186 protein-coding genes and 1 pseudogene (2 of these 187 cut by a window edge) are annotated in these 230,686 nt (G+C 69.5%); 95 read left to right on the top strand and 92 right to left on the bottom strand.

From position 1 onward, the window contains the following. A protein-coding gene (locus POL67_RS13920; RefSeq protein WP_271917807.1) for a hypothetical protein crosses the window boundary here: on the top strand, positions 1-1,083 show its 3' portion. It extends 579 nt beyond the left edge of the window; 1,083 of the gene's 1,662 nt are visible here — the last part of the coding sequence; the start codon falls outside the window, past its left edge; it ends in the stop codon at positions 1,081-1,083. Here POL67_RS13920 and POL67_RS13915 read toward each other — a convergent pair. From POL67_RS13915 to POL67_RS13900, 4 genes are read right to left on the bottom strand one after another with little or no spacing between them, the layout of a single operon-like run. Further along, entirely contained in the window at positions 1,075-2,142 is a 1,068-nt protein-coding gene (locus POL67_RS13915) for a hypothetical protein (protein WP_271917805.1), read from the bottom strand. The two genes, POL67_RS13920 and POL67_RS13915, sit on opposite strands and share 9 nt — an antisense overlap. Continuing rightward, positions 2,142-2,975, bottom strand: a complete 834-nt coding sequence (locus tag POL67_RS13910) for an ABC transporter permease subunit (protein ID WP_271917804.1) — start codon at positions 2,973-2,975, stop codon at positions 2,142-2,144. Before POL67_RS13910 ends, POL67_RS13915 begins: the two co-directional genes overlap by 1 nt. Beyond that, a complete protein-coding gene (locus POL67_RS13905; RefSeq protein WP_271917803.1) occupies positions 2,972-3,901 on the bottom strand; it encodes an ABC transporter ATP-binding protein in 930 nt (309 codons plus the stop codon). The genes POL67_RS13910 and POL67_RS13905 overlap by 4 nt, the downstream gene beginning before the upstream one ends. Positions 3,902-3,914: 13 nt before the next feature. Next, positions 3,915-7,391 (bottom strand): CHAT domain-containing protein, encoded by a 3,477-nt coding sequence (locus POL67_RS13900; RefSeq protein ID WP_271917801.1) that lies wholly within the window; start codon positions 7,389-7,391, stop codon positions 3,915-3,917. Between POL67_RS13900 and POL67_RS13895 the strand changes: the two genes are divergently transcribed. Further along, entirely contained in the window at positions 7,390-8,334 is a 945-nt protein-coding gene (locus POL67_RS13895) for a CE1 family esterase (protein WP_271917800.1), read from the top strand. The two genes, POL67_RS13900 and POL67_RS13895, sit on opposite strands and share 2 nt — an antisense overlap. 72 nt (positions 8,335-8,406) lie before the next feature. On the opposite strand, the gene POL67_RS13890 is transcribed toward POL67_RS13895, so the two are convergent. Beyond that, positions 8,407-9,114, bottom strand: coding sequence for a hypothetical protein (locus tag POL67_RS13890; RefSeq protein WP_271917798.1), 708 nt, complete (start codon positions 9,112-9,114; stop codon positions 8,407-8,409). Between the two features lie 261 nt (positions 9,115-9,375). Here POL67_RS13890 and POL67_RS13885 point away from each other — a divergent pair, with 261 nt between their 5' ends. Continuing rightward, a complete protein-coding gene (locus tag POL67_RS13885; RefSeq protein ID WP_271917797.1) occupies positions 9,376-10,179 on the top strand; it encodes a GNAT family N-acetyltransferase in 804 nt (267 codons plus the stop codon). A 19-nt stretch (positions 10,180-10,198) separates the two neighbouring features. Then, positions 10,199-10,891 carry an iron-containing redox enzyme family protein gene (locus tag POL67_RS13880; protein WP_271917796.1) on the top strand — a complete coding sequence of 231 codons (693 nt, stop codon included), beginning with the start codon at positions 10,199-10,201 and terminating at the stop codon, positions 10,889-10,891. Here the strand turns inward: POL67_RS13880 and POL67_RS13875 are convergent. From POL67_RS13875 to POL67_RS13845, 7 genes are all read right to left on the bottom strand, one after another. Continuing rightward, positions 10,863-11,930, bottom strand: a complete 1,068-nt coding sequence (locus POL67_RS13875; RefSeq protein WP_271917795.1) for a LuxR C-terminal-related transcriptional regulator — start codon at positions 11,928-11,930, stop codon at positions 10,863-10,865. The genes POL67_RS13880 and POL67_RS13875 overlap by 29 nt on opposite strands. Positions 11,931-11,961: 31 nt before the next feature. Then, positions 11,962-13,524, bottom strand: a complete 1,563-nt coding sequence (locus POL67_RS13870; RefSeq protein ID WP_271917792.1) for a sigma 54-interacting transcriptional regulator — start codon at positions 13,522-13,524, stop codon at positions 11,962-11,964. A 316-nt stretch (positions 13,525-13,840) separates the two neighbouring features. After that, a complete protein-coding gene (locus POL67_RS13865) occupies positions 13,841-15,274 on the bottom strand; it encodes a peptidoglycan-binding domain-containing protein (RefSeq protein ID WP_271917791.1) in 1,434 nt (477 codons plus the stop codon). A 76-nt stretch (positions 15,275-15,350) separates the two neighbouring features. Beyond that, positions 15,351-17,960, bottom strand: a complete 2,610-nt coding sequence (locus tag POL67_RS13860) for a polynucleotide kinase-phosphatase (protein WP_271917789.1) — start codon at positions 17,958-17,960, stop codon at positions 15,351-15,353. Continuing rightward, positions 17,957-19,354 carry a 3' terminal RNA ribose 2'-O-methyltransferase Hen1 gene (locus POL67_RS13855; RefSeq protein ID WP_271917788.1) on the bottom strand — a complete coding sequence of 466 codons (1,398 nt, stop codon included), beginning with the start codon at positions 19,352-19,354 and terminating at the stop codon, positions 17,957-17,959. Before POL67_RS13855 ends, POL67_RS13860 begins: the two co-directional genes overlap by 4 nt. A gap of 43 nt (positions 19,355-19,397) precedes the next feature. Next, positions 19,398-21,701, bottom strand: a complete 2,304-nt coding sequence (locus POL67_RS13850; RefSeq protein WP_271917786.1) for a MopE-related protein — start codon at positions 21,699-21,701, stop codon at positions 19,398-19,400. Between the two features lie 49 nt (positions 21,702-21,750). Continuing rightward, positions 21,751-22,575, bottom strand: coding sequence for a TIGR02452 family protein (locus tag POL67_RS13845; RefSeq protein WP_271917785.1), 825 nt, complete (start codon positions 22,573-22,575; stop codon positions 21,751-21,753). A 109-nt stretch (positions 22,576-22,684) separates the two neighbouring features. Between POL67_RS13845 and POL67_RS13840 the strand changes: the two genes are divergently transcribed. Then, positions 22,685-25,969 (top strand): DUF2135 domain-containing protein, encoded by a 3,285-nt coding sequence (locus tag POL67_RS13840; protein WP_271917784.1) that lies wholly within the window; start codon positions 22,685-22,687, stop codon positions 25,967-25,969. An 81-nt stretch (positions 25,970-26,050) separates the two neighbouring features. Here POL67_RS13840 and POL67_RS13835 read toward each other — a convergent pair whose 3' ends face one another. Next, the gene (locus tag POL67_RS13835; protein ID WP_271917783.1) at positions 26,051-29,338 is read right to left on the bottom strand and encodes a beta-propeller domain-containing protein; all 3,288 of its coding nucleotides are present in this window, start codon (positions 29,336-29,338) and stop codon (positions 26,051-26,053) included. Positions 29,339-29,452: 114 nt separating this feature from the next. Beyond that, entirely contained in the window at positions 29,453-31,057 is a 1,605-nt protein-coding gene (locus tag POL67_RS13830) for a L,D-transpeptidase (protein WP_271917781.1), read from the bottom strand. Positions 31,058-31,167: 110 nt separating this feature from the next. Between POL67_RS13830 and POL67_RS13825 the strand changes: the two genes are divergently transcribed. Both POL67_RS13825 and POL67_RS13820 read left to right on the top strand, forming a co-directional pair. Then, positions 31,168-32,034 carry a PDDEXK family nuclease gene (locus POL67_RS13825; protein ID WP_271917780.1) on the top strand — a complete coding sequence of 289 codons (867 nt, stop codon included), beginning with the start codon at positions 31,168-31,170 and terminating at the stop codon, positions 32,032-32,034. Positions 32,035-32,098: 64 nt separating this feature from the next. Continuing rightward, positions 32,099-33,256, top strand: coding sequence for a beta propeller repeat protein (locus tag POL67_RS13820; protein ID WP_271917779.1), 1,158 nt, complete (start codon positions 32,099-32,101; stop codon positions 33,254-33,256). 7 nt (positions 33,257-33,263) lie between these two features. Here POL67_RS13820 and POL67_RS13815 read toward each other — a convergent pair whose 3' ends face one another. Genes POL67_RS13815 through POL67_RS13805 form a run of 3 tightly spaced genes read right to left on the bottom strand, consistent with a single transcriptional unit; the run spans position 33,264 to position 35,061 of the window. After that, the gene (locus POL67_RS13815) at positions 33,264-33,674 is read right to left on the bottom strand and encodes a CBS domain-containing protein (protein ID WP_271917778.1); all 411 of its coding nucleotides are present in this window, start codon (positions 33,672-33,674) and stop codon (positions 33,264-33,266) included. 52 nt (positions 33,675-33,726) lie between these two features. Further along, on the bottom strand, positions 33,727-34,278 hold the full coding sequence (locus POL67_RS13810) for a hypothetical protein (protein WP_271917777.1): 552 nt from the start codon (positions 34,276-34,278) through the stop codon (positions 33,727-33,729). Positions 34,279-34,287: 9 nt separating this feature from the next. After that, entirely contained in the window at positions 34,288-35,061 is a 774-nt protein-coding gene (locus POL67_RS13805) for an SDR family NAD(P)-dependent oxidoreductase (protein ID WP_271917776.1), read from the bottom strand. A 146-nt stretch (positions 35,062-35,207) separates the two neighbouring features. On the opposite strand from POL67_RS13805, the gene POL67_RS13800 reads away from it, so the two are divergent. Beyond that, positions 35,208-35,651 carry a hypothetical protein gene (locus tag POL67_RS13800; protein WP_271917775.1) on the top strand — a complete coding sequence of 148 codons (444 nt, stop codon included), beginning with the start codon at positions 35,208-35,210 and terminating at the stop codon, positions 35,649-35,651. A 10-nt stretch (positions 35,652-35,661) separates the two neighbouring features. On the opposite strand, the gene POL67_RS13795 is transcribed toward POL67_RS13800, so the two are convergent. From POL67_RS13795 to POL67_RS13755, 9 genes are all read right to left on the bottom strand, one after another. Then, positions 35,662-38,145: a CehA/McbA family metallohydrolase gene (locus POL67_RS13795; protein WP_271917774.1), complete on the bottom strand. Its 2,484-nt coding sequence runs from the start codon at positions 38,143-38,145 to the stop codon at positions 35,662-35,664. A gap of 28 nt (positions 38,146-38,173) precedes the next feature. After that, positions 38,174-41,557, bottom strand: a complete 3,384-nt coding sequence (locus tag POL67_RS53590; protein WP_271917773.1) for a Zn-binding domain-containing protein — start codon at positions 41,555-41,557, stop codon at positions 38,174-38,176. Further along, positions 41,554-43,914 carry a hypothetical protein gene (locus POL67_RS13785; RefSeq protein WP_271917772.1) on the bottom strand — a complete coding sequence of 787 codons (2,361 nt, stop codon included), beginning with the start codon at positions 43,912-43,914 and terminating at the stop codon, positions 41,554-41,556. Before POL67_RS13785 ends, POL67_RS53590 begins: the two co-directional genes overlap by 4 nt. Positions 43,915-43,929: 15 nt before the next feature. Beyond that, positions 43,930-47,148, bottom strand: coding sequence for a tubulin-like doman-containing protein (locus tag POL67_RS13780; RefSeq protein WP_271917771.1), 3,219 nt, complete (start codon positions 47,146-47,148; stop codon positions 43,930-43,932). Positions 47,149-47,394: 246 nt separating this feature from the next. Then, entirely contained in the window at positions 47,395-47,913 is a 519-nt protein-coding gene (locus POL67_RS13775) for a tellurite resistance TerB family protein (RefSeq protein ID WP_271917770.1), read from the bottom strand. 777 nt (positions 47,914-48,690) lie between these two features. Continuing rightward, entirely contained in the window at positions 48,691-49,134 is a 444-nt protein-coding gene (locus tag POL67_RS13770; RefSeq protein WP_271917769.1) for a hypothetical protein, read from the bottom strand. 59 nt (positions 49,135-49,193) lie between these two features. Further along, positions 49,194-51,314, bottom strand: a complete 2,121-nt coding sequence (locus tag POL67_RS13765; RefSeq protein ID WP_271917768.1) for a vWA domain-containing protein — start codon at positions 51,312-51,314, stop codon at positions 49,194-49,196. 19 nt (positions 51,315-51,333) lie between these two features. Further along, a complete protein-coding gene (locus tag POL67_RS13760) occupies positions 51,334-53,469 on the bottom strand; it encodes an SLC26A/SulP transporter family protein (RefSeq protein ID WP_271917766.1) in 2,136 nt (711 codons plus the stop codon). Positions 53,470-53,696: 227 nt separating this feature from the next. Next, positions 53,697-56,792: a tetratricopeptide repeat protein gene (locus POL67_RS13755; protein ID WP_271917765.1), complete on the bottom strand. Its 3,096-nt coding sequence runs from the start codon at positions 56,790-56,792 to the stop codon at positions 53,697-53,699. 390 nt (positions 56,793-57,182) lie between these two features. On the opposite strand from POL67_RS13755, the gene POL67_RS13750 reads away from it, so the two are divergent. Both POL67_RS13750 and POL67_RS13745 read left to right on the top strand, forming a co-directional pair. After that, complete coding sequence (locus POL67_RS13750; protein WP_271917764.1) at positions 57,183-57,776, top strand: hypothetical protein; 594 nt, start codon at positions 57,183-57,185, stop codon at positions 57,774-57,776. 127 nt (positions 57,777-57,903) lie between these two features. Then, entirely contained in the window at positions 57,904-58,629 is a 726-nt protein-coding gene (locus POL67_RS13745; protein ID WP_271917763.1) for a mechanosensitive ion channel family protein, read from the top strand. A 155-nt stretch (positions 58,630-58,784) separates the two neighbouring features. Here POL67_RS13745 and POL67_RS13740 read toward each other — a convergent pair whose 3' ends face one another. After that, positions 58,785-59,711 (bottom strand): hypothetical protein, encoded by a 927-nt coding sequence (locus POL67_RS13740; RefSeq protein ID WP_271917762.1) that lies wholly within the window; start codon positions 59,709-59,711, stop codon positions 58,785-58,787. Between the two features lie 123 nt (positions 59,712-59,834). Here POL67_RS13740 and POL67_RS13735 point away from each other — a divergent pair, with 123 nt between their 5' ends. From POL67_RS13735 to POL67_RS13725, 3 genes are read left to right on the top strand one after another with little or no spacing between them, the layout of a single operon-like run. Further along, a complete protein-coding gene (locus POL67_RS13735; protein WP_271917760.1) occupies positions 59,835-60,371 on the top strand; it encodes a VOC family protein in 537 nt (178 codons plus the stop codon). 7 nt (positions 60,372-60,378) lie between these two features. Next, positions 60,379-61,035: a polysaccharide deacetylase family protein gene (locus POL67_RS13730; protein ID WP_271917759.1), complete on the top strand. Its 657-nt coding sequence runs from the start codon at positions 60,379-60,381 to the stop codon at positions 61,033-61,035. Between the two features lie 37 nt (positions 61,036-61,072). Next, complete coding sequence (locus POL67_RS13725; protein WP_271917758.1) at positions 61,073-61,939, top strand: fumarylacetoacetate hydrolase family protein; 867 nt, start codon at positions 61,073-61,075, stop codon at positions 61,937-61,939. 30 nt (positions 61,940-61,969) lie between these two features. On the opposite strand, the gene POL67_RS13720 is transcribed toward POL67_RS13725, so the two are convergent. After that, positions 61,970-62,548: a hypothetical protein gene (locus POL67_RS13720; RefSeq protein ID WP_271917757.1), complete on the bottom strand. Its 579-nt coding sequence runs from the start codon at positions 62,546-62,548 to the stop codon at positions 61,970-61,972. A gap of 440 nt (positions 62,549-62,988) precedes the next feature. Then, positions 62,989-63,597, bottom strand: a complete 609-nt coding sequence (locus tag POL67_RS13715; RefSeq protein ID WP_271917756.1) for a hypothetical protein — start codon at positions 63,595-63,597, stop codon at positions 62,989-62,991. 519 nt (positions 63,598-64,116) lie between these two features. Here POL67_RS13715 and POL67_RS13710 point away from each other — a divergent pair. From POL67_RS13710 to POL67_RS13695, 4 genes are read left to right on the top strand one after another with little or no spacing between them, the layout of a single operon-like run. Beyond that, a complete protein-coding gene (locus POL67_RS13710) occupies positions 64,117-65,004 on the top strand; it encodes a hypothetical protein (protein WP_271917755.1) in 888 nt (295 codons plus the stop codon). A 37-nt stretch (positions 65,005-65,041) separates the two neighbouring features. Then, positions 65,042-65,962: a hypothetical protein gene (locus tag POL67_RS13705; RefSeq protein ID WP_271917754.1), complete on the top strand. Its 921-nt coding sequence runs from the start codon at positions 65,042-65,044 to the stop codon at positions 65,960-65,962. Then, entirely contained in the window at positions 65,959-67,119 is a 1,161-nt protein-coding gene (locus tag POL67_RS13700; protein WP_271917753.1) for a hypothetical protein, read from the top strand. Before POL67_RS13705 ends, POL67_RS13700 begins: the two co-directional genes overlap by 4 nt. 37 nt (positions 67,120-67,156) lie before the next feature. Next, positions 67,157-67,777, top strand: coding sequence for a TetR/AcrR family transcriptional regulator (locus tag POL67_RS13695; RefSeq protein WP_271917751.1), 621 nt, complete (start codon positions 67,157-67,159; stop codon positions 67,775-67,777). A 16-nt stretch (positions 67,778-67,793) separates the two neighbouring features. Here the strand turns inward: POL67_RS13695 and POL67_RS13690 are convergent, their stop codons facing one another. Continuing rightward, positions 67,794-68,309, bottom strand: coding sequence for a hypothetical protein (locus POL67_RS13690; protein WP_271917750.1), 516 nt, complete (start codon positions 68,307-68,309; stop codon positions 67,794-67,796). Positions 68,310-68,484: 175 nt separating this feature from the next. On the opposite strand from POL67_RS13690, the gene POL67_RS13685 reads away from it, so the two are divergent. After that, entirely contained in the window at positions 68,485-68,988 is a 504-nt protein-coding gene (locus tag POL67_RS13685) for a GFA family protein (protein WP_271917749.1), read from the top strand. Here POL67_RS13685 and POL67_RS13680 read toward each other — a convergent pair. Both POL67_RS13680 and POL67_RS13675 read right to left on the bottom strand, forming a co-directional pair. Next, entirely contained in the window at positions 68,945-69,976 is a 1,032-nt protein-coding gene (locus tag POL67_RS13680) for an ABC transporter ATP-binding protein (protein WP_271917748.1), read from the bottom strand. The genes POL67_RS13685 and POL67_RS13680 overlap by 44 nt on opposite strands. After that, positions 69,973-71,364: a sigma-54-dependent transcriptional regulator gene (locus tag POL67_RS13675; protein ID WP_271917747.1), complete on the bottom strand. Its 1,392-nt coding sequence runs from the start codon at positions 71,362-71,364 to the stop codon at positions 69,973-69,975. The genes POL67_RS13680 and POL67_RS13675 overlap by 4 nt, the downstream gene beginning before the upstream one ends. 170 nt (positions 71,365-71,534) lie before the next feature. On the opposite strand from POL67_RS13675, the gene POL67_RS13670 reads away from it, so the two are divergent. From POL67_RS13670 to POL67_RS13655, 4 genes are all read left to right on the top strand, one after another. Then, entirely contained in the window at positions 71,535-74,234 is a 2,700-nt protein-coding gene (locus POL67_RS13670; protein WP_271917746.1) for an OmpA family protein, read from the top strand. A gap of 100 nt (positions 74,235-74,334) precedes the next feature. Then, positions 74,335-74,952 carry a hypothetical protein gene (locus POL67_RS13665; RefSeq protein ID WP_271917745.1) on the top strand — a complete coding sequence of 206 codons (618 nt, stop codon included), beginning with the start codon at positions 74,335-74,337 and terminating at the stop codon, positions 74,950-74,952. 85 nt (positions 74,953-75,037) lie between these two features. Continuing rightward, positions 75,038-75,436, top strand: a complete 399-nt coding sequence (locus POL67_RS13660; protein WP_271917744.1) for an STAS/SEC14 domain-containing protein — start codon at positions 75,038-75,040, stop codon at positions 75,434-75,436. Between the two features lie 12 nt (positions 75,437-75,448). Next, positions 75,449-76,453, top strand: coding sequence for a glycosyltransferase (locus POL67_RS13655; protein WP_271917743.1), 1,005 nt, complete (start codon positions 75,449-75,451; stop codon positions 76,451-76,453). A 4-nt stretch (positions 76,454-76,457) separates the two neighbouring features. Here POL67_RS13655 and POL67_RS13650 read toward each other — a convergent pair whose 3' ends face one another. Next, positions 76,458-77,555: a DUF2786 domain-containing protein gene (locus POL67_RS13650; protein ID WP_271917742.1), complete on the bottom strand. Its 1,098-nt coding sequence runs from the start codon at positions 77,553-77,555 to the stop codon at positions 76,458-76,460. A gap of 195 nt (positions 77,556-77,750) precedes the next feature. Here POL67_RS13650 and POL67_RS13645 point away from each other — a divergent pair, with 195 nt between their 5' ends. The 4 genes from POL67_RS13645 (at position 77,751) to POL67_RS13630 (ending at position 84,215) form a co-directional block, all read left to right on the top strand. Continuing rightward, on the top strand, positions 77,751-79,712 hold the full coding sequence (locus POL67_RS13645; RefSeq protein ID WP_271917740.1) for a sulfatase-like hydrolase/transferase: 1,962 nt from the start codon (positions 77,751-77,753) through the stop codon (positions 79,710-79,712). A 22-nt stretch (positions 79,713-79,734) separates the two neighbouring features. Next, entirely contained in the window at positions 79,735-81,744 is a 2,010-nt protein-coding gene (locus tag POL67_RS13640) for an LTA synthase family protein (RefSeq protein ID WP_271917739.1), read from the top strand. Next, positions 81,745-82,914 (top strand): formimidoylglutamate deiminase, encoded by a 1,170-nt coding sequence (locus POL67_RS13635; RefSeq protein WP_271930805.1) that lies wholly within the window; start codon positions 81,745-81,747, stop codon positions 82,912-82,914. 371 nt (positions 82,915-83,285) lie between these two features. Further along, a complete protein-coding gene (locus tag POL67_RS13630; RefSeq protein ID WP_271917738.1) occupies positions 83,286-84,215 on the top strand; it encodes a zinc metalloprotease in 930 nt (309 codons plus the stop codon). A gap of 85 nt (positions 84,216-84,300) precedes the next feature. Here the strand turns inward: POL67_RS13630 and POL67_RS13625 are convergent, their stop codons facing one another. Next, positions 84,301-86,502 (bottom strand): tetratricopeptide repeat protein, encoded by a 2,202-nt coding sequence (locus POL67_RS13625; RefSeq protein WP_271917736.1) that lies wholly within the window; start codon positions 86,500-86,502, stop codon positions 84,301-84,303. 58 nt (positions 86,503-86,560) lie between these two features. Next, positions 86,561-87,361, bottom strand: a complete 801-nt coding sequence (locus tag POL67_RS13620; protein ID WP_271917735.1) for an SDR family oxidoreductase — start codon at positions 87,359-87,361, stop codon at positions 86,561-86,563. A 126-nt stretch (positions 87,362-87,487) separates the two neighbouring features. Here POL67_RS13620 and POL67_RS13615 point away from each other — a divergent pair, with 126 nt between their 5' ends. The 3 genes from POL67_RS13615 to POL67_RS13605 are packed head-to-tail and all read left to right on the top strand — an operon-like array spanning position 87,488 to position 91,159. Continuing rightward, entirely contained in the window at positions 87,488-88,246 is a 759-nt protein-coding gene (locus POL67_RS13615) for a ribonuclease HI (protein ID WP_271917734.1), read from the top strand. 9 nt (positions 88,247-88,255) lie between these two features. Next, positions 88,256-89,809 carry an alkaline phosphatase family protein gene (locus tag POL67_RS13610; RefSeq protein ID WP_271917733.1) on the top strand — a complete coding sequence of 518 codons (1,554 nt, stop codon included), beginning with the start codon at positions 88,256-88,258 and terminating at the stop codon, positions 89,807-89,809. 9 nt (positions 89,810-89,818) lie between these two features. Further along, a complete protein-coding gene (locus POL67_RS13605; protein ID WP_271917732.1) occupies positions 89,819-91,159 on the top strand; it encodes a serine/threonine-protein kinase in 1,341 nt (446 codons plus the stop codon). Here the strand turns inward: POL67_RS13605 and POL67_RS13600 are convergent. The 5 genes from POL67_RS13600 to POL67_RS13580 all read right to left on the bottom strand — a co-directional run bounded on the left by POL67_RS13600 (position 91,156) and on the right by POL67_RS13580 (position 95,705). After that, positions 91,156-91,515, bottom strand: a complete 360-nt coding sequence (locus POL67_RS13600; RefSeq protein WP_271917731.1) for a YkgJ family cysteine cluster protein — start codon at positions 91,513-91,515, stop codon at positions 91,156-91,158. The genes POL67_RS13605 and POL67_RS13600 overlap by 4 nt on opposite strands. A 12-nt stretch (positions 91,516-91,527) precedes the next feature. Next, the gene (locus POL67_RS13595) at positions 91,528-92,394 is read right to left on the bottom strand and encodes a hypothetical protein (protein WP_271917730.1); all 867 of its coding nucleotides are present in this window, start codon (positions 92,392-92,394) and stop codon (positions 91,528-91,530) included. Positions 92,395-92,492: 98 nt separating this feature from the next. Beyond that, a complete protein-coding gene (locus POL67_RS13590; RefSeq protein WP_271917729.1) occupies positions 92,493-93,455 on the bottom strand; it encodes a hypothetical protein in 963 nt (320 codons plus the stop codon). A gap of 217 nt (positions 93,456-93,672) precedes the next feature. Next, entirely contained in the window at positions 93,673-94,707 is a 1,035-nt protein-coding gene (locus POL67_RS13585; RefSeq protein WP_271917728.1) for a hypothetical protein, read from the bottom strand. Between the two features lie 107 nt (positions 94,708-94,814). Then, complete coding sequence (locus POL67_RS13580) at positions 94,815-95,705, bottom strand: hypothetical protein (protein ID WP_271917727.1); 891 nt, start codon at positions 95,703-95,705, stop codon at positions 94,815-94,817. A 273-nt stretch (positions 95,706-95,978) separates the two neighbouring features. Between POL67_RS13580 and POL67_RS13575 the strand changes: the two genes are divergently transcribed. From POL67_RS13575 to POL67_RS13555, 5 genes are all read left to right on the top strand, one after another. After that, on the top strand, positions 95,979-97,112 hold the full coding sequence (locus tag POL67_RS13575) for an ATP-binding protein (protein WP_271917725.1): 1,134 nt from the start codon (positions 95,979-95,981) through the stop codon (positions 97,110-97,112). After that, positions 97,109-99,556 carry a DUF5682 family protein gene (locus POL67_RS13570; protein ID WP_271917724.1) on the top strand — a complete coding sequence of 816 codons (2,448 nt, stop codon included), beginning with the start codon at positions 97,109-97,111 and terminating at the stop codon, positions 99,554-99,556. The genes POL67_RS13575 and POL67_RS13570 overlap by 4 nt, the downstream gene beginning before the upstream one ends. A gap of 75 nt (positions 99,557-99,631) precedes the next feature. After that, positions 99,632-100,120: a hypothetical protein gene (locus tag POL67_RS13565; RefSeq protein WP_271917723.1), complete on the top strand. Its 489-nt coding sequence runs from the start codon at positions 99,632-99,634 to the stop codon at positions 100,118-100,120. Further along, a complete protein-coding gene (locus tag POL67_RS13560; RefSeq protein ID WP_271917722.1) occupies positions 100,117-100,398 on the top strand; it encodes a hypothetical protein in 282 nt (93 codons plus the stop codon). Before POL67_RS13565 ends, POL67_RS13560 begins: the two co-directional genes overlap by 4 nt. 70 nt (positions 100,399-100,468) lie before the next feature. Beyond that, entirely contained in the window at positions 100,469-100,939 is a 471-nt protein-coding gene (locus tag POL67_RS13555) for a peroxiredoxin (RefSeq protein WP_271917721.1), read from the top strand. Positions 100,940-100,952: 13 nt separating this feature from the next. Here the strand turns inward: POL67_RS13555 and POL67_RS13550 are convergent, their stop codons facing one another. Then, positions 100,953-101,945: a metallophosphoesterase gene (locus tag POL67_RS13550; RefSeq protein ID WP_271917720.1), complete on the bottom strand. Its 993-nt coding sequence runs from the start codon at positions 101,943-101,945 to the stop codon at positions 100,953-100,955. 230 nt (positions 101,946-102,175) lie between these two features. Here POL67_RS13550 and POL67_RS13545 point away from each other — a divergent pair, with 230 nt between their 5' ends. From POL67_RS13545 to POL67_RS13500, 10 genes are all read left to right on the top strand, one after another. Then, positions 102,176-104,149, top strand: a complete 1,974-nt coding sequence (locus tag POL67_RS13545) for a glycosyltransferase family 39 protein (protein WP_271917719.1) — start codon at positions 102,176-102,178, stop codon at positions 104,147-104,149. Further along, positions 104,146-105,300 (top strand): VWA domain-containing protein, encoded by a 1,155-nt coding sequence (locus tag POL67_RS13540; protein WP_271917718.1) that lies wholly within the window; start codon positions 104,146-104,148, stop codon positions 105,298-105,300. Before POL67_RS13545 ends, POL67_RS13540 begins: the two co-directional genes overlap by 4 nt. Next, the gene (locus tag POL67_RS13535; RefSeq protein WP_271917717.1) at positions 105,297-106,706 is read left to right on the top strand and encodes a YehQ C-terminal OB-fold domain-containing protein; all 1,410 of its coding nucleotides are present in this window, start codon (positions 105,297-105,299) and stop codon (positions 106,704-106,706) included. The genes POL67_RS13540 and POL67_RS13535 overlap by 4 nt, the downstream gene beginning before the upstream one ends. Then, complete coding sequence (locus POL67_RS13530; protein ID WP_271917716.1) at positions 106,703-107,035, top strand: hypothetical protein; 333 nt, start codon at positions 106,703-106,705, stop codon at positions 107,033-107,035. Before POL67_RS13535 ends, POL67_RS13530 begins: the two co-directional genes overlap by 4 nt. Next, positions 107,032-110,070: a DUF4132 domain-containing protein gene (locus POL67_RS13525; RefSeq protein WP_271917715.1), complete on the top strand. Its 3,039-nt coding sequence runs from the start codon at positions 107,032-107,034 to the stop codon at positions 110,068-110,070. The genes POL67_RS13530 and POL67_RS13525 overlap by 4 nt, the downstream gene beginning before the upstream one ends. Before the next feature lie 8 nt (positions 110,071-110,078). Continuing rightward, positions 110,079-113,108 carry a PAS domain S-box protein gene (locus tag POL67_RS13520; protein ID WP_271917714.1) on the top strand — a complete coding sequence of 1,010 codons (3,030 nt, stop codon included), beginning with the start codon at positions 110,079-110,081 and terminating at the stop codon, positions 113,106-113,108. 101 nt (positions 113,109-113,209) lie between these two features. Next, positions 113,210-115,180: an ATP-binding protein gene (locus tag POL67_RS13515; RefSeq protein WP_271917713.1), complete on the top strand. Its 1,971-nt coding sequence runs from the start codon at positions 113,210-113,212 to the stop codon at positions 115,178-115,180. 40 nt (positions 115,181-115,220) lie between these two features. After that, the gene (locus POL67_RS13510) at positions 115,221-116,174 is read left to right on the top strand and encodes a lysylphosphatidylglycerol synthase domain-containing protein (RefSeq protein ID WP_271917712.1); all 954 of its coding nucleotides are present in this window, start codon (positions 115,221-115,223) and stop codon (positions 116,172-116,174) included. Positions 116,175-116,310: 136 nt separating this feature from the next. Beyond that, positions 116,311-117,258, top strand: coding sequence for a phosphotransferase family protein (locus tag POL67_RS13505; protein WP_271917711.1), 948 nt, complete (start codon positions 116,311-116,313; stop codon positions 117,256-117,258). Then, positions 117,255-119,198 carry a hypothetical protein gene (locus tag POL67_RS13500; RefSeq protein ID WP_271917710.1) on the top strand — a complete coding sequence of 648 codons (1,944 nt, stop codon included), beginning with the start codon at positions 117,255-117,257 and terminating at the stop codon, positions 119,196-119,198. The genes POL67_RS13505 and POL67_RS13500 overlap by 4 nt, the downstream gene beginning before the upstream one ends. Here the strand turns inward: POL67_RS13500 and POL67_RS13495 are convergent, their stop codons facing one another. Genes POL67_RS13495 through POL67_RS13480 form a run of 4 tightly spaced genes read right to left on the bottom strand, consistent with a single transcriptional unit; the run spans position 119,199 to position 124,632 of the window. Next, the gene (locus tag POL67_RS13495) at positions 119,199-120,587 is read right to left on the bottom strand and encodes a DUF362 domain-containing protein (protein WP_271917709.1); all 1,389 of its coding nucleotides are present in this window, start codon (positions 120,585-120,587) and stop codon (positions 119,199-119,201) included. After that, the gene (locus tag POL67_RS13490) at positions 120,584-122,827 is read right to left on the bottom strand and encodes a glycosyltransferase (RefSeq protein ID WP_271917708.1); all 2,244 of its coding nucleotides are present in this window, start codon (positions 122,825-122,827) and stop codon (positions 120,584-120,586) included. The genes POL67_RS13495 and POL67_RS13490 overlap by 4 nt, the downstream gene beginning before the upstream one ends. Before the next feature lie 47 nt (positions 122,828-122,874). Next, complete coding sequence (locus tag POL67_RS13485; RefSeq protein ID WP_271917707.1) at positions 122,875-123,924, bottom strand: NAD-dependent epimerase/dehydratase family protein; 1,050 nt, start codon at positions 123,922-123,924, stop codon at positions 122,875-122,877. A gap of 45 nt (positions 123,925-123,969) precedes the next feature. Beyond that, positions 123,970-124,632: a hypothetical protein gene (locus POL67_RS13480; RefSeq protein ID WP_271917706.1), complete on the bottom strand. Its 663-nt coding sequence runs from the start codon at positions 124,630-124,632 to the stop codon at positions 123,970-123,972. A gap of 284 nt (positions 124,633-124,916) precedes the next feature. Between POL67_RS13480 and POL67_RS13475 the strand changes: the two genes are divergently transcribed. Then, entirely contained in the window at positions 124,917-125,537 is a 621-nt protein-coding gene (locus POL67_RS13475; RefSeq protein ID WP_271917705.1) for a hypothetical protein, read from the top strand. A gap of 21 nt (positions 125,538-125,558) precedes the next feature. Here POL67_RS13475 and POL67_RS13470 read toward each other — a convergent pair whose 3' ends face one another. After that, positions 125,559-125,915 (bottom strand): hypothetical protein, encoded by a 357-nt coding sequence (locus tag POL67_RS13470; protein WP_271917704.1) that lies wholly within the window; start codon positions 125,913-125,915, stop codon positions 125,559-125,561. 28 nt (positions 125,916-125,943) lie between these two features. Here POL67_RS13470 and POL67_RS13465 point away from each other — a divergent pair, with 28 nt between their 5' ends. From POL67_RS13465 to POL67_RS13450, 4 genes are read left to right on the top strand one after another with little or no spacing between them, the layout of a single operon-like run. Beyond that, positions 125,944-126,261: a hypothetical protein gene (locus POL67_RS13465; protein WP_271917703.1), complete on the top strand. Its 318-nt coding sequence runs from the start codon at positions 125,944-125,946 to the stop codon at positions 126,259-126,261. A 44-nt stretch (positions 126,262-126,305) separates the two neighbouring features. Continuing rightward, a complete protein-coding gene (locus tag POL67_RS13460) occupies positions 126,306-126,947 on the top strand; it encodes an O-methyltransferase (RefSeq protein ID WP_271917702.1) in 642 nt (213 codons plus the stop codon). 29 nt (positions 126,948-126,976) lie between these two features. Then, the gene (locus tag POL67_RS13455) at positions 126,977-127,777 is read left to right on the top strand and encodes a type III pantothenate kinase (RefSeq protein WP_271917701.1); all 801 of its coding nucleotides are present in this window, start codon (positions 126,977-126,979) and stop codon (positions 127,775-127,777) included. Then, entirely contained in the window at positions 127,774-128,757 is a 984-nt protein-coding gene (locus POL67_RS13450; RefSeq protein WP_271917700.1) for a FecCD family ABC transporter permease, read from the top strand. Before POL67_RS13455 ends, POL67_RS13450 begins: the two co-directional genes overlap by 4 nt. On the opposite strand, the gene POL67_RS13445 is transcribed toward POL67_RS13450, so the two are convergent. The 7 genes from POL67_RS13445 to POL67_RS13415 form a co-directional block, all read right to left on the bottom strand. Continuing rightward, positions 128,754-129,371, bottom strand: a complete 618-nt coding sequence (locus POL67_RS13445) for a glutathione S-transferase family protein (RefSeq protein ID WP_271917699.1) — start codon at positions 129,369-129,371, stop codon at positions 128,754-128,756. The two genes, POL67_RS13450 and POL67_RS13445, sit on opposite strands and share 4 nt — an antisense overlap. A gap of 117 nt (positions 129,372-129,488) precedes the next feature. Further along, positions 129,489-130,415 carry a hypothetical protein gene (locus POL67_RS13440; protein WP_271917697.1) on the bottom strand — a complete coding sequence of 309 codons (927 nt, stop codon included), beginning with the start codon at positions 130,413-130,415 and terminating at the stop codon, positions 129,489-129,491. Beyond that, positions 130,415-132,385, bottom strand: a complete 1,971-nt coding sequence (locus POL67_RS13435) for a c-type cytochrome (RefSeq protein ID WP_271917696.1) — start codon at positions 132,383-132,385, stop codon at positions 130,415-130,417. Before POL67_RS13435 ends, POL67_RS13440 begins: the two co-directional genes overlap by 1 nt. 138 nt (positions 132,386-132,523) lie before the next feature. Continuing rightward, on the bottom strand, positions 132,524-132,922 hold the full coding sequence (locus POL67_RS13430) for a (deoxy)nucleoside triphosphate pyrophosphohydrolase (protein WP_136930180.1): 399 nt from the start codon (positions 132,920-132,922) through the stop codon (positions 132,524-132,526). A gap of 62 nt (positions 132,923-132,984) precedes the next feature. Beyond that, on the bottom strand, positions 132,985-134,019 hold the full coding sequence (locus tag POL67_RS53585) for an FHA domain-containing protein (RefSeq protein WP_271917694.1): 1,035 nt from the start codon (positions 134,017-134,019) through the stop codon (positions 132,985-132,987). 144 nt (positions 134,020-134,163) lie between these two features. Next, on the bottom strand, positions 134,164-134,775 hold the full coding sequence (ruvA, locus tag POL67_RS13420) for a Holliday junction branch migration protein RuvA (protein ID WP_271917693.1): 612 nt from the start codon (positions 134,773-134,775) through the stop codon (positions 134,164-134,166). Beyond that, positions 134,772-135,317 (bottom strand): hypothetical protein, encoded by a 546-nt coding sequence (locus tag POL67_RS13415; protein ID WP_271917692.1) that lies wholly within the window; start codon positions 135,315-135,317, stop codon positions 134,772-134,774. Before POL67_RS13415 ends, ruvA begins: the two co-directional genes overlap by 4 nt. 106 nt (positions 135,318-135,423) lie before the next feature. Here POL67_RS13415 and POL67_RS13410 point away from each other — a divergent pair, with 106 nt between their 5' ends. Further along, positions 135,424-135,903, top strand: a complete 480-nt coding sequence (locus POL67_RS13410) for a hypothetical protein (RefSeq protein WP_271917690.1) — start codon at positions 135,424-135,426, stop codon at positions 135,901-135,903. After that, complete coding sequence (locus POL67_RS13405; protein WP_271917689.1) at positions 135,900-137,210, top strand: LysM peptidoglycan-binding domain-containing protein; 1,311 nt, start codon at positions 135,900-135,902, stop codon at positions 137,208-137,210. Before POL67_RS13410 ends, POL67_RS13405 begins: the two co-directional genes overlap by 4 nt. A 1-nt stretch (position 137,211) precedes the next feature. On the opposite strand, the gene POL67_RS13400 is transcribed toward POL67_RS13405, so the two are convergent. Continuing rightward, on the bottom strand, positions 137,212-137,622 hold the full coding sequence (locus POL67_RS13400) for a hypothetical protein (RefSeq protein ID WP_271917688.1): 411 nt from the start codon (positions 137,620-137,622) through the stop codon (positions 137,212-137,214). A gap of 69 nt (positions 137,623-137,691) precedes the next feature. On the opposite strand from POL67_RS13400, the gene POL67_RS13395 reads away from it, so the two are divergent. After that, entirely contained in the window at positions 137,692-138,120 is a 429-nt protein-coding gene (locus POL67_RS13395) for a hypothetical protein (RefSeq protein WP_271917687.1), read from the top strand. A 6-nt stretch (positions 138,121-138,126) separates the two neighbouring features. On the opposite strand, the gene POL67_RS13390 is transcribed toward POL67_RS13395, so the two are convergent. The 5 genes from POL67_RS13390 to POL67_RS13370 all read right to left on the bottom strand — a co-directional run bounded on the left by POL67_RS13390 (position 138,127) and on the right by POL67_RS13370 (position 149,514). Continuing rightward, positions 138,127-138,531 carry a hypothetical protein gene (locus tag POL67_RS13390; RefSeq protein ID WP_271917686.1) on the bottom strand — a complete coding sequence of 135 codons (405 nt, stop codon included), beginning with the start codon at positions 138,529-138,531 and terminating at the stop codon, positions 138,127-138,129. Beyond that, positions 138,528-139,031, bottom strand: coding sequence for a hypothetical protein (locus tag POL67_RS13385; protein WP_271917685.1), 504 nt, complete (start codon positions 139,029-139,031; stop codon positions 138,528-138,530). The genes POL67_RS13390 and POL67_RS13385 overlap by 4 nt, the downstream gene beginning before the upstream one ends. Then, positions 139,028-140,143 (bottom strand): radical SAM protein, encoded by a 1,116-nt coding sequence (locus tag POL67_RS13380; protein WP_271917683.1) that lies wholly within the window; start codon positions 140,141-140,143, stop codon positions 139,028-139,030. The genes POL67_RS13385 and POL67_RS13380 overlap by 4 nt, the downstream gene beginning before the upstream one ends. 764 nt (positions 140,144-140,907) lie before the next feature. Next, positions 140,908-147,945 (bottom strand): RHS repeat-associated core domain-containing protein, encoded by a 7,038-nt coding sequence (locus POL67_RS13375; protein WP_271917682.1) that lies wholly within the window; start codon positions 147,943-147,945, stop codon positions 140,908-140,910. A gap of 393 nt (positions 147,946-148,338) precedes the next feature. Beyond that, the gene (locus POL67_RS13370; RefSeq protein ID WP_271917681.1) at positions 148,339-149,514 is read right to left on the bottom strand and encodes a urate hydroxylase PuuD; all 1,176 of its coding nucleotides are present in this window, start codon (positions 149,512-149,514) and stop codon (positions 148,339-148,341) included. Positions 149,515-149,631: 117 nt separating this feature from the next. On the opposite strand from POL67_RS13370, the gene POL67_RS53580 reads away from it, so the two are divergent. Then, positions 149,632-152,139 carry a transglycosylase SLT domain-containing protein gene (locus POL67_RS53580; RefSeq protein WP_271917680.1) on the top strand — a complete coding sequence of 836 codons (2,508 nt, stop codon included), beginning with the start codon at positions 149,632-149,634 and terminating at the stop codon, positions 152,137-152,139. Between the two features lie 39 nt (positions 152,140-152,178). Here POL67_RS53580 and POL67_RS13360 read toward each other — a convergent pair whose 3' ends face one another. Then, complete coding sequence (locus tag POL67_RS13360; protein ID WP_271917679.1) at positions 152,179-152,922, bottom strand: hypothetical protein; 744 nt, start codon at positions 152,920-152,922, stop codon at positions 152,179-152,181. 114 nt (positions 152,923-153,036) lie between these two features. Between POL67_RS13360 and POL67_RS13355 the strand changes: the two genes are divergently transcribed. From POL67_RS13355 to uraH, 7 genes are read left to right on the top strand one after another with little or no spacing between them, the layout of a single operon-like run. Continuing rightward, complete coding sequence (locus POL67_RS13355) at positions 153,037-154,344, top strand: serine/threonine-protein kinase (RefSeq protein WP_271917678.1); 1,308 nt, start codon at positions 153,037-153,039, stop codon at positions 154,342-154,344. A gap of 1 nt (position 154,345) precedes the next feature. Then, positions 154,346-155,419, top strand: coding sequence for a dipeptidase (locus tag POL67_RS13350; protein ID WP_271917677.1), 1,074 nt, complete (start codon positions 154,346-154,348; stop codon positions 155,417-155,419). Between the two features lie 22 nt (positions 155,420-155,441). After that, complete coding sequence (locus tag POL67_RS13345; RefSeq protein ID WP_271917676.1) at positions 155,442-155,990, top strand: DUF1232 domain-containing protein; 549 nt, start codon at positions 155,442-155,444, stop codon at positions 155,988-155,990. Beyond that, on the top strand, positions 155,990-157,354 hold the full coding sequence (allB, locus tag POL67_RS13340; protein WP_271917675.1) for an allantoinase AllB: 1,365 nt from the start codon (positions 155,990-155,992) through the stop codon (positions 157,352-157,354). Before POL67_RS13345 ends, allB begins: the two co-directional genes overlap by 1 nt. Before the next feature lie 13 nt (positions 157,355-157,367). Beyond that, on the top strand, positions 157,368-158,363 hold the full coding sequence (alc, locus tag POL67_RS13335) for an allantoicase (protein WP_271917673.1): 996 nt from the start codon (positions 157,368-157,370) through the stop codon (positions 158,361-158,363). 10 nt (positions 158,364-158,373) lie between these two features. Beyond that, positions 158,374-158,874 carry a 2-oxo-4-hydroxy-4-carboxy-5-ureidoimidazoline decarboxylase gene (gene uraD, locus POL67_RS13330; protein ID WP_271917670.1) on the top strand — a complete coding sequence of 167 codons (501 nt, stop codon included), beginning with the start codon at positions 158,374-158,376 and terminating at the stop codon, positions 158,872-158,874. Then, a complete protein-coding gene (gene uraH / locus POL67_RS13325; protein ID WP_271917669.1) occupies positions 158,871-159,221 on the top strand; it encodes a hydroxyisourate hydrolase in 351 nt (116 codons plus the stop codon). The genes uraD and uraH overlap by 4 nt, the downstream gene beginning before the upstream one ends. A gap of 54 nt (positions 159,222-159,275) precedes the next feature. Here the strand turns inward: uraH and POL67_RS13320 are convergent, their stop codons facing one another. Continuing rightward, complete coding sequence (locus POL67_RS13320) at positions 159,276-160,694, bottom strand: DUF6986 family protein (protein ID WP_271917668.1); 1,419 nt, start codon at positions 160,692-160,694, stop codon at positions 159,276-159,278. Between the two features lies 1 nt (position 160,695). Further along, a complete protein-coding gene (locus POL67_RS13315) occupies positions 160,696-163,236 on the bottom strand; it encodes a DUF3516 domain-containing protein (protein WP_308789525.1) in 2,541 nt (846 codons plus the stop codon). A gap of 253 nt (positions 163,237-163,489) precedes the next feature. On the opposite strand from POL67_RS13315, the gene POL67_RS13310 reads away from it, so the two are divergent. From POL67_RS13310 to POL67_RS13300, 3 genes are all read left to right on the top strand, one after another. Then, the gene (locus POL67_RS13310) at positions 163,490-164,383 is read left to right on the top strand and encodes a hypothetical protein (RefSeq protein WP_271917666.1); all 894 of its coding nucleotides are present in this window, start codon (positions 163,490-163,492) and stop codon (positions 164,381-164,383) included. A 17-nt stretch (positions 164,384-164,400) separates the two neighbouring features. Next, on the top strand, positions 164,401-165,360 hold the full coding sequence (locus POL67_RS13305; protein ID WP_271917665.1) for a PEGA domain-containing protein: 960 nt from the start codon (positions 164,401-164,403) through the stop codon (positions 165,358-165,360). A gap of 80 nt (positions 165,361-165,440) precedes the next feature. Beyond that, positions 165,441-166,976: a hypothetical protein gene (locus POL67_RS13300; protein WP_271917664.1), complete on the top strand. Its 1,536-nt coding sequence runs from the start codon at positions 165,441-165,443 to the stop codon at positions 166,974-166,976. 66 nt (positions 166,977-167,042) lie between these two features. On the opposite strand, the gene POL67_RS13295 is transcribed toward POL67_RS13300, so the two are convergent. The 3 genes from POL67_RS13295 to POL67_RS13285 form a co-directional block, all read right to left on the bottom strand. Then, complete coding sequence (locus POL67_RS13295; protein ID WP_271917663.1) at positions 167,043-168,593, bottom strand: hypothetical protein; 1,551 nt, start codon at positions 168,591-168,593, stop codon at positions 167,043-167,045. A gap of 67 nt (positions 168,594-168,660) precedes the next feature. Continuing rightward, complete coding sequence (locus POL67_RS13290) at positions 168,661-169,668, bottom strand: hypothetical protein (RefSeq protein ID WP_271917662.1); 1,008 nt, start codon at positions 169,666-169,668, stop codon at positions 168,661-168,663. Positions 169,669-169,726: 58 nt separating this feature from the next. Continuing rightward, entirely contained in the window at positions 169,727-171,208 is a 1,482-nt protein-coding gene (locus tag POL67_RS13285; RefSeq protein ID WP_271917661.1) for a serine/threonine-protein kinase, read from the bottom strand. 313 nt (positions 171,209-171,521) lie between these two features. Here POL67_RS13285 and POL67_RS13280 point away from each other — a divergent pair, with 313 nt between their 5' ends. From POL67_RS13280 to POL67_RS13265, 4 genes are read left to right on the top strand one after another with little or no spacing between them, the layout of a single operon-like run. Next, positions 171,522-172,025, top strand: coding sequence for a hypothetical protein (locus POL67_RS13280; RefSeq protein ID WP_271917660.1), 504 nt, complete (start codon positions 171,522-171,524; stop codon positions 172,023-172,025). Between the two features lie 12 nt (positions 172,026-172,037). Further along, positions 172,038-172,340 carry an antibiotic biosynthesis monooxygenase gene (locus tag POL67_RS13275; RefSeq protein ID WP_232379613.1) on the top strand — a complete coding sequence of 101 codons (303 nt, stop codon included), beginning with the start codon at positions 172,038-172,040 and terminating at the stop codon, positions 172,338-172,340. Positions 172,341-172,358: 18 nt separating this feature from the next. Then, positions 172,359-173,543, top strand: coding sequence for an iron-containing alcohol dehydrogenase (locus POL67_RS13270; protein WP_271917659.1), 1,185 nt, complete (start codon positions 172,359-172,361; stop codon positions 173,541-173,543). Between the two features lie 54 nt (positions 173,544-173,597). After that, the gene (locus POL67_RS13265) at positions 173,598-174,344 is read left to right on the top strand and encodes a hypothetical protein (protein ID WP_271917657.1); all 747 of its coding nucleotides are present in this window, start codon (positions 173,598-173,600) and stop codon (positions 174,342-174,344) included. 6 nt (positions 174,345-174,350) lie between these two features. On the opposite strand, the gene POL67_RS13260 is transcribed toward POL67_RS13265, so the two are convergent. From POL67_RS13260 to POL67_RS13245, 4 genes are read right to left on the bottom strand one after another with little or no spacing between them, the layout of a single operon-like run. Beyond that, positions 174,351-175,397 (bottom strand): arginase family protein, encoded by a 1,047-nt coding sequence (locus POL67_RS13260; protein WP_271917656.1) that lies wholly within the window; start codon positions 175,395-175,397, stop codon positions 174,351-174,353. Between the two features lie 51 nt (positions 175,398-175,448). Further along, positions 175,449-176,009, bottom strand: a complete 561-nt coding sequence (locus POL67_RS13255) for a hypothetical protein (protein WP_271917655.1) — start codon at positions 176,007-176,009, stop codon at positions 175,449-175,451. A 23-nt stretch (positions 176,010-176,032) separates the two neighbouring features. After that, the gene (locus POL67_RS13250; protein ID WP_271917654.1) at positions 176,033-176,776 is read right to left on the bottom strand and encodes an SDR family NAD(P)-dependent oxidoreductase; all 744 of its coding nucleotides are present in this window, start codon (positions 176,774-176,776) and stop codon (positions 176,033-176,035) included. Next, a complete protein-coding gene (locus POL67_RS13245; protein WP_271917653.1) occupies positions 176,773-178,494 on the bottom strand; it encodes a radical SAM protein in 1,722 nt (573 codons plus the stop codon). Before POL67_RS13245 ends, POL67_RS13250 begins: the two co-directional genes overlap by 4 nt. An 88-nt stretch (positions 178,495-178,582) precedes the next feature. Between POL67_RS13245 and fabZ the strand changes: the two genes are divergently transcribed. The 7 genes from fabZ to POL67_RS13210 are packed head-to-tail and all read left to right on the top strand — an operon-like array spanning position 178,583 to position 185,182. Continuing rightward, on the top strand, positions 178,583-179,050 hold the full coding sequence (gene fabZ / locus POL67_RS13240) for a 3-hydroxyacyl-ACP dehydratase FabZ (RefSeq protein ID WP_271917652.1): 468 nt from the start codon (positions 178,583-178,585) through the stop codon (positions 179,048-179,050). Continuing rightward, the gene (locus POL67_RS13235) at positions 179,047-180,249 is read left to right on the top strand and encodes a beta-ketoacyl-[acyl-carrier-protein] synthase family protein (protein WP_271917651.1); all 1,203 of its coding nucleotides are present in this window, start codon (positions 179,047-179,049) and stop codon (positions 180,247-180,249) included. The genes fabZ and POL67_RS13235 overlap by 4 nt, the downstream gene beginning before the upstream one ends. Then, positions 180,240-181,304: a beta-ketoacyl synthase N-terminal-like domain-containing protein gene (locus tag POL67_RS13230; RefSeq protein WP_271917650.1), complete on the top strand. Its 1,065-nt coding sequence runs from the start codon at positions 180,240-180,242 to the stop codon at positions 181,302-181,304. Before POL67_RS13235 ends, POL67_RS13230 begins: the two co-directional genes overlap by 10 nt. Further along, positions 181,304-182,581: a beta-ketoacyl-[acyl-carrier-protein] synthase family protein gene (locus tag POL67_RS13225; protein ID WP_271917649.1), complete on the top strand. Its 1,278-nt coding sequence runs from the start codon at positions 181,304-181,306 to the stop codon at positions 182,579-182,581. The genes POL67_RS13230 and POL67_RS13225 overlap by 1 nt, the downstream gene beginning before the upstream one ends. Next, complete coding sequence (locus tag POL67_RS13220; protein ID WP_271917648.1) at positions 182,578-183,768, top strand: beta-ketoacyl synthase N-terminal-like domain-containing protein; 1,191 nt, start codon at positions 182,578-182,580, stop codon at positions 183,766-183,768. Before POL67_RS13225 ends, POL67_RS13220 begins: the two co-directional genes overlap by 4 nt. Continuing rightward, entirely contained in the window at positions 183,765-184,520 is a 756-nt protein-coding gene (locus tag POL67_RS13215) for an SDR family NAD(P)-dependent oxidoreductase (protein ID WP_271917647.1), read from the top strand. The genes POL67_RS13220 and POL67_RS13215 overlap by 4 nt, the downstream gene beginning before the upstream one ends. Positions 184,521-184,549: 29 nt before the next feature. Beyond that, the gene (locus POL67_RS13210; RefSeq protein ID WP_271917646.1) at positions 184,550-185,182 is read left to right on the top strand and encodes a nitroreductase family protein; all 633 of its coding nucleotides are present in this window, start codon (positions 184,550-184,552) and stop codon (positions 185,180-185,182) included. Between the two features lie 6 nt (positions 185,183-185,188). Here the strand turns inward: POL67_RS13210 and POL67_RS13205 are convergent, their stop codons facing one another. Beyond that, positions 185,189-186,037 (bottom strand): response regulator, encoded by an 849-nt coding sequence (locus POL67_RS13205; RefSeq protein ID WP_271917645.1) that lies wholly within the window; start codon positions 186,035-186,037, stop codon positions 185,189-185,191. Between the two features lie 58 nt (positions 186,038-186,095). Beyond that, positions 186,096-186,473, bottom strand: coding sequence for a hypothetical protein (locus POL67_RS13200; RefSeq protein WP_271917644.1), 378 nt, complete (start codon positions 186,471-186,473; stop codon positions 186,096-186,098). Between the two features lie 286 nt (positions 186,474-186,759). Between POL67_RS13200 and POL67_RS13195 the strand changes: the two genes are divergently transcribed. Next, positions 186,760-188,901 carry an ATP-binding protein gene (locus POL67_RS13195; protein WP_271917643.1) on the top strand — a complete coding sequence of 714 codons (2,142 nt, stop codon included), beginning with the start codon at positions 186,760-186,762 and terminating at the stop codon, positions 188,899-188,901. A gap of 13 nt (positions 188,902-188,914) precedes the next feature. On the opposite strand, the gene POL67_RS13190 is transcribed toward POL67_RS13195, so the two are convergent. From POL67_RS13190 to POL67_RS13165, 6 genes are read right to left on the bottom strand one after another with little or no spacing between them, the layout of a single operon-like run. After that, entirely contained in the window at positions 188,915-189,829 is a 915-nt protein-coding gene (locus POL67_RS13190; protein WP_271917641.1) for an STAS domain-containing protein, read from the bottom strand. A 10-nt stretch (positions 189,830-189,839) separates the two neighbouring features. Beyond that, positions 189,840-190,232 carry a hypothetical protein gene (locus POL67_RS13185; protein ID WP_271917640.1) on the bottom strand — a complete coding sequence of 131 codons (393 nt, stop codon included), beginning with the start codon at positions 190,230-190,232 and terminating at the stop codon, positions 189,840-189,842. Next, entirely contained in the window at positions 190,229-190,882 is a 654-nt protein-coding gene (locus POL67_RS13180) for a V4R domain-containing protein (protein WP_271917639.1), read from the bottom strand. The genes POL67_RS13185 and POL67_RS13180 overlap by 4 nt, the downstream gene beginning before the upstream one ends. Beyond that, positions 190,882-191,400: a 4-vinyl reductase gene (locus tag POL67_RS13175; RefSeq protein ID WP_271917637.1), complete on the bottom strand. Its 519-nt coding sequence runs from the start codon at positions 191,398-191,400 to the stop codon at positions 190,882-190,884. Before POL67_RS13175 ends, POL67_RS13180 begins: the two co-directional genes overlap by 1 nt. Further along, positions 191,397-191,603: a hypothetical protein gene (locus POL67_RS13170; RefSeq protein WP_170229192.1), complete on the bottom strand. Its 207-nt coding sequence runs from the start codon at positions 191,601-191,603 to the stop codon at positions 191,397-191,399. Before POL67_RS13170 ends, POL67_RS13175 begins: the two co-directional genes overlap by 4 nt. Positions 191,604-191,623: 20 nt before the next feature. Continuing rightward, the gene (locus tag POL67_RS13165; protein ID WP_271917636.1) at positions 191,624-192,193 is read right to left on the bottom strand and encodes a carboxypeptidase regulatory-like domain-containing protein; all 570 of its coding nucleotides are present in this window, start codon (positions 192,191-192,193) and stop codon (positions 191,624-191,626) included. Positions 192,194-192,304: 111 nt separating this feature from the next. Between POL67_RS13165 and POL67_RS13160 the strand changes: the two genes are divergently transcribed. From POL67_RS13160 to POL67_RS13135, 6 genes are all read left to right on the top strand, one after another. Further along, positions 192,305-193,669: a M20/M25/M40 family metallo-hydrolase gene (locus POL67_RS13160; RefSeq protein ID WP_271917635.1), complete on the top strand. Its 1,365-nt coding sequence runs from the start codon at positions 192,305-192,307 to the stop codon at positions 193,667-193,669. A gap of 162 nt (positions 193,670-193,831) precedes the next feature. Next, entirely contained in the window at positions 193,832-194,830 is a 999-nt protein-coding gene (locus tag POL67_RS13155; protein ID WP_271917634.1) for an aldo/keto reductase, read from the top strand. A 2-nt stretch (positions 194,831-194,832) separates the two neighbouring features. Continuing rightward, positions 194,833-195,699: a hypothetical protein gene (locus POL67_RS13150; RefSeq protein ID WP_271917633.1), complete on the top strand. Its 867-nt coding sequence runs from the start codon at positions 194,833-194,835 to the stop codon at positions 195,697-195,699. A gap of 3 nt (positions 195,700-195,702) precedes the next feature. Beyond that, positions 195,703-196,074: a divalent-cation tolerance protein CutA gene (gene cutA / locus POL67_RS13145; protein ID WP_271917632.1), complete on the top strand. Its 372-nt coding sequence runs from the start codon at positions 195,703-195,705 to the stop codon at positions 196,072-196,074. Further along, entirely contained in the window at positions 196,040-196,996 is a 957-nt protein-coding gene (locus tag POL67_RS13140) for an aldo/keto reductase (protein WP_271917631.1), read from the top strand. The genes cutA and POL67_RS13140 overlap by 35 nt, the downstream gene beginning before the upstream one ends. 19 nt (positions 196,997-197,015) lie before the next feature. Further along, complete coding sequence (locus POL67_RS13135; protein ID WP_271917630.1) at positions 197,016-197,435, top strand: phosphopantetheine-binding protein; 420 nt, start codon at positions 197,016-197,018, stop codon at positions 197,433-197,435. A gap of 13 nt (positions 197,436-197,448) precedes the next feature. On the opposite strand, the pseudogene POL67_RS13130 reads toward POL67_RS13135, so the two are convergent. The 8 genes and pseudogenes from POL67_RS13130 to POL67_RS13095 form a co-directional block, all read right to left on the bottom strand. Continuing rightward, positions 197,449-198,021: pseudogene (locus tag POL67_RS13130) on the bottom strand (SDR family NAD(P)-dependent oxidoreductase); the annotation flags it as partial. 13 nt (positions 198,022-198,034) lie between these two features. After that, positions 198,035-199,333 (bottom strand): radical SAM protein, encoded by a 1,299-nt coding sequence (locus POL67_RS13125; RefSeq protein WP_271917629.1) that lies wholly within the window; start codon positions 199,331-199,333, stop codon positions 198,035-198,037. Continuing rightward, positions 199,306-199,866: a hypothetical protein gene (locus POL67_RS13120; RefSeq protein WP_271917628.1), complete on the bottom strand. Its 561-nt coding sequence runs from the start codon at positions 199,864-199,866 to the stop codon at positions 199,306-199,308. Before POL67_RS13120 ends, POL67_RS13125 begins: the two co-directional genes overlap by 28 nt. Beyond that, positions 199,863-200,576, bottom strand: coding sequence for an SDR family NAD(P)-dependent oxidoreductase (locus POL67_RS13115; RefSeq protein ID WP_271917627.1), 714 nt, complete (start codon positions 200,574-200,576; stop codon positions 199,863-199,865). The genes POL67_RS13120 and POL67_RS13115 overlap by 4 nt, the downstream gene beginning before the upstream one ends. After that, entirely contained in the window at positions 200,573-201,724 is a 1,152-nt protein-coding gene (locus tag POL67_RS13110; RefSeq protein ID WP_271917626.1) for a hypothetical protein, read from the bottom strand. The genes POL67_RS13115 and POL67_RS13110 overlap by 4 nt, the downstream gene beginning before the upstream one ends. Continuing rightward, the gene (locus POL67_RS13105; protein ID WP_271917625.1) at positions 201,721-202,401 is read right to left on the bottom strand and encodes an ABC transporter ATP-binding protein; all 681 of its coding nucleotides are present in this window, start codon (positions 202,399-202,401) and stop codon (positions 201,721-201,723) included. The genes POL67_RS13110 and POL67_RS13105 overlap by 4 nt, the downstream gene beginning before the upstream one ends. A gap of 2 nt (positions 202,402-202,403) precedes the next feature. Next, on the bottom strand, positions 202,404-203,582 hold the full coding sequence (locus POL67_RS53575; protein WP_271917624.1) for an ABC transporter permease: 1,179 nt from the start codon (positions 203,580-203,582) through the stop codon (positions 202,404-202,406). Beyond that, on the bottom strand, positions 203,579-203,932 hold the full coding sequence (locus POL67_RS13095; RefSeq protein ID WP_271917623.1) for a hypothetical protein: 354 nt from the start codon (positions 203,930-203,932) through the stop codon (positions 203,579-203,581). Before POL67_RS13095 ends, POL67_RS53575 begins: the two co-directional genes overlap by 4 nt. Positions 203,933-204,138: 206 nt before the next feature. On the opposite strand from POL67_RS13095, the gene POL67_RS13090 reads away from it, so the two are divergent. Next, a complete protein-coding gene (locus POL67_RS13090) occupies positions 204,139-204,315 on the top strand; it encodes a hypothetical protein (RefSeq protein ID WP_271917622.1) in 177 nt (58 codons plus the stop codon). Between the two features lie 572 nt (positions 204,316-204,887). Here the strand turns inward: POL67_RS13090 and POL67_RS13085 are convergent. Next, positions 204,888-205,232, bottom strand: a complete 345-nt coding sequence (locus tag POL67_RS13085) for a hypothetical protein (protein ID WP_271917621.1) — start codon at positions 205,230-205,232, stop codon at positions 204,888-204,890. Between the two features lie 109 nt (positions 205,233-205,341). On the opposite strand from POL67_RS13085, the gene POL67_RS13080 reads away from it, so the two are divergent. From POL67_RS13080 to POL67_RS13065, 4 genes are all read left to right on the top strand, one after another. Then, positions 205,342-206,466 carry a glycosyltransferase gene (locus tag POL67_RS13080; RefSeq protein WP_271917620.1) on the top strand — a complete coding sequence of 375 codons (1,125 nt, stop codon included), beginning with the start codon at positions 205,342-205,344 and terminating at the stop codon, positions 206,464-206,466. A 48-nt stretch (positions 206,467-206,514) separates the two neighbouring features. Next, entirely contained in the window at positions 206,515-209,223 is a 2,709-nt protein-coding gene (locus POL67_RS13075) for an MYXO-CTERM sorting domain-containing protein (protein WP_271917619.1), read from the top strand. A gap of 87 nt (positions 209,224-209,310) precedes the next feature. Further along, positions 209,311-209,934: a LemA family protein gene (locus tag POL67_RS13070; protein WP_271917617.1), complete on the top strand. Its 624-nt coding sequence runs from the start codon at positions 209,311-209,313 to the stop codon at positions 209,932-209,934. 9 nt (positions 209,935-209,943) lie between these two features. Then, complete coding sequence (locus POL67_RS13065; RefSeq protein WP_271917616.1) at positions 209,944-210,681, top strand: TPM domain-containing protein; 738 nt, start codon at positions 209,944-209,946, stop codon at positions 210,679-210,681. A 15-nt stretch (positions 210,682-210,696) separates the two neighbouring features. Here POL67_RS13065 and POL67_RS13060 read toward each other — a convergent pair whose 3' ends face one another. Next, positions 210,697-211,545: a metallophosphoesterase gene (locus tag POL67_RS13060; protein ID WP_271917615.1), complete on the bottom strand. Its 849-nt coding sequence runs from the start codon at positions 211,543-211,545 to the stop codon at positions 210,697-210,699. 128 nt (positions 211,546-211,673) lie between these two features. Between POL67_RS13060 and POL67_RS13055 the strand changes: the two genes are divergently transcribed. Continuing rightward, entirely contained in the window at positions 211,674-212,444 is a 771-nt protein-coding gene (locus tag POL67_RS13055; protein WP_271917614.1) for a hypothetical protein, read from the top strand. Positions 212,445-212,447: 3 nt separating this feature from the next. On the opposite strand, the gene POL67_RS13050 is transcribed toward POL67_RS13055, so the two are convergent. The 3 genes from POL67_RS13050 to POL67_RS13040 are packed head-to-tail and all read right to left on the bottom strand — an operon-like array spanning position 212,448 to position 216,008. Next, positions 212,448-213,341, bottom strand: coding sequence for a formylglycine-generating enzyme family protein (locus tag POL67_RS13050; protein WP_271917613.1), 894 nt, complete (start codon positions 213,339-213,341; stop codon positions 212,448-212,450). Between the two features lie 50 nt (positions 213,342-213,391). Next, positions 213,392-214,936 (bottom strand): benzoate-CoA ligase family protein, encoded by a 1,545-nt coding sequence (locus POL67_RS13045; protein WP_271917612.1) that lies wholly within the window; start codon positions 214,934-214,936, stop codon positions 213,392-213,394. A 52-nt stretch (positions 214,937-214,988) separates the two neighbouring features. Further along, positions 214,989-216,008, bottom strand: coding sequence for an MBL fold metallo-hydrolase (locus POL67_RS13040; protein ID WP_271917611.1), 1,020 nt, complete (start codon positions 216,006-216,008; stop codon positions 214,989-214,991). Positions 216,009-216,245: 237 nt separating this feature from the next. Between POL67_RS13040 and POL67_RS13035 the strand changes: the two genes are divergently transcribed. From POL67_RS13035 to POL67_RS13000, 8 genes are all read left to right on the top strand, one after another. Next, entirely contained in the window at positions 216,246-216,731 is a 486-nt protein-coding gene (locus POL67_RS13035) for a hypothetical protein (RefSeq protein WP_271917610.1), read from the top strand. Between the two features lie 64 nt (positions 216,732-216,795). Beyond that, on the top strand, positions 216,796-217,974 hold the full coding sequence (locus POL67_RS13030) for a hypothetical protein (protein ID WP_271917609.1): 1,179 nt from the start codon (positions 216,796-216,798) through the stop codon (positions 217,972-217,974). After that, positions 217,971-221,363 (top strand): hypothetical protein, encoded by a 3,393-nt coding sequence (locus tag POL67_RS13025; RefSeq protein ID WP_271917608.1) that lies wholly within the window; start codon positions 217,971-217,973, stop codon positions 221,361-221,363. Before POL67_RS13030 ends, POL67_RS13025 begins: the two co-directional genes overlap by 4 nt. A gap of 207 nt (positions 221,364-221,570) precedes the next feature. After that, positions 221,571-223,337, top strand: coding sequence for a fatty acyl-AMP ligase (locus tag POL67_RS13020; RefSeq protein ID WP_271917607.1), 1,767 nt, complete (start codon positions 221,571-221,573; stop codon positions 223,335-223,337). Further along, positions 223,337-224,221 (top strand): class I SAM-dependent methyltransferase, encoded by an 885-nt coding sequence (locus POL67_RS13015; RefSeq protein ID WP_271917606.1) that lies wholly within the window; start codon positions 223,337-223,339, stop codon positions 224,219-224,221. The genes POL67_RS13020 and POL67_RS13015 overlap by 1 nt, the downstream gene beginning before the upstream one ends. Before the next feature lie 4 nt (positions 224,222-224,225). Continuing rightward, positions 224,226-224,477, top strand: a complete 252-nt coding sequence (locus POL67_RS13010) for an acyl carrier protein (RefSeq protein ID WP_271917605.1) — start codon at positions 224,226-224,228, stop codon at positions 224,475-224,477. Positions 224,478-224,487: 10 nt separating this feature from the next. Beyond that, positions 224,488-225,729, top strand: a complete 1,242-nt coding sequence (locus POL67_RS13005; RefSeq protein ID WP_271917604.1) for a beta-ketoacyl-[acyl-carrier-protein] synthase family protein — start codon at positions 224,488-224,490, stop codon at positions 225,727-225,729. Between the two features lie 68 nt (positions 225,730-225,797). Beyond that, a complete protein-coding gene (locus POL67_RS13000) occupies positions 225,798-227,882 on the top strand; it encodes a thioredoxin domain-containing protein (protein WP_271917603.1) in 2,085 nt (694 codons plus the stop codon). A 3-nt stretch (positions 227,883-227,885) separates the two neighbouring features. Here POL67_RS13000 and POL67_RS12995 read toward each other — a convergent pair whose 3' ends face one another. Continuing rightward, on the bottom strand, positions 227,886-228,539 hold the full coding sequence (locus tag POL67_RS12995) for a PEGA domain-containing protein (RefSeq protein WP_271917602.1): 654 nt from the start codon (positions 228,537-228,539) through the stop codon (positions 227,886-227,888). A 341-nt stretch (positions 228,540-228,880) separates the two neighbouring features. After that, positions 228,881-230,686: the 3' portion of an OmpA family protein gene (locus POL67_RS12990; protein WP_271917601.1), read on the bottom strand. The gene runs 12 nt beyond the window's last position; the window shows 1,806 of its 1,818 coding nt (coding positions 13-1,818); its start codon lies beyond the right edge, outside the window — the gene reads right to left on this strand; its stop codon occupies positions 228,881-228,883.

Genomic DNA, 230,686 nt, shown 5'->3' with positions numbered 1-230,686 from the left:
GTGCTCGCCGCGTACCGGCGCGCCGGTCCCCGGGACGCCGAGCTTTTCGAGGACATTCGCCGCTTGCCGGATCTCGCGGATCTCCTCGGCGACGAAGTCCGCGCCGAAGCGGCCGCGGCCCTCGTCCTCCCGCGACGGGACCTTTTGCGATTCTCGAGCGCCGCGGCGATCCGCAAGGCCGCACGAAAAGCCGTCCTCGACCATAACTTCGCCCTCCGCTGCCCTATCGAAAAACCGCGGGTCCATCACCGCTATCGTGGAGCCCTCGCTTTCCTGGAAGAGGACGACGAGGGCCCCGCGCTCGCGGCCGACCTGCTCGCCCGCGCGCGCCTCCACGAAACGATACGCGCCGACCTCGGCCTCGTCCTTCATCGACGAAAGAGGCTTGTCTCCGTCGCGTATCTCGAACGACGCGGCGCCGCCCCCGAAAACCTCGACCTCGCCCGCGTGCTCCTCCGCGATATCGCGAAAAACCCCGACACGCGCGACAGGTCCGCGCTCCTCGCTGCGCTCCATTTCCCGGACCCCGAGGCCCGCTTCCTCGCCCTCGACGTGCTCGACGCCGTCGCCGAGGACGGCCCCACCTTCCACGCCGCGCTCGAAAGCCTCACCGCGGATCCCGATCCCTTTGTTCGCCTCCGCGTGATCGGCGCGCGCGCGCGCCGCGGCCACGCCCCGCAGGTACAAGCCCTCGTCGAGGCCGCGCAATCCTCCGCCGACGTCAAACTCCGCGCTGAAGCGCTCCAGCTCCTCGGAAGAATCGACGAGGCCCGGGAGCATGGTGCCCTTTTCGAGCGAGCGCTCCTCGAAGATCACGCCGAGGAAGAGCTCGACCACACGCCGGCTGCCGAGCAAGCCGCCATCGCCCTCGGCTGCGTCTTCGGCCCGAATGCCGCCACGGCCCTCCTTCGCGGCCACCTGCTCGCCCCGAGCGATGCCGCGCGGGGCGCCGTCGAGGCTGCGCTCTCCGTGGCGCTCACCGAAATGGAAGGCGCGCCCCTGACGGCCTCCGCGCGACGCCAGGAAATCACCATCCGTGGTGGCAGATGGTGCACCTCCTGGTCGCCCTTCCCTTCACTGTGAAGGTGACGGCGCCGCGTCCCGCTTTCGGCACGGCCCCATTTGCTTGAGCACGTCGAGCGGCAGCGCCACGTCCACCGTGAATCGCCCGTCCCGCGGCTTGATCGTCGCGTAATCGAGCAGCTCTCGCAGCCGGCCGTCGCCCTGGTCCTCGGCCCCCGCGCGGGCCAGGCTCAGGGCCGCGCCCATCGACTTCGCCAGGTCCGTCACATCGTCCACGTTCGAACCATTCACGTCCGCCACGATGGCCACGTCCTCCGACGTATCCACGTGCAGATCCACGCGATCGATCGCGGCCCGGATCCGCGCCGCGATCTCGCCCTGCTCCTCCGGCAACATGTCCGCGAGCTCCTCGGGCGAGAGCACCCCGTAAATGTCGCCGTAGGCCGACCAATCCGGGATCGGCGGCGCTTGCGGCGGCGACTTCGATTCGAGCCGCGCGATCGCCGCCTCGATCTCCTTCACGTCCACCCCGGCGAGGACGAGCTCGTCCCCCCACGTCGCGAACACCGAGCGGCCCTCCGTGTCCTCCCATATCGCGCCTTTTTCGCCGACCGTACGCTTCGGCCAGCCGGATTTGTCGAACCGCCCGGCGCCCTGCGTGACCGACAGGACCGCCACCTTGTTCGACGACATCGCGATTCGCTCGACGTCCTGCAAGATGTCGATCCCGAATCGCTCCTTGAAGTCGTCCCGCCCTCGCCCGCGGCGCTTGTTCTCGGCTTGCTCCTCCAGCATGCAATCGAGCCAGATCTGCCCGATCGGCGACTCCTTCAGCGCCGAGACCTCGAACACCACCGCGCTCTTTCCCTTCTCGACCGGCAGCGCCACGAGCAGCGGATCTCGCTTTCGCTGGATGCCCTCATCCTCCCCCGGGCGCGGGGCCGCCGGCGGCAAGGTCCTTCGTTTCCGGTTGCGCTCGTCCTCCCAGTCCCTCGGGTGCCGCGGGAACTCGGCCTTGAGCACACGCTCGGGCTTTTTGGGTTTGTCCCCCCGCGACATCAAGAACGCCGAGAGCCCGAGGAGGGCAGCGAACGCGACGAGCCAGGCCACCCGTCTCATCAGAAATCCTTCCGTTCGAAGAGGTGAATGCCGAGCGAGAGCGCCGCGAGACCAAAGACCACGAGCCCCAGGAGCAAGCTCGTCAGCGCAGCGGGATCCACGGGCTCGGACCCCGCGATCTCCCCGGCCGAACGCGCGAGCGACGAGACCCGCGGGAGGAACAGGGTCAACCCCCGAAAGATCGTGCGCGAGATCCCCGGATCAAAAAACTCCGCAATCCGCTCCCGCTCCCCGGCCACGATCCCGAGTAGCACGAGCGCGCCCCCGGACGCCGCCGAGAGCGCCGCGCTGCGGGCCGCGATCGCGACCGTCAGCATCGCGCCATAAATCGCGGAAAACGTCACGCTCGCGAGCAACGCCGAGACGATGAGCCGCCCCGAAAACACGCCCGTCTTCACCCCGAAGATCAAGACGAGCCCGCCCGCGCCATAAAGCGCCCCGACCAGCGCGAGCGCGAGCACGCCGAGGAACGTGCCCACGACGAGCTCGAAGCGCCGCACCGGCAACGAGAGGAGGTGCTCGATCCGCCCCGGCGCGAGCAGGCTCGGGCCGAAATCGGCGCACGCGACCACGCCGAAAAGGAGGCCTCCGTAAAAAATCAGGTACGACGACGCCACGAACGCCGGCCGGAGCGCCAGGTCCGTCGCGCGGATCTGCGTGTTCATCGATTTGCCGAAGAGCCGCGTCGCCGCGAGCGCCCCGTCGACGACGTCCATCCGCAAGGACAAACCCATCACCACGAGCATCAGGGTGATCCCGAGGCCGAGCGCGAGGAACCAACGCCGCGACGCCGCCTCGCGCAGGAGATCCCTGGCCACGACAAACGATTTCACGCGTGTCCCCGCTCTCCTCCCTGGCCGAGCGCCTCCGCCAGCACGTCCTCGAGATCTCGCACGTCGTGCGTGAGCCCCACGAGCCGCGCCCCCGTGCGCCGGGCTTGATCCAAGAAATCATTCAACGCCGTAGGATCCGCCGCATCCACGACGAACACGCCCTCGCCGTCCCCGGCCCGAAAGCCAAGCGCCGCGAGCGCCTCGATATCGACGGGGGGGGCAAACCGCACGCGATACCGCGTCTCGCTCCCGCAGAGCGCCTCGATCGGCCCTTCCCGGAGGAGCCGCCCGCCCGAGAGAATGCCGATCCGATCGCAGACGCGCTCCGTCTCCGAAAGAAGATGCGAATTCAGAAACAGCGTCGCGCCCCGCGCCCGCTCCTCCGCGAGGATCCGCCGGATCTCCGCCCGGCCGAGCGGATCGACGCCGTCCGTCGGCTCGTCGAGCACAAGGAGCATCGGCCCACCGAGCAGCGCCGCCGCGAGCCCGAGCCGCTGTCGCATTCCCTTGGAAAAACCCCCGATGCGCCGCCCCTCTTCCCCCGACAAACCCACCCGCCCGATCTGCCGCCGCACCTCGTCGTCGGCCCGCGGGAGCCCTTTCAGCCGCGCCACACTCGCCAAAAATTGCACGGGCGTAAACGCATGCGGCAAGAAGAGGCGCTCGGGCAGATACCCGACCTTCGCGCGCGCCGTCGGATCCTCCGGATCCTTGCCGAGGACACGCACGACGCCCGCGCTCGGCCGCACGACGCCGAGCAGCGACTTGATGAACGTGGTTTTTCCCGCGCCATTGAGCCCGATCAGCCCAAACGCCGCCCCCTCGTCCACCGCGAGATCAAGCCCCGCGAGCGCCTCCCGTCCCGCGCCCCGAGGCCATCCCCCGCCATATGTCTTGCGCAGCCCCCGGGCCTCGATGGCCAGCATGGCCGAGACCCTATCACCGATTCCGGCGCCGCGCGACGAGCGCGAGGAGCCCGAACATACCCACGAGCCCGAGCGGCCCCTCCCCCGTCGATGCGGGGATCGTGCACGCACACCCGCGCGGACTGGGCCGAACGGGCATGACCCGCGGCCCTTCGTGCGGCGTTCGCCGGTCGCCCACGACATCGACGCCCATCGGCGACGGATCGCCGAACACGCCGAAGCTCGCCCAAAAGTAGGGATGCGACGTGGGCGCGTCGGCGAGCATCGCGAGTTGCACGTCCCGGAGCGCGGGGCTCCGACCGCTGCCCTTCGTGACGCGCTGGTAATAGGCCACCATGAGCCGCTGCGTCTCCTCGTCCGCGACCTTCCACAAGCTCGCGACGAGCGACTCGGCGCCGGCCACGAAAAGCGCGCGCCGCAGGCCGTACACGCCCTCGCCGCGCTGCACGTCGCCGAGGCCCGTCTCGCACGCCGAGAGCACGACAAGCTTGGTGCCCCAAAGATCGAGCGAGCTCGCCTCGAGCGCCGTGAGGATCCCGTCCTCGCCGCCTCCGCCCTTCTTCGCGTTCGCCCCCGCGAGCGCGAGCCCCGATCGCAGCAACGGATCGTCCGGCAGCCAGTCCGGCGCCGCTTCGAGCTCGAGCCCACGCTCGCCTTGCTCCGGCGCCCGCGCCGCCGCGCCCTTCGCGGCCAGGAAAAACCCGTGCGTCGCCACGTGCACGATCCGCGGCGCCTGCGCCTTCTTCAGCGTCGACTCCGTCGCCTCCAGGTCCACGTGCACCATGGCGCCGGGCAGGATCGGGGCGAGCGCGCGCGCCTCGGCCGCCGTCGCCGGCAGCGGCTCGAAAAACGCTTTGTCGAGGCCCCGCGACTTCGCGTCGGGTTTGTCCTCCAGCGCTGCGAGCGCGCTCTCCCCTTGCTCGCGCCGCCCGAACGCCGGGTTCGCCACCACGAGCGCGCTCTGCCGCGACGGCGCCGTGCGCGCGAGCCGCAGGAGATCCCGCCCGCTCGTGAGGTACGAGATCTCGTACCGCTCGACCAGGTACCGCCCGTCCTCGTCGACGAGCGCCGCAAACGGCACGAGCGACAGCGCGCCATCGGCCGCGATCATAAGCTTGGTTTTTCCCCCGAGGAGCGGCCGGATCTTGCGCATGACGAGCTCGTCGAGCGCCCGCGCGGGCGGCTTCGGATCCTGGTCGAGCGACGACGTGAGCGTCTCGCGCAGCGCCTTCGTCGCCGCCTCGATCGGCGCGCTCTCGCCGAGATCGACGAACGTCACCTTCCCCGCGGCGTCGAGCACGTATGCCGCGACGCGCGGCGGCCCCTCGCGGCTCGGCAGGTCGACGTCGGCCGAGCGCCGCGGCACGTACACCGAAAGCTCCACGAGCGCCGTCCCCGCAGGCAAAAGGGCCTGCACGCGCTCGATCGTGACGGGCGTCTCCTCGGCGCGGAACACGTCGCTCCGCCCGCCCATCTTCTCCTCGATCGACCGCGCCTTCTCCTCGCGCTGCGCGAGCTCGGCTTTGAACTCGTCGAGCGGCGCGCCCGCGGGCCCTCGCATGGCGAGCCGCGCGACCTCGCTGCGCGCCGCCGCGAGCTCGTCCGCGAGCTTCGCCTCCTCGGGCCCGAGCTTGCGGCGCAGCGCCGCGAGCGAGCTCGCCATGACGTCGAGCACGCGCCCCTTGCGCTGGAAGATCGTGGTCAGCGCGAGCTTCCTCGCGTCCGCATCCGCGGGCATCGTCCGCGCATGCAGGCTCGTCAGAAAATCGGTCCCTACGCGCATCGTCGCCACGAACGCGCGCTTTTGCGCCTCGGATCCGCCGGCGATCACGAGCGCCGCCTGCCGCTCGCGGATCTCGGCCGCCCGTGTCGCGGCGCGCAGGGCCAGATCGAACTTGCCCAATTCCACGTACAACGCGGCGAGCCCTTCGAGCCCCGAGGCGACCTTTTCGTGCTCGGCGCCGAACGTCTTCTCGAAAATCCCGATCGCCCTTTTGTAAAACCCCTCGGCCTCGCCCGCGTTCTTCTGCCTCCGCGCGAGATCCGCGAGATCGAGCAACGACGATGCGACGAACGGGTGCTCCTTGCCGAACGTCTTTTCCCGCGCCGCGAGCGCCTCTTCGTGGAGCTTCTTCGCGCTCGCCGCGTCGCCGCGCATCTCGCGGATGCGCCCGAGGATCGCCCGCGACTCGGCGCGATCCGGGTGCATGGGCGGGAGCTGCTCGTCGTGGATCCCTAGCGCCCGCGCCGCGTGGACCTCGGCCTTGTCGAGTTTCTGCGCGCGCCGGTAGAGATCGGCGAGGTTCGCCGCCACTTCGGCCACGGACTTGTCCTTCGGCCCGAGTGTCTTCTCGTAATGGGTGAGCGTGCGCGAGAGCAGCCCTTCGGCGCGGGTAAAATCTCCCTTCTGCGTCGCGATGCGCCCGAAGATCCACTGCAAGACGACCCGCAGGTCCGGCGCGTCCTTCCCCTTTTCGGCGTTCTTGTCGAGGATCGCCTGCGCGCGCGAGAGCCTCGGCTCGGCCTGGTCATACGCCCCCGTCTCCACGTCGAGCACGGCGCGCATCATGAGCGCGCTCGCATACGCGAGGCTCGCTTCCCCCTCGTGCTCGTGCATGATGGCCACGATCTCGTCGAGCACGATCTGCGCGCCCGGATAGTCCTGCAGCGCCATCCGCGTCTGCGCGAGGTGGCCCATCTCATCCGTGGCGTTGGAGCGAAATCCCCCCACGTCCGCCACGCGCTCGACGGCTTGCGCGCGCACCGGCTCGGCCCGCGTGTACCGGCCGGTCTCGTGGTACAAACGGCCGAGGTTCACGAGTAGGTACGGATAAGGTTTTCGATCCCGCGTGACGTTCTCGCAGATCTTGATCGCGCGGAGCAGCGCGGCTTCGGCCTCGTCGTACCGCCGGAGTGCCTTCAGCGGCTCCGCCATCGCCGCGATCGGCCCGATCGCGCTCTCCCCCTCCACGCCGCGGCTGGCCTTCACGGCGAGGGCGATCTCGCGCTCGAACAGCGTGATGGCGCGCGCGTGCTCGCCCGCGGCGTGCAACGTCACCGCGAGCTCGTGGATGCGAAAGCGGATATCCGCCTCGTTGCTCGGATTCTTCTCGACGAGCGTGAGGGCGCGCTCCCGGTAAGGCACGGCGCGCGTGTACTGCTTCTTCCCCTCGTGAATCTCCGCCATCTGGCGCACGCTCATCTTCGTCAAGACGCTTTCGGGCTCGATCTTCTCCCGGATCCCGAGGGCCTTCTGCGCCGACGCGAGCGCCGCGTCGTATTGCTTTCTTTCCAGCAACTGCTGCGCCTGAACAGCGAGATCCTGCGCTTCTTTCAGCGCCGCGAGGTCCGCGCTCGAGGGCGGGCCTTTTGCCGGCGCCGCCTTGGGCGCCGCCTGCGGCACGCCCAGGGCCGGCGCCGCGGCGAGCGTCACCCCTGCGAGGAGGAACACCGAGGAGATCCGACGGAACGTGCGGTAAGCTCGCGCCATGACGCGCTTCTACCGCTCCCTCGTCTTCGCATCCATACCGTTCACATTCGCCCTGGCTTGCTCCTCGAATCCCCCGGCATCGAGCGGCGGCGCAGGCTCGGGAGGCACCGGCGGATCCGGGGGCATCGGCGGCGAGGATCCCGGCGAGCTCGTGGTCGGCGGCGATCGCCCCGTCACCGTCCATGTCCCGCCCAGCATCGACCCCGGCAAACCCTCCCCGCTCGTGATCCTGCTGCACGGCTACGGCGCCTCCGGCCTCGTCCAGGAGCTCCTGTTTCAATTGAAACCCCAGGCCGACAAACACGGCTTTTTGTATGCGCACCCGGACGGCACATCCGACACGAGCTCGAAGCGCTTCTGGAACGCGACCGACGCCTGTTGCGATTTCGGCGGCGTGGGCGTCGACGACGTCGCCTACCTCTCGGGCCTCGTCACCGAGATCGGCCAGCATTACAAGGTCGACCCGAAGCGCGTGTATTTCGTGGGCCATTCCAATGGCGGCTTCATGTCGCACCGGATGGCCTGCGACCGCTCGGACCTCGTCGCCGGCATCGCGAGCCTCGCGGGCGCGACGTGGAGCGATCCTGCGAAATGTGCGGCCGAAAAACCCGTCGCGGTCCTGCAGATCCACGGCACCGCGGACGACACCGTCCCCTACGACGGCGAGGCGATCATGGGCGTGAGTGTTCCGGGCGCCGTGGCGACGGCCGAGCAATGGGCCCAGAAAAACGGCTGCGCGCTCACGCCGTCCGCAGGCGAAGCTCTCGACCTCGACGCCACGATTGACGGCGCCGAGACCAGCGTCTCGCAATACACGACGGGCTGCAAGGCAGGCGGCGCGGCGGAGCTCTGGACGATCGACGGAGGGACACACGTCCCGGGCCTCGGAGCGAATTTCGCGCCGGCGGTGGTGGAGTGGCTCCTTGCGCACCCGAAGCCGTGAGGAGTGATTCCGCAGCCGGCGCGGATGGACACGGTCGACGAATCGGTGCCGGCGCGCTCCCTCCGAGGAGGGTCACTTGAATCCGACGTGCGTGATGTACTTGTAGGGTACCGGCGTGATGAAGGTCAGCTCCACGCCTCCGCGGGGTGTGATCGCGATGAGCATCGACTGCCCGATATTCACGGCATCGAGGTACACTTTCCAGCCGTTGACGAGCCCAGGAATCTTGGCCGCAATGCGGAACCGCGCAGCAGCTTCCTGGATGGAATATTCGTACAACAGGCCGCCCATCCTGTATTGATGGCCGGCATAGGTTTCGTCACTCCGGAAGGCGGTCGAGATATACCCGCTCTTGTTGAACATCACGTGGGCTTGCAAATTGATGGGCTTCTCCATGATCTTGAGAAACTCATTGCGCCCTCCGCGGAACAAATCTGCCTCCGTGGTGCCCGGACAATTGCAGCCAAGCTTGCCCGCGGTCTTGTTCGTGCACTTGATGAACTCATCGAATCCACCGTTATGCTGCTCCAGCAAGAACTTCGGGGCGAAGCCACCGTGATCCCGCACGGTCGCGTCGTCACGCGTGTCTCCCCGGTAGCTGTACATCGCCTTCTGAGCCATCACTTCCTCCTGTCCGGCAGCCAAGAAGCCGCGGGGCACAGAAGCATGTTCTGCCCCTTCCCGTAACGAAGCAAGCTCGATCCCGTGCGCGCTTTCCCGGGTGCCTTCCCGACCGGCTCCCGCAGCCGCTTCCGTCCGTCCGCGCGTTACCAGCATCACGCAATTCCTTGCGCGATCCGCGCAGCGCCGCATGCACAAGTCGGGCGGACGAAGTGATGGCTGGCCCCCCCAGGGTGCTGCATGCGCCCGGATCCACCCCCTCCACATTTCTCGACGCTCCCTGCATCCATCCGGATCCACCGCGCGCGTCTTCCCCGCGGTTCGGCCGGAGAATCGGCCCACCGCCGTCGGGCACGTCGCCTGCAATCAAGGCCCTCTCGACGACCGAGCCGACATTCGCTCGCGCCGCCGGAGGACATCATGCCAGACATCCGTTGCATCATCGCCGAAACCCAAAGACACCTCGACGACGCCGTCCGCGTTCGTTTCGACGTTTTCGCCCGTGAGCTCGGGTACCTCGACACGAAAGACCACGCAGTCCCCCGCGAGCTCGATCCGTTCGATACCCTCCCCACGACCCTTCACCTCATCACCTACGACGGCGACCTCGCCGTCGGCACCCTCCGCCTCCTCCTGCCGAACCCCGAGATCGCCGCCACGAACGGCACCTCGTTTGGCCTCTCCGTCGAGTCGCAATTCGACCTCGCCCCCCTCGTTGCCGCCGGGCTCCGCCTCGCCGAGACCTCGCGTTATTGCGTCCTCGCCACCCACAGACACTCCATGGCCGTCGCCGAGCTCCACGCCGCCGCCGTCCACCTGAGCCGGGTCCTCGGCGTCGGCCACTGGATTGCCACGGCAAACACCGAGACCGACGGCATCGAAGATGCCCGCCTCATCCAGCACGTCGCCCGCGAGCGCGGGTTCGTCCGGAACGACCTATCCCTCGCCCCGCGCCTCCCGCCGCCCGCCCCCGCCCCGCCGAAGCGCCCCTTCTACGACGACCACGGTCGCACGGCGGCGACCGCCGCGCCCGCGCGATCCCGGCTCCCCCGCACCCTCGACATGTACACGCGCCGCATGCGCGCCCGCTTCGTGGGTCCGCCCGTCTACGACACACGCTTCCACATGTGCGCCCTTCCCCTCCTCGCCGACGTCGCCGAGCAGCGCACCGTCCGGCGCGCGAAACCCCCCGCCTTCCCCAATCCGGGCTCGATCGCCGCCTGAACGAAAGGAGCCGCGGACCATGAACGCCCTCGTCGAAACCCTCGATACCACCGTCTCGGACCTGCTCTCGGCCCTCGACGCGCACCCTGCCGCACGCCGCCTGCTCGCAGGTGACCTCGACACGGACGAATACGCTGCCTTCCTCGGACAAACCTATCTCTACGTCCGCCAAACCCGACCCTTGCTGCGCCGCGCCGGCGAGCGGCTCGCGCGCGCGGGCAAGGCCCTCGATCTGGCGCGGCTCTTCTTGCAGAAGGCCGACGAGGAGCAGGGGCACGATCTCTGGGTCCTCGAAGACCTCGCCGCCATCGGCCGCGCGCAGAGCCCCGCCGCGCCGCCGCGACCGAGCCCCGCCGTCACCGCCTACATCGCGTGGAACCAGTTCCAGGTCGAGGCCGGCTCGCCCCTCGCCTTCCTCGGCACAGCCTACATCCTCGAAGCCCTCTCCCAGGCCCGCGCCGGCACTACGGCGGCGCACCTCGTCGCGCGGCGACGTATCCCCGGCATCGAGCGCGGCGTCCGCTTCCTCCGCGGCCACGCCGACGCTGACGAGGGGCACACGAGCGTCCTGCGTGGCCTCTTCGCGCGCCTCGAAGCCGAAGGCGACCGCCGCGCCATCACGTTGTCCGCGGCGGTGACGGCAGCGCTTTATTTGGGGATGTTCGCGGGGGACGCGTCGACGGTCAACGCTGCCGCCACGCCAGGTGAATGAGCGCGGCGCGGTTCGGGATGCCGAGTTTGTCGAAGATGCGTGAGAAATGCTTCTTCACCGTGAGCTCCGTGATGGAGAGCTCGGAGGCGATGAGCGCGTTGTCCCAGCACACGCGCTCGGCCACCTTGATCTCCGCGCTGCTCAGGACCCGCAGCCACGGAAGGGGGATGGGCACGAGCTGCGGGACCTCCTCGAGCAGCATCACGAAGGACGCGCCTCCGCCGCCTGGGAGCTTCTGCATCGAGACCTTCAGATCGGCGAACGCGCCGCCCCGGCAGAAAGGCTCGAGCAGCGCGTGCGGGTCCTTCACCATGCACGCGACGCGCGCGGCGAGCGGCTCGGGGAACCTCCCGGGGCCGAGCTCGGTCGGCTTGAACCAGGCCTGCAGCATCTTCTCCGCGCTCGACGTCCGCGCGATCTCCGCGCCCGACGCGTTGAACACGATGGCCTCGTGCCCGATGCCGGCGAGCACCCCGTCGAGGATCGACGCGCGCTGGGCCATCGACCCGAAGAGGCGGCAGTTCTTCACGGCGTTCGTGAAATGCCGGGAGAGCTTCTGCAGGATCTCGCGCTCGTGATCGGAGAATGCGATCCGCTTGTCCCGGTAGAGGATGAGCCCGCCGTGCCAGGAAGGGTCGTCACGGAGCAGGACGGCCATCACGTGCTCGAGCTGCATGCCGATGTCGCGGCAGTGGTTGTAGAGGAAGCTGCGCTCCATCGACGCGCGCGGGAGCATCTCGGTGTCGCGCAGCACCTCGTTCGGACGCTCGGCCACGGCGATCCGGACGAAGTCGTGCGGGACCATCTCCGCGTATCCCTGGAAAAACCTCTCGGGCATCTCGGCGACCGCCCAGTCGTAGACGGCGTGCCCCTCGGGCCGGCTCACGCAGAGCGCCCCGTGATCGGCGGGCACGAGCTGCGAGAGCAGGCCGTACGCGTGGCCGAGCACCTCGTGCAGATCGAGCGATCCGCCGAGCTCGGCGACGAGATCCAGCATGAGGCCCTGCTCATGCTCGGTGAGACTGGAACGCCCCCTCATGCGTTCATGATGAACCCGAACGGACCGCGGTTCAACGCCCGCCTTCGTCCCGGCGCTTCGATCCGTGCCCGTTCCGCGGGCCGAACCCATCGGTCCTGCCACGCGCGTCTGGCGAGGCCAGCGGATGTTTTCGATACCATTGGTAGAGCCCGTGCCCCGCCGACGACGCGGGCGCAGGCGCGGGGACCGGCGGCGGCGCGAGCGCAGGCGCAGGTGAGGCCCCGCCCTCACCACGTTCGGGTCCACCACCCTCCTCGCCCGATCGGATCCCGTGCCTTCGCATCACCCGCTGGACAAACGCCCGCCCCACGCCCGCGATCTTCGCGGCCTGCGACACGTTGAATCCCGTCTCGCGCAACGCGCGCTCCACATAGGCTCGTTTGTAGGCGTTTTCCACGTGCGCGAGCCCCACGTGCAAAGGCAGCTCGAGGTTCACCGGCAGCACGGAAGGCATCGGCCCCTCGGTTTCCGGCTCCTCTGCGGCCCAGGGCGGCTCGGCGAGCCCGAGCGAGAGCATCATCTCCACCTTGTTCCGGAGCTCCCGCACGTTGCCCGGCCAGGGCCGCGGGTGCGCCTTCATCCGCTCGAGCACCTCGTTCGGTAGCAGCGCCGGCGCATCCTTCCGCCCCTGCCATTCCTTCTCGAAATGGCGCACGAGCAGGGGGATGTCGTCGAGCCGCTCCCGCAGCGGCGGCATCCGCACCGGCACGACGGCCAGCCGGTAATAGAGATCCTCGCGGAACCTGCCCCGCTCGACCTCGGCCGCCAGCGATCGGTTCGTCGCGGCCACGATCCGCACGTCGGCCCGCCGCGGCTCATTCTCGCCGATCCGCGTGATCGTGCGCGTCTCCAGGGCCCGGAGCAGCTTCGGCTGCAGCTCCAGGGGCAGCTCCCCGATCTCGTCCAGAAAAAGCGTCCCGCCGTGCGCCGCCTCGAACTTCCCCACGCGATGCTCGGTCGCGCCCGTGAAACTCCCTCGCCTGTGTCCGAAGAGCTCGCTCTCCAGCACACCTGCGCCCACCGACGAGCAATCGAAGACCATGAACGGACCACTCGCCCGCTTGCTCTTGGCGTGAATCGCCGCGGCCACGAGCTCCTTGCCCGTCCCGGTCTCCCCTTCGACCAGCACGGTCGTATCTTTCGGCGCGATCCGCTCGAGCAGCGCGAAGAGCCGCCGCATCGGCACGCTCGCGCCGACGAGGCGCCCGAAGTGCGTGCTCGACGAGAGCGGCAGCGTCACCACGTCGCGGAGCATTTGCAGCCGCAGGGCCGAAGCGCCGAGCCCGATCGTCGAGTCGGGCCGGGCGTAGGCGTCGCGGATCCGCACGCCGTCGACGGTCGTGCCATTGCGGCTGCTCGTGTCGAGCACGCGCAGGAGGTCTCCCTCGATACGAAGGAGCAGGTGATGCCTGCTCACGGTCGGATCTTCGAGAACGAGATCACAATCTTTCCCGCTCCCGACCCGCACCTCCGGCCCCAAAACTTCGGTGACGACCCCTGCCATGGGCCCTCGGCTCACCTCGACGCGAATCTTGTGCGTCCGAAGCTCGAGCCCCCGATCGGCTTCCATAGTCCAGGTATTCCAGTCCTTCATGAGGACCATTTGTAGCCGTGCCGTCAAAACGGGACAAATATAGAGCAATCCGGCGTCCGTCTTGGCAACATAGCAAGTTGGACTACCGAATCACTACGACGAAAGTAGTACGAAGTCGAAGCGTGAACGAGCCGTAATCCCTTGTGGAGTGCGCGAGAAGCGACGCTCCGACCGGGTCGGGGGCGATAGCAATACGGATCACCAGACGGCTACTACCAAAGTGGTATGAAGCCGCGACGCGGATGAGCCGTAGCTCCTGATGAGAGGTCGAAGTCGCCGGGAGGGGGCGACGAAGGGGGCGCGAGACGTGCGCCGCTCAGCCGCGGACAGTGGCACCGAATACGTTTTCGAGGAAGTCGGCGTACTTCATCCGGACGCGCCCCCCGCCCTCGGGCATCGCCACGCGGAGCGGTTTGTCGCCGCCCTCGTCTTTGCCCCACGGGTTTCGAAGGACGATCGAGGCAGGTTTGCCGTCCTTGCCCGCTTCGAGCCACTCGACCGAGAGCCAGTGGTACGTCTTGAACTCCAGGATCACCGGCACCCGCTCGCCGCGCGCTGCCGACGTCGCCACGAGTCCCGCGATTTCGTCCTTCGGCCGCGAGAGCTTGGTCACGCTCGTATAGGTCCCGCCCAGGATGGCTTGATACAAACTGGTGAAGCCATACACAGCCATCTGGCTGTTGCCTCGTACGGCCGCCCAAAACGTATCGTTGTCCTCGGGGTTGTCGTAATCGAAGAGCCAGCTCATCGCCGAGGCGTGGTTCATGATCGCCGACTGAAAGAGCCGGTCGAGGTCCACGCGCCCCGAGTCGTCCCGCGCGATCGCGCTGCGTGGCATCTCAAGCTTCTTGCCGGATCGAAGCGTGACCGCGCGCGCCTCGCGGGTGATGCCGTCGACGAGCCGCACGAGCTCGGCCGGATCCCCCCGGAGCAGCACATACTCCATCACGCCGGCGCCACACGTCCCGTGCCCGCGCCCCTGCTGCACCCGGAGGGGGTTGTCCACGTGACGGATCACCTGCCCGAGCAAGAGCTCCGGCTCGATCCCCGCCTCCAGCAAGAGCGCCGGGTTGCGCGGGGTCTGCGCGAACGTGGCGAGGTTCGGCAAGAGCGACCCCTCATGCAGGCGCCCCGCCACGAGGAGCCGCTCGAGCGCCGCGTTCGCCGGCGCGTCGTCGCCGATGGACCGCCGAACGGCGTCGAACGAACCGGCCCGATCCGTAGCCAGCGGTCCCTTCGCCTTCGTGCCCGCGCGATCCTGAACCGGCGGCGGTGAATCCGGATCCGCCACGGGTCCCGCCCCCGGCCCCCGGAGCGCGGCCGCGTCTTCAAAGTAGCCCTGGTCCTGCCGCGACGGCCCGGCTGACGCCACCTGCGCCGCGCCCGCCGGCCTCGCAGGCGCGCCCCCGACCGCCGCCGCCATGGCGTCGTGCAGCCGACCCTTGCGTCGCGCGGCGAGGCGTCGATCGACGACCCCGAGCGTCGCCGCGTCGAGCACGCCTGTCTCAGGCATCCCCGCCGCGGCTTGCTCGGCGGCGATCGCAGCGTGGGTCTTGGGTCCGAACGAGCCATCCGGAGTGAGAGACGCGCCGAGCTCGACGAGCGCCTTCTGAAGCACGACCACGCTCCCGCTCTTCGCCCCACGCGCGAGTGTCGCCTCGCCCATGGCCACGGCCGAGAGCATCGCGTCCTCCGCGAGCTCGGGCGACAGAAGTGCCCCGCCCCCTTCGTTCGACTCGTTCTCGTTCATTCGCATCCTCCATCCGGCGCGTTTGCGTCCGCGCGAAGAGACTAGCAAACGTGAAGCATCCCGTCTGGATATGGCATCAAAGTCGCGGATCGACCGGCTCGCTTTCCAGCGCCAGGATCGCAAACACGCATTCATGTACACGACGTAAGGGCTCGCCCCGGACGAAACGCTCGAGCGCCTCGACGCCAAGCGCGAGCTCCCGGAGAGCCAGCGAACGTTTCGCGCCGAGGCCACGGTTGCGGAGCCGCGCGAGGTTCTCGGGCAAATCGTACTCCGGCCCATAAATGATCCGGAGGTACTCGCGGCCGCGGCATTTCACGGCTGGCTGCACGAGCCCGCGTTTGCCCCGCGCGAGGAAGGAAATGGGCTTCACGACCATCCCCTCGCCGCCGGCCGCGGTGAGCTCCTCCCACCACGCCGCGCCCGTCCGCTCGCTCGCCTCGTCCCCGAGCGTGACCTCCACGTGCCGCGTCGCCACGAGCACCTGCCCGTCCGCCTCGGCGAGCCGCGCGGCCATGGCCAGGTGGAAAGGATGGTCCCGGTCGACGAACACGCGCCCCTCGGCCGCGAGCAAGTGAAACGGCGCGACGCGATAATCCTCGATATGCGCGACCGGCCAGCAGTAACGTCGATACGCGTCGACGTAAAGCGAGGCGGCCCGCGCTCGTTCGCGCATGCGCGAGAGCAATTCGCCCGTCTCGATCCCGCGCTCGTTCGCCTGCACGAGCGCCTCGATGCCGGCCCCGAGCGCCGACCGGCTGGCGCTGCCCACGGGCGCGTATTGCACCCGGACGAGCGCCTGCGCCTTCGCCGACCACGGCATGATCTCGGCGTCGAGCACGAACCATCCGCCGACCTCGTCGAAGAGCCCGCTCGCCTCGGCCGCGCGCCGCACCCGCAAAAGGAGCGCCTCTTCGAACGCCGGATCGTCGAAAAACGGCCGGCCCGTGCGCGTATACACGATGCCCGCGCGGCCATCTGTCGTGCCAAACCGCTTCTTCGCCGTCGCCTCGTCCCGACAAACGACAATCACGGCCCGCGAGCCCATGTGTTTTTCTTCGCAGATGACGCGCGGGACCTCGTTCCGCCGGAAATACGCGAAGGCCTCGGCCGGATGCTCCAGCGTGCCCGGGAGCTCGCTCGTCTCGGTCGGGGACATCGTGGGCGGCAGGTAGACGAGCCAGCGCGGATCGACCGCGAACCGGCTCATCGCCTCCAGCGCCGCCGCCGCATTCTCCTCGCGCACCGTGACCCACCGCGCGAGGCGCGTGCTCACGGGCCGCTTGCCGATCACGTCGTCGATATCAAGCGTGTCGTCGTGCGCCTGCTGCGCCGTGCGGCCCTCCTCGGGCGCGACGGAAATCAGCGGCTTCTTGGGCTCGCAATATTGACGCGTCGCCGGCACGCTAACGATCTCGCGCTCGGGATACCGGAGCGCCGTGAGCGAGCCGCCGAAGACGCAGCCCGTATCGATGCAAATCGTATTGTTGAGCCAATCCGCCGTCGGGACCGGCGTGTGGCCATACACGACCGTCGCGCGGCCACGATACTCGGACGCCCAGTTGTGCCGCACGGGCAAACCATACTCGTCTGTCTCGCCCGTCGTGTCGCCGTAAAGCCCGAATTCGCGCACCCCACCCGAGGAGCGCCCCTGCATCGACGCCTTCATGCCGGCGTGCGCGACGCAGAGCCGGCCCTCGTCGAGCACGTAATGGCTGACGAGATCGTCGATGAAGCGCGCGAGCTCCGCCTGAAACGCCTCGGTCGTAGAGGCGAGCTCGGCGAGCGTCTCGGCGAGGCCGTGCATGATCGTGACCTGCCGGCCGCGGAGCACCTTGAGCAGCTTCACCTCGTGGTTGCCCGGCACGCAGAGCGCGGCCCCGCTCTGCACGGCCGTCATGACGAGCCGCAGGACGTCCACGATCCGCGGGCCTCGATCGACGAGATCCCCGAGAAACACGAGGCGCCGTCCCGGCGGCGGCGTCACGCGCACGCCGTGCGGGCCCGCGGCCGGATCCCATTCGACCGTGTAGCCGAGATCCTCCAGCAGCACCTCGAGCTCGTCGCAGCAGCCGTGCACGTCGCCGATGATGTCGAACGGCCCGTGCTCGTCGCGGCGATCGGTCCAGAGGCGCGTGCGCTCGATGCGGACACCCTCGATCTCCTCGGGCATGCGCAGCACGTGCACCACGCGGATGCCCTCGCGCTCGATCCCGCGCAGCGACGCGCGGAGATCCTGCGATTGGCGCCGCACCACGTGGGCCGCCACGTTGCGATCCGTGCGGTTTTCGTTCCGCTCGGCACAGACCCGCTCGCCCACGTCGAACGCGATCGCGGTCGCGAAGACGTGGTGCTTGCGCGCGATCGCCACGAGCGGCTTGCGGAACTCGGGCCGCACGTTCGTCGCGTCGACCACCACGAGCTTGCCCGCCTCCAGGCGTTTGTCCACGACCAGGTGCAGCACCTCGAACGCCGAAGCCGACGCGCTCTGATCATTCTCGTCGTCCGACACCATCGCGCGGAACATGTCGGACGAGACGACCTCGGTCGGCGCGAAATGCTTCCGCGCAAAGGTGCTCTTCCCCGATCCCGACGCACCGACGAGCAGGACGAGGCTCGGCGTCGGCAGGGAGATCGTAGGTTCTTTTGCGGGAGCCGCCAAAGCGCCCGGGGCTTCCGTGCTCATCGGGAGAACACCGCCATTTGGGTGGGAGAACCGAGCGTGTCGTCGGCCGGCCCGATGGGAGCAAACCGGACCGCATATCCATTTCGCTCCGCGACGCTGCCCGCCCACGCCTCGAATTCGGCGCGCGTCCATTCGAAACGGTGATCCTTGTGGCGCATGTGGCCCGCGGGCAGCGAGGTGAACACGACGTTGTATTCGGCGTTCGGCGTGGTCACGACGACGACGCGGGGACGGGCGTGCGCGAAGACCGAGCGCTCGAGCGCGCCGAGGCGCGAGAGCTCCATGTGCTCGATGACCTCCACGAGCGTCGCCGCGTCGAAGCCCGCGAGGCGCGCGTCGCGGTAGAGCAAGGAGCCGTGCAGGAGCTCGATCCGCTCGGATTTCCGGCCGCCGTGCCGATCGAGCTTCAGCCGCTCCGAGGCCACGTCGAGCGCGCGTTGCGAGACGTCGACTCCCACGAGCTGCGTGATCGCCCGGTTCCGCACGAGCTTCGCGAGGAGCTTGCCCTCCCCGCAGCCGAGATCGACCACCGTCTTCGCGCCCTCGTCCGAAAGCGCTCGCGCCACGGCCTCGATCCGGGCCTCGTCGAGGCGCACGGGCGCCTCGATTGCGGCCTCCTCCTCGGCATGCGCCTCGGCCTCCGCGTCGGGATCCTTGGCCTCGCCCGAGACGAGCCGATCGAGCGCGGCGCGCGCCAGACGCGCCCGGTGCTTCAGATATCGGCGCGCGATGAGCTCCTTTTCGGGGTGCGTCGCGAGCCACCCCTCGCCGTGGTAGACGAGCTTCTCCACCTCGTCGTCGCCGACCCAGTAATGCTTGTCGTCGTCGAGCACGGGGACGAGCACGTACACGTGCGAGAGCAGCTCCGAGAGCGGGCACGCCTTGCGCAAGCGGACGTCGTGGTGCGTGCCCTCGCCCCACGCGGGGAAACGCTCGTCGAGCGGCAAACGTGACGCGGTGACCTCGTACCCGAGCGGCTCGAACAGGGACCGGAGGAGCGTTGCGCCGCCGCGGCACGGGACCGCCGAGAGCGTCGCTTCGAGCGCGATCGACGTCTGCACGAGCTCCGGCCGATCCTTGCAGCGCCCCGCGAGCGCCGAGCCGAGCACCTGCGCGATGGCCACGCTGAGGAACGACGACGCAGCGTACGGCCGGTCGTTCACGTACTGATCCACGAGCCCGCCCTCGGACGAACCGGGCCGGCCGCGCACGAGGGCGACCGGGTCGAGGTCGACGAGCAGCGCGGCCGTCACGGCCTCGGCCGAGGCCTCGGGATAAAAGACGTGCGCGCGCCCGAACGCGAGGGGGAACGTCTGGAGTTTGTCGGGGTGCTTGTGCAGCAAGTACCCGAGCCCCGACGCGTGGGGGCCCGTGGCGCGAAGGGTGAAGAGCATGCGAAGACCGTTCGGCCGAGGCTATCAAAGCCCGGCGTCCGGGTCACCCCTCGATCTCGCCGCGGGAGCGCCGTTTTTCCCGGGAGAGGCGCCTCACGACGAACGCGGAGAGCCCGACGACGAGCGCGAAAGGCACGCCACCGGTCCTGCCGCCCCTGCCCGCGCCGGCGGCCTCGCAGAACACGCCGTTGCCCTCGAGGCCCACGACGGGCACGGGGGCGCAGACGCCGGGCGTCGAGGTCTCCGAGGTGCAGAACGATCCCGCGGGACAACCGTTGCCCGCCGCGCCGCGGCAACCTGCCTGGCAGAGGCGCGCGGGGATGTCGCAGACACGCCCGCTGCCCGGCGCCCCGCAATCGGCGTCCTTCGCGCACTCGTTCGGCGCGGGCGTGCAAACGCCGCGCGAGGCGTCCGAGGACGAGCACACCTCGCCATGAGGACAACCATTGCCCGCCGCGCCGCGGCAGCCGGGCACACAAGCGCCCGCCTCGCAGACGGAGCCGCTCACGGGATTGCCGCAATCGGCGTCCGTGAAACAGGTGTACGCGTCGTCAGAAGGATCGTTCGGGTTCGTCTCGCCCGGATCGAGCACGCCGTCGTGATCCGCGTCTTCGGCCCCGTCCGGTTTGCCACCGCCGTCCGTGTCGGCCTTCGTCGGATCCGTCGTCGTGGCGCCGAGATCGCCGTCGGGCACGCAGGTCATCGCGGCGAGGTTCGTCGCGGGATCGTCACAACCGTAACCCATCTCGGTGCCGTCGAAGAGGCCGTCATCGTCGCTGTCCGGATCGAGCGCGTTGATGAGCCCGTCGCCGTCCGTGTCCTCGGCCATCGACGGCTCGGCGCCGTCGGGTACGCCGTCGTCGTCCGTGTCGGCGTCATTCGGATCCGTGCCGAGCAGGACCTCCTCCGCGTCGGTCAGCCCATCGCCGTCCGTGTCCGCGCAGCCCTCGTCCGTCACGCCGTTGCAGTCGTCGTCCACGCCGTTGCACGTCTCGTTCGAGGGCAAACCCGGCGTCGCGTTGCACGTCGTGCCGAAAAGCGCGTCGCAGACGAAGACGCCCTGCGCGAGGCACGCGCCCACGCCCACCGTGCACGAATCGCCGAGCCCGAGCCCATTGTCCACGACGCCGTCGCAGTCGTCGTCGATGCCATTGCACGCCTCGGCCTCGGGTATCCCGGGCTGGGCGTCGCATTGCGTCGTCGCGGGCCCCGAGCACACCTTCACGCCTACCGCCTCGCACGCACCGAGCCCGGACGTGCAGGCCTCGCCGACATCAAAATTCTCGTCGGTCAGCCCGTCGCAATCGTCGTCGATCCCGTTACACATCTCCAGCACGGGGTTCCCGGGGTCGACGCTGCACTCGCTCAAAAGCTCGTCGCTGGTGCACACGATGACGCCCGACGCCGCGCACGCGCCGACGCCCACGTCGCAAGGCACGCCGAGACCAAAAATTTCGTCGGTCTCGCCGTTACAATCGTCGTCGATCCCGTTGCAGGTCTCCGTGCCAGGCTCGCCGGGGAACGCGTCGCAGGACCTCGTGAGCCCGTCACACAGGATCGAGCCCGTGGCGAGGCAGGCCCCGACGCCGACGTCGCAGGGAAATCCGGAGTCGAGGCAATCGTAAAGGCAGGTCGCGCCATAAAGGGCGATCGGATCGGCCACAAGCCCGGCGAGCGTGAGGGCGCCCTTGTCCGAGATCAGGTCGACCGTGAGGCTCTGCGCGTCGTTCGACGATCCGCACGCAAGCCGGAACGGCGTCTGGTTGGCGATGCCGAGATCCACACGCGCGACAGCCCAGTCGATGAAGAAGTCGGCGTCTCCGCTCACCATCGTGGAAGCCGCGACGGAGCGCGCGTGCGTCGACGCCGGGTAACTCTTCACGAGGGTCTCCGAGATGTCCGCGGGCGATCCATCGTTCTGCGGACTCGTGTTTCGCCGGAGCTCGACGACGTCCGAGCTCCCGAGGACCCCGATGGAGAGCTCGTGGCTCGCGAGGTTGCCGTCGGTATCGATGAGACAAACCCAGCCGAACGCCTTGAAGTCCGCGGGCGGCATCTGAAGCACCGCGTCGTTGATCCGCAGCCGGACGTAGAGGAAATTGGCGTCGCCTGCGAAGTAAGCCGCGGCGGCGCCCTGCGCGGAGTCGCTGACGACGTCACGCCCAGATCCCGCATCCCCCGGTGGATCCGCGACCCGCACGCCACCCCGAACGAGCGGTTTCCACGTAGCGTTGGCGGGGAACGTCTGGGCATCCGCCGACGCGGGCAGGGCAAACGAGGCGAGCCCGAGCGCCGCGGCGAGGAACGCGGATCCAGCGGAGCGACGAGGGCGGAAGGTCGAAGCCATGGGCGTCGGCTGATCGTGCCGGGAAGCGCGTCGCGGCACAAGGGGCCGATCACAGGTTCGCCATCCGCTCCTCGAACGCGCGCAAGGTCTGCCGGCCCGCGCTGCGATCGTAGATACCGAAGACCACACGATCGAAGGCGCCCTCGAAGCGCGGATGCACGATCCAGCGCGCGAGTACGTCCGCGACCTCGCGCGGGTCGTTGCGGAACACGCCGCAGCCCCACGCGCCGAGCACGAGGGTGCGGTGCCCGTGGAGGGCGATGGCGGCGAGGACGTACGCCGCGCGCCGCTCGAGGGCCTCACGGATCGCGGGGCCCGCCTCCTTGTCGCGGCGGAGCGCCTCGCCCGCGTTCGGGGCCGGCGCCGTCACGATCGACAACGTGAACGGTTCGTCGAGCAGCGCGAGCCGGTCGTCCCGGAAAAACGGCACGTCGGGCGAGTAGATGAGGTGATCCGTGTAGATCATCGACGCCGTCGCCCGGTTTGCCTCGTAATACTTCGGCTGCCGGAGCAGGCACGTATAAAGCGCCGAGCACCGGGCGAGGTCCTCCTCCTGGGCCTTGGCGCCCCCCAAAAATCCGCCGCCCGGGTTTTTCGCCGATGCGAAATTCAACGCGGCGACACGCGCCTCTCCCTCGCGGCAAAGCCTCCGCCCCGCGGCCGCGGTCGTCTCGTCCGTCACCTCGACGCGGATCGCTCCGGGGCGCCGCTCGCGAGGCTCAGCGCGCGCGAGATCACCCGGCGCGTAGAGCACGGTCCCCGCCGCGGCGGCTTCGATGAGCGAGCCGATCCGGACGTGCAGGCCTCCGGCACTCTCGTATTTGCCCCGCGCCACGATGTCGAGGGTCTCGGTCGCCACGCTGCCGAGCTTCATGTCTCCTCCGAAACGGCAAACCAAGTCATACCGCGAGGATACGTCACGCGCCGCGCGATCGGTCGATCTTCCTGTAAGTCCCGACGTCGACCTCCGTTATGCTCGGGCCATGACCTCGCGCGCGCGTGCATTCCTCGTCCTCCTCGCGCTGTTCGCCACCCTCGCTTCGAGCGCGGGCGGCTGCGGCGGCGGCTCGCCCCCGGCCTCGATGGCAGGAGCCCCCGCGAACGCTGGGGAGGCCGCTCCCTCGTCCGTCGAATCCATGGATACGGCGGCGGCGCCGGAGGCTCCCTACGACGCCGACGACGCAAAAGCCGAAGCTCCGCCTCCGCCTCCGCCGATGGCCCCGGCAGCCCCGATGGAGCCCAGCGCCGCGGCGCCCATGCCCACCTCAGCGCCGGTGCAAGCGCCGGGCGGCGGCGGGGCGCCACGCCTCGCGGTCGAGCAGAAGTCGGCCGAAAAAGGCGCAACCGCGGCGAAGCCCAAGGCCGTCGCGGGCTCGGACGAGGCGACGACGTGGAAGCGCGCGCAGAGCGGGGCGCACGCGGTGCGCGTCGAGATCGGCGATCGCGAGGCGCTGCCGGTGCGCAGCGTGCAGGCCAAAGTCGCGATCGACGGGTTCATGGCCCGCGTCGTGCTCGACATCGTGGTCAAGAACAACCGCCCGGAGACATACGAAGGCACGCTCAAGCTCCGCCTGCCCGTGGGCGCGTCGCCGTATTACTTTGCATTCGGGCAGGACGCGATGGCCATCGCGGGCGACGCCGTCCCGGCATTTTTCCCGGCGGACCGAGCCCGCGGCATGGGCGGCGAGCCGGCCGAGATCCGCCGCGCGCGCGAGTCCGCCTGGCAAGGCGTGAAAGAGGCGCGCATGGTGCCGAAGGAGAAGGCCGCGCTCGCCTACACGCAGACCGTGCGCCGCAACGTGGATCCGGCGCTGCTCGAATGGGCCGGCCCGAACGTCTTCAACACGCGCGTCTTCCCGCTCGTCGGGGGCAAATCCCACCGCATCGTCCTCGGCTACGACGTGCCGCTCACGCGGATCGGCGAGGATCTCGAATACAGCTTCGATCTGCCGGAGAACGTCGGCAGCAAGGCGATCGATTTCGCCGTCGTGGCCCCGCAGGGCGCGTCCGTCGATGTCACGCCGGTCGCGCCTGCCTTCTCGGGCCCGGACAAACGTTTCTATCGCTTCGACGATCCGTCCGGAAAAACGGTCACGGTCCGCATCAAGAAGCCGGGGGCCGCGCACGTCGTCGCCACGGACGCCGCGACGGGGCCGTATTTCGCGGCCGACATCGCGCCGCAGTTCCCCGCGTCAGCGGCGGCGAAGGGCGAGGAGAACGCGCTCTTCCTCGTCGACACCTCGCTCTCGTCGAACCCGGACCGCTTCAACGTCTGGCTGAAGCTGCTCGACGCGCTCCTCGCGAACAACGAGGACACGATCAAGCACTACAACGTCCTCTTCTTCAACATCGAGCAGACCCTCTGGAAGCCGCGCTTCGTCACGAACGACGCCGCCTCGCGCCGCGAGCTCCAGACGTTCGCGCAAGGCCTCGCGCTCGAAGGCGCGACCGACCTCGGCGCCGCGCTCGGCCGGGCCGCGACGGCGCCCGGCGCCCCGCAATTCGACGTCTTCCTTCTCAGCGACGGCGCCGCGACCTGGGGCGAGCCCGACGCGCAGATGATCACGCGCCGCCTGCAGAAGACCCCGGTCCGCTCGATTTACGCCTATCAAACGGGCCTCGCGGGCACGGACGTCGACGCGCTCACGCTGCTGACGCGCGAGACCGGCGGCGCGCTCTTCTCCGTCACCGGCGACGCCGAGGTCGCCAAGGCCTCGACCGCGCACAAGAGCCGCCCCTTCCGCCTGGTCTCGGCGCGCGTCGCCGGCGGCAGCGACGTCCTCTTCGCCGGCCGTCCCCGCTTCGTCTTTCCCGGCCAAACCCTGCGTGTCGCCGGCCGCGGCGCGCCCGAGAAGGACGCGACCGTCGAGCTCACGCTCGAATCCGGCAGCGGCACGCAGGTCGTCAAGGCGCCCCTCGGCCAGGCGATCCCCTCGCCGCTCGCCATTCGTGGGTATGGCCAGATCGCGGTCGCGCAGATCGAAGAGCTCGCCCCCGCCACCGAGACCATGGCGAAAGCATATTCGATCCACTTCCGCGTCCCCGGCAAAACCTCGTCGCTGCTCATGCTGGAGTCCGAGGCCGATTACCAGCGCTTCGGCATCGTGCCCGAGGACTTTGCGCGGTCCATCAAATCAGCGGCGGCGTCGCGGATCGTGGAAGACACGCTGGCCCTCTCGGCCTCCGCGCTCGGCAACCCCAAGGCCACGTTCCTGCGCTGGATCGACGGTTTGCCCACGACACCCGGCGTGAGCCTCACCGTGCCGCCCTCGTTCCGCCAGGCGCTGAACCAGATGCCCGAGGAGAGCTTCCGGGTCGACGCAGCTCCGCTCGCCGTGAAATCACGCGACAAGAAATCGATCCCGGCCCCCGTGCTCGCCGACCTCGCCGCGCACAAGCTCGATTACGATCGCATGACGAACGAGGCGGAGCGCCGGCGTGCCTCGCTCGGGCCCGCGGACGCCCTCAAAGCGCTGAGCTCGCTCGTCGAGGAAAACCCCGGCGACGCCGTGCTCGCGCGCGACATCGGCGTCACGGCGATGAGCTTCGGCCTGCCCGCGGACGCCTTCCACCTCTTCCGCCGCGTCGCCGTGGCGCGCCCCTACGAGCCGCAGACCTACCGCGCGATGGCGCAGACCCTCACGCGTCTTGGCCGCACGGACCTCGCGATGGCGTATTTCGAGGTCGGCCTCGCAGGGCAATGGGAAGCGCGGTTCGGCGAGTTCCGCAAGATCCTCGCGCTCGAATACTTCGACCTGCTCCAGCGCGCGGCCCGCGGCGACCTCAAGACGAGCGTCCCCGAGTACGTCAAAGGCCGCCTGCCGCAGGTGGCCCGCGAGACCCAACTCCAGAGCGCCGATCTCGTCGTGATGATCACCTGGAACACGGACGCGACCGACATCGACCTGCATGTAACCGAGCCAAACGGCGACGTCTGCTACTTCGGCAATCGCCAGACGCAGATCGGCGGAATGCTCACCCTCGACGTCACGCAGGGCTATGGCCCGGAGATGTACGTCCTGAAAAACGCGACGGATGGCAGGTACAAGATTCAGGCCCATTACTTCGCGTCGGACCGAAACCGCGCCTCGACGCGGACGAAGGTGCAAGTGATCGTGTTCGAGGACTTCGGCACGAGCGCGCAGAAGGCGACCGAGAAGGTCATCATGCTCGAATACGGCAAGCAGAAGCACGACCTCCTCGAGATCGTGCGCAAGGCGAAGCCGGGCCAGAAGCCCAAGTCCACGTTGGAGATGGCGGGGCCCTGAGCCTTGCGGTGTTCGTGCGTGATTTCGGGGGGATGGGTATGAAGGCGCCGATGGGCATCGGCGCCTTCGAGGTGCCCTGAATCAGGGGGTTTGCAGCAGGTTCGACGCGTCGATCCCGAGCTGCTGAATGCCGGTCGGTCCCGCGGGGAGGTAGACCTCGTCGTCGATGATCCGCGGGGCGTTCGAGCCGCCATAATACCAGGTCTTGAAGAAGGCCTGGGCGAACGGCGTCTCCGGCGCGTCGAGGTTCACCATCAGGACCCCGTTGTACGTCGAGAGGAACGCGCGCTTGCGATCGACGTGCTGCAGCCAGAGGTAGGTCGGTAGGCGCGTGGTCGAGAGCGCGACGAAATCGTCGCCGTCCGGGCGCGGCGCGAAGACGGAGAACGCGGGGGAGACGCTCGCGTAATAGGCCCCGTGCGACTGCCATTGCAGCCCGTGCACGACGACGGGCAGGCCGCCTTCGTCCACGCCGAAGGAGTTCACCCGGCGGAACGGCAGGTGCTCGTAGTTCTGCAGGTGCGCAAGGTCGCCCGAGAGCTCGAGCTTGGCGATCCCCGAATCCACGAACCGCTGCCCCCACAGTTTGTCCTGCGTGAAGAGGACCGAGCCCTTCTTGGCGACGAGCTCGCCCGGGACGTTGATCGCCGGGCCGAGAACGGGAGACGCGGGGTTCGTGACGTCGAGGCGACGAACGAAGTATTGCGCGTAGGGCCGAGCATCGAGCGGCACCTCCACGGATTTCTTGACCGTGACGTAGAGCGAATCGCCGTCGTCGAGCAAACGAACCCCGTCCTCCTCGACGTGCGTCTGAACGACGCCGCCGACCTTCGGATCCGTGGGATCCGAGAGATCGAGCACCTTGAACGAGTATCGCGAGGTGACGGGGTATTGGTCGGCGCTGTAGCAATAGCCGGAGAGCGGCTCCGGCGTCGCGCCCTCCGGGAGCGGCACGCACGACGGCTCGGCATCCGCGTGGTCGGTGCAGGTGGCAAAACCGCCGACGCAAACCTCGGGGTTGCCATTGATCTCATAACAATCACGCTGGCCCGCGAGGTACGTGCAGCCCTCTTCGCCGAAGCAATCGGCATTCGTGTAGATGTACTCCCAGCACTGGGTCGCGTGGATCGGCTCTTGCCACACGGCTTCGGCGTTCGTGAAGACGAGCGAATCGCCGATCACGCGGACGGACGAGGCGTATTGGTTGCCCTCGTACACGGTCCCCACCCCGGGCAAATCGTTCGTGACGAGCGAGCCGGCCTCCGTGGGATTCGTGGGGTCGGCGAGGTCGAAGACCTGCGCCGTGGTCTGGTAGTTCGGCCAGTTGTTCGGGACCGATGTCACCGCGACGAGTTTGTCGCCCACCGGGAAGAGCGACGAATTCGCGGGCACCTCGAAGCTCGCGACGGGCGTGGCGAGCTCGACGTCTTGGCCCTTGGGGACGATCTCCACGACCTTGGGGCCGTTCGGATCCCACCACCAGTAATACCAGTTCGGCTCCTTCACCCTCGCGATGTGGGAATTGCCGACCGGGAACACCTGGCTGAACTCCGGCGCGAGATCGAGCTGATCACGCAGGACGGGGTTGTCCGGGTTCGTCTGGTCGTAGACGCGGAGCTCCCGCTCCGACAGGTTCGCGCCATTCTGGTTCGGCAGGCGGAAGGCGCGGCGCACGGGATCCGAGTGCAACATGACCCCGCGCCGCGTCACCGTGTGGTCCGAGAACGTGAAGATCTGGACCGCCGATTTCGTCTCCCATGTCCCGTCCGCCCCATATTGATACCCATAAAACGGGAGGAGGACGAGGCCCGTCTCCGTCTCGCCGCTCGGAGAGAGCACGTTCACCGCATTGTCCGACACGGTGAAGGCGCGGTGATCCCAGCTCGCCTCGGACCAGTTCCATCCGCCGCCTTGCCCGCCGACCTCCGACCGCGTCACGAGCGGCTGCGGGTTCTCGAGGTTCGTGATGTCGTAGAGGCTCACCGCGAGCTTGCGCGAGCCATTCTCGTCGTTCACCCCGATGCCGATGAGGCGCGACGCGGAGAACGCCGGCCGGAAGAAATCGTTCCACCCGGAGACGATGAACTCGCTCTTCTCCTCGACGCTGCCATCCGCGCCGACCGAGAAGGCGTGGAACGGATCCGTCTGCATGTACGTCACGGCAAACGCCCGATCATCAAGGAAAATCGCGCCGAACATCGCCTGATCCGTCCCGAAGGCGACGTGATCGATGGGGACGAGCGTGTCGAGGTTCGACGCGTCGTACGTCGTGAGGTGGCTCTGCTTGCCGACGCCCCACCGCGGGCCGGAGAAGACGCGCAGGACGTCGCCGCGCATATCCATGTGAAACTGCGAGCGTACGAAGCCCGGGACGGTGATCTCGTCGCGCAGGGTCATCGAGCCGTCGATGTTCGAGATGTCCACGACCGCGACGTTGCTGCTCTGGTCCGACCACGCGGAGTTGCCGCGGGCCACGAGCAGGACGTCGCCCTCGGCGTGCACGTCCGTCACGTCTCCGCCGAGCGTGATCTCCGATTTCGAGATGAGCTTCGTGGGGGCCACGTCGAAGCTCTTCACGGTGCTCGTGAGCACGTACTCCCAGTTGCCGTCGACCTTCTTGTACTCCCATTCGCTGGCAGCGACGTAGAGCGAGTCCTTGGCCTGGCCGTTCGCATAACGGCTCGTCTGGATGTAGCCCGGGATATACCGCTGCGAGAGGAGCTTCGGGTGCTGCCGATCGGCGACGTCGACAAGCAAGATCGTCCCGCCCGTTCGGTTCTCCACGACGAGCTTCTCGGGGTGCCCTTCGTAGCCGGACCACTCGTTCAGCAGGATGACAGCGCGATCGCCGTCGACGTACATCTCGACGGGCGTGCCCTGAATGGGCAAACGGCCGACAATCTCGGTGTTCGAAAGGTCGCCGATGTCGATGACCTGAAGTCCCCGATAGAGGTTCAGGTTGAGGAGCATGCCGTCGCTGAGGACACGATAAATATCGCCCTCCTCGAGCTCGCGTTCTTCCTCTTCCTCCTCTTCCTCCTCCTCTTCTTCCTCCTCTTCTTCGCCCCATTGGAGCCAAGGTTCGTCGGCGGAGAGGAACGACGTGGCGCCTTGCAGCGGCATCGACGGCGGGTCAGGGCGCGCCTCGGGGCCCGTCGGGAGGGGCGGGAGCGGACGGACATTCGGCGGATCGTCGACCTTCGGGGGCACCGGGTCGAGGTCGACCCCGCTGCCTCCGCCGAGCGGCCCGCCCGTCGGCTCGGCCCCGCAACCGGCGCACAACAACACGAGGAGGGAGCCGCAAAGCCCAGCACGCGACAGGGAGAATCCGGCCCGGAGAGCCCGCATGACCTTCGTCCTTTCCGTCATCGAAAAACGAGACACGAAATCTCGAAGATCTAACGCATGCCGGGAAGAAGAATCAAGTGGGAAGCGCGGGTACCAATCGTGCTCTCCAGGGAGCGCCGGAGAGCGCGCGCCTGTTCAGGGGTGGACGTACACGAGCGTGCCGCCGGCGGGGGTCATCGCGCCGTGCCACGCGGCCGGGACGGGGGGATCGGTAAACTCGAAGAGCCAGGCCGCATCCGCGGGCGAAACGTTCACGCAACCATTGCTGCGCGCCTTGCCAAATTCGTCGTGCCAGTAAGAGCCGTGAATGGCGTAATTCTGGTGGAAGTACTGGACGTAAGGCACGTCGTGGAGCTCGAAGGCGGCCTCGCTCGCCGGATCGCCGTCCATCGTCGCCGTGACGTGCTTCGATTGCACGAAAAACGTGCCCTGGACCGTGGCGCCCGTGATCTCCGGGTCCGAGAGCCCGCCCTTGCCGGTGGAGACGAGCGTGGCGAACACCGGCGTATTTCCTTCGTACGCGACGAGCATCTGCAACTCGATCGAGATGTCGATCCAGCGCTTGCCCCGCTTCGCGTGGCCCCATAGATCCTGCCCGAGCCGGCCGATCCGCAGGCTGCTCGCCGCGAGCCACACTCCCTCGGTGGTCTCCAGGTAGGCCGCGAGCGCCTCGCCCGGTTTGCCCTCGGCGCGGTGCGTGCCGCCGCTCGACGCGCGCCCCGTGAGCACCCATCCGCTCCGGAAAGGGACGTACTCCGCGGGCCGGAGCTTGCCCTCTTCGTCGGGCCGGAGCGCGCGGAGGCCCTGGTGCATGACGAACGCCGGCACGCCCGGGGCCTTGAAGACGACGCCGCGCAGCTCGGAGACGTGCGCGGGCCGCGTACGATCGATCGGCACGAGGTCGAGCTCGGTCGTGAGGCCGAAGCGGCGGCCCGTCCAATCGAAGGAGGCCATCAGCCCGAAGGCCGATCGCGCCTTCGCGCGACCGCGGTGCGCGTGGAACCGGACCTTCTCCTCGGCGCCCGCGGGCTTCGGCAAATCACGGCCGGATTCGAGGAACGCGGAGATCGGATCGGCGTCGCCGATCGTCCTGCCAATCTCCTGCATGATCCAGTCATTCATGCCCCGGGCGCCGAGCGGACGGCCCTCGACGGTGTGTTGCTCCTCGGGCGTGGGGAGGTGGACGTAGAGATGCGGCGGGGGGCTGCGCGAGACGACGTAATGGTACGGGAAAGGTTCGCCCCGGCGCGGGCCGCGGACGGCGGCGAGGGCGATCGGGTGCTTCGTGTCGAGCGTCGCGCCCGTGCCCACGCAGACGTAGCCACGCGGGTGGATCCGATAAAAACCGCCCTTGCATCGCTTAAAGCCGGCGGGCTCGGCGGCGCGCGGGACGATGGCGCCGGCGCGCAGGTATCCGAGGCGCGTGGACTGGTAATCGGGCGCGATGTACACGAAGTTGCGCATCGCGATGCTGGCGAGTTCGTGGCCCTGGCCCGGCTCGAGGTCCGCCGGCGCGGGGCCCTCGGGCTCGGGCTCGCTCACGGCCGAGGGCTGGGGCGGGAGCGGAAGCGCGCCGCCCGAAGCGAGCGACGCCGCGGGCACGGCCGGATCCGGCCCCTCGACAGAGCGTCCCGGCGGCTCGTCGGGCGCGCCGCACCCGACGAACGCGGCGAGTGCCAGGGCGAACGCGAAGAATCGCGCTCGCGGCACCTCGTTCAGGGGCGTTCGGCGCGCGTCCACGGCGGGGGACTATAGCCGATCCTCGCCGGACGCGAGGGGTTTGCCCGCGGAGGGCGAGAAGCGCGTTTTTGGGCTCCCGGAGAGGGTTCGCGTCTGCTAGGTTGAGGGGCATGGATCCAAAGCCTGCTCGGTCGACGGTCCTCCTCGCGCCGTCGCGCGGCGGCGGCGCGGCGCTGTCGTTCCCTCCGTCAGGCTCCCGCCCGGGGCGGTTTCCGCCGGTCGACGAGCACGTGGTCATGCCCGAGACGACGCGGGACGAGATGATCCGCGGCCGCAAGGTCGTCGCGCAGCCGGCGCTCGAGCCTCACGCGGACCTGCAGACGAGCCTGGATTTTTTGATCCTTCCGCACGTCCGGCCGGGCTACCGGCCCTCGACGGAGCTGCTCACCCGCGTGTCCGAGGGCTCGAACTTCGCGACCGACCTGTCGATCCGGCGGGAAGGGCAGGATCCGGCCACCGGCCGGCGTTTCCTGGAGGAGATCTCGTTCGAGATCGTGAACGAGCAGAGCGTGCGCGACGTGGTCGAGAAGGCCGAGGATCTCGCGGAGCGCGGCGTTCGTCGGGTGTTCGCGATCTTCGTCAAGCGCCGCGAGGTCTGCGAGTGGTCGACGGAGAAACACGCATTCGTGCCGCTCCTCTTGGACGGCATGCTGGAAGATCCGTGCTTCGTCCGGCCCATTGCGGTGCGCGCGCTCCTCGACGCGCAAAACGCGGAGCTCGAGGTGGTGCGCGCGCTCGAACGAAAAGGAAACACGGAGCTCGCAAAGCTGAAGGAGCACGCGCGCGACGAAGGCCGCGATGAGGGCCGCGAGGAAGGCCGCCGCGAGGCGCTTCGGACCCTGCTCCAGGCTCGCTTCGGCGAGATCTCGGCGGACGCCGACGCGCGAATCGCCGGGGCCAGCCGCGCCACGCTCGACGCGTGGATCCTGCGCCTGCTCTCCGCGACGACGCTCGACGAGGTCTTCGCGGAGCCTTGAGCGTTTTCCATGCGCGGGCGCGCCTCTTTACGCTCGCGACGTCGATGAGGCACGATGGCTCCCCATGCCGCGCGCCCTCGCCCTGCCCCTGACCTTCGTCACGCTGTTCGTCCTGCCCGCCTGCGGCCCCTCCGAGGCCTCCGGCAGCGGCGGCGCTGCGTCGAGCGGATCCCAGCAAAGCAGCGGCGCAGGCGGCCAGGGCGGCGACGCGGGCAGCGGAGGCGTAGGCGGCGGCGGCAGCGGAGTGGGCGGGCGCGGCGGGGCTCCGGGCCCCTCGGCCTGGCAAACCGTGCTGGATGCGCAGGACCTCGACGGCGCGGTGCTCTCGATCTGGGGCGCGAGCCACTCGCACGTGTTCGCGGTCGGCGGGCCGCTCGGCAATGACGGATTCGAGACGCTCGTCGTGCATTTCGACGGCGCCACGTGGAAGCGGCTCTCCCCGGGCGGCGCCGAGACGTACTGGTGGGTGCACGGCACGGGCCCCGACGACGTGTGGTTTGTCGGGGAACAAGGGCGCATCACGCACTGGGACGGCGCGTCGTTCACGGAGCACGCGTCCGGCGTGGAGGCGACGCTCTGGGGCGTCATGGCCTTCTCGAAGACCGAGGCCTTCGCCGTCGGCGGCACGCCCGGCGGTGGGGTTGGCGCGCCAAACGACATCGTCCTCCGCTGGGACGGCGCGACCTGGACGCCCGAGCCGCTGCCCGGCGCGCCCCTCGGCCGCACGCTCTACAAAATCTGGGGCAGCACGCCCGAGGATCTCTATGCCGTGGGCGAGAAAGGGACGATCTGGCGCAAAAAAGGCGCGGCGTGGTCGCTCGTCGAGCCTGCGCCCACGCCGGGCAAGCTGCTCACCGTGTCCGGGTGCGGGGCGAACGAGGTGTACACCGTCGGCGGCGCCGTCGTGCTCCGCTTGGACGGGGACGGTTTTTCCGAAGTGAACATTTCCCTGACGAACCTCGTGAGCGGCGTCGCCTGCGGCCCCTCGGGATCGGCGCTCCTCGTGGGCGACGGCGGGCAAAAGCAGCGGCTCGTGGACGGGGCGTGGATCGACGAGTTCGTGATCGAGCCCTACGACGACCTGCACGCGGCCTGGTCGGACGGGGAAGGCTCGTTCTGGGCCGTGGGGGGCGATTTTTATGCGCCGAAGGCCGCGGGCGTGCGCCGCAAGGGCGTCGTCGCGCGGTATGGCCCGGGGACCTTGCCCGGCGAGGTGCAATGAGCGCGGACTAGTCGCCCTCGACCTCGTCGAGCATCGTGGTCAGGGCCCGGAGTGCGTCCACCGTCGTGAAGAGCCCCACGACCGTATCGCCCTCGACGACCACGGCCGAGCCGTATTTCTTCTCGGCCATGGTGCGCGTGACCTCGGCGAGCGGCGTCTCGGGCGAGACGCTGTAGGGCGGGCCCAGGATGAAGTCCTCGACGCAGGCCATGCCCGCGTCGACGACGCGCATGTTCTCCACGATCTTGAGCTCGCGCTCCGACAAAAGGCCGATGAGCTTGCCGGCCTCGTCGATGATGGGCAGGTGCCGGAAGCCGTGCTCGTCGAGCAGCTTCATCGCGCGCGCCATGGTGGTCGTACGCGGGACGGTCAGCGGGCTCCGGGTCATGTATGTGCGGACGATGCGGCGCGTTCCCATGCGGTAACGCGGTACCGCGATGCGACGCGCTCCGCAAGCGCGGAGCAACGTATCACGAGACGTCTCGTGGCCCGAGAGGAGGCAGGACGGGCGCGAATCGCTCCTCGAACGAGGCGTCGACGAGCAGGCTGCGATCGAGCTCGACTTTCGTTCCGTCCTTGCCGACGAGCCGGTACCGCGCCTCGCCCATGGCGTCGACCGCGACGAACGAGGTCGTCCGGGTGCGAAGGACAGGCTCGATCGCGAAATACCGGGTCAGGAAGACGCGAATGCGCTGCGCCGCGCGCTCGTTGTCCATGTACACGCCGCCGTGCGGGAGGCGGAAATAGACGCGGCTTTGGGCGTCGACGCGGACGTAATAAAAAGCGTGGCTCTGCACGCCGTGCCCCCAGAAGCCGACGAGCAAGTATCCCTCGGGGGCCGTGCGGAGAAACGGGCCGATTTCGTCCTGCCCGAGGGCGACGCCGTGCGCGTGCGCGACCTCGGAGCCGACGAGCATCGCCGTCCCGTCGAACGGACGGAGCGGATCCGTGGGGAGCATGCCCTCCGGCGGAAGGATGCCGAACCGGTCGTGGAAGGTCTGGACGAGGTCTTGCATCGGCACGCGCCGGGCTCACCAGAGCACGCGCCCCTCCATTCCGCCGGCGACGAGGAGCGCCTCGCCCGAGAGGTGCCCCGCCATCGCGGGAGACGAAAGAAACAGGACCGCCCGCGCGACGTCCGTCGGGGTCGCGAGCTTTCGAAGCGGCATGGTCCGCAGCGTGGCCTCGAGCGCGCCGTGCTGCGCGAGGCACGCCTCGACCATCGGCGTCACGGTCCAGCCCGGTTCGACCAGGTTCACGCGGCCGCGCGGATCGAGCGATACGATCTCGTTCTTCAGCGAAAGCATGAGGCCCCGGAGCCCAGCCTTGCTTGCCGCATACTCGCTGTGCCCGCGTTCGCCGAAACGACCGGCGGTGGAGCCGACGAAGACGAGGCTCGCGCCGCGTTCATCTTCGCGGGGGCCTTTTCGCGCGAGGGAGGCGAGGAATGCGCGCGCGGTCCAAAGGGCGCCGAGCAGGTTCGTCTCGACCACGTCGCGGGCGCGGGCGGGATCCATCTCGTGCAGCGGCGTCGCGTCGGGCGGCCAGATGCCGGCGCACGCGACGCAGACGTCAACCCGACCGAACGTCGCTTCGGCGTCGCGCATGGCTTGGTCCACGGCGGCGGGATCACGCACGTCGCCCATGAGCGAGACGGCGCGCGCGCGGTCGCCTTCGGGCATGCCGTGGCGCGAAAAGGCGACGACGGAGGCGCCCTCCTCGAGGAACGCGCGGCATATCTCGTTGCCGATGCCGCCGGAGGCGCCGGTCACGAAGACGACGGAGCCCTGTAGTTCCAGATCCACGGAACTCCGCATAAAACGAATGCGGCCCGACGACAAGCCGACAAGCACGAGCCGAGCCTTCCCTTCGAGCCTGGCCCTGCGATAGCCTCGCGGCGATGCAGCGCGGCGGCAAACGAGCGTTCAGGCGGATGGGTGCGTGGTGCGTCATGGGGTTGGCTCTCGCGGGGCTCGCCGCCTCGTGTGGGGGCAGCGGAGAGAGCACCCCGCGCGAGGCGCCGAAGACGCCGGCCGTCGCCGAGCTGCCCGCCTGCACCACGGAGGCCTGCGAGGACCTTGCGGCGTGTCCTTTGACCTCCAAGGAGCACCTCGACGCCTTCAACTGCCGGCCCTGCGGCGAGGACGCGGCGAAGGACTGCGAGGACGCGAAGGCCTGCACAGTGCGCGACGCGCGGAGCCTGGAGGCGCTGCTCTGCCGGGCCATCCGGCAGGAGGTGCCCTGCCAGGCGGCCACGACGCGCGTGCTCGAAGGGTGGCGCAAGGACGGCGAGCTCCCGTTCGTCGACGAACCCATCCTGAAGCGCGCCGTGGAGGAGCGTTACGCAAGGCAAGCGAAAGCCGCCCTCGCGTGCCCGAGCGCGCCCGCGCGCTGAACGTTCTTCCTCAACGCACGAACACCGGGTTCGTGAACGAGAGCGGCGGGACGCCGGGCACGTAGGCGTCCATGGGCTTGCTCCCGCGGGCGATGGCGAGGATCCAGTCGCCCTTCTCGAAGGTCTCGCGGCTGCGTTGCTCGATCGGGCCCTTGCGGCCGGCGAACGGGAAGGTCCGCAAGGTTTTTCCGCGCTTGACGAGCTCGATCCGATCGACCTCGATCCACGGCGGCGCGTCGACGCGCACGACGACCTCGGCCTCGCCCGGCGCGATCGTCTCGCCCATTGCTTTTCCGCCGACCTCGATCCGGACGAACGGCCCTCCCGAGACGCTGACGTTTCCCTTCCGCAGCGCGTCCACGAAGGCCGCCTCGGAGACCGGGACGTTTCCGTCGTTCCCGACGAACACCATGTTCCGGGGCAAACCCGCCTCGTGGTAGACGAGCTTGTGCGAGTCGGAGTTTCCCGTGCCGACGACGCGGAAGCCGGCGTCGAGCAGCGCATACCAGTCGCGCATGACCGGCTCCACGCCGGCGATGTAACGGGAATGGTCGCCGTTGTAGACCTCGAGCAGGTCAAAGCCCATGTCGGCGATCGGGGAGCGGTCGAGCCAGCCCCGGAGGTCGTCCGTATCGAGGCGGAGGAGCTCGAAATAGCCGATGCCGCCCCAGCGCGGGTGGTTCACCTGGAGGAGCGTGCTCGTGCCATAGGGTTTTTGTGTGCGCGCGGCGGCGAAGATCTCGGCCGGCAGGACGCCGATCCAGGGGAGCGGCAGGGACGCGGGCAGGAGCGGGAAGACGTTGAAATGGCCCCAGGCCGGCGAGGTGACCTCGTCGCCGACGATGCTCATGAGATCCGAGGCGAGCCCCATTTCGCGGATCGTGGGGCCGTAATCGGTGACGGCGTTGTGATCGGTGGCCACCGCGACGTCGACCCCCACGGAGACGAGGCTGCGGACGCGCTCGGCGAGCGGCGCGGGAGCGTCGGGGGAAGGTTCGGCGTGGAGGTGCAGGTCGGCCGAGACGAACCCTTTTGTATCGACGACATGTTCGAGCTTGGCGCGGACGGAGACGTCGCGACCCGCGGCCACTTCGATGTCCTCCTCGTGGGCCGTGTACGAAAAGCCGCGCGTGAGGGCGACGTGGTATTTGCCAGGCGGGAGGAAGAGGTCACGCTCGCCGCGGTCGAGGTACACGACGTTGAGGGCCGCGCCCGCGAGGGGCTCGTCGCCCCAGTCGGGATCGGGGGTGCCGTCCTTGCCGCGCACGAGGAGCCGCGCAGGGACGGGTTTTCCCCCTTCGGTCGCGGCAATCCGGAGACGCCCGGCGGAGGGTTTGGCGCGGGCGGCTTCGGCGGCGATGGATTCGGCACGGATCCACGGGCCGGGGGCGTGGCCCGGGGCGACGAGGCGGGCGTCGATGCAGCCCTCGGGCAAGTCGATCCCGCGGTCTGTCTTGCCAAACATGCGCTCGTCGGCCGCGAGCTCGGCATAAACGCGGCGGCGGCCGGCCGCGTCGCAGCGGGCGAGCTCGACGCGTGCGCCGCGCACGGGAAGCGTGGGAATCGAGACGCGGCGGCGGGTGGCGGGGGCGCGGCAGGGCAAGGCGAGCGCGGCGTCGCCGGAGGAGCGCTCGCTCAAGGTGACGGCGACACGACGTCGCTCGGAGGCGCCCGCGTGGACGACGGGGACGACGCGCTCGCCAGTGAAGGCGGCCTCGAAAAACCCGTATTCGGGCGAGCCGAAGCGGGCGAAGAGCGGGCCCTCCGCGGAGCACAAGGCGTACGCGGTGCCGAGGCTGTGGCGGGCGACGAACTCGGTCCGCATCTGCAAGGCACTGGCGACGAGGCCGACGCCCTCGACCCAGGTGGGCACATTGCCCCAGTGGATGTTCTCGCCGAGGGTGACGGCGAGCGCGGGGAGACGCTTGGCGGCGCCGACGGGGCCCGGATCGACCGGCTCGATCTCGGGCGCGGCAACGGCGACGCTCTCGATCCAGAGCGCATCCCCCGGGCCGAAGAAATAAAAACTCACGTGCGAGAGGGGCTGTCCACGCACAGAGCGATCCACGCGGACGACGTTTTTCTTTTCGCCGACGAGCTCCACGCGGACGACGTCGGTGGCTGCGACGCCGAGGCCCATCTGAAGGACGGATTGCAGGGAGACCATTCCATCCGCGCCGCCCTCGGGGCCATAATCGATGAGGTGGCCGCGCTCGGAGACGACGGCGACGCGGCCCGCGTGCGAGAGGACGAAATCACCCGGGCGAGCGTCGACCCGCAAACCTTTCAGCGGGACGTTTTCGCGCGACGCGACGGGCGCGGCGGTGCCGAGCGCGCCGCTCGGCGGTTCGACGGGGACCTCGCGCGGGACGACGGGCGCCGGCGGCTCCTCGGGAGGATCCGAGGCAGGAGCGCCCGTGGGGCCCGTGGGCCCGGCTGCGCAGGAGGCGGCGAGCGCGGTGAGCGCGAGGACGAACGGGGAGGAGACACGCATCGAGGGGCGCGAGGATACCCGAAAGGCGCTAGCTCCGGCCGAGGATCTTTCCGAGCAGCTCCCGCACCCCCCGCTTGTCGAGCTTCGTCTCGTCCCCCGGCGCCGCGTGGCATTGCGGGATTTGCAAGCACGAGGGGCACCCTTCCGGCGCGGCGCAGCGCGCCGGGCATCGCTCGACGATCGCCAGGGAAAACCCGGCGACCACGCGCAGGACGTCGAGCGTCACCGCCTCGGAGAAACCCACGCCGCCCGGATGCGCGTCGACAAACGCGATCGCAGGTGTCCCAGCAGCGCCAAAACGCGCGGCGCGCACGATGAGCAGGTCTTCCTCGCGGCACCACACGAATGCGGGCAAGGTGACGCGGAAGAGGTGCACGAGCGCGTGGAGCGTGCCCTCGCCGATCGCGCCGAACGAGGTCTCGGGCAGGGCGAGGACCGCGGCCTTCGTGGCATAACGATGCACGAGCGGCTCGGCATAGAGGGTCACGTCTCGCGGCTTTCCGTCGGGGCCGTGGCGGCGCAGGCCGAGGCTCTGCTCCTCGACCTCGACGAGCCTACGCTCGAAGACGAACGGCGCGCCGCCGAGCGATCGGAGCGGCTCGGCGCGGCGCTCGGCACGCTCCCCTTCCCTGCCCTCCTTGGGCGAGGCATCTTTGCGGCGCTCGATCGGCGTGACGGAGACCTCGCGAATGGGGCTCGTGATGAGCAAGCGCTCCTCGCGCTCGCACGCGACGCGGCCGGCGGCGAGGCCGTCCTGCTCGGAGGCGGGTTTGACCACGTACCGGCCGCCGCGGAAGACGAAGATACGGCCGGGATACGCGGCCGAGAGCATACGCGCGCGCTCGACGCCGTAGAGGACCTCGCCCGTGTGGCGATCGACGAGCCGCGCAGGCTCGGCCGCGACGTCGAAGCAAAGGGCCGGGTGCGCCTCGCCGGCCGCGGAGACCCGGAGGACCTCACGGCGCTCGCCGGTCTCCGGATCGAGGACGGTGTGCACGGTCCGCGCGAGGCGCGTGGCCTCAAGGGAAGTGCCTTCCGCGGGGGAAAGCTCGTTTTGCACGAGGGGGCGCGAGAAGTCCGCGGCGAGCTCGTCCTCGCTCCACGAGGCCTCGACGAGCGCCGCCCGGAGGTGCGCGCGTTGAATGGCCTCGGCGAGCGGATCGACGACGAGCGCGCAGCCGAGGTCGAGGTCGGGGTGGCGGAAGAGCGGGCGCTCGACCGCGAGGAGCGAGGAGAACGGGTCGGGATCGGGCTGCCAGAGGACGAGGACTTTCCGTTCGAGATCCGTCTGCGCGATGGCGTCGGCCTGGAGCTCGCCAGGCGATTGCGGGGTTTCGGGTTGGTCCGGCGAAACCTCTTTGGGCTCGGGCTTCGGAGGCGCGATGGCCTTGCCAACACGCTCGCCAGCGCCGAGGGCGGCGACGCGCGCTTCGGGGACGGTGGCGGCGCGGAAGCCCACGTGGGCGGCGAGGATCGGGCTCTTTCCGTACGTCGCGGCGCGGACGCGGGCGATGACGACTTCGGCCTCGGAGAGGGCGCGCGAGAGCTCGTGGCGTTCTTCGGCGAAGGCGCGGCCGCGCGTCGCGACGTCGCGGCCGAGGGTCCATTCGTTTGCCTGCGCGACGTCGGCCCGCGAGAGGACGTCGTCGTACCCGAAGAGCTCCGCGGAAAAACCCTGCGCGAGGGATTCGCCGAGCGCACGCACGGCGGGGTGGACGTCGGCCTGGGCGCGCGGGCGCGGGGGGAGGAAATACGAGATCATCGGCGGACGCGGGGCGCCGTCGACCTCGGGGCCGAGCACGAGCATGGGGCGGCCGACGAGGCGCTCGCCGAGCTGGCCAAGGTCGCGGAAGGAAGGATCGGCCGTGCAAAGGAAACGAATCCGCTCGCCGCGTTCGACCGTGCGAGAGGAGGCGCGCGCGGCGGCGCGGCGGAGGCGGCGGAGGAGCAAGGCGAGGTGCGCGCCGGGGGCGCCGTGCCATTCTTCGAGGTCCGGGAGGATGACGAGGCCGAGGCCGCCGAGGAACGCGGACCATTCTTTTTGCCGGCCGCAAAGCTCGCGGTGCACGCCTTCGGGGTCGGCGAAGACGAGCGAGGGCGATGCGTGCGTCGGATCGGCCGCGCCTGCGCCGGACGCGATGTTCGCGGCGTGGACGTTCCATTTCCAGCGCAAGGCCTCGGCCCGCGCGAGGACACGCCGCTCGGCCACGCGCGCGGCGGCCGCGGAGGGCGCGAGCCAAAGGACGTTCTCGGCCTCGACGAGGAGCGCGTAAAACAGGAGCAGGTCGAGGGTCGTGGTTTTTCCCGACAGAGGCGGCGTGCAAAGGAGGATGTTCTTGCGGTCCTCGAAGGCATCACACGCGAGGCCCTGGTGGACGTAGAGCCCCTTTGCGGCGCCGAGCTCGCGTGAGAGATCGTCGAGCAGACGTTTGGCGCGTAAATCAGTCCCGGGCGAGATACGGGCGGGCTCGAGGCCGGGCGTCTCGGGGGGAAGGAGCAAGGGGCCCTGGGCCGCGTGAATGGCCTCGACGAGCGGGCGGAGCTCGGGCTTCGGCGCGGGCGGTTCTTCCTTTTTTTCGGCCTCGGGCGGGTCGGGGCTTTTCGTACGGGTCGCGAGGTTTCTGCGCAGGCCGTCGAGCGCAATCGCGGCGCCGACCCAGAGCGGGGCCGAAAAATGTCCCGCGAGCGCGGCCGGGAGGGCGAGCGCGGCGAGGCCAGCCAGGGCCCACACGAGCGGACCTTGCCAACGTACGAAACGCGCCTCGACGTATTCGACGCTCGTCCAGTGGCCGAGGAGCTTGAAGACGCGGCCAAAACGATCGTCGGCGAGCGGCGCGCTCTCGACGGGTTTGACCGGGAGCGGCCGGCCCTCGGCGAGCGCCTTGGCGATGGCTTTTTGCTGTTCGAGCCGCTCGCGCGCGAGGACGTCGTCGGGCTTCTGTTCGAGCGAGCCGAGCTCTTCGAGCGTACGCGCGGCCCAGAAAACGAGGCCGAGGTACACGGCGGCGCCGAGGAGCAAGGCGAGCGGCAAATGCACGGGGCCGGGGAGCACGAATCGCCCGCCCGCGGCGAGGGCGAGGATCCGGCGCAAAGCCTCGTATGCTTCCCGCCCCTCCCCCGGCGCGAGGAGCAAAAGCACGCGCTCCTCGATCAACCGCATGTCGTAATGGGCGAGCAGGGCGTCGACGATCGCCACGACGAGCGAGAGCGCGAAGACGACGAGGCCGGCGAGGGCGAACAGAGGGCCGGTGGAGACGCGGACGGCGCGGAGTTCGAAGCGGGCTTTGGCGAGGGCGCCCAGGTAAAGGAGGATGGCGAGGGCGACGGCCATGCCGCCGAGGCTCGTGCGAATGGGTTTGGCCTGGGCGAGGCGCGACCATTCGCCGAGGAGCGCGAGGAGCGCGTCGATCACGATTCCTCCGAACGCGTAAGAGCGAGCGCTTCGAGCGGCAAGCCGGTGCGCGCGACGACGAGCAGGATCGAATCGGGATCCGGGGAGAGGGCACGCACGTCCCAGGCGCCCTCGAAGCCGCCCTCGGCAAGCGCGGCGTCGACGAGCTTGCGCGCCTCGGGCGGCGCGAAGAGGAGGCGAAGCGGAGCCTGCGCCTCGGCCGCATATTTCGGGACGATCTCGAGGCCGGGCGAGAGCTTGAGGAAGAGGCGGCGGAGGAAGCCCTTCGCCGAGGCTTCGGCAGCCTTGTGCAGCGCGGATGTGCCTTCCTCGAACGGCGAGGTCTTCTCGAAGGATTCGAGCTCGGCGTGGCAGAAGACGAGGAGATCGTCGTGCGCCGCGAACGGGGCCTCGGTCCAGGGGCGCTCGGCGAGGCTCTCGCGGAGCCAGCGTTCGGCCGCGGCGCTCGGCTCGGGCGGGCGAATTTCGGCGTAAATGGCGTCGACGTCGTCAGGGCCGACGATGGAGGCGTGCAGGACCGAGGAGGCGAGCATGCCCCCGGAGAAGAGGTTTCGTTCGCCCTCGTGTTCTTCGCGGTGCAAGGCGCGGTCGGCAGCGGCGAGGGCGGCGCGCGTGGCTTCGAGCGCGGCGATGATCTGCTCGATGCGGCCGAGGAGGTGAGCGAGGACGCGCTGGACCCAGAGAAGGCGCGCGTAATGCAAGCGGCGCTCGTAATGGCCGACGAGGTCCTCACGGATGTGCCGCGCAATCGACTGCGCGAGGTCATCCCGGGCCTCGCAGGCCCAGTTGTGGTGACGTTTACGGTGCTTCCAGAGGCGATAGCCCGTCGAATAGGCCGAGAGGGCAGCGCCGGCGAGGAGCGGGACGGGCGGGGTGAAAAAAGGGCGGAGGCGGCCGTCCGGCAAGGACGAGACGGCGTCGAAAAAAGGTGGGAAGGGCGCGAGCAAGGCGCGATAGGAGGAGACGAGCACGCCCGAAAGGAGGAGCGCGGAGGCGAGGCCGAGCGCCGCGCCGAGGACGGCCATGCGGCGCGGGCGCGGGCGATAGGAGATAGCTTCCTCCAGGGCCGCGAGTTTTTCCGCGAGCGGCGAGGCCGGGAGCGGCGAGAGCTCGGGGGCCTCGATCGCGCGGACGACCTCGTCGAGGTATCCCTTGGCGCGGGTGCGTGCGTCCCGTACAACCAAGAGGGCCCGCGCGTGGCCCGTGGGGCGCTCGGCGACGAGCTCGGCGACACGTGTCTCGATGGCGCGCTCGCCGCTTTCGAGGCGGACCTTGCCGCGTTGTTCGAGCGCGGCCGCGAGCTTGTCCATGCGGAACCGCTCGACCTCGTCCCGGAACGCGGCGATCGTGGCCTCGGCGCGCGCCCGGTAGAGCGAGCCGAATTTGCGTTCGAGGAGCGTCTCGGGGTCGTCGTCCCATTCGATCGGGGGGACGTCGATCGTCGGCGGCGCGAGCAATTCGGCGAGCGGTTCGGCCTCGCCGAGCTCGGTGTCGAGGCGGCTCTGCGTGGGAACGAGCGGCGCGGCGAGCGAGGCAATGTCAAGCGCGGACGGATCCACGGGGGAGCGGAGGAGCGCGAGGATCTCACGGCCGAGGCGCGCGGCGGCGATCCGCGAGAACGCCGCGTGATCAAAGGCGAGGCTCGCGCAGGCGAAGGTGGCGAACGTGCCGGGCGGCCCGTCGTCCTCGACGAGGCGACGAACGCCGCGATCGTCGTCACGCACGGGCGGCAAGCACAACGTCGAGAGGAACGCGGCAAAGGAGCGGACCATCTCGGCGCGGGAGAGGAGGTATTTGCCGCTCTGGTCCTCGACGAGATACACGCGGCCGCCGAGGCGCGCGCGGGCCGAGGAGGAGGTTTGGCGGGACAGGTCGGCGAGGGAGGCGGCAGCCCGCGCCATCACGGCCCGATCGCCGGCACGGGGGCAAACCAGGAGGGGGCAAACGACGAGCGCGCCGTCACCGGAGCGGAGGATGGCCGAAAAGGCGCGGCGCAGGCCCGAAGCGAGCGCGGCGGCGAGGGGCGCGACGAGGGGCGCGACGGACGGCTCGCCGAGGTCGGCGACGACGAGGACGTCGCAGAGCGGGCCACGCGGATCCGTGGGGGACGAGGAGCCGAGGTAATGGCCGACGTCGAGCAACGCGGCGAGGGCGTCCTCGGCGCGCTTCACGACCGGCGCATACGGGTCTTTCGCAGAAGGGTCGAGCCTGGCGCCGTCCGTTTTGCCATCCGCGCCGAGGGCGACATCGAGCGCGACGAGCGAGGCGCCGCGGGCCGCGCGCGCGACGTCACGGCCGAAGGCGCCCACGCCGACGAGCAGCGTGGGGCGCCTCGTTCGATCGTCGATTCCGCGCACGCGCCCCCCGGGGCCTCAGAGCCCTTTTTCCCGGCGGAACCCCGCGAGGCATTCGAGCTCGCGGGCGAGGTGATCGAGCTCGGGTTTGCCGCCCGCGCCGTCGGCGAGTTTGACCAGGCGCTCGATGTCGGCGACGTGCACCGCGAGGAGCGAGACGAGCTCGGCGAGGTTGCGGTCTTCCTCGATCCGCAGGAGCGCCGCGGCATACGCGCGACGCACCCAGGTCTTTTGCGCGTCGATGCGGCCACGGTAACTCGAAAATGCCTGGTCGCGGAATTTCCCGAGCTTGCGGCGGTCCTCCGGGAGATCCGGGTCCTCGATCAGGTAGACGCCCTCGGCGCGGCGGATGATGCCGAATGCGATGGCGAGCGTGAAATCACGAATGTCGTCCGTGCGGACCTGCTCCTCGCCGGCCTTCTTTTGGACATGCGAAAGCCGCTCGGTCCAGGCGAGCTTGGAGTCGTTTTCGCGCACGCCGTCGATCGAGATGCGGAAGAGGCGCGTGTCCGCGTCCGGCGCGCCCTCCCAGTTGCGGTCGATGTGCAGCGGGATCTGCGGCACGCCCTTGGGCAAACCCGGCACCTTCGCGCCTTCGGCGAGCTCCTTGTCCTTCACCGCGCGGTACCGGCGCTCATAGTCGGACAAACTCTTCACGGCGTGCAGCGGGCAGCCGAGCCGCGCGAGGTAGAAGATGATTTCGTACGGGTGGTCCGACGCGACGATCTGGCCACGATCGACGCGGTGCGTGGCGAGGTGCGCGAGCATGGGCCCGAGCGTGCGCTCGTAATCGCCGTGCATGACGACGTAGGCCTTGTCGGGCAGAAGCGGCGCGCCCGCGCCGAGCGTCAGGAAAGGCGCGCATTTCGCAGCCGCGAATTCGAGCTTGTCCTTGACGTACTTCTGGATCTCCTCCTCGGGCGTGCGGCGTGCTTCCTCGATCCACTGCGGATCGGACGCGGGCAGGAGCGGGCCGCCGCGGCGTTCGAGCCTGCGCGTGGCCGAGGCGAGCTGGGCCTCGAAACGGAGCTCTTCGTCGATGCGAAGGCCGCGCTCTTCGAGCCCACCCGCGATGCGGCCGCGGAGCGCGGCGGAGGCGAGCTGGACGAGATCGTCGATGATGCGGCGCTCGATATCCTGCTCGGCGCCGCCCTGGCTCGCGACCGACGCGAGGCGCGAGAGCGCGCCCGAGAGCTGGAGATCACTCGGGCGCACGAGGCGCGCATAGAGGTGATCCCACAGGCGATGGCCGGTGCGGTGATCCTGGAGGACTTCGACATCGAGGACGTAGCGGTTCGCGTCTCCGCCCTCGTGCCGACGGCCGCCCGCGGCGACGATGCGGGCCGCGCGTTCTTCGAGCCGGCGCTGGATACGATCGACCCGCGCGAAGAAGTGGAAGCTCGACAAACGGCGACGATCGAGCTCGCGCAGGACGGCCGAGAAGTACTCGATCAAGGCATTCGCGCGAATGCGGGCGCGGAGGCCGTCGAGCACGTCGCGGTACCAGCCAGCGAAGGAGGCGGCGACCTCGAAGTAATCGTTTTCCCGGCCCGGAAGTTTTTCGAGCAGCGTCTCCGGCGCAGCCGCGGCGAGCTCGTCGACGCGGCGCTTGAAGTCCTCGCCGAGGCGGCCGTCCGTGAGGACGAGGCCACGCTCGTACGCCTTGCGCGCGGTCTCCTGCTCGGCCGCGACGGCCTGCCGGAGCAAGGCATGGAAGTAGCGCGCCTCGGTCGGGCCCTTGTCCTTCGCGAGCTCGGTGAGCGCGATCTCGCCGGACTCGGCCGCGACGCGCAGCGCTGCCTCGCGTGCCCGCTCGCGCGCGGCGTCCTCGCTCTTGCCGACCTGGACCTTGAGCGCGGCGAAGGCCTGCGCGGTCTCGGAGCGGACGCGCTCGGGATCACGCTCGAATGCCGAGAGCTCGGCCTCGTCCCAGCCGCGCAGCTTGATGGCCTCGTCGATGCGCTTGGCGACGTCCTCGCGCGTGCGGCGGAGGAACGCGCCGATCGTGCCCTCGCCGCCGCTGCCGCCGCCGCGCGCCCACTCGACGGCGCGGCGATACGGCTCGGACTCTTCGCCCTTGCCTTCGGCCTTGCTCTCGAGGCCACGGACGAAGGCAAGATCTGCCGCGTCGAGATCGGCTCCGTCGCCGAGGGCCGCGCTGCCCCCGGGCACGGCCGCGAGCAAGAGCTCCGCGCCGAGCTTCAACGCCGCGTGTTCGAGGACGTCCTCCACGGGCAGGACGAGCGCGCCGATGCCGAAGGAGCCGAACGACTTCGTGAAGGCCTGCTCGTCGAGCTGCATGAGCTCGCGCGTGTCGTTGTCGAGCGTCGAGCCCTCGCGATCGAGGATGGAGGTGAAGATCTGCGCGTGCGCGGCGTCGGAGATCGCAGGGTAGACCTCCTGCGAGTCGGCGAGGACGACGCCGCTCTCGGTCTTCTCCTCGACGAGATAGACCTGATCGAACGGAGGCCGATCGACGAGGACACGCTCGGGGTTGTCCGGGTCGTAGTGGAACTCCACGGGCGCGGCGGGGCCGGCGCTCTGGAGGAGCTCGAGCTCCTGGAGGGCCGCGTAGCCATTCGACATGATCTTGTCGAACTGGTTCGGCGGCAGGCCCTTGCCGCGGAAGACGTTCGGCAGGACGAACGTGCCGATGATGCGATGTCCACGCTGGCCGCCGAGGAGGCGCCGGACCGTGAGTGCCATCGTGGCGAAGCCGCCGGAGCCGGTGCCGCCGGCGAGGGAGGCATAGATGTGGATCTTGGCGGCCTTGTTGGCGCGGAAGGGGTTGTGGACGTCGTAGGCGCGCCGGATCGCCTTCTCCAGGGTTTCGAGGATCTTGGCGCGATCGTTTTCGAGGTGGTGGTAGAGCGAGAGGCGGCTCTCGATGCGGATCTGGCCGGCGCCCTTGCCGCGGTGCGCGCGGGGCTGGTACCACGCGGGCCACCACTGCTCGAAGAGGGGATCGGCCTTGGCGTGGAGCTTTCCACGCTTGAGCTCGACGTACTCGGGCTTGTCGAAGTCCGAGAGGACGAATTTGTGGGCCGCGTCGATCCAGACGAGCCGCGCGAGGTCGTCGGCGTCGGTGTCGAACGCGAAGAAGTGAACGAGGTCCTTGTATCGCTCGAACGAGTCTTCCTGCTTCACCTTGCGGGCGAGCTCGTCGACGATGGCGCCTCCCGCGCCCCCGAGACCAATGAAAAACGCGGGGGCGATCTTCTTTTCGCTGAGCGGCATGCGATTTCCCCTCCCCGAGAGCGGGGGGCGCAGAGCGTACCAGAGACGGAAGAGCCGTGGAAAGCGGAACTTTTCAGGCGGCGGCGTTCAGAACGTGCGCCTCGAACCGTTCACGCTCTTCGGGATCGATCGCACCCTCTTCGAGGGATACGTATCCATCGCTCCCAAGCGTTTCCCTGTTGCAGGAAGCTCCTCGGGAGTATCCCGACGCACAAGGGGGGTCCCCTCGGCGTCACGCCGGGGGTTTCACGCCGGGTCTGACGAGGAGGTGTCCGCGCGCAACGACGGAGGCGTCCCCGCCGGATACACGAGCTTCACCCGTCGCTCCCACAGCCGGGCTTCTTCGAGGGCGATTTCTTCGATTTGGCGGATCAGATCCTCGGAGATCCCGAGCTTCGTGCCCATCTTGCGCACAGTGGCCCTCTCCCGGTCGTTGTATTCTCCATCGGCGCTGCAAGCTCGAATCGCGTCGTAAATGAGGACGCGCCGTGAAGCATCCGCCTGCGGGCTCCGGGCGAGCAGCTTCTCGATGTCTTCGTCGGCCTTGTAGGTCTTGAGCTCGTCCAGCAACGAGTCGAGCGCGCCCAGCGCAGACCCATGCCCGAGCACCCACTCTCTTTCAGCGGGCGTCAGGTTGCCGTCTCCGTTGGCGCATGTGAGAATCGCCTTCAGATAGCCATCGAACGCCTCGAGCGTCGGCAATTTGTCGACATTGCACTTCTGCTTGAGCGACCACAAAAAACCAAGCTCTCGATTCGTCGTCATATTTCACCTCGATGTTATCATCGTCGTTGGATGCGATGATTCTGTGCCGCTGCCCAGGCGCCCCGAAAGCGGGGGGCGCAGAGCGTACCAGAGGCGCGTGGAAAGCGGTAATCTTCCGGCGGCGCGCGTGGCGCCGTCGTGAACGCGTCGGCGAACGGGCAGGTGATGCCGGAGCGGGGGCCGCTCGGGGAGGTCGTGACGATCGTGGTCGTGCCCCTCCTCGCCGAACTCGAACGGTCGTCCCGTGGCGAGAGACCCGCCGCGAGGACGAGGCAGCCCCCCGATCACCCCCCGAAGAAGAGCAGGCCGACACGCTCTACGACGCGCTCTGGAAGGCGCGCCATGGCGAGATCATCCCCGACGCGAGCGCCGGCCAAAGGCAACGGCAGCGGCGGAACCGGGGAAACATAAGGCTCTCGACGCACCCTCCGGCGCTCGCCGGACGTCCGATCCCGCCGAGGACCCTTCCTCCCGAACAAACGCCTCCCCCCGTCGCCGAGCGACGCTTCTTCGCGCGGACGCGCCTCCCCTCGGTCCGCCGCGGGAGGGTCGTTTCCAAAAAACGACGACACGAACGGGCGCTCGACCGGTCCGTGGCCCGCCGAGGCGAGGCGCGGCCTGGAGAGGAAGGAGCGTGTGGCCGGTGCGGCTCCCGTTTTTCGAAAGGGATGGGTCCGGCGACAAAAAACGGAGCCGTTTTTTCGGCGAGGACAGGTCGTCCGCCGGTTCGAGCTTTCAGGATCGCCGCCGGGCGGGTCGGGGCGCCGTTTTCCGCGCTCAGGGCGCGGTGGTGAACGTCGAGGTGGCGAGCACGTACTCCTTCTGGTTCGCGCCGCCGCCGATCACGCAGAACCACCCCGCCGTCAACGTATACTGGGTCGCCGGGGAGAGCTCGTAGATCGTGTAATCCCCCATGGCATCGGAGCCAAAGTCCTTCGACGCGACGAACATGTCTCCAGGCCCCGTCACCCGCTCGAACCGATCGGGGATCCCGTCCGAGTACGCGATTCGCATCTTGACGTCGACGGGGACGTCCGTGGCGCCGTCCGTGGGAGCTACGACCGTCGCGGTGTAGGGCCGGCCCTCGCATTGGGCGAAGGGATCCGCGCCGCCGCTCCCGCCGTCACCGCCGCTCCCGCCGTCACCGCCGCTCCCGCCGCTCCCGCCGCTTCCACTGCCGCCACTTCCGCCGCCCTCCGAGCCGCATGCCACGGCGGTCATCGAAAGGAGAAACAAGCCAGCCAAGACCCTTCGGTTCATATCGTGAGACCTCCTGAAGCTCAGCGCGGACTCCACCAGAAGACGAGCCCCGTCCCTTCGATCGCGTATTTCACGCCCGGCGAGACGCGGAACCAGCCATTCACGAGCCGCGGCTCGCGGGGCTCGCCCGCGCCGAAATCGTCCTCGCGCGGGAGCTCCGTCGCGCGTTTGCCCGCGACAGGGCGAGCGAGGACGGCGCCGCCGGGGCCCGCGCGGAGCTCGACGACGCCGCCGCGCGGCATGGGGCCCATCGGGCCGATGGTGACGCGCGCCGATCGATAAAGGCCCGCGCGCGCCTTCGCCCCGAGTGGGAACTTGGCCTGGCGCGGGAGATCGGGGTCGCGGCGATCTTCGTAATGGAGGATCGCCGTGCGCCGGAACCGCGCCGGGAGCATGAGGCCGATGACGAGGAAGAAGGTGAAGAAGGCGACGAGAAAGAGCTGGATGTTGCGGCCGTGGCGCTCCCAGAAGGTGAGCGGGACGATCGTCACCGGGACGCGGACGGTGACCGCGCGATCCTCGAAGCCGACGGGCTTCTTCGGGACGAGGCGGAGCGTGACCTCACGCGGGCCCGGCGGCGCGTCGCGGCCGACGGCGAGGTTGATGCCGAATTCTTTCTTCGTGGCAGGGCCAATCTCGAGGTCGCGATGCGAAAGCGACATACCCTCGCGGTTGCCCTCGTTCTCGAGGTGCTCGTGCTCGATGTCGGCGAAGATGAGCTCGCCGACATCGCTGCCTTCGAGGGAGATGATGGCGACGGCGCGACCGTCCTGTTTGACCACGCCAAACGGGGTGGCGACGGCGGCTTTCAGGTGAATCGGGGGAATGACGCGGAGCGCAGCGCTCTGGGCCTCACGCGTGAGGACGCCCGACTCGCCCGGGCTCATGCGGCCGAGGAGGCACAAGGCGCCTTTTTTCGAGGGCGTGATCGTGGCCTCGAACGAGCCGTCCGGGAGCGGGCGGAGAGGCACGGGAGCGGCCGAGGCGAGGGCCGCGTCGTCGCAGGCATTCACGCCTTCCACGGACGCGAGGGAAAACGCGTGGCGGTCGAGGAAGGTTTTCGAGGGGGCTTTGCCGCCCGGGGTCGCGAGGCGGAGTTTCAGGGTGGCGCTTTTGCCAATTTCGAAAACTTCGGGCAATCCCGGGAACGTGAGGTGCAAATCGAGGTTCTGCAGGACCGCATACCGGCCCCCGGTGCCGCCGCCGGAGACGTCGAGGCGATAGGCGCCGGGCTCGGGGGCGTCGAGGCGCAGGAGGCGGTACGCAGGGTTGTCCGAGAAATACACGCCGGGACGATCGCCCGTGGTGGAGACCTCCGCGCCCTTCGGGTCGAAGAGGCGCATGCCAAGCTTCGGGGGGCCGACGAGGACGAGGTCGAGCGAGCTCGCGCCTTCGTCGATCGGGATGGAGATCGAAGGCGCAGACGCGCCCTCGGAGAGGCGGCTGCCAAAGAGGCGGGCGTAGATGTCGGCGAAGAGGCGCGGGAGCTCGTCGGGGCGGTCCGTGGCGACGCCGATGCCCCCCGTGCGGCGGCCGAGGTCGTCGAGGAAGGCGCGGGGGGCGCTCTTGGACAACCCGACGGCGTAGATGCGGGTTTTCCCGAGGGAAGGGACGAGGTCGTCGAGCACCTTGGCCTGACAAACTTGTTCGACGCGGGCCTTGCCGCCGGACGCGCGCGTGGTCTCTGCGAGCGGGCCTTGCGGGTCGGGATCACAACGGCCGTCCGTGAGGAAGACGATGAGGTCCTGGTCGCCGGGGGCGCGAGGTTTGGCTTCGAGGAGGCGGCGCGCGCCTTCGAGGCCGGCGGTGAAATCGGTCCAGTTGCCGTCGTTGCCGACGGCGCGGACGGCGCGCTTGCTCTGCGCGCGATCGTCGGGGGTCCGCACGACGACGAGGGAGGCCATGGCGTCGCGCGCGGCGCCGTCGAAGCCAACGACCGCGAGCTCGTCGCCGCTGCGCGTGAGGTCGACGAAGAGCTCGGCCGCGACCTTGCGGAGCTCCTTGGGATCGGTGCCGCGCATCGACGAGGAGGCGTCGATGACGAGGACCGTACGGAGCGCGCCGTCGGCCGACGCGAGGCGCGGCGCGAGGAGCGCCCCGGCCATCGTCGCAGTGCAGAGGAGCCTCGGGAGGATGTTCATGGCGCCCGGGGCTTTCGCCTCAATTGAAGAGGGTCTTCGATGCGCCCGTCGCGAGGACCATCCGCTCGGCGAGCAGGCAAGCGACGAACTGGTGGAACGAAGCCGCGAGGTGCGGCGCTTCGCGCGTCATGCGCTCGAGTGCGCCGAGCGAGAGGCGATAGAGGACCGTGGGGCGGAGGGTGACGACCGTGGCCGAGCGGCGCGTGCCGAGGTAGAGGCCCGACTCGCCGACGACGGTGCCCGGTCCCATCGTGCGCAGGCGCTTGGTCTTGCCGCCGTCGAGCTCGAGCCAGGCCGTGAGCTCGCCGGACTCGATGAGGTAAAGGTCCTTGGAGACGTCGCCCTGGCGGTAGATCTGGTAGCCCGCGGGCGCTTCGACGCGTTCGAGGTATTCGAGGAAGCCAGAGACGAACTCGCGGGTGCGGAAGACACTTTCGAGCTCGTCGACGAGCTTCGTCGGCGGGAGCATGCTCGGCGGCGCAGCGCGCAAGACCTCGTTCTCGCACCACTCGAGGCCATGATCGAGGTCGGGGAAGAAACGGACGCGCTTCGATCCATCCGCAAACCCGCCCCGCTCGAGCTGGTTGCGGACGGCGCTCGGGAGGTCGGTGAGGACGAGCGTGACGCCGTTCGATCCTGCGAGCTTGCGCATGCGGACGAAGGAGAGGACCGCCGAAGAGTCGATGCCGTCGACGTGGCGGAAGTCGAGCAAGACGTACCGCGTGGTGGCGGGATCGTCGCCGAGCATGCGGTGGTGCACGTGCTTGAGCAGCGAGTACGAGGTGCCGAAGAAGATGTAGCCCTGGAGCTGGAGGATGTAGAGCTCCCTGCAGCGCTCCTCCAGCGTGAGCTCGTCCCCGGCGCTGCGCTCGACGTTGCTGCGGACGTCAGAGCCGACCGCCGCGCGCTTGATGACGTCGATGCGGCTGTAGTTGACCGCGAAGAGGACGGAGGAGACGACGATGCCGACGCCGATCCCCGGGAGGAAGCCGATCCAGGCGATGACGACGAGGATGATGACGACGAGGCCGTACTCGACGCGCGGGAGGCGGAACCAGGAGTCGTAGAGGGTTTCGAGGAGGAAACCCGCGCCGAGGAAGACGAGCAAGCCGCCGAGGACGGGCTTCGGGAAGTACGAGAAGACCGAGGCGCCGAAGAAGAGGGCCGCGGCGCAGATGCCCGCGGAGAGGATGCCCGCGATGCGGCTCTCGGCGCCGGCCTTGTGGTTCAAGGTCGACTCGCTGAGCGAGAGGTACCCGACCATGCCGAAGCCGAGGCCCGCCGCGAGGTTCGCGACGCCCGTCGCGCGGAGCTCCCGATCGAGGTCGATCTCGCGCTCGGTCGCGATCTCCAGGCCCGAGGCGTTGAGGAGGATCGAGATCGTCGCGAGCATGGTGACCGCGAGGAGGTTGCCCGCATTCGCGCCGATCTCGGCCCAGTCGATGCGCAGCGCCTCGGACGGCGCCATCGGCGGCCAGAGGGCGCCGCTCGGGAAGGGGCCGAGGAGCATGCCGCGATCGAGGGCCTCGGCGACCGTGCCGCCCGCCGCGTACAGGACGCCGTAAAACATGGCGACGGCGAAGACGAGCAGGCCCGGCAAGAGCAGGAAGTGGTGGTAGCGCCGGAGCAGGATCGTCAAGAAGAGCCCGAGCGTGAGGCCCGGGACCCAGTTGACGATCGCATCCGCGCGGAGCAGCAGCGGCAAGGACGCGAGGGAGAACTCGGTGCCCACCATGACCGAGATGGATCCCGTGAAGAGGAGCCATCCCGTGCCCGCGAGAAACCCGCCGACGACAGGATACGGGATGAAGCGGACGAGGGTGCCGAGGCGAAGGCCGCCGAGGACGAGGAAGAGGCCCCCCGTGACGAGCGCCGAGAGCGAGCAGACCGCGACGATCGTGGGGAAAGGATCGCCGCCCTTGGCCGTGATGCGGCTGCCGATCGCCGAGGCGACGAGGGCGAGGACGACGGCCGTGTTCTCCTGCGGCGCGGCGATGACGGCGCGGTAGGAGCTGCCAAGGGCGACGATCGCGCCGATGATGGCCGATCCCGCGAGGGCCATGCCGATGCCCGCCGGCAGGTATCTCGTCAGATTGCCGGAGAAAATGAGCGCCGCGAGCGTGATGCTGAACGTGGCGACGAGGGTGCCCGACATGGCCCCCGCGAAGAGGCCGGACAGGACGCGCGATCCACGGAGCCCACGCCTGAGGGAGGGCGCGGGCGTCGAAGGCATCGGCGGACTCTGCTGCCCTTCCATCGTCGTCGTCGGGAGAAGCTCGAGGGGCCGTCATCTTCGGCGAACAGGGGCGCCCCTGGCAAGAGCAGCGCACATGGTCGCCCCCGAGCCCACAGGCGCCGCGTCGGGACAGCGATCGTTTGAACTCAGCCGAGCTCGCGGGCGATGGCCTGCGCCTGCTCCTGGAGCGCGACGGCCTCGTTCACGTGGCCCTGCTGGTGGTGCAAGCTGGCGAGGTCTCCCAGGATCTTGCCCTCGTCCCGACGATTTCCGACCTTGCGCGCGATGTCGAGGGCCTGCTCGAAGAAGGTGCGCGCGAGCTCGAACCGGCCTTGCTCCTTGTGCAAGACCGCGAGGCTCTTCAGCGCGAGCCCCTCGTTCCACAAGCTCTGCGCCTCGCGCGCCGTCGTGAGCGCCTGCTCATAGAAGGCGCGCGCGCTCTCGATGCGCCCCGTGGCCCAGTTGACGCGGCCGAGGCCGAGCAGGCCGAGCGCCTCGGACGCGCGATCGCCGAGCTTCTGCGCCTCGTCGAGGACACGCACGTGCTCCTGCATGGCCTCCTCGTGCCGGCCCTGGAGCTCGAGGACGTCGCGGCCGAACTCGTAGCGCACGACGACGCTCTCCAGCGTGGGCTCGGTCGTGAGCTTGAAGTAGGCGCGGTAGAGGCGCTTGGCCTCGCCGTGGGCGTAACGTTCGGCGGCCTTGCGCGCGCCGGCGAGGAAGTACCAGCGGGCGCGCTTGGGTTGCCCGGCGCGTTGCCAGTGGCGCCCGAGCGCGGTGAGCTGACCCGTGAGGTCGTCCTCGTGCGCGACCTCGATGGCCTCGGCCGCGCGGCGGTGCAGCTCCTGCAAGCGCGCGCGGGACTGCATCTCGTAGGCCGCGTTCCGCAAGAGCACGTTGCTGAAGCGGTAGCGGCCCTTGCTCATCGGCGACCAGATGCACTGCTCCTCGCCGACACGGACGAGCTCGGGCAGGTGCGGGTCGTCGTCCATCATGCGCGAGAGGATGCGCAGATCGAACTCGCGGCCGAGCGTGGCGGCGGCCTGGACGACACGCTTGACCTTGGGTTCGAGGCGATCGAGCCGCGCGATGAGCAGGCTGTTGACGTCATTCGGGAGGAGGAAAATGCTCGGCGTCGAGACGCCCGTGTCTTCCTTCTCCTTCTTCTTGCCCGCGAGCTGATTCGCCTCGAGCCAGTACGTCATGATCTCCTGCGCGAAGAACGGATTGCCGTTCGCGTTTTCGCTCAGGAACATGGCGAGCACCTCGGAGACGGGGCCGCCCATGAGGCCCTCGGCGAGCTCGCGCAGTTTTTCGCGCGAGAGCGGGCCGAGCGTGACGGCGTGCTGCGGGACGTTCTCGTCGAGCTCGATGCGGAAGGGGCTGCCGTCGTCGTTGTTGCGGCAGGTGCAGAGGATCGCGACGGGGCAATCCTTGACGGCCTGCGCGACGTGGCTGACCGCTTCGAGCGAGTCGCCGTCGGCCCAGTGCGCGTCTTCGAGGTGGAAGATCACGGGCTGGAGGAGGCTCTCGGCGCGGAGCCAGAGCGAGAGCGCGGCGAGCGTGCCGGCGAAGCGGAGCTTGGGATCCATGCGCTCGTAGACCGAGCCGTCCCAGCGGATGCCGATCATCGCGGCGAAGACGCTGCGGGCCTTTTCGAGCTCGCGCTTGAGCGAAGCCTCGCTGTCCGGGAGGCGGTCGATCAAGAGATCGAGGACGTCGTCGAAGTTGACGTGTTTCTCCTCGCGGCCCGTCGCCGACGACTGAACGAAGTACTCCTTCAGCGCGTACTCGAAGGGGTTCAAGCTCGACCGGAGCGTCTGATCACAACGCGCGTCGATCCAGAGGAGCGGGCGCTCTTTCTTGTTGTCCTCGAGCTTGCGGCGGTACGTGTCGACGAGGAAGCTCTTGCCGAGGCCAGGCTCGCCGTCGACGTAGACGATGCCCGCGTTCTCGCGGGCGAAGATCGGGCCGAGGTGCGTGGTGAGGTCCTTGAGCTCCTGCTCGCGCCCCACGAGGCCGCGGGCGAGGAACTCGCGCTGCACGGCGACGCGCTTGCGATCGAGGACGTAGACGCTGATCGGCTGCTCGAAGCCCTTGAAGAGGTGATCGCCCGCGGGCTTGAAGTGGTGCGTGCCCTGGGCGCGCCCGGAGACCTCGCCGTCGCACCAGAGCTCCTTCCACGGCGCGCTCATCATGAGGCGCGCCGCGAGGTTCGTCGCGGGGCCGAGGCACGCGAACTCCTGCCGCTCGGTGCCGCCGTTGAAGCCGGCGTACCGGAGGCCGTGGGTGATGCCGGCGCGGATCTGCATCCCCTTCGGCGCGTTCTTGCGGAGGCCGAGCGCGAAGTCGAGCGCGCGCTCGGTGTCGTTCTCGTGCGTGATCGGCGCGCCGAAGTGGATGAGGCAGTTGATGCCCTTGTCGCCCGAGTCGACGCCCGTGAACGTGCCTCCGTAACGGCTCGCCTCGACGTCGACGAGCTTGATCAGATCCTCGAAGCTCGGGATCTGATCAAACGAGACGAAGACGCTCGTGACGTGGCGGAACTCGCCCTGCGGCGGCATGTCGCGGATGCCCGGCGGGACGAAGTGCGCGCCTTCGCCTTGCGGGCGGACGCGCGGCACGGGCGGCAGCGGCATATCGGAGGTGTCCGCGAGCTTGAGCACGCCCTCGGCGATGGGCGTGACGGCGCGGCCCGCGATGCGCTGCTGGAAGGCGAGATCCATGAGGATGTCGCCCTTCTCGGCGTGGTGCTCGATCGAGGCGCACTTGTCGATCGCAGGGCCGCGGAAGTAGCAGTACGCGCGCTCGGGCGAGGTGCGGACGATGCCCCACTCGACGGCGCCCCACGAGAGGCCGACCTTGTACGAGAAGGGGAACGTGCCGAAGCGCGTCGCGCGGACGGCGCGGTTCAAGAAGAACTGCCGCATCTTGAGCGCCGCGGCGAGCGCGTGCTCGGCGACGTTGCGCCCCGTCGAGTGCGGGAAGACGGCCGTGAACGCGTCGCCCGCGAAGCCGACGATGATCCCGCCGAGCCCGTGCACCGCGCCGATGAGCGGGTCGAAGTAGAAGCGCAGCGTGCCGGCGAGGATCTCGGCGCCCTCGCGGCCGTGCGGGAAGAGCTTCTCCGTCAGGTTCGTGAAGCCCGGGATGTCGATGAAGAGCGCCGCCGCCGCGAAGTTGCCTTCGGTCCTCCCCCTCGTGTCCTGGTACAGGATGAAGTCGGGGACGAGCGGGTTCATGTCCGTGGATTCCGACGCTCCGAAAGCGGCAAGCTCGCGCTGCCGCGGCGCCCCGGCGACCCCCACGACGCACCGAGCAAAGATGCCCGATGCGGGCGTGGGCGCCACGCGACGCCAGAACGCAGAGTGCAAGGGACGCGAGCAAAAATCAACGGAAGCTTGACGAGAGGGCGCACGCGATCCCGCCGGCGTTGGCTGTCGTCCCATGCGCACGCGCGAAAGCCCTGCCCGCGAGGCCCGGGAGCGGCGCAGGCGGAAAGTGGCGCAAGGCGCGCGATACCCCCTTGGCGGCCTCACGGGCCTGGGATACGCAAAAAGTGCCCCCGTCCTTCCGTCGACGAGATGGCGCCGCCGCGGAGCGCGGCGACGAGGGGGTGCGTGAAGAGACGCATGAGCGCGAGAAGACCCTCGGATTCGGAGCACGATGGCGATCTCGTCGATCCCTCGTTCGGGGCGGGGGGGTCGCCCGAGCCTCCTCCCGTGCTCAGGCCCTCGGCCCCTCCGAACCAGGCAAACGTCCTCGTCGGTGGCGGGGAGCGCGAGGCGCGTGCCTACGTGGGCCCCACGGCGCTCCCCGCGGCGCACGTGCCGAACCCCGCGGAGACCGCAGGCAAGGTCGCCATCGCGAGCAGCGTCGATCCGCGGCGCATGCCGACGGTGCGAATCTCGCCAGGACGCGCCAAACCGCTCGCCCCGGGAGAGCGCCCCGCGCCGCCCGAGGCGCTCGTGTCTCCGTTCGGCCCCGTGAGCCCGCGCCCGCCCCCGCCGTCCGCGCTCGTCGTACCGCATTCGGCGCCGCACAGCGCGCCTTCGTCGGCCAAGGTGTCCTCGCGCCCCGAACCCGCAGGCAGCCCGGCGACGGCGATCTGGGTGCTCGCGGTGGTGCTGGCCGCGCTCATCGGCGCCGGCGTCGCGCTCTACATTCGCCGGAACATGCCGGCGAAGGAGCCGCCTCCGCCCGTGCCCGCCGCGCCGCACTCCTGACGACACGTCGATCCATGGTTTTTGGTTTTCCCGCGCTCGCCGGACGAACGGCGTCGAGCGCGCGGAGAACGGGGCCCCGTCGAGCCGGTCCGCGCATTGCATTCGCGTTCGGGTCGGAGGACCGAACATGGATCGGAGCACGTTTTGGCTCAGGGCTGCGTGGAACGATTTCCTCGCGTTTCTGCCGGATCTCCTGTGGGGTCTCGCCATCCTGGTGGTCGGCTATTTCATCGCGAGGCTGCTCGCCTCGATCGCGAGGCCGCTCCTGCACCGGGTGGGCTTCGACCGGCTGGTCGACAGGCTGGGCATCGCGATGCGAGCGGACCGAACGGAGCAGGGATCCCGCTGGGGCGCGTCGATCGTCTTCTGGGTGACCATGCTCATCGTGGTGATGTACGCGGCCGACGTGTGGCGCCTCGGCGCCGTGGCCGCGGGGATCGCAGCGATCATCGCGTACTTGCCGCACGTGCTGGCAGCCGCGGTGATCTTCGGCGCGGCGCTCCTGTTCGCGAACTGGGTGCGCGCGCGGATGCTGGAGACGAACGGAGCGAGCGTGCCGGGCGAGACGCCGACGACGTCGCAGCGTCCGCTCGTGGCAGGCGCGATCCGGGCGGGCATCCTGGCGCTCGGCGCGTTCATGGCGCTGCGGGAGCTGCAGATCGCCGAGGAGATCGTGACGCTCGCATTCTCGCTGACGCTCGGGGCGATCGCGCTTGCCGCGGCGCTCGCATTCGGGCTCGGCAGCCGTGACGTGGCCGGCCGCGTGGCGCGTCGCTGGTACGAGGATCGGCTCGGCAAGCGGGCAACCACGGGCGCATCGGACGACGAGCACCACATCATCACGCCTCCCTGAGGCGGACGATCCAAGCGGGCCGGCGCATTCGAGGCCCCTCTCGCCCGCGCGGCGGGAGGGGCCTCGCGTTCGCCGGGGATGCGCGGGGGGTGCCCGGTCGTGATCGCGGGCTGCTCGGCGACGTCCGAGCGGGAGGGCCGCCGCGCAGCGAGCCCTCATTTGGGGGGGAGCGGGATGTCCTCGGCGGCGATCCGGAAAATCAGGTATGCGCGAAACGTATTCGATCCCGTCGACTGGAAGGGATTCGCGATGCCGCCGGGCTGATACCACATCCAGTGCGCTTCCGGGTCGATGCTGGCCGTGTCCGGGGGCGCGGCGCCCGTGGGGCACGTGGGGGGAAATGTCCCGCCCGGCGTCGGATCGTTGGCCTCGCCGACCGCGAGCGTTCCGATGGCGCCCGGCGTCACGGCGCCGGCCGCGTTCACCCAGCCTCCGCTCGTGGTAGCGTCGTCGCCGCTGCCGCTGTTGCAGATGGCGATCTGCTCATTGATCTCGGCTTGCGTGGGGCCGGTCTGGCTGCTCTGCATGTTGATGCCGGTCGCGCATGCCTCGAATTGGGCGTCGCCGGTATACAACGGCGCGCCGGTGCCGCGACGAAATTGCCCCAGCACGCCTTGTGTCACGGAGAGGTCGTCCCAGGTCACGATGTAAAGGTACGCGGACGGAGGGGCCTCGGCGGCGGGCACGAGGTACGCTTCGGGGCCCTCGCCGCAGTTGAAAATCTGGCCGGCCGTCTGCGCGCGGGAGCCCTGAATGAATGTCGTGATGCCCGCGGCGTCGCCATACCCGAAGCTGTAGGCGTTGTCGGCCGTGAGGACGACGTCGACGTCGACCGCGGGGACACCTCCACCGCTGCCGCTCGTGAAATTGATTCCGCCTTCGCCGCCTTGATTCCCCCCCTGCCCCATGCCGCCCATACCGCCGATGCCGCCCATGCCGCCCGAGGACCCGCCGCCGGTCGAGCTCCCCGCGCCGCCGGTCGAGGTCGTCGTCCCCCCGGTGCTGGTGCCGCAGGCGAGCGCTACGAGGCTGACGATTGCACCAAGAAACCAGACCCTGTCGAGGTGGAGGAAGGCATGCATTGAAGAACGGTACCTGATGCGGCCCGGACGTGTCCACCGTCTTCGACGCACCGCGTCCCGACGAAATGGCTTGACCGCTGGAACCCCGAAACTAGCCTTTCGATAGAGTAGGAAGGAGATTGCATGAGCGCACGACGGCCGAGCCGGCTGCATCACACGGCATACGTCTCGAAGGACCTCGAAAAGACACGCGCGTTCTACGAGGAGATCATCGGCCTGCCTCTGGTCGCCACGTGGTGCGAAGCCGACGAGCTCTTTGGCGAGGTGCGGACCTATTGCCACTGTTTCTTCGGCCTCGAAGACGGGAGCGCGCTCGCGTTCTTCCAGTTCGCCAGCGACCGCGATCAGGACATCTTCGGTCCGCCGATGCCCGCGTCGCCGTTCCACCACATCGCGCTTTCGGTCGACGCCGAGACGCAACGCGCGATCGAGGCGCGCATCGAGAAAGCGGGCTATCGCGCGCCGGACACGTACGTGCTCGAGCACGGGTACTGCCGGTCGATCTACGTGAAAGACCCGAACGACATGATCGTCGAGCTCACGTGCGACGCCCCGAAGGCGGTCACGCCGGAAGCCGAGGAGGCGCGGCGCAAGGACGCGCATCGCGAGCTCGCGCGCTGGCTCTCCGGCGACCACACCTCGAACAACACCTACCGGTGACGTCGCGTTGAGGCGCGCGACGCTCACGTTCGACAACGGGCCCGACCGCGTGATCACGCCGGCGGTGCTCGACATCTTGCGGCGAAGAAACGTCCGGGCGCACTTCTTCGTCCTCGGCAAACATCTCGTGGAGCCTGAAGGCCGCGCGCTCGTCGCCCGCGCGGTCGCCGAAGGGCACTTCGTCGGCAATCACTCGTTCACCCACGAGGTTCCGCTCGGCGACGATCCGCGCCCCGACGCCGTCGCCGCGGAGATCGCCGCGACCGACGCGTGGCTCCTGCCGCTCGTCCCGGGCCCCAAGCGCTTTCGGCCGTTCGGCGGCGGCGGCCTCCTCGGGCCGCATCTGCTCAGCCGCGCCGCTGTCACCTACCTCGTCGAGCAGGGCTCTTCCTGCGTCCTCTGGACCTCCGTCCCGCGCGACTGGGTCGACCCGAAGGGCTGGGCGGCGCGCGCGCTCGCGGATTGCCTGGCCCAGCCGCACGCGGTCATCGTCTTGCATGACATCCCCGGCGCATGCCTGGCCGGGCTCGAAGGCTTCCTCGACGCTGCGGAGCGCGAGGGCATCGAGCTCGTCACCGACCTTCCGGTCTCCGTCACGCCGATCCTGGAGGGCAAGATCGTCGGCGATCTCGACGCCCTCGTCGCCGCTGGTGTAAAGCATTGAACCAGCGCACCGTTCGATGCCCTTTCGGAGGTAGACCTTGAAACTGTCGTCGCTCTACGCGAACGAAACACCTTTCCTCGGCGCACGCCGCGCGGACGGGATCGTCAATGTGAGTGCTGCCCTCCCGGGATTGCCGACGGACGTGGGCGCGCTCCTCCGGTCGCCCGCCTATGACACGCGAGAGCTTGCGGACGTCGTCGCGCGAACGGCGGCGAGCGCGCTCCTCCGCGACGACGAGGTCCGGTTTCGCCCGGTCCTCCCGGCGCCGGGCAAGTTGCTTTGCCTCGGGCTCAATTATGTCGATCACGCGGCGGAGAACGCGCTCAAGCCGCCGGAGTACCCGGTCGTCTTCGGGCGGTATCCGACGAGCCTCGTGGGTCATGGGGAGCCGCTCGTGCGGCCGTCGGTGTCGACGCACTTCGACTACGAGGCCGAGCTCGTCGTCGTGATCGGAAAGACGTGCCGCAACGTTTCTCGCGCGCAGGCGCTCGATCACGTCGCTGGATATACCTTGCTGAACGACGGATCGATTCGCGACTATCAAATGCGCACGCACCAGTGGACGATTGGAAAGAACTTCGATGCCACCGGCGCGCTCGGCCCCGAGCTCGTCACCGCCGACGAGCTGCCTCTGGGCGCCAAGGGCCTCGTGCTTCGCGGCGTTCTCAACGGAAAGGTCATGCAGGAGGCGAACACATCGGACATGGTCTTCAGCGTCGCCGACGCCATTGCGATCCTGTCCGAGGTGATGACGCTCGAAGCCGGCGACATGATCGCGACCGGCACGCCCGGGGGCGTCGGCTTCGTGCGCAATCCGCCGGTGTTCCTGAAGCCGGGGGACGTCTTCGAGGTCCAGGTCGAGCGCGTCGGGACGCTGCGCAATCACGTCCTTGCGGAAGGGTGAAACCCCGGCGCTACGCACCGGAACACGTCCTCAGGGCTGCCGGCAATCCGCAGGGACCGTGCAGACACCGGCCGCGCTATCGCAGCTCGCGAGCGCGCGAGCGACCTCCGCCGCTACCTCGGGGACGGCGACCTGCGCTCGGCAATGCAAGGGGCGCGGCGCGTCGGCCATGCAGAGCAGGATCACGTCCTCCCCGACGATCCCTCTCGTCGGCTCGACGTTCTGGCACAGGCCGGCGGAGCACGCGTACGCGGCGTTCGGAAATTCCGGGCACTCGTCGTCCGCGTCGCACGCGACGAACCTGCACAGCGGCGCGTTGGTGAACCAGCCGCCGCCGTCCAACTCGACGACCGAGCAGAGCTTGATGAAGTTATCCATACTATACGAATAAGAAACGTTGCTGCGGCCGCACTGCGCCGGCCGCGGCGCATCGAGGGGCTCTATCTCGCATCGCTCGTCGTCAGGGCACGTCCACAAGAACGTCGCGCCTGTCGTGTCCCGCACGACCCTGGTGTTGGAATCCCCGCAGGAGATGTTCAGCGCGGCGGAGAGAGCGACCAGCAACCACCCCCCCCGGGTCAGACCGTATCGAATCTTGCACATCGACATGTTGTCGTCCATACGGCACATGGCCGGATGCTGTGTCAAGTGTGAGCACGAATCCGCCCGCCGCCTCCCGCGCGCCTTCTCCCCGCCCCTGCGGGCCCCCGCATCACGTGGACGACGTCCGCGCTCCATCTCGGCCCACCTGCCCCGCCGCACGGGGGTGTGGCTCCCTCTTGCACGGAATACTCGAAGTGCTCGGTCGTGAAGAGCTTCGTGAAAACGGGTTCCTCGCCGCCGCACGCGGCAAGGGACAGGAGCGCTGCACGAAGAACAAGCCGGGCGGGCCCCACCCGTGCGGAGCGGGGGGGGTCGCCACCTCTCAGAGGGTGTTCCACAGGCGTCGCGAGCGGCTCGAGGCTAGGGAGGCCGAGTGAGGCGTACTCTGTACGTCGAGCGAGGCCGACCGACGCATCGAGCCGCGCAGCAGCCTGTGGAACACCCTCTCAGGGCTGCCGGCAATCCGCAGGTACCTTGCAGACACCGGTCGCGCTATCGCAGCTCGCGTGCGCGAGCTGGAACTGCGCCGCTACCTCGGGGTCTTCGATCTGCGCTCGGCAATCCGAGGGGCGCGGCTCGTCGGCCATGCAGAGCGTGACCACGTCCCCTGCATCGCGGATCTCTCCCTTCCGCTCGACGTTCTGGCAAATGCCGGCGGAGCACGCGTACGCGGCGTCCGGAAATTGCGGGCACTCGTCGTCCGCGTCGCACGCGACGAACCTGCACAGCGACGCATCGGTGAACCACGCGCCGCTGTCCAACCCGACGACCGAGCAGATCTCGATGAACCTACCCCACGAATACGAATAAAAAACCCTGCCGCTCTCGCCGCTGCCGCTGTCGCACTGCGCCGGCGGCGGTGCATCGAGGGGCTTGATCGCGCAGCCCTCGTTGAAAGAGCCATCTTCAGCGCACGTCCACGAGAACGTCGCGCCTGTCGTGTCCCGCAACACCTCGGGGTTGGAGTTCCCGCAGGAGATGTTCAGCGCGGCGGAGAGAGCGACCAGCAGCCACACCCCCCGGGTCAGACCGTATGGGTTCTTGCGCATCGACATGTTGCCGTCCATACGGCATACGGCCGGGTGTGGTGTCAAGTGTGAGCACGAATCCGCCCGCCGCCTGCTGCGCGCCTTCCCCCCGCCCCTGCGGGCCCTCGCATCACGTGGACGACGTCCGTACTCCTTGTTGGCCCACCTGCCCCGCCGCGCCGCGCCTCGCGCCCCACGGCCCGCCGCCCCTCCCGCGCCTGCAAAACGCCGCCGGTCCCCGGGGCCCGCCCGAACCCCCGCCGCGCACGCTCGACGCAACGAAGTCCCCTCCCCCGCGCCCCACGTCGCCCCTCGACGAAAGCCAGTTCGGCTCCTCCCGCGCCCCAAAGGCCCTCGACGAAAGCCAGTCCGACGCCCCCCGCGCCCCAAAGGCCCTCGACCGCAGCCAGTCGGCCGCCCGGATCCACCCCGCGTCACGCACCGCGCCCCTCCAGCCACCCCCCATCCTGCGTCGACCCTCGACGCAGCTCCTCGGCCCCGTTTTTGTGTTGCTCCCCGCGAAACAGCCGCGTTAGCGTGCCAACCATGGCTGGAATCATCACGCTCGTCGCACGGACGGGCATTTTCACGCTCTATGAAGAGTTTTTTCACACACGCGGGCGCCTCCTCTCGCACCCGCTCACGGCGTCGCTCGTGCCCGAGCTCGACGCCTTCCGCCCCAAGCTCGACGCCTCCTTGATGGAGGAGCTCGCGCTGAGCGGCGAGCGCTTCGCGGCGAACGCCGCTGTCGAATTCGTGGACGACGACCTCGATCGCCTGACCGACGCCATCGCCGCCCTGAGCCTCATCGAATCGAAGAACGACCGCGGCGCCCTGCCGTACGCCCATTACTTCGGGAGCCAGAGGCCCAGCGAGCTCAAACGCCCCATCCTCGGCGGGCAGCTCGATACCATGCGCCACTGGCCCCCTTCCCTTCAGGCGGCATCGAGCCAGCAACTCCAGACGATCGGGGCCGCCCTCGCAGACCTCGTCGAGCGCGCCGATCAAAAGACCACGACGCAGGCGGCCGTGAGCCAGAAGATCGCCGATTTCCGGACCATCGGCTCGCGCAAGCAGCTCGTCGACGAGTTCAATGCGCTGCGAAAATCGCTCCACGGCAAGCTCGGCGAAATCCAGCACAAGACGCCCGAGCTCGGGACCGGATGGGCCGATTCTTTCTTCCGTCAGGGATCGAGCGCGGAGCGGCTCACCGTGAAAGAACTCGACCGGCGTATCGCCGCGGCCGAGGTGGAGCTCCTGGCCATGAAGAAGCAGCGCGACGAGAAGGTCGCGCAGGAGGAGGCCGTCGCGCGCGCCAGGGCCGACGCGGAGAAGACGCAAAAAAAGGCGGAGCTCCTGGCCGCCAAGAAGGCCGCCGCGGAGCTCGCCGCGCGTGTGGCCGAGCTGGAGGAAGCGGTGGGCGAGAGCCAATGAACGCCCCCGTCCCGGGTCGCATGGCGACGTAAACGTCATGAGAAGCTCTCCTGCGCCCCTGCTCGCCGCGCTGTTCCTCGTCCTCTCGGCCTGCTCGAACATTCCGCGGCTCAACAGGACGCCGGATACGCCGACCCTCACCGAACCGAAGAGGATCCTCGAACTCGGCAAGGTTTCGCGCGGCGACACGCGCTCGCCGGACCATAGCGGCGGCTCGACCTGCAAGAACGGCGGGCGCGTGGGTCAGGATCTCGATCACCTCTACGGCTTCGAGGTGCGCGAGACGGCGAGCTACCGATTCGAATTCGTCCCCGCGTCCTTCGACGGCGTGATCCAGATCCAGAAAAAGGACAAAACGGGGCCGGGTCACTTCGGGATCGGCTGCAAGGCCGCGCGGGCGGGCGGAAAGGCGACGCTGTCAATTCCGCTCGACCCCGATGCCTACTGGGTCGTCGTCGATGGAAACCTCTGGGACGAGGCGGGGACGTACACGCTCCGCGTCGATCGCGACACCTCGAAGACCGCGGTGGTCCGCCCCGAGGAGCCCGCGCTCGTCGCGCCGCTCTGCGCGAATGCGCCGCTCGTGCGTCCGGGCGAACGCGCCTACGGAATGTTCGAATCGAAGTCGGGGGGCGCGCGCGCCTCGTGTGGCCTCGTCGGCGGCGGCTCGGTGCATCGGATCTCCCTCGACGCGCCGGCGCGCATTCGTCTGCGCGCGGCGGCGCATTTCCAGCCGGCGCTGGAGATCCGGAGCGGTTGTCATGGGAAACCGGTCGCCTGCGCGCGCGCGGACGCGGGGCAATACGAGGTGGAGGTCACGGCCGATCTGCCGGCGGGAGACCATTTCGTGGTGCTGGATTCGCCGCAGCTCGGCGAGCGGAACCGGAGCGGCAGCCAGCTCGACGCGGCCCGGCTCGTCGGGGCCTACGTGATCGACGCCGAGGAGGTGAAGCCATGACGACGGCGCGCGCGCTCGTGCTCGCGAGCTTGTTCGGCCTTCCGGCATGTGGATCGTCGTACGTCCCCGCGAGCTCCGAGGATCGATGTGGTCCGTCGCCCGGCGTGGCCCAACCCCTCCCGTCGCTGGGCCACGATCCCAAACCCTTCGAGATCCGGCATCTGGCGGAGACCGACTTCGGGGGACCCCGTCAGGGCTACCTCTATCGATTCGAGCGGGAGGACAGCGGCACGACGGAGTCGCTGCGCGCCGTCCACATGATCCACGGAGGGCGGGTGCTCGTCGTGGGCGACCACGGGACGGCGCTCACGCGGGACGCGAAGGCGGGCTGGCAAAAGGAGGACCCGGGCACGACGGAGAACCTCTATGCCCTCGTCGCCGCGCCTCATGACAAGGACGGGACGGTCATCACGGAAGAGCTCCGGAAACACAAGCCCTACATCGCCGTGGGCTCGAAGGGGGCCGCCGTCGTCCGGGGGCTCGACGGGGTTTGGCAGGCCGAACAGACGGGGACCTCGGCGGACCTCTTCGCATTGATCCACCTCGGCGCCACGACCGTGGCCGCGGGCGCGGGCGGCGTGATGGTGGAGCGGTCGCGCGAGGGGGTTTGGCGGACCGTCAAGACGCGGACGACCGCGGATCTGTATGGCCTCGGGATCTGCGGGTCGTACGTGTGCGCCGTGGGCGCGGGCGGGACGATGCTGCAATGCGCCTCCCGGGACGGGGAGCGCGTGTGTATTCCGCGTGCGCCGGCGACGCAGGCGACGTTGCGGGTCAACGAGGAAGGGAACGTCATGGGGGACGGGATCTGGCTCAGGTACGTGCAGCCGAACCAAACCGAGCCGAGGCCGCCGCCCTCGTACGCGCCCTGGCCGGAGGGGAATGCGGTCTTGTCGGGCGAAGAGATTCGCGCCGTGGAGAGCAACCACTGGGGCGGGATCAGCGAGACGCTGGCCGTGGGACGGCGGAGCACGATCTGGTTTCTGGGAAGGGGGCTCCCGGAAAAAAGGCCCCTCGAACGGGTGAAATTGCCCTTCGAGGTGGATTTCCACGATGTCGCGTACGAGCTCACGGACGGGTTTCTCGTGGGCGATCGGGGGACGATCGTGCACCTCGCGATCGAGGGTTTCACGCCGCCGCACATTTGCCTGCTCTGAGCGGGAAATCGGGCGCGGGTATGCTACCGCGCCATCGATGGTGCGCCCCAAGGATGCTTGCTCCGAGGAGACCTGGAACCGGATCGTCGCCGCGGCGCGACAGGAGCTGATGGAATCGGACGAGTGCGAGGTCGACGTGTCGGTCCGGCAGGTCGCGACGCGCGCGGGCGTGAGCCTGGGGACGATTCACTATTATTTTCCGACCAAGGAGAGCCTGCTCGAAGCGTGCCTCGACGCGTATTACGCGCGGTTCGGCGCGCTGGTCGTCGAGCTCGCGCCGCTCACCACCCAACCGGACGCACGTTTCGGGATCGAGCAGGCGGCGCGGCGGATCTACGGATTCGCGGTCTCGGAGCGGCACAGCCTCAAGTTACGCGCGCGGCTCAACGCCGAGCTCGGGCAGCTCGAACCCCAGCGGGCCCGGCACGTGCGCGGGCCCATGCTCGACGCGTTCGCGTCGCTGCTCGGGAACATGGGCGGGCTCGGCGTCACCGAGGCGCGGCTGACGATCCAGACGATGACCGGCCTCATCATGCACCTCGCGCTCCTCGCGGACGCGGACCTCGAGCAAATCGCGGGTGTGGGAGGCGAAGCCGGGCGTCGGATCGTGGAAGATCACGTCGCCCGGGTCGCATTGCGGCTGCTGTTCCCGAGTTGAGCCTGCTTCGTGGGGCTCAATCGTTGCAGAAGACCGTCATCGCGTGCGGATCGGTGTAATCGCAGCTCCAGATCCCGGGGCTCGCACCGCTACAGACGCCAGCCATCATCGTATCCGACTCGAAACAATCGCAGAAGTCGCTGCCGTTCGTCGTCGGCGTACACCCGGCGGGAACGGGCCTGCACTCGGTCTGCCGCGGCGGCTCGCCGGCGCGAACGACGCAATACGTGCCGGGGGCGCAGGTCTGCCGGCCGTCGCAGTCGAACGCCTTGGCCGTGGTCGCCTCCCAGCGATCGAGAATGCAAAGCCTGTTTCCGATGACCGAGCCACCCTCGCCACAGGTCACCCACCGGTCGTCGTCGATCGGCCCGACACACGCCGCCTCGCCGCACGCAAGGTCCCGCGCGTCGTCTTGGATCGACACGGAGCAGGTGCAGTCGCCGCCCGGGCCGTTCGGGTTCGAATCATCCCCGCAGGCGAGCAGGCCCGAGGTGAGGGAGAGAAGGACGAGCGATCGAAGCCAAAAGCGCATGATTCCTCCAGGAAGGCGGCGAGCCTAGCGCGGCCTTCGGCGTGCGCCGCACCGTGAATCGGACGGTGTCCGAACCCCACGCCGACCACCCGAGCGAGCCGTCGATCCCAGCCACGCGCCGCCAATGCCTTGACTGCCAGGCAAACCTGCCACACATCCCCGAACGGGAGGCGAGATGAGCGATTGGAAATTGCCTTGGGAAGGCGGATGTCGTTGTGGTCAGGTCCGGCTCCAGATCACGGCCCCGCCGATGGTCACGCTGGCCTGCCACTGCAGCGGCTGCCAGCGGATGAGCGGCAGCGCCTTTTCGCTCAGCATTCTGCTTCCGAGCGACGGCTTTCAGGTGACGCAGGGCGAGCCCGTGATCGGCGCGCTCCACGGCCCGGTCCGCCATTTCTATTGCCCGTATTGCAAGAGCTGGATGTTCAACCGGCCCCCCGGCATGGACACGCTCGTCATCGTCCGCGCGACGATGCTCGACGATCCGAGCTGGTTCTGGCCGTTCATCGAAACGAGCACCCGGGAAAAACTACCCTGGGCGAGCACACCCGCCGTGCACAGCTTCGAGGCGTTTCCGGATCCCGCGGAGTATGGACCGTTGATGAAAGAATTCGCCGAGCGATTCCGGGAGGGATTCAATCCTCGCGGGCAAGCCCCTGCGAGAGCGCCCGGCGCATGAAGAGGTCCTCGAGCGTCTCGCGCCGCGGGACGACCTCGAGGACCTGCGCGCCCTCGTCGAGCGCCGCCCGCAGCACGTCGCCGACCTGCTTCTCGCCCTCGATCTCCACGACGACCACGTCCGCGCGTGTCCGCACGACGTGTCCTTGCTCCTCGAACGATCGACGCAGCGTCTCGCTCGCGCCCGCGAGCGTCACGTCCGTTCGAAGCACGTCGCCGCGCAGGAGCTTGCGGAGCGCGCCACCCACGACGACCCGCCCCTCGCGCAGGATGGCCACGCGATCACACATCGCCTCGACGTCGCTCAGGATGTGCGTCGAGAAGAAGATCGTCCGGCCCGCCGCGCGCTCTTCGAGGATGAGATCACGCACTTCCTTGCGTCCCACCGGATCGAGGCCGCTCATCGGCTCGTCGAGCACGAGCAGCTCCGGATCCGAGACGAGCGCCGCCGCGAGCCCCGTCCGCTGCAGCATGCCCTTCGAGAGGCGGCGCGCCGGCCGATCGGCCGCGTACGCGATGCCCACCTTCGCGAGCATCGCCTGCGTGCGCGACGCGAGCGCGGCGCCCGTGAGGCCCGAGAGGCGGCCGCAGAGCGTGATGAACTCGCGCGGGGTCAGGTACGGGTAGACGTAAGGGTTCTCCGGCAGAAACCCGATCCTGCGCCGCGCCTCCGCGCTCGGGACGCGCGCGCCGAAGAGGAACGCCTCGCCGCCCGTGGGCTTGATGAGGCCCGTCAGCATCTTGATCGTCGTCGTCTTGCCCGCGCCGTTCGGCCCGAGGAAGCCGAAGATCTCGCCGCGCCGGACGTCGAAGTCGACGCCCTTCACCGCCTCGACGCGCCGGCCGAGGAAGCCCACGCGGAAGGTCTTTTTCAGGCCCCGCACCTCGATCAACGTCTCGCCCGCGGCCGCGCTCTCCCCCGCCGCGCTGCTGTCCGCGCCGCCGCTGTCCGCGCCGCCGCCCGCGTCGATCGCCCCGGCCTCGCTCATGCGCCTTCTTCACCGCCCTCCCGGCGCACGCCGGGCACGGTGCTCGTGTACTCGTGGAGCTTGTACTGGATCTTGCGCGGGCTGATGCCGAGGATCGTCGCGGCCTTCGAGGTGGATCCCTTGCACGCTTCCAGGGTCCGGAGGATCGCGTACTTCTCCAGATCGTAGATCGTGCTGCCAGGGATCGGCGGCATCGTGCCCTCGCCGCCGCCCACGTCGAGCGAAGCAGGCAGGTGGCGCCGCTCGACGCGCGGGCTGTCGCAGAGGACCACGGCGCGCTCGACCGCATTTTCGAGCTCGCGCACGTTGCCGGGCCAGGCGTACGCCGCGAGGGCCGCGAGCGCGTCGTCGGTGAACCCCTCGATGCGCTTGCCGTTCTCCTCGGCGTACCGGCCGAGGAAGAAGGCCGCGAGCTCGGGGATGTCGGTCGCGCGCTGGCGGAGGGGCGGGATCTCCAGCGTGACCACGTTGAGCCGGTAGTAGAGGTCCTCGCGGAAGTGGCCCTCCGAGATGCGCTGCCGGAGGTCCTTGTTCGTCGCGGCGATGATGCGCACGTCGACCTTCAAGGTCTCGTTGCCGCCGACGCGTTCGAAACTGCGCTCCTGCAAGAAGCGCAGGAGCTTGACCTGCGTGGCGAGCGGGATCTCGCTGACCTCGTCGAGGAACAAGGTGCCGCCGCTCGCCTGCTCGAAGCGGCCTTCCCGCCGGCCGACGGCGCCCGTGAACGCGCCTTTTTCGTGGCCGAAGAGCTCGCTTTCGAGGAGCGACTCGCTGAGCGCCGCGCAGTTGAGACGCACGAGCGGCGCCTTCGCGCGGGGGCTGCCGCGGTGGATCATCTCGGCGATGAGCTCCTTGCCCGTGCCCGTCTCGCCGACGATGAGCACGCTGGCGCGGCTCGGCGCGACCTGCTCCACGAGCCGGAGGAGCTTGACCATGCTCGGGTGCGAGGCGATCACGTGCCCGAAGGCGTTGCGCTCGCGGAGCTTCTGCCGGAGGCGCGAGTTCTCCTGGAGGAGGCGCGCTTGCTCGACCGCGCGCTCGACGACGACCTCGAGGACCTGAAAGTCGAGCGGCTTCGTCAGGTAGTTGTAGGCGCCTTTTTTGACGGCCTCGACCGCGTTCGAGATGGTGCCGAACGCGGTCATCACCACGAACGTCGCCGTGGTCCGCGACTCCTGCGCCTTCTCCATGAGGCCGATCCCGTCGAGGCCCGGCATCTTGAGGTCGGTCAGCACGACGTCGGGCGTGAACTCTTCGAGCTTGCCGAGCGCCTTGAAGCCGTCGGCCGCCGTCTCCGTCGTGTACCCCTCTTCACGCAGGATCTCGGCGAGCGCAGCCCGCGCGTTGGCCTCGTCGTCGACGATCAGGATTCGGCCGCGGGAACCCATGCTGGCCCCTTCCTAGCACGGGGTCCTTCCCGCGGGGTGGTCCCGATCCGTACGAGGACACAACCGGATAGTTTCTGCTTTCTCATGGGAATGATACAACGGCGCGCGTAGCGAGGACGGTCCACTCCCGTGGGGGGAGAGACCCCTCCCCTGCTGCCTTTCGAGGGTCGATGCGTACGCTTGAGAACGCCTCCTTTGCCGAGCCGCTGCGGCTCGTCGCGCTCACCGCGCTTCCCATGGCCTTCTGCCTCCTGGTCACGGGGGACGCGAAGGCGCAGCAGCCGTTCGGCCCGCAGCCGCCGCCGGGGCAGTTCCAGCCGCAACCTGGACAGTTCCAGCCGCAACCGGGACAGTTCCAGCCTCCGCCCGGTCAGTTCCAGCCGCCACCGGGACAGTTCCAGCCGCAACCGGGACAGTTCCAGCCGGCTCCAGGACAGTTCCAACCGGCTCCAGGACAGCAACCTCCGGCTCCAGGACAGCTCCCTCCGGCTCCAGGACAGCAGGGCGCGACCCCGCCCGAGCAGCCGCCCGAAACGGCCGTGGAGCCCCCGAAGGTCGATGAGCTCGAGGAGCGCGCGCGGACGTTGATCGAGCAGCCGAACACGTTCGGCTCGACCGGTCTCCTGCGCACGTCGTACGCCGGCTCGGGCGCGGCCGGGACGTTCCGCGTCTCGTTCCTCAGCGACTTCTTCTCGACCTCGAACTTCCTCTGCGATCCGAACCTGTCGACGGCAGCCGGCCAGCGGATCACCTGCACGCGCGACAACCTCGCGGACGCGTCGAGCCACGTCGGCGCGTTCTTCGCGCTCAGCGCGACGCCGTTCTCGTTCCTCGAAGCGTTCGCGGCGATCCGCACGTACGCGAACTCGAACGATCAAGGCAAGCCGCAGCTCCTGCAGGTCCTCGGCGACACGAACTTCGGCTTGAAGCTGTTCACGCCCTCGCGCGTCGGCACGTACTTCTCGTTCGGCGCCGAGGCGCAGCTCATGCTGCTGAACGGCACGGGCAGCGTGGGCGTCTCGGGCGCAGGCACGAGCGCGTTCTTCCGCGCCCTCGCGAGCGCCGATTTCCGCAAGCCCGGCGGGCAAGGCTTCCCGCTGCGCGTGAACGTGAACCTCGGCTACAAGGTCGACAACTCCGGCCAGCTCGTGCGCGAGGTGGAGGAGGGACGCGCACTCGAATACCGCGACGGCCGCAATCGGCAGCCGATCTCGCGTATCGAGCGCTTCGGGCTCGGGATCAACCGCGTCGACTTCTTCACGCCGTGGATCGGCGTGGAGCTGCCCTTCCGGTACGCGCAGCCGTACGTCGAGTACACGGTCGACGTCCCGGTGAACCGGCAAGGCTACGAGTGTCATACGGGCCGCGTGTCGCGCGGCGACGTTTGCCTCGGGCTCGCCGATTTCAGCGCGGATGATCCGCAAGCCGCCGGCGGCCCCGGCTACGCGGGGCTGCCCTCGCGCCTCACGATCGGCGCGCGCGTGACGCCGTTCAGCAAGGCGTTCCGCGGCCTCTCGGGGCACGCGGCCGTGGACATCGGCCTCTCGGCGACGTCGGTGTTCGTCGAGGAGATCGCGCCGCAAGCGCCGTGGACCGTCTACCTCGGGCTCGCGTACGCGTACGACACGAAGGAGGTGCCGCCGCCGCCTCCGCCTCCGCCGCCTCCGCCGCCGCCGCCGCCGCCGGAGCCGGTGATCCTGCCGGCGCCGCAGTCGTTCGTCCGCGGCACGGTGCACGAGACGAACAAGCCCGAGGCCGTGATCCCCGACGCGATCGTGTCCATCGAGGGGAACCAGGATCCGCCGTTCGCGACGAGCACCGGCGGCACGTTCCTCACGCGTCACCTCGAGCCGGGGACGTACACGTTCTCGGTGCGCGCGCCGGGCTACAAGCCGGCGACGTGCCAGGCGACCGTGGTCGCGCCGCCGCCGCCCACGCTCCCGAAGGCCGAGGCGCCCGCGCAACCGACGCCGCCGGCGCAGCCCGCGCCGGGGCAGTTCAACCCGCAGGGGCAGTTCGGCGCGCAGGGCCAGTTCGGCGCGCAGCCGGGGCAACTCGGCGCGCAGGGTCAGTTCGGCGCGCCGGGACAGTTCTCGCCGCCGGCGCCGTTTGGTCAGCCCGGCGCGACGCCGCCGCCGCCCGCGGCGCCGGCCCCCGCGACGCCTCCGCCGCAGCAAGGGCCGTCGATCGTGGAGGTCGACTGCGCGCTCGAAGCGCTGCCGAAGATCGGCGCGATCTCGGCGGTCGTGCGTGACGCCGAGACGGGCGACGCGATCCCCGCGGCGGTCGTGCGGATCGTCGACGCGACGGGCAAGGAGCGGACGGCGACGGCCGACGGCAAGGGCGCGGTGTCGTTCCGCGATCTGCCCCTGGGCGCGACGAAGATCCGCGCCGAGGCCGCAGGCTTCATGAACCACGTGAGCGACGCGGACGTGCGCCTGAACGACGAGGCGAAGGTCTCGCTCGCGATGAACAAGCGCCCGGCCGCGCGGGCCGCGAGCGTCAAGGTGCAGGGCAACGAGATCAAGATCTCGCGGCAGGTGCACTTCGAGAGCGACTCGGCGAAGATCCTCGGCGACTCGAACACGCTGCTCGAGGAGATCGCGGACGTCCTGCAGCAGAACCCGAAGATCCGGCGCATGGAGATCCAGGGCCACACGGACAACACGGGCACGCGCGAGCGCAACCAGACGCTCAGCGAGCAGCGCGCCCAGGCCGTGCGGACGTGGCTCGTCTCGGCCGGCGTCGACGCCTCGCGCCTCGTGGCGAAGGGCTACGGGCAGGACAAGCCGCTCGGGCCGAACGTGACGAGCGCGCAGCGCGCGAAGAACCGTCGCGTGCAGCTCATCATCCTCGAGAGGGACAAGTAACATCCTGCGCCACGGCCTCGCGCTCCCGCGCGCCTTCGCGCTCGTCGTGCTCACCGCATGCACGAGCGCGCAGGCGCCCTCCGAGCCTCCCAAAAGAGAAATGACGGCCCCCCCGGCGAGCGCCGCCGCGCCCCCGCCGCCCGCCCCTGCGCCCCTCGTCGCAGACGGCGGCGCGGCGGACGCGGAGGCGCCATCCGCGGATGCTTCGTCCGGCGACACCAGGGCCGAGCTCTCGGACGCGGGCAACGACGCGGCCGAGGTCGCGGCGCCTTACGTGGCGGACAACAAGGTCCTGCCGCCGGAGAGCAGCGAGGAGCTGCAGAAGCGCGCGGCCGCGCTCTTCGACGCGATCGTGAACGATGATCCGGCGCGCGGCGAGTCGTTCTGGTTCCCGAAGGAGCCCTTCATCTCGCTGAAGGACGTGAAGGGCCCCGACAAGTACTGGGACCAGCTTCACCGGACCTACGCGCGCGACATCCACGCCCTGCACAAGAAGCGCAAGTCCTGGGAGGGCGCGACGTTCGAGGGCTTCGAGCTCGGCTCCAAGCCGAAGTGGGTGCCGCCCGGCGACGAGGGCAACAAGATCGGCTACTACCGCACCTTCCGCGGAAAGCTCCGCTACCGGATCGGCGAGAAGACGGAGTCGCTCGAGGTGCGCGTGATCATCTCGTGGCAGGGCCGTTGGTTCATCACGCACCTGAGCAAGTTCAAGAAGTAGCGAGCCGCGCGGCAAGACGCGTGCGGCTCGTTCTCGACGAGCGGGGGAGCGTGGTATGGTCGCGCTCACTCCCGGAGCTCCGCGCATGTTCCAGATCAAGCTCGACAAGCTGAACACGGCGATCGAGTTCTCGGTGGAAGGGCTCGTGCAGGTCGACGAGATGAAGCAGTTCGTCGCGGAGCTGCGCCGCTCGGCCGTCACGATGACCGGCTCCGATCTCAAGATCTTCGCCGACCTGCGGAAGTTCCGGCCCGCTTCACCCGACGTGGTGGAGGTGGTCCGCGACGTGCAGGAGTTCGCGAAGACCATGGGCGTGCGGCGCATGGCGACCGTGCTCGAGAGCGAGGTGCTCGCGCTGCACATGAGCCGCCTCGCCCGCGAGACGGGCGCCGATAAGTTCATCCGCCGCTTCACGGACGAGCAAGAGGCGCGCGAGTGGCTCACGACCGGCGAGTCGTTGCGGAAGAGCCGCAGGCTGCCATAGCTCTGCCTCTCCGTGTCGCCGCTCGTCTCCGTCCTGATCCCGTATCGCAACGCGGAGAGCACGCTGGAGGAGGCGCTCGCGGGCATCCTCGCCGAGCGGGACGTGCCGATCGAGGTCCTCGTCGTCGACGACGGCTCGACGGACGGCGGCCCGGCGATCGTGGCGCGCGCAGCCGCGAAGGATCCGCGCGTCGTGCCGCTGCAAACCGGCGGCGTGGGGATCGCGCGCGCCCTCGCCTGCGCGCATGCGGCCTCGCGCGCGGCCTTCCTCGCGCGGATGGACGCGGACGACATCTCGCTCCCGGAGAGGCTTCGATGGCAAGTCGACGCGCTCCGCAAGGACGAGCATCTCGGCGTCGTGGGGACACGCGTGGAGCCGTTCCCGGACGAGGCCGTCGGCGAGGGGCTCGCGCGGTACGTGGCGTGGCAAAACGCGATCCTCACGCCGGAGGATCACGACCGCGAGATCTTCGTCGAGGCGCCGCTCTGCCACCCTTCCGTGATGCTGCGGCGCGAGGCGTTCGAGGCCGTGGGCGCGTTCCGTGACGTGCACTGGCCCGAGGACTACGACCTCTGGCTCCGTCTCCACGCCGCGGGCTACGGGCTCGCGAAGGTGGATCGAACGCTGCTGCGCTGGCGTCACCATCCAGGCCGCGCGACGTTCCGCGACGGTCGTTACGCGATCGTGCGCTTCATCGAAGCAAAGGCGCACTACCTCGCGCCGCGGCTCGCGCGAGATCCACGCGCGTTCGTCGTGTGGGGCGCGGGGCCGACGGGGCGCAAGCTCTCGCGCGCGCTCGCGGCCGAAGGCGCGAAGGCCACGGCGTTCGTGGACATCGATCCAAGGAAGATCGGCCGCACGGCGCGCGGGGCGCCGATCGTCCCGGCGGCTACGCTCGATCCCGCGCGGCACTTCGTGCTCGTGGCCGTGGGCGCGCGCGGGGCGCGGGACATCATCCGAAAGGATCTCGCCGCGCTCGGGTTCGTCGAGCGGCGCGACTTCTTCTGCTGCTCCTGATCGCTCAGGACTTCCCCGGCAGAAGCCGGATCCCGCCGCTGGGCCCTTGCCCCACTGGCTTGTGCAGCACGATGCGCCGGCCGGCTGCGCGTCCTTCGGCGTGCGCCTCGCTGCGGGGCCCGCCTGCGTATTTCACGTGCTGGATGCGCGGATGCCGCTGCCGGTAGAACCGCCCGAGATCCGCGTCCTTCACCCACACGAGACCTTCGCTCGTGTTGATCTCGCGTTGCGTGCCGAGCTTCTCGTCGAAGCCTGCCATCACGCCTGCCACGAACGTGCGCCGATCGCGGTTGCCGCCGAGCGCCTTTGCCTTCTTGTGCGTGGTCCAGAGCTGCTCGGCCGTGCGCGTGAGGAACGCGTATACGTAGCTCGCCATCTCCAGGTTCGCGTGCGTGCCGCAGATCTCCAGCACGCTCCCGCGCTTGCCTTCGAGGGGCCGGTAGACCGGCACCCAGATGACCTCCACGAAGAAGTGCTTGCCGAGGATCGACGCGAGCCGCCGCTCGGCCTCGGTCACGCGGCCCGTGGGCTTGCCGAGGTGGCGGAAGCCGTAGCCCTGCGCTTGCCGCTCTGCGACGCTGTCGATGTTGTACTTCAGCATCAAGCGCTGGGCGGCGTTCATCGCGGCCTGCGCCTCGTTCACGTTCGCGCTCTCGGCGAGCGCGAGCAGCTTTGCGATCCGCTCGAGCACGCGCGCCTCGCCTGGGTCCTCGCCTCGCGCGTCGGGCAGCCCCGAGGCGTGCGCGTCGATCCCGAGCCGCTGGCAGACCCCGCGGAAGGCGGGGCCATGCGCCTGCTCGCTCGTCTGGCCGAGCACCTCGTGCACGTACTGATGCGCCATCTCGTGCTTCAGCACCTCGACCACGATCCCCCACGGCCGCTCGATCACGAGCCGCCGGCCGATCTCGATGCAGCGCGTCTCCCGGTGCCAGCGTCCGAGGTAACGCTCTGCGTCGCCGAGCTCGATCGTCGGGATCTTCAGCGCGCGCCGGAAATACGAGGCGTTGAGGTCCTGGTAGGTCGAGCGCAGCTCGCGCAGGAGCGCGGCCTCGAGCTCCAGCGTGAGGCGCGCGTGTTCTGTCGGCTCGGTGTTCGTCGACATGGGCTGACTCCGGACGGCCCTTCGGCCGGGGCGGAGCATAAATCGAACCGTCCGGAGGAGCATGGCCCCTGCCCCTGCGGCCGCCCGCTGCCGTGGCCGAGGCAACGCGAGGCCCCGGTCCTCCAGCGCGCTCGTTACAATCACGTCACCCATTCGTCGCCAGGACGTGATTTGGGCTAGGATGGGGCGCGCAGCGTGTCCGCGACGAATTACCCCCTCGATCCCAGCGCGGAAGGCACGCGGACGAGCGATCCCGCCTCCCTCGGCCCGAGGAGCCAGAAGCTCCGGCGCCTGGCCCGCGCGCGTCGCCTCCTCGCGTGGATCGTGCTCCTCGCTCCGGCCGTGCTCGTGCTCGCCGTCGACATTGGCATCCGCGGCGGGAGGCTCCTCGATCTGCGCGGCAAGCACGTCGCGAGTTACGCGGGCGCGATCGTCGAGAGCGCGGTCCTGTGGGGCCTTTTGCTCTACTCCGCGTCCTCGCGGCGCGGCGCCGTCCGCTGGATCTCGGCCTCGCTCTTCGTGCTGCTCGCGACGGTCACGCTTGGCGTCCAGATCTACTTCCAGCGCTGCTACTCGACGTACGTGAACCTCGACGCGCTGCTCTTCGCGACGTCGTTCTCGGAGAGCGTCGTCGGGCACCTGCGCTCGGACGGCGGAAACCTCATCTCGGCCATCGCGCCGCCGCTCGTCTGCGCCGCGGCGCTGGTCGTCGCGGCGCGCAGGTTCGTGCGGCCCAGGCAGACGCGGAGCGGTCGCGCGGCGCGGATCCTCGCGCCCCTCGCGATCTTCTTCGGCTTCGTGATCCCCTGCTCGTACCGCACCGTGCAGGCCTCGACGCCGGACGTGATCTACCTCCACGCGATGGGCGGCGTGATCAAGCAGATCACCGGGCTCCGGCCGCCCGAGCACGTCCGCCCTGGGCTACGCACGCCGCCCGTGCTTCCTCGCGCCACGGCGATCCCGAGCGGCGCGCGTGTGACGCAGCCGAACGTGCTCTTCATCATCACCGAGAGCGTGCGCGCCGACGCGCACTGCACGGCCCCGACGGACGATTGCCCCTTCTCGCCGGCGACGAACGCCGCGGCAAGGAAGCGCTTTCCGCTGCTCCAGATGCGCTCGAACGCTTCGACCACCGCGATCTCGCTCGCGGTGCTCTGGTCGGGCCTTCCGCCCACGGCCTCGCGCGAGGACCTGCACGGCTATCCGCTCCTCTTCGATTATGCGAACGCGGCGGGGTACGACACGGCGTACTGGACCAGCCACCACATGATGTTCGCGAACTCGCGCCTCTACGTGCAGGACCTGCCGACCTCGCACCAGACCGGCGCGACCGATCTCGATCCGCTCGCAGACATGGATCTCGGCGCGCGCGACGAGCTGCTCACCGAGCGCATCCGCAAGGACATCCGCGAGATGCGAGAGCCGTTTTTCGCGGTCGCCCACTACGGCAACACGCACATCCCCTACCGCATCGACGCCGAGCACGCCCCGTTCCAGCCCGCGATGGATAGCAAGGCGCCCGAGGACAACGAGGCGTACCGCAACTACTACCTCGACGCGGTCCACCTGCAGGATCGGACGATCGGCGAGATGCTGCAGTTCGTGCGGGAGCAGCCGTTCGGCGAGCGCACGATCGTGGTGTTCACGTCGGACCACGGCGAGTCGTTCCGCGAGCACGGGCAGCTCGGGCACACGGGCGCGGTGCTCGACGAGGAGATCCACGTGCCGGCCTGGATCGACGCGCCCGAGGGCACGCTCACCGAGGCCGAGACGGCCGCGCTCGCGTCGCACCGCGAGTCGATCGTGTTCCACACGGATCTCACGCCGACGATCCTCGACATGCTCGGCCTCGAGCGCGAGGCGGGCTTCTCGCGCTGGTACGGCGCGATGCTCGGCAAGAGCCTGCTCGGCCCGATCGAACGCACGGAGCCCGTGCCGCTCACGAACTGCTCGGGCGTGTGGGGCTGCGCGTTCCGCAACTGGGGCATGATGCGGGGGAATTTGAAGCTCGAAGCCCGGGAGTGGGACACGGCGTGGCATTGCTACGACGTGCTCGCGGATCCGAAGGAGCGGAACGATCTCGGCGCGGCGGCGTGCGGGGACATGGCGACGCGCGCGGAGGCCCTGCACGGAGGGCTGCCGGGCCTCGTGAAGTGAACGAATCAAAGACGTGACGGACGTGACCGAAGGAAGCCCTGGGCCCGCCGCGACGACGGCGACGACGGCGACGACGGCGACGACGAACCCCGGCAAGCGCAAGGCGAAGAAACAGCTCGGACCCGCAGGGCAGCGGCGCAAGCGGCTTCGGCGGCGGCGCAGGTGGATCGGGTTTCTGGCGCTGCTCACGCCGATGTTGTGGGTGCTCGCCACGGATCTCCTGCGCCGGCACGATCACCTCCTGCGGCTCGATCGATGGCATCGGCTCGGCTACCTCGCGGGGCTCTGCGAGAGCTTCGTCTTCTGGGCCGTCCTGCTCTACGTGGCGTCACGCGCCCGCGGGATCTTCCGCGTCGCCGTGGGCGGGCTCTTCGTCCTGCTCTTCTCGGTCGCGCTCGGCGTCGAGGGCGCGTTCCACAGGCAGTGGAACACGTACCTCACGCTCGACGGGCAGATCCATTCGAAGTCGGTCGCGCACTCGCTCTACGGCTACCTGCCGCTCGGCCGCCCGACGCTGCTCTTCGAGGTCGTGCTCGCGATCGCGGCCTCGATCGGGATGCTCGTCTTCGCGCGAAGGTTCGTACGACCTCGTCGGATCCCGCGGCTCGTCGCGCCGATCCTCGTCCCGGCCGTGCTCGTCCTCGCGGTAAAGACGCCCGTCAGTTACCGGGTCGTCATGTCGTCGCCGCCGGATCTCCTCTACTTCCACGGCGTCACCGCGACCGTGAAGGAGAACCTCGACCTCACGAACGACTCGCCCGATCTGCGCGTCGAGCGCCGGCGCCCCGAGTCCGTGCCGAAGCTCTCCGCGAAGCCGAAGCGGCCGCGCAACGTGCTGCTCGTGCTGCAAGAGAGCCAGCGCGCCGACGTTTCCTGCGTCGCCTACGACCCCGCCGGCGACTGCGCCACGCCCTTCTCGAACGAGGCCATGCCGAACCGCATGCCCCTCCACGAGATGCACGCGCATGACTCGACGACGGCGATCTCCATCTCGAACATCTGGTCCGGCGTGCGCCCGACCGAGCCACGCGCCGTCTTGCATTCCGTGCCGCTGCTCTGGGAGTACGCGGCCGCGGCGGGCTGGGATACCGCGTACTGGACGAGCCAGAACCTCATCTTCGGCAACGCGCGGCTCTACGTGCAAGACATCCCCGCGAGCCATTTCGCGGTCGCGACGCACATCGACACGATGGCCGATCTCGACGCAGGCGCGTACGACGCGCTCCTCACCGAGCGCGTGATCGAGGAGTTCGGCGAGCTCGAAGAGCCCTTCTTCGCCGTCGTGCACTACTCGAACGTGCACTACCCCTACGTCTACGACGAGAAACACGCGCCGTTCCAGCCGGCGGTCTTCAAGAACGCGCCCGAGCTCAACGACCAGTTCCTGAACTACTACAAGAACGTCGTGTACCTGTCGGACATGGCCGTGGGCAAGCTGCTGCGGCACGTGCGCGAGAGCGACAAGGGCGCGCGCACGGTCGTCGTGTACACGTCCGATCACGGCGAGTCGTTCCGCGAGCACTGGCAGATGGGGCACACGAGCTCGCTCTACGAGGAGGAGATCCGCGTGCCGACGTGGATCGACGCGCCCGAGGGCACGCTCGCGCCGGAGGAAGAGGCGAGCATCCGCGCGGCCGAGCACGCGTACGTCTATCACCTCGACCTCGCGCCCACGTTCCTCGATCTCCTCGGTGTATGGGATGATCCTGCGCTCGTGCCCTTCCGGCGCCGCATGATCGGCCACCCGCTCACGCGGCCCGAGCGTACGGTCGAGCCCGTGCCGCTCACGAACTGCACGGGCGTGTGGGAGTGCGCGTTCCGCAACTGGGGCGTGATGCAAGGGCCGCTCAAGGTGCAGGCGCGCGAGTGGGACGCCGAGTACCACTGCTTCGATCTGCGCACCGATCCCGACGAAGAGAAGAACCTCGGCGAGGCCGCGTGTGGATCGCTGCCGCTCTTCGCGCGCTCGCTCTACCATGTGATGCCGAACGTCACCCCGCCCGGTCGTCCCAAGGTCAACTGGGGCAAATGAATCGCGGCCGCGCGTGACGCTCGCGACGAGGCGCTCATGAACGAGAGGTTTTTCCTGCCCGCCCTTGCGACCGCGCATTCCCACGCCTTCCAGCGCGCGATGCGGGGCGACGCGCAGCGGCCCGGTCCCACGGGCACGGACGATTTCTGGTCCTGGCGGACCTCGATGTACACGCTCGCGGACACGCTCACGCCGGAGAGCATCCACGCGATCGCGCGCGTCGCGTACCGCGAGCTCTACCGCGCCGGCGTGCGCACGGTGGGCGAGTTCCATTACGTGCATCACCAGCCGGGCGGGACGCCGTACGACGATCGCGTCGTGCTCGCCGATCAGGTGATCCGCGCGGCGAAGGCCGAGGGGCTCCGCATCGCGCTCCTTCGCGTGATTTACACGCGCGCGGGCGCGGGAAAGCCGCCCGAGGGGGCGCAGCGCAGGTTCAGCGACGCGGACCTCGATCGATCCCTCGCCGACGTGGAGACGCTCGCCGCGCGGTGGGCGAACGATCCCGACGTCCGCATTGGCGTCGCGCCGCACAGCGTGCGCGCGGTCCCGCCCGATTGGCTCGGGCCGATCGCGGCGTTCGCCGAGGCGCGCGGGATGATGCTGCACGCACACGTGGCCGAGCAGCCCGCGGAGATCACGGCGTGCCTCGCGGAAACCGGGAAACGACCCGTCGAGCTCCTCGGCGACCGGGGCGTGCTCTCGCCACGCTTCGTGGCGGTGCACGCGACGCACCTCGCGCCGCACGAGGCGCGGCTCCTCGGCGAGGCGGGCGCGTTTGTTTGCTTGTGCCCGACGACGGAGCGGGATCTCGGCGATGGACTGCCGGACGTGACGGCGCTCGTGGGCGCGGGCGCCTTGCTTTGCACGGGGATCGACAGCCACGTCATGACGACGCCGCTCGAGGATCTTCGGTGCGTGGATCTCGGCGAGCGGCTCCGCACGGGCAAGCGCATCGCCTTGCGGACCAGGGATGCGGGGGGGCGGACGCCGGCCGAGGAGCTCTTGCGGATCGGCTCCGAGCTCGGGGCGCGGGCGTGTGGGTTTTCGGATGTCGGGGGCGAGATCGAGGTCGATCTCGGGGCGCCGGAGCTCGATCTCGTGCGTCCGGAGCATCGGCTCGACGCCGTCGTATACAGCGCCAACGCTGGAATATTCCGCCACCGTTGATTGAACGCCGTGGTCATAGGAATGACCACAGACGAACGGAGTCACGCCGATGGCGCCGAATCCGTTGCAATTCATTTGCAATTGCAGCGCCAAGCGTGTGGCGTGAGCCACGACGGCAGCCTCTCGATTGGCGAAGCTGGACCAAATTATCCGCAGCTTCGGATATTTACACGTCCCGCCCCAAACGGACGTAGGCCCGGTCGCGCGCGCGCGGCGTCCAATTGTTTTGCAATTTGATTGCTTTTGATACCGATCGCGTCATTACGCGTCCCGGCATGGCGTCGATTTCGAATCGATTTCACTTGAATAAAACGGTGCGCGACCTGTACATTGCGTGGGTCCTTTTTTTCCGACAGCACAAGGAGAGCCGCATGCGCAATTTTCAGTACACGGTCGTTCTCGGGGGTATCTTCTCCGCCTTCGCGCTGCTCGGCGCGGGCTGCAGCGCCGACTCGACCGAGCTCGGCGAGGGCGTGGATGTCGGTGGCGAGACGGAAGCCGCCGGGATGCCCGTCGTGCGCACCTGCGGCACGAAGGAGCTGACGGCGGAGGAGTTCGCCAAGCTCGAGGCCGAGTTCGAGCAGCTCGCTCCCTGGAAGGACAACTTCAACGTCAGCGTCGGCGCGACCATCCCCGTCTACTGGCACGTCATCAACAAGGGCTCGGGCGTCTCGAACGGCGATATCCCGCAGAGCCAGATCGACGCGCAGATCCAGGTCCTCAATGCCGCGTACGCGCCCTGGGGCGTGAGCTTCAACCTCGTCAGCGTCGACCGCACGACGAACAGCACGTGGTACACGGCGGGCCCGGGCACGGCGGCGGAGACGAACATGAAGACGGCCCTCCGCCAGGGCTCGGCGGACGACCTCAACATCTACAGCTCGAACCCGGGCGGCGGCCTGCTCGGCTGGGCGACGTTCCCCTCGAGCTACACGAGCTACCCGAAGGATGACGGCGTCGTCCTCCTCTTCTCGTCGGTCCCCGGCGGCACCGCGACGCCGTACAACCTCGGCGACACGGGCACGCACGAGGTCGGCCACTGGATGGGCCTCTACCACACGTTCCAGGGTGGCTGCGCGAAGAACGCCACCACCGGCGGCGACGGCGTTTCCGACACGCCGGCCGAGAAGTCGGCCGCGTACGGCTGCCCGACGGGCCGCGACAGCTGCGCGGCCATTTCGGGCGTCGATCCCATCCTGAACTTCATGGACTACACCGACGACGCCTGCATGAACACCTTCACCGAGGGCCAGAGCTCGCGGATGCAGGCCCAGTGGGCCACGTACCGCAAGAACAAGTGATCCTCTCCGTCTGATCGTCGGATAAAAGGAAAAACCCCGCCTCGGTCCAGCCGAGGCGGGGTTTCTCGTTTCGAAGGCCCGGACTTTATTCGGCGTTGTCCTTTGGCCCTTCGTTGTAGGAGCGCGGGCGGTGCTTCGGATCAACGCCGCCGTGCTTCTCGCCGTTGTCGAGCGTGTCGACCGCGAGGTACGCGAGCCAGGTCCCGGGGTGCTCCTCCGCGAGCGCGCGCAGGGTGTCCTCGTGCTCCTTCAGCTTCTTCTCGTCGAAAAGGCACTGGAGCCCGAGCGCGAGGAGCCCGATCTCGTTCGCGCCCTTCGCAAAGCCGATCTCGTAATGGGGCCACGCCTCGTCCGGGCGGTGCATGCGGCAAAGCGTGTCGCCGGTATACACGTGCGCCATGGCCCAGTCCGGCGCGAGCTCAAGCGCCTTCCGGCTCTCGGCGAGGCGCGTCTCCATGTCCCCGCGCGCGCCCTTCATGACCGAAAAATTGAGGTGCGCCTTCGCCGACATCGGCACCGCGTCCTTCGTCGCCTCCCAGAACGTGAGGTCCGAGCGGTAATCCATGGCGTGCGCGTAGGCCTTGACGCACTGGAACACGAAAAACGCCACGAACACGGCCGGGACCACGAAGCGGAGGCGCGGGCGCTTCGACAGGCGCTCGTGCACCGCCGCGAAGGCGACCGCGAGCACGAGCGAGGTGCCGATGACCGGGAAATACCAGAATCGCTCGGCCCGCACGGTCGGCAGGACGACCGGGATGTTCGAGTGCGGGAAATAACTCACGACGAGCCAAACGAGGCCCACCGCCACGAGCGCAAGCCCCGCGCGCCCGAGCGGACGCGGGGCCTCCGGCGCGTCGGGCGGGACCACGCCACGCGTGGAATCGGCGAAGAGGCCAAGCGAAATCGCGAGGACGGGCACGGCCAGGATGGCCCAGGAGAACCCACGCAACGTGAGCGAGATGCCGCGAGGACGAAGGACGAAGACTTCGACGGCCACGAGCGCGGGTGCGAGCGCGAAGAGGACGGCCGCGAGGACGGCAAGCCGAGGGCGGCCCGGCGCCGTTGATCCCGCGAGCCCAAGCCGCACGATTTCCTTGCGCGCCGCGCGTTCCCGGACGACGCCGACGATCCACGCGACGATCCCCGCGAGAGGCGGCCCGATCAAAAAGAGGCCACCGAGCACGCTCTCGGCGAACACCAGGCGGTCGGGCGCGGGCTCCTGCGGGAACGAGTAATCACCGCTGAGGGTGCGCGGAAAGACGACCTGCACGAGGCCACGCCAGTAGACGCGGAGGGCGCCGGCGATGCGGTGCGGGAGATCGACCTCGGCGAGGGGGTTGTTCAGCGGGTCGCGCGGGAGCGGCGCCTGGTGGAACCAGAGGAGGAAGGCGCGCGCGGCCCGCGAGAGCTGCGAGGCGCCCTCGGGCAAGGGTTCGAGGAGCTCCGCTGGCGTCGGCGAGGGGAACCAGCGTTTGCGCAGCTCGACGTACAAGACGAACGCGAAGACGGAGGCGACGAGCGCGGCCGTGGTGCGGAGAATGCGCGCAGGGCGCTCGGGGTGCAGATGCGGCGCGAAGACGAGCGCAGCGAAGGGGACGAGCGGGACGCAGACGACCGCGCTCTCCTTGCTGAAGAGGCCAAAGAGGAGCGCGAAAAAGACGCCTGCGGGCATGAGCCAGCCCGGGAGCGCGAGCGCGAGCACGGCGAGGAGGGCGCCCATGCCGCCGAAGACGTCGGCAATGCCGACGATGCCGCTCACGGCCTCGGTGAGAATGGCGGCGGAGACGAAGATCGCGCCGGCGAGATAGGCCGTGCCCCGCCTGCGCGTGATCCGGAAGGTCACGAGCGAGAGGAGCGCGCCATTCACGGCGTGGAAGAGGACGTTGTAGAAATGGTGGAAGAAGGGCTGCTTGGAGATGGCCCAGAGCGCGCGCCACAGGAAATTGGGGACCGGACGATAGGAGCCGACGCTGCGATCGGGCGGCAGGCCCCAGAAATCGCGGAAGATGGCGTCGATGTAGCGCAGGCCCCCGGTGGCGTTGACGTACGGGTTCGCGAGGAGCGCTTCCTGCTCGTCGAAGATGTAGTTCGTCGTGGGCGCCCGGGTATAGAGCACCATGCAGAGCAGGATAAAAGGCGCGAGGACCCAGAAAAACCCGGGGTCGTACCCGAGGACGTATTCACGGCACCACGCGTAGGCGGCGCGAAAATGGTTTGTCCTGGGTGCGGGCGCAGGTGCCGGTGCGGGAGCCGGCGCAGGCGCAGGCGGGGGCGCTTCGGTCACGGGGGCCGAAGCGGAGACGTCTCCCTCGGGGGAGGTATGGGGATCGCCGGCGTTCACGCTACGGGTCGGAGATCGGCCAGATGTCGCCCCAGAGCGAGGCACCCCCGTCGATCGGGATCACCGCGCCCGTGATGAAATCGTTGCGCTCGCTGGCGAGGAACACGACCACACGCGCGACCTCGTCCACGCCGCCGAGGCGCTTCAAGGGCGTCGCCTTGCGCGCGACCTCGAGCATCCCGTCGCCATATTGCGCCGTGCCGCTCGAACGAATCGTGCCCGGCGCGACCGCATTGACCCGGATTCCATGCGAGGACCACTCGACGGCGAGCGTGCGCGTGAGGTTCTCGACGCCCGCGCGCGCGGCGCCGGTGTGCGCCATGCCCGGGAACCCGCGGACGACCATGGCCGTGACGTTGACGATGCGGCCGCGCTTCTGCGGGATCATGGCCACGTTCGCGACCTCGCGGGTCATGTAGAACGTGCCGTTCAGGTTGTTGCGGACGACGGCCTCGAAGCCCCGCGGCGAGATCTGCTCGGCCGGGCTCGGGAACTGGCCGCCCGCGTTGTTCACGAGGATGTCGACGCGGCCGAAGCGATCCATCACGGCGCGGACGAACGCCTCGATCTGCGCAGGCTCGCGGATGTCACAAGGCAGGCCGAGGAGGCAGCTCTCGGCAAGGCCCGCCTCGCGCAGGGTGCCGAGCGCGGCTTCGATCTTCTCGGGTTTTCGTCCGCAGATCGCGATGCTCGCGCCGAGCCGACCAAGCTCCCGCGCCACGGTGAGCCCGATGCCGCTGCCGCCGCCGGTGACGATGGCCACCTGCCCCTCGAAGAGGCCAGGCGCAAAGAAGGGTCGCACGTCTTCGTTCTCGTTCACGAACGGGGCGTGTACAACGGGCAGGGCCGGCTGTCACGGGGGCGACGGCGTGACGGAACCGATGACGATTGCTTTCGTCATGGCGGGGGTCTGTGCCAAGGTGCGCGCGTGCCGTGGGTACGAGCGCTCCTGCGCGGGCAAAAAGTGTATGCGAAGGCCGACGAGGCAGGCCGCCTGGTCTCGGACGGCGGTCGTGTGGAGATCCGGTACAAGCCGAACGACGGGCGGAAGTACGGAGCACGCGAGGACAACCTGAAGGTGGTCCCGGGCGAGGTGCTGCCGGACGACGCGTGTGGTGAGGCCGAAGCCGTCGAGAAAAAAGAGGGCGAGGCCAAGGGCGCGACGAAGTCCGCGGGGACGAGCCGGGCCAAGGCGACGACGTCCGAGGAGCGCAAGGCCGCAGCGAAGGCCGCGCACGACGCGGCGCCGCCGCCTGCGGACGGGCAGGTCGTCGCCTACGCGGACGGCGCCTGCACGGGCAATCCGGGGCCGGCGGGGCTCGGGGTGCTGGTGGAAGATGGAGATCGGCGGATCGAGATCAGTGAGTATCTCGGCAACGGGACGAACAACATCGCGGAGCTGACGGCGATCTTGCGGGCCGTGGAAGCCGTCGCGGACACGGGGAAATCCCTGCTCGTCCGCACGGACAGCCAGTACGCGATCGGCGTGCTCCAGAAGGGCTGGAAGGCGAAGGCCAACACGGACCTCGTGGCCGAGGTCAAAGATGCCCTGAAGCGCAGCAAAACGCGGCTCGAGTACGTCCCCGGCCACTCGGGCGTCCGCGGGAACGAACGCGCAGATACGCTGGCCCGGGAAGCCGTGCGATCGCGGCGGACGACCCGGCAAGCGAGCCCGAAGAGCGAGTAGAGTACACGCATGGTGGTGGCGAGGCAGAAGCCCGTGGTGTTGTGCCTGCTCGACGGGCTCGGGGAGCGCGACGCGCGTGAAGGAAACGCGGTCCGGCTGGCGAAGGCCGAGGCGCTCGCGCGGCTCGGCGAGCAGTTCGGAAAGACACGCCTGCAGGCGAGCGGCGAGGCCGTGGGGCTCGGCGCGGGCAAGGTCGGCACGGGCGCACTCGGATACGAGGCGATCGGGACGGGCCGGACGCCGCGCCCTGCGCGCACGCGGATCGACGAGGCGATCGCCGCGAAGAAGCTCTGGTCGAACAAGGTCATCGAGCGGGCGATGTGGATCGCCAACGACCGGAACTGCCGCATGCACCTGTTCACGCCGATCTCGGCGGACGGCGCGCACGGGACGCTGGAGCACCTGCGGTTGATGGTGCGGGTGTGCGAGGCGCACGACGTGAAGGTCGTGGTGCACGCGTTCCTGGAAGAGAGGGCCTCGGCGCCGCGGAGCGCGTGGAAGCTGCTCGAGCCGCTCGCCTTCGAGCTCGAAGACAAAGGCGTGATCGGGACGATCGCGGGGCAGTCGTACGCGATGGATCGGAGCGGCCGCTGGGACCGCGTGGAGAAGGCCTACGCGGCGATCGTGCGCGGCGAGGCAAAGACGAAGGAGACGCCGTACGAGGCGCTGCAGGCCGCGTATCAGGCGAAGCTCACGGACGGGAACGTCGAGCCCACGCGGATCGGCGAGTACGAGGGGATGGTCGGGTCGTTCATGGCCGACTTCGCCTCGGGGCAGAGCGCGGGCTGGGCGTGGTTCGGCGAGGAAGCGGGGCTCGTCCTGACGCACCGCGCGGACCGCGTGGAGCAGCTCGCGGCGATGCTGGTTCGTCGCGGCATCCCGCCCGAGGTCGAGGCGTACCTGACGGATCGGAAGAAGCCCGTGTACGCGTTCGACGAGTTCGGCCTGCTCTCCCTCGTGGGGCTCGATCCGGCGCTCGAAGTGATGAGCGCGTTCCCGGACGAACCCCCGGAGGGCACGCTCGGCGACGTGATCGCGGCGGCGGGGTTGACGCAGCTCCGGATCGCGGAGCCGGACCGCGCGAGGCACGTGGCGCAAGGGTTCGACGGGGGTCGCAGGACACGCAAGGACGGCGAGGAGATCCGCGTCGTCGAAGCGGAGAACATCGCGGAGGCAGCAACACGCGCGATCCGCGAAGGGAGCCACGACGTGGTGATCGTGAGCCTCGCGGCGATGGATCACGCGGCGCACCGGGGCGATCTCGCAGCGGCGATCGCAGCGGTCGAGGCGGTGGACGCGGCGGTCGCGCAGATCGCGGCGGCGACGGAGGAGAAGGGCGGCGCGCTTTTCGTGGTGGGGACCCACGGCGGCTGCGAGGAGATGCTCGACGCGGAGGGCAAGCCGCGCGGCGGTCATACGACGAACGTGGTGCCGTTCGTCTCGACGCACCCGCGCGGAAAACTCGCCGACGATCGGAGCCTCGCGGACGTGGCGAAGGTGGTGCTCGAGGTGCTCGGGATCGAGGCGCCGAGCGGGATGACGGGTGGCCGCTCTCCGGTGTAGGGGCTCGATTTGCAGGCGCAGATAGGGCCGTACCGGGTCCGGGAGAAGCTGTCCGAAGGGGCAATCGCCACGCTCTACCGCGCCGAGCACGAGCGGCTCGGGCGCGTGGCGATCGTCAAGGCGCTGAAGGGGACGCTCGCAGAAGGGTCGCCGCTCGGGTCGGCGCTCGGGCGCGAGGCGCGGATCCTGGCGAAGATGGGGCACGCGTCGGTGGTGCGTTGCCTCGACGTGTCGCCGGGGTCAGGCGCGACGTGGGTGGCGCTCGAAGACGTGCCGGGGCCGCGGCTCGCGGCCGTGCTCGCGCGGACGAAGCGGCTGCCGCACGAGGTGGCGATGGCGATCGCGCTCGGCGTCGCGTCGGGGCTCGGGCACGCGCACGCGCGAGGGATCGTGCACCGCGACGTGCGGCCGGAGGGGATCGCGCTCGCGCCGGACGGGCGGAGCGTGCTCGTGGATTTCGGGGCGGCGATGGATCTGTCGGCGCCCGCCGCGCCGTCGCCGTTCGACGGGAGCGAACGGCTGTCCGGGCCGGAGTACGCAGCGCCGGAGCAGATCGTGGGGGAGCCGGCGAGCCCGCGATCGGACGTGTTTTCCCTGGGGGTCGTGCTCTACGAGATGCTCGCCGGGGCGCGGCCGTGGGACGAGGGCGCGGAAGGGCGCGAGGAGCTCGCGCGGCGGGTGCGGAGCCAGGAGCCGCAGCCGCTCGATCGGCACGGGATCGTGCTGCCGCGAGGGCTGTCGCGGATCGTGATGCGCTGCCTGGCGAAGCGGCCGGAGGATCGGTTCGAGGACGGGGACGCGCTGGCCGAGGCGCTGGCCGAGGCGCTCGACGAGGCGACGCGGGATCCGTCGCGGAAGCTCGTGACGCGGGCGCTCGCGCTGTCGTTCCTGGGCGAGGAGATCGGCGAGGAGAAGGGGCGGAGGCAGCCGAAGAAGGGGCCGCCGCCCTTGCCGCTCGGGCCGCTCGCGCAGAGGCTTGCCGTGCTGTTCGGGCTCGTCGTGGTGGGCGCGGTGGTGGTGGAGGGGTTCGTCCGCGAGGAGGACGTGACGGCCGAGCCGGCGAGCGAGGCGGACGCGTCGGAGCGGGGTTACGTAAAGGTGCTCGCGCGGCCGTGGGCCGAGGTGCTCGTCGACGGGCGGTACGTGGACGTGACGCCGATCGGGCGTCCGATTCCGGTCGTTTCGGGCCGGCATTACGTGACGTTCAAGCACCCGAACGCGCCGGACGAGAAGCGGGAGATCCGGGTCATTGCGGGACAAACCGTCCTCTTGGACGTGACGATGCGGATCGAGCGTCGCGCCGCGCCTGTGGGGGCGGACGCGGGGACGGACGCGGGAGATTCTCCCTAACGGTTTTTCCGGACGATTGATTCGAGTGCGAGCAAGGGGCGCTCTTGCTTCAAGCTGAGCTCGCCGAGGCACGCGGAGGTGCCACGCTCGAGGGAGCGGCAGGCGTCCGGGCGCATGGGATAGATGGAGCAGACGAAGCGGCGCGTCGCCGGATCGGGGACGAGCGCGGCGCAATGGCCGTCCTCGATGCGCATGTAGCAGCGATTGCCGATGAACTCGGTGAGCGCGCGGGCGCTGTCATCCATGCGGTCGTGGTCGACGCCGAAGACGCGGACGTACTCGGGGAGGTCGGAAAAGCAGCAGGTGCCGCAGAGCAGGCAATCGGAGGGGACGTCGGGAAGGCGGGGGGCGGGCATGGGGGAAAAGGGTCAGGGCTGGCAGGTGCCCGATTTGCAGGAGAGGCCGGCTGCGCAGTCGTTAGGGAAGAGGCAACCCTGGCCCTCGGAGCACCTCTTGGGGTCTGCCACGTCCTCTGCGCAATTGCCACCGCAATCCGAGTCGGTCTCGTTGCCGTTTTGGACGGCGTCGCTGCAAGTTGGCACCTGGCAGACTTTGGGGCTACCTATGCACAGTCCTTCACCTTCGCAGTCGGACCGCTGGTTGCACTTCAGGCCGGCCGCGCAGGGCGTGCACGGGCCACCACAATCGATGTCCGTCTCGCCGCTGGGGGAGTCAAAAACACCGTTCAAGCAATGCAGAGGAACACACCTGCCGATCGAGGTACACTTGTACCCGCTACAATCGGCATCCACGGCGCATTCGATGCAGTTGAACGCGTCGCCGCATAGACCGACTTTACCCCATTTCGTCGTGCATTGCTTACCGGGATCGGGCTGCGGGCTTGCCCCCGCCGAGCAACCGTCCTGGTAACACGGATCGACGAAATCGTAAAAATCGCCGTCAATCTCGGTCTCCGTGACGTTGCCGGTCGCGTCGCACTCGCGCACCTTGCAATCACCGTAGATCTGTGCGCCCACGGGCGTGCCGGGCATGTTCACGGTCGTCCATTCACACACCCCGGCGTTGCACGAGGGGCCGACCTTGCACTCGTTGTCTGCACAGTCCGCTGCGCTCGTACATTCCAGCCCGCCCGTGCCTCCCGTGCCCCCCATCCCGCCCGCGGCGCCCGCGCCGCCCGTCCCGCCCGTGCCGTCCGTCTGTAGCTCCGGCGCACACGCCGCCGCCAAGAGAAAAATCGAAAGCCCAAGAAACCCAAAGACATGCCGATACATCACCGCCTCCGGGCGGGATCGTAAGCGATGTCTTTCGGGGTCGGAAGAAAAACGCCGGCGCGTGACGAACAAAAATCACGCGCTGGCGCGCGGAGAGCCGCTCAGGGGCAGGCGTTCGGGCAGGAGCCGCCGCAATCGATGCCGGCCTCGTCGCCGTTCTGCAGGGCGTCCGTGCAGCTCGGCTCGGCGCAGAAGACGTCGACGCAGACGCCGCTCTGGCAGTCCGTCGGGAGCAGGCAGCCCTCGTCCTTGGCGCAGGGCGGGCATTCGCCGCCGCCGCAATCGAAGCCGGTCTCCTTGCCGTTCTTCACGGCGTCCATGCAGCTCGGCACGGCGCACATGCCGCCCGTGCAGACGCCGCTCTTGCATTGCGAGCCGTTCGTGCAGGTCTTGCCATCGTCGCAGGGGAGGCAGTTGCCGCCGCAATCGATGTCGCCCTCGCCCGGGTTCTTGATGCCGTTGCCGCAGTTGATGCCGACGCAGACGCCCTGCATGCACATCTGGTTGCCGCTGAAGCAGCCCTGCACGCCCTCGATGCATTGCACGCACTGGCCCATGTCGTTGCAAATGCCCGCCGCGGAGCAGAGGAAGCCCTGCCCCTGGACGTTGTGCATGGCGACGCCCTCCACGCAGACGTCGTCGGTGCACTCGTTGCCGTCGTTGTAGACGTCGTCGTTCTTGTGGACGGGCGCAGGCTGGGCGCTGCCGTCGCATTGCACCTCGGTGCAATCGCCGTAGACCTGCGAAGGCAACGGCGTGCCCGCCGGCTGCAGGGCCTTGCGGACACACTTGCCCGCCTCGCACGCCGGCTCGCCGCAGAAGTTTGCTTCTCCCTGGGCCGTGCAGTCCGCCGCCTTCGTGCACTCGGGAGGCACGCCGCCGCCGTCGCCGCCCATGCCGCCCGTGCCGCCCATGCCGCCCGTGCCGCCGGTACCAGCCGTCCCGCCGCTCGACGAGCTCGACGTCGCGGTGTTGGAGCCGGGGTCATCCCCGCAGCCGACCGCGGACGCCGCAATCGTCGCGCCGAGGATACAAGCGATCATCCAAGCTCGTTCGATTCTCATGGCAAAGCATTCCTCCCGGGCCGCGTCGCCCGCGGCTCTTTCGACGCCGAAGCGCGAGCCCCCCCGGCGCGCGTCTTCGGAAAAAGAACGCGCGCCCCCGCGGGCGGAGGCCGCCTGCGAGGGCGTGAGGGCTCGGGCTTTCGTTACGTCCGTGACAGGTGTACGGCTGCACGATAGCGCAAGAGGCCGGCGCGCGGGGTGGAGATTCGCGCGCGGCTCAGGGCTCGATACATTTCGTCGCGCAGGTCCCGCCGCAGTCGACGCCGATCTCGCTGCCGTTCTGGGTCGCGTCGGTGCAGGCGGGCGCCGCGCACTTCGCGGCCTGGCAGACGCCGGAGGCGCAGTCCTCGGGGACGTGGCACGCGGCCCCGAGGACGGTGTTCGGCGGGCACATCGGGCCGCCGAAGTCGGGGAAGGTCTCGGTGCCGTTCAAGGCGCCGTCGGTGCATGTGGGCGCAACGCACAGCTTCGTGGCGGGGTCGCAGACGGCTTCGAGGCAGTCGAGCGGCCCGTTGCAAGCCTTGCCGACCTCACAAGGCGCGCAGGCGCTGCCGCCGCAGTCGATGTCGCTCTCGTTGCCGTTCTTCGAGCCATCCTTGCACGTCCCCGGCACGCACTTGTTGATGGCGACGTCGAGCGTCTCGGTGTCCTTGTAGTTCTTCGACGCGACGCAGGAGGTGCCGTTCTGGCATTCGTTGGCAGGGCCGTTGACGTTGCAGCGCACGCACTGGGCGGCGTCGTTGCACTTGCCGTTCATGCCGCAGGCGAAGCCCGCATCCTGGTTGATGTGGAGCATCTCCCCGTTCATGCACGTGTCGAGCGTGCAGGGGTTGCCGTCGTCGAACCGGTCGTTCGTGTCCTCGACCTGCATCACGCCGCCGTTCGCGTCGCACACGGCGCGCTTGCAGTCGCCGTACGTCTGGCTCTCGAGGACAGTGCCCTCCTGCAGGAGGACCAGCATTCCACAAGCGCCCCCGTCGCAGATGCGGACGCCACACGGGGAGTCGACGCCGGGGCACTCGCTGCGCTTGCAGGTGTCGGCGCTGCCGCCGCCCGAGCTCGAGCCGCCGCCATTGCCGCCGGTGCCGCCGCCGCCCTCGCCGCCCTCACCGCCGGTGCCGCCCGTGCCGCCCACGCCGCCCGTGCCCGTGCCGGTCGGGTTCCCCGGGTTCGGGTCGGTCCCGCAAGCCACCGCCAAAGAAGAGAGCCCCGCAATCACGAGGGGCAAAATCCAAGCTCGTCCGATTCGCATGCTCGAAGCTCCTCCACGCCAGATTTGGCGTTTTCGATTCCTTCACTCGGCCGCGAGAGGCCCCCCCGTCCTCGCGGACCCCGGGGGCCTTCCCGGAAGTCAGACCATCATGGCTTGCATATGCCGGCCTTGCACGACAACCCCGTCGCGCAGTCGTTCGGAACGAGGCACCCCTGACCGTCGGAGCACCTCTTCGGGTTTGCCACGTCCTCCGCGCAGCTCCCGCCGCAATTCACGTCGGTCTCGTTGCCGTTCTTGAAGGTGTCCTCGCAAGTGGGCAGCTGGCAGGTTTTCGGGCTCCCGATGCACTGCCCTTCTCCCTCACAATCCGACCGCTGCGAGCATTTCAAGCCGACGGCACAGGGGGCGCAGGCGGCGCCACCGCAATCGATGTCCGTCTCTTCATTGGCCATATCGAGGACACCGTTCGCACAATGCAGCGGAACGCATTGGCCATTGGGGGCGCACTTGGCCCCAGGACAATGGGCGTCCAACGTGCACTCTCTGCATTGGAATTGATCAGTACAAAGACCGGTCTTGCCCCATTCCGTGGTGCATGGCTTACCAGAATCAGCCGTCGGCGAATTCCCCGCATTGCAATCATCCACGTAGCAGGGGTTCGCCCAGTCGTACTTGTCGTCAGGGTCCTCTGCCTGTGTGATGACGCCCAACGCGTTGCACTCCCGCCGCTTGCAATCGCCATAGATCTGCGCGCCGACGGGCGTGCCCGGCAGGTTCTCCGTCGTCCATTCGCACACCCCCTCGTTGCATGAGCCGCCAATGCGGCATTCGGGGGAGTCCGGGCACTGGTCGACCGTCATGCACTGCGGTGGCATCCCGCCCGTGCCGTCCGTCCCGCCGTCCTTCCCGCCCGACCCACCGTCGTTGTCTTCCGACGTATCGTAAATGTAGGTGTCGAACTCGACGCACCCAGCCGGCACGGAGAGGGCAGACACGAGCGCGAGCGGAACGACCAAGAGCCAAGACATTCGGTTCATCGAAGGCTTCTCCCTGCCCCGCCCGGCGCCCGCAGGCTTGCCCGGGTAGTTCGTCGGGACACGTCACGGATGATGCTAGCGAATCGTGCTCGGCAACGCGAGCCTCCGGCGAACTTCCAGCCGGGATCCGGCGCGGAGGCGGCGCGGCCCACGAGGGCACCGGGTTTCACCGCGTCGCGGCGCCCACGCGCGGACGAGCCGGATTGACGCGGAGAAATCACGCAGGTAGCCCTTCCGGAGCCGCACCACGCCGGGCGGCGAGAAGCGATCCGCGTGGCCGAATCCGTCCTCCGTCCCGCCGCAGAGGTGCTCTTTCGCGAGGAGCTCGACGCCCTCGCCGCCGCCGACACGCACCCGAAGCCGCGCGGCTTCCGTCTGTCGCCGCGGATGATCCGGACGTTCATCCTGGGCTCGGGCGAGGCGAAGCTCCCGTGGCCAGGCGGCGCAGGCGAGATCGCCGTGACCCAGAAATTCTTCGGGGACGACGCGCTGGTCGAGCGCGCGATCGTGACCCTGGCCTCGCCGCGCGCGCTCCTGCTCGTCGGCGAGCCGGGGACGGCGAAGTCGATGCTGTCGGAGCTGCTCGCCGCGGCCGCGACCGGGACGAGCCTGCTCACGGTGCAAGGCAGCGCCGCCACGACCGAGGATCAGATCAAGTACACCTGGAACTACGCGCTGCTCCTGGCGAAAGGCCCGGTGCGGGAGGCGCTCGTGCCTTCGCCGCTCTTCGCTGCGATGCGCGAGGGCCGGATCGCGCGCTTCGAGGAGCTGACGCGTTGCCCCGTGGAGGTGCAGGACAGCCTCGTGGGCATCCTGTCCGACAAGGTGCTCCGCGTGCCGGAGCTCGAAGGCGAGGACGGGATCCTGTTCGCGCGGGAAGGCTTCAACCTGATCGCGACGGCAAACGCGCGGGACCGCGGCGTGAACGAGATGAGCGCGGCGCTCCGGCGCAGGTTCAACTTCGAGTCGGTGCGGGCGATCCGCGATCCACGCGTGGAGATGGCGCTCGTCGAGCGCGAGGTGCAAAAGCAGCTCGCGGCGGCGGGGGCGAGCGTGCCCGTGCCGCAGGATGCCGTGGAGCTCGTGGTGACGACGTTCCAGGAGCTCCGCGCGGGGCGAAGCCGCGAGGGCGTGCACCTCGACAGGCCCGAGGCGCCGCTGTCGACGGCCGAGGCGATCGCGACGCTGCACGCCGCCGCGCTGCACGCGCACTACTACGGGACGGGGAGGCTCGGCGCCGAGGAGGTGGCCTCGCACCTCGCCGGCGCGGCGACCCTGGACGCAGCCGAGGACACGGCGAAGCTCGAACGGTACGTGGAGACGGTGGTGCGTGATCGGGCAGCGCGGCACGGCGGCCCGTGGGGCGCGCTGCTCGAAGCGTGGCGCAAGATCGGGCGCGAGCGATGACCCTGGGAGACCTCGGTGCGCCGAAGGAGACGCGCGCCGAGGTGGCGAAGCGGCTCGGGTTGTCGAGCGCGCTCGCGTTTTTTCCCGTGCGCCACCAGAGCCCGACGTGCGCGGCGAAGCTCGAAGCGTTCCTGCCGAGCTTCGCGCCGGACGTGATCCTCGTCGAGCTGCCCGCGCCGTTCGAGGAGCACCTCGAAGCGCTGCTCGATCCGGAGAGCCGCGCGCCGTTCGCGCTCTGCGCGATGACCGAAGGCAAGAGCCCGCGCTTCGTCGCGCGGCGGGACGAGATCCGCGCCGCGGAGGCGCCACGATCCCGGGCGTATTACCCGTTCTGCGACTACTCGCCCGAGCTCGTGGCGCTGCGGTACGCGAAGGCGAGCGGCGCTGAGGTGCGCTTCATCGATCGGTTCTCGCCGCTGCCCGAGGAGGAAGCGGACGGGGGTGAGGACGATCTCCCCTCGGCGGAGCGAGCGCTCGGCGAGCGGCTCGGGCAGGACGCGGGCGCGTGGTTCGGGCGGAGCCGGTTCACGGCGGCGCTCTGCGTACGGGCAGGCGCGCGAGATTTCGACGAGCTGTGGGAGGCGCTGTTCGAGCAGGGAGGCTGGGACGAGAGCCCCGAGGGCTGGGCGCTCGCGGTGGGCACATACGCGCTCGCGACGCGGCGGACGTTCGGGCAGGAGGAGCTCGAAGCGGACGGGACGCTGTTTCGCGAGCGGTTCATGGCGGCGAAGATCGCGGAGGCAGCGGCGCAGCGAGGGAAGCGCGTGCTCGTGGTGGCGGGGGCGCTGCACGTGGTCGCGCTCGGCAGCGCGCGGGAGACGCTGCCCGAGCTCCGGCGGGCGCCGAAGGACGACGTGGAGGCGGAGGTGCGGCTCGTGCCATACACGTTCCCGCGGCTCGACGCGCTGCTCGGGTACGCGCCGGGGATGAGCGGGCCGGCGTTCTACCAGCACGTGTGGGAGGCGCGCGCGGAGGCGGATCCGTTCGCGCATGCGGCAACGCGCGTGCTGCTCGAGACGATCCGGCGGGCGCGGGCCGAGGGCGACGCGCTCGGGCCGGCCGACGCGATCGCGGCGCTCGCGTTCGCGCGGGAGCTCGCGTCGCTGCGGGGGCGGCCGAAGATCGGGCGGGCCGAGGTGATCGAGGCCGCGACGAGCTGCTTCGTGAAGGGCGAGCTGCGGGTCTCGGGGCGGCGGGTGATCGCGGCGCTCGGCGAGGCGCTGCGCGGCAGCCGGATGGGCAAGCTCGGGCCGAAAGCGGGGCCGAGCCCGATCACGCGGGACTTCCGGGAGACGGCCGAGGCGCTCGGGCTCCTGCCGTCGGCAGGGCCGCCGCGCGGGATCGAGCTCGCGCTCGCGACGTCGAGGAAGGCGCGACGATGCTCGTGGTTCTTGCATCGCACGGCGTGGCTCGGGCTCGGGTTCGCGACGCAGGTCGGCGGAGGCGATGCGGAAGGGTTCGAGGCGGCGACGGAGCGCTGGAGCGTGGCGTACGCGCCGGAGGTGGACGCACGGCTCCTGGAGCTCGCGGCGGAGGGGGCGAGCGTGGAGGAGGCGGCCGCGCGGCTGCTCGCGCATGCGGCGCGGGAGGGCGAAGGCCGCGCAGGGGCGATCGCGGCGTGCGTGGGGCGAGGCGTGCGGATGGGGCTCGAAGCGATCTGCCTGCGGCTCGCGCCGGCGCTCCGGGCCTCGATCCACGCGGACGAGGATCCGCGGTCGCTCCTCGAAGCGGCGCGGAAGCTCCGGCGGGTGCGGGCGCAACGCGCGCGGCTCGGCCTTCCCAAGGCGGCGTGGCTCGACACGCTCGGGCGCGCGGCGTACGAGGCGGGGACGCGCGGGCTCGGACGGCTCGCGCAGACGTCGGGGGCGCGGGCCTCGGACGTGCCGGCGTTGCTCGCGGATCTCGGAGGGGCAACGCTCGCGGACGACGGGATGGGCCCCGCGCGCGAGCTCGTGCTGGCGAAGGCGCGGGCGGCGCGGGAATTCGCGCGGGCGACCTCGCCGCTCGTGCTGGGGGCGCTCGACGGGCTGCTCGTGAGCCTCGGCGCGGGGCATGGCTCGGAGCTCGGCGCGCACTTCGAAGCGGCGCGAGGGCGGCCCGAGGCGAAGGGCGCGTACCTCGAAGGCCTGCTCGCGCTCTCGCCACGCGCGCTGCTCGACGAGCCGTCGCTGCTCGAAGCGCTCGTCGCGCACGTGTCCTCGGGCAGCTTCGAGGGCTTCCTCGCGTCGCTCCCGTCCTTGCGCCGCGCCCTCGCGCGGCTCGGCCCTCGTGAGCTCGAGGAAATTTCTTCCCGCGCCGCGAAGGTGCTCGGGCTCGGCATCTCGGAGACGCTGCTCGTCTCGCCCTTGCCGCCCGAGGAGGTCGCGCGGCTCTCGGCGTGGGAGCTTCGCTGGCTCGAAGCCGAGGCGGCGTGGGCGGGCCCGACCCCGGAGCCGAATCGCTGACGCGGCGCCTCGCGCGCGGATTACGATGCGGAGCGAGGTGACGACGTGAGAGGACCGAAGAGAAGCTTGGCGTCGATGCTGGCCGTGGTGTTGCTCGCCTCGGCGACGGTTGCGTCAGCAGACGTGGTCGCCGGCCCCTCGCGCAAGGACATCCGCGTGGAGCGGAAGGAGCTCCGTCAGGATCGCAAGGAGCTCCGCGAGGACAGGAAAGAGATCCGCGAGGACCGCAAAGCGGGCGCGGATGCGAAGGAGCTCCGCGAGGACAAGAAAGAGATCCGCGAGGACAAGAAGGAGCTCCGCGAGGACCGCAAGGCGAAGCGCGAGGCGAGGCGCAAGGAGCTGCGCGAGAAGTGGGGCGACGTGGTGAAGCATCCCGATGCGCGCGCGGAACTGAAGGTGCACGCGCGGCGGGTGGCGCGGCTCGCGCAGGCGCGAAAGGTCGCCGAGGCGGACGGCAAGAAGGAGCTCGTCGCGCGGATCGACAAGCTCGTCGAGAAAGAAAACGCGCGTCACCAGCGCGTGATGGATCGGCTGAAGGAGAAGGGTTCGGGAGGTGCGCCGTGAAGAACGCCGTGCTCGCTTGCCTCGTGGCGCTCGCCTTTGCCGCGGGCTGTGAACAGAAAAAGGAAGACGCCCCGGCTGCCCCCCCGACGCCGACGACGACGGCCGCGGAGCTGCCGAGGCCGCCCGTGGGGATCGCGCCGCCCGTCGAGGAAAAAGCGGCCGCAGAGGCGGACGACCTTTCGACGCCGGAGGACTTCGAAGAGGAAGCCGAGAAGGACATCGCCTCCACGAACGTCGAGGCCGAGATCGACAAGCTCGAAAAGGAGATCGGCGAGTGAGGGGCCACGCGTCCTCCGGGCTTCGGGCACCGCTCGACGCGCTCCTTTCACTTTGCTACCCCTTTCTACGATGAGCTCGCTCAAGGTCGGGGATCGCGCTCCGGAGATCGACGCACAGACGAGCGCCGGCAACCGGTTCGTCCTCTCCAAGCAAGAGGGGCTTTGCTCCGTCGTGTACTTCTTCCCGAAGGCGTTCACGCCCGTGTGCACGGGCGAAACCATGGCCTTCCGGGACAACTACAACGAGCTCTTGCTGGCCGGCGCGAACCTCGTCGGCGTGAGCACGGACGATACCGACACGCAGTGCAAGTTCGCCGGTGACCTCCACGTGCCGTTCCCGCTCATCGGGGACGCGGACAAACAGATCGCGCGCGCCTACGACGTGCTCTGGCCGGTCGTCGGGGTGGCGCAGCGGTACACGTTCGTCGTGAGCCCGGCGATGATCATCGAGGCGGTCTTCCACCACGAGCTCAGCGCGCAGAAGCACCGCGACGATGTGCTGCGCTTCGTGCACGCAAAGTTCGAAGCGCAGCGGGCATGAGGCTCTAGCTCGTTCAGATCTTCTTGCGCTCGCGCTTCTCGCGCTTGGCGACGACGGCGGCGGCGCGCTTGGCCATGATCTCGGGCGTGGGCGGGCGGCCGGGCAGCGGGGCCTGGTCGTCGTGGTGCTCTTCGATCGCGCCGGGCTCGTAGCCGAGCTCGAAGATGGCGACCTCGCGCTGACCTCGATCGCCGAGGCGGATCGGCATGACGGACGCGCCGATGCCCGCGCCGACGTACACCGCGCCGCGGTGCGCGCCGCCGCTCCTGCGGCTGCCGTAGAGGCCGTGCACGTAGCGGTGCCCCGCGAGCTTGCCGATCGCGAGCTCGTGCAGGCGGGCGAGCGTGACCTGGCCGGCGTGGGTGTGGCCGGACAGGACGAGCGGGACGTCGCCCAGGGCCCAGAGCCCGTCCGCCTCCTCGGCGATGTGGGACATGGCGATCGTCGGCAGATCACGGCGCAGGCCCTTCAAGGCCTCGTCCCTGCGGGCGTGGCCGGTGTACGCGTCGTCCAGGCCGACGACCTGGAGCATCTGGTGGCGCAGGCCGATGATGGTGTGGCGATTGTCGAGGACCTCGACGCCGCCGCGGCGCAAGGCCTCTCGCACCTCCTCCGCGCCGGACCAGTAATCGTGGTTGCCGAGCACCGCCATCACAGGCGCCTCGAAGCGCCGCACGAGGGCTTCCAGGCGGTCGAGGTACTGCTGGCTGTGGCACACGAAATCGCCCGTGAGCAGGACGAGATCGGGCTTCTCCGCATTGGTCAGCTCGACCGCGGCGAGCTGCACGGCCCACGGGGTCACGCGGCCGACGTGGAGGTCGGTCAGGTGCGCGATGCGCAGGTGGGAGAGGTGCTCGGTGTAGTGCGCGGGGCCAGCAAAGCGCCGGACCTGGATGCGCGTCTTGGCGCGGGCGACGGCTGCGGGCGGGAGGACGGTCTCGTCGCCGGGCAGGTGGCCGCGGTACTGCTCGAGGAGCAAGCCTTCGGAGGGAGGGGTGCTCGGCACGAGGGATCAGTATAAGGCCCGCGAGCACACAAGCTATTGCTTTTGCCCGGGATTCGCCGCTCGCTCGCGCGAGGCTCCCGAGGCCTCCAGGCCTTTCGCGGTGTCCACTTTACCCGGGGGGGACCGTCGTTTAGCGTCCGAGCCTGCGGATGGCGGAGCGGGGATGGCGCGGTGCCCTCCGGAGGGCGAGGGCGTTCGCGGAGAGGCCGTGGCTCCGCGTGTTCCTCGTCGTGACATCGCTCCTCGCGGCCTCATTTTTGCTTTGGCCCGGAGCCGAAGCGCCGAAAAAGACGACGTGGGAGGACCTCATCCTCCCGCTCGCACCGGGAGCGGTCGTAGCGCGTGGGTATCACCTGTCTCCGCCGCGGCGGGGCGAGGAGCAGGACGTCATCTTCACGGCGCGGCGCGAGGCCGGGCCGGAAGGACCTGCGGGACGGATCGAACTGCACGTCGTGGATCGGGGGCGATGGCCCGGCGTGCGCGAGACGAAGAGCTTCGGCGTGGCCTACGAGACGCCGCGCTCCACGGCGCCGAACGAGGATCTGGAAGCGGTGACGCAGGCGCTCCGCGACGCGATCGACCGGAACGACACAGGGCTCGATCCGCCCTCGTCGATCCCGCTCGCGGCCGAGCCGGAGCTGCCGCTTTTGGCGCGCGTACTCGGGCGGCTCGCAGGGTTCCGCAGGATCGTGGTGCCAGCGCTGCTCGCGCTCGCGATGGGGCTCATGGGATCCCTCCCGCGCGGGGATGCGTTCGTCGCGGCTTCGCTTTTTGGTCTCGGGCTCGTGCTGCGGGCGCTGCACCTCGATGGGCCGTTCGTGCACGACCAGGACGTGCAACGTCTCTTCACGGGGTCGCTGCCGCTCGGCGAGATCCTGATGGGCAAGGGGCTCGAGGATCGGCACCCGCCGCTCTGGTTCGTCGTGTTGCATGTCGCGTGCAAGTTCGGGGGTTCCGAGGCGATCATGCGCGCACCGGCGGCGATCGCGGGGGCGCTCGTTGCGCCGGCGATCGTGTGGGGCGCGCGGCTCGTGCGCGGGCGCGCGGGGCCGCTCGGGGCGATCGCGGCGCTCCTCGTGGCCGTGAGTCCGGGTTTTGTCGTGCACGCGCGCCAGGTGAGCGAGATCCCGCTGTTCGGGCTGCTCGTGGTGGTGACGTGCGCGCTCGTGGCGCGGCTTGCGGAGCGGCCTTCCCGGGCGGCGCGCATCGGGCTCACGGCGTCGACGGCGCTCCTCGCATGGACGTATTACCTCGCGCCGCTGGTGATCGCGGGCGTGCTCCTCGGGCTCGTCGCGGCACGCAAACCGCTGCGAAACGTGGCTCTGCCGATCGGCGTCGGGGCCGCGCTCGGCGCGCCGGCGCTCGTCCTGCTCTGCGTGACGGTCGTACGAGATCACGGCGCGCGTGAGGTCGCCGAGCGATTCCCGGACCTCGCGTGGGGGAACCACGCGCCGATTCCAATGCTCCTCGGGCTCCTCGGTGAAACGATGTCGTGCGTGGGCCTCGGGGTGCCGTTCCTCGTGGGAGCCGCCGTGATGCTCGCGCTCCGGGCGCCACGATGCGTGGGGCCCGTGGTGGCCGCGGGCGCGGCGCTCGTGACCGCGATCGGCATCGCGCTCGTCGCGAAAGTGGCGCGCGTGCAGACCTATTACTTCGTCGCCGTGGCGCCGGCACTCGCGTTCGCGCTCGCGGTCGCGCCACACCGGTACGTCCCGACGTGGGTCTGGTCGCTGCTCGGCAGCGCCGCGCTGTCGCTCCTGTTTTCCCTGGGCGCCCCTCGCGCGCACCGCACCTACGTGCCCGACGTGGACGCGTTCATGCCTCGCTTCGCCGCGCTCGCCGCGAGCCGCCCGGAACGACGCATCGTCACGGTCGCGCATTACGACGCAACCCTGCTCGCGTATTACCTCCAGCGCGCCGCGAACGCGCCCGCCGAATGGCCACGGACCGAGGTCTCGGGCGAGTTCGTCCTGGACCAAGCGGGCCGCCGGATCCTGCCGCTCGTGCAGGTGCATCGGATGGACGACCCCTCGGACGAAGTGGCGCGGGACCACCTGCTCGCGGCGATCGCTGAAGGCCCGACGCTCGTGATCGAGCGGGACGCGTTCGTCCTCGCGCCGGTGCACGATGTGATCGCGCGGTGCGAGGTGCTGATTGAGGCGCCGTCGGCGCGGCTCGTCTCTTGCGGGGGAGATGCGCGATGACGCAGGGCGCGGACGAGAAGAAGCGCGAGGCGGCGCGGCGGCTGCGCCTGCTCTTCGGGCGCTTCGCGGACAGCTCGCTCGGCAGCCCCCTCGAAGGCGACGAGGTGCTCCTGCGGATCGACGAGGATCTTTCGTTCCTTTACGACCGCGCGTTCCGGCGCGGCCCCTCGCAGGGCGCGCGCGGCGCGGGCCTCGGGCCGAGCGTGCTCCGGCCTTCGACGTGGCTCGCGAGCGTGGAGGAGCTCTTCCCGCCCGAAGCGCGCGTGGTGATGGAAGAAGACGCGGCGGCGCGTCACGGGCTCGCAGCGCTGCTCGAAGATCCGGCGGCGCTCGCCTCGGTGACGCCCTCGCCCGCGATCCTCGCGCTCCTCGTGCGGCTGCGCGGGCAGATCCCGGAGGCCTCGCTGCCTGCGGCGCGGCGCCTCATCGAGGAGGCCGTGCGGGATCTTTCGCGCGCGCTCGCGACGGAGCTCGCCCCTGCGCTCACGGGTTCGTCCGGGCCACGCCGCCGGACGAACCTGCGCGTCCTCGCGAACCTCGACGCGCGGCGCACGGTGCGCGAGAACCTCCGGCACTACGACCGCGCGCGCGGCGTGCTCGGCGTCGAGCGGCTCGTCTTTCGGCGGCGGCTCGCGCGGCAGTCGCGCATGAGGCTCGTCGTCCTGCTCGATCAGAGTGGCTCGATGGTGGACAGCGTGGTGCAGGCGGCGATCCTCGCGGCGATCTTCGCGTCGGTCCCGTCGATCGATCTGCGCCTCGTCGCGTTCGACACGCACGTGGTGGACATGACGGAGATCGCCGGGGATCCGGTGGAGGTGCTCTTCTCGCTGCAGCTCGGCGGTGGGACGTTGCTCTCGCGGGCCGTGGGGTACGCGGCGACGCTGGTCGCGGAGCCGCGGCGCACGCTGGTCGTGTTGATCTCGGATTTCCGCGAGGGAGGCGCGCTCGGCGCGCTCGTGACACGGGTGAAGGATCTGCTCGACGCCGGGGTGACGGTGCTCGGGCTCGTGGCCCTCGGCGACAAGGGCGCGGGCGGCTTCGACCGGCGCGTGACCGGGGCGCTCGCGGCGCTCGGCATGCCGATCGGCGCCATGACGCCGCGGGAGCTCGCGGCCTGGGTCGGGCGTCACGTGCGAGGGGGCGAGACGTGACGAGCCGGCGGGAAGCACCAGCCGGGATGCGTCGCGCGGCGGCGCGGACCGAGCTCGTGGCCGTACCGATGGGCGAAAGCGCCGTGCGCATCGGAGGCGCGACGATCACGTGGCGTGAGGGGCGCGTCCGGTGTGATTGCCCGATGGGGGACGCGCCCGCGTGCCTGCATCGGCTCGTCGCGCGCGGCGACGAACGGACGCGGGATCTCGGCCGACGCGCGGGCCCCACGGAGCCGCCGGCCGCCCCGTTCCCCGAGCCCACGAAGGCGGAGCCACTCCCCGCCGAGGACGCCGCGCGGTTCGCGCCGATCCTGGCCGAGGTGGACCTGCTCGTGGCGGAGGTCGTGACGCTCGGCTTGCGGCGCGCGGCGCGTGTCTCGACGGATCGGGTGCGCGAGCTCGCCGCGCGCGCGGCGGCGATGCGACCGCGCGCGCGCGGGCCCCGGGATGCGGGGCTCGGCAGGCTCGCGCGGGCCCTCGATCGGCTCGCGGCGCTCTTGCCGGTGCTCGATGGCCCGGACGCGGGCGCGGCCGAAGTCGACGCGCTCCGGGCCCTCGCCCTCACGCGGAACCTCGGGCGCGCGCTCCGGGCGAACACGGGCGCGCTGCCGCTCGAAGACATCGCGGGCGCATCACAACGCGCGTACGTCGAGGTGCCGCCGATCGAGGTGCAGGGGCTCGGGCTCGAAGCGTGGGTCGCGGCAGGCGGCGTGGCGGGGGTGACGGCGTACGTGGCCGTGCTCGGCGAGGATCGTGTCCTCGCGCGGACGCTGCTCACGAAGGGGAAAGCCGCGCATCCTGCGGACCCGCGCACCTGGGCGGAGGGGCTCGCGGCTGGGCCCGCGTTCGCGCGGAGCGGCATCACGATGCGGGATCTCGCGCGGGGTCGGTTCGCGCTCTCCGGCGCGCGGATCGCGCTCTCGCACGGGCGCCTCTCGGGCAGCCGCGCGACGAGCGTGGCGCTGCGGCCGGCGCTCCCGCCGGGCGACGCCCGCCTCGCGCAGCACGTCCTCGCGGGGCCGCAGGACGCGGCGCGGCTCGCGCGGGGCCTCGTCTTCGATGCGCTCGGCCGCCCGCCGCGCTCCTCGCCGATCGTGCTCCTGCCCGTGCAGCGTTTGTCCCCGAGCGACTTCGATCACGCGACCCAGGAGCTCTCGCTCCGCATGCGCGCCTCCGCGGGCGTGGAAATCCGGACCTCGCTCTCGTTCCGGGAAGAGCGCTCGCTCCTGTTCGACAACCTCGAAGTGCTGAGCCGCGCCGCGAGGCCGCCGCGTTTCCTCTGCGTCCGCCTCTCCCGCGAAGGAGGCGCGCTCGTGATCGAGCCCATCTCGGCCGTGCTCGCGGACGGCACCACGCTCGATCTCACGCTCGACGTCGTGGATCCCGCGCTCGAGGTGACGCTGTGATCGCAGAGCGGCTCGCGCGGCAGGCACGGGCGGCGATCGAGGAGCTCGCCGCGGCCGGCGCGCTCGAACGCACGGAACACCGGTCGATCGCGTTCCGGCGGCTCGCGGCGGACGCGCAGGCCATCGGCCTGTTCGACCTCGCGACGCGGCTCGAAGCCGTGGCCATGGCGCTCGACGCGCAAGCAGGGCTCGGGCCGCGGCCGAACACGGCGCTCGCCGAGGCGCTGCTCGCATCGTACGACCGGATCGAAGCGCTCTCCACGAGGCTCGCGCGCTCCGCGCTTCTCGCGGCGTTCGGGGCCCACGACGACAACACGGAGGCGCCGTGATCCATCCGGCGCACGATCCCGATCCGGAGGCCGTTTACCTCGTGCGCTTCCGCTCCCTCGTCTCGGCCGTGCGTGTCGTCGAGGTTCGCGCGGAGGCCTGGCCGGCGCGCCGCGTCGTCGAGCAGCACGAAGGTTCCTTCGCCGAGGATGTCCTTCTCCTGCGGATCGAGCCTCGCCAGGAAGTCCCCTTCCCGCTTCGCCTTCACGGCGAGCGCCCCGAGGACGATTCCCATCACGAACGCGTGCGCCGCGCGAGCCGGGTGTTCCTCCGCGCCACCGCGCTCGTCGAGGCGCGCCCTCGCCGCGCGGAGCAGACGTTCCAGGCGCTCGAAGCGCTCTTCGAGGAGATCGGCCCCGATGCCGCGGCCTCGATGTGGCTCGAAGCCGCGCGGACCTTCCTCGCGCTCGGCGACGAGGAACACGCGTCGCGCGCGCTCCGCCGCCTCGCTCGACTTGCGCGACGCGCGCCCGTCTCCGCGGCGCTCCTCGTCGCTGTGGTGACCTCGCCACGCCACGGAACGATCCTGCCCGGCGAGATCGTGGACGTCGCGGCCGAACACGCAGGGTCCGACGCGGGCTTGTCGCTGCGCCTCGACGTCTTGCGGCGTCTGCTCGAAGCCGGCCGCGACGTACCTCCGGGAACGATGGCGGCCCTGACGAACGCGGCGCAGGCCTCGGAGGATCCCGCCGCGGCCGCGTCCCGGATCGACGCGGCCTTCCTCGGTTGTTTTGGCCTCGTAGGCACGTGGGCACCCGCGGGCGAGGCCTCGCTCGTACGCGCGCGACTCCAGGCGCTCTGGGCACACTCGCATGCGTCGGGCGACCACGGCTTCCGCGTGCGCAACGACCTCGCTGCCGCGCTCCGCACCACGCGGGGCGCTCTCGACGCGGCACGCCTCGCCGCCCTGCTCGACCTGCTCGTTCCTGCGAGCCCGAGCGACGACACCTCCCTCCTCCTCGACGTCACGCGGAGCCTGCTCGGCGCGCTCGCGCGCGAGAACGACCCATCTGCCGAGGACATTTGCGTTCGAGCCCTTCTCCACCTCGCCGACGTCGCCCCGACGAACCTCTTTGTTCACGCGAACGAGATCGGTCCTGCACTCGCGGACGCCTTCGACAACCCCCCGTCGCGCCCGCTGCTCGCCGCGCTCCTCGCCGATCTCGATGCCGCCTCACGCCACGTCGATCCTTCCCGCGTGCTCTCCGAGGCGCTCGATCGAGGCGCAGGCGCCCGCCTCGCGCCGGCCGAGACGGACCCACCTCCACGCTCCGGCTCACGCACGCGCCGCGTCCGTTCCCTCGCGCGATGGCTGCCCACACCGCTCGTCACCGCGACCCTCGCCGCGCTCGCCGCGTCCGCCGAGGATGCCGCGTCCGCTGCGGTCGCCGCCGCACCCGCGCTCGCCTTCGTCTGGGCGCTCCGCCTCCTCGGCCTCGCGCAGGACGAGCGCACCTCCCCCGATCTCGCCGAGGACACGCTCTCCCTCGCCGAAGCCCTCGCGCAACGCCTCGACCCTCGCCTCGTCACCCCGAGCGCCGTCGCCGCCGCGGATCCAACCCTCCACCTCGCACACCCCGATCCTGCCGCGCTCCTCCGCGGCGTCGCGGTCGCACGAACTTCCCTCGCCGATCCTGGCGCCCTCCGCCCCGAGCGCTGGCCCGCGCCCACGCTCCCTGGCCTCTCCGATCCACGCGACGCACGGTTTGTCCTTCTCGCGTGGTCCCTCTCGACACTCGACGCGCGCGAGGCCGGCACCCATCACCTCACCTTCGCGCGGATCGCCGACGCAACGCCCCTCGCGCGCGCCGGCGCCGGCCGCCTCTCGCCCTCGCCCCTCGCCTTGCGGGGCGTCTCTTCCTCGCTCGCGCGCCTCACCACGACAAATCTGCTCCGCGTCCCCACCGCGGACGAACCCTCCCTCCGCGACGTCGTCCTCCTCTGCGCCCCGCGTGATCTCGCCGAAGCGTTCGCCCGCGACGTCGGCGTCTCCCCGCGCCTCCTCGTCGAGGCCCCGGCACCTGTACCGACCCACGTCGATCCTACGCCGCCCCTCGTCCCTCGCGATCTCCCCTTCCCCGACCTCGATCCCGCGCGCCCGCTCACCGCCCTCTTCCCACGACGAACCTCCCGTAATCCCGCGCTCGTCCCCGCGCGTGATCCTGCGCTGCCGCGCTCCCCCGTGATCGCCGGCCACATCGTCTCGGTCGGCCCCCGCGGCGAGCTTGCCGTCACCCCCGAAGGCGCCTCGTCCCCGCTCCGCCGCGTCCCTTCGGCCGTACGCAAAGACGAACGCTACCGCGCGCTCGTCCGCGGCCGCCGCGCCGAACGCGCCCGCAGGCACGAAGCCGCACGGCTCCTCGAAGACCGCATGATCAGCGCCACGCCCCTACGCGCAGACGAGCTCGCGTGGCTCCTCGACGATCCCCTCCACGCCTCGCTCCTCTCGCACCTCGTCATCACCACGCGCCCCCGTGATCCCGGGCCTCCCCGTGATCTCGCGCTCCTCTGGTCCTGGGAGCGCGCGCGTGGCCTCGGCGTTGTCCCGCTCGACTATGACGCGCGCTGGATCGGCTGGACCGACGTCGAGATCGTCCACCCGGCCCGCTTGCCCGATGCGGCCGCGTGGCGCGCACTGCTCGACGAGCTCAGCCTCAAACAGGCGCTCCCCCAGCTCTTCCGTGATCTGCGCGGCGTCCCCGACGACGAGCTCGACAGCACCGAAAGCAACGTCCTCGCGCGTCGCCTCGTCGACGCGGCCGCCCTCCGACGCGCGCTCACGGACGAGGGCTTTTGCACCGGGCCGGGGCTCGCCACGCGAACGTTTGTACATCAACCGTCCGACCAAAACGTCACGGCCTGGTTCGATGCCGGCCGTCCGCCCTGGCCGCGCGACGCTGCGTACTCTGGTGCCTTTGGTTTTTGCGATCCGAACGGCGTCGCACTCGCGTTCTCCTCCGTCCCCAGGCCTCTCGTTTGTGAGGCGCGGGCCAGCATCGACCGCGCCCTTGCGCGCGCCGCGCCACGCGCGAGATAGTTTCGGTCTTGCCCAGCCGCCTCACCGCCTCGATCCTCGGACGGAGCTCTCCCGCGCGCATCTCGCTCGAAGCCGAGCTCCGCGCCGCCGGTTTCGCTCTGCTCTCGAACGAGGCCCCCGCAGACATCGGCGAGCCGTCCCTCCGCGTCGTCCTCGATCTCGAAGACGACGATCCCTCCGTCGCCCTCGACGCTTGCCGCGCGGCGCGCGCGCGTGAAGGCACCGCTGCCCTCGCAGCGGCGACCGAACGTGACGTGGACGCGCACCTCCGCGCGCTCGTCGATGCGGGCGCCGACGAGCTCTTCGTCCTGCCGCACGACACGCCGCGCCTCGGCCCACGCCTCGCCGCGATCCACCGCCGCATCCAGACGACCGAACGCATCCTCGACGAGAAACGCGACGTCGAGCGACGGCACGAGCACCTCTACGAGCACGCGCCCATCATCCTGCACTCGATCGACGCCGAAGGCCGCCTCGTCAGCGTCAGCGACGGCTGGCTCGACGCGCTCGGCTACGATCGCGCCGAGGTCCTCGGCCGCCGCTCCGTCGACTTCATGACCGAGGCCTCCCGCGCGCATGCCCTCGCGCGGATCCCCGAGCTCTTCCGGCGCGGCGTCGGCCGCAACAGCCGGTACGAGTTCGTGCGCAAGGACGGCAGCCTCCTCGAGGTCGTGATGACCGTGCTCGTCGAGCGCGACGCCGCGGGCAAGCTCCTCCGCACGTTCGCGGTCTCGACCGACCTCAGTGAGATCCGCGAGGTCGAGCGGGCCCTCGCGCAGGCGAACGACGAACTGCACACCCTGCTCGCCGCGTTCCCCGACAACATCTTCCGCGTCACCGAGGACGGCACCGTCCTCGAAGCCCATTTCGGCAGGCTCCAGCGTCGGCGCAGCGTCGAGTCGCTCCCTGCGCTCGTCGGCAAGAACCTCGCCGAGATCCTGCAGCCGCTGCGGGCGCCGGAGGTCCTCGACGCCATCACGAAGGTCCGCGGGACGACCGACATCGCCTCCCTCGACTACGAGACACGGGGAATCGACGGCGCCCCCATGTTTCGTGAAATCCGCATCGCCGCCCTGCCCCGCGGCGAGGCGCTGATCCTGAGCCGCGACGTGACGGATCTGCGCCACTCCGAGGCGCTCCTCCGCGAAAACGAGGCACGCCTCCGCGCCCTGCTCGACCACGCCCCCGTGGTCCTGTGGGCGGTCGAGCGCGACGGCACCATCACGTTCGCCGAGGGCAAAGGCCTCGCGCACCTGGGCTTCCGGCCGGGTGAGCTCGTCGGCACCTCCGTCTTCAATCTTCCCAGCGACCCTGGGGGTTTGCAGCAGGTGGACGAGCCGCTCGCGGGCCGGACCTACAAGGGCGAGATCCCGGTGGGCGGTGTCTGGTTCGAACACGCCTCCTGGCCCCTCCGCGACCCCTCGGGGGAGGTCATCGGTGCGATCGGCGTCTCCACCGACATCACCGAGCGGCGCCGCGTCGAGCGCGCGCTGCACGAGAGCGAGCGGCTCGCACAGGCCGTCTTCGAAAACGCGCCCGTGGGCATCCAGATCTTCGGCCCCGACGGCCTCTCCATGCGGATGAACGAGGCGCACCGCAGGCAGCTCGGCCTCGCCAGCACGACCTTCGGCGTCGGCCAGTTCAACGCGCTCACCGATCCCCTTCACGTCGAGACCGGCATGGATGTGTGCTTCGCGCGCGCCTACGCGGGCGAGATCGTCGAGATGCACGGGCAGGACGTGAACCTCGATGTCTACGGCAGCGCCTGGAGCAGCTCTCGCGCGCGCCTCGTCTTCGACACCATCCTCTTCCCCCTCCGCGACGGCGACGAGACGCGCGCCGTCGTCGCCTTCTGCCGCGACGTCACCGAGCGCAGGCACGCCGAGGCGCGCCTGCTCCTCGCCGATCGCCTCGCCTCCCTCGGCACGATGGCGGCTGGCGTCGCCCACGAGATCAATAACCCCCTCTCGTTCGTCCTCGCGAACCTGGAGTTCGTCGCGGGCGCCCTGCGCGCGCTCCCTCCCGACGCCGCCACGTACGAGGCCGCCACGCAGGCCCTCGACGAGGCCCTCGAAGGCGCGCGCCGCATGCGCGCCATCGTGCGCGACATGGGCACCTTCTCCCGCGCCGACGGCGAGCCCGCCGAACGCGGACCCATCGACGTGCACGGCGTCCTCGACAAGGCCATCCGCATGACCCACCACGCCCTGCGCCACCGCACCCGCGTCACGCGCGCGTACGGCGACGTGCCCGCGGTCCTCGGCAACGAACCGCGGCTCGGCCAGGTCTTCGTCAACCTCCTCGCCAACGCTGCGCAGGCCATGCCCGATCGCCCCGAGTCGGAGAACGAGATCCGCCTCATCACCCGATCGCTCGACCGCCGCGTCGTCATCGAGATCGTGGACAACGGCGTCGGCATCCCGCTCGAGCTCGTCTCGCGCATCTTCGATCCGTTCTTCACGACGAAGCCCGTCGGCGAGGGCATGGGCCTCGGCCTCTCGGTTTGTCATAGCATCGTCACCGCCCTCGGCGGCGAGCTCTCCGTCGAGAGCACGCCCGGCACAGGCTCGACCTTCCGCGTGATCCTCCAGGCCGCCGAGCCTGCGACGCACCCGCGTGAAGGCCTCCGCCCCGCGGGGCGCGGCGACCGCCCCCGTGTCCTCTTCGTCGACGACGAACCGTACGTCTGCGCCGCCGTCCGCCGTGTGCTCGGCCGCGACATGGATCTCGTCTGCGCCTCCGGCTCCGAGGAGGCGCTCGAGCTCGTCCGCGGCGGCGAGCGCTTCGACGTCGTCCTCTGCGACCTCATGATGCCGGGCACGAGCGGCGTCGCGCTCTACACCTCCCTGCTCGCGCTTGATCCCGCGCTCGATCGGCGCGTCGGCTTCTTGACGGGAGGCGCCTGCACGGACGAGGTCCGCTCGTTCGTCGGTGACGTCGGCGATCGGCTCCTCTACAAACCGTTCGAGTCCGAAGCATTTCGCGCGCTCGTCTTCGCGCTCGCCTCGGGGAGCATGCCCCCGAGGAAGGTGGGCTAGAACCACGACACGATCGGGCGCCTCGACCGAGGCTCGCCCCTGCGTCGCTCCTCGTCCGCAGGCTCCCGCCGACCCCGGGCATGTTTTATGGACCGGGCCTGATGGCGTCTCGTCTCGACCTCGTCCCGGGAGAATGGAGAGGCCGGCAGCACTGGACATCGTCCCCTGCCGGCCTCTTCCTGGTGCTCGGCACGGTGGGCGGCACGGTCGTGCTGCGCGAGAGCCTGGAGCCCTTCCTCGGCGCGTCCTCGCCCATGCTCGTCTTCGTCCTGCCGGTGACCATCTGCGCCGCGGCGGGAGGGTTCTGGCTGGGCCTGCTCGCCACGCTCCTCGCGCTCGGCGCGGGCACCTTCTTCTTCCTCGAACCCGTCCACGCGCTCGCGCTCACGACCCCCGCAGACCTCGTACGGCTCCTCCTCTTCTGCTTCATCGGCGTCGCCATCAGCGCCGTGAGCGGCCGCATGCACCGCGAGGTCGAGCGCAGCCGCGAGGCCGAGCGCATCCTCGCCGAGCGCGCGCAGGCGAGCGCCACGAACGCCCAGCACTTCCGCACCCTCCTCGCCTCCCGCACCCTCGGCGTCGCCTCCTTCCGCGGCGACGCGATCGTCGAGGCGAACGACACCTTCCTCGACCTTCTTGGTTTGAGCTCCCACGAATTCGCCGCGCGCCAAGGCAAGCTCTCGTGGCGCGAGCTCACGCCCCGCGAACACCGCACCGCCGACGAGCGTGCCGGCCGGCAGCTCCGCACGACGGGGTCTTGCGCGCCCTACGAGAAGGAGTTCTTCCGGAAAGACGGCAGCCGTGCCCCGGCCTTGATCGGCGGCGCCGTCCTCCTCGGCCGCGAAGGGCGCGACCTCACCGGCATGTTTTACGTCATCGATCTCTCGCGCCTCCGCCGCGCCGAACAGGCCCTGCGCGAGAGCGACGCCCGCCTCCGGCTCGCACTCGACGCGGCCCGCGCGGGCTCGTGGGCCTGGGACGCGGTGACGGACCACCTCGTCTGGTCCGAGCGCAACTTCGAGCTCTACGGCGTCGATCCGAGGTACGTCCCGACGATCGAACGATGGATCGAGGCCATCCACCCTGAGGATCGCGAGCGCATCCTGGACGAGTCCGACCGCATGCTCGCGAGCGGCGCCGAGCACTTCCGCCTGGAGCTCCGCGTCGCCCACGCCGCTCCCGGGAACCGCTGGATCGCCATCCTCGGCCAGGTCCACCGCGACGAGCGTGGCCACGTCGTGCGCGCCGCGGGCTTGACGCTCGACATCACCGACCACCGCAACATCGAGGAGGCCGAGCGCGCGGCCCGCGCCGAGGCCGAGCGCGCGAGCCGCCTCAAGGACGAGTTCGTCGCGACGCTCTCGCACGAGCTCCGCACGCCCCTCACCGCCGTCCTCGGCTGGGCGCAGTTCTTGAAGCGCTCGCCCCGCGGCGGCGACAAACTCGATCGCGGCCTCGAGGTCATCGAGCGCAACGCACGCGCCCTCGCCCAGCTCGTCTCCGATCTCCTCGACGTGAGCCGCATCGTCACCGGCAAGATCCACCTCGACGTCGCGCCCTTTGATCTTGGCGCCGTCGTCGCCTCCGCGGCCGAGACCGTGCGTCCCTCCGCCGAACAGAAGGGCGTCACGCTCGACATCCACGTCGCGCCGATCGGCGAACCCCTCCTCGGTGACGGCGCCCGCATCGAGCAGCTCCTCTGGAACCTCCTCTCGAACGCCATCAAGTTCTCGCCCTCGGGCGGCCGCGTCGAGGTCACGGTGCGCCCGCAGCGGGGCCGCGCCGTCATCGTCGTCCGCGACTTCGGCCAGGGCATCGCGCCCGCGTTCTTGCCGCACCTCTTCGAGCGCTTCCGCCAGGAGGACGCCTCTTCGTCGCGGCGCCACGGCGGCCTCGGCCTTGGCCTCTCCATCGTCAAGCACATCACCGATCTCCACGGCGGCCGCGTGTCTGCCGAGAGCGCGGGCCCGGGCCACGGCGCGACGTTCACCGTCGAGCTCCCGCTCCCCTCCGACAGCCGCGGCACGGCCGCTCGCCACGCCGCGCCCACGCCCATACGACCTGCCGGCTGATCGACCTTCGCCTCGGCCGGGATCTGGTACGTTCGCGCCGATGGCCGAAGCGCCTCCCCGCCCCGAAGGCGAGCCCCCGCGATCCCTCGTGCGCGCCGTCCTGCCGTTCGTCGTCTCGATCGCCCTCGTCGTGTTCGTCCTCGCCCGCCTCGATCTCCGGGCGTTCCAGCAGCACCTCGCGCGTGTCTCGGCGCCTTCGTTTGTCGCGTTCGCCGCTGTCTTCGTGATCTCGCTTTGCGCTGCCGACAGCCTGGCGACCGTGCTCGTCTATCGCAAATCCGTCGCGCCCATTCCATTTCGTGATTTTTTCATCCTCCGCGGCGCCTCGTACCTGCCTTCCCTCCTGAACCACCACGTCGGCCAGGCCTTCCTCACCGTCGCCCTCTCCCGGATTCACGGCGTCCCCCTCGCGCGCGTCGCCGGCGCCACGCTGCTCGTATATGCGTCCTGGATGGGCTCGATCCTCGGCCTCTCGTGTATCGCCATCCTGCTCGGGGACAAACCTCTCGTTTGGCTCGCCATCCCCCTCGGCGCGGGCCTCCTCTACCTCGCCCTCCTCGCGATCCGCCCGACGAGGCTCGCCTCCATTCGTGTCCTCGCGCCCCTCTTCGAGGCGGGCGTGCGTGGGCACCTGTGGGCCCTCGTCGCGCGCCTGCCGCACCTCGTCGTGCTTTTCCTCGGCACGTGGATTCCCTTCTGGTTTTTTGGCGTGAAGATCCCCCCCGCGAGTGCGTTTGCCTTCATTCCCATCCTGATGGTCGCCGTCACCTTGCCCCTCACGCCACAGGGGTTTGGAACGCGGGACGTCCTCGCGGCAACGTTGTTCGAGTCCTTCGCCTCCTTCCCGACGAAGGGCGAGCGCCTCGCGGCCATCGCGGCGTCGACCACCGCGTGGGGCGTGACCATCACGCTCGTCGAGATCGTCTTTGCGCTCTTCATGCTCCGATTGCATCAGAAACGCGCGACTCTCCCTGAACTCCCCGTGACGCGCTGACGGGCTCTCCCCGACCTCAGTCTCGGTCCCGCCCGGTCGCCGCGATGGAGCGGGCTCTGCTGTCCGACGAGCGGTGCAATCCCAGGTTTCGCGCGTCGCCGACGTTCGGCTCGGCCCGGCGAGGAGGAGCGAAATCATGGATGCGGAGCAAATCGTGCTCGACAGGCTGTCGGCGCTCGGCATGGACGTGCGACGGGCACGCGTTCATTCGCTCCGATCGTCCCGGAATCGCCCGATTTCCTGCTACGCGCTCGTCTGCGTCGACGGGGACACGGGCGCGCGCACGCGAAAAATCCTCCTCGGCAAAGGGTATCGACGCGAGGACGGCGCCCGGATCTTCGCCTTCATGCAGGCGCTCTGGCAAAGCGGATTCGGCGCCGATCCGTGGCTCACCATCCCCGAGCCCGTGGCGTACGTGCCTGAAATCAGCCTCCTCCTCCAGGGACGCGCGCCGGGCAAGGCCCTCTTCCACGAGATCGACCGCGCGACTCCGTCCCTCGATCACGTGCGCGAGGCGGCGCGCTGGCTCGCGAAAATGCACGCGACCCCCGTGGCCGCGCCGCTCGTCCCTCTCGCGCAAGACGCCCGGGAGGCGCTCCGGCACGCGCACGCCCTGCGCACGGGGTTTCCGCGCTTCGCCCCTCGGATCGACCGCATCGCGGAGCGTGTCGTCTCCTCGTTGCATTCGCTCGGCGCCTCTCCGCGCACCCTTTGCCACGGGGATTTCCAGCCCAAGAACATCCACGTCTCCCGCGGCCGGGTCACGGTCATCGACTTCGACCACGCTCGCCTCTCGCACCCCGCGCGCGACGTCGGCCATTTCATCGGCCAGTGCATGACGATGTCGTACGCCCGCACGGGCTCGTTCGAGGCAATCACGCCCTTTCGGACCACGTTCGTCGACACGTATGCAAGCCTCGGCCATGCGGAGGGCCTCTCGTCGCTCTCGACCTTTGTGCCCCGCGCGTTCCTGGAGATCCTGCATTACCGCCTCCTCGTGCGCCCCGTCCCGGACCCGTCGTTCGTGCCTGCATGGCTCGACGAATGCGAGCGGATGCAGGATCAAAGCGGGGATGCACCGTGAAGCGCGCGGCGCTTTCCATCGTGCAACATGGGCATCAGTACCTGATCACGGACGGGTACGAGAGCCGGGAGGGCCTCTCCGAGGTGCTGGAGAGCTTCGCGACGGTCCTCGCATTGCACCTGAAATACCGGGTCCCGCTGAACCTCCACCTGAGCGGGATCCTGATCGAGGCCATTGCCTGGCACGCGCCGGAGTTTTTCCAGTGGATCGAGGCGCTCCGGCGCGAGGGCCTGCTCGAGCTTCTCGGGAGCACGTACGCGCAGAACGTCATGCCGCTGTTCTCCGACGAGCACAACCTCCGCCAGCTCCACGAGGCGCTCGAAGGCTACCGGCGCCACCTCGGCGCGGACCTCAGGACCATCAAGGGATTCTGGGTCCCCGAGCGCGTCTGGAGCACGGAGAAGCTCGCGCCGCTGCTGCGAAACACGGCGCTCCCGAATGGCGGCTACGCGTACGTCCTGCTCGACGATCGGCTCGCCTTCCCCCTCGGCGACGGCACGTCGAGCGAGCGGGGGAGGTTCGACGCGGTGATGCCTCCGGCGCGCGGGAACGCCCCGGCCCCTCCCGACGATCGATATCGGCTCCACCCCTACGAAATCGAGGGCAGCGGGGGGCTCTCGTGCCTGCCCATCAGCGCGGAGCTTCGTTATGCCATCCCACCGCGGCGCGACGGGCAATGGGACGCCCTTCGCGCCATGACGCGCCGGGTCTCCGCCCTCGGAGCAGGGGCCCTCGTGGTCTACGGGGACGACCTGGAAAAGGCGGCCGCGGTGGGGCCGTGGACGAAGGGCCCCCATCGGCGCGACGGCGTCGAGCCTTATGAAGCGCTGCTCGCGTGGATCCGCGCGGATCCGTCGGTCGAGCCCGTCCTGCTCTCGTCTTTCCTCGCCGAGCCCCCCCCGCGGGAGCGACGCGCCGTCGAGCCGGGCACGTTTTACGAGCTCTCCCGCTCGATGGGCGCGGGCGAAGATTACGCCGCGTGGTGGTGCGGGCGCGCCTATCAGCCCTATCGCGAGCTCTTGACCGAGGCCGAGGCATTGCTGCGGCAACAGAAGGACCACGGCCCCCGCGGCGGCCTATGGGACCTCGCGTGGAAACAGCTCATGGCGTCGAGCTACGAGACGGCCTGGCACGACATGCGGCCGGATGGAACCTGCGAGCCTTCGCCCTGGGCCAGAACCCTCGCCGCGCATGTCCGGAGCGTCTTCGTGATCGCCGCCGCCGCGGAATGGCAAACACGACGCGACGGCCATGCGCACGCCGAACGGCGTGACATCGATCACGACGGGGAGGAGGAGATCATCCTCGCGAACGACTGGCTTTATGCCGTGATCACACCCGAGCACGGCGGCCGTCTGATCCACCTCTTCGACCTCTCCTCCAAGGGCGGGCGCGTGGTCGTCGGAAACAGCGCCGACGACTGGAACTGGCAGGAGACGCAGAATCGATACATGGATGTGCCGCCGAACCACCCCGGGGCCTTCGCCGACGTCGGCCACGAGCACGACCACCACTGGATCGGGCGAATGGGCGCGGACGAGCACGGCGCTTTCGCGGAGCTCGTCCGTTCGGAGGCGCGAGGGCCGTTCGGAGGCGCGAGCAAGCGGTTTTTCCTGGCACGAGACGCGCGCCGCCTCGGGGTCTCGTACGAGCTCCCGCGGGAGCCCGAGCGGTTCGGCATCGAATTCGCGCTCTCGCCCGATTACCTCGCCCTCCTGCGCGCGGGGCGCTCGCTACGACCGGTGCAGTCGCGGACGGCGCGCGGATGGCGCGTAGGATCCACGGTCGTCTGGGCCCACATTCCCGACGGCGAGCCGGTCCTGTGGGACGTGCCTGCGCGCCCCTCGTGTGGACACGGCATGCGGCTACGGGTCACGGCGTACCGGCCGACGTTTCGCCTCGCGCTCGGCGTGGGCGCGCTGCCGCGCGAGCGGCCTTGATCAGCCGAGGCTCGGCCAGCTCCGCGGCGCCCGGAATTTCCGTTCGAATCGCGGCCCATCCCGCCGAACGATCCGCCCGGCCAGATGGGCCCGCGACACCATCCCGAGCGCCTCCCGGATCATCGCCATCCGCGCCGGATCGAACCCCATTTCCTCCGCGGCCGTTGCGTCCACGATCCCCGGATCGAACCCGCCCACGAGCGTCCCTGCGCAGATCGGCGTCGCTCCGAGCGGCCCTTCGCCCTCGCCCGCCACGATCCCGTCCACGAGCGCCAGGTACCGCCGCACGGGTTCGTCCCGCCAGATGCCGTCGCGATCGACGAAGAAGAGGATCCGGTTCAGATCCAGAATGGTCCGCCAGAGCGTATCGTTGCCCTCCCAGCTCCCGTCGATCACCTTCGACGGCGCCCCGACCCGAGCGAGGCGCATGACCAGCGAATGGTCACCGGGCAGCGGAAACCGCGAGAGTTTGTCCTCGATCCGCTCCGCCAAGCTCCGCGGACGATCGAACTCGTCGCCTCCGACGGACGGGTCCCCGGCCGTGAAATGCGGCAGCCAGTATTTTTCGTTCGTGAACCCGATGACGCTCTTCAAGGCCAACGTGACGCCGGTCTTCTTGTGCGTCTTCATCTTCGGCAGGTTGATCACCACGTCCGCGTCGAGCACCGTGCACGGCAGGCTGTATTCGTGTTTCCCGCCCGTGTGGTGCGGGACCGGCGTCTCGTAATGGCTGCGGTGGAACCGGAGCCGCTCGCCTGGCGGAGCCTCGCTCCGCGCGAACGCGCTCCGATCGCCGAGATCCACCACCCGATACCCGCGTGGATCCCCCGGGAGCCTCGTGCGGACGAGCATGCCGAGGTTGTACGAAAGGCCCCCGCGCCGTACGTCATCGAGCGCGAAGTACGGCGCCACCCGGAAATAACGCAGGTCCACGAAATCGACGTCCGCGCCGCCCCGGCGCAGGTGATCGATCACCGCGAAGATCCCGAGCGGCCCCGCCACCTTCTCGATCTCGCAGCCCTCCACGGGTGAATCCACGACCCGTACGCTGCCCCGCGGCCCCGCGGCCCGGAGCGCATGATCGAGGATAGGCCGCAAGAGCGCGCCATGCGTGCTCGAAGCCCATAATTTTTCCCCCGTGATCTTCTCGTGCAGGTTCTTCGACGAGACCAGATTGGGCTTGACGATCACCCGATCGCCCGGCCGGATCAAATCGCCGAGCGGGCTCCATTCCGGCGTCCCGGCCCGCGCCGCGTCGAGCCCGAGTTCCCGGAAGAGCGCCTCCACCATGGCGTAGACCGGGTTCGGCGGATCGAACGGCGGCACGCCGCCCGCGGCGTATGTCGTCCCCGGACGAGAGACGATCGCGACCGAGGACGCCTGCGTCATACGCGATTTGCCCCGCGATCCACGCTCGGTAGCACCGAGGCGGAGCTCCGCTGGAAATCGATGCCGAGCTTCGACAGCGCCGCGACGCGCTTGCCCGTGCGCACCATCGCCACCTCGTCCACGAACTCGACCGTGATCCGCAGGTCCTCGCCGAGCACCTCGCGGAACTTCGCGAGCACCTCGTCGAGCACGTCGTCCGAGTAACGCCCGCCCTTCACGACCCGGAACGTGATCGCCCCGAGCGCCTCCTGCACCACCTGGAACTGCTTGATCGCGTGATCGTACTCCTTCAGGTAATGCGCGAAGAACGTCCCCGGCACGAAGCGCCCGTCCGTGCCCTGGATGATCGATTGCACGCGCCCCTCGATCGCCCCGATCCGCGGCGCGCCCCGGCCGCACGTGCACGGCGCGAGCGCGTCCATCGCTTCGGCGAGGTCCCCGATGCGATACCGGATGAACGGCATGCACATGTTCGTGAGGTCCGTGATCACGACCTCGCCGATCTCCCCGGGCTTCGCCGGCTCGCCGCCCTTCAGGATCTCCACGATGTATCCCTCGGCGACCACGTGGTGCCCCGCGTGCGCCTCGCATTCGTAGGCGATGCCCGAGAACTCGCGGCTGCCATACTTGTCGAACACCGCGCACCCGAACGCCTGCTCGATCACGCGACGGCTCGGCAAGGGGAGCGTCTGCGCGCTCGACATCACGGCCCGCGGCCGCACCGAGAGGTTGCCGTGCGCCTGTACATACCGCGCCAAGAAATCGAGCGCCTCGGCATATCCGTCGAGCAGGACGGGCTCCGCCTCCGCGATCGTGCGGACCATCGCGGCCAGGTTCTTCTCGCTCATCTCGAAGACCGGCACGAACGTCCGCTTCGAGAGAATCGCGTCGGCGCGCTCCTTCCGGACCTGGCTCTTCGACATGCCGATCGTCTGGTGCCAGAGCCGCACGCAAGGATCGCCGAATCGATACCCCGTCCACTCCTGGGCCCTTAGCGTCGCCGCCCAGCGCAATTCAAGCTGCACGCGGTCGGCGTAACAGATGAACGGCTCGCCGGTCGATCCGCTCGTCGCGATCCGCTGGACCTGCGATTTGTCGTGGTTCTCCGACATGATGTCGAAGTAGAGGTGCTTGCGGATGTCGGCCTTCGTGAGCAGCGGCAATTTGTGCAAATCCGCCTGCCCCCGCACGTCCTCGGGCCGGAGCCCGCGCTCCTGCATGCGGGCGCGGTAATACGGCACGTTGCGGTACGCGTGCCGGACGAGGCGCCGGAGCTTCTCGTCCTGAAGCTCCCGCGTCTCCGTGATCCCGAGCCATTGCGTCTTGCAGAGCGTCTCGTAGTAATGCTCGACGTCCCGCGTGATCATCCAGTGCGTGCTGTCGAACGCCGCGAGGTACGCCCGCCAGCGCACCTCCTGCACGGGCGTCCGCGGCGGCGTCCGATCCGCCACCGGATGGCGCCGCAAGAACTGGTGCGCGGCGTCCGGCGGCGGGCGGCTCACGCGGTACTCCCACGCCGCCTTCCCGATATCGATGAACGAGAGCACGCTCGCGCGCACGGCCGTCTTTTCGAGGAAGCTCGTCCCCTGCCGCCGCTGCTCGAAGATCGTCTCGATCTCCTTGTACGAATACCCCTTCGCGTGCGCGGCGACCATGATGAACGATTGCCAGTAAAAATACGTGCCGCGGTACGTGAGCAGGTCGAGCATCACCTCGCGGGCGCAGATGACGAACCCGCTCTTGTTGTCCGCGAGGTCCATCCCGAACACGCCGTTCAAGAGGTGATTGAGCCCGCGGCTCAAATGGTATCGCTGGTCCTTGCGCCGCCCGACCGCGCTGCGGAAGCCCTGCACCACGTCGACGCTGTGGTCGTAGAGCGCGCGCCGCAGCCGCAGGAGATCCTCCGGCTGGTACTGCAAATCCGCGTCGATCGTCGCGACGAGCTTGCCCCGCGACGCGCCCACGCCCGTCCGCCAGGCCGCCGCGATGCCCCGGTTCTCCGGATGAAAGCAGCCCACGATCCGCCCCTCGGACGCGGCCGAAAGCTCGCGGATCACCGCCGCCGTGCCGTCCCTCGATCCGTCGTCGACGAGCACGAGCTCCCCGACGAGCCCGCCGACCTCCAGGACCCGCAGCACGCGCGCCGCGAGCTCACGCAGGTTGAGCTCCTCGTTGAGGCAAGGGACGATCACGCTGAGCTCGATCGGCGATTCGGGAGCGGAGAGCGCTTGTTCGGTCATCGGAGAGCGGATCCTCGGCGTTCGGAACACGAAACGCGCCGCGCAGTCTACTCGACGGCGCTGCCCGGGGAAGCCGCGCGGGGGCCTCCCGCGTACGCGGGCGCCTTGCCCGCGATCTCTGCGGCAAACCGCGAGATCCCTTCGAGCGCGCGCATGCGCGGCGTCCACCCGAGCTCCCGCACCGCCTTCGACGCGTCGTACACGACGTCGCGCGAGAGGAGCTTCACCACGAAGGGCGTGAGCGGCGGCGTCTCCTTCCGCCCCGCCAGCGAGAAGGCCGCCGCGAGCGACTTCGCCGCCGCCATCGCCGCCGGATACGGGAGCGAGAGCCGCGGCAGAGGCAGCTCGGCCGCGCGCGCGATCGTCTCGAACACCTCGCGCACGCTCGGCGGCCGCGCGTCGACCTCGTCCATCACGTTGAACGCCTCGCCCCCGAGATCCCGCCGCTCGGCCGCGCGCAGCACCACGTCGACCACGTGATCCACCCACACGACGTTCAGCGGCGCGCGCCCGCCGTCGACGAGCAGCATCATCCGCTTGCGCAACGTCGTGATCGCCCGTGGCAGGAAGTTCCGATCGTAAGGCCCGTAGATCACGGGCGGACGCACCGCGATCACCGAAAGCCCGAGCGCGCGCCCCCGCTCGTGCGCGAGCCGCTCGGCGTACGTCTTCGTGTCCTCGTAGGGCAAACCGCTCGTCCGCGTCGGCCACGCCTCGGTCACGTGCCCGCGATCGGGCCGCCCGTACACCGCGACCGACGACACGTGCACGACGTGCGGCACGCTCGCCTCCGCCGCGGCCTCGATCACGGCGCGTGTCCCGCCCACGTTTACACGCTCCATCTCGGCCGCGTCCGTCGCCTCGCCGACCATGGCCGCCGCGTGCACCACGACGTCCGCGCCGCCCAGCACGTCCGCGAGCGCGCGCCGATCCGCGACGTCTCCGCCCACGACACGCACGCCGATCCGCGACAACGTGCGCGCGTCGAGCCGCTCAGGATCCCGCACGATCCCCGCCACCTCGTGGCCGGCTTCCCGCGCGATCTCACAGAGCCTCCGGCCCACGCCGCTCGTGATCCCCGTCGCCGCGATCTTCATGGCGCCGAGGTTGGCACGCGGATCTCCGGCGTTCCAGCCGAGCGACTAGTGCCGCGACGGACGTGTGGCCGGAGCGGGCGCGCTCGACGGCCGGTCCGTGCGCGGGGGCTCGCCCACTTCGGAATGCCTGCGCGGCGGATCACCGACCTCCGAGGGCCTGCGCGGCGGATCACCGACCTCCGAAGGCCTGCGCGGAGGCTCCTGCGAAGCCCGGAGGTAAGAGCCCGTAGGCAACGACGAGATGCGATCGCTCCGGTGTGACTCGAGCGCCTGGGGCCTCCGCGGCGCGAGACTCACGGGCGGCGCTTCGCCGCGCACGCTCTGGCCGCGCAGGTACTCGAGCGCCTCGGCTTCTTCGTGAAACACCTCGGCGCCCGCGCCGTCCTCGCGCAGGTGGCGCTTGACCTGCAACGCGCCGACCGCGGTCTTCACGATGATCGCCGCGCCACGAAACCCTCGAAAGAGCCGGGGCCGGAAGCGCCGCATCGTATCCTCGAACTGCGGATCGTTGCGCCGCGGCCCCTCGCGAAGATCCACGAGCAGCTTCCTTCGATCACGCCCGATCTCGTCGAACGTGGCGATCACGGCCTCGAGATCCTGCTCCATCATCCAGGTGTCGGGATAATCGCGCGGCGTCCTGCGCATGATGAGGATGTGCCCCGAGCCATCCGTTTCCACCACGTGATACGGCGTCTCGAGCTCGATCATCGCCCCCCAGCATAAACCGCCTGTTTTCGGGCGGCGAGGATTCCTTCCGTGCTAGGGTCGACCGCGCAAAAATGGCGCCCGTCTACCCTCCCCGAGGATCCATGCGACCCCTCCCAAACGTGCTCGGTGTGGCCCTCGTGGCCGCCGCGACCCTGGCCTCGATCGTCAGCGCCACGCGCGACGCGCGGGCCTGAGGCGTCGCGCCGGCCGTCGGTCCGACGGGCATCCCCTCCTGCAGCGACGATCTCGACGCGCCCCTGCCCCCCGGCAAGCCGGGCGCGCCCGTGGTGAAGCCTCGCCCGCGGCTCTACCGCGCCTCTGCGACGGTGGGTTACGCCTGGACGAACCTCGTCTTCGCGGGCAAGTACGACGTCGCCATCGACCGGCGCGCGGCCGTCGCCACGTTCGAACGCAGGCTCGGCTCCGCGTGGACGTTGCAGCTCGGCGCGGGCGGCATTCTCTGGGGCAGCCTGCGCGAGGGCGCGCGGCGGTACGACTTCGGCCCCGGCTGGTCCGCCTCCATCGCCACGTCCTATCGCCTGCTCGACGGCCGTGATCGCTGGCCCTTCCTGATCTTCGGCGCCTCGCTCGCCGTCGCGGGCGCGAAGACCCGCGAGGCGCGCCCCGACGCGCCCGTGGTCCCGTATTACGCCGGCGATCTCCGCCTCAGCGCAGTCGCCGGCAAGACGTTCTACGACGTGCTCAGCCCCTACGTCCTCGCGCGCGTGTTCGGCGGCCCGATCTTCTGGCAGGTCGACGGTGAGGATCGGCAGGGGACCGATCGGTACAAGTTCCAGCTCGGCCTCGGCCTCGTGGCCTCGCTCCCGATCGGCCTCGACGTGTTCGCGGAGATCGTCCCACTCGGCGAGAGGAGCGTGACGAGCGGCGCGGGTTTTTCCTTCTAGAACCCGTTCCGCGAGGCCCGCTCAGATGCACGTGCACGTGAAGGGATCACAATCCTTGCTCTGGAGGCCGCACGTGAATATGCACGCGAACAGATCACAGCCGCCGCCGCTGCTGCTACTGCTGCTGCTGCTCGTGCACGTGCCGCCCATGCAGGTCTGACCGGCCGCGCAATCCGCGTCCGCGCAACACTGCGACTGGCAGACGCACGTGACCCCGTTCTTCACGTACCCCGCGTTGCAGCTCACGTCGCAGAGGCCCGTCGTATTGCAGACCGCGGCGCCATTCTGCGCCGTGGGGCAGGGCGTGCACGTGGTCGACGTAAAGCATCCCGTCGCGGGTGTATTGCCCGCGCAAACACCGGCGCAGGCGTGCTCCATCGCCCCGCACATCTGCCCGCCCGAGCTCGTGCTGCTGCTGCTGCTCGACGCGCTGCTGCTCGACGCGCTGCTGCTCGACGCGCTGCTGCTCGACGCGCTGCTGCTGCTGCTCGACGCGCCACCCATACCGCCCAGGCCGCCTGCGCTGCCTTCGCCGCCTTCGCCGCCTCCGCCCACCCCTGGCCTGGTCGCGGTCGCGCAACCGCTGCCGAGCCACGCACCGAAGCCAAGCGTCACCAAAACCAAGCCAAGCCGCTTCGTGCTCACGACGTACCTCCGTTTCGTTCGCGATGTTCACCCGTTTTTCCCACAAGTGGAAGCTTCACCGACCACGACGTCGTGGTAGACGAAACCCCCGCGCACCGAGGCGCGGGCAGCCGTGGAGGACCCATGACGCCCATCATTTCGCCCGAGCTGGACGATTACATCGCAGCCCATACGCGCCCTCGTCCGGCGCTCTTCGACGAGCTTCGCGAGGTCACGTACGCCTCGACGACGTCGCCGCAAATGCAGGTGGGCCGCGTCGAGGGCACGTTCCTGAAGACGCTCTGCGCGCTCGTCGCGGCGCGTCGCGTGCTCGAAATCGGCACGTTCACCGGCTTCTCGGCGCTCTGCATGGCCGAGGCGTTGCCCGAGGACGGCGAGCTCCTCACGCTCGACCGTGACCCCGACGCGACGCGTATCGCCCGCTCGTTCTTCGATCGCAGCCCGCACGGAAAGAAGATCCGCATCCTGCTCGGCGACGCCCTCGAGACCCTGCGCGCCCTGCCCGCGGGCGGCCCGTTCGACCTCGTCTTCATCGACGCCGACAAGGAGCGCTACGTCGATTACTACGAGGCCGTCCTTCCGCTCCTCCGCACGGGAGGTCTCATCGTCGGAGACAACACGCTGTGGAGCGGCAACGTCCTCTCGCCGAAGGACCCCTCCGACCACGGCATCTGCCGCTTCAACGACGTGGTCAACGCCGATCCGCGCGTCGAGAACGTCCTGCTCTCGATCCGCGACGGCATGATGCTCGCGCGGAAGCTCTGACCCGACCCGGAAGTGGTAAAGGTTCTCCCATGCTGCTCGTCGTCGACGTGGGCAACACGAACATCTCGTTTGGCGTGTTCGAGGGGACGAAGCTCCTCCACCACGTGCGCTCCGAGAGCGCGCGCAGCCGCACGGCGGACGAGTTCGCGGTTCTCGTCCGGCAGATGCTCGCGCTCCGCGGCGTCGATCCCGACCTCATCGATCACGCCATCATCGCGAGTGTCGTCCCGACCTTGACCGACACCATGGTCGAGCTCGTGCGCCGCGCCTTCCGCCGCGAGCCGCTCGTCGTCGGCCCGGGCATCAAGACGGGCATGGCGATCCTCTACGAGAACCCGCGCGAGGTCGGCGCCGATCGCATCGTCAACGCGGTCGCCGCCTACGAGTGGGCGAAGGGCCCCGTCATCGTCGTCGACTTCGGCACGGCCACGACCTTCGACTGCGTCACGCCCAAGGGCGAGTACCTCGGCGGCGTGATCACGCCCGGCGTGCACATCAGCGCCGAGGCGCTCTTCTCCCGCGCCGCGCGCCTCTCCCGCGTGGAGATCACCCTGCCGCCCAAGGTCGTCGGGCGAAACCCGGTGCACAGCATGCAGTCCGGCATCGTGTATGGCTACGCGGGCCTCGTGGACGGCCTCTGCAAACGCCTCGTCGCCGAGCTCGGCTACACGTGCCGCATCGTCGCCACGGGTGGCCTCGCGCGGCTCATCGCACCGCTCACCGAGTCCATCGAGGAGGTCGACGACGACCTCACGCTCACGGGCCTGCGCCTGCTCTACGAGCGCAACGCGCAGGAGCCGCGCGCGTCTGCGAGGGCCGAAGGCGCTTGATCCGCCGTCCCATCCTGCCCGCCGCCGCGCTCCTCGTCCTCGTCACCGCCCTCGCGCTCGCCTTCGGCACCGAGCCGATCTCCCTCTCGAACGCCTTCCACGAGCCCGGCCTCGCGCGCACGATCCTGCTCGACGTGCGCCTGCCGCGCGTCGCGCTCGCCGCCATGGCCGGCGCGGGCCTCGGCGTCGTCGGCGCCGCGTTCCAGGCGCTCCTGCGCAACCCCCTCGCCGAGCCGTACGTGCTCGGCGTCTCGGGCGGCGCTGCGCTCGGCGCGACGACCGCCATCGCGCTCGGCCTCGGCGCGACCACGCTGCTCGGCGCCGCGCTGATCCCGGCCGCGTCGCTCCTCGGCGGCCTCCTCGCCACGTCGCTCGTCTACGCCGTCGCGCGCGGTATGCGCGGCGGCGCCTCGGGCACGGCGATCCTGCTCGCCGGCGTGATGGTCAACTCCATGGCCGCCGCGCTCATCACGTTCCTGAAGGCCCTCGTCTCGCCCTCCCGCGCGCAGCAGCTCCTGCGCTGGCTCGTCGGCTTCGTGGACCTGCCGCACGCCTCGTCGCTCCTCGCGGCCTTCGTGTACGTGGGCGTCGGATGCGCGGTGCTCCTCGTCGACGCGGGCCGCCTCAACGTCCTCGTCCTCGGCGACGAGACGGCCGGCACGCTCGGCGTCGACGTGCGCGCCCTCGAACGACGCACCTTCCTCGCCTCCTCGTGTGTCGTCGGCGCGATCGTCAGCTTGACCGGCCTCATCGGCTTCGTCGGGCTCGTCGTCCCGCACGCCGTCCGCCGGCTCATCGGGCCCGATCAGCGCCGCGTACTGCCCGTCTCGCTCCTCTCGGGCGCGGCGATGCTCGTCGGCTGCGACCTCGTCGCGCGCCTCGCGTTCCGCTCGCTCGGCACCGAGCCGCCGGTCGGCGCCGTGACGGCGCTGATCGGCGGCCCGGCCTTCCTCGTGCTCCTGCGTCGATCGGGCGGTTAACCCTGCATCACGCGCGCGAACGCGGGCCGCGAGATACACCGCGCGACCCACGCGTTCACGTTCGGGAACGGGCTCACGTCGATGCCGAAGCGCCCCAGGAAGGGGATCGCCGGCGCGATGGAGATCTCGACGAACGAGAACGTGTTCCCCACGAGGTACTCCTTGCCCTCGAGCGCGTCGTTCAGGATCGCGAGCAACGCCACGAGATCCTTCTTCGCGGCCTCCGCGGCCTTCGGGCTGCGCTCGTCCTCGGGGAAACGATCGAGCGTGTGGCGGAGGTAGCGCTGCAGCGCCTCACCGAACGTCACTGCGCCCCACGCCATCCACTTGAAGGCGTCGGCGCGATCGGGGTTCGGCGGCGGGAAGAGACCCTTGTCCGCGCCGAAGCGCTCGCCGAGATAGAGCAGGATCGCGAGCCCTTCGAAGATCGGCCGGCCCTCGGCGACGAGGAGCGGCACCTTGCCGTTCGGGTTGAGCGCGAGGTACTCGGGCTTCTTCTGGTCACCGGCCGCGAGGTCGAGCTTGACCTTGTCGTACGGAATGCCGAGCTCCTCGAGCGCCCAGTGCACCCGCGACGCACTCGTCATCGGCGTGTAATAGAACTTGAGATCCATCGCGATCGACCTTCCTCCCTGGGCGGCGCGCGGCGCCGCCGCGACCGAGCGTGTCTGACACGGCCGCGCGCAGCAAGGGGGGTTCGGGAAGGTCTTCGGGGAGGCGTATGCCGAGCGCTATTCGTCGTCGATGATGGGCTCGGCGATGGGCGCGTCCATGTTGACGGGGTGATTGCTCCCCACGACACCCTCTTCGTCTTCGACCCAGCCCACGGATACGCTGAGGAGCGGCTCGCGTTCGCGCTTCGTGCGGCTCGTGCTCGCGCTGATCTGCACCGCGCGCATGACCTCATCGGGAGCGAGCCCCTCCCTCTGTTGCATGACGGCGGGATGGAACGACGGCGCGTGGCTTCGCGCCGAGGGCGCGCGGGTCGTCCGGATGTGCACCGCCGCCACGATCATGGCGCCGTTCTTCGCGGTCGTATCGAGCCCCATGCGGAGATGCCCGCACTGCGCGAAGCCGATCTGGCCCCGTGGATCCACGTACCCGATCCGCTGCTGCCGCGACGGGATCACGACCTGGAGCTCGCTGCCCTTGCGAAACCCGTACACCTCGTAGCTCGCGGGCCCTCTCGCGAGCACGGTGAGCGGCACGCGTGTCGTCGTCGCCGGCCGCACGCTCGACGTTCGTCCGTCGAACCACGCGTCGATGATCTCGAGCTCCGCCTCGCCCGGCTTGCCCTCGACGAGACGCTCGACGCGCAACGGGAGCACGCCGCCCACGCGGATGCTCGTCGCCGCGGAGCCCGAGGGCGGCACCCCCGGCGGGATCGCGCCCACCGACAAGCAGCGGCCGCCGTCTGCGTGCACGGCCGTGAACGTCGGCGCCCCCTTGAACATGTCCCCGTCGACGCGCACGCCCTCGACGCGCTCGCCGGCGGGAATCGCGTCCGGCGCGTCCTTCGGGTGCAGCATCTCCGGCACGCGCGCCTCGGGCACCGACGAGAAGCTCGGCGCGCCCGCCGCGTGGGCCGGCGCGCCCGCGACGAACGCGAGCGACGCGGCCGCGATCGCCGCACACGCGCTCGTTCCAAGGCGGCGCATCACAGGCTCCTCATGTAGGCCTCGAGCGCGTCGAGGTCTTCCTGCGAGAGGTGCTTCGTGCTCCCCATCTTGCCGTCGGCATCGACCAGGAGCGAACGCAGCGTCGCGTAGCGGCCGTCGTGGAAGTACGGCGCCGTGCCGCCGACGAAGCGCAGCGAGGGCGTGTCGAACGTGGCCGCGACGTCGGCGTCGGCGCGACTCGACACGTCGTGCGGCGTGTGATCGGTCCACGCGCCCTCCTCGCGGTGGCACGTACCGCAGCCCGTCTGCGCCGAGTGAAAGACCGCCTTGCCGCGCTGGACGAGCGCGTCGTTGGAAGGTTCGAGCGTCTCTGCCTGCGGAGGCCGGAGCGTCGTGGCGAACGCGATGAGCGCGTCGATCTCGCGCCGCGCGAGCCCCGCGCCGCCGAGCCGACCGAACGTCTCCGAGAGGTGCGCCTCGACGCTGTCGCCGCGGCCCGTCCACCCATACGGAGCTGTCTTCGCGAGCCGCCCTGCGAGCATCGGCGTCTGTCGCGGCCCCTCCGGCGTCGCCCACGTCAGCGCGTCGTCGCGCCCATCGGGATGGCAGCTCGCGCAGGCGCGGCCGTCATTCGAGATGCGCGTATCGCCGCTCGCGTGGAAGAGCTTCCGGCCGAGCTCGAGATCCGCCGTCGCCGCCGTCTGCGCCTTGCGCGAGAGTCCCACGCGCATGAGCGCAGGCGCCTCCGCCTCGGTCGCGTCCTTCGCGCCGAGCGGCGCGATCTGGAGCGTGCGATCGAACTGCGACCACACGACGAGCCGCCGGCCCTCCGGATCCACCGCGAGCCCTGTCGGCCCCGCGGCGACCGGGAAGCGACGCCGCTCGGCCCGCTGCGGATCGGCCGCCGCCGCGTCGTACTCGATGACCGTGTCGCTGCCGAGGCACGAGACGAAGAGCGATCGCGACCCGGGATCGATCGCCGCGGCGCGCGGCAGCAAGCACGACGCACGCGGCCGGGCCACGCCGGCCAACTGGCGCACGTCCGGCTTCACGTTCACCGACTCGCCGAGCGGCTGCTCGGTGTCCTCGTCGACGACCGCGACCGACGCGACCTCGGGCGGGTTCGAGCCGCCGCTTCCGTACCCCTCCGAGCGCTCCTCGGCGCGCCCCGGATCCACGAGCACCTGCGGCGCGAAGATCCGCCCCCCGAGATCGGTCGATTTCGCGAGCGCGAAGCCCTGGCACGCGCGCCGCTCGATCTCCTCGCCGCCGCCGAAGAGGCTGATCTTCGAGCGCCGGAACCCGCCCTCCTCGATCCCGCCCACGTCCACCGCGCGCACGCGCCTCGCCGCGAGATCGACCACGCTCATTCGCGAGCCCACGACGTGCGCGACGAACGCCTTCTTCCCGTCGTCCGAGACCACCACCGAGCGCGGCTCGCGCGGCAGCGGCACCTCGTACGTTCGTCCCATGTTCGTCGCGTCGTACGCCGTGAGCGCCGCGCCCCAGCCGCTCGTCACGAGCAGCGTTCCATCGTCGGGCGTCGTCGCGAGCGCGACCGGCTCGACCGGCGTGGGCACCGTGCACCGCGACGCGAGCGGCTGCGCCGGATCCGCCTCCGGCTCGAGCACCTCGATCGCCGCCTTGTCCCGGAGCGCCACCACCACGCGACCATCGGCGGCCACGAGGATCTGCGACGGCGTCCCGCCGAGCGGCGTCGTCCCGAGCTCCTTGCCCGTCGCGACGTCGACCGTGTGAAGGTTCCCGTCGTCCTCGTCCGCGACGTACGCGATCGTCTTGTCACCGGCCTTCGCCAGCGCGACCACGCTGCCTTGCCGCGCGCCGGCGAGCGGCTTCGCGCCCACGCCCGGGCGCACGCGCCCGCAGCTCCTCTCCCCGACGCCCGGCGCCTTCGCCTCCGCGCCGCCTCGTCCTGTGTTCCCACACCCCGCCGCGAGACCTGCCGTCGCCGCAGCAACCAGACCGATGACCGCAACGCTCTTTCGCATGGCGCCTCAACCTCCACGGGAGGCGCTCGCATTCCAAAAACAGGACAGCGGCGCCCACGGAGGAAACCATGGACGAGCGTAGCCGCCTTTTGTTTTACGCGTTGCGAAAAAAAGGGGCGCTCGGCTCTCCCGCGCCGGTCAGCCCATGCCGAGCAGCTTGTTCATGCTGGCTTCATCCGCCGGCGTGAACGGGTGCTGATCGAACTCCGCGCTCGTGACCCACTTGAACGCGTTCACCGCGAGCGGCGCGGGCTCGCCCGAGGTGATCCGACACTCGTAGAGGTAGAGGTCCACGACGTACCGCTCGTACGGGTGGCTCACGAAGGAGATGAGCTGCCCCGGCTCGACCTCGACCCCGAGCCGATGGAAGACCTCACGCTTCAGCGCCGTCGCGTCCGTCTCCGCGTCCTCCACGCGCCCGCCCGGGAATTCCCATAACAGCGGGAGCAGGGCCGTCGGACGGCGCTGCGTGATGAGGTATCGCCCCTCGGACTCGATGACGGCAGCAACGACGCGGATCGTGCGCGGCGGTTCCATGGCGGACCATTCTCCCCCGTCGGGACGCGCGGCGCCAGAAGCCGCTCGCCCGGAAAACCGTCTCAGGTCTGAATGTTGATCCGGAAGAGCTGCTGGCCCATGAGCAGGACGTCCCCGTCGACGAGATCCACCTCCGACGAGATCCGGCTGAACGTGCCGTTGGAGCTGCCGAGATCCGTGACGAAGAGCTGGCCACGCTCGTAGCTGATGCGGCAGTGCAGCCCCGAGACGTAACCGTCCTCGGGGAAAAGCACGTCTCCACGCTCGCGACCGAGGTGCAGGCCCGTCTCCGGGATCGGGAACGAGTTGCCCGTCGCGTCCCGTCCGATGATCAGCGCGATGCGACCCACGTAGCCCTTCGACGGGCTGCCGAGCCGCTCGACGCCGTCCGCCGTCGCCGGCATCGCCGAGAGCGCCTCGAAGCGGACGATCTCCTGACCGATGCGGAACACGTCGCCGATCACCACGGCGATCGGCTCGTCGCGGTACAGCTTGCGGTAGACGCCGTTCAGCGAGCTCTCGTCGCGCACGCTGAGCTTGCCGTTCTTCGACGTGAACGTCGCATGCCGCGGCGAGAGGTAGTTGTCGCCCGCGAAGATCGCTCCGACATCACGGCCGATCGTGAACGTCGCCGACGGGAGCGTGTACGAGCCCGCCTCCGAGCCGTCCGCGCGGAGCGCCGTCAAGACGACCGTCATCGCGCTCGGCGTCGAGGCCACGGGCGGCGCCGCGGGCGAGGCCATCGCCGGCACGCTGCCGGGCTTCGGCAGCTTCGCGCCGCACGACGCGCAGAACCGGTTCGCCTGCGCATTCGTGTGCCCGCAGTCCTTGCACACCACCGGCACCGTGGACGGCCCGGCCTGCGCAGCGATCGGCGGATGCACGGCCGCGGGCGCCGGCGGGAATTGCGCCACGGCGCCCTTCGCCCCCATGTCGTCGGTCACGGCGCCCGGGCGAACGGCGGGGATGCCCTGCGGCGGCGTGCCACCCGACGCAAACTTCTTCGGAGACGCATCCCTCGGCAGCTCGGAGCCGCAGCCGAGGCAGAACTTGTAGTGGTCCTGGTTCTCCTTGTTGCACTTGGGACAGGTAATCACGCCGCCTCCTCGGGGACTGCCGACACCAGCCCACCCGGTCCGCGCGGAGCATATTCGGGCCGATTTTTTTTGTCGAGGCTTCTGACGCCGCACCCGAAGCGCCGCTCGCGCGACGCGCCGAACACGTTCGTCCTTGAGAACGATTTACTTGGAGGAGAGGAGCGCGAGCGCCTCGCGCACGAGGTCCCCGAGCGGCTCGGTCTGCACGCGCGCTCCGAGCGCCGTGACCGCACGCTCGGCCTCGGCGGGCCGGAAGCCCATCCGCGTGAGCGCGCCGTGCAAAAGCTCCGCTTTGCCCTCGGGCGCGACGGGCTTCGGCGCCTCGGCGCCCTTCGCGACGACGGGCGCCGCCGCGAGCTTGCCCTTGAGCTCCAGGATGAGCCGCTCCGCGGTCTTCTTGCCGACCCCGGGCACGGCCACGAGCCGCGACGCCTCGCCACGCGCGATGGCCGCCGAAAGCTCGCCCGCCGGGAGCGCGCCGAGGATCGACATCGCGATCTTCGGCCCGATGCTGGAGACGCCGATCAGCGAGCGGAACGCCGCGCGATCGTCCCGCGTTGGGAAGCCGTAGAGCGCGAAGGTGTCTTCCCGGACGTGCGTGTGCACATAGAGGGTGACCACGTCGTCACCCTCCCGCGACGCACGACCGAGCGCGCCGAGCGGCACCGTGACCTCGTAGCCGACCCCCCCGACGTCGATGACCACGACGCCTTCGGCCGAGTCCTCGACGATGCGGCCCGTGAGCCTGCCGATCAATCCTTCTTCGCTCCCTGCGCGATCCAGCGACGAACCGTGTCACGCGACGCCTGCGGGAGGAGGTCGCCCGTGAGCGGCATCGAGCCGCCGCACGCCGCATCGCAGACGACGGCGGCGCACGTGAGCGTCCCGTCCATCTTGTGCATGAGGAAGCTCGTCTCGGGGCTGTTCGGCTCGACGATCTTCATCCCCGTCGCCTTCGTGGCGGCGACGCCGACGTTCTGCGCGAAGATCGCGTCGATCTCCGCCGGGGTCGGGTCCGTCGGGCCGTTCGCCGGGCCGAGGTAGGGTTGGCCGGGCTGACCGGAGACGGCGCCATGGCACGCCGCGCCGCCGAGACCGCAGGAGTTGCGGAAGATCGGGAGCACGTCCTTGGTGAACGCGACCGCGGGGGCCGCCTTGTCGAACGACCCGTAGTCGTAACAAGAGGAGTCCCCATTGGTTCCCTCGTCGGAACAACCCGCCACGCCGAACGCGAGCGCGGCGAGGGAAGCAAGACCAACCATCGTCAAGGATATGAATTTGTTCGAGCGCTTCGACATGGCCCCGACCCTACCAGAATTCCGGGCCATGACAGCACGTGACAGCAGGGGATAGGCCGCTGCTCGCTTGGCCCACGCCCACCTCGGGCACTACCATCGGGGCGGCATGCGGTCCCTCTGCGCCCTCGCCTTCGTCCTCCTCGCATCCGGCTGCGCCGGCGGGGGGCAAGACGCGCTCCGCAAGGAGATCGAGGTGCTGCGCCAGGAGGTGGGCCGCGTCCGTGCAAACAACAACATCCTCGCGGCCCGCGTCGAGACGCTCGAGCTGACGAACGCGAAGCGCGCTGCGCGTCCGCCGGCGGCGGCCGTGAGCGCCCCGAAGAGCGCCGAGGACGATCGCCCCTCGCTCGACGTCGTGCACCTCGCGCCGACCGCAGAAGGCGGGACGGCGGCGTCGCTCGCGCCGATCGCTTCCGCTCCAACCGATGACGACCCGGGCGGCGCGAACGAGCCCGACGACACGCCTCGCCCGGTCCTCCGCTCCACGGCCCGGGGCGAGGTGATCACCCAACCTGCGGCTCCCGCGCCTGCGAGCCTCGCGAAGGCCAAGCGCCCCCTCCCGAGCACCCCGAGAACGGCACCATGAAGGACACACGCGCCCTCGCTGCCCCCGCCATCGTCCTCCTCTCCCTCGCGGCCGCGGGCCACGCGGGCGCGCAGGACGGTTCCGATGCCGCCCCCGCGCCAGGCGGCGCGCAGGTCACGATCGTGCAGGCGCCCCAGGCGCCGCAAACGCAGGTCGTCGTCCCGGGCTACCCGCAACCGGGCTACAACCCCGACGCGCATTTGCCTTCGAGCTCGCGCTCCACGCTCGACACCTCGCGCGCGTCCGACGGCTTCGACCTCGTCCCCGACGCGTCGGCGAGCGAGACCGTCCGAGGCACGGCGAACGGCGGCTTCGTGCTCGAAGGGCAACACGTGCCGGAGCTCCACAGCGTACGCACGGGCGACACGCTCTGGGACATCTCGACCCGCTACTACAAAAACCCCTACGGCTGGCCGCGCCTCTGGGCGCAGAACCCGCAGATCCAGAACCCGCACTGGATCTACCCCGGCGATCAGGTGCGCCTGCGCGACGCCGGCGACCGCGATCTGCCCGGCATGCGCCGTCTCCTCTCGGGCACGCGCAAAGTCGCGCCGCAGACGATCTTCCTGCGCGACACCGGCTGGCTCGACAACAAGAAGGACGACGTGTGGGGCGAGATCGACGGAAGCCCCGCGGACAAGATGCTGCTCAGCGCGGGCGACGACGTGTACGTGAAGCTCGACGAGGGCCACGAGGTCGCCGTCGGCCAGCTCCTCACGATCTTCCGCCCGCTCGTGACGAGCGGCGACGCCGCGCAAAAGGGCCAGCTCGTCTCGATCCGCGGCACACTGCGCGTCGACCGGATCAACACGCAGACGCGCATGGTCCGCGGCCGCATCGTCGAGTCGCTCGACACGGTGGAGCGAGGCGCAAAGATCGGCCCCATCGATCGAAGCTTCGTCGTCGTGCCGCCGGTGGCGAGCGCCGACGACATCGAGGCGCGAATCGTGGCAGCGCTCTACCCGCACGCGTTTTACGGGCAGAACCAGGTGGTCTTCCTCGACAAAGGCGAGAAGGAGGGCGTCAAGCAAGGCATGCGCTTCTTCGCGCTCCGGCGCGGCGATCGCTGGCGCCACACGCTGCGCGGCGCAGGCAAGTTCGCGACCGTGCGCCCCGTGATCGAGGACGATCGCGCCGCGCAAACCGAGAACTTCGCGCCCCCCGGCGACGAAAGCCTCTTCCCGGACGAGACCTACGCCGAGCTGCGCGTGGTCAAGGTCCGCGAGCACACGGCAACCGCGCTCGTGACGGCGTCGTCCCACGAGATCGAGCGCGGCGCGTTCGTGACGGCGCGCAAGGGGTACTAGCTCAGGGAGCGCCCGGTCCACCCAGCCAAACCGGGACGAACCGCGGCGAGACGAGCGAAAGGATGCACGCGGCGGCTGCGAGCACGGCGCCGCCGTGGAGGAGCGCGAGGCCTGCCCGCGTCAGGCCCTTTGGCTGCGTTTGTCCGACGGAGCTCGCGGCCGCCAATGCGTTGGCGAGGGGAATCGCGAACGCGAGCCAGAGGAGCGGCGACGTACTCTCGCCTGGGGACTTCGGCGTGACGAGCGCGGCGACGAGCAAGTACGCTGAAAACAGGTAAATCGTCGGACTCTTGATGCGCTGCGCCGCGAGGTGCGCGCGGCCCTGGCGGGCGCCAAGGACGCCTCGGACCACGGCGACGACGACCGCGGCGAGGAGCCAGAGGACGCTGAGGAGCCAGGCGAGGGGGTGCATCGCTTCCGCGCGGAAGATTCCGCCATACCACGAACCACCCGTACGTCCGTCGTGGTAAACAGAGAAACCATGAAGCGCGCTGCCCTCCCGCTCGGTATCGCCCTCCTTGCTGTTTACGCGTTCCTGCCGCTCGGCTGTGGCGGCTCACAGCCTCCGGAGCCGCAAGGCCCCGACATCGGCGTCGTCGATGCGACCGTCGTGGTCGAGACGTGTCCGGATTCGAAGACCATGAACGCGAAGGCTGCGCACGCTGCGATTCAGAAGCTCGTCGAGAAGTGCAGCACGGTCCCGAACGGCACCGCGCACTTCTCGACCACGCTCATGCCGGGCGGTCGGATCATGCTCGCGTCCCCTTCCGGCAATCCGGCGGACGGCGTCGTGCCCACGTGCGTGCTCTCGAACCAGCTCACGCACCGCGTGTACCTGAGGCAGCCGTGCAAGTTCGACGTCAAGCTCGAAGAGCGCAAGGTCCAGCAGCAGGCTTCTGCCGAGCCCTGATCTGCTTTACCGCGGGCAGTACCACGACGGCAGCGGCCATGGGTTCGGCGTCTGCGTCATGAGCGCCCAGCCGAAGTAGACGAAGTCCACGAGCAGCACGAGCCCACCCGCGCGCGCCACTGCCGTCACTGCGCTCGGCCGCGACAGCCAGCGCGCCCGCGCGGCGATCACGTACACGAGCAACCCTGCGGCGATCGCGAGCACGAGCCCGAGCGCCGTTCGCCCGTACCAGTCCATCCCGAGCCCTGCGGGCCGCGACGCGAAGACGAACCTTCGTTCGAGCGGCAGGTACCAGGGCACGGGCGACTTGCGCGCTGCGCTCACGAGGAACGCGAGCCCGTACGCGAGCCGTGCCGCGAGGAACGCGAGGAAGAGCCGCGCCGAGGGCGAAGGTGGTTTCGTCTCGCTCATCCGAGCCCCCGCACCGACGTCACGAGGATGCCGAGCGTCACGTTCAGCCACACCACGCCACACACGAGAAAGCTCATCACCGCGTAGATACGCACGAGCCAGCGCTCCTCCGACGGCCGCAACGTGAACGCGAGCGCGCCGAGCCCGAGCGCCACGACGAGCGTGAGCGACGCGTACACCTCTTTGACATCGAACAGCCCGGCGTAGAGCGGCGCGTACCGATCGAGGTAGATGCCCCGCACGTGGTAGCGGTACGTCGGGTAGAGCATCGCGCCCACGGCGAAGGTGAAGACGTACGCGACGGCGACGACCTTCGCCCACGTCTTCTCGGTCGAGACGCGGATGAACCGATCGCGCAGGTAGTGGCGCATCGTGAGGGCGTGGTGGGTCGCGGCGCCGACGAGGACGATGCTGCCGGCGGCGTGCAGCACCATCAGGAGGCGCCGCGCGCCGTAGAGGAACACGGCCTCGGCTTCGGGCGGCGCGCAAGGGTCGATCATGACGAAGCCTCGGTTCGTCGCACGCGGGGGCACTCGGGATCGGGGCGGAAGTCGTTCGTGGCGTGCCGCGAGACGACCTGGCAGCCGCCGCGACAGACGGAGAACAACGTGCAGGAGGCGCAGGGCTCCGGCGGATTCGCGTGGTACGCGCGGAAGCGATCGATCTCTTCGCGCGACGAAGGCGAGAAGCTGCACGGCGCGTCGCGCCCGGAGACGTCGAGCCCGCCGAGGTGCCTGCCGGCCTCGCACCCGAAGACGCCGAGAGAAGCGAGCATCGCGGCGGCGTGCGGCTCGGCCGCGAGCGCCTCCGACAGGAGCGGCACGAGCGCACAATCGATCCGGACCGAGAGACGCCGCCGGTGCACGATCGCCGTGATCGTGGGCCAGAGCGCCTCGCGTTGCGCCTCCCCGAGCCGCGCCTCGAAGTAGCCGATCCCTGCTGCGCGCCCCTGCGGCTTGTACCGCAAGAGCTGAAGCTCCCCGGCGCCGAGATCGGCGACACGCTCGGCCGTGGCTTCGAGCTGCGCGAACGATCGCCGCGTGAGCACGACGTTCACGCCGACGGGGATCCCTGCACGCGCGAGCATCTCGATCGCCCGCTCGGCGCCCCGCGCGCCGTCGAACCCGCGCACCGCCGCGTACGCGCCGCCCACGCCGTCGTGGCTCACGTTGATTTGCGCGAACGCTCCGAGCTCCTTCGCGCGCTCCTCCCGCAACCCGAACCCGCTCGTCGTCATCACGGGCACGAGCCCGAGCGAACGCGCGAAGGCCGCGAGCTCGCCGAGGTCCTCACGAAGCAGCGGCTCCCCGCCGCCGAACGCGACGGTCGAAGCGCCGCGCTCGCGCACGGCGACGAGCCTCGCGCGAAGCTCGTCGAGGGAAGGCTCCGCGCCATCGGAACGCGCGTCGAGGTAACAGCCTTCGCACGGCGCGTGGCAACGCGCGTTCACCGCGAGGTGGACTTCGAGCGGGCGTGGCGGCGCGGAGGGGTCGATGGGTTGCCCCGAGGGAACCCCGAGCCGCTTGGCGAGCGCGTGATCGACGGCGACGAGGGTTCGATCATCAAAACGAACCCACGCGCCGAAGGGCTCGGGGCGGGACCAGGGGGGCATGTGGGGGAGCGATCTAGTGCGGACGGGCGCGGGCGTCACGGGAGCAGGCGGGCGGGGGTGGAGGCATCGAGGGAGCACGCGCTCCGAAGCCGGGAGCGACCTCTTTGCCGCGACTTGCACCGGGCTGGAGATGGGCGAGCGGAAGCCGAGCATGCGGACGAAAGACAGGGGGAAGACTCTCCACGCCGCGACCTCATCCCCCCCGACCGACGAGCCCGCCTCGACGCGCTTCGGCTTCGTCCCCTGGGAGCCACGACGCCACGTCGAAATCCATCGACCTCGTGTCTCCCGAGGCTCGACGCCGTCTCTCGGGACCGACGACCCCACCGCGGATCCCTACGACCTCGTGTCTCCCGAGGCTCGACACCGCCTCCCGCCCCTCGACGACGTCGTGTCTCCGAGACACGACATCGTCTCCCGATCCCGCGGCTTCGTAGCTCCGGAGGCTCGACATCGTCCCTCGGCCCCACGGCCGCGCGTCGGAATCCAGCGACCTCGTATCTCCGGAGACTCGGCACCGTCCCTCGAAAGGGACGAGCCCGCGTCGAACTCCAGCGACCTCGTGTCTTCGGGGACTCGACACCGTCCCCTGGGGCCGACGGCACCACGTCGAACGCCTGATGTCCTGGTTTCCCTGAGGACGGGACGTCCGCGCGGTGGAGGTACGGCACAACCAGCTTTACCTGGTCGCACGGGAACATGCGCGGAGGGAGGGGGTACGGCGACGGGCGCGCCGTCGCCGTACGTGTGGCGGGTGTCTGAAGCTACTCTGCTGGGTCGTGTTCGATCCGGGTCAGGGGCTGCGGGTACGCGAAGTCGAACAGATTCTCGCTAAATTCATTCCACGCCCGTTCATAGGGGTCCGACGAGGGATTGAATCTCTCCGGATTTGCCGTGACGACATTGTAGACATTTCCGCCTACTGGAATGCACATCCCGATCTCTTTCTCCGTGAGGTCCGGACGGGACCCCGCGCCTATCTGGAACCAGGTCATAAGGAATCCCGCGTAGGTCGCAGCGTATCCGGCGACAGTAGCCCCGAGCGCAAGCGACTTACTTTCGACGACGTACGCAATCAATCCGAACCCCATGGCGTCCAGATCGGCCACGGCTGCCGTACCTATCGCCAAATCCAGGGAGGTTCGATCCTGACTCGGCTTGGCGACGATGGAAGCGAGCGTGAGCATATCTCCGAAGAGCCCGAAGCCCTTGCCGAATAGTGTGGGGAGAAACTCTTCTGGAGCGAGCTGGGCCTTGCTTGTGATCAAGTAGCCTACGTAAGCGGCTGATTCGGACAGGACAGTGTAACCCATGGCAGTATAGCCCAAGGCCGACGAGATATCGTTCCTGAGCCCATCGTAGGAGACGGGGAGGGTTGCGGCCTCGGCCGAGGACACCGGCACCGGGTCGACCTGGGGCGGCGTGTCCCAGTTCTCGCCCTTGCTTCGATACACTGTGCTGGGGGGGCTATTGCCGAAGTAGTAAGAACCGCTCCCTCCGCCATCGCCACCACTACCACCAGGGAACGTGGTCCCGAACTCCTCGGTCTTCACCTCGACGTCGACTTTACCGCCCTTGACGGGAATGCAATCCTCGTCCTTCTTGCCCTCCTCGTCCAGCCCCGATGGATCTACGACGGAAAGCGGACGATTCCACGCATAACTATAGCGGTTCAGGTCCGCGAGCATGAACGGCGCCTGCACGATCGGATCCGGGCTGATGAAGCGTCCCACCGAAGGTGCATACATCCGCCCGCGCATGAACGTGAATCCTCCGTCGAGCCGGCCCTCGTGACCGGTGAAGCCGGGCTTCACCAGCGAGTCGGTGCTGAACAACGTCGAATCGGTCCAATCGTCCGGATCACGCGCCTCGCCCCAGGGGCTGTAGCTGCGCTCCTCCACGACGTTCCCATTGGCCGCCATGACCAGGTCGGTCGATCCCAGCGCATCGGCCAGCACATAGTGGACATCGGCCTGCGTCACGTTGCCCGTCGTGCCGTAGAGCCGCGTCAACTCGGCCACCGTGCGGCCTCCTACCTTCACCACGTAGGTATGCTTGGCCATCGCGAACGGCTCGTTGAGCTTGCGCTCGCGCCGGTAGAGCTCGCCGACCAGCACCGTCTCCGTCTGGCTCTGGTCGTCGAAGCGCCGCACCCGATTGCCGTCGGCATCATAATCGAGCTCCAGCTCGTAGTCCGGCAGGCTCATGATCGACTTCACACGGCCGAACGGATCCCAGGTCAGCGCGGTGTTCACGCTGTTCACCGAGCGGGCGATCAGCGCGCCATTCTGGTTGTACCAGAACTGCTCGTCACCGGCGCTCGCGAGCCTCTCGTTCTGGTAGGTGTACGTGCCGACCCCCGTGCGATCCAGCAGATTGCCGAACGGGTCGTACGCGTAACTCTCGGTCCTGGTGTCCGCGCCCTTCTCGGCCAAGGCGCCGACGAGCTGATGCTTCGGATCGTAGCTGAACGTCTCGCTCTGCTCGCGCACGTGGTCGATGCGCTTGTGCAGGTCCATGCCCTTCGTCCATTGCACCTCGAGATCTTGCACCGTGACGGACGTATTTTGCTGCTCGACCACCGAGCGGATCGTCTCGAGCCTGCCGGTCGAAGCATCGAATTGACGCGTCGTCAGGGTGCCGTTGCCGAGCCGCTCCTCGTGCGTTCCGCCGAAGGGATCCGCCGCGAGCTGCTCCCAGAACGTGGACCCTTCGTTGCCGGTGACCTCCAGCAGGTGCCCATAGGCATCGTAGGTCCGCTGGACCGCGAACGACGTGCCGGCAAAGGGGTCCGGATAACGCACGTTCAGGGGGCGTCCGAACGAATCGTAGTCCATTTCGACGGTGAACGAGTCACCGTTGATGGTCCACTCCGTCGTGTTCAGTCTGCCGAAGGCGTCGTACAGGTAGAGCCTGGAATTCCCGTCGCGCGAGACCGACTCGTGCAGGGCCCCGGGCCGCGTCACGTCATAACTCCAGAGGGTGGTCCCGCCTTCCGAGTCCAGGATCTCGTCGAGCCGGCCCAGCGCGTCGTAGTGATGAAGGAGCTCCTCGCCCTCGGCATTGAGCGAGCGCCTCATCTGACCCAAAGGATCGTAGTCGAAGGTCTGCAGGCCGGTCTGCGCGTCGTCCAGGGTCAGGCGCTGGTTGTAGAGGTCGAGCCCGATGAGCACCGGCGAGCGCAGCGCGGTCGGCTGGCACGGGGCGACCTGGTTCATGCCCTCGAAATGGCCATACTCGTAGCACATCTCGGTGTAGCTGCCGGGAACGTTCGCGTCCTCGACCTTGTGGCCGTCCGCCGAGCGCACGAGGTTGCCTCGCGTGTCCGTCAGGATCCAGGTCTGGTTCTCGTCCGGATCGATCTGCGTCGTCTTGAGGCCGTCATAGATCCAGCGCGTCGAGGTGAGCCCATCGATGCCGCTCGGATCGATGCGCTCGATCAAGCGGCCCTGCACGTCGTAGTACATCCTCGTCCACACCACCGGCTGGCCCGTCTTGACCGGCACCGACGTCCTCACCAGGCGTCCCCGGTGATCGTATTGGGCATAGCGGAACACCTCGTATTCGTCCTTGAAGCCCTTCGACACGGTCTGCGCGGGGCGGCCGAGCTCGTCGAAGGTCGTCTTCGAGTGGCCGTGTCCGGGCGTGTCCACAATCATGCGCGGAGGCAGGAATGCCAGGGGCTCGTAGGTGATCGTCGTGCCGGGGCTCATCGGCGTGTTCTGGGCCCAGACCTGCGCGAAGGTCGGGCGGCCGAATCGGTCGTAGTTTTGGATCGTCTTCACGCCGCTCGGATCGGTCGAGGAGAGGCGCGTCCCGAGGCCCGGCTCCCAGGTCATCGAGGAGATGTGACCCAGTGCGTTCGTGCGCGTGATCGGGAAGACGCCATTCGCGCCATACGTGAGGACGGTCGTCCGATCATTGCCTTCCGCATCCCAGACGTGAACCGAGTTCACGTTGCCGTAGCTGTCGTAGCCGTACGCCGTGAAGGAGCGATGCTCCGGGAGATCCGGCTCCACCGTGACCAGATCGGTATCGCCGAACGCGTTGTACGTCATCGCGACCGTGCGGATCTTCGGCTGGGGATCCGCGGGCACGAGCTTGTGCGTCACCTCGCGCTTGCGGAGCAGCCCGAGCTGCCAGCTCGTGAGCCGGTGCTCGTATTCCAGTTCGGTCTCGTAGCGCGCGCCGGAGATCAGGTCCTCGCTGCAATACGTCGTCGGAAAGCCCTGCGCATCGAGCGCGCCCGTCGCCCACATGTCCATGGTGCTCATGCAGGAATCCGGGTAATCGACATCATACGTCGTCGAGCCAATGCCTTGCCATTGGTCGGTCAGCGGGACCATGTCGCCCAGCGCCACCATATTCTCCACGGCCTCCGGCGTCAGGGTGTACCACGGCTGCGACGAGCAGCAGTCCCACCAGGCCTCGACGTCATCGAACGTGCGCACGCGCGAGTTCATTTTCACGGGCTGGAAGTAGTACGTCTCCGGAAGAGGGCCTTGCCAGTCCGGATCGCCCTGGAAGTCACCTCCCAGCAGGGCATCGTATGCGTAGTTTTCCAGGACGGCCCGAGCTCCCTCCGGATGCTCCGGATCGGTGTTCCGGATCATCGTGACCGCCGCGGTGAGCCTTCCCGCGTTGGGAATGATGACGGAACCACTGGCGAAGTTGTTGGGTTGCTCCGGGTAGTGCCGGTAAAGCTCCGAGCGCACGCTGGCATAGTCCTGCGTTGGGGCATCCGGCCCGGTCGCTCCGGCGTCGTTCAGCATCCGGCGGGTGAAGCCGAGGAACTGGTTGCCCGCGCGGTAGCGCTGCGCGTCCTCGTAGAAGTAGTTGGTGCGCTGCGACCCGACGGTCGGCGCAATTCCCAAGGGGCTGAACAGGCTCGACACCAGCGGCCGTGCGTCGAAGGGCCGTGAATCCGAGTCGTTCGTGTAAGAATGCCACTGCCACGAGCATTCGGACTCGCGATAGACGCTCACGTCGGTCATGGGCTTGTACTGCACGGACCATGCCGCCCCGTGGCCGTTCGCGACGCGATACAGGAGGTCGGGCACATTGCCCTGCCGGATGTGGAAGTCGAGCAGCCACGGGTCGTTGTGCGGGTCGCTATCGCCGTCCGGATTCGTGGTGCGAGCCATCACGTCCAGCAAGCCATCGGCGTTGTAATCGCCGAGCGACAGCATTCGCTCGTCGAGCTTCCACGGCAGGGCCGGCAAGGTCGTCTGGGTCCACTGCAGGGCGGCAAACGCATTCAGCGGATACTCGAACACCTGAGGACGCGCGTCCGGGTCCTGGGGGGCGTCGTTGCGCATCAGCAGCTCGGCGCGCCCGTCACGGTCCCAATCGACGAGGTGCGCGCTCAGGAACTGCGCGTGAAAGGACGCGGCGCCATACGTGTGGTCCCAGTCGTGGCTCCGGACGAAGTGACCACCGATGTTGAGCCACACCTCGATGCGGCCCTCCCACTGCGCGCCCCAGTCGTCGAGCATCTCGCCGTCCTGCTGGTTCACGAACGGGCTCAGGTTGTTTTCTTCGAGCGTGGCGTCGGATTCGAAGCGCACCACGTCCGGCAGCCCGTCGCCGTTGACGTCGCCCACCTTGTCCGCGCCGAGGCCGTTGCCGCGGCACAGGGCACCATACTCCTGCAGACAGGCCCAGTTCGCGCCCTCGGCAGCGTGGAGCCGCTGGTAGAAATCGAACGGCAGACCCGTGTCGACGTCGTGGAAGTTGTTGCCATTGTTGCCCGGGTTCTTGCGATACAGGATCGCGCGGTAGGTCTCGTCCTGTAGCTCCACGGGGCTGAGCCAGTGGCCCCCGGAGATCACGGGCGGCCACTGGCCGTCCGGATCGTTCTCGACCTGGCCATCCGAGCTGTACCCTTCGATGTACATCAGGTTGTCCGAGCCATCCCCGTCGAAGTCCATGACGTGGACCTTGTCGAGGACCGAGCAGGGGTAGTTTTGCAGCACGCCGTCGATGTCGTAGTAAATGCGGCTGGAGTTGCCGTTGCTCTCGTTCTCGAAATAGTGCCAGTAGCCGCGATACAGGCTCGATCCTTCCAGGACTCCAGGCAACGTCTTGTACGCCTCGGGGCCGAAGTACGCGTCCAGGTTCTCGTTCTCGATGCAGGCCATCAAGTCCGTCAGCCCGTCGCCGTTGAAGTCTCCGGGCACCGCCAGCAAGATCCGGTTTCCGACGGGCGGAACCTTGGTCGGCGAGGGGTACATCAACCCCGTCTCCCGGACCTCTGCGAAGATTTCGGTGTCGTTGTCGTGAATGGTATCGTCGCAGGTGGACTCCTGCACCAGGATCTGCAGGCCATCGCCGAAGCCCCGATACATCGGATTCGTCGAGGTGTAGCCTTCGACGCCCATCACGTCGGTGCGGGAATCGCCGTTGTAATCGATGTTCGAGATCCCGATCGCGTCACCGGGAAGCAGGTAATCGCGGCACTGGTTGTCGATGTCGCAGAGCTCGACCGGCGCCTGGGGAATGGGCGGAGGCGTGCGCACGAGGATGTTCGTGTCGATGACCTCCGACTCTTGCGGCGTCGAGCGCACGGCCCAGAAGCTCCATGTCTGGGGCTGATTGCTTCCATCCGCTGCGGGAGCGACGAGTAGGTCGGTCGTCCCATCGTGATTGCCGTCGAGCTGCGTCATTTGAAAGATCGCAGCGTGGTCCTGCTCGGGGCTCCCATGCACGGGGAAGAGAACGTTGTCGAAGGCGAAGTCGCTCTGCGCGTCCTCGAGGGCGATCCCTCCGTTGATCGCGCCGCTCTGCCACGTGAAGCTCGTCTCGGGCTTGCAGACCTCCCCGTCGTTCTCGTACACGCACTCCTTTACGCTCTCCAGCAAGAACCTCTTCGTCGTGGACACGAGGTTCGTGTACTGAAATTTATACTGCCGCACCATGCGCTCGCCCTCGGCGGCGATGGCCGACGGGGCGAACGTCAGGATACCCGTCAGCCTTCGAGGCTGCCGATATCGCGTGCTGCTGAAGAAACCGTCCATCATCTCGTCGCGCGCCAGACGGTCGTACTGGAGCTCGACCCGACGCGTGTTGTTCGCGTAGCGAATCTGCTCCAGCCGATGCTCGAGCCGCGAGGCGGTGCCCAGCGCGTCGTTGAAATTGTCTTGGTACGTGTAGTGGTACGTCATCGTATTGCCGTGTGCGTCCTCTACCCGGGTCAACTTCCACGCGTAGGGCAGCTTCACGACACCCCCGGCGGGGTCCACCTCGAACTTGTAGACGCGGCTCTGATCATCGGTGCCGTAGAATTGCTTCGAGCCGTCGGGCAACTGCACCTCGAAGCCGGGCAGCCCGTCCGGCGAGGTCACCGCGACGACGCGGCGGTGGTCGTCCTGAAAGAGGCGGTAAACGCGGCCGATCTTCAGGCCGTTTTCCAATCCGACGAGGCGCACGCCGTCGATGCAGAGCCAGTCCGCCGCGTAGGTGGAATTCCCTGCTCCGTCGTCGCGGTACGTGATGGGATAGACGTCGAAGTCCTCGCTGAGCGTGTGGCCACAACGCTTGATGGCCGAGGTCGCGGCCATCGAGAAGCCCACGCCCATGTCTCCGCTGCCGCTGCTGCTGTTGTAATTGACGCTCAGCGAAGGCATGAGGCCGCCGACGCCGGGTGGGACCTGGATGGGGATGGAGGTGACCGCCGCGCCGATCGAGGTCACGGCCAAACCGCCTCCCGTATTGCCGGCCGGCGCCGTGTCGCTGAGCTGGCCATCGGGGCTGGCGAGAGCCGACCCATAGGGCAGTGCCAGGACCAGCAATGATGCAAGCATCCTGTGTATCTTCATGAAGTTCCTTGTTTCTTCGGGTACGCGGGTGATACCCACGTCGGCCAGCCCAAGGGCAAGCTTCAGGCCACAGGACGCGCGCGCGGGGACTCCCCGTTCAAGAGGCTCGGACGACGGTCGGTGTCATAGGCGCGTGACACTGACACGGCCGCGTAACAGCCGCGCTCCGCCCGCCGTTATGCTCACGTGACAGCCCCCGAGGGGCACGAGAGCCTCGCGTGTGACCGCCACGAAAGCGGCACGCGGGTGAAATGGCTGCTCGGCATCACAGCCAAGAGCCGCCGACGGTGGCGGAGGGCGTGTCGCAAGCAGGACGAGCGATTCCCTCGCGCCCCCCGAAACCGGCGCCCCCGCCCCTCCGCCGAAACGCCCCCGCCCCTACTTCCCCTGTCCCTCGATCCACACCTTGAGCTGCGCCCTCTCCTCATCCGTCATCGCCGTCACGTTCCCGAGCGGCATATCCCGGGTCACGCTCGTCCGCTGCACCACCTTCTCCGCCTTCGCGAGCACCTGCTCCGGGGTGTCCAGCATGAACCCCGACGGCGGCGCGACGAACGTCGGGTGCGTCGGCTTCTGCGAATGACACGGCACACAGCGCTTTTGCACGATCGCCATCGCCGTCGCCGTATCCACCGGGCCTACCACCGGCGGCGGCGCCGGGCGCATGAAGCTCAGCCCCATCGCGCCCCCGAAGGCCGCCGCCACGGCGACGAGCAGCGACCTCTCTTTCCGATCGTACTTGAAGCTGATGTTCAGGTAATGGCGGATCGATACGCCGCCCGCCATGAGCAGCCACAGGATCAGCCAGGCGCGGTGGTGGTTGTACGCCAGCGCGAAATGGTTGCTGATCATCGCGAACGTGACCGGCAACGTGAAATAATTGTTGTGCTGCGACCGCCGCTTCGCTTCCTCGCCATGCCGCAGATCCAGCTTCTCGCCGGCATTGAGCTGTTTTCGCATCGCGATGTGGTGGGGCACGATCGACGTCCACACGTTGAGCCCCATGCACGTCCCGAGCATCGCGCCCACGTGGATGTACGCGGCGCGCCCGCTGAAGAGGTGTTGATACCCGTACGCCGCCACCGCGACGAACACGGCCATCACCGCCATCACCACGCGATTGTTTTCAACGAAGAAACAAAGCTCGTTGTAGAAAAACCAGCACGCGAGGATCGACGCGATGCTGATGCCCACCGCCGCCGTCGGCCCGATGTCGGCCACGCTCGGATCGATGAGGTACGTCCGCGCGCCATACCAGTAGATCCCCGCGAGCAAGAGCGCCCCCGTGACGAGCGTGGTCTTCGCGGGCCAGGCATGCACGAGCAGGCGCTCGGGGTGGGCGTTCGGCCAGTATTGCTCGTGATAGTAGAAGCTGCCGCCGTGGATCTCGTCGAGCGTGCCCCGGATGTTCTCCTTCAGCACCTTGCCCTTCGGCGGGCGTACGGACAGGTCGAACCAATTGAAATAAAACGACGTGCCCACCCACGCGATGCCCGCCATCAGGTGGAGCCAGCGCAGCAGAATCGCGATCCAGTCCTGGAATACCGCCATCATCGTCCCGCTCCGCGCATCGGGTCCCCCTATACCCTGGCACCGTGCAGGCGTCGACGAGTGCGCTTGGTCGAACAGCTTTCTCCGGCCGATCCGTGCTTTTCGGGCTAAACTCCCGCCGTGGCTCTCCGCTCGTTCCTTTCCCGGCGAGGCGCGGCCTGGGGCCTCGGCCTCACCGCCCTGGTCGCCCTCGGCTGCGCCGCCGTCACGACCGCCCCGCGCCTCGGCGCCGGTCCCACCACCCCCGCGCCCGCCTCGGCGGCCGCCGCCCCCACCTCCGCGGCCGCTGCCGCGCCCGTCGCCGCCGCTGCCTCCGCCGCCGCGTCCACGCCCGAGGAGAGCTTCGCCTTCGACCCGGACGCCGCCGTCCCCCTCCTCGACGACACGCGCCTCGCCGCCGTCAAAGCCGCCGTGACCCGCGAGGCCTACGTCGAGGCCGTGAAGGAGCTCGACGCCGTCCTCGCTGCCGAGCCACGCCCGTCGAAGGACGACGAGCACGCCTTCCGCTACCAGCTCGGACGGCTCCGCGCCCTCGCGGGGGATCCGCTCGGCGCCGCGCGCGCCTACGGGGAGGCTGCCGCGATCGGAGGCCCCCTCGAAGGGTACGCCCGTTACCAGGCCGCGGACCACGCCGAACGCGCGGGCGAGCACGCCGAGGCCCTCCGTCACCTCGACAAGGTCCCCGCCGATCTGCCCGTCGCCTCCGAGGTCGGCCTCCTTCGCGCCGACGCCCTGCTCGGCAAGGGCGACCTCGACGCGGCGCTGCCGCACTACCGCGCCTACCTCGGCAAGTCGGGGCACCCGCCGCGCTGGGTCGAGGTCTCGCTCAAGGTCGCCCGCGCCCTCTTGCAAAAACCCTCCGAGGAGCACGCCGAGGAGGCCATCGGATTTGCACGACGGGTCCTCTACGAGGCGCCTTCGGGCGCGGGGAACGGCGAGGCGAAGGCGATCGAGACCGACGCCCTCGGCAGCTTGCCTTTCCCGCGCCGCAAGGCCTTCGAGACCCCGAGCCAGGACGACCTGCTCTCCCAGGCCAAGCGTCAGCTCGACGCCGGCCAGAGCCGCGAGGCGCTGCGCACGACCGACGGCCTCATCACCGACGCCCGCGCCCAGGCCCCCGGCGACCTCGGCTGCGGCGCCTGGATGGTCCGCGCCGAGGCCCTCGCGCGGCTGAAGAAAAAGCCCGAGGCCGAAGGCGGCTTCGGCACCGCGATCGAGCGTTGCGCCGGCACACCCCGCCGCGTCGAGGCCCTCTGGCACGGCGGCAAGGCCTCTGCCCGCAACGGCCAGCATGGCGAGGCCATCCGGCGCTACGGCCTGCTCGAACAGGAGTTCGCCACGCACAGGCTCGCCGACGACGCGCGCTTGAAGAGCGCCCTCGCCGCGCGCGAGCTCGGCGACGAGGTGCGCTTCACGCAGATGCTCACGAAGATGCCCGACGACTACCCGCAGGGCGACATGACGACCGACGGCCTCTTCGAGCTCGCCCTCGCCCGCATGACGAAGCGCGACTGGGCCGGCGCCGTCGCCCCGCTCGAGCGCGCCCTCACCCGCGCCCCGCGCGAGCGCGTCTACTACGCGGCCGGGCGCCTGCCCTACTACCTCGGCCGGGCGCGGCTCGAAACGGGCGCGCTCGATCAAGGCAAGGAGCTGCTCGCCTCCGTCATCCGCGACTACCCGCTCTCGTTTTACATGTCGCTCGCCTACGCGCGCCTCGCGGACAAGGACCGCGCCGCAGCCGATCGCGCGCTCGACGAGGCCCTCGCACGGGAAGGCGCGACCGCCCCCGAGCCGCCGCCGAAGAGCGCGGCGTTCGGCAAGACCGAGTTCCTCCGCGCCCTCGCGCTCGCGCGGCAAGGCGAGTCGAGGCTCGCCCGCATCGAGCTCGATCGCCTCGGCGTCGGCGCCCGCACCGCGCCGCCCGAGGTGCTCTGGGCCTCCGCGCTGCTCTTCTCCCGCGCCGGCTCGCCGAAGGAGGCGCACCAGATCCTCCGCACCGCGACGAACACGATCCCGGCGGGCCGCGCGGAGCTCACGGACTGGACCGATCACTACCCGGCGGGCAACTGGCGCTCGGCGTGGGAGATCGCCTTCCCGCGCCCGTACGCGCCCGTCGTCGCGGCCGAGGCGACCCGCAGCGGCATCCCCGAGTCTCTGGCCTACGCGATCATGCGCGAGGAGAGCGCCTTTGATCCGCGCGTCGTCTCCAGCGCGGCCGCGGTCGGCCTGATGCAGCTCATCGTGCCCACGGCGCAGCGCATGGCGAAGCCGCTCAAGCTGAAGGGCGACGCGGAGTCCTTGAAGCGCCCCGAGATCAACATCGCGCTCGGCTGCCGTTACCTCTCGGTCCTCCGCGCGAAGTTCCAGGACAACCCGCTGCTCGCGATCCCCGGGTACAACGCCGGCGGCGGGAAGCCGAAGGACTGGGTCGACGAGCGCCCGAACGAGGACTTCGATCTTTGGGTCGAGCAGATCCCCTACGAGGAGACGCGGCTCTACACGAAGCGCGTGATGACGAGCATGGCCGCGTACGACTTCCTCTACGGCAAAGGCAAGTCCGGCGAGACGCTCGCGGCGCCGCTCTGGGCGAGCCCGGCGGCGCGGGGGAGAATGGCGGCCACGCCCTGAAGGGCGAGCTTCGTTGTCAAGAGAAACCGGACGCGGGCCTCACTCGCCCGCGGGCCGGCGCCATCGCAGGGTGAGCTGATCGCTCTCGCGCTCGAGGCCGTGCGCGCGCATGGCCTCCGCGACGAACCCGGAGCTCTCGGCGCTGTAGACGGACGTGGCGGCGATACGCGGCCACCCCGGAGATTCGTGCAGCGGCGTGGTCGAGCAGAGCAGCTCGGTCACGTCGCGGAGGTCGTGGACGCAATCCTCGGGCTTGATGCCGCTCTGCGGGCCGTCGACGCCGATGGCAGTCGCGAACATGGCCTTGTGCTGGTTCCAATACGCGCGCATCTCATCGGTCACCTCGATGCCGGGCGGGAAGGGAGGGGCCAGCTTCTCGATCTCGCGCAGGGGTTCGTCGCCGATGCGCATGTACAGAAAGTCGTCGCCGATCACGACGGCCCACCCCACCTCGAACGAGAACCACGCCAGGGAGGCGCTGCGCACGCTCGGGCTGAGCGCGTCCTTCGGGTTCGACGTGAGGAGCGCCTGCAACGCCGCCGCGTACTTGACCGCCAACGCCTCGACCGCCCCGCGCTCGGCCTTCTTGCCGAGCCAGGAGTCCGGCGGCTGGAACGTCTCCCAGAGAGGATCCGGCGCGTACCCGCGCACGCCGCGCAGGTGGATCACCCGCACGATGCGGCTGTAGTGATACCGGTCGATGCGAAACTCCGGATATCCCTGCTCCGTGAATTTCCAGAGGAGCTGATCACAGGCTTCGTAGTGGATGTGTCCGTTGGGCACGGCGTCCGTCCTTTCGGGTCGGCTGGGGCGAGCATACGCGAGACGCGGGGGAGCAGGATCGGGGGTGTGTCCTGGGAGCGTGCCCCGCGGAAGTTCTGGTAAGGTTCGCCCGGCATGACCACTCCGAGCCCGGCCGAGAAGCTCGTCGGCGCGACCCTCAACCGGCGCTTTCGGCTCGTGCGCCTGCTCGGCGAAGGCGGCATGGGCGCCGTCTACGAAGCCGACAGCGTGCAGGGCGAGGGCAAGCGCGCCGTCAAACTCCTCCACGAGGAGTTCACCCGCATCCCCGAGGTCCGCGACCGCTTCCTCGCCGAGGTCACCGCCACGAAGAACCTCGTGCACCCGAACGTCGTGCCGATCCTCGAGTCGGCCGTCGCCGAGGACAACTCGCCCTACCTCGTGATGGAGCTTCTGCGCGGCCAGTCGCTCGGCGACAAGCTCGACGGCGGGGTGATCGTGCCCGTGCCCGAGGCCTACCGCATCACGAGCCAGATCCTCGCCGCTCTCTCCGCCGCCCACGCGCAGCGCGTCGTCCACCGCGACCTCAAGCCGGACAACGTCTTCGTCGCCAAGGATCCGGGCGGCAACGAGGTCGTGAAGATCCTCGATTTCGGCATCGCGAAGGTCATGGATGCCGCGGGCGGCATGGGCAACAAGACCCGCACCGGCGCGCTCATCGGCACGCCCGGGTACATGAGCCCCGAGCAGATCCGGAGCGCGAAGAACGTCGACCCGCGCAGCGATCTCTGGTCGGTCGCGACGATCCTCTACCAGATGCTCACGGGCCAGCTCCCGTTCGAAGCCGACAACGACTTCACGCGTCTGACGGCCGTCCTCGTCAGCCCCTCGACCCCGATCACCGTCTACGCCCCGCAGCTCGAGCGCTTCACGTCCTTCTTCGATCGCGCGCTGGAGAAGGACCCGAACAAGCGCTTCCAGACCGCGGACGAGATGGCCCAGGTCCTCGCCGCCCTCGTGCGCGTCGAGGCGCCCGAGGTCGTGGTGAACAGCGGATGGAACCCGCAACACGAGAGCGCCGCGACGCTCGCCTCGGCCGCCACGACGGCGATGCCCGCCATCGGCGCGATGATGATGCCCACGGGCTCGACACCGCCGCCGATGGCGCCCGTGTCGGGCTCGTTCGCCGTCGCCGACACCGATCCTGCGGCCTCGCCGCCGCGCCCTGGCACGCCCGCGCCGGCCGCCGTGGTCTACCCGCCGCAACCCGCGGGCGGCACGCAGATGAGCGCGGAGCGGCACGGCCCGCCCATCCCTCGCATGCCCCCGCAGGTGGCCATCGTGCCCGCGCCGCCTCTGCCGCCTCCGCAGAAGAGCGTCGTGCCTGTCCCCGTGGCCGCGGCGATCGCGGTCGGCACGCTGCTGCTCGGCATCCTGCTCGGCTACCTCGCCGGAGGCTCGTGACGTGGCTCCGCTCCTGCTCACGGCCCGCTTCGCCGCGATCCTCGTCGGCGCTGCCTCGCTGGTCGTGAGCCTGGCGAGCCCGCGCGGGGCCGCTGCCGCAGGCGAGGAAACGCCGCGTTTCATGGTCGTCGACCTGCACGCCGACGTCCCCTGGCAGGTCCACGGCAAGGGTCGCTCGCCCAAGCTCGTCGAGGGGCAAGCGCGCATCGAGGCCCTGAAAAAGGGCGGCTACGGCGGCGTCGTCCTGCCGATCTACATCTCCGACAAGATCAAGGGCGGCCCGAAGATCGACGACGCCGAGGCGATCTACCGCGCCGCAGCGTCGATCGTGGAAGCGAGCGCAATCTTCCTGCCCCTCGGCTCCCGCGTCGCCGAGCCCGATCGCATCAGCACGTTCCTCGCGATCGAGGGCGCGGGCGCGTTCGCGGACGACATCACGGCGATCGATCGTTTCATCGATCGCGGCGTCCGCCTCGTGAGCCTCGCGCACGCGCGGAACAACAAGCTCGCCTCGGCCGCGACCGGCGGCGGCGCGAAGTACGGTCTGACGGATCTCGGCAAGGCGTTCGCCGCGCGCATCTACGAAAAGGGCGCGCTCGTCGACGTCTCGCACCTCTCCGACGCGGGCTTCCGGGATCTCGTCCCCATCGCGGAGGCGCACGGCGCGCCCATCGTCGCGACGCACTCGAACGCGCGCGCGCTCTGCGACGTCCCGCGGAACCTCACGGACGAGCAGCTCCGCACGATCGGCCGCACGGGCGGCGTCGCGGGGCTGAACTTCCATTCGCCCTTCGTGAAGGCCGACGGCGCGGCCACGCTCGCGGATCTCGTGGCGCAGGCCGAGCACATGATCGCCGTCGCCGGCATCGATCACGTCGCGATCGGCAGCGACTTCGACGGCGACATCAAGCCGGCCGAGGGCATGGAGGACGCGTCGCATCTGCCCGCGCTCGCCCGCGAGCTCGGCAAGCGGGGCCGCAAGGACGACGAGATCCTGAAGTTGTTTTCACTGAATGCGCTGCGCGTGCTCGGCTGGCGTCCGCCTCGAAAGAAGGACGAGCCGAAGGCCCCGTGACCGAGAGAAGAAAGGACCTTTCATGACCACCGAGCTCGACACCCGTTGCTTGAACACGTTCCCCGAGTGGCTGCGCACGCTCGCCGCCGATGCCGACGACATCGCGAAGCTGCTCGCCTCGACCTCGGCGCCCCTCTCGGCGCGGCGGTACGTGGCGGCGGGGCTCAACTACCTGTTCAAGTCGCTCGATCTCATCCCCGACGGCATCGAGGATCTCGGCTTCCTCGACGACGCGTTCGTCCTGCGCGTCGCGGCCTCGCTCGCGCTCGACGAGAACCCGTCCGTGCGCGCCGAGGCGCCCGCGCTGCATCGGCTCGCCGCCGACAAGGCGCTCATCGTGGAGCTGCTCGGCAAGGACTACGTCCGGCTCGAGAAGTACGTCCGTGAACTGACCCGCGGCGCCGCGCGCGGCCGCACGGTCGACGAGATCATCGAAGACGACGGGACGCGCACGGCCTTCCTGAACGAGGTGGCGGGCTGGGCCCAGAGCTACCAGGCGCCGAGCTTCTCCCGCGACGAGAAGAACATCGTCAAGCTCCAGTCCTTCCTCTCGGCCAAGCTTCCTGCCTGATGACGAGCCACGATCCCGCCCCGTTCGATCTGGTGCTGAAGGGCCGCCGCATCGTGCTGCCCGACGGCGTGCGCGAAGCTGCGATCGCGATCGCCGGCGGCCGTATCGCCGCGGTGCTCGATCCCTCGGCCGCGCCCCGAGGCGTGCGCACGCTCGACGCGGGCGACCGCGTGATCATGCCCGGCCTCGTCGACACGCACGCGCATATCAACGAGCCGGGTCGCACGGAGTGGGAAGGCTTCGAGACGGCCACGCGCGCGTGCGCCGCGGGCGGCATCACCACGGTCGTCGACATGCCGTTGAACTCGATCCCCGTGACGACGACACGCGCGGCGCTGGAGGAGAAGCGCCGCGCGTCGGCGGGGCAAACGTGGGTCGATCACGGCTTCTGGGGCGGCGTCGTGCCCGGCAACGAGCGCGAGCTCGAGCCCCTCGTCGAGGCCGGCGCGCTCGGCTTCAAGGCCTTCCTCGTGCACTCGGGCATCGACGACTTCCCCATGGCCGAAGAGGGCGATCTGCGCCGCGCGATGCCGATCCTCGCGCGCCTCGGCGTGCCCTTGCTCGTGCACGCGGAGCTCGAAGGAGACGCGCCCGAGGCCGTGGGGGATCCGCGCAGCTACGCGACGTACCTCGCCTCGCGTCCGCCGACCTGGGAGGAGGCGGCCGTGCACCGGATGGTCGAGCTCTGCCGCACGTACGGCGGCCCCGTGCACGTCGTGCACCTCTCGGCCGCGGGCGCGCTCGACGACGTGAGCCGCGCGCGCGCCGAGGGCCTGCCGTTCTCGATCGAGACGTGCCCGCACTACCTGCTGCTCGCCGCGGAGGAGGTCCCCGAGGGCCACACCGAGTACAAGTGCGCGCCGCCGATCCGCGAGCGCGACAACCGCGAGCGGCTCTGGAAGGCGCTCGTCTCCGGCGCGATCGACCTCGTCGTCTCGGATCACTCGCCGTGCACGCCGCAGCTGAAACTGCCGAACGAAGGTGACTTCCTGCGCGCCTGGGGCGGGATCGCCTCGCTCCAGCTCGGGTTGTCGCTCATCTGGACCGAGGCCAACCAGCGCGGCGCGACGCTCTCGGATCTCGCGCGGTGGATGTGCGAGGCGCCCGCAAGGCTCGCGGGCCTCTCGCACAAGAAGGGCCGCATCGCGCCCGGGCTCGACGCGGATCTCGTCGTTTGGGATCCCGACGCGACGTTCGTCGTCGAGCCTTCGATCCTGCGGCATCGCCACCCGGTGACGCCGTACCTCGGGCGCACGCTGCGCGGCGAGGTGAAGACGACGATCCTTCGCGGTCAAACGGTGTACGAGGGCGGCGTCGTCCGTGACGAGCCCCTCGGCGTCCCGCTCCTGGGGCGTGGTGCGTAAGGAAGAGAGAGACATGGCTGATTTCGAGACGAGGGTCGATCTCGCGTCGGAGCGCCTCGGCGGCGCGGCGATCTGGGCGACCGACGATTTCTTCGCGCCGAAGGAGAACCTGCTCAAGCCCGGCAAGGCCGTCTTCATCCCGGGCAAGTACACCGAGCAGGGCAAGTGGATGGACGGCTGGGAGTCGCGCCGCAGGCGCACCGGCAGCGAGGACGCGTGCATCGTGCGGCTCGGCCTCGCCGGCCGGATCGCAGGCTTCGACGTCGACACGAGCCACTTCCTCGGCAACGCCCCGGCGAAGGTCTCCATCGAGGCGACCTACGTGCCCGGCTACAAGGCGCTCGACGCCTTGCTCGGCGCGGACGTGGCGTGGACCGAGATCCTGCCTCCCTCCGCCGTCAAACCCGGCTCGCAGAACCTCTTCGCGATCACGGACGAGGGAACCTGGTCGCACGTAAAACTGCGCATCTACCCCGACGGCGGCGTCGCGCGCTTCCGCGTCTATGGCGAGGTGAAGCCCGACTGGGCCCTGCTCCTGTCCGAGCACCGCGTCCTCGATCTCGCAGCCGTCGAGCATGGTGGCGTGGTCATCGGCGCGAGCGACGAGTTCTTCTCGGATCGGCGCAACCTGCTCTTGCCCGGCCCCTCGCGCGACATGGGCGACGGCTGGGAGAGCCGGAGGCGCCGCGGGCCGGGCCACGACTGGGCCATCGTGCGCCTCGGTCGCGCGGGCACGCTCGTGCGCACCGACATCGACACGACGCACTTCAAGGGCAACTACCCCGAGAGCTGCGCGCTCGAAGGATGTTTCCTCCGCGGAGAGGACACGCCCGAGGCACTCGAAGCAGCCGCGTGGAAGGAGCTCCTGCCGCGCACAAAGCTCGAAGCGCACACGCGCCACGTGTTCTCGCTCCAGGCGAGCGAGCCCGTGAGCCACGTGCGGCTGCGCATCTTCCCCGACGGCGGCGTCGCGCGGCTCCGGCTCTACGGCGCGCCGATCACCCCGTGAGGACATCGCCGTGGACGACTGCCGCCCCCTGAACGACCTCTCCAACGACGAAGCGCGCGCCGCGCTGACACGCTGCTGCGGCAGCACGCGCTGGGTCGATCGCATGCTCCACGAGCGGCCGTTCCAGAGCCGCGCAGAGCTCTTCGAAACAGCATCGCGGCACTGGAACGCGCTCGACGTCGCCGACTGGGACGAGGCCTTCTCGCACCATCCCCGCATCGGCGATCCCTCCGCGGCCTCGAAGTCGACAGCCGCGTGGGCCGCAAACGAGCAAGCCGGCGCCGCGCGCTCGGCCGACGACGTGCGCGCCGCGATCGCCGAGGGCAACCGCGCCTACGAGGCGAAGTTCGGCCGCATCTACCTCGTCTGCGCCACGGGCAAGACGGGCGAGGAGCTGCTCGCAATCCTGCGCGCGCGGCTCAACAACGACGCAGCCGAAGAGCTCCGCGTCGCCGTGGGCGAACAAGAAAAGATCACCCGTCTGCGCCTGGAGAAGATCCTCTCGCCATGAGCACGAGCCCCATCACCACACATGTCCTCGACACGAGCCGCGGCAGGCCCGCAGAGGGCGTCCCCGTCCTGCTCGAGCGCCTCGAAGACGGTGGCGCGTTCGTCGAGCTCGGGCGCGGCAAGACAGACGCAGACGGCCGCCTGCGCGACCTCTTGCCGTCCGAGCCGCGCCCGAAGCCGGGCACGTACCGCATCACGTTCGACACGAGCGTGTACTACGCGGCGCAAGGCACGACGGGGTTTTACCCGAGCGTGTCGATCACGTTCCTCCTCCGCGCACCAGAGGAGCACCACCACGTGCCCCTTCTTTTGAACCCGTACGGCTTCTCGACCTACCGCGGGAGCTGACCCTGCGCCCCTCTCCCACGAGGGAGAGGGGCTGGGGTGAGGGAATCGTCCCGCTCAGCCCTTCCGCGCCGCGAGGATCTTCACGAAGGAGCGCGTCGCGAAGTCGGCTGAGCCGAGCCCGGTCATCTGCTCGGCTTCCGCCTCCGTCAGCGCGCCGCAAGCGATCGCGCGAAGGAAGTAGTTCAGGAGCCCCTGCCCTGTCGCAGCGTCGTCGAACACGTCGCCGAGCAAGGTCGCTTGTGCGGCCTTGTCGAGGAAGGCCTTCAAGCGCGCGCCTGCGGCTTCGAGCCCCTCCAGGAAGAACGCGTAGACCGCGCCGTAACGCGCCGGGAGCTGCGCTGGGTGCAGGTCCCATCCCTGGTAGAACCCCGTCACGAGCGAGTGACGGATGTGATCGTGCGCGAGCCGCCAGGCCCGATGCACCACGGCGCGGTTCTCCGCGAGCTCCGCTGCTCCGAGCGCGGCGCCCTCCGCGGCGCGATGAGGCCCGATCGGCATCACGTTCGTCGCGCCGTCCGAGAGCATCACGGCCGTGCCCGCGAGCGCGACCTTCATGACGTGCTTCGCGAAATCACACGCCGGATGCGCCATGTGCTGGTGCGCTGCCGTGATGCTGCATCCGGCCGTGTAGTCGTACGTCCCGAAGTGCGCGCCGGTGCAACGCCCCTTCGCCAACGCCATCAGATGCGGCAGCGCGACGCGCCCGTCCGGCAGGAAGATCGACTGCGTCGTCTCCACCATCACCTCGAACAGGAGCGACTTCGGGGGGAGCGCGAGTGCGGCTTCGAGCGCTTCGAGCAACGCCACGAGCGCCTCGACCTGCTCGGGCACCGTGATCTTCGGGAGCGTCACGACGAATCCCTCGGGCAGCCGTCCGCCCATCCGGGTCACGAGCGTCGTCACGAACAGATCGAGCGTGCGCACGCTGCGCGCGCGGAGCTCCTCGTTCAGCGGCTTGATGCGGATGCCGAGGAAGGGCGGCGCCGTCCCGCTCGCCACGGCCTCTGCGACCTGCTCGGCCGCCGCGACGGCGTGCCCGTCTTCCTCGGCGTCCGTGCGGTTGCCGTAGCCGTCCTCGAAGTCGATGCGGAAGTCCTCCACCGGCTCGCGCGCGAGCTTCTCGAGCACGCGCTCGTGCACGACACGCGCGAGGTAGCCCGGCGAGCCCACGGGTGCGTCCTTGATCGCGGCCGCATCGTCGGGCAGCGCGCTCGCGAACGAGAGGCCGAGCGCGCGGGCGAACGTCACGGGATCGGGCGCGTACGTGCGCATCACGTCGAGCGCGACCTCGCCGGATCGCTGGCACGTGCGGGCCTTGAAGAGGTGCGCCCCGCCGTAGACCGTGTGCACCGGCTGCCTGCGCGAGGCCTCGCCGGGGAAGGCCGTACTGAAGTCGCGGTTCGACTGGGCGAGCCGCGCGAGTGTTGCGTGGGGGAGGTTTTCCGGGGTCAGAGACGTCTTCACGGCGCCCATCCTACGACGAGATCCGCCGCAGGGAGATCACCGGCTTGTTCGCGTCGCGCGACTTGTCGAGATCGATCACGCCTTCGAGCGCCCAGCCGCTGCTCTCGCCTTCCTCGTCGATGAGGACCTGCGAGAACTCCCAGATGAACGGCCACTGGCGGATCTGCGTGTTCTCGGGGCTGCGCGCCTTCGGATCGACGCGGATCGACGCGAACTCTTCCCAGAACGGCGCGAGCGTTTCGTCGAAGCGACGCGGCGTCCAGTCCTCGCCGCCGGCCTCCACGAGCTCCGTCGCTTCGACGTAGTCCTTCCGCGCGAGCGCGCGCACCAGCGAGAAGAGTTCGTTCCGGATGAGCGCCACGAACGCGCGCGTGTCCGTGGTGATGTCGAACTGCTCTTCCTTGGGCTCGGGTTTGCCCTCGACGACCGCCATCACGCGGTCGGGGTTCTTCATCCGCTCCCACTCTTCGAGCAGCGAGCTGTCCACCTGCCGCACGATCGCGCCGAGGAAGATCTCCACGTCGTCGAGCTCGTCGGTCTTCTCGCGATCGGGCACCGTCTGCACGACCGCCTTGTAAACGTCCGAGAGGTACCGGAGGAGCAGGCCCTCGCTCCGCTGGAGCTCGTACTCCTTCACGTAATCTGAGAAGGACCAGAGGCCCTCGAACATCTCGCGCGCGATCGACTTCGGCCGGATGTTCTCGCGCCCGACCCAGGGGTGCTTCTTCGCGAACTCGTTGAAGCTCTCGTAGATGAAGTCCGCGTTCGGCTTCGGGTACTCCATCTTGTCGAGCTCCGCGACCCGGTCCTCGAACTCCATCCCGGCCGCTTTGAGCTCCAACATCTTCTCCCGCTTCAGCTTGTCGAGCTGCTTCATCAGGAGGAGGTCGGGGTTCTCCAGGATGCTCTCGACCAGCGTGAGCACGTCGAGCGCATACGTCTCGCTCTCGCGATCGAGCAACTCCACCGTCTCCACGAGCCAGAGCCCGAGCGCGTGGTTGATCGTGAAGTCCTCTTGCAGGTCCATGTTCACCCGCACCCGCCGGTTCGTCTCGTCGCGCTCGGCGAGCGGCACGAGCTCGATCACGCCGCCGCGCACGAGCGAGCGGAACATCGAGAGCGCGGTCTTCTTGTGGATCCGGCGCTGCGCTGGGGTCTCGTGCACCTCGCTCAAGAGCGTCTTCATCGCGCGGCAGCCGTCGCCCTCGCGCCCGAGCACGTTGAGCAGCATCCCGTGCGACACGGAGAAGCGCGACACGAGCGGCTCGGGATCCCCCGCGATGAGCCGGTCGAACGTCGATCGATCCCAGTGCACGTAGCCCTTCTCGGGCGGCTTCTTGCGCACGATGCGCTTCTTCTTCACGGGATCGTTTCCGGCCTTCGCTTCGAGCCGAAGGTTCTCGATCGCGTGCTCCGGCGCCTGCGCCACGACGGTGCCTCGATCGTCGAAGCCCTTGCGCCCCGCGCGACCCGAGATCTGCTGGAAGTCGCGTACGCTGAGGATCGCCGTCTTCTGGCCGTCGTACTTGCAGAGCTTCGTGAACAGCACCGTGCGGATCGGGATGTTCACGCCGACGCCGAGCGTGTCCGTCCCGCAGATCACCTTGAGCAGCCCCTTCTGCGCGAGCTTCTCCACGAGCAGCCGGTACTTCGGCAAGAGCCCCGCGTGGTGCAGCCCGATCCCGTGGCGCACGAAGCGGCTGAACTCCTTGCCGTAGGGGCTGTCGAGCCGCACGCCTTCGAGCGCCTTCGCGATCGCGCGCTTGTCGTCCTTCGACGCGTAGTCGAGGCTCATGAGGTTCTGCGCCTCCTCGGCCGCCGCGCGTTGCGTGAAGTTGACGATGTAGATCGGCGCGCGCCCCTTCTGGACGAGGTCGTGCACGGTCTCGTGCAGCGGCGTCTCGCGGTACTCGAAATCGAGCGGGACGGGCCGCTCGCGCGAGCGCACGAGCGCGGTCTCCTTGCCGTTCAGCTTCGTCAGGATTTTCGCGAACGCGTCCGCGCCCCCGAGCGTCGCGGACATGAGCAGGTACGTCGCCTGCGGCAGCGTCAAGAGCGGGACCTGCCACGCGACGCCGCGCTCGCGGTCCGCGTAGTAATGGAACTCGTCCATGATCACGTAATCGACATCCGCGCGCTCCCCCTCGCGCAGCGCGATGTTCGAGAGGATCTCGGCCGTGCAGCAGATGATCGGCGCGTCGCGGTTCACCGACGCGTCCCCCGTCATCATGCCGACGTTGTCCGGACCGAAATCCCGGCAGAGCGCGAAGAACTTCTCGCTGACGAGCGCCTTGATCGGGCACGTGTAGAACGAGCGCTTGCCCTGCGACATCGCAAGGAAGTGCATCGCCGTGGCCACGAGTGACTTCCCCGAGCCCGTCGGAGTGTTGAGAATCACATTCTTGCCGCCAACGATCTCGAGCAGGGCCTCTTCCTGGGCCGGGTAGAGTTCGAGCTCCTTCTCGGCGACGTACTCGAGGAACCTGTCGAAGACGAGCGTAGGATCGGCGTCGTCCGGGGCGGGAAGGCGGCTTGCCAGGGGCGTAGGCACGGCGAGCGTCATGCCATAAAAGGGCTCCGGGGGCTTGCGTCCGAGATCGCGCCGGCGAAACGACGAGGGCCCAGCCGTGCTTTGCCCCCAAACCCCCTTGGCGCGGGGGGGTCGATTGCGCTACCCCCGTCAAGGTGCGCGAGGGCCAGACGAGCGACGTGAACGAACGATCGGAAGGTGGCGCTGACGCGGCGATCCGGGGCATCATGGTCCGGCGGAGCACTTGGATCGTGAAAGGCCCGGGAGGGAGCGCGTGAGCGCCGACAATCGCGAGGGAGCTGGCCCGTCGAGCGGAGCACCGGCAGCAGACACGGGCACGCCCGCTGCGCCGTCCGCGGCACCGGCGGGCGAAGGCGAGAACGTGATCGCCACGCACGGCGAGCGTGAAGCACGCGCGTACGTCGCGCCGATCGAGGTGCCGAAGCGGCGCCAGCGCCTGAAGACCATGGACATGGCGAAGGTGCGGATCTCGGCCGACATGAAGGTCGAGGTCATGGACGCGCGGCACATGCCCACGACGAAGATGGAGCTGCCCCCCGGCGGTCTCCGTCCCCCGCCGCCACCCCCGCAAGCCGAGATCGCGGACCCGACGTCATCGTCGAGCCCGTGGACCGCGAGCGGCGGCATCGATCGATCGATGCTGCCCTCCGCGTCGCTCGGCCCGGCGAACCCCGCCCCGGGCTCACGCCCAGCGGCCCCGCAGGCCTCGCAAGACGAGGAAGAAGGCGGGCGCGGCATCGGGATCTGGATCGGCGTGGTGGTCATCGCGGCGCTGCTCGGCGGCGGCGCGGCGTATCTGCTGCGCGGCCGGGTCACGAACGGGGGTAACGGCACGGGTGTTTCGTCGAGCGCGCCGATCGCGGTGACGGTGCCTGCGACGACGCAGATCCCGCTGCCGCCGGTGACGGCGGCGCCGGCCGACCCTGCACCCACCGACCCCGCCGAGCCCGCGGCGACGGCAGAGCCTGCGCCCACGGACGATCCGGTCGATCCGAACGCGGCGCCCACGACGACAGCGCCGGTGCAAACCGGGGTCAAGCCGGTGACGACAGTGCCACGCAAGACCACGACGACGACGACGAAGACAGCGCCGACAACGACGGCCGCTCCGACCACGACGGCCTCGACGCCGCGGCGACTTTTCTAGCTTCGGGAGGGATGAGCATGCGAACCAAGGCACTGCTTTCGACGGTGAGCTTCGCGCTCGTGCTCGCGGGGGCCGCGCCTGCGTACGCGGACGACGCGTCGCGGGCAGCGGAGCTCTTCGCGACGGGCAACAAGCTCTTCGACGAGCAGAAGTGGGCCGAGGCGGAGGCGTCGTACCAGGCGGCGTGGGATCTGCGAAAGAGCTTTGATCTCGCGGGGAACCTGGGCGACGTGGAGATGACGTTGGGCCAGTTCCGCGACGCGGCGGAGCATCTGTCGTACGCGCTGGAGGAGTTCCCGGCAGGCGGCAAGCCCGAGGTGCGCGAGGCGCTTCAGAAGCGGCTGGACGAGGCGAAGAAGCAAGTCGGCACGGTGACGATCGGCACGAACATCGGCGGCGCGAAGATCTTCGTGGACGGCCGGCTCGTGGGTCAGGCGCCGCTGGCGAAGCCGGTGTTCGTGGACGCGGGCAAGCGGGTGATCGAGGCGAAGTTGCCCGGGCACGATGACGTGCTGAGGACGGTCGATGTGGAGAAGGCGCAGAGCCAGGAGGTGAACCTGGTGCTGGCGCCGAAGATTGGTGGGGCGCCGGGGGGGAAGAGCAAGGTCCTGATCGGTGTGGGCGGTGGGCTTGCGCTGGTGGGGATTGGGGCTGGGATTGGGCTCCTTGTGGCAGCGAGCGGCGCGGACAGCGACGCCAAAGCGCTCGACAGCGCCATGCCGGACGCGGCATGCGACCCTGCGCACCCGGACCACGCCGCGAACAAGGCCAACTGCGCGACGTTGCTCAGCACCCTGCAACGCAAAGACACGTTCACCAACATCGGCACGGGCGCCCTCGTCGCGGGCGGCGTTCTCGCGGTGGGCACGGTGGTCTACGCGTTGTTGCCCACGAAGAAGCAAGCCACGATGGGCTTCACGTTGGTGCCCTCGGTGACGCCCACCTTCGCGGGCTTCGCGGCGACGGGCCAGTTCTGAGCGACGCTCGCGGATTGCTCATCAGCAGCCGCATCTCCACGTCTTGCTTCCATTTACTTTCGGAAAGGGGAGACATGCCCATGCGCACGCGTCACACCACCATCGCTTCCCTGGGTATCGTCATTGCAGCGGGCTTCTTGCAGATGGCGGGGTGCTCGGCAGATGCCGATGACTGCAGCCGCAACAACATCTGCAATGACGATGGCCAGCCGTTCGTCGTGGGGCCTCCGCCGGGGTGCACGGATTCACCGAGCAGCAATCCGGATGTCATCAAGACCGAATGCGCCTTTTTCGTGAATGGATCGAAGGGCGACGACAACGGCGCTGGCACGGAGGCCGCGCCCTTCAAAACGCTCAAGGTCGCGATCGAAGCGGCAAGGAAGAACAAGGCTCGGGTCTATGCGTGCGGTGATTATGCCGAGCGTGTCGACGTGCCGGCCGGCGTATCCATCTTCGGCGGGTTCGATTGCCAGGACGTCGAGTGGAGATACGACGCGAGCAAGAAGGCGCGAATCAACCCGCCTGCGCCCACGTCCCCGGATGAGGTGCAAGCATCGCTGAGGGTCGCCGGGAACAACACCAGCCAGCTCGAGGGTCTTCGTATCGAGGCGGCGAATGCGACGTTGCCAGGGGGTTCGGCGATCGCCGTGATCGTCGACGGCGCGACTGTGAATTTCGTGGGGACCGCGCTCATCGCTGGGAACGGTGCTGCGGGGGATCAGGGCGCGACGCCGACGGACGACATTGGGCCCTCCAGTCCGGACGACTCCGCCATCCGTGGCAATGACGGCAAGAACGCTTGCATGGGAGGAGCTTCCGGAAACACGGGCGGCGCGGCAAAGGCCAATTCCATCTGCAGCGAGTCCTCCGGTGGGAAGGGTGGCAATGGCCAGGAGGCTTCGGGGGACGCCGGTGGCGACGGCATTCCCGCGCCCAATCCCAATCCGAGCAACAAAGGCATCGGCGGGCTCGGAGACATGGGGCAGGGGTGCGATCTCGGCCAGCCTGGCGCCAACGGCGCAAGCGGCAACGAAGGCGCCGGGGCCGTAGAAGACGGCACACTCGACGCAACCAAGGGGTACATCGGCGTGAGCGGCCAGCCCGGCTCGAAGGGCACGGTTGGGCAAGGCGGCGGCGGGGGTGGCGGCTCGAAAGGGAAATCGGACTGCTTCGGGGCCAGCGGCGGCAGCGGGGGAGCCGGTGGCTGTGGCGGCAATGGCGGGCTCGGAGGAACGGCGGGCGGTTCCAGCATCGGAATCCTGAGCCTTGGAGCCAAGCTCTCCTTCCAGATGGTCGACGTTACGACAGGTACGGGGGGGCGAGGGGGCGACGGCGGCTTTGGCCAGTCCGGCGGGGCTGGCGGCAATGGCGGGAACGGCGGTACGGGCGCGAGTAGTCCCTCAACGCCCGCGGGTTGCAATGGTGGCAAGGGCGGCAATGGCGGCAGTGGCGGAACCGGCGGCGGTGGCAAGGGCGGTCATGCCATCGGCATCGCCTATAAAGGTGGCACCGTCCCCGATATGGGCGTCACCATCGTGAACGGAACCCCCGGCGACGGCGGCAACGGCGGTGGTGCCACGGGCGGCATCGGCACCATGACACACGCCTTCCCCTGATCCCTGCTGGGCGGGACAGGCCCATCCCAGGCTTCCGGCGAAGCTCGCTCCCCCTCCGTCTCCCCATTACGGCAATGCGTGCGTCATGGCGCCGATGCCGCCCGTGGCACCGCCGCCGGTGCCACCGGTGCCAGGAGCACCATTCATGATCGTGACGCCCTCGTCCGACACGCTCCCGCCCTTGTGGGCAATGCCGACCGAGTGACCCCCTCGGCCGCCGCCGCCAGTTCCCCCAAAACCCCCGCTGCCGCCGGGACCACCGTTGCAGGCTTTCGGCGTCGCTCCACCGCTCGACGCTCCATTCCCTCCGTTTCCCCCATTTCCGCCAAACCCGCCTGGCTGGCCAAAGCCGCCGTCGCCACCTTGGCCCCCGGTGCCCGTCGTGATGTCGACCGCATCGAAGGACAGCGTGGCTGCGATACTCACGATGGCGATGCTCGATCCGCCCGCCGTACCCCCGAGCCCGCCATTTCCGCCGCAGCCACCGGCTCCCCCGCTGCCGCCGCTGGCCCCGTAGCAGGCCGACTTGCCTCGCGCGCCGCCGCCGCCGCCGCCGCCTTGTCCGACTCCGCCCTTCGTGCCGGGCTGGCCGCTCACGCCGATGTACCCCTTGGTTGCGTCGAGTGTGCCGTCTTCTACGGCCCCGGCGCCTTCGTTGCCGCTTGCGCCGTTGGCGCCAGGCTGGCCGAGATCGCACCCCTGCCCCATGTCTCCGAGCCCGCCGATGCCTTTGTTGCTCGGATTGGGATTGGGCGCGGGGATGCCGTCCCCCCCGGCGTCGCCCGAGGTATCCTGGCCATTGCCACCTTTGCCGCCGCTCGATTCGCTGCAAATGGGATTCGCCTTGGTCGCCCCCCCAGGATTCCCGCCGGGCCCGCCCATGCAAGCATTTTGGCCGTTGTTGCCACGGATGGCGGAATCATCCGCATTGTCGGGGCCGATGTTGTCCGTCGGCGTCGCGCCCTGATCCCCCGCAGCGCCGTTCCTCGCAGTGATCTCGGTTCGCGCCCAATGCACCGTCGCACGATCGACGATGATGGCAATGGATGACCCGCCGGGAATCTTCGCATCCGCTGCGGTGATCTCGAGATCTTCGAGCGATGACGCATTCTCCCCCGCTATCCGCACCGATGCTTGCAACCCATCGGCCGTGCCAGGGGCGGCAGGGTTGATTCTGCTCTTCGTGGTGCCGTCGTATCTCCACGCGCCGCCAGCACAATCGAGGCCACCAAAGACGGAGATGCCGGCCGGAATGTCCAGTCGTTCCTTGTAATCCCCGTCCGCGCACACATAGACGCGCGCTGTTCTGTTGGTTGCTTCCTTGACAGCCTCGTCAATCGTCTTGAAAGGGTTTGCGCTGCTGCCCGCGGTTCCGCTGCCGGTGACGGTGTTGCTCACGAAAACGCCGCATTCGTCGCGGAGCACGGCCGCGTCGTTGCTTGGCGATGCCGAGCATCCTGGCGGAGGCTCCACGACGCTGCCGTAGGGCTTTCCATCCTCCAAGCACTGATTGTTCAACGAGCAATCATGCGGGTCGACCCCGCAACCCACGACTTGCCCAAACCCAGTCGCGGCCAGGAGCCCCAGAAACGCCAGGGTCGTGTGAACATTGCGCATCGCAATCTCTCCTATGCGTGAAAGAAAGAGTAAGCGCCTGGGACGAGAAGACGTCCCACGTCAGCGTTCAGAATTGTCCAATCGCAGAAATTCCCGCGTACGTCGGCGCAACTGTGGGCAGCACCTGGAAACCCATCGTTGCCGGCTTCTTCGACGGCATCAGAGCATAGATGAGTGTGCCCACGCCGATCACGCCGCCCGCGATGGCCGCGCCGAGCCCTACGTTGTGCAGGGTTTGCGAGCGCTCCAGCTTGCCTCGCAACTCGCCGCATGCGCCGGAGAACTCGGCGTTGCGAGGATGGAGCGGACTACATGCCCCATCGGGCATCGCATCGTCCTGAGCGTCCGCGTCGCTGACCAGGCTACTCGCCGCAACGAGAAGCCCAATCCCCGTCCCGATCCCTACAGCCCCGAGTGCCGCCACCACCCCAATCGCCACCCCATTCTTCCCCGCCCCCTCCTCCTTCATCGCCCCCACCCGCTCCACCACCACCTCATCCCCCAGCGCCGGCACCCGCACCGTCGTCACCCCCGCCTTCCCCTCCACCACGATCTTCTCCGCCCACCCCTTCTTCCCCGGCGCCGCCGCCTCGATCCGCTGCTCCCCCGGATCCACCGGCACGGCCGCTCCCCACACCGCCTCCTCGACCCGCTTCCCGTTCCGCCGGACCTCCAGCCCCGCAACCCTCGCCTCCGGCGCCACCTCCACCACCAGCTTCGCCAGCTTCAGCTCGAGCTCCCCCGCCCGCCTCGCTGCTTCCACCATCCGACGCTCATCCTTCGCGGCCCGCGCCGTCGACTCCGCCTCCCGGAACGTCGCCCACGCGCTCGCCGTCTCCCCGTTCGTCTCGTAACAATCCCCCAGCGCGAGCAACCTCCCCGGCCGCGGATCCAGCTTCTGACTCGCTGCGAGCTTCGGGCACGCCTCCGCCGCTCGCCCTCCCTTCAACAACTCGCGCCCCTCCTGGAACAATGCATCCGCTGCGGCGCGATCCTCTGCGGGCCCTGCCTCTGCGCGTCCCCCACACAGGCAAACGAGAACGACGACCCCCAGCAAAGACCCCTTCACACGCATGCAATGAACCTCGGCGGAGCACCTTACCAAGGCGAACCCCACCCGTCAGCACACGCCGTCAGGGGGCGTAGAGATCGTCGTTCTTCTTCGTGGGCCGAGGTCCCCCCGTACTCGTCCCCGCGGCTTTGCTCGTCGCCGATGGTTTGACCACCGACGATGCGCGCACCGAAGGCGCACTCGTCGCCACCGACGACGAAACCACGCTCGGCGCCGTCGCGCTCGTCCTCGCTGCCGCGTGCGAGTTCCCCTCCGCGGACGCCGCGCTCCCCATCGGCGCGACGATCACCGGCTCCACCCCACGTACCTCACCCGACGGCGCCGCCTTCGCCGCGGCCTCACTCCGCACCGGGGCCGTCTCCTGACCTGTCGCCCCGCTCGTCCCACCCGCGCCTGGACCCGAGAACAACACCACGGCGATCCCCAGCACACCCCCCACGACCGCCAGCGCCACCCCGAGCACCACGAGCCGCATCGGATTCGCGCCCTTCGTGCGTGACGACGAACTCGCCCCCGGCGTGACCACCGCCGCCAACGGCTCCGTCGCCGCCGTCCCCGATGTCGCCGATGTCATGGCTCGCGCTGCGGTGTACTCGGGGAACGTCGAGGGCGTGTCGGCCATCGATCCCATCCGGCCGCCTCTCCCTCGAACCACCCGCCCGACCCGCTCCACGTACACCCGCGCATGCGCCAGCGCGTACGGCGCGAGCGCCGCCGCGAGCTCCCCGACATCGCGAAACCTCTCCTCTCGATTCCGCGCAAGACACCGCAGGATCACCGCCTCGAACCCCGGCGGCGCATCGAGTCGATACTGCCCGAGCGGCGTCGGTTGACCGGCCAGCACGAGCCCGCAGACGGCCTGGATCGTCTCTGCGTGGAACGGCGTCTTCCCGCAGGCGAGCTGGTACAGGATGATCCCGAGGGCCCACACATCGCTCCGCGCGTCCACGCTCTTCGGCGTGTTCATCTGCTCCGGCGACATGTAGAGCGGCGAGCCGAGCATCTGCGACTCGTGCGTCAGCGCCACGTCCGACGAAGCGAGCTTCGAGATCCCGAAATCCAGCACCTTCACGCACGCCGCGCCGCTCACGTCTTGCGTCAGGAACAGGTTCGCCGGCTTGAGATCCCGGTGCACGATCCCCGCCGCGTGCGCCTCGCCGACGGCCTCGCAGGCTTGCAGAACGTACTCGACGGCCTCCTCGAAAGGCAGTTGCCTGCGCGCCTTCAACGTCGCGGCGAGGTCTTGCCCGTCGAGGTACTCCATCACGATGTACGGCGCGTCGTTGTCGTCGGCCCCGACGTCGAGCACACGCGCGACGTGGTTGCTCTTCAGGAGCACGGCGGCGCGCGCCTCGCGGAGGAACCGTTCGCGTTGCTCCGGGCTCACGACGCGACCCGTGAGGAGCGACTTCACGGCGACGAGCTGCCCGAGATCCACGTGCCTTGCGGCCACGACGACGCCCATCGCGCCCGAGCCGAGCACGCGCTCCACGCGATACTTTCGCGCCAGGAGATCGCCGGGCTTGACGGGCATCTGGCTCATGAGGCGCCATCTCAACCGACTCACGCGACAAGTCAAGACGCGGCAGCGCCGGCATTCGAGGGCCCGCCTTCGACGCTCGATTCCCGCACGCTCGTTCGCGCGCGTATTGCCATTTCCGTTGACATCCGAGCGACATTCCGGCCCGACGAGAACAGCCCCCGAAGACCGTTTGTCCCCCGCGGTTTGTCCCCGAACCCCCCACCCTGCCCTCTGCGGCCTGGACGTCACCGCGCATGAGGCGTGCCCCCCCTCACACACACGCCCCTTCGCTTCCTCATGGACTTTGCTCCCGTGTTGTCCGAAAATCGCAGCCGTGAGCAATCCACAAAGACCCCCGGATCGTGGCCCTCGCCGGAGCGATCCGGGCGTCGATGATCCGCGCACGGGCCCGGACAGCCAGCCGCCTACGTCGACGTCGTTCTCGGGTGTGATCGCGCGGGGCTTCGATGCGGTGCCCATCTCGGTGCGGGGGGACAGGGGCTCGCCGCCAAGCGTCCCGTCGAGCCGCCTCCCGCCTTCGTCGGGCACCATGCCGACCAGCGGGCCTTCGAGCACCCCTGCGTCGGGCCAACCGAGCTCGGGCGTCCGGCGCACCAAGGGTGGCATCTACCAGGCCGTGCGGCTCCTCGACCAGAAGCACGGCTCGTTCTTCATCTCGCGGCTCATCCTCGTCACCGGCGTCAACCTCCGCAGCTTCGATTCGTCAAGCGTGGACGAGCCCGTCGTCGCCGAGAAGCTCATCAAGGCCCTCCGCCCCTTGCTCTCTCCCGCCGAGCTCGACGGCCTCATGCCGCTGCTCGTCGCGCCGCAACGCTGAAGGGAGCCGCCCGTGTACGTCGTTTGCGTCAAGGTCTCCGTGCTCGCCGATCACGTCGACGCCTTCGCGGAAGCGACGCTCGACAACGCTCGTGGCACGCGCGCCGAACCCGGCAACGTCCGCTTCGACGTCCTCCGGGGCGCGGACGATCCCACGCGGTTTTTCCTGTACGAGGTCTACCAGACCGAGGCCGATTTCAAGGCGCACCAGCAGACGGCGCATTACCTCCGCTGGAAAGAGCGCGTCGCGCCGATGATGGCCGCCCCTCGCGTGGGCGAGAAATACGCGTCCTTGTTCCCCGAGCCCTGGGCCTGACGCCTGCCGCGTGATCCCGTGAAGTTCGCGTTCCGCACGGCGCCCGAGATCCACTTCGGCGCGGGCACCCTCGGCGAAGCGCCGGCGGCCGTCGCCCGCCTCGGCAAGCGTTGCCTCCTCGTCTCCGGCAAACACTCGCTCGAACGCTCGGGCAAGCTCGCGGCGATCGAGGAGGGGCTCCGCACGCGGGGCGTCTCGATGGCGCGGTTTTGCGCCTCTGGCGAGCCGGACCTCGCGGTCGCGGACGAGGGCGCCCGCGTCGCCCGCGAGGGGGGATATGACGTCGTCCTCGCGATCGGCGGCGGCAGCGTGATCGACGCCGCAAAGGCGGCGGCTGCGCTCGCGACGAACGAGGGATCGGCGATCGATTACGTCGAGGCCGTGGGCGCCGGCCGCACGATCGAGAAGGCGCCTTTGCCGCTCGTCGCCGTCCCCACGACGGCGGGCAGCGGTTCGGAGGTCACGAAAAACAGCGTCCTCCGCGTCCCCGACCTCCGCGTCAAGCGCAGCATCCGCAGCGATCTCATGGTCCCGCGTGTCGCCCTCGTGGACCCTTCCCTCATCGCCACCGCGCCGAAGAGCGTCGCGGCCTCCTCCGGGCTCGACGCGCTCACGCACCTCGTCGAGGCCTATCTCTCGAAAGGCGCGCAGCCGATGACCGACGTCCTCGTCGTCCCCGGCATCACGCTCGCCTACCGCGCGCTCGTCGCGCTCGCCGAGGATCGCGCCACGGACGAGTCCCACGAGGCCATGGCGCTCGCAGCGTTATGGGGCGGCATTGCGCTCGCCAATGCGGGCCTCGGCGCCGTACATGGCCTCGTCGCGCCGCTCGGCGGCCTCTGCGGCGTCCCGCACGGCGCCGGCTGCGGTTGCCTCTTGCCGGCCACCTTCGCCACGAATGTCGCTGCCTTGCGCGCCCGCGCGCCCGCGCACCCCGCGCTCGCCCGCGCACACGAGGTCGCCGACCTCCTTTTGCCTCCGGACGCACGCGACCGCAGCCCCGAGCGCGCCGCCGATACGTTTGAAGGTTTACGCGACAAACTCGGCGTCCCGCCGCTCCGATCGTATGGGGTCGGCGAGACCGACCTCGCCTCCATCATCGCGGGCTCGCGGGCGGGCAGCATGCGTTCGAATCCGATCGAGCTCACGGACGCTGAGCTCGAAGAAATCCTCGCTCGCTCGCTTGGCCCGAGGGCGGCCTGAGCGCTTCGATCATCACGCTTCACGGCGGCCCCAGGTCTTTGATAGGGTTCGGCCATGCGACATTCGATGGCCCTGATTCTGCTCGTCCTCGTCGGTTGTGGGTCGAGCACTCCTCCGGCCGAGGAGCCGAAGACCGAGACCCAGGCGGAAGCTGCCACGGAAACGAAGACCGAGACCGCCGACGCGCCCAAGGCCGAGGAAGAGCCGAAGGGGATCCCCGAGGCCTGCGCGGGTGACGACAAGGCCGCGTGTGTCATGCCGAAGGGCTTCGTCAAGCGCCTTTGCAACGGCGTCCACCCGGAGCTCGCGCTGTATCTCTTCCAGAAAGGCTCGCCCTGGCGCCGCGCCTACGTCTCCGCGAAGGAGGTCGCGCCGTTCAACGGGCTCGGCGGCCCGAGCGCGGAGGAGAAGCTCACGCTCGACGAGGAGCTGCTCGTGCTCAGCCAGATGAAGGCGGACACGGGCGGCATGCAGGTGAGCGGCGCGACGGGCAGCGTCGACGTGCTCCGCTGGGACGGCACGTGCGCGACCTTGTCGACCGAGGAGGTCCGCTTCCAGGCCCCGTCGAAGCCCAAGCACGCCGTCATTCCGTGGCGCATCCTCGAGGACGCGACCCAGGAGGCGCTCAAGCAAAACGAGGCGCTCGCAAAGGTGGCGACGGAGCGCAAGAAGGAATGCAAGGGCGCGACGATGGGCGCGGTCTCCGCGAAATGCGAGAAGGCCGATAAGGCGCTGAACGATCTCGTCGTGGACGCCGTGCGGACCGGGACGACCGTGCCCAAGCCCGCCAAGGTCCCTTGATTCGATTCAGCGCAGCTTGGCCTTGCCCTGGCTCGCTACCGTGAATCCGATCAGCTTGTAAAGCAGCCGCGCCCCCACGTTCGCATCCCACTCGTCGCCGTCCGGCCCCGGGGCGACCTCGTTGAGGTCGAATCCCACGATCGTGCGTCCGGACCGCACCACCTCACCGATCACGTACACCGCCTCGTGGAAATCGAGCCCGCCGGGCACGGGCGTGCCCGTGTGCGGGCAGTACCGCGGATCGAGCCCATCGACGTCGAACGAGATCCACACCTCGTGCGGCAGAGCGTTCACGATCTCCCGCGCCACGGCGGCGAACGTCTCGCCCCCGAGCTTGCGCCGCGCGAGATCGCGATCAAAAAACACCTGCACGCGCTCACCCTGCGACGCGACGTACTCCATTTCTTCCTCGCACACGTCGCGAATCCCGACCTGAACGAGCTTCGCGACGCCCGGCACGCGCGAGAGCACGTTGTGCATGATCGAAGCGTGCGAGAAGGAAAACCCTTCGTAGGCGTTGCGCGTGTCCGAATGCGCGTCGAAATGCAGGACGCCGAGCCCTGGGCGCCGCCGGGCGAGCACATCGATCGCGCCGAGCGGCACGGCGTGATCGCCGCCCACGATGCCCACGATCTTTCCCTTCGCCACGAGCCGCTCCGTCTCGGCTTCGACCCGCGCATTGAGCTTCGCGCCGAGCTCGTTCACCCGCGCGAGGGCCGCGCGGAGCTCGTCCGTCTCGACGACGCCGCCCACTTCGATGATCTTCTGCGCGAGCGCCCGCCCTTCCTCGTTCCAGCGGACGATCTCTTCGGCCTCGTCCTGCATGAAAATGCCGGGCGCATAAGGTTTCTCCACGTCGAGGTCGTAGAGGTCCACCTGCCGGCTCGCCGCGAGGATCGCCGCGGGGCCGCCCGACGTGCCGCCGCCGTACGACGTCGTCACTTCCCAGGGGACGGGCACGAGCACGACGGCCGCCTCATCCTCCGTGAAAGGCAATCCATAAATGCCGGAGTCCGCGGCCGCGGGCGCGTTGGGATCAAACGGAACGGTCATGACGGCAGCCTCTAGCACGATCGAGCTTGCTCGGGGAGGCGCCTCGACGCTCTATCCGCCTCCCGCGGCGCTCTCGTCCTCGGGCCGCCGGAGACGCTCGACGAGCGCGGCATTGAGGTCCTGCACGGTCCACTCCTTCGGCAGCCAGTAGCTCGGGATCCAGTACACGTTGCCGTCACGAACCTGCACGGCGATCGATTTCGGCCACTCCGGCGGTTGCAGCCCAACCGAAAGGATGTCGCGTATCGGCACCGTGATCACCCGCATCGACATCGGACGTCCCGCGGGGAGCGACAAGGACTTGGCCCCGAGGACGAGTTCGAAGGGTTCGAGCTGCGAGAAGCGAACGATGCCGAGCAGGCCCATCACGCTCAGGCCTACGGAGAACACGCCGAGCACCGCGTAAAACACGTCCGCCCCGTCCGGCTCGAAGTGGAGGATGCCGTTCAGGATGAGGCCCCGATCATTGACGCTCGAACGATGGAAGAAAAACGCAGCGCAGAGGGCGAACAGGAGGAAGCTGGGGACGAGCTGCCAGTAGGGCTTGCGGAGGGGGATCTGGATCTTCGGCTCGCTTCGCTTCTTCCGCTTCGTTTTCTCGGGTTCTTCCACGCGTTTTCTCCCATTGCGCGCCCTTACACCGCGCCGTCCACCAGAATGGTCGCTCCATTCACGTACGACGATCGATCCGACACCAGAAACGCCGCCATTTCGGCGACCTCCTGAAACGTGCCGAGCCGCCCGAGCGCGGTATGCCGGAGGTACTCGTCGAGCCGACCTTTGGGCAAATTCACGCTGACCCCGCCTTCCAGCACCCCGGGCGCGAGGTTGTTCACCGTGATCCCGTAGCGCCCGATCTCCTTGGCGAGCGACTCCGTAAACCCCTTGATGGCCGCCTTTGCCGTGCAGTAATGCACCGGTGCCTGCATCATCTTCACCCCGGCGAGTGAGCCGATGTTGAGAATGCGCCCGCGCCGGAGCTTGACCATGCCCCGCAGGACGGCCTGCGTGGCGAGGAACGTGCCTTTCACGTTCGTATCCATCACGCGGTCCCAGTCGTCCTCGTCCATCAAGGCGAGCGGAACCACGTCGGAGACGCCCGCGTTGTTCACGAGGATGTCCACGGTCCCCACCGCGCCCTCCATCTCCTTCACGGCCGCGGCGAGGCCCTGTTTGTCGAGCACGCTCGTTCGAAAGGAAAACCCCCGCACCCCGTGCGCCTCGATCTCGGCGAGCGTCTCCTTCGCCTCGACCTCCGATTTCGTCCAGTTGAACCCGACGTGCGCCCCTTCGCGGGCGAGCGTCACGGCGATCGCCCGCCCGAGGCCCTTGGAACCGCCCGTCACCAAGGCGATGTGCCCTTCGCAAAGTTTGGTCATGAGGACAGGATCGAGAGGCGCGTCGTCCCGTTTTCCTTGACCCAGGGCTTCTTGCCCCAGGACGGCGTCTGCGTCCCCGGCCCCTTCGCTGCGCCGCGGTGGAACATGTTGAAGCCACACGCCGGCATGATGCGCCCGTCTGTCTGCGGGTAATGGTGGCAGCATTTGCGCAGGCGCTCGAGATCGAAATCGTGCCGATCCATGTAATGGTGCAGGAAGATCGATTTCGCCTGCTGCTCGCCGATGAGCAGGCTCTCCTTTTGCGTCATCGGCCGATCCGGGAACATCACCTTCAGCGTGCGCTTGAGCGCCGCGAGGATCTCCGGCCCGCGCTCGATCTCGTCCTGCCGCGCGTAGACGTCGTAAAGCACGTCCTGGAGCGTCTGCTCCATCTCCGGCGTCGCGGGGAGCGTCGCGCTCGAACGGAGGAGCGAGCCGTGCTTCGTGAAATCGACGAACCGCGAGAACGGCAGGAACGTCCCGTCTTCGAGGCGGAGCAGATACGTGAGCGACACGCATTGCGGGTGCGAGCAGGGCAGCGGGAAAAAATCCTCCACCTTGAGCTTGCCGCCCGTCTGCTCGTCCACGCGCCGCACGACGCCCGGGATCGTGAGTCGATCCATCGGATCGTGGTCAAAGAGACCGCCGCCGTGGCCCGTGTACGCGGCGGGCTGGAAGTTCAGCGAGAGGAAATGATCCCCCGAGAGGAACAACTCGACGACCTTTCCGATCTGATCGTCGTTCACCCCGCGCGTCGCCACGAAGATGATCTGCGTCGGGATCTGGAGCTCGCGCAGCACGGCGAGCGCCGCCTCCTTCTCCTTCACGAGATCACGCCCGCGGATCTTCTCGTGGGTATCGGCGGTAAAACCGTCGAGCTGCAGGCCCACGTAAGCGCCGCTCTCCTTCAGAGCCTTCGCGAAAGCCCGGTCCTTGCCGAGCCGGATGCCGTTCGTGATGACCACGACGCGGCCGATCTCGGGGCGGCTCGCGATGCGCACGAGGTCGAGGATCTGCGGGTGGCTCGTGGGTTCGCCGCCGGAGAGCGCCACCGACTCGCACTGCCCCTCGTTCATCACGAGGGTGTCGATCATGCGCGTAAAGGTGTCGAGATCGATGTGGTTCGAGTACTGGTTGTCGACGATGCAGATCGGGCACTCGAGGTTGCAGTGGTCGGTGACCTCGATGATCGGCAGGCAGGTGTGCTGCTCGTGATCATTGCAGGTCCCACAATCCGTGGGACAGCCGTGCTCGACCTTCGTGGCGAACTTCAAGGGCTCGGTGCCCGCGCGCGCAAACGCATACGCTCGCACGTAATATTTCGCGTCCTCCGAGACGAGCGCCTCCGAAGGGCCACACGCCGCGCAGTTTTTCTTGAAATACACGCGGCCTTCGCGGATCACGACCTTCGCAGGCAGCAGCGTCAGGCAACTCGGGCAGGTGGACGTCGTCTCCTTGAACTCGATCTCGCCCTCGAACCCCTCGGGCACCTCGCCACGGGCGAGGAAACCGTCGACATAGGCATTTGCAGTGCCGGGAAGAATTTCTTCCGAAGGGCCACACGTGGGGCAAAGCAGGAGCCGCACGGGGCTGTCGCCGCGAAGCACCACGCGCCCCTCGTGCGTCTCGCGGCACGTCGGACACGCCGCCCGCTCGTGGTGGAAAAACGTATGCGGACGGTCCTGCCGGGTCGGAGTGATACAGCTAACGCAATCCATGGTGCTCCCCTCGTGAGCACGCATCTTACCTCCTTTGGGACCTCGGCCGTCAATTCGAGCCGGAAGAGCTCTGCTATTCTCGCCGCACGTGCGTTACCTGCTCCTCGATCGGATCACGCGGCTCGAACCGCCGCGCCTCGCGATGGGTGTCAAGTGTGTGTCGCTCTCCGACGACACCTTCGCGGACCATTTCCCGGGCCACCCCATGATGCCCGGCGCGCTCGTGATCGAGGCGCTCGCGCAGCTCGGCGGCGTGCTGCTCGAAGCGACCCGGCGCGCCGAGGGGCACGAGGACGTGCACGCGCTGCTCACGATGATCGATCACGCCCGCTTCCGGCGCATCGTCCGGCCCGGGGACAAACTCGAGCTCGAAGCGGAGACGATCCTCGCACGCGAAGAAGGCGGGCAGGTGAAAGGCAAAGCGCGGGTCGACGGTGAGGTCGTGGCGACGGCCGAGCTCGGCTTCGCGTTCACGCGCGTGACGAACCCGAAGGTGCTCGCGCGGCGGCGCGAGGTGCTCGACATATGGCTGACCGGAGCCGCGGAGGAGCCTTGAAGCGACGTGTCTTCGTGCGCGGTCGAGGCGCGATCACGCCGCTCGGCGAGACGTGGCCCGCATCGAGGGACGCGCTCGCCGAAGGCCGATCGGCCGTCGGGCCCGTCCGGCATTTCGACGTCGAAGGATATCCGTCGCAGGTCGCGGCGACGGTCCCCTTCCCCCTCGACGAAGCCGAGGATCGCCGCCTCGCGCTCGCCCGGCGCGCCGCGGACGAGGCGTGGGCCGAGGCGCAGGTGAGCGCCGCGCCCTCGCGCATCGGCGTGTTCGTCGGCGCCGAGAGCGGTCGGGCCACGTACGGGACGATCTTCGCGCTCTCGCGCGCGGCGGGTGGCGGCGCACGCTTCGATCACGCGCGCTTCGGCGAGGACGCGCGGGCTCTCGCGACGGCCGTGCACGCGGCCGCGGTCTCGCCTGCCGCGGTCGCCTCGGCGCTCGCAGCGCGCATCGGCGCCGAAGGGCCCGTCGAGACGATCTCGCTCGCCTGCGCATCGGGCGCGGCGGCGATCGTCTCGGCCACGCAGGCGATCCGGCTCGGGCTCTGCGACGTCGCGCTCGCGGGCGGCGTGGGCGCGGACGTCGATCCGTTCATGCTCGTAGGATTCGGCCTGCTCGGCGCGCTCAGCGCGCGCGGCGTGTCGTGCCCGTTCGATGTGCGGCGCGACGGGTTCGTCGTGGGCGAAGGCGCGGCGTTCGTGGTGCTCGCGGCGGAGCGGGGCGAGGCGCGCGCCGAGGTCGCGGGGGCCGCGCGGACGCTCGACGCGTTTCATCTGACGGCGCCCGATCAAGCGGGGGATGGGGCCGAGCGGGCGATGCGCGGCGCGCTCGACGACGCGGGGCGCGTGGAGGTCGGGTACGTCCAGGCGCACGGTACGAGCACGCAGCTCAACGACGCCGTGGAGGCCGCGGCGATCCGGAGGACGCTCGGCGACGCGCTCCCGAACGTGCACGTCGGCGCAGTAAAAGGCGCGGTCGGGCACTGGGTCGCGGGCGCAGGAGCGATCGGCTTCTTGTGCGCGCTCGAAGCCGTCGAGGAAGGAATCTGCTTGCCGACGGCGGGCCTCACCGAGCCGGATCCGGCGTGCGCCTTGCCCCATGTCGTGGGCGCGGCAAAGCGAAAACCCGTGGAAGCAGCGCTCGTCAACGCCTTCGCGTTCGGCGGCGCCAACACGAGCCTCGTGGTGAGCCGATGCGCCTAGATGGAAAGGGCCTCCCCGTGATCGCGGTCTCGACGCTGACCGCAGCTGGCCTCGCGGGCCGCGGGCTCGCCCAGCGCGTGCTCGAAGGCGGCCATCCGCGCCCGTCCGAGCTCGCCGCGCCCGCGCCGTCGCGGCCCGAGGACATCCGGCAAAAGAAGCTGATGTCGCGCGCCGCGTGGTTCTCGGCGCTCGTGATGCGCGGCGCGCTCGAAGAGGCGCGGTGGAACGAGGCGCGCGCCGAGATCGGCGCGTTCTTCGGCGTCGGCGCCTCGGGCGCGGAGATGGACGAGGTCGCGCGGCTCATCGTGGCGAGCATGGAGGACGGCCAGTTCTCGCTCGCGCGGTGCGGCCGCGAGGGGCTCGACGCGTGCAACCCCCTGTTCGCGTTCCAGATCATGAACAACTTCACGCTCTGCCACGGGGCGATCCTCGAAGGCCTCGCCGGCCCGAACGCCGCGTTTTTCTCGCGCGGCACGGGCACGGTGACGGCGCTCGAAGAGGCGTGCGCCGCGATCACGTCGGGCGCGTGCGAGCGCGCGCTCGTCGGCGGCGCGGACACGGCCCTACACCCGATCACGATGGCCGAGCTCGAACGGGAAGGGTTCTTGCGGCAAGGGCTCACGCCGGCCGAAGGCGCCGCGGCGCTCGCGATCACGAGCACGGCCGAAGCGCCGCTCGGCTACGTGGAAGCGGTGCGCGTGTTTCCCGTCGAACGCCCTCGCGGCACGCTCGTGCCCCGCACGGGCGTCCTGCGCGACGCGGCCGTGCCTGCCGCGCTCGACGCGCTCGAAGATCAGCCGTGCGACGTGGTCGTGCTCGCGCCCTGGGGCACGCCTGCGCGCGAGGCGCTCCTGGATCTGCCCCAGGTGCTCGAAGCGGAGATCTCGGTGGACACCTCGCTCACCCTTGGCGAATCCCTGGCCGCGACGCCCGCGCTCGCCTGGGCGCTCACGCTCGACCTGCTCGCGCACCTCAACAAACCCCGCGCGCTCGTGCTCTCCGCGGGCCCGGACGGTGATCTCGGCGTGGTCGTGCTCGCGAAAGGGGGCGCGTGATGGCCGGGCGGCGCGCAGTCATCACGGGCGTCGGCGCCGTCAGCGCGTTCGGCGTCGGCTACGACGCGCTCGCGAACGGCCTCGCCGCGGGCCGGAGCGCGATCGGTCCGATCCGAAACTTCGACGCGCGCACCTTCCCCACGCGTGTCGCGGGCGAAGTGCCGATCGAAAAGACGAGCGCCTCGCTCCTGGAAAAACACCGCGGCGTCCTGCTTCACGTCGGCGAGGCCGCGGCGTGGGAGCACTCGGGCCTCCTGCGTGATCGCAAGGTGTGTTTTGGCCTCATCGCAGCGGCCGAGGCGTGGCGCCACGCGCGGTGCGGGACGGCCGAGCGCAAGGCCGCGCTCTCCATCGGGCTCGGGCTCGAACAGGCGTTTTTGGAGGACCTCGCTACGGCGCTCGACGGCGACGAGATCCGCGTCGGCGCGGGGGATCTCGCGGGCCCGGAGGGCGTTCGGTTCCGCTCGCGTGTCGACCTCACGGCCGAGAAGATCCGCGGCGTGCTCGGCCTGTCGGGCCGCGTCGCCGTGCACGTGTCGGCATGTGCGGCGGGCGGCACGGCCGTCGCGCACGCGGCCTCGCAGATCGAGCGGGGCGCGGCCGACGTTGTGCTTTGCGGCGCGTCCGACTCGATGGTCAACCCGCTCGGCATCGGCGGCATGTCGCGCCTCGGCGCTCCCTCGCCGCGCGCCGAGCCCTCGGCGTGCAGGCCCTTCGATCGTCGGCGCGACGGGCTCGTCGTGGGCGAAGGCGCGGCGATGTTCGTGGTCGAGGAGGAGTCACGGGCGCGGGCGCGCGGCGCGGATCTCCTCGCGGTCATCGCCGGCGCCGCGACCACGCAAGACGCCTACCGCGCGACGGCGCCCCGCCCCGACGGCTCGCGCGCGCTCGCGGCCATGGAACGAGCCGTTCGTCGTGCCAACCTCGTGCCTTCGGACATCGGGTACGTCAATGCCCACGGTACGGGGACGCCGCTCAACGACATGGCCGAGGCGAAGGCGATCCACGCGCTCTTCGGCGACGTGCCCACGTCGAGCATCAAGGGCGCCGTCGGCCACCTCATGGCCGCCGCCGGCGCGATCGAGCTCGCCGCGTGCCTGCTCGCCTTCACGCGCGACCTGCTCCCCGGGACGGCGCATTTCGAGGAGCCGGATCCGGAGTGCCCGATCCACGTGATCGGCCCCCAGCCCCTCAAGCAACGCGTCGAGTACGTGCTCTCGAACTCCTTCGGGTTTGGCGGGCAAAACGTGAGCGTGGTCCTCGGGAGACCTCGATGACCCACGCGGGCCGGATGGCCGTGACGGGGTGTTCCCTGCGCACCCCGCTCGGCGACGACGCCGCGGCCGTGCTCCAAAGGCTCCTCGCAGGCGAGCGCGCGGCGGCCCCGAACGCCCATTTCGACGCGAGCACCTACACCTGCCGCCTCGCCGCCACGATCCCCGGCGCGCCCCGGCCGACGAAACACCGCAAATTCGTCAAACGGATGGGGCTCTTCGGCATGGAGGTCGGGGCCGAGGCCCTCACCCGCGCGGGCGCCCCGGCGAAAGGCGCGCGGCTCGGGCTTTTTTGCGGCTATGGCGGCCTGCGCGCGCACTGGGACGATCTGATGCCCGTGCTCGAACGACAAACGGGCGACGCGCGCGCGACGGGCGCATGGGCGCAGGGGTTTTCCTTGCTGCACCCGTTCTGGATGCTCTTTCACCTGTCGAACAACGCGCACGCGCTCCTGTCGATCGACGTCGGCGGCAAGGGCGACGGCACGACCACGGCGGGCTCGAATGCAGGGGCGCAGGCGCTCCGGGCGGCCAGCATCGCCCTCGCCGTGGGCAGCGTCGATGCGGCGCTCGTCTTCGCGTACGACTCGCTCGTCGAGCCGGAGACGCTCCTCTCGCTCGGCATGTCCGGCGCCGCGACGAGCGCCGCGACCGCGGAGGCGGTCATCGCCCCGTACGACGAGGGCGCGGCGGGGATCGTGCCCGGCGAGGCGGCCGCGGCCGTCGTGCTGGAGCGGCCCGACGACGCGGGCGATCGCGCGATCTCGTTCATCTCGGCCGCAGCGACGGCCGACGGCGCCGAAGGCTTTCCCAGCCCCCGCGCGCTCGCCTCCCTCGCGGCCAATCTCGCCGCGGGCGACACGATCGTCGATGGAGCCGCGCTCGCCTCGCCCGAGCGTGATACGGCCGAACGCGCGGCGCTCGCCGACGTGCTCGGCCCATCGGCCGCGCTGCTCGCCTTGACGGCTTCCACGGGCCATCTCGGCGGCGCGACGGCGGTCGTGCAGGCGATCCTTCTCGCCGAGGCGCTCCGCGCGGGAGCGCTGCCGCCCATTGCGGGCCTCGATCGTCCTTCGGCGGGCCCGCTCCGTCCGCTCGTGCGTGCCGAGGAGACACGCGCCCGCTCGGCCCTGGCCCTCTCGGCCGGCATGCCGGGGCTCGCCGGCGCCCTGCGCGTGGAGGTTCCATGAGCGAAACCAAGGAGCGATCCCGCGTCGCGCTCGTCACGGGCGCCTCGCGCGGAATCGGGCGCGCCATTGCGGAGGCGCTCGGGCGACGCGGATATGCCGTCGCCGTCGATTATCGCCACGACGAGGACGCGGCCCGGCAGACCGTGGCCGCCGTGGACGCGCTCGGGGCGCGGGCCGTCGCTCTCCGCGCCGATGTCTCGCGCCCCGCGGAGGTCGTGTCGCTCTTCGAGCAAGCGGAAACCACGCTCGGACCGCTCGACGCGCTCGTCTGCAATGCCGGCGTCACGCGTGACGGCCTCCTCGGCGCGAGCACGGACGACGATTACGATCACGTCTTCGACACGAACGCCGCGGGCGTCGTCGCCTGCTGCCGCGAGGCCGCACGACGCTTCATCTCGCGGCGCCGCGGCGTGATCGTCAACGTCTCCAGCGTGGCGGCGCAGCGCCCGGGCCGCGGGCAGTCGCTTTATGCTGCGTCGAAGGGCGCCGTCGAATCGTTCACCCGCGCGCTCGCGGTCGAGCTCGCGCCGCGCGGCGTACGCGTGAATGCAGTGGCGCCGGGCCTCGTCGAGACCGACATGACGGCCGAGCTCCGGGCCCTCGCGCCCGACGAGCTCGCGAAACGCATCCTGCTCAAGCGCGTTGGCCGGCCCGAGGAAATCGCGGCGGTGGTCGCCTTCCTCGTCTCGGACGAGGCGAGCTACGTGACGGGACAGATATGGAACGTGGACGGCGGATTCAAGCTGGAATGAGCGGCCCGGGCGGGGTACAGGGCCCGGGGATGCTGGCGTGGCTGGAGACGCGGCGGTCGCGCCGCGAATTCGCGGACGAACCCGTGCCGAAGGAGGTGCTCGCCCGGCTCGTGCAAGCCGCGATCACTGCACCCTCGAACACGAACCGCCAGCCCTGGCGCTTCACGGTCGTCACGGCCGAGGACATACGCAAGCAAATCGCCGCGGCCGTGCGGGCGCGGGCCGAGGAGATCAAGGCCATCATCCACCGCGGGCACCACGCCGAGGATTTCGCCAATTACGGCGACTTTTTCCACGAGCCGCTGGAGAGCGCCGCCGCGATCGCGGTTCCGCAATGGCGCGACTATCCCGATCTCATCGCCGACCTCATCACCTCGGGCGGCGGGGATCCGGCGCAGTACCACACGGCCCGCAGCATGCAGGCCGAGCTCTGCTCGACGAGCGCGGCCGTGATGGCGATGCTGCTCCAGGCGCACGCCGAGGGCCTCGGCGCCTGCTGGATGGCGGGCCCGATGATCGCGAAGCCCGAAATCGAGGCGCTGCTCGGCATCAAGGAGCCGTTCCGGATGGTCGGCGCCGTGGCGATCGGATACCCCCTGGGCGACGCGCCGCCGCCCGGGCGAAAGCCCATCGATCGCGTCGTGCAATGGGTGGAGGACTGACGCGCTTCAATCCTCGGCGCGGCCGCGCGTCGCCTCGACCACCATCAGCGCAACCCGCTCGACGTGGCCCTCCACGTACACGGGATAGCAGTTCGCGAGCGCGCGGCGGTCCACCTGCCAGCCGACCTCCACGTTCAAGAGCGGCTCGCCTGTGGCGAAGACCTGCCGAAGGCGCTCGGCGAGCAGGACCGTGTCCGACCCCTCGGGGAGGACCTCGGCAAGCGGCAGGCCGATGTGGGGCTCGGTGTGCGCGCCGCTGCTCGTCGCGGCGAGGGGGGCATTGATGCGCTCGCAGCGAAGGTCCGCGTCGACGATGGCGATGCCGATCGGCGCTCGCCCGACCACCACATCGAGCACCGAGGCGCTCCTTGCGGCCTCGGTATGGGCGCGCCTCTCGCGGGCGAGCAGCTCCGCCCGCTCCCGCTCGAATTGCATGGCCTCGCGCATCCGATTGACCTCGCCGCGGCGCCAGAGGTCGGCCAGCGCCGAGACCTTCGCGCGGAGGACGTCGGGGCTGAACGGCTTGGGCAGGTAATCCACCGCGCCGTGCGCATAACCTTTGGCTTGATGATTGTCGTCGCGGTGAATCGCCGAGATGAAGATGATCGGCACTTCCCTCGTGCGCTCGCGCCTGCGGATCAGGGCGGCGACCTCGAATCCGTCCATGTCCGGCATCTGCACGTCGAGCACGATGGCCGCGAACTCCTCGCGGAGCAGGTGCGTCAGCGCCTCCTTCCCCGAGCTCGCCCGCACGAGGTGCATCCCGAGCGGTTCGAGCACGGCCCCCAGCGCGAGCAGGTTCGAGGGATGGTCATCGACGAGCAGGATGCTGGGGACGAGGGTGCGCGGTGTCATGGGGTCTCGGTTCCTTGCTCATGAACGACCTTTCGGCGCATGCGTTCGAGCAGGCTCGTCAAGGAGCATTGTTGCCACGGATGCTTTCGAGGGCGGCTTGCTCGAGGAGCACGAGCACGATCTTGTCGTCGGCCCCCGCGACGCAGGGGACAAAACCGATGGGCCTTTCCAGGGTGCGGAGCACCCGAGCGACCCGGGCGGGCCGGTCGTCCCCGCGCGCGGCGGCCATATCGACGAGCACCTTGGCGGCGCGTTCCGTCGACTCGACGGCGCATTCGATGGTTCCGGCGTCCGGTCCCTCCTCTTTGCACAACACCAGCACCACGGGATCAGGCACACGTGTGTTGCGAAATGCGTGCGCGAGGGGCCCCTTGAGCGACGCCTCGATGGCGCGCATGAGGAAGCTCGTGAGAGACCCGTCGCCTACGGGAAGCACCTTCATTCCAGGAGTGACGATAAGCCACGGACACACAGCCGATCCATGCGGACCCTGCCCCAGTCACGCGTCGGGATTCTCCCGCGGCACCTCGAATTGTGGAGGCCCACCCTCATCGCCGTTGCTTCGTCTCGGACGAAACCTCCGGAACATCGTATTGGCATAGTATCCCTCACAACAGCCGAGGTGGTTCGAAGATTCTTTCGAATCCGTAACGGTTCCAATTCACAAATGTTTTACACTCGGGCTGCGACGACGTCCCACCCTGTGTGCCGACCCTGACCTCATGAGCCAGGACACCTGCCCGCCGTCCACACCGTCCCCTGTCCCCTGCGTGCTTCTGGTCGACGACCACCCGGCGAACCTGCTCGCCCTGGAGGTGGTGCTGGAACCCCTCGGGCTGCATTTGATGCGCGCGAGCTCGGGCCGAGACGCGCTCCGGCAGCTCTTGAGCAACGAGTTCGCGGTCATCGTGCTCGACGTCCACATGCCCGACATGGACGGGTTCGAGACCGCAGACCTGGTGCGCAGGCTCGAACGCACGCGGGACATCCCGATCATCTTCGTCTCCGCGTTTCACCGCGACGACGCCTACCAAGCCAAGGGGTATGCGCACGGCGCGGTCGACTACCTGCCCAAACCCTTCAACCCCGACGTGCTGCGGGCGAAGGTCGCCGCGTTCGCCGAGCTCTGGCGCCGCGCCGAGAACCTCCGCGTCCGCGAGGCCGAGCTCTTCGAACGGGAGCGGGCGGAGCTGCTCGCCCGCGAAAAGCGCGCCCAGGCCGAGGCCGCGAGCAGCGCCGCCGTGCTCGACGCCGTCGTCGCGGGCGCGCCCATCGGCATCGCCATCTTCGACGCGCACCTGCGCTGCGAGCGCATCAACGCGGCGCTCGCGGCGATGCACGGCGCGCCCGCCGACGCGCACGTCGGACGCACGCTCGGCGAGACGCTCCCCGAAGGCCCCGAGACGTCCGTCACGATCGAGCGCCTGGAGCGGGTCTTCGACACGGGCGAGCCGCTGCTCAACCTCGAGGTCGCCCGGCGCGTCCCCGGGCAGTCGGGCCATCAATACTCGCTCACGAGTTACTTTCCCGTGCGCGTGGAGGGACGCGTCGCGCGCGTGGCCATGACGGTCGTCGACGTGACGGCCCTCCGCGCAGCCGAGGCGCGCGCCGCCACCAAACGCCAGAACCTGCACCGGTTGATGAGCGTGGCCGCGTCCCTGTCCGAGGCGCACACGAGCTTGCAGGTGGCCGAGGTGGCGGTGAGCCAGGGTCGCGCGATCCTCGGCGCCGAGCGAGCCGCCCTGGGCGTGCTCTCGGAGGGGGAGACGACGACCACGATCTTGCAATCGGTCGGGTACGACGAAGCGCAGATCGCGCGCTGGGTAAGCGTGCCTCTTTCTCACCCGATCCCGATGACGGACGCGATCCGGGAGCGGCGCCCGCTCTACTTCGAGTCAGGCGCCGCGGTGGCCGAGCGATATCCCGAGATCGCGCCCTTGCGTACCCCCGGCGACGAGGCCCTCGCGGCCGTCCCCCTGCTGTTCGAGGAGCGCAGGCTCGGATCCCTGGTCCTCTCCTTCGACGAACGCCGCGGGTTCAGCGAGGCGGACCGGGCGTTGCTCACGACGCTCGCGCGCCTGTGCGCGCAGGCCATGGAGCGCGCGCGCCTCTACGACGCCGAGGCCAGGGCGCGCGCCGAGGCGGAGACCGCGAATCGCGCGAAAGACGAGTTTCTCGCCCTGCTGAGCCACGAACTGCGCAGCCCCCTCAATGCCTCGCTCGGCTGGACCACGATGCTCCGCGACAACATCCTCCCCGCCGAGAAGCGGGAGCGCGCGCTCGCCACGGTCGAGCGGAACATCCGCGCGCAGGTCGCGCTCATCGAGGACTTGCTCGACGTCTCGCGTATCGTCGCGGGCAAACTGCAACTGAACAGCATCCAGCCGCTCGAGCTTTCGGGCATCGTCGAATCGGCGATCGAGGCCGTCCGCCCCGCGGCGGAGGCCAAAACCATCAGCCTCGAGGGCCTGATCGAAACCCAGGAGCGCGTCCAGGGGGACCCGGGCCGGCTGCTCCAGATCGTGACGAACCTGCTCGGCAACGCGATCAAGTTCACGCCGAAGGGCGGCTGGGTGCGCGCGCATCTGCGCCGCGTGGACGGGTCGATCGAGCTCTCCGTCGCGGATAACGGTCAAGGCATCACGCCGGCATTCCTGCCGCACGTGTTCGACAAGTTCAAGCAGGCCGACAGTGGAATGACCCGTTCGCACGGCGGCCTCGGCCTCGGCCTCGCGATCGTCAAGCACCTGGTCGAGCTGCACCACGGGACCATCACCGCGCACAGCGATGGGACCGGCAAGGGCGCCGTCTTCGTCATGCGTGTGCCCCTCCTGCCGTCGATGACGTCGTCGCGGCCGCGCTGAGCCCTGCCGGGGTTTACCCCGCGCTGCGCCGGCGCATTCCGACGCCCCGGCCGAGCCGCGCGAAGCAATGCCGCAAGCCGTATTTCACGCTCCGCAGGAGGCGGAGGTGCTCGAACCGCACGTCGAGGTGGAGCAAAGAAACGGCGACGGCCGGGCGAATGCCGGTCAGGATGCACTCGGCGCCCACGAGTTCCACGGCGCGCACGAGATCCATCAAATGACGCGCGCTGTTCGTGTCCATCGTATCGACGCCGGTCCAGTCGATGATCACGAAACGCGAGCCCCGCGCGACGACCGCGTCGAGCAGCCGCGACGTGATCTCCGCGCCGCGCCGCTCGTCCACTGCGCCGATCACAGGGAGCGCGAGCACGTCCTCCCATACCTCGATGATGGGCGTCGAGAGCGCGTCGATCCCGGCCTCCAGCCGATCGATGAGCGCGCGCTTCTCGTCATCGCTCGCCACGATCGCCTCGTCGAGCTCGCGCAGGATGTCCTTGTGCTCGGTCACGTCGCGGGTCACCGTCACCGCCGCGCGCACCACGCCGTCCGCGCCGAAGAGCGGCCGCGACGACTGCGAGATCCACGTGCCGGGGCCCTCTTCGTCGGTCGCGCCGAGCAAACTCTCCAGGTTCTCGACCACCTCGCCGCCGAGCGCGCGCCGCGTCGGATCGCGCTCCGGGGGCGCCGGCGAGACGCCATCCGAGACGAATACACGCCGCGCCCCGGGCTCGCCCGCGATGGCCCGCATATGCGCGTTGTACATGCGGCGCCGGCCCGACGTATCCTCGACGATCACGCCCACGGGCATCTCGTCGATCACAGCCCGGAGCAGGTCGAGCTCCTCGGTGAGGAGCTGCCGGGCCTGCATCTCCTCGGCGAGCCGCGCCTCGAGCGCCGCGATTCGCGACTGCATGTCCACGACGTCCACGTTGGCCCTTCTACCCCGCTTGTGGCGCGTTCGCCAGGCAGGAGCCGTGATTCAGCATGCCGTCGAGGGCCTCGGCGATCTCGCGCGCGGCCTGCGCTTGCCACGTGAGGTCCGTTGCAAGGCGAGGGATCAAAATCGCGCGGCCCGCGCGCGGCGCGACCGTGAGCTGAAATGCGCCCGGCGCCTCGATCACGTAGAACGCGGGCCGCTCGCGGAGCTCCCCGCGTGACGCGATCCAATCGCGAAACGCCGGAGGAAATGGCTCCTTTGTCACGATCTCGAACTGATCACGCCGGATGCAGCCGTAACGCCGCGTGATCCGCACGCGGCCGACGTCGACCACGTCGAGGACCTCTCCGTACGAAGCGAAGCTCCGCCGGTCCTGCCCGGCGTCCACGGTCATCCCTGCATTCGCTCCACGACGAACTCGCAGTGCGAATCACCCTTCGCGGCGCAAAGACGCTCGTGGGAGCGGAAGGATCGCGGGTCGCTGAACACCTCGCGATAAAGCTCCTCGGTGAGCGTGGGCCTGCGCGTGATGTCGCCCTGGTAGACGAGGTTCATGAGCCCCGCCATCCCGCCGTTCGCCAAAAAGCAACGAGGCCCGTCGGCCTGCGGATACGATTCGAGGTACCCGGACGACTCGTAGCTATCGCGCAGCTCGACGACGAGCCGCTCGCCCGGCAGGAGCTCGGCGACTCGAAAACGGCCCCAGCCGAAGGCGTTCACCACCGCCATCATGCCGAGGACCCAATCCTCGCGGCTCTCGATCATGGGCTGGACGAGCGCGTCCCACTCGACCGACGACATGATCCCGCCGAACGTATGGAACGCGCAGACGTGCGCGGCTTCCGTGAGGAGCGCGACCGCGTCCTCCGTGAGCTCGGGGTTTTCCCGCACGAGCGCGCCGAGAACACCAAACGAGATCCGGTTGTAGAAATCCGCGTAATGGTTCGTCAGGTACAGACCAAAGGCCGGGATGAGGCCCTCCTCGTTGCCGGCGAGGCCCATTCCGGTGACGGTCTCGACGATCACACGCTCGTCAATGGCCATCACCACACCTCCACGCGGAAGGAGCACCGCTCGTCCCCCGCGGCGACGCACTCGATCTCACGGCTCGTGACGCGCTCGGGCGCGAGGCGGTAGGCGACCGCGACCGCGCCGGCGAGGAACCCCGCGGCGAAGAAGCAGCCCGGCGCCGCCCGCTTGCCCCAGCGCGAGACCCAGCCGACCGCATAATGCGAGTGGTCGAGCGTCGCCCGCCCGCCGCCCTCGCCGAGCTGGCGGACGTCGACCCGGCCAAACCCTTGCGCCGCGAACGTGTCCGCCGCGCGCCGCAAGGCGTCCGCGGCCGAGCCGCTCTGCGCCTCCCCTTCGCGCCCTTGCAGCATCGAGCGCGAGGCCTCCATCCCCGCGGCCACGAGCAGCCTCGGGGCCCGCTCCTGCAAGGCGTCCTCGATCGTGCGCTGGAGAAAGACGTTGTAATGGTGACAATGGAACACAAGACGGCGTCCGCCGAGCGTGGTGATGCCGCGCTCGAGGTCCGCCTGCGGAGCGAGGTGAAAGCTCATCGTTTTGCCTTCCTTTCGTGTTCCAGGATCTCGCGCGCGCAGACCCACGCGCGCGCGACGAGCTCCGGGTCGTCCGGGATCGACTCGGCGTTGCGCGACAACGCGCGCCCGACGAGCAAGTTGAGCCGCGCCAGCTCCACCACGGCGCTCCCGCGGGCGCGCCCGCGAACGAATTCCACGACCTGCACGAGCTCCTTGCCCACGCCCATGTCTCCGTTGCCGGCTAGAGCCGGCGCCAATCCTCGCCGTGGAAATCGGGGAACGTGACCGTGCATTGGCCCGGGTCGATCCCCGTGATGCGCGCCCGGCCCTTCGCGTCGAGCATGCCCTCGCTCGTCGCGCCGTCCGGCAGCTCGACGCGGTATCGCTTGAACGGCACGGGCTTCGGCGGATCGTCGTCGTCGACGAGCTCGATGCCGAACCAGGTTTTTTCCTCCCGTCCTGCGACCTTCTCGCCCTTCGGCTCCTCCTTGCGGCCACCCGCCGCGAGGACGAACTGCATCTCCATCTTGAACGCGCGCAGCTCGCCGGCCTCGAGCGCCCGCCGGACGCGCGTGCGCTGCGCGGCGAACGACGCGCCCTCCCGCGCGCCGAGTGGCCCCGCGAGGAAGGCCGTGATGTCGGCGACGAGGGCATGCGCGCGCGGCTCGTCCGGGAACCAGCCGTCGACGAGCCAGGCCGCGAGGCCGCGGGGGACGGACGAAGCGCCCTCGGGCACGGCGCCGGCGCCGAGGCGCGGCACGATCCATACGACGTCCGAGAGCGTGCTGATGCGCCATTTCTTGCCGTGCATGATCTCGCGCCTCGTACCGTTCGAGGATACGCGCTCTCGCAGGCACTCGGCAAGACGGCCGTCGGAAAAGGCCTACCCTCGCGCCGCGTGGTTGATAGGATGCGCACCGCCATGACGTCCGCTTCCGCGCAGGATCCCTCCCCTCAAACGCCCGATCGTGAGCTCGGCGAGCACGCTTTCCGACTCTGCCAGACGCTCCTCCGCATCGACACCACGAACCCGCCGGGCCGCGAGCGCGCCGCAGCGGAGGTCGTGGCCGGCGAGCTCGCCGCCGCGGGGCTCGAGCCGATCACCCTCGAGAGCGCGCCCGAGCGCACGAACGTGGTCGCGCGCCTGCGCGGCACGGGCGAGTTGCCTCCGATCCTGCTCACGGCGCACCTCGACGTCGTCGAGGCCGAGGCCTCGTCGTGGAAACACCCGCCCTTCTCGGGCGCCGTCGCGGAGGGTTGCCTCTGGGGGCGCGGCGCGATCGACATGAAGAACATGGCCGCGATGTCGGTCGCGATCCTCACGCGCCTCGCCCGCGAGAAGACGCGCCTGCGCCGCGACGTCATCTTCGCGGCCGTCGCGGACGAGGAGGCGGGGTGCGACTACGGCTCGCGGTTCCTCGTGGAGAACCATCCGGATCTCGTGCGCGCCGAGTACGCGATCGGCGAGAGCGGCGGCTACACGCTGCACCTCGGCAAGGCCACGTTTTACCCGATCCAGGTCGCGGAGAAGGGCCTCTGCTGGGTACGCGCGCGCGTCCGCGGCGAGCCCGGACACGGCTCGATGCCGCGCGAGGACTCGGCCGTCATCAAGCTCGCGGACGCCATCGCGCGGCTCGGCGAGAAGCCGCTGCCCGTGCACGTCACGCCCTACGTCCGCGATTTCGTGGACGGCCTCGCGGCGAAGCAACCCGCGCCGCTGCGCGCCCTCCTGCGCCGGCTCCTCCACCCCGCGATCGCGCCGCACGTCCTGCGCGCCCTGCCCGATCGCTCGATGGCGCGGAGCTTCGGCGCGATGCTCTCGAACACGGCGTCGCCGACGATCCTGCGCGCGGGCACGAAGGTGAACGTCATCCCCGGCTTCGCCGAGGCCGAGATCGACGGGCGCACGCTGCCCGGCCAAACCGAGGCCGATTTCCTGCGCGAGCTCGGCGCGGTCCTCGGCCCCGAGGTCTCGCTGGAGATCGTGAAGAGCGCGCCGCCCACGACGACCGACCCCGTCGATTCCCCGCTCTTCAGCACGATGCGCGCGGCGATCCTCGACCGCGAGCCCGGGGCCACCGTCGTGCCCTACATGATCCCGGGCTTCACGGACGCGAAGTATTTCACGCAGCTCGGCGCGAAATGGTACGGGTTTTCCCCCGTGAAGATGCCGAAGGGCCTGCGCTTCGCCGACCTCTTCCACGGCCACGACGAGCGCATCCCGGTCGACGGGTTGAAATGGGGGACCGAGCTCCTCTTCGACGTCGTGCGCAGGTTTTGCCTGTAAAACGGGAGGCGGGACGAGCGCGTCCGGCTCCCCTCGAACGGCCGCGCGAGGAGCCTCGACGTCTCGAACGTCATGGCGGGCTGCCTCGCGCGTGCTCGATCGTCGAGAAGGTCTTCCCGCGGCGGTCGTTCCGGTCCATCCTTTTCGTGAAGCGAGGGAACGATGGCGGACGAGCTTTCGAGGCGGGGCGTGCTCAAGTTCGTGGCAGCGGCGGCGGCAGTCGCGGGCTGCAAAACCACGAGCAGCGGGACCACGGCAGGTACGGGCGAGACAAGCACGGCGCCGCCGGCCTCCGCGGCGCTGCCGGCCCCCGGGGCATCGGCGCCATCGGCCACGCGGACGCTCGGACGCACGGGCGCGCTCGTCGAGTCGGTGTCGCTCGGCGGCGAGGGGATCTTGCGGACGTGGAACCGCGAGCGCGAGGCCGTGCCGATGATCCTCGAAGCTTTGCGGCTCGGGGTACGTTATTGCGATACCGCGCCGGCCTACGCGGGCTCGCTGGATTATTACGGCGAGGCGTTCCGGCAGGCGCCGCCCGGCGCGCGGGATCAGGTCTTTCTCGCCTCGAAGACCCACGAGCGGGGCCGCGACGCGAGCTTGCGCCTGCTCGACGAAAGCCTCAAGCGGCTCGGGACCAGCCGCCTCGACCTCTGGCAGCTCCACGACCTGCGCACCCGGGAGGATCTCGACGATATCTTCAGCAAGGGCGGCGCGATCCAGGCCGTCGAGGCGGCCCGGAAGGACGGCCGGATCCGGTTCGTCGGGATCACCGGGCATCACGATCCGGCCATCCTGGTCGAGGCGATGCAGCGGTACGATTTCGATACGGTGCTTTGCGCCATCAATCCCTCCGATCCGGCGCGGCTCCCGTTCCTGACCACGGTGGTGCCCGAGGCGCGGCGGCGCGGCATGGGCGTGATCGGCATGAAGGTGATGGCCGCGGGGAAGATCCTCGCGGACGGCGCGGCGACGCCCGAGGAGCTCATCGGGTATGGCGCCCATTACGCGGACACGGTCATCGTGGGCATGCGGAGCCCGGCCGAGGTGCGGCAGAACCTCGGCATTGGCCGGGCGCTCACGCCGCAGACGCAAGAGGCGCTCGCATCGCTCGAGCGGAGGCTCGCGCCGCGGGCCGACGAATATTCTTATTTCAAGGCATGACCATGAAGCCCCGCTTCTCCCGCCTCGCGCCCCTCGTCGCCCTCGGCGTGCTCGGGGGTTGCCAGGTCGTGCTCGGCATCGAGTCGGAGTTGCGCCTCGCGGCCTGCGAGGAGGGCGAGGTCTCCAATACGACGCCCGCCGATTGCCAGCGTGAGGTCTGCAAGGACGGCGAGCTCGTGACCGAGCCGGATCCGGACGACATCCTTGCCGACGTGAACGAATGCACGGAGGACGTCTGCGAGGGCACGACGCCCAGGAACACGCCGCGCCCCGTGGATTCGCCGTGTGGGCTCGATGGGCTCCTCCGGTGCGACGGCGCGGGCAAATGCCAGGGCTGCATGGACGACATGGCATGCCAGGGCGGCCCCGCCCACCCGTGTGCGCCGATCACGTGCCAGCAGGGGATCTGCGTGACGAACGCCTCGCCCCCCGGGACCCCCTTGCCCGATCCGACCCCGGGCGATTGCATGGCGCCTGCTTGCGGCACGAATGGCGTGGCCGTGACGGTGTTCGCGGCCGATCCCCCCGAGCCCCCGTCCCCGTGCATCGCGACGGCGTGCATGGAGGGCGTGCCGCAGAGCGCGCCTCGGGACGCCGGGGCTGGCTGTCCTGGCGGCGTCTGCGACGGCAATGGCACTTGCGTGGGTTGCCTGGAGACCGCGCATTGCGGCGGCGGGACGATGGTCTGCGTGGGCACGACCTGCGTGAACTATTGCACGGACGGGCAGCAGAATCACGGCGAGACGAACCTGGATTGCGGCGGCGGCTGCGCCGGCTGCGGGGTCGGCTCGCCGTGCGTGGTCCCGACCGACTGCGCCACGAACGACTGCATCGAAGGGATCTGCTGGGATCCAGGCTTCGGGGGCTGAGCCATGCCCTCCGGCCACATCCTCGTCCACATCACGACACGCTCGGCCGAAGAGGCCGAGGCGCTCGGCGCGGCCGCCGTCGCGCGGAGGCTCGCCGCCTCGGCCCAGGTCGAGCCGATCACGACCAGCCATTACCGCTGGAGAGGCGCGATCCACGCGCACCCCGAGCACCGCGTGACGCTCTTCACGCGCGCGGCGCTCTGGGACGTGATCGTCGCATTCGTCCGGGCGAACCATTCCTACGAGCTCCCGCAGATCGTGGCGACGCCGATCGCCCTGGGCCTGCCGGAGTTCCTCGCCTGGATCGACGAGAACACGAGCACGCGGGAGCACGAAGGCGATGAAGCACAAAAAGCTCGGGACGACATCGATTGAGGTGAGCGCCGTCGTGTTCGGCGGCTGGCAGGCGGGCAAGGAGTCGTGGGTCGGCATCGACGACCAGGCGCAGATCGCCGCGCACCGGGCGGCCTTCGACGCGGGCGTGACGACGTTCGACACGGCCGAAGAATACGGGGCCGGGCACAGCGAGCGTATTCTCGCGAAGGCGCTCGTGGGCGAGCGCGAGCGGATCGTGATCTTGACGAAGGTGTCCTGGAACCACCTGCGCCGCGCCAAGGTGATCGAGGCGTGCGAGCGCTCGCTCCGAAACCTCGGGACGGACCGGATCGACCTCTACCAGATCCACTGGCCGGCCGGGAGCTTCGGCAGTGACGTGGTGCCCATCGAGGAGACGATGGGCGCGCTTCTGGACCTGAAGGCGCAGGGGAAGATCCGGGCGATCGGCGTATCCAACTTCGATCGATCGCAGATCGAGGCCGCGCGCCGCGTGGGCGCGGTGGACAGCCTGCAACCCTGTTATTCGCTGTTCTTCCGCAAGGCGGTGGAGGACACGCTCTTGTATTGCGAGGAGAACGGGATCACGGTGCTCGCGTATTCGCCGCTCGCCCAGGGGCTGCTCACGGGCAAATTCGGGCGCGGGCACGTGTTCGCCGAGGGCGACAACCGCGCGGACAACCGGCTCTTCAAGGGCGAGACGTTCGCGAACGCGCTCGCGGCGCTCGATGCGCTCCGGCCGATCGCCGCGAGGAACGGCGTCACGCTGGCCAACCTCGCGCTTGGTTGGCTCGTCGCGCAGACGGGCGTGGGCGCGATCGTGGGCGCGAGGAACGAGGCGCAGGCGAAGGCGAATGCGCTCGCCGGAGACGTCTCGCTCGTCGCGGCGGACCTCGCGGAGATCGACCGGATCGGGCGGGTCGTCTCGGATTCCCTGCCGCCCGGATTGATGTGGGACTGGTGATCGCGTAGGCTCGCGCTCGATGTCCGAAGCCGCCCCGATCCCCGCCTCCGATCCCGAGATCGCCGAGAAGGTCCGCCTCATCGTCGCCGAGGCGCTCGCCCTCGATCCGGCCGCGGTGAAGAACGAGTCGCTCCTCATGGCCGACCTCGGCGCCGAGTCGCTCGATTACCTTGATATCGTGTTCAAGATCGAGCGGACGTTCGGCATCCAGATCACGCGGGGCGAGATGCAAAAGGCCGCGCGCGGAGACATGAGCGACGAGGAGTTCGCGCCGGGCGGCGTCGTCAGCGACAAGGGCCTCGAACGGCTGCGCGAGCTGATGCCGGAAGCGAAAGACCGCATCGCGCCGGGGCTTCGGGCCGTGCAGATCCTGGGGCTCTTCTCGGTGCAGACGTTCGTGAACATGGTGGAAGCGAAGAAGCGGGGCGTGGTGGTTTGAGGAACGCGGCGGTTCAAAGTCCGCCGTCGATGACGACTTGTCCGCCCGTCATGAACGAGTTCTCGTCCGAGACGAGCCACGCCGCGAGATCCGCGACCTCCTCCACCGTGCCGAGCCTCCCCAGCGCCGACTGCGCCACGTAACTCTCGACGCGGTGCTTCGGCAGCCGCGCGGACAATCCCGTTTCGAGCAGGCCCGGGACCAGGCAATTCACCGCGATTCCGTACCGGCCGATCTCCTTCGCGAGCGCGAGGGAAAACCCGACGAGCGCCGCCTTCGAGGCCGCGTAATGCACCGGCGCGTCGAGGACGCGGTCCGCGCCGAACGAGCCCACGTTCAGGATGTGGCCCTTCTTCGCGCGGATCATCGATTTCAGCGCCGCGCGCGAGAACAGATACGGCCCCTTCACGTTCGTGTCCATCGCCGCGTCCCACTCCGCCTCTTCCAGGAGCGCGATCGGGAGGACCTGCGTCAGCGCCGCATTGTTCACGAGCACGTCGATGCCGCCGTACGCGGCCTCCACCGCCTTCACGGCCGCCGCCACATGCGCCGCGTCCGAGACCGAGCCCTTGAGCACGAGCGGCGAGGCGCCCGCGGCTTCACGTCTCCTCGTCCATGTGGGTGTGCACGTAAATGGCCTTCGTGTGCATCTCGGCGATCCGCATGCGGATGGCCTCGTCGGTGCCGGGCGCGAACATGCGCTCGACGAGGTCCTTCAAGGCGGAGAGGACCGCGTCGGTCTCCTCGCATTCGATGTCGCCCGCCCACAGGCGATTGAGCACGTCCGCGAGAATCTGCTCCATCTCGGGGCCCGGCACGATGTAAAGCTCCTGCGAGAGGAGGCTCCGGAGATCGTCGCGGCCCATGAAGCGGGTGAACGGCAGCCAGCGGCCGTCCTTCAGGCGGAGCAGATAAGCGATCTGGTAACAGAGCGGGTGCGCGAGCGGCGAAGGGACGAAATCGCGGACCGCAAGCCGCCCGCCCGATTGGCGCTCGATGTCGGAGAGCGCGTCGAACGCGGTGTAGCGCGCGCTGCGCTCGAAGCTCACGCCGCTCTGGCCCGTGAACGTCATGGGGTGGAACTCGACGGAGCGGATGAAATCCTTCGCGAGCGCGAGGTCGATGAACGCCGAGACCTCGTGATCGTTCACGCCGCGCGCGAGCACGGGCAGGAGCGTCGTGGCCACGCCGTGTTTCTCCAGCAGTTCGAGGATCCTGAGCTTGGCGTTCAGGTGATGGCCGCCGAGCATCTTCTTGTTGGCCTCGGCCTCGAAGGAGTCGAACGAGAGAATGACACGGGCGTCGATACGGGCGAGGCGTTCGAGCAGCGCCTCGTCGCGGAGGAAACGCAGGCCGTGCGTGGAGACGGTGACGCGCCGGACGCCGGCCGAGACGCACATCTCGACGAGGCGCTCGAAATCGGGGTGCTGCGTGGGTTCGCCGCCCGTGAGGTTGATGATGCGCCGATCCGGGGCGACGTGGTCGAGGTGGCGCAGAATGGCCGCGAGCTCGCCCTCGGACATGTGGTAGGCGCCCTCGTTTTTGTTGTGCGTGTAGCAGATCGGGCAATCGAGGTCGCATTTCGAGGTGATCGGGACGACCGGGAGGTGATTGCGTTGCTCGTGCTGCTCGCAGGGGCCGCAATCGTAGGGGCAGCCGGCGGAGACGGGGCGCGGCGCGGCGGGGCGATCGAGGACGGAGGCGTGGCGGACGGTGTCCTCGTACCAGTCCGCGGAGCTCGATACGAGCACCTCTTCCGGCCCGTGCAGCTCGCAGCGCTTGCGCAGGACGATCTTGCCGGAGGCGCGCACGGTCTCGGCCGGAACGGTGCGCTTGCACGTCCCGCAGAGGCCCGTCGTGGCGCCGAGGATCACGCCTTCGCCTGTTCGGTCTGCCATTGCCGCTTCAGCCATTTCCGGACCACGAAATCCGTCGTGTGGATGAGAAAAAATCCGAAGATGAGGTTCGTCACCCAGGTGGCCCACAGGGCCGGGGTGATCCGCGCGACGGGCGGAAAGGGCCGGTGCGCGAGGTTCACGTTGAGCGTCGGCGGCGTCGCGTAATACGCGAGCACGACCATCGACGCGAGGAAGGCGAACGAGGCCCACGGAGCCCAGCGCGGCAGGCCCGAGCGGCGGACCTCGAGCGCGCCGACGACGAGCGGCGCGACGTGCACGAGGACCGAGGTCCACGACGTCGTGCGGGTCTCGCAGAGGTCGAAGAGGTATCCCCAGAGGCCGGCGCCGAGATGGAAAGAAAAACCAAAGAGGACGAGCGCGGGCTTGCGGAGGAGCACGCCGACAACGAGGACGGCGGTCGCCACGTGGCAGGCATAGAGCATTTCGGGCAGGAGCCCGTACGGCATTTTCGCGATGACCGCGTGCAGGACGAGGACGACGAGGAGCAGGAGCCCGACCCAGCGCGGCGTCACAGGCCCCCCGTGATGGGCAGGACGGAGCCCGTCATCCATCGATTGTGGAGCGCGAGGCGCGTGATGGCGCGCGCGGCCTCCACGGGCGTGCCGACGCGCTGGAGCGCGCTGTACCGCTTGTAATCGGCGAGCCGCGCCGGATCGAGGCCCTCGGAGATGCCGCCGCCGAGCGCGCCGAGAAGGACCAGGTTCACCCGGACGTCCTTCGGACCAAGCTCCTTGGCGAGGGCCTGCGTCATGCCGAGCCGCGCGGACTGGGTCGCGGCGAAATGCACCGCGGTCGGGATTTTTGCGATTCCGTCGAGCGCCGCCGTGAGGACCACGTCCCCCGGACGACCCCCAAGCCGCGCGGCGAACGATTGCATCGCGACGTACACGGAGCGGACGTTGACCGCGTGCATCTCGTCCCAAAGCGCGTCCGTGACGTCCGCGAGCGCGCCCGTGCCGGAGACGACAGCGGCATGCACGAGCAGATCAGGCGCGGTGTCCTCCGCATGGAGCGTGTCGAAAAGCGCGCGGATCGCGGCGGGCTCGGCGAGGTTCGTCTGGAAAGCGCGCGCGCCCGTCTCGGCGGCGAGGGATTCCGAGAGGGCGGCGCCGCGCAGGTACGTGAATGCGACCCGGGCGCCTGTGGACGCGAGTGCGCGCACGACCTCGCGGCCCACGTAGCCGCTGCCGCCGAGCACGAGCGCGCGACGGGCGTCGGTCACGAAGCTCCCTCCAGAGGTCGGTCAACGTTTGGGGGCTCCGCTCCGGCGAGCGGAGCTGCGCCCCCAAGCCCCAGCTCGAACCGCAGCGTTTGATCCTCGCGCACGTGCCAGATCTTTTGATCGATGTAGTAATGGTGGAAGAAGATGCCCCAGTAAAGCACGAGGAAAAGCTCGGGGAGCGCGGCGCCGCGCGGGACGGGCGCGAGGCTCGGAAGGACACCACGCGCCGCATTCAGCGCGAGGTAGCCGAGCGAGACGAGGACGAACGCGGCATACGCCCCGAGCGGGCGACGGCCGAAAAACGCCACGAGCGTGCGCGCGTCGCTGCCCTCGAAACGGCGCCGGGAGACGGCAAAGGCGATGCCGAGGTAATTCACGCCGTGCACGATTCCCCCGACGACCGTGGACGCCATGAACGCCTGCTCCGGATCCGCGGGGCGCGGGACGAGCGGCTCGAACGAGCCGACGACGAAAAGCGCGAAGAGCTGGAGGCCGAGCGTGGGGCCGAGGAGATACAGGAGCGGACGTTCATCCTCGCCGCGGAAGCGGGTTCGACGGTAGATCCCATAAACGACCGTCGCGACGAGGAGCAGGCCGAGGAGGGCGAGGCCAAGCGTGGCGAGGAGGCGCGGCGGCTCCGCGGGCAAACCGAGGAAGACACGACTTTGCGGATGGCCAAACGAAAAAAGGCCAAAGGCGAGCCAGAGGGCGCCGTGCAAGAAGAGGCGATCGGTCTTGCGCGCAGGCAGCGCGGTGCGCGCGTGGTGCTGGTAGATGGCGAGGACGCCATACGATTGCCGGACGGCATGGTGAAAACTCCAGAGCGCCGCGGCGAGGAGGAAGAGATCCATCGGGGCGCGCAGGCCCGTGGCGCGGGAGATCGACCACGCGGCGAGGCCGGGCAGGAGCCACGCGAGGCTCGCGACGAGCAAGCGGCCGCGGCGCGCGCGAAAGCCTGGGTCGAGGTAGGTGCGGGCCCAGGTCGCCGCGAGGTGCGGGCCGTCGACGAGGACGAGGAAGGCCACGAAGAGCGGCACGACCGCCCGCGGGACGACGAGCGCGAAGGCCCCGACGAGCGCGGCGAGAAGCGCGCTGCCGAAGAAAAACGCGAGGTCGAAGCGGCGCCCCCCGATCCATCCGGCCTTCACGGGGCCATTCTACCATGCCGCATGCGAAGGACGCGCGGGAACGAGGCGAGCAGCTCCGTGTCGTGCGTGCAGACGACGACGGCCGCGCCGCGGGCGTTCGCGCGGCGAAGGAGCGAGACGACGGCCCCGGCGCTGGCCTCGTCGAGGTTCGCCGTGGGCTCGTCGGCGAGCACGACGGCCGGGTCGTTGACGAGCGCGCGGGCGATGGCGACGCGCTGCATTTCGCCGCCGGAGAGGCGCGTGACGTCGTGCCGAATGCGCGCTTCGAGGCCGAGCTCGGCGAGCAGCGCCTCGGCCCGCGCGAGGGCGCGGCCGTGATGGCCGTGGAGCTTCCAGTGAGGGAGCGCGACGTTGTGGCGCACGTCGAGCGCCGGCAGCAGGTGAAAGGTCTGGAAGACGAGGCCAATGCCTTCGAGGCGCGCGCGGGCCCGCTCGCGGCTCGTCATGCGCCGGACGCTCTGGCCGCGCATCGTGACCTCGCCCGAAACGTCCGCGTCGAGCAGGCCGAGGACGGCGAGCAGCGTGCTCTTGCCGGAGCCGCTCGGGCCGGCGATGGCCACGAGTTCGCCCTCGGCGAGCGTGAACGAGACGTCTTCGAGGGCGCGGACCTCGAGCCCCGGCGTGCGGAAGGTCCGCGTGACCGAGGCGAGTTCGTAAAGCAAGGGCGTCGCGGCCACGGTCATTCCCTCCGGAGCTCGACGGCCGGCTCGGCGCGCGAGGCGAGAATGGCCGGGACGATGCCCGCGAGGAGCGTGGTGCCAAAAAGGACGAGGGCCGGGATGGAAAACGAGCGGAGCGTGATGCTGGGGAGGACGACGAACCCCTCATGGGAGAAAATGGGGTTGTCCTGAAAATACCGGCAGAGGGCATACCCGAGACCGCTGCCGAGGACGGTGCCGATCCCGCCGACGAGCAGGGCCTCGAAGAGGTGAATGAGGAAGATTTCGCGGCGGCTGAAGCCGAGCGCGGCGATCGTGGCGATGCGGCGGCGCTCGTGGAGGACGTGGATGTAGAGGAGCGCGAGGACGGGGATCATGACCGCGACGACGACCATCGTGGTCGAAATGGCGGAGAGGGCGCGGTTGCCGTCGATGGCGTTCTTGACGAACGCCTTGGCCTCCCACCAGGGCTCGACCTTCTGCGCGGGCGCGAGCTCGGCGATCCGCTTCGCCCATTCACCGGCGCGGGCGTCGTCCGTCGAAAAGACGCGGATCTCGCTGGAAACGCCGGCCTTGCCGAAGAGGTCGCGCAGGGCGCCGACGGGGACGAAAAACTCGTAATCGGCGCGGAAGCCGCCCGAGCCGCGGAGGATGCCGACGACGCGGAAGACGGCGGAGACCAAACGCACGTCGTCGCCGACCGAAAAAGGCAAGGCGACCTTGATCGAGGAGCCCACGCGCGCGCCGAGCTGCTCGGCGAGATGGAACCCGACGACCGCGGGTCGTTCGTCGCCCGCGGCCATGCAGCGGCCCTCCGCGAGCTCCTGGCAAAACGCGGCGGCGCGGTCTTCCGCGGCCGGATCGATGCCGACGACGCTCGCGGAGTCCGTGCGTTCGCCGAGGAACAAGGAGCCCACGTGGACGAGCCGGACCGTCGTGGCGCGGACGAAAGGCTCCTGGTCGATCCGCGCGGCGAGGGCCTCCGCGCCTTCGAACGTGCCGCCGGACCGCGCCGTGATGACGACGTGGCCCGTGTCGCGCGAGAGGCCCTTTTCGCGGAGCTCTTGGGTGTAGCCTTCGATGTTGGCGGTGTTCGGGATCTGAAAGCCGAGCCCCGCCGTCACCGCAGCGAGCAGGAGGACGAACGAGATCCGGCTGCGGACGAGGGTGCGAAAAGCGAGATAAAAAAGGACCCTCACGCGCGGCGTCGAGTCGCGGCGCGGCGGGCCTTGCGGCTGTAGAGAAGCGCGCCGAGGCCGAGGATCCAAGCGCCCGTGGCGCCGTAGGTCATGGCGCCGGGGGCCACGACCGAGCAGCTCCCCTCGTCCTCTTTCGGTTGCTCCGTGGAGCCGCCCGTCGAGCTCGTGGCGCCGCCGTTGCCGCCGTTGCCGCCGTTGCCACCGTTGCCGCCGTTGCCACCGTTACCCCCGGTGCCGCCAGCGCCGCCGGTGCCGCTTCCGGACGAGGTCGCGGGGGGGATGTCCGCGCGGGCGGGCAGGGAGAGCGCGAGCGGTGCGAGGATACCCAGGACAAACAAGAATTTACGCATGTGACGAGGAGAGCAGAAACCAGCGCGGACGACAAGAGCCCGGCGCGGTCCCCACGCGCGAGGCGCGACGTCTTCCGCGGCTTTGCCGCGACTCCCGAGGAGGAAACCCGTGCGGCCGAGGAACTGCACCGCATCGCGTCCAATGTCGTCGTCGAAGTCTTTGCGCGCAAATCGGTTTCGCCGTCGAAGCGGAAGCATCGCTCCTGATGGTTGAGCGAAAGGAGGGCAGCCCTGTCCCAGCCGAAGCGGAGACCTTGCACGAAGTCGTCTTCGTTCTTGAAGAAGTCCAGCAGCTCTGCCCCTGGAGCTCCTGGCAAGCCCTCATGCAATGGTCGTCTCTCACCGACGCCGCGTGGGCGCTGATCGCCGAACGGAGTTCATGACGAGCCAGTAGCTTCGGGCGCGCTACGGCGATGATGGAGGCTACGACCCCTGTCCGCAGGGGGTCACGACCCCCTTGCCGAGGGTTCGGACCCTGCCGGGGGAGGGTCGCGACACGCCTGGAGAGACCTCGGACCCTGTGGGGCGTGGGCTGCAACACCCTCGCAGAGGCTCGGACCCCTGTCCGCATAGAGTCACGACCCTCCCCGCAGAGGCGATGATCCCTGTCCGCAGAGGGTCACGACCCCCTTGCCGCGGGCTCGGACCCTGTCGGGGGTGGGCTGCAACATGCCTGAAGAGAGTTCGGACCCGGTCCGGGGAGGGTTGTGACCCCCTTGCCAATGGCTCGGACCCTGCTGGGAGAAGGTTGCGACAGGCGGGCCGAGGGCTCGGCCCCCTGTCCGGGGAGGGTTGCGACGTCCTCGTCGAGGCGACGACCCAGGTCGGCAGAGGGCGACGACCCCCTTCCTCCTGGGCCGTCCTCATCGGCGGAACCGATGAAGGGCCCCTTCCATCAATCGATACCCCCCGATTTCGCTCGCGCTGCGGCATGCAGCGCGCGGCGAAGCCGCCCTCAACGACGGCGGGACCTGCGGCTGTAGAGCAGCGCGCCGAGGCCGAGGATCCAGGCGCCCGTGGCGCCGTAGGTCACGGCGCCGGGGGCCACGACGGAGCAACTGCCTTCGTCCGTCTTCGGTTGCTCCGTGGAGCCGCCCGTCGAGCTCGTGGCGCCGCCGTTGCCGCCGTTGCCGCCGTTGCCGCCGTTGCCGCCGTTGCCGCCGTTGCCGCCGTTGCCACCGTTGCCGCCGGCGCCGCCGGTGCCGCTCCCAGACGAGGTCGCGGGGGGGATGTCCGCGCGGGCGGGCAGGGAGAGGGCGAGAGGCGCGAGGATACCCAGGACAAACAAGAATTTACGCATGTGCCGAGGAGAACAGAAACGAACGCGGACGACAAGAGCTCGCATGCTGGGCCTCGCTCCCTCCGCGCTTGACAAGCCCCCCGCTCCACGGGCTTTCATGGCCCCCGCCATGCCGAACAAGCCCGGGAGCCTGCTCACGCTTTCGATGATCGTGAAGGACGAGGCGGCGACGATCGCGCGGACGCTGGCAAGCGCGAAACCCTTCGTGGATCGCTGGGTCATCCTCGACACGGGCTCGACGGACGGCACGCAAGAGGTGGTTCGTCGCGCAATGGAAGGGGTGCCCGGGGAGCTCTTCGAGGAGCCGTTCGTCGATTTCGCGACGACACGGAATCGCGCGCTCGAGCTGGCGGGCGAGGCGACGGCGTTCGTGCTCTGGCTCGACGCGGACGACGAGATCGAGAATGGCAAGGCGCTGCGCGTGTTCCTCGAACGGGAGCGGGCGGCCGAGGGGCCCGAGCGCGAGGCGTACTACGTGCGCGTGGCGCTCGGGATCCAGTTCGATTCACCGCGAATCGCGCGGAGCCGCGCAGGGTGGCGGTTCCGCGGCGTGGTGCACGAGGTGCTGATGCACGACGATCGGCCGCCGCCGAGCCTGCGGGTGCCCGACGTGCTCATCCGGCACCACCGCGGCGAGGTGTCGGCGGAGCGGAGCAAGAAGCGCTGGGAGCGCGACGTGGGGCTGCTCGAGCGGGCGCTCGCCGAGGATCCGACGAACGCGCGCGCGGCGTTTTACCTCGCCGAGACGTTGCTCTGGCTCGGCCGATTCCAGGAGGCCGAGGCCGCATTCTCGCGGCGGATCGCGATGGGGGGATGGGCGGAGGAGGTCTTCGAGTCGAAAATGGGAATCGCGCGGTGCGGGGTGGGGCAGCATCTGCCCTGGCCGCGGGTGCTCTCGCGCTGGCTCGACGCGCACCTCGCGGCGCCGCACCGGGCCGAGCCGCTCTACGCGATCGCGCTGCACCACGACACGCGCAAGGAGCACGCGCTCACGTACCTCTACGCGCGCCGCGGCGACGAGCTGCCGCTGCCGGTCGAGGACAGGCTCTTCGTGGACGAGGACGTGTACAGGTGGAAGATGGCCGATCTCGTGGCGTCGTCCGCCTACTTCCTCGGGGAGTTCGCCGTGGGCGAGGCGGCCGCAAAGAAGGCCGCGAAGGCGCGGCCGAACGACGCGCGGCTCCAGCAGAACCTCGCGTTCTACGCGGAACGGCGGCGCAAGCCTTCGCGGTAGCGGACGGGGGCGGCATCGTGCGAGCATGACCGGCCTCGGAGCTTGGTCATGACGAAACGCGCTTCCCCCCGCATCAAGACCCCTGCCCTGCTCGCCTTCACGCTCGCCGCCGCGCCCGCCCTCGCGTGGGCGTGGGAGCCGATGATCGTGCAATACGATCCGCTGATCCGCATGCCGGGGACGCAGCCGCGGCCGGAGATGGCGATCGAGCCGCCCTCGCAGTGCCTCGGCTGCCACGCGGGGTATGCGCCGGCCATCGAGCCGGGGTTCGGGTGGAAAGGGTCGATGATGGGGCAGGCGGCGCGTGATCCGTTTTTCTGGGCCGCGCTGACGGTCGCCGCGCAGGATTCGATATGGGCGCTCGGCAACCCGAACGGGACCGATATCTGCCTGCGTTGCCACATGCCGAAGGGGTGGCTGGAGCTCAGGAGTGATCCGACGAACGGGCAGGCGATGGACGGCCCCGATTTCGACGGCGTGCAATGCGACTTCTGTCACCGCATGGTGGACCCGTTCTTCGAGGACACGTTCCAGGGGACCCGCGAGGGGAACGACTGGGCGGGGTACTGGGACGAGACGAACATGAGCGGGTCGATGTCGTCGGTCGCGGCGGAGAAGACACGCGAGGCGGACATCGTGCAATCGCAGTCGCACACGCTCTTCAATGGGAATCCGATGTACGGCGCGGATCATCGGCCCGTGAGCGCGACGTACCTGGAGAACGGGGCGGGGCAATATTACGTGAGCGACAAGGCGGAGCGGCGCGGCTCGTTCGCGGACGCGCAGGCGTTCCACCCGATGCAGTACAGCCGGTACCACAAGAGCAAGTATTACTGCGGGACGTGCCACGACGTGTCGAACCCGGTCCTCGCCAACATGGCGGCGAAGGGCACGATGCCGAACGATGGGACGACGGTGCTGCCCACGGAGACCCAGTCGCCGGCCGAGTATGCGCATGTGGAGCGGACGTGGTCGGAGTTCATGTTGAGCGATTACGGGCTGCCCGGCGGCGCGCCGGGCATGGGGCCGTATGCGCCGGGCGCGTTCGAGACGGGGCAGCCGGGCAATACAATCGCGTCGTGCCAGGATTGCCACATGCCGGACGGCGTGGGCGCGGGGGCGTCGATCGTCGGGTCCGTGATTCGACCAACGGACAGCGTGGAGCATCCTTCGAGCGGGCAGCCGTTGCACGATCTCACGGGCGGCAATGCGTTCGTGCCGTGGCTGCTCGCGAGCACGGTGCCGTCGTCGCCAAACTACGACGCGACGAACGCGGCGCTGCTCGGGCAAGGCGCGGCGGCGCTGACGCTCTCGCTCGACGAGGGGACGCGGCTCGACGCGGGGGCGCTGCTCGCAGGGTCGAACCGCGCGAAATGGACGCTCGGCCGCGCGGCGACGATCCTCTCGCTGGCGTACGATCCGCTGAGCGGCGCGACGGCATTCCGGGTCCGGAACAATACGGGGCACAAGCTCATCACGGGGTATCCCGAGGGCCGGCGCATGTTCCTCAATGTGCGGGTGTTCGACGGGGAGACGCTGCTGCACGAGGTGAACCCGTACGACGACGCCGTGGGCACGCTCCGCGGGCTCGATCCCGCGCACGCGCCGTCGAGCCCGCCGCTCGGGCCGAACGAGACCCACGACGAGGGGCTCGTCTACGAGGTGAAGATGGCGAGCTCGCTGACGGGACAGACGAAATCGTTCCACTTCCTCCTCGGGACGGACCGGTCGAAGGACAACCGCATCCCGCCGAAGGGATTCCGGATCGCCGAAGCCAGCAAGCGCCTGTCCGAGCCGGTCTGGGAGGGGTCGGTTTCGCCAAACCTGTATTCGGCGGAGGAGTACACGGGCGGCTACGACGACGTGAGCTTGACGTTGCCGGCGGGCGGGAGCCGCGTGGAGGTGCGGCTCTATTACCAGACGACGAGCCGCGAATACGCGGAGTTCTTGCGGGACGAGATCCTCGGGACGGGGACGTCGCTCAAGAGCCCGACGCCCTCGGGGGAGCCCAAGGCGTACATCGCGCAGACGGACCCGTTCTTCGGGCAGCTCCGGGCCTGGGGCGATACGATCTGGCAGCTCTGGGAGCACAACAAGGACGTGCCGGGCGCGGCGCCGATCGAGATGACGCGGTCCGAGCTCGTGGTGAAGGACGTCTGTCAGGACGCCGGCGCGAGCGACGGGGATGCCTGCGCCGACGGCGATGCCTGCACGACGGGCGAGACGTGCGCGGGGGGCGTGTGTGCCGGCGGGATGGCCACGGGGTGCGACGATGGGAACCTGTGCACGGACGATGCATGTGATCCGCAGCTCGGATGCAAGCACACGGCGAATGCGGCCGGATGCAACGACGGGAATGCGTGCACGCTCGACGACGCCTGCGCGTTCGGGGTCTGCACGGGGCGATTGAGGGTCTGCGTGGACGGCGATCCGTGTACGGTCGATTCATGTGATCCCCAAGCGGGCTGCCAGTACGTGCCGATCCCCGATTGCGGGAGCGGCGGCGCGGGCGGCAGCGGAGGCGCAGGTGGCAGCGGCGGCGCAGGCGGCGCGGGCGGCAGCGGCGGCGCAGGCGGAGGCGGCGGCGCGGGCGGGCGTGGCGGCGCGGGCGGCAGCGGAGGCGTGCTGACGTATCCGCCGGACGAGAGCGGCTGCGATTGCCGGGCCGCCGGGCGCGAGGCGGGCGCGGCGGGCGGCCTCGGGGTCCTCGCCGGAATGGCGTTGATGGCGCTCCGGCGCCGCAAGCGGAGGGGCTGACCGGGCCCTTCCTTCGACGAGGGCGTCCAGCACGATCCGTGCATCCCCCCGTGTGGCGCGGCATCCGCCGTGTGCACGGGGGTATCGATGAAGCAGGCGCTCTTCGTCCTCGCAGGCGTCCTCATCCTGGTGCTCGTGGTCGCGGGCGCAGGAATCAGCACGTACAATCGGCTCGTCTCGCTCGATCAAGCCGTCGAGCAGCAATGGGCGCAGGTCGAGAACGTCTACCAGCGACGCCTCGATCTCGTGCCGAACCTCGTCGAGACCGTCCGCGGCGCGGCGAATTTCGAGCGGGATACGTTCGTCCAGGTGGCCGAGGCGCGGACCCGCGCCGCAGCCTTGACGGGCGGCGGCACGGCGGCGCGCGGCGAGGCCGTGAAGGCGACCGAGGATCCCGCCGCGATGGAGCGATTCCAGGCCGCGCAGGATCAGCTCTCGACGGCGCTGGGTCGCCTGCTCGTGGTCGTCGAGCGGTATCCCGAGCTCTCGGCGACGCAGAACTTCCGGGATCTCCAGGCGCAGCTCGAGGGGACCGAGAATCGGATCAGCGTCGAGCGCATGCGGTACAACGAGGCGGCGCGGGAGTTCAACACGGCGCGCAATCGCTTCCCGACGACGCTCATCGCCGACATGTTCGGGGATCGCTTCGCCACGAAGACGTTTTTCCGGGCCACGGGCGGCGCCGAGCGGCCGCCGGCCGTGCAGTTCTGACCGGCAACCATGATTCGCGCCGTCACGTTCCTCGTCCTCGCCGCGTGGCTGACGTTCGTCGGGCTCGCGCGGGGCCAAGCCGCGCCGATTCCCCCGGCGCCGACCGAGCACGTCACGGATACGGTGGGGTTTCTCTCGCCCGAGACGAGGAATCGGCTCGACGAGCGCCTCGCGCAATACGAGCAGCAGACGGGGCACCAGGTCGTGGTGTGGATCGGCGATACGATCGGGGGCGCGGCGCTCGACGATTGGGCGGTGCGGACGTTCGCGGCGTGGGGGGTCGGGCGGAAGGGGCTCGATGACGGGCTCGTGATGTTCGTCCTGGCCAAGGACAGGAAGATCGACATCGAAGTGGGGTATGGGCTGGAGGATCGCGTGCCGGACGCGATCGCCTCGCGGATCATCCGGGAGGTGATGGCGCCGCGGCTTCAGGCAGGGGATCCGAACGGCGCCGTCGACGCGGGCGTGTCGGCCTTGCTGCAAGCGATCGAGGGCCGCGCCTTCGTGTCCGAGCCCGGACCCGGGCACACGACGCAGCCGGAAGCGAAGCGGGGGCACGAACTCATCTGGATCGGCGTGGCCGTCGTGGCTTTTCTGGTGTTGTTCGCCGTGAACCCGTCGCTCGCGCTCACCATTCTGTGGTTCCTCATGCGCGGAGGTCGCGGCGGAGGCGGCGGCGGGGACGGCGGCGGGTTCTCCGGCGGCGGAGGTCGCTCGGGAGGCGGCGGGGCGCGCGGAGGCTGGTAAAGGGGGCGTGGAGAATCAGCCGAGGTCGAAGATTCCAATGTCGGGAGGCGCGAAGGCGCGGAGGGGGATCTCGACGCCGCCGAGGCCACGGGAGACGAAGAGGGTGGTGCCGTCGACCTGGTGCACGCCGTGCGGGAAACGGCGCGCGAGGCGGCCGCCGGGGACGAGGAGGGGGATGCCACCGGGGAGCGCGACCTGGCCGCCGTGGGTATGGCCGCATAGATAAAGCAGGGCGCCGCGGCCGCGGGTATGGCGGAAGCCGCCGGGCGCATGGCAAACGGCGATGACGAGGGGCGCGCCCGCGGCCGCGGCAAAGGCGCGTTCGCCGTCCGGCGTGCCGGTCCAGGGGTCGTCGAGGCCCACGACGGCGAGGTCGTCGAGGCGGGCGGCCGCATTGACGAGGACGGTGGCGCCGGCGCGGGCGAGGGCGTCTTCGAGGAGGGAATGGTGCGTCCAGAGGTCGTGGTTGCCGAGGACGGCGACCTTGAGGCGCGCGGGGACGTCACGGACGCGGGCCTCGAGCTCGCGGGCGCGGGCGGGGGTGGCGTCGAGGAAGACGTAATCCCCGCCGAGGACGAGGACGTCAGGGCGCGCGTCGCAAAGGAGGCGAAAGGCCTCGTCGAGGGTGCGCGGGGAGGTGGTGGGGCCGAGGTGGAGGTCGGAGGCGAATGCGATGCGCACGGGGGAAGGTCGCGGCGCGAGGAGCGGGATGCGGCGGTGGACGACACGCACGGAGGAGGCGACGGGCAAACGGCCCCAGGCGCGCGCAGGCCAATCGCCGCGGAAGAGGACACGGAGCGCCGATTCCACGACCCCACGCGCAGCAGAGTAATGGAGGCCGCGGCCGGCAGGGGCTGTGTGCATGCAGCGAGGAGACCACGCGCCCCGGGAGGTCGAGGGGAGAGACGGTGGCGGTTCAGTGGAGTTTTGAGGGATTGACGCCGATTGTATTGCATGCGCTTCATGGGTGCATGGACCGACGATTTTCTTGGATGGCAGGGCTCGTGATTGCCGTGGCGGCGTGCCTCGCGGGATGCGGAGACGGCGGCGGGAGCGGGAGCGGCGGCGCGGGCGGAGATGGGAACGGCGGCGCAGGAGGGAGCGGCGGCGCGGGTGGAGACGGGAACGGCGGCGCGGGCGGGGCCGGCGGCGGTGGTGGGATGCCGGGGCCCGCGTGCACGGCGGAGCAGGACAAGCGCGTGCTCGGATCGTGGCCTTGGCTCGGGTTCGAGGATCCGACGCCGGATCTGACGAGCGGGGCGCAGGCGACGGTGGCGGCGGTGGATGCGCTCGGAATGGAGCTCGCATTCGATGCGGGAGGGATGCCCGCGCGGTTCGCCTGGGAGGGCGCGAATCTCGGGGAGGTGTTCGCCGCGGGGGACGTGGTGACGGCGAAGCAGGACAATCAATCGTATCTGGTGAGCGGCGCAAAAGGGCAAGCCGTGGCGATGCGGTACGCGAACGCGGAGATCCCGGCCATGTTGCCGGCGATCCCGGGCGGCGGGCCGCAGCTCTCGCTCACGATCGAATGCGTGAACCAGCAGAAGAAAGATTGTCCCGAGACGGAGTACCGGACGCTGTATTCGGTGAATGCCGTCGCCGGGAATGATGAGGAGGAGATCCCGAGCGGTGGGACGGTGCAGGTGGGGAGCTGGAAGATCCACCACGTGAAGACGACGTTCGTCGCGTTCTACACGGGGATGGAGTGCACGCCTGAGCGGTTCTTCGACGGGATGGTGCAGGCGCTCGAAGTGAAGCCCTGAGCGTCAGGGCAGGTCGATCGCGAAGCGCACGGCGGCCGGTTCGTCGCCGTGGCGGCCCTCGCGGACGCCGGCGTGGAGGCGGACGGCCTCGATTTCGTCCTGAAACCCGCCATGGCAGCCGCGCGTGTTGTCGGGAATGGCGCGAGGGTGCCAGGCGATCGCGTCTTCAGGCGCGCCGGCATACCCCTCGTGCCAGGCGTCGGCGACGAATTCGAGGCCGGTCTGGAGCAGGTCGATGCCAAAGGCATTGGGGCGGGGCGAGGGGTCACGGGTCGGATCGAGCGCGAGCGAGATGGATGCCGGGGGATCCCGGAGCCAGGCGCGGGCGCCTCCCTCGCGCGCGATCCATTCCCATTCGGCCTCGGAGAGAAGGCGGAAGCCGAGCACGCCGCGGAGCTCGGCCGCGAGGCGCGGCGCGAAGGGGACGGGCGCGTCGGAAGGGACGTATCCCTCGTCGTCGCCGGGATACATGTCGGCGAGGCGCGCGTGGGCGAGGCGATCGGTGACGGGCGTGAGCGCGCAAAGGAAAGGCCGGACGCGGACGCAGCGCGGCGGCTGGGTCGACCAGCGTACGAGGTCGCGCGCCTCGTCGGCGCGGCCGAGGGGGGCATACAGGGCGGTGAGCTCGGCCATCTCGGCGTCGGACACCCCCATCACGAACGTGCCGCCGGGAATAGCGACGAATCGTATCTCCGTGGGCCGGTGCAGGACCGTGGGCAAACCGGCCGCGCCCGCGAGTGTATCGCCGGGTGCAAAGGCCCATCCGAGGCCCTCGGCAATCGCGGCGGCGAGCGCGAGGCGCGCGCTGGGCGCAAGCGCGGCGAGCGCGCCCTGCGTGGCGAGCGGCGCGAACGGGGGACCGAGAGGGCGGCCGTAGGCGGAGGAGGCGAGCGTCATCGGAGCGCGGGTGGTGTAACACACTCAGGTAGCGAAAGAAACGGCGCGGTTCAGGCGCGGCGGAGCTTGCCGCGATCGATCTTGCCGAGGTGGGTGCGGGGCAAGGCGTCGACGAGGAAGACCTCACGCGGGGCCTTGTAGGGTTCGAGTTTTTCCCTCACGAACGTTTTGAGCTCCTGGTCGAGGCCCGGCCGGTTTTCCCGCGGGAGGACGTAGGCGTGGGGCTTCGTGAGCCCATTCTCGTCGGTGACGCCGACGACGGCGCACTCCGCGACGGCCGGGTGGCGGAGGAGGCAGTTCTCCACCTCGGCAGGCGCAAGCCATTTGCCGCCGACCTTGAGCATGTCGTCGCCGCGTCCGCAGTACGTGAAGTATCCGTCCGCGTCCTTGCGGAGCATGTCGCCGGAGACGTACCACTCGCCGCGGAAGGCGCGTTTCGTCTTTTCCATCTCGTGCCAGTACCCAATCGCGCGGGAATTTCCGCGCACCCAGAGCCAGCCGACCTCGCCGTCGGGCACTTCGCGGCCGTCGTCGTCGGCGACCTTGACCTCGAACCCGGGGACGACCTTGCCGAGGGTGCCCGGACGAACGTCGCCGGGGCGATTCGTCAGGAAGATGTGCCACATCTCGGCGGTGCCAAGGCCGTCGCAGAGCTCGACGCCAAAGGCCTTTTTCCATCGGTCGTAGAGCTCGACGGGCAGGGCCTCGCCCGCGGAGGTCGCGACGCGCAGGCAGGAGAGGTCCTGCGCGGCGGCGTCGGGGTGCGAGACCATGTGGTTCACCATGGTGGGGACGTTGATCAGAAGGGTCGGGCGGTGCTTTTCGATCTGCTGGAAGAGGGCCTCGGTCGTACAGCGCTCGGGGAAGAGAATGCAGCTCCCGCCGACGGAGAACGGAAAGAGGAGGTTGCAGCCGGTGGCATAACCGAAATAAAGCTTCGGGACGGAGAGGGTGCGGTCGTCGGGGCCATACCCGAGGACACGCTTGCCGAAGAGCTCGGTGGTGTTGACGAACGAGGCGTGCGTCTGGACGGCGGCCTTGGGCCTGCCGGTGGTGCCGCCGGAGAAGATCCAGATCGCGGCGTCGTCGCGGTGGCTCGGGAAGAGGTCGATCGTATCCGGCACACCCGCGGCGAGGGCCTCGAAGGAGGCATGCGGGTCCGCGTTTTCAGCGCCGACGACGAGGATGCGGCGGAGGTGCCGCGCGCCCTTCGAGGCCTCGACGAACGCGGCGAGGTGCTCGGCGTGGACGACCGCGACGGGGGCGCGGGTGTATTCGTAGAAATAGGCGATCTCGTCGGGCTTGAGGTGGCAATTCACCATGACGACGACGCCGCCGAGGGCGAGCGTGCCGAAGAAGGCGCCGGCAAACTCGGGAATGTCGGGGAGGGCGACGATGACGCGCTCCTCGGGATGCACGCCGAGACCCCGGAGGACGTGGCCGAAGCGCGCCGCGAGGCGATCGACGTCGGCGTACGTGAGGCGCCGATCCCCCGCGAGGATGGCGACACGATCACCGTGGCCCTCGCGCAGGCGCGCGCGGAGGAACCAGTCGGCCATGTTGAGGTCTTCGGGGATCTCGAAGGGTCGCTCCATGGGCGGGATGGTGCGACGAGGGGGCGCGGGCAAGCAAGCGGTTTCGCGGGGTCTAACGCACCTCGCGCCACCACGCGTCGAGGCGCGCGAGCGAGCGGCGGATGTCGTCCGGATCGAGGACGTCCCGGACTTCGCCGATACGCGGCGCGACGAGGGGGAGGTCGAAGCCGCCGTCCCGCGCGCCCTCTTCGAGGACGACAATGGGCTCGTCCCACGTATGCAGCGCGAGATCAAACGTGCTCCAGTGGACGGGCAAGAACGGGCCGCCGCCGAGCGCGCGATGCGCCTCCATGGCTTGCCAGGGCCCGAGGTGGATGTCGCCCCACGCAGGATGGAAAGCGCCGACTTCGAGGAGGATGAGGTCGAAGGGGCCGAACCGCTTGCGAATGAGCGGGAGCGTGGGCTCGGGGCCGGTATCGCCGGAGAAAAAGACGCGGTGGCGAGGGCCGCGGAAGACATAGCTGGCCCAGAGGGTAGTATTGCGATCGAAGGGGCCACGGCCGGAGAAGTGTTGCGCGGGGGTCGCGGCGATGACGACGTCGGTGCCGGGAATCGGGGCCTCTTCCCACCAGTCGAGCTCGGTGATGCGGTCATGTGGCACGCCAAACCCTTCGAGGCGGGCGCCGACGCCGAGCGCCGTGAAGAAACGGGCCTGGCTGGTGGTCGCGAGGAGGCGGACGGCGGCGGCGTCGAGGTGATCGTAATGGTCGTGGCTGACGAGGATGGCGTCGAGCGGCGGGAGGGATGCAATGGCGACGGGCGGCTCGTGGAAGCGCTTGGGGCCGGCGAGGCGCGTGGGGGAGGCGCGGTCGGCCCATACAGGGTCGGTGAGGATGCGCGCGCCGTCGATTTCGAGCAGGACGGTGGAATGGCCGAGCCAAGCCGTGCGGAGGCCGGTCCGCGGCGGGTCGCGCCAGCCGTCGAGCGGCGAGATCATGGGCAAAGCCGCGGGCGGCCTGCGGGAGACGCGCGGGGCGAGGAATTCACGCAGGACGCCGAACTCGACGCGCGGTGAACGCTGGACGGCCGGATTGACGAAGCGGCCTTCGATGAAGTGGGGGGCTCGCTCCATACGCGCCCGGCGGGCGTAGGCGCGCTCGTGGGAGAGGGCAGCGGTCGTTTCGCGCTCCAAGGAAGCTCGAGACATGGTGGGTGTCCAGAGCTTGCGCGAAGGTGAGAAAAAACGCCAGCCGGCCCAGCCTGGTACGAGGACGTTCCACGGACGGAACGGTGCGACGCGCGTCGTCCACGAAGTGGGAATCGAGGTTGGTGTTGCCGCGCGCGGAGCACACCCTTAGACAAACTTCCCATGCGGGACGGGCAAGCCATCCTCACCGTCGAGGCGACGAAGGACCACGTGGTCGCCGTGTTCAACCGGGTCCTCATCGTCGTGTTCGAGCGCGAGACGACGCTCTCGGCCATCGCGGCCTGCCGGCGGGCGTTCGAGTTGATGGAGCGAAAATATCCGGACGGCATCGCGGTCCTGACGGTCGTTGCGGAAAACGCGCCGCTGCCCTCGCAGGAGGCGCGAGACGCGCTCGCCGCCCTGGCCACGGGCGCCGCGGGAAAACGGCTCCGGCGCTCGGCCGTGTGCTTCGAAGGCGGAGGGTTCCGGAGCGCGCTCGTGCGCGGCGTGGCGACGGGGTTGCAACTGATGGCGAAGCTGCCGTTCCCCCATCGGGTGTTCCATTCGGTCGACGTGGCCGCCGCGTGGCTCGCGCCCGACCTCGGCGCCCATCCGATCCGAATCGCCGTGGACACGGCGCGCCAGAAGGTCCAGGTGCGCGCGTCGTGATGAGGCGCGGCCGCACGATCCTCCCCCACCTTCGTCACGAAAGCGCGCTAGAGTGCGCCCCGCCGTGACCCTGACGATCCGATCCCTCTTCCCCCTCCTCGCTTCCACCCTCGCGTTCGCCGCGGCCTGCACGCCCGAGCCGGCGCCGAAGGAGCCGCTCGGCCAGATCCCGAGCGCGACCACGACGGCCAAGCCCGAGTGGATCCCCTTCGCGATCCGCGCAGGAAAACCCGTCGAGGGCGATCCGCGCGAAAAACACCTCGCCGATCTCCGGCAGCTCACGTTCGGCGGCGAGAACGCCGAGGCGTACTGGTCGCCCGACGGCAAGAAGCTGATCCTGCAGTCGACGCGCGACGGCGCGGCCTGTGATCAGGAGTTCGTGCTCGATCTGGAGTCGGGCGAGACGAAGCGCGTGTCGAGCGGCAAGGGCAGGACGACGTGTGGGTACTTCTTCTACCCGAAGGGCGACAAGATCCTCTACAGCACGACCGAGGCCGCGAACGCCGCGTGCCCGCCGAAGCCCGATCGCTCGCTCGGCTACGTCTGGCCGCTCGATCCGTACGACATCTACGTCGCGAACCCCGACGGCTCCGATCTGAAGCTCTTGCTCGGCGGTCCGGGCTACGACGCCGAGGCGACGATGGCGTTCGACGGGTCGCGGATCGTGTTCACGTCGAGCCGCGACAACGATCTCGAGCTCTACACGATGAAGCCGGACGGCACCGACATCCGAAGGATCACGAACACGCCCGGCTACGACGGCGGCGCGTTCTTCTCGCCGGACTCGACGAAGCTGGTCTGGCGCGCGAGCCGGCCCGAGGGCAAGGAGCTCGACGATTTCCGCGCGCTGCTCGGGAAGGGGCTCGTGCGGCCGACGAGGCTCGAGATCTACGTCGGCGGCCTCGAAGGGCAGAACGCGCGCGCCATCACGAAGAACGGTCGCGCGAACTTCGGGCCGTACTTCCTGCCCGACTCGCGCCGCGTGATCTTCTCGTCGAACATGGACTCGCCGCCGGACCTGCGCGGCGCGCCGAACTTCGAGCTCTACGTGGTCGACTCGGAGGGGCCCGTGACCACGACGGGCGCGCCCGCGAGCGAGCGGATCACGTTCTACGACGGGTTCGACGGCTTCCCGATGTTCTCGCCCGACGGCAAGTACCTCGTCTTCGCCTCGAACCGCTTCGGCACGACGCCCGGCGAGACGAACGTGTTCGTGGCCCGCTGGGTCGACACCGAGAAATGACCGTTCGCTCGCGCGCCTTCACGTTCCTCGGCGGAAGCCTCCTCGCCGCGGGATGCGGAGCCGGCGAGCCCCCGCCCGCCGCACGCCCCAAACCCCCACCGCCCGCCGCCGAAGCGCCGTCGCCGCCGTTCGTCTCGCCCGCGCGCTGGTCGTTCCATCCGCCGATGCCGGCGTCGGCCACGGCGACGCTCGCGCTCGAGGACGGCGGCTGCCTGCTCGCGACAGCCGAGGGGCACCGCTTCCGTGCTGCGCGCGCCACGAAAGACGGCGCCGCGACGACGTGCCGCGGGCGCGCCGAAGCCGCGCCGGACGTGGCCCCGGAGTCGATCGTGGGGATCGCGTCGCAAGGAAAAGACGCGTGGCTCTTCGTGGGGGAGAGTGGGCGCCTCTACGAAGCCGAAGGGCCGCTCGCGCCGCTGCGTCGAACGATCCCCGCGCCCGCGCGGTTCGTGCACGTCGCGAGCGGAGGCCGCGTGGTGCTCGGTACGACGGCGAGCGGAGAGCTCTACCAGCTCGATGAGGGGCCGGCGTGGAAGCGCGTGGCGATCGCAGAGCGCGTGTTCGACGTCGCCGTGTCGGACGAGGGCCGCGCGCTCGCGCTCGCGCTGCCCGAGGCGTTGCTCACGAGCGACGATGGAAAGACGTGGACGCGGGCGAACGGCGCCGCGCAGATCGGCGCGCGTCGCGTCGGCCGCACCGCCGAGGGAAACCTCGCCGTGCAGGGGATGACAGGCACGCTCGTGTGGGATCCGCAGGGGAGCGCGCCGTTCGCGCGGCGTGACGCGGACGTCGACACGGGGCCGGGGTTGATCGCGCTCGAGACCTCGTACGCGCCCTCGGCGAGCTCGATGCTCGAAGGGCGCGCGGTGCTCGACGGCGATCGTTACCTCGAGGTCGTGCTGCCCGAGGAGGGCGAGGATCACGCGCTGCTGACGGGCCCACTCGACGGGCCGCTCGCCGCGAAGCGCCTGCCTGGCACGAGCGGATGCACGAGCTTGAAGCTCGGCGCGCGCGGGCGGCACGTCGCGCTCGGTTGCATGAAGCGAAACGACGACGACGGCGGCATCGTCGAGGTGCGCATCAGCAGCGACGACGGCGCGCGCTTCAGCGAGCCGCTCGTGCTCCTCACGGGCGAGGCGTTCACCTCCGTCACGGTGTCGCGCGAGGGGAGCGCGCTCGTCACGGGCGCCTGCAAGGCCCAGGGCGCGGCCCTGGCCGGATCGGGCGGATGCACGGGCGCTTCACCGTTGCTCGTGCGCCGCGAGGGCGGGAGGCTCGTGGTCACAGTCGCGGAGACGCCTTCGCTCTCGGGCGCGCCGGTCTCGCCGGCGTTCTCCGTCGACGGGCGCTCGGCGTATTTCCTCGCGCGCCGCGGCAAGGACGAGAGGCTCGCGCTCTACGTGTCACACGACGGCGGCGAGACGTTCAGCGAGCGCGCGCTCGACGTGTCACGCGCGCATCACAACGACGGACCTTCGTTCGAGGAGGGCGACGAGGTCCCCGCGGAGGAATCCGACACGGACCTCGATCCGCGTGATCAGTCCGCGCTCCGGCCGGGCGACGATGGCACCGTGGGGCTCACGCTGCTCACGCCGCGCGGGCTCGTGTACGTCACGACGGACGACGACGGTCGCTTGCTCGGCGTGGCGCGTCCGCCCGTGGATCCGGGGCTCGTCGGCGGGGCCGGCCGACATGCGGTCGCGTTCTCGGTCTTCCCCGAACGGCCACTCGGCGAGCAGCCCGCAGGCGCTTGGGAGTCGCTCGACGGCGGCGCGACGTGGACCGAGATCCCCGTGACGCGAAGCCTCGCGCGCGAGATCTCCGCGGGGCCGCTGACGCTCGTGTGCAGCGATGCCGGTTGTCTCGTCGGCGACACGATGAGCCGCGTCGGCTGGAACGGGCAAGCCGAGCCCTTCACGGCTCCGCCCGCGGGCCCGCCCGAGCCGCGCCGCGTCCCTTCGCCGCGCACGCCGATCGTCTGCGAGCTCGATCCACGCGTCGACTGGAGCCGCATCGAGGACGTGGATCCCATCCATCTGCTCGGGCTCCCCGGCGTCGATCAGTTCGCGCGGGGACGCTCGTTCTGGTCCGTACTCTCGTTCGACGCTCAAACGGGCGCCGTGCGCGTGACGGCCGCGCTCGCCCCCGAGCGAGGCGAGGGCGAGGCGCGCGTGACCACGCGTTCGCTCCTCGGACCCGCGCCCCAGGGCGCGGAGGTCGCGATGGAGGTCTCGCATCAGATGGAAGGGTACGCCGTCGCTCGTGTGCGACTGCCGCCGCAGAAAACGACGGATGGCCCGCGCGCAGCGGGGCCGATGCGGGACGTCGAGCTCGCCTGGGAGAACTACATGGACGGCACGACCGCCAAGGTTCGTCTCCCCGAAGCCGGCGCCTTCACGAGCGGCGACGTCAAGGCCGACGGCGCACGCTGGTTGCTCGACACGGCGCTCATCTCCGTCTCGCCGGGCGCGCTCTTCCTCCGGCCACACGCCCCCGAGTCACGGCAGGACCTCATGTACCTGCTCGATCCAAAGGGCAAACCGAGGACGTTCCCCTACCCCGCCTGGTCCACGTTCCTGCCGAAGGGCGTCGTGGATTTCCGCATGGATGCCGTGCTCGCCGACGGCAAGCCCCTCGGCGTCGCCACATTCTCGGACGACGACACCGGCCCGATCACCGTTCTCCTCGCGCGGCAGGGCGAGGGTGGCGCCTGGTCCGCGCACGCGATGTCCCTCGCGCCGGGCACGACGGCCGACGGCGAGCGGCTCGCACGGAGCGACTGGAGCTACATCGGCGGCACGACGCTCGGCGACCTCGTGGTCTACAGCGAGCCTCACGCGGGCTTCGCCGCGGCCTCGTTCCACCCCTTCCGCGGCGACGGCACCTTCGGCCCGGCCGTCGCCGTCCCGACGCCGTTCGACCTGCCCGACGCGCCGCGCGCCTGCAAACCCGACGAGCGCCGCACGACGCCCCGCTTCGCCGCGCACGCGTTCCTCGGCCGCGAGCCCATGTACCCCGGCCGCCGCCACGCGGTCCTCGTCAGCGAGTCCCTCGAACGCAGGTCCGCCGCCAAGCCCCTCCCGCTCACCGAGCCGATGACCCTGCTCACGGCCGGCGTCGTCCTCCACGGCACGAAAGAAGCGCCTTGTGTCGCGGCGTGGGAGGCGCTTGGCCTCGGCCGCGTCCCGGTGGTCGCCGTCCTCGGGGGCAACCTCGCGCAAAGCTGGGTCTTCCGCCCTGCGCCCCCGAAGCCGCCGACGGCCGGCAAGCACGCGCCGTCGACGACCCTCGCGATCGAGCACCGCCCCATGGCCTGCCGCTTCGATCCCGGCGCCAAGGTGCCCGAGAGCATCGACAGCCAGCCTGGCACCTACGTATGGGCGCCCTGAGTTGGTGCGTCGGCATACGCGAACAGCTTTTCTCTGACGCAACGCACCTGTCGAAAATCCGACACACCCACCCCGAAGGACCGCTGGATTCCCTTTCGATTTCCAGTATTTATCGTTTCTGGTTGATTTGGTCCGGGATTCGCTTATGCCTGCGTCTCGGCTTTCCGTCGCTTCCAGACCGGGTAGCCAGGACGTTCTTCCCGGGCCATGCGCACGTTCATCGATGTCCTTCGCGACAACACGATTCATGGTGACCGTGCGGTCACTTTCGTGCGCACGAACGGCCAGGAGCGCCGCGTCGTGTATCCGGAGCTCTGGGCCGAAGCGAGCCGCCGCGCCCGCGCGCTGCAGGCCCTCGGCCTGTCGAAAGGCGATCGCGTCGCGCTGATCCTGCCGGAGCCCGACGAGTTCGTCCTGTCTTTCATCGCCGCGCTCACGGCAGGCCTCGTCGCCGTGCCGATGTACCCGCCCGCGACGCTCGCCAAGCTCGAAGCCTACGGCGACACCGTGCGTCACGTGCTCGCGGCGTCCGGCGCGCGTGTGGTCGTCACGAACGACGCGCTGCGCCCGCTCATCCAGGAGCACCTGCTGGGCTCGCAGAGCGCGGACACGCGTCTCGTGCTCGAACGCGAGCTCGGGACGATCGATCCAGGCTCCGCGCACGCCACGCTGCCCGACGTGCGCGGCGAGGATCTCGCGTTCCTCCAGTTCACCTCGGGATCGACCTCGCGCCCGAAAGGCGTGATGGTCACGCACGAGAACCTGAGCGTGAACAGCCACGCGATCATGTTCGACGGGCTGCGCTCGACGCCCGAGGATCGCGGCGTCTCGTGGCTGCCGCTCTACCACGACATGGGCCTCATCGGCTTCGTGATCGCGCCCGTCTACGCGCTCGTGCAGGTGATGTTCCTGCCGACGATGTCCTTCATCCGCAGGCCCTCGCTCTGGCTCGACTCGATCCACCGCTTCCGCGGCACGATCACGTTCGCGCCGAACTTCGCGTACGCGCTGGCGACACGCGCCGTGACGGAGACCCAGGCCGGCGGCTGGGATCTCTCGTGCATGCGCGCGCTCGGCTGCGGCGCCGAGCCGATCCAGGCCGACGTGCTGCGCGCCTTCCTCGAAAGGTTCGCGAAAAACGGGCTCTCGCCCGCGAGCATCCTGCCCTGCTACGGCATGGCCGAGGCGACGCTCGCCGTGACGTTCCACGACCTCGGCAAGCCCCTCACGACGGATCGGATCGACCTCGCCACGATGAAGAGCGGCCAGGCCGCGCCGGCGAAGGACGAAGCGCCGTCGATGGAGCTCGTCTCGTGCGGACGCCCCTTCCCCGGGCACGAGCTCCGGATCGTGGGCCCCGACGGCGCGCCGCTCGGCGAGCGCCAGGTGGGCGAGATCTGGCTGCGCGGGCCGAGCGTGACCGCGGGGTATTTCGGGGATCCCGAGGCGACGGCCGAGACGTTCGGCGACGGCTATCTGCGCACGGGTGATCTCGGATATCGCGCCGACGGAAATGTCTACATCTGCGGCCGTTCGAAGGACCTCATCATCCTGAACGGGAAAAACCACTATCCGCAGGACATCGAGCGCGTGGCCTCCACGATCGACGGCATCCGCGACGGGCAATGCGTGGCCTTCGCGCGGCGGAGCGCGAGCGGCGCGGAGGAGGCGGTGCTCGTGGCGGAGTCGCGGCGCCTGGGCGAGGCGAAACGCGCGCTCGTCGAGGCCGTCACGCACGCGGTGCGGGCCGAACTCGGCGTGCAGATCGCCGAGGTCGTGCTGATCAAGCGCGGCACGCTGCCGAAGACGTCGAGCGGCAAGGTGCGCCGCCGCGAGACGAAGATACGCCTCGAAAATGGGCAGCTCGATCTCGTGGGGGAGCCGAGCGACGACGCGAGCGCGCCTTTCGATTCCCCCGCCGTTCCTTCTCCCCGCGCGCCGGCCCGGGAGACCGAAACCCGAGGAGCTCTCTGATGGGATCCAGCCAAGCGGACGTCGAAGTCAGCTACGACGTCTCCAACGAGTTCTTCCGCCTTTGGCTCGACGAGCGCATGAACTACACGTGCGCGGTCTTCGAGTCGCCCGATCAATCGCTCGAGGCCGCGCAGCTCAACAAGCTGCGGATCCTCAGCGAGTACGCGAAAGCCGGCCCGGGCAAATCCGTGCTCGACATCGGCTGTGGCTGGGGCGCGTGTGTCGAGTACCTCGCGACCACGCGCAAGGTCGACCGGGCCGTGGGAATCACGCTCTCCCGCGCGATGGCCGCGGAGGTCAATGAGCGAAACATCCCGGGCGTGGAGTGTGTCGCGGCCGATTTCATGCAATGGGAGACGGCCGAGCAATTCGACGGCCTCGTCTCGATCTGCATGATCGACCATCTCTGCTCGCTCGACGAGGCGCGGCAGGGCAAGGCCGTCGACATCTACCGGCGGTATTTCGAGAAATGCTGGCGCCTCACGAAGCCGGGCTCGTCGTTCGGCTTCCAGGCGATTTTGCGCAACCGCACGCCGAAGATGCGGCCCTGGGGCGGGCTCGCCGCCGATACGCGGAAGGACCTCGAAGATTTCTCGTTCTCGTCGAAGGAGATCTTCCCGAACGGCCTGAACCCGCGGCTCGACGAGCTCATCCAGGCCATCAATCCCTGGTGGGAGGTCAAGACGCTCCACACGCGGCGCGAGCATTACCAGCGCACGACGGCGGAGTGGCTCCGGCGCCTCCGCCTGAACGAGACGACGATCCGGGCAAAGTGGGGCGACAAGGTCTTCGAGGATTACGACCGGTACCTCTCCACCTGCGTCCGCGCATTCGACATCCACTACAGCTCCCTCGTCCAGATGGAGCTCCAGAGGATTGGCTGAGACAATGAACCAGAAGCGCGATCTGCTCGAGATGTTCAAGACCGTGGCCGCGCGCGTCGACAAGCGCCCCTTCCCGAACGTGACGCCTGCGTCCAAGATCAGCGAGCTCGGCATCGACTCGCTCTCCGTGATGCAGATCGTCGGGGAGCTCGAGACCGAGCTCGGGATCGTGATCCCGGACGAGGACCTCGTCGAGCTCACCACGGTCGGCGATCTCTGCAAGAAGGTGGAGGACCGGCTCGCCGCCGGCGGCTGATCCAGCCCCCATGCCCCGCCGCGTCGTCGTGACCGGAATGGGCGTCGTGAGCCCCGTGGGCGTCGACGTCCCGACCTTCTGGGAGAGCCTGCTCGCCGGGCGCTCGGGCGTCTCGTACATCCGCGAGTTCCCCACCGACAAACTCCGCAGCGACATCGCCGCGAGCGTGAGCGATTTCGACGTTTCGCGGTACATGTCCCCGAAAGAGGCCGAGGTCTACGGCCGCGTGACGCATTTCAGCCTCGGCGCGGCCGTCGAGGCTGTGCTCATGGCCGGGCTCGACAAGGAGTCTGGCGCCGCGCGATCACGCGTCGGCTGCCTGATGTCGACCGGCATGGGATCGGTCGACATCTTCGAGGAGCAGATCGCTCGAAGCAATGAGCGCGGCCCGCGTGCGGTGTCACCGTATTTCGTGCCGGGCGTCATGCCAAACGGCGCGGCCGCGCTCATTTCGATGCGTTATGGCTTCATGGGCCCGTCCTACAGCCTGGCGAGCGCCTGCGCGACGGGCACGCATTCGATCGCGACGAGCGCGCTCCTCATCGAGGCGGGCGAGGCCGACGTGATGATCGCGGGCGGCGCGGAAGCAGCGACGCGAATGAACACCGTGGCGGGCTTCGGCAATGCGCGCGCACTCTCGAAGGCGTTCGAGGGAGATCCGACCCGCGCGAGCCGGCCGTTCGACAAGCGGCGCCAGGGGTTCGTCATGGGCGAGGGCGCGGGCGTGCTCGTGCTCGAAGAGGAAGAACACGCGAAGCGGCGCGGGGCGAAGGCGCTCGCGGTCGTCGGCGGTTTTGGCATGACGACCGACGCCGAGCACCTCACGCGCCCGCACCCCGAAGGCCTCGGACTCGCGCTTGCGCTGGAACGCGCGATCCAGCGGGCCGGCATCGGCCCCGAGGCGATCGATTACATCAACCCGCACGCGACCTCGACGCCGCAGGGCGACCTGGCCGAGATCCTCGCGTTCCGCCGCGTCTTCGGCGAGCGGCTCTCGCAGATCCCGATCTCGGCGACGAAGTCGATGATCGGCCACCTGCTCGGCGGCGCCGGTGCGGCCGAGACGATCGCGGTCGTGTGTTCGCTGCGGGATCAAGTGCTGCACCCGTCGATCAACGTCGACGAGCTCGATCCAGAGCTCGGCGCGCTCGACGTCGTGCGGGACCGAAGGGCCGCACCCGTCGGCTGGGCGGCGAAGTGCTCGGCCGGCTTCGGCGGGCACAACTGCGCGCTCGTGCTCGGCAAAGCTTAAAACCAGGCCTCGGGGAAAGCCGGGAATTCACCTTCCCGCCGGGTGCACGATGCCCTAGGTGCTCTCGCATGAGCGCCCACGAGAACAGGCTCGCGAAGGAGAAGTCGCCGTACCTCCTGCAGCACGCGCGAAACCCGGTCGACTGGTATCCGTGGGGCGCAGAGGCGCTCGAACGCGCGAAGCGGGAGGACAAACCCATCCTGCTCTCGATCGGCTACGCCGCCTGTCACTGGTGCCACGTGATGGAGCGCGAGTCGTTCGAGAACGACGCGATCGCGGCGCGCATGAACGAGCTCTTCGTGAACGTGAAGGTCGATCGCGAGGAGCGGCCGGATCTCGATCAGGTCTACCAGCTCGTCGTGCAGCTCATGGGCCGGAGCGGAGGCTGGCCGCTCACCGTGTTCCTGACGCCGGATCAAAAGCCGTTCTTCGCCGGAACGTACTTCCCGCCGGCGGACAAGTACGGCGTGCCCGGCTTCCCGGCGATCCTCGAGGCCGTCGCTGACGCGTACAAGCGGCGCCGCGGCGAGGTGCTCGCGCAGGCCGGCGAGATCACGCAGGAGATCACGCGCGTCGGCGCACTGCCCGAGGGCGAGGGTGCGCTCGGGCAAGACCTCTTGCGCAAGGCGTGCCGGCGTCTGCTCGCGCGCTTCGACAGCCACAACGGCGGCTTCGGCGCGCGGCCCAAGTTCCCGAACACGATGTCGCTCGACGTGCTCTTGCTGCGCGGCACGCTGGAGGGCGACGCGGTTTCGAAGGAGAGCGTGGAGCTCGCGCTCGACAAGATGCAGAAGGGCGGGATCTGGGACCACCTGCGCGGTGGCTTCCACCGCTACTCGACAGACGCGCGCTGGCTCGTGCCGCACTTCGAGAAGATGCTCTACGACAACGCGCTGCTCTTGCGCCTCTACGTCGATGGCCACCGCGCGCTCGGAAACCCGCGCTTCGCCGATACGGCGCGCGCGCTCGTCGCGTACCTCTTCGCCGAGATGCGTGACGCGTCGGGCGCGTTTTACGCGACGCAGGACGCGGACTCCGAGGGCCAAGAAGGAAAGTTTTTCGTGTGGAAGCTCGGCGATCTACGCGCGGCCGTGGGCGACGATCACGAGGCGTACGAGGTCGCGCGGGTCCACTTCGGCATCACGGAAGAAGGCAACTTCGAGGAGACGGGCGCGACGGTGCTCTCGGAGGTGCGCTCGATCGAACGGACGGCCGCGATCGTGGATCTCGCGCCCGACACCGCGAAGAGCGCGCTCGAACGGGCGAGGACGAAGATGCTCGCGGCGCGGGAGAAGCGGCCGCGACCGACACGCGACGACAAGATCCTCGCGAGCTGGAACGCACTGCTCATCGGCGCGCTCGCCGAGGCCGGCCGTGCGCTCGACGAGCCCTCGTGGATCGGCGCAGCAGAGGTCGCGTTCGCGGCGATCGAGGAGCGGCTCGTGCGGGACGGGCGCGTGCGCCGGTACTACATGCCGGGCGAGAACGAGGCGCCGGAGGAGCGGCGCGGCTTCCTCGACGATCAAGCGTACGTCGGCAGGGCCGCGCTCGATCTCTACGAAGCCACGGGCAACCCGCGGTACGTGGCGGTGGCGCGCGCGATCGCCGACGCGATGATCAAGCATCACGAGGACACGCGCGAAGGCGGCTTCTTCTTCGCGCCCGACGACGGGGATGCTCTCATCGCCCGCACGAAGGACGTCTTTGATCAGGCCGTGCCGTCGGGCGCATCCATGGCCGCGGAGCTTTGCCTGCGACTCGGCGAGATCACGGACGAACGGTTCGCCGCGCACGGGCGGCGGCAGATCGAGCCGATCGGCCCCACCGCGATCGACAACCCGCTCGGCCTCGGAAAGGCCGTCGCCGTGCTCGATCGGCTCGTGCGTGGGACGGTGGACGTGGTGCTCGTGGGCGATCCGTCGGGCGAACGGGCACAGGCGTTCGCGAAGGCGGTGTTCCGCCGCTTCTTGCCGCACAGGAACGTGGTGTGGGTGGACCCGCGCCGGCCGGAGACGGCCGAGGCCGTCAAGGTGCTCGCCGAGGGCAAGGGCGCGCGGGGCGACGACACCGTGGCGTACGTTTGTCGGAATCGAACCTGCTCGGCGCCCGTGTCGGACGTGGCGGCGCTCGAAGCGCTGCTCGACAGGGGATGACGATCAGCGCCGCGGCTGCGGCGGGGCGGGCGCCTTGGCGGGGATGGTGCGCTCCGCCTCGGTCTGCATCGCGACCTTGAACGCCGTGGTTTGTCCGGGGACCAGGTTCACGGTGATCACCTTGTCGGGCGCACCTTTGCGCTGGATCGTGATCTCGTGTTTGCCCGGGGGGAGCGACACGTTCGTGTGCGGCGCGGGGCCGAGCCTGCGCTTGCCGTCGACGATCACCTGATCACAGGCCGGATCGCAGACGAGCGAGAGAAACCCGTCGGCCTTGATCATCTTCGCCGCGACACGCGCCGCGATGTCCGGCGGAGGCTCGGCCGGCGGCGCCGCTTGCTGCGAGAGTTGTACGTTGAGGAGCGCCGTCTCGCCCGCCTTCACGACGACCTCGACCTTCTTCTCCTCGTACCCCTTGCGGCGCAGCGTGAGCTTGTGCGTCCCCGGCGGGAGCTCAGCACGCACGATCGGAGAAGGGCCGAGCGAGCGGCCGTTGAGGAAGACGCCCTCGCAGCCCGGGTTGCAAGCGACGGTGACGAAGCCGTTCGCTCGCGAGGCGTCGGGCTTCGGGGCCGGCTCGGGACGCGTCGCCTCGGCAGCGAGCGCGACGCCGGGGACGACGAGGGCGAGCACCAGGGCGGAGGCGTACTTCATCATGATCATTCTGCCTCGTTCGACGGCCCGCGTGGAGCCGCGATGCACGCGGATTTCACTCGCCGCGGGGTCGATTCCGACACAGCCCGACCTCACACGTCCCGGACCCTCGTTCGAGCTTGCAGGCACACCTTTCCACCGGTGCCGGCGCCCCGGACTGCGCGCAGCCCCGGGCGAAATCGGGGGCACGCTCGGCAGAAGGCGAGCACACGGTCACCTCGCTCCCGGAGTTGTCATCGAAGTCCGTGAGGAACGTACAAGTGCACGCGTAAGGCGAGCCGCGCTCCTTCTCGCACCCTGCGCCGAGGACGGCGGCGAGCACGAGGAGGAGCGCGGCGAGGCCGCTATTGACTAGGGGGCGTGACATCCGCCGCCTTGTCGCGGATGTGGAACTCGACGCGCCGGTTCGTCTGCCGCCCGTTGGCCGTGTTGTTGTCGGCGATGGGCCTGCGCGGGCCGAAGCCGGCGGCGCTCAGACGCTCTGCGGCGATGCCGCCCTTCTTGATGAGGTACTCCATCACGGCGTTCGCGCGATCGGACGAGAGCTTCTCGTTGAGATCATCCGAGCCGCGGTTGTCCGTGTGGCCCTCGATCGCGAGGTGCTGGATCTCGGGGTTCACCTTGAGCAGGCGCACGACCTCGTCGAGGATCGGGTAGCTCTGCTGCAAGATGGTCGACTTGCCCGTGAGGAACTCGACCTTCTTCAGGATCTGGATCTCGTTCGAGCCGGTGACCCTGCGGATGAAGGTCGGGCAGCCGTTCTTCTCCGCGTCGGGGTTCGCGTCGCCGGGCTCCTTCGGGCAAGCGTCCTTCGCGTCGCTGATGCCGTCCTTGTCGGGATCGTCCTCGGGGCAGCCGTCCTGATCGTCGACCTTGTCGAAATCCTCGGGCGTGTCGGGGCACTTGTCGACGTTGTCGGGGATGCCGTCGCCGTCGCGATCCGGCGGCTGCGGGCAACCGTCGTCCGTGTTCGGCGGCTTGTGATCCTCGGGATCCGTCGGGCACAAATCGACGTCGTCCGGCAAGCCGTCCTTGTCCGTGTCCGCGCCGTGCTCGGCGTAGCGTCCCGTCTTGAAGCGCTTTCCAGGCGACGGCGGGTTCGTGTCCTTGATCGGGAACGCGTACCCGACGGTCGCGACGGCGCGGAAATCCGGCGCATATCCAGGCGTGATGCGCGTGCCACCGCCCACGCCGAGCCACGCGCGCTTCTTCTGATCGAAGGCGTAACGCCCCTCGATCATCCACTCGATCGGCGTGTTGTCGACGTCGAAGAAAGTCGCGTCGGTGATGCCGGTCGAGCCGAAGATCTGCGCGCCGAGGCGGAGCGCGCCGCCGCGCAGCGGCAGGAAGCCGCCGATGCCCCAGCGCCACTCGGAGCCGGATTTGAAGTCGTTCACGCCGCCCGAGGGCCGGAACTGGAGGCCCGTGTTGAAGACGAAGAAGAAGCTCTTGAGGTCGTACTCGGCCGCGAGCTGGAAGCCGCCGCTCGCGCTCGAGTCGCCGCCGAACGAGTCGTTGTCACCCGTCGGGAGCCAGACCGCGCCTTCGAGGCCGAGCTTGAAGCTACGCGCGGGGTTCCGCCAAAGGAGCACGCGACCATCGAGGCGCAGATCCATGGGCGCCACGGTCCGCATGCTGACGGCGTTCGATCCCGAGACCTGCGCGAGGTACGTCGTGCCGCCGTCCTGGAAGAGGATGATCGGCAAGTTCGCCTGGAACGAGAAGCGCTCGAGGACCTCGATGCCGACGTCGAGGTAGCTGATGAGCTGCGGGCCAACAGGCGCGCTGCTGCGCTGGCTGAAGATGCCGGCCTTCCGCGGATCGTCCTGGTGGTTCTCGATGCGGAACGGGTTCAGCGCGAAGCCCATGCCGAGCTGGCCGAAGAACCGCGTCTGCGGGTTGAACTGCGGACGCCAAAGTCCGATCGCGTCTTCGGGCGCGCCGCCCATGAACAGGCGATCGAGGTACATCGTCGACTGCTGCGCGTCGGCCTCGGCGGGCGCGAGGAGGCAGGCCGCAGCCGCGATCGCGGCCGAGCAAGCCGAGGCAACGCGGCGCAGGAGGGACGGGCGACGGGGCGTGGCCGCGCGCGCGTCGGAGGTGCCTTCCACCGCGGGATCACCGGCGGGCGGTCGGGCTCGGGGATGGTC

The organism is Polyangium mundeleinium, from assembly GCF_028369105.1.
Classification (GTDB): Bacteria; Myxococcota_A; Polyangia; order Polyangiales; family Polyangiaceae; genus Polyangium; species Polyangium mundeleinium.
This window is presented reverse-complemented; position numbering and strand designations above follow the sequence as displayed.

Excerpts from the sequence above, each read along its gene's own strand:
- POL67_RS13915 (WP_271917805.1), bottom strand. The coding sequence starts at position 2,142 with ATGAGACGGGTGGCCTGGCTCGTCGCGTTCGCTGCCCTCCTCGGGCTC.
- POL67_RS13905 (WP_271917803.1), bottom strand. The coding sequence starts at position 3,901 with ATGCTGGCCATCGAGGCCCGGGGGCTGCGCAAGACATATGGCGGGGGA.
- POL67_RS13895 (WP_271917800.1), top strand. The coding sequence starts at position 7,390 with ATGACGCGCTTCTACCGCTCCCTCGTCTTCGCATCCATACCGTTCACA.
- POL67_RS13900 (WP_271917801.1), bottom strand. The coding sequence starts at position 7,391 with ATGGCGCGAGCTTACCGCACGTTCCGTCGGATCTCCTCGGTGTTCCTC.
- POL67_RS13885 (WP_271917797.1), top strand. The coding sequence starts at position 9,376 with ATGCCAGACATCCGTTGCATCATCGCCGAAACCCAAAGACACCTCGAC.
- POL67_RS13880 (WP_271917796.1), top strand. The coding sequence starts at position 10,199 with ATGAACGCCCTCGTCGAAACCCTCGATACCACCGTCTCGGACCTGCTC.
- POL67_RS13875 (WP_271917795.1), bottom strand. The coding sequence starts at position 11,930 with ATGAGGGGGCGTTCCAGTCTCACCGAGCATGAGCAGGGCCTCATGCTG.
- POL67_RS13870 (WP_271917792.1), bottom strand. The coding sequence starts at position 13,524 with ATGAAGGACTGGAATACCTGGACTATGGAAGCCGATCGGGGGCTCGAG.
- POL67_RS13865 (WP_271917791.1), bottom strand. The coding sequence starts at position 15,274 with ATGAACGAGAACGAGTCGAACGAAGGGGGCGGGGCACTTCTGTCGCCC.
- POL67_RS13860 (WP_271917789.1), bottom strand. The coding sequence starts at position 17,960 with ATGAGCACGGAAGCCCCGGGCGCTTTGGCGGCTCCCGCAAAAGAACCT.
- POL67_RS13855 (WP_271917788.1), bottom strand. The coding sequence starts at position 19,354 with ATGCTCTTCACCCTTCGCGCCACGGGCCCCCACGCGTCGGGGCTCGGG.
- POL67_RS13850 (WP_271917786.1), bottom strand. The coding sequence starts at position 21,701 with ATGGCTTCGACCTTCCGCCCTCGTCGCTCCGCTGGATCCGCGTTCCTC.
- POL67_RS13845 (WP_271917785.1), bottom strand. The coding sequence starts at position 22,575 with ATGAAGCTCGGCAGCGTGGCGACCGAGACCCTCGACATCGTGGCGCGG.
- POL67_RS13840 (WP_271917784.1), top strand. The coding sequence starts at position 22,685 with ATGACCTCGCGCGCGCGTGCATTCCTCGTCCTCCTCGCGCTGTTCGCC.
- POL67_RS13835 (WP_271917783.1), bottom strand. The coding sequence starts at position 29,338 with ATGACGGAAAGGACGAAGGTCATGCGGGCTCTCCGGGCCGGATTCTCC.
- POL67_RS13825 (WP_271917780.1), top strand. The coding sequence starts at position 31,168 with ATGGATCCAAAGCCTGCTCGGTCGACGGTCCTCCTCGCGCCGTCGCGC.
- POL67_RS13820 (WP_271917779.1), top strand. The coding sequence starts at position 32,099 with ATGCCGCGCGCCCTCGCCCTGCCCCTGACCTTCGTCACGCTGTTCGTC.
- POL67_RS13815 (WP_271917778.1), bottom strand. The coding sequence starts at position 33,674 with ATGGGAACGCGCCGCATCGTCCGCACATACATGACCCGGAGCCCGCTG.
- POL67_RS13800 (WP_271917775.1), top strand. The coding sequence starts at position 35,208 with ATGGGGTTGGCTCTCGCGGGGCTCGCCGCCTCGTGTGGGGGCAGCGGA.
- POL67_RS13795 (WP_271917774.1), bottom strand. The coding sequence starts at position 38,145 with ATGCGTGTCTCCTCCCCGTTCGTCCTCGCGCTCACCGCGCTCGCCGCC.
- POL67_RS13780 (WP_271917771.1), bottom strand. The coding sequence starts at position 47,148 with ATGCCGCTCAGCGAAAAGAAGATCGCCCCCGCGTTTTTCATTGGTCTC.
- POL67_RS13775 (WP_271917770.1), bottom strand. The coding sequence starts at position 47,913 with ATGACGACGAATCGAGAGCTTGGTTTTTTGTGGTCGCTCAAGCAGAAG.
- POL67_RS13770 (WP_271917769.1), bottom strand. The coding sequence starts at position 49,134 with ATGACCGCCGTGGCATGCGGCTCGGAGGGCGGCGGAAGTGGCGGCAGT.
- POL67_RS13765 (WP_271917768.1), bottom strand. The coding sequence starts at position 51,314 with ATGAACATCCTCCCGAGGCTCCTCTGCACTGCGACGATGGCCGGGGCG.
- POL67_RS13760 (WP_271917766.1), bottom strand. The coding sequence starts at position 53,469 with ATGTCGGGCACCCTCGTCGCCACGTTCAGCATCACGCTCGCGGCGCTC.
- POL67_RS13755 (WP_271917765.1), bottom strand. The coding sequence starts at position 56,792 with ATGAACCCGCTCGTCCCCGACTTCATCCTGTACCAGGACACGAGGGGG.
- POL67_RS13750 (WP_271917764.1), top strand. The coding sequence starts at position 57,183 with ATGAGCGCGAGAAGACCCTCGGATTCGGAGCACGATGGCGATCTCGTC.
- POL67_RS13745 (WP_271917763.1), top strand. The coding sequence starts at position 57,904 with ATGGATCGGAGCACGTTTTGGCTCAGGGCTGCGTGGAACGATTTCCTC.
- POL67_RS13740 (WP_271917762.1), bottom strand. The coding sequence starts at position 59,711 with ATGCATGCCTTCCTCCACCTCGACAGGGTCTGGTTTCTTGGTGCAATC.
- POL67_RS13735 (WP_271917760.1), top strand. The coding sequence starts at position 59,835 with ATGAGCGCACGACGGCCGAGCCGGCTGCATCACACGGCATACGTCTCG.
- POL67_RS13720 (WP_271917757.1), bottom strand. The coding sequence starts at position 62,548 with ATGTCGATGTGCAAGATTCGATACGGTCTGACCCGGGGGGGGTGGTTG.
- POL67_RS13715 (WP_271917756.1), bottom strand. The coding sequence starts at position 63,597 with ATGTCGATGCGCAAGAACCCATACGGTCTGACCCGGGGGGTGTGGCTG.
- POL67_RS13710 (WP_271917755.1), top strand. The coding sequence starts at position 64,117 with ATGGCTGGAATCATCACGCTCGTCGCACGGACGGGCATTTTCACGCTC.
- POL67_RS13705 (WP_271917754.1), top strand. The coding sequence starts at position 65,042 with ATGAGAAGCTCTCCTGCGCCCCTGCTCGCCGCGCTGTTCCTCGTCCTC.
- POL67_RS13700 (WP_271917753.1), top strand. The coding sequence starts at position 65,959 with ATGACGACGGCGCGCGCGCTCGTGCTCGCGAGCTTGTTCGGCCTTCCG.
- POL67_RS13695 (WP_271917751.1), top strand. The coding sequence starts at position 67,157 with ATGGTGCGCCCCAAGGATGCTTGCTCCGAGGAGACCTGGAACCGGATC.
- POL67_RS13690 (WP_271917750.1), bottom strand. The coding sequence starts at position 68,309 with ATGCGCTTTTGGCTTCGATCGCTCGTCCTTCTCTCCCTCACCTCGGGC.
- POL67_RS13685 (WP_271917749.1), top strand. The coding sequence starts at position 68,485 with ATGAGCGATTGGAAATTGCCTTGGGAAGGCGGATGTCGTTGTGGTCAG.
- POL67_RS13680 (WP_271917748.1), bottom strand. The coding sequence starts at position 69,976 with ATGAGCGAGGCCGGGGCGATCGACGCGGGCGGCGGCGCGGACAGCGGC.
- POL67_RS13675 (WP_271917747.1), bottom strand. The coding sequence starts at position 71,364 with ATGGGTTCCCGCGGCCGAATCCTGATCGTCGACGACGAGGCCAACGCG.
- POL67_RS13670 (WP_271917746.1), top strand. The coding sequence starts at position 71,535 with ATGCGTACGCTTGAGAACGCCTCCTTTGCCGAGCCGCTGCGGCTCGTC.
- POL67_RS13665 (WP_271917745.1), top strand. The coding sequence starts at position 74,335 with ATGACGGCCCCCCCGGCGAGCGCCGCCGCGCCCCCGCCGCCCGCCCCT.
- POL67_RS13660 (WP_271917744.1), top strand. The coding sequence starts at position 75,038 with ATGTTCCAGATCAAGCTCGACAAGCTGAACACGGCGATCGAGTTCTCG.
- POL67_RS13650 (WP_271917742.1), bottom strand. The coding sequence starts at position 77,555 with ATGTCGACGAACACCGAGCCGACAGAACACGCGCGCCTCACGCTGGAG.
- POL67_RS13630 (WP_271917738.1), top strand. The coding sequence starts at position 83,286 with ATGCGCAATTTTCAGTACACGGTCGTTCTCGGGGGTATCTTCTCCGCC.
- POL67_RS13610 (WP_271917733.1), top strand. The coding sequence starts at position 88,256 with ATGGTGGTGGCGAGGCAGAAGCCCGTGGTGTTGTGCCTGCTCGACGGG.
- POL67_RS13600 (WP_271917731.1), bottom strand. The coding sequence starts at position 91,515 with ATGCCCGCCCCCCGCCTTCCCGACGTCCCCTCCGATTGCCTGCTCTGC.
- POL67_RS13590 (WP_271917729.1), bottom strand. The coding sequence starts at position 93,455 with ATGAGAATCGAACGAGCTTGGATGATCGCTTGTATCCTCGGCGCGACG.
- POL67_RS13585 (WP_271917728.1), bottom strand. The coding sequence starts at position 94,707 with ATGCGAATCGGACGAGCTTGGATTTTGCCCCTCGTGATTGCGGGGCTC.
- POL67_RS13580 (WP_271917727.1), bottom strand. The coding sequence starts at position 95,705 with ATGAACCGAATGTCTTGGCTCTTGGTCGTTCCGCTCGCGCTCGTGTCT.
- POL67_RS13570 (WP_271917724.1), top strand. The coding sequence starts at position 97,109 with ATGACCCTGGGAGACCTCGGTGCGCCGAAGGAGACGCGCGCCGAGGTG.
- POL67_RS13565 (WP_271917723.1), top strand. The coding sequence starts at position 99,632 with ATGCTGGCCGTGGTGTTGCTCGCCTCGGCGACGGTTGCGTCAGCAGAC.
- POL67_RS13555 (WP_271917721.1), top strand. The coding sequence starts at position 100,469 with ATGAGCTCGCTCAAGGTCGGGGATCGCGCTCCGGAGATCGACGCACAG.
- POL67_RS13540 (WP_271917718.1), top strand. The coding sequence starts at position 104,146 with ATGACGCAGGGCGCGGACGAGAAGAAGCGCGAGGCGGCGCGGCGGCTG.
- POL67_RS13515 (WP_271917713.1), top strand. The coding sequence starts at position 113,210 with ATGGCGTCTCGTCTCGACCTCGTCCCGGGAGAATGGAGAGGCCGGCAG.
- POL67_RS13510 (WP_271917712.1), top strand. The coding sequence starts at position 115,221 with ATGGCCGAAGCGCCTCCCCGCCCCGAAGGCGAGCCCCCGCGATCCCTC.
- POL67_RS13505 (WP_271917711.1), top strand. The coding sequence starts at position 116,311 with ATGGATGCGGAGCAAATCGTGCTCGACAGGCTGTCGGCGCTCGGCATG.
- POL67_RS13495 (WP_271917709.1), bottom strand. The coding sequence starts at position 120,587 with ATGACGCAGGCGTCCTCGGTCGCGATCGTCTCTCGTCCGGGGACGACA.
- POL67_RS13490 (WP_271917708.1), bottom strand. The coding sequence starts at position 122,827 with ATGACCGAACAAGCGCTCTCCGCTCCCGAATCGCCGATCGAGCTCAGC.
- POL67_RS13485 (WP_271917707.1), bottom strand. The coding sequence starts at position 123,924 with ATGAAGATCGCGGCGACGGGGATCACGAGCGGCGTGGGCCGGAGGCTC.
- POL67_RS13480 (WP_271917706.1), bottom strand. The coding sequence starts at position 124,632 with ATGATCGAGCTCGAGACGCCGTATCACGTGGTGGAAACGGATGGCTCG.
- POL67_RS13470 (WP_271917704.1), bottom strand. The coding sequence starts at position 125,915 with ATGGAGCACGCCTGCGCCGGTGTTTGCGCGGGCAATACACCCGCGACG.
- POL67_RS13460 (WP_271917702.1), top strand. The coding sequence starts at position 126,306 with ATGACGCCCATCATTTCGCCCGAGCTGGACGATTACATCGCAGCCCAT.
- POL67_RS13455 (WP_271917701.1), top strand. The coding sequence starts at position 126,977 with ATGCTGCTCGTCGTCGACGTGGGCAACACGAACATCTCGTTTGGCGTG.
- POL67_RS13445 (WP_271917699.1), bottom strand. The coding sequence starts at position 129,371 with ATGGATCTCAAGTTCTATTACACGCCGATGACGAGTGCGTCGCGGGTG.
- POL67_RS13440 (WP_271917697.1), bottom strand. The coding sequence starts at position 130,415 with ATGCGCCGCCTTGGAACGAGCGCGTGTGCGGCGATCGCGGCCGCGTCG.
- POL67_RS13435 (WP_271917696.1), bottom strand. The coding sequence starts at position 132,385 with ATGCGAAAGAGCGTTGCGGTCATCGGTCTGGTTGCTGCGGCGACGGCA.
- POL67_RS13430 (WP_136930180.1), bottom strand. The coding sequence starts at position 132,922 with ATGGAACCGCCGCGCACGATCCGCGTCGTTGCTGCCGTCATCGAGTCC.
- POL67_RS13415 (WP_271917692.1), bottom strand. The coding sequence starts at position 135,317 with ATGTCGAAGCGCTCGAACAAATTCATATCCTTGACGATGGTTGGTCTT.
- POL67_RS13410 (WP_271917690.1), top strand. The coding sequence starts at position 135,424 with ATGCGGTCCCTCTGCGCCCTCGCCTTCGTCCTCCTCGCATCCGGCTGC.
- POL67_RS13405 (WP_271917689.1), top strand. The coding sequence starts at position 135,900 with ATGAAGGACACACGCGCCCTCGCTGCCCCCGCCATCGTCCTCCTCTCC.
- POL67_RS13400 (WP_271917688.1), bottom strand. The coding sequence starts at position 137,622 with ATGCACCCCCTCGCCTGGCTCCTCAGCGTCCTCTGGCTCCTCGCCGCG.
- POL67_RS13395 (WP_271917687.1), top strand. The coding sequence starts at position 137,692 with ATGAAGCGCGCTGCCCTCCCGCTCGGTATCGCCCTCCTTGCTGTTTAC.
- POL67_RS13390 (WP_271917686.1), bottom strand. The coding sequence starts at position 138,531 with ATGAGCGAGACGAAACCACCTTCGCCCTCGGCGCGGCTCTTCCTCGCG.
- POL67_RS13385 (WP_271917685.1), bottom strand. The coding sequence starts at position 139,031 with ATGATCGACCCTTGCGCGCCGCCCGAAGCCGAGGCCGTGTTCCTCTAC.
- POL67_RS13380 (WP_271917683.1), bottom strand. The coding sequence starts at position 140,143 with ATGCCCCCCTGGTCCCGCCCCGAGCCCTTCGGCGCGTGGGTTCGTTTT.
- POL67_RS13375 (WP_271917682.1), bottom strand. The coding sequence starts at position 147,945 with ATGCTTGCATCATTGCTGGTCCTGGCACTGCCCTATGGGTCGGCTCTC.
- POL67_RS13370 (WP_271917681.1), bottom strand. The coding sequence starts at position 149,514 with ATGATGGCGGTATTCCAGGACTGGATCGCGATTCTGCTGCGCTGGCTC.
- POL67_RS13355 (WP_271917678.1), top strand. The coding sequence starts at position 153,037 with ATGACCACTCCGAGCCCGGCCGAGAAGCTCGTCGGCGCGACCCTCAAC.
- POL67_RS13345 (WP_271917676.1), top strand. The coding sequence starts at position 155,442 with ATGACCACCGAGCTCGACACCCGTTGCTTGAACACGTTCCCCGAGTGG.
- allB (WP_271917675.1), top strand. The coding sequence starts at position 155,990 with ATGACGAGCCACGATCCCGCCCCGTTCGATCTGGTGCTGAAGGGCCGC.
- alc (WP_271917673.1), top strand. The coding sequence starts at position 157,368 with ATGGCTGATTTCGAGACGAGGGTCGATCTCGCGTCGGAGCGCCTCGGC.
- uraH (WP_271917669.1), top strand. The coding sequence starts at position 158,871 with ATGAGCACGAGCCCCATCACCACACATGTCCTCGACACGAGCCGCGGC.
- POL67_RS13320 (WP_271917668.1), bottom strand. The coding sequence starts at position 160,694 with ATGGGCGCCGTGAAGACGTCTCTGACCCCGGAAAACCTCCCCCACGCA.
- POL67_RS13305 (WP_271917665.1), top strand. The coding sequence starts at position 164,401 with ATGCGAACCAAGGCACTGCTTTCGACGGTGAGCTTCGCGCTCGTGCTC.
- POL67_RS13300 (WP_271917664.1), top strand. The coding sequence starts at position 165,441 with ATGCGCACGCGTCACACCACCATCGCTTCCCTGGGTATCGTCATTGCA.
- POL67_RS13295 (WP_271917663.1), bottom strand. The coding sequence starts at position 168,593 with ATGCGCAATGTTCACACGACCCTGGCGTTTCTGGGGCTCCTGGCCGCG.
- POL67_RS13290 (WP_271917662.1), bottom strand. The coding sequence starts at position 169,668 with ATGCGTGTGAAGGGGTCTTTGCTGGGGGTCGTCGTTCTCGTTTGCCTG.
- POL67_RS13285 (WP_271917661.1), bottom strand. The coding sequence starts at position 171,208 with ATGAGCCAGATGCCCGTCAAGCCCGGCGATCTCCTGGCGCGAAAGTAT.
- POL67_RS13265 (WP_271917657.1), top strand. The coding sequence starts at position 173,598 with ATGCGACATTCGATGGCCCTGATTCTGCTCGTCCTCGTCGGTTGTGGG.
- POL67_RS13260 (WP_271917656.1), bottom strand. The coding sequence starts at position 175,397 with ATGACCGTTCCGTTTGATCCCAACGCGCCCGCGGCCGCGGACTCCGGC.
- POL67_RS13250 (WP_271917654.1), bottom strand. The coding sequence starts at position 176,776 with ATGACCAAACTTTGCGAAGGGCACATCGCCTTGGTGACGGGCGGTTCC.
- POL67_RS13245 (WP_271917653.1), bottom strand. The coding sequence starts at position 178,494 with ATGGATTGCGTTAGCTGTATCACTCCGACCCGGCAGGACCGTCCGCAT.
- POL67_RS13230 (WP_271917650.1), top strand. The coding sequence starts at position 180,240 with ATGCGCCTAGATGGAAAGGGCCTCCCCGTGATCGCGGTCTCGACGCTG.
- POL67_RS13225 (WP_271917649.1), top strand. The coding sequence starts at position 181,304 with ATGGCCGGGCGGCGCGCAGTCATCACGGGCGTCGGCGCCGTCAGCGCG.
- POL67_RS13220 (WP_271917648.1), top strand. The coding sequence starts at position 182,578 with ATGACCCACGCGGGCCGGATGGCCGTGACGGGGTGTTCCCTGCGCACC.
- POL67_RS13215 (WP_271917647.1), top strand. The coding sequence starts at position 183,765 with ATGAGCGAAACCAAGGAGCGATCCCGCGTCGCGCTCGTCACGGGCGCC.
- POL67_RS13210 (WP_271917646.1), top strand. The coding sequence starts at position 184,550 with ATGCTGGCGTGGCTGGAGACGCGGCGGTCGCGCCGCGAATTCGCGGAC.
- POL67_RS13205 (WP_271917645.1), bottom strand. The coding sequence starts at position 186,037 with ATGACACCGCGCACCCTCGTCCCCAGCATCCTGCTCGTCGATGACCAT.
- POL67_RS13195 (WP_271917643.1), top strand. The coding sequence starts at position 186,760 with ATGAGCCAGGACACCTGCCCGCCGTCCACACCGTCCCCTGTCCCCTGC.
- POL67_RS13185 (WP_271917640.1), bottom strand. The coding sequence starts at position 190,232 with ATGACCGTGGACGCCGGGCAGGACCGGCGGAGCTTCGCTTCGTACGGA.
- POL67_RS13180 (WP_271917639.1), bottom strand. The coding sequence starts at position 190,882 with ATGGCCATTGACGAGCGTGTGATCGTCGAGACCGTCACCGGAATGGGC.
- POL67_RS13175 (WP_271917637.1), bottom strand. The coding sequence starts at position 191,400 with ATGAGCTTTCACCTCGCTCCGCAGGCGGACCTCGAGCGCGGCATCACC.
- POL67_RS13165 (WP_271917636.1), bottom strand. The coding sequence starts at position 192,193 with ATGCACGGCAAGAAATGGCGCATCAGCACGCTCTCGGACGTCGTATGG.
- POL67_RS13160 (WP_271917635.1), top strand. The coding sequence starts at position 192,305 with ATGACGTCCGCTTCCGCGCAGGATCCCTCCCCTCAAACGCCCGATCGT.
- POL67_RS13155 (WP_271917634.1), top strand. The coding sequence starts at position 193,832 with ATGGCGGACGAGCTTTCGAGGCGGGGCGTGCTCAAGTTCGTGGCAGCG.
- POL67_RS13150 (WP_271917633.1), top strand. The coding sequence starts at position 194,833 with ATGAAGCCCCGCTTCTCCCGCCTCGCGCCCCTCGTCGCCCTCGGCGTG.
- cutA (WP_271917632.1), top strand. The coding sequence starts at position 195,703 with ATGCCCTCCGGCCACATCCTCGTCCACATCACGACACGCTCGGCCGAA.
- POL67_RS13140 (WP_271917631.1), top strand. The coding sequence starts at position 196,040 with ATGAAGCACAAAAAGCTCGGGACGACATCGATTGAGGTGAGCGCCGTC.
- POL67_RS13135 (WP_271917630.1), top strand. The coding sequence starts at position 197,016 with ATGTCCGAAGCCGCCCCGATCCCCGCCTCCGATCCCGAGATCGCCGAG.
- POL67_RS13125 (WP_271917629.1), bottom strand. The coding sequence starts at position 199,333 with ATGGCAGACCGAACAGGCGAAGGCGTGATCCTCGGCGCCACGACGGGC.
- POL67_RS13095 (WP_271917623.1), bottom strand. The coding sequence starts at position 203,932 with ATGCGTAAATTCTTGTTTGTCCTGGGTATCCTCGCACCGCTCGCGCTC.
- POL67_RS13090 (WP_271917622.1), top strand. The coding sequence starts at position 204,139 with ATGGTTGAGCGAAAGGAGGGCAGCCCTGTCCCAGCCGAAGCGGAGACC.
- POL67_RS13085 (WP_271917621.1), bottom strand. The coding sequence starts at position 205,232 with ATGCGTAAATTCTTGTTTGTCCTGGGTATCCTCGCGCCTCTCGCCCTC.
- POL67_RS13080 (WP_271917620.1), top strand. The coding sequence starts at position 205,342 with ATGCCGAACAAGCCCGGGAGCCTGCTCACGCTTTCGATGATCGTGAAG.
- POL67_RS13075 (WP_271917619.1), top strand. The coding sequence starts at position 206,515 with ATGACGAAACGCGCTTCCCCCCGCATCAAGACCCCTGCCCTGCTCGCC.
- POL67_RS13070 (WP_271917617.1), top strand. The coding sequence starts at position 209,311 with ATGAAGCAGGCGCTCTTCGTCCTCGCAGGCGTCCTCATCCTGGTGCTC.
- POL67_RS13065 (WP_271917616.1), top strand. The coding sequence starts at position 209,944 with ATGATTCGCGCCGTCACGTTCCTCGTCCTCGCCGCGTGGCTGACGTTC.
- POL67_RS13060 (WP_271917615.1), bottom strand. The coding sequence starts at position 211,545 with ATGCACACAGCCCCTGCCGGCCGCGGCCTCCATTACTCTGCTGCGCGT.
- POL67_RS13055 (WP_271917614.1), top strand. The coding sequence starts at position 211,674 with ATGGCAGGGCTCGTGATTGCCGTGGCGGCGTGCCTCGCGGGATGCGGA.
- POL67_RS13050 (WP_271917613.1), bottom strand. The coding sequence starts at position 213,341 with ATGACGCTCGCCTCCTCCGCCTACGGCCGCCCTCTCGGTCCCCCGTTC.
- POL67_RS13045 (WP_271917612.1), bottom strand. The coding sequence starts at position 214,936 with ATGGAGCGACCCTTCGAGATCCCCGAAGACCTCAACATGGCCGACTGG.
- POL67_RS13040 (WP_271917611.1), bottom strand. The coding sequence starts at position 216,008 with ATGGAGCGAGCCCCCCACTTCATCGAAGGCCGCTTCGTCAATCCGGCC.
- POL67_RS13035 (WP_271917610.1), top strand. The coding sequence starts at position 216,246 with ATGCGGGACGGGCAAGCCATCCTCACCGTCGAGGCGACGAAGGACCAC.
- POL67_RS13025 (WP_271917608.1), top strand. The coding sequence starts at position 217,971 with ATGACCGTTCGCTCGCGCGCCTTCACGTTCCTCGGCGGAAGCCTCCTC.
- POL67_RS13020 (WP_271917607.1), top strand. The coding sequence starts at position 221,571 with ATGCGCACGTTCATCGATGTCCTTCGCGACAACACGATTCATGGTGAC.
- POL67_RS13015 (WP_271917606.1), top strand. The coding sequence starts at position 223,337 with ATGGGATCCAGCCAAGCGGACGTCGAAGTCAGCTACGACGTCTCCAAC.
- POL67_RS13010 (WP_271917605.1), top strand. The coding sequence starts at position 224,226 with ATGAACCAGAAGCGCGATCTGCTCGAGATGTTCAAGACCGTGGCCGCG.
- POL67_RS13005 (WP_271917604.1), top strand. The coding sequence starts at position 224,488 with ATGCCCCGCCGCGTCGTCGTGACCGGAATGGGCGTCGTGAGCCCCGTG.
- POL67_RS13000 (WP_271917603.1), top strand. The coding sequence starts at position 225,798 with ATGAGCGCCCACGAGAACAGGCTCGCGAAGGAGAAGTCGCCGTACCTC.
- POL67_RS12995 (WP_271917602.1), bottom strand. The coding sequence starts at position 228,539 with ATGATGAAGTACGCCTCCGCCCTGGTGCTCGCCCTCGTCGTCCCCGGC.